At 73.2% G+C, this 187,744-nt stretch carries 151 protein-coding genes, 1 tRNA gene and 1 pseudogene (1 of these 153 running past the window's edge); 76 read left to right on the top strand and 77 right to left on the bottom strand.

All coding sequences use genetic code 11. From position 1 onward, the window contains the following. Together ABEA15_RS06795 and ABEA15_RS06790 are read left to right on the top strand one after the other, a co-directional pair. The coding region (locus ABEA15_RS06795) for a serine hydrolase (protein ID WP_345555892.1) at positions 1-856 on the top strand (856 nt) is incomplete at its 5' end. Between the two features lie 100 nt (positions 857-956). Next, entirely contained in the window at positions 957-1,967 is a 1,011-nt protein-coding gene (locus ABEA15_RS06790) for a threonine aldolase family protein (protein WP_345555891.1), read from the top strand. A gap of 108 nt (positions 1,968-2,075) precedes the next feature. Here ABEA15_RS06790 and ABEA15_RS06785 read toward each other — a convergent pair whose 3' ends face one another. The 3 genes from ABEA15_RS06785 to fabG are packed head-to-tail and all read right to left on the bottom strand — an operon-like array spanning position 2,076 to position 5,293. Then, positions 2,076-3,221, bottom strand: a complete 1,146-nt coding sequence (locus ABEA15_RS06785; protein WP_345555890.1) for an acyl-CoA dehydrogenase family protein — start codon at positions 3,219-3,221, stop codon at positions 2,076-2,078. Between the two features lie 58 nt (positions 3,222-3,279). After that, a complete protein-coding gene (locus tag ABEA15_RS06780) occupies positions 3,280-4,485 on the bottom strand; it encodes an acyl-CoA dehydrogenase family protein (RefSeq protein WP_344143356.1) in 1,206 nt (401 codons plus the stop codon). A gap of 49 nt (positions 4,486-4,534) precedes the next feature. Continuing rightward, positions 4,535-5,293: a 3-oxoacyl-ACP reductase FabG gene (fabG, locus tag ABEA15_RS06775; protein WP_345555889.1), complete on the bottom strand. Its 759-nt coding sequence runs from the start codon at positions 5,291-5,293 to the stop codon at positions 4,535-4,537. A 273-nt stretch (positions 5,294-5,566) separates the two neighbouring features. On the opposite strand from fabG, the gene ABEA15_RS06770 reads away from it, so the two are divergent. The 5 genes from ABEA15_RS06770 to ABEA15_RS06750 all read left to right on the top strand — a co-directional run bounded on the left by ABEA15_RS06770 (position 5,567) and on the right by ABEA15_RS06750 (position 11,050). Beyond that, entirely contained in the window at positions 5,567-6,328 is a 762-nt protein-coding gene (locus ABEA15_RS06770; protein WP_344143354.1) for an amidohydrolase family protein, read from the top strand. A 390-nt stretch (positions 6,329-6,718) separates the two neighbouring features. Further along, positions 6,719-7,477 carry a glycerophosphodiester phosphodiesterase gene (locus ABEA15_RS06765; RefSeq protein WP_344143352.1) on the top strand — a complete coding sequence of 253 codons (759 nt, stop codon included), beginning with the start codon at positions 6,719-6,721 and terminating at the stop codon, positions 7,475-7,477. A 442-nt stretch (positions 7,478-7,919) separates the two neighbouring features. Next, positions 7,920-8,435 (top strand): ATP-binding protein, encoded by a 516-nt coding sequence (locus ABEA15_RS06760; RefSeq protein ID WP_345555888.1) that lies wholly within the window; start codon positions 7,920-7,922, stop codon positions 8,433-8,435. Between the two features lie 255 nt (positions 8,436-8,690). After that, positions 8,691-9,512: a helix-turn-helix domain-containing protein gene (locus tag ABEA15_RS06755; protein WP_344143350.1), complete on the top strand. Its 822-nt coding sequence runs from the start codon at positions 8,691-8,693 to the stop codon at positions 9,510-9,512. Between the two features lie 578 nt (positions 9,513-10,090). After that, positions 10,091-11,050, top strand: a complete 960-nt coding sequence (locus ABEA15_RS06750; RefSeq protein WP_345555887.1) for an alpha/beta hydrolase family protein — start codon at positions 10,091-10,093, stop codon at positions 11,048-11,050. Between the two features lie 166 nt (positions 11,051-11,216). Here ABEA15_RS06750 and ABEA15_RS06745 read toward each other — a convergent pair whose 3' ends face one another. The 6 genes from ABEA15_RS06745 to ABEA15_RS06720 form a co-directional block, all read right to left on the bottom strand. Then, positions 11,217-11,450 carry a DUF397 domain-containing protein gene (locus ABEA15_RS06745; RefSeq protein ID WP_344143347.1) on the bottom strand — a complete coding sequence of 78 codons (234 nt, stop codon included), beginning with the start codon at positions 11,448-11,450 and terminating at the stop codon, positions 11,217-11,219. A gap of 232 nt (positions 11,451-11,682) precedes the next feature. Beyond that, positions 11,683-12,732: a metal ABC transporter substrate-binding protein gene (locus ABEA15_RS06740; RefSeq protein ID WP_345555886.1), complete on the bottom strand. Its 1,050-nt coding sequence runs from the start codon at positions 12,730-12,732 to the stop codon at positions 11,683-11,685. Positions 12,733-12,826: 94 nt separating this feature from the next. Next, on the bottom strand, positions 12,827-13,495 hold the full coding sequence (locus ABEA15_RS06735) for a potassium channel family protein (protein WP_344143345.1): 669 nt from the start codon (positions 13,493-13,495) through the stop codon (positions 12,827-12,829). Between the two features lie 48 nt (positions 13,496-13,543). Then, positions 13,544-14,890, bottom strand: a complete 1,347-nt coding sequence (locus ABEA15_RS06730; protein WP_345555903.1) for a TrkH family potassium uptake protein — start codon at positions 14,888-14,890, stop codon at positions 13,544-13,546. 275 nt (positions 14,891-15,165) lie between these two features. Beyond that, positions 15,166-16,419, bottom strand: coding sequence for a Na+/H+ antiporter NhaA (gene nhaA, locus ABEA15_RS06725; protein ID WP_345555885.1), 1,254 nt, complete (start codon positions 16,417-16,419; stop codon positions 15,166-15,168). Positions 16,420-16,686: 267 nt separating this feature from the next. After that, on the bottom strand, positions 16,687-17,604 hold the full coding sequence (locus tag ABEA15_RS06720) for a cation diffusion facilitator family transporter (protein ID WP_344143550.1): 918 nt from the start codon (positions 17,602-17,604) through the stop codon (positions 16,687-16,689). A gap of 137 nt (positions 17,605-17,741) precedes the next feature. Here ABEA15_RS06720 and cmtR point away from each other — a divergent pair, with 137 nt between their 5' ends. The 3 genes from cmtR to ABEA15_RS06705 all read left to right on the top strand — a co-directional run bounded on the left by cmtR (position 17,742) and on the right by ABEA15_RS06705 (position 22,294). Further along, on the top strand, positions 17,742-18,089 hold the full coding sequence (cmtR, locus tag ABEA15_RS06715) for a Cd(II)/Pb(II)-sensing metalloregulatory transcriptional regulator CmtR (protein WP_311546587.1): 348 nt from the start codon (positions 17,742-17,744) through the stop codon (positions 18,087-18,089). A 519-nt stretch (positions 18,090-18,608) separates the two neighbouring features. Beyond that, entirely contained in the window at positions 18,609-21,899 is a 3,291-nt protein-coding gene (locus ABEA15_RS06710; protein ID WP_345555884.1) for an efflux RND transporter permease subunit, read from the top strand. A 248-nt stretch (positions 21,900-22,147) separates the two neighbouring features. After that, complete coding sequence (locus ABEA15_RS06705) at positions 22,148-22,294, top strand: hypothetical protein (RefSeq protein ID WP_344143342.1); 147 nt, start codon at positions 22,148-22,150, stop codon at positions 22,292-22,294. Positions 22,295-22,473: 179 nt separating this feature from the next. Here the strand turns inward: ABEA15_RS06705 and ABEA15_RS06700 are convergent, their stop codons facing one another. Continuing rightward, the gene (locus tag ABEA15_RS06700; RefSeq protein WP_345555902.1) at positions 22,474-22,947 is read right to left on the bottom strand and encodes an ATP-binding protein; all 474 of its coding nucleotides are present in this window, start codon (positions 22,945-22,947) and stop codon (positions 22,474-22,476) included. Positions 22,948-23,756: 809 nt separating this feature from the next. Here ABEA15_RS06700 and ABEA15_RS06695 point away from each other — a divergent pair. From ABEA15_RS06695 to ABEA15_RS06665, 7 genes are all read left to right on the top strand, one after another. Continuing rightward, a complete protein-coding gene (locus tag ABEA15_RS06695; protein ID WP_345555883.1) occupies positions 23,757-25,826 on the top strand; it encodes a PhoX family protein in 2,070 nt (689 codons plus the stop codon). A 171-nt stretch (positions 25,827-25,997) separates the two neighbouring features. Then, entirely contained in the window at positions 25,998-27,077 is a 1,080-nt protein-coding gene (mgrA, locus tag ABEA15_RS06690) for an L-glyceraldehyde 3-phosphate reductase (protein ID WP_345555882.1), read from the top strand. 486 nt (positions 27,078-27,563) lie between these two features. Then, a complete protein-coding gene (locus tag ABEA15_RS06685; protein ID WP_344143339.1) occupies positions 27,564-28,547 on the top strand; it encodes an ABC transporter permease in 984 nt (327 codons plus the stop codon). A gap of 85 nt (positions 28,548-28,632) precedes the next feature. After that, positions 28,633-29,538 (top strand): ABC transporter permease, encoded by a 906-nt coding sequence (locus ABEA15_RS06680; protein WP_344143337.1) that lies wholly within the window; start codon positions 28,633-28,635, stop codon positions 29,536-29,538. 13 nt (positions 29,539-29,551) lie between these two features. Next, on the top strand, positions 29,552-31,696 hold the full coding sequence (locus ABEA15_RS06675) for a dipeptide ABC transporter ATP-binding protein (RefSeq protein WP_344143335.1): 2,145 nt from the start codon (positions 29,552-29,554) through the stop codon (positions 31,694-31,696). A gap of 77 nt (positions 31,697-31,773) precedes the next feature. Next, entirely contained in the window at positions 31,774-33,492 is a 1,719-nt protein-coding gene (locus tag ABEA15_RS06670) for an ABC transporter family substrate-binding protein (RefSeq protein ID WP_345555881.1), read from the top strand. Between the two features lie 445 nt (positions 33,493-33,937). Continuing rightward, a complete protein-coding gene (locus ABEA15_RS06665) occupies positions 33,938-34,576 on the top strand; it encodes a hypothetical protein (protein ID WP_345555880.1) in 639 nt (212 codons plus the stop codon). Positions 34,577-34,610: 34 nt separating this feature from the next. Here the strand turns inward: ABEA15_RS06665 and ABEA15_RS06660 are convergent, their stop codons facing one another. Both ABEA15_RS06660 and ABEA15_RS06655 read right to left on the bottom strand, forming a co-directional pair. Further along, the gene (locus tag ABEA15_RS06660) at positions 34,611-34,847 is read right to left on the bottom strand and encodes a GntR family transcriptional regulator (RefSeq protein ID WP_344143332.1); all 237 of its coding nucleotides are present in this window, start codon (positions 34,845-34,847) and stop codon (positions 34,611-34,613) included. A gap of 128 nt (positions 34,848-34,975) precedes the next feature. Then, complete coding sequence (locus ABEA15_RS06655) at positions 34,976-35,245, bottom strand: GntR family transcriptional regulator (protein WP_344143331.1); 270 nt, start codon at positions 35,243-35,245, stop codon at positions 34,976-34,978. 473 nt (positions 35,246-35,718) lie between these two features. On the opposite strand from ABEA15_RS06655, the gene ABEA15_RS06650 reads away from it, so the two are divergent. Continuing rightward, on the top strand, positions 35,719-35,922 hold the full coding sequence (locus tag ABEA15_RS06650; RefSeq protein WP_345555879.1) for a hypothetical protein: 204 nt from the start codon (positions 35,719-35,721) through the stop codon (positions 35,920-35,922). A gap of 42 nt (positions 35,923-35,964) precedes the next feature. Here ABEA15_RS06650 and ABEA15_RS06645 read toward each other — a convergent pair whose 3' ends face one another. The 22 genes from ABEA15_RS06645 to ABEA15_RS06540 all read right to left on the bottom strand — a co-directional run bounded on the left by ABEA15_RS06645 (position 35,965) and on the right by ABEA15_RS06540 (position 60,235). After that, positions 35,965-36,768 carry a MerR family transcriptional regulator gene (locus ABEA15_RS06645; RefSeq protein ID WP_345555901.1) on the bottom strand — a complete coding sequence of 268 codons (804 nt, stop codon included), beginning with the start codon at positions 36,766-36,768 and terminating at the stop codon, positions 35,965-35,967. 55 nt (positions 36,769-36,823) lie between these two features. Then, positions 36,824-37,264 carry a hypothetical protein gene (locus tag ABEA15_RS06640; protein ID WP_345555878.1) on the bottom strand — a complete coding sequence of 147 codons (441 nt, stop codon included), beginning with the start codon at positions 37,262-37,264 and terminating at the stop codon, positions 36,824-36,826. Between the two features lie 300 nt (positions 37,265-37,564). Beyond that, a complete protein-coding gene (locus tag ABEA15_RS06635) occupies positions 37,565-39,226 on the bottom strand; it encodes a hypothetical protein (RefSeq protein ID WP_345555877.1) in 1,662 nt (553 codons plus the stop codon). 366 nt (positions 39,227-39,592) lie between these two features. Beyond that, the gene (locus tag ABEA15_RS06630; protein WP_345555876.1) at positions 39,593-40,387 is read right to left on the bottom strand and encodes a hypothetical protein; all 795 of its coding nucleotides are present in this window, start codon (positions 40,385-40,387) and stop codon (positions 39,593-39,595) included. Positions 40,388-40,489: 102 nt separating this feature from the next. Then, entirely contained in the window at positions 40,490-41,155 is a 666-nt protein-coding gene (locus tag ABEA15_RS06625) for a C40 family peptidase (protein WP_344143326.1), read from the bottom strand. Between the two features lie 35 nt (positions 41,156-41,190). Next, positions 41,191-41,697: a hypothetical protein gene (locus tag ABEA15_RS06620; RefSeq protein WP_345555875.1), complete on the bottom strand. Its 507-nt coding sequence runs from the start codon at positions 41,695-41,697 to the stop codon at positions 41,191-41,193. 62 nt (positions 41,698-41,759) lie between these two features. After that, complete coding sequence (locus tag ABEA15_RS06615; RefSeq protein WP_345555874.1) at positions 41,760-42,815, bottom strand: OmpA family protein; 1,056 nt, start codon at positions 42,813-42,815, stop codon at positions 41,760-41,762. After that, positions 42,812-43,510 carry a pilus assembly protein TadG-related protein gene (locus ABEA15_RS06610; RefSeq protein ID WP_345555873.1) on the bottom strand — a complete coding sequence of 233 codons (699 nt, stop codon included), beginning with the start codon at positions 43,508-43,510 and terminating at the stop codon, positions 42,812-42,814. The genes ABEA15_RS06615 and ABEA15_RS06610 overlap by 4 nt, the downstream gene beginning before the upstream one ends. Before the next feature lie 21 nt (positions 43,511-43,531). Further along, entirely contained in the window at positions 43,532-43,750 is a 219-nt protein-coding gene (locus tag ABEA15_RS06605; protein ID WP_345555871.1) for a hypothetical protein, read from the bottom strand. 107 nt (positions 43,751-43,857) lie between these two features. Then, positions 43,858-44,757, bottom strand: a complete 900-nt coding sequence (locus ABEA15_RS06600) for a type II secretion system F family protein (RefSeq protein WP_344143321.1) — start codon at positions 44,755-44,757, stop codon at positions 43,858-43,860. Between the two features lie 78 nt (positions 44,758-44,835). Further along, positions 44,836-45,768 carry a type II secretion system F family protein gene (locus ABEA15_RS06595; RefSeq protein WP_386699255.1) on the bottom strand — a complete coding sequence of 311 codons (933 nt, stop codon included), beginning with the start codon at positions 45,766-45,768 and terminating at the stop codon, positions 44,836-44,838. Further along, positions 45,765-47,120 (bottom strand): TadA family conjugal transfer-associated ATPase, encoded by a 1,356-nt coding sequence (locus ABEA15_RS06590; RefSeq protein WP_344143320.1) that lies wholly within the window; start codon positions 47,118-47,120, stop codon positions 45,765-45,767. The genes ABEA15_RS06595 and ABEA15_RS06590 overlap by 4 nt, the downstream gene beginning before the upstream one ends. 54 nt (positions 47,121-47,174) lie before the next feature. Further along, positions 47,175-47,603 (bottom strand): TadE/TadG family type IV pilus assembly protein, encoded by a 429-nt coding sequence (locus tag ABEA15_RS06585; protein WP_344143319.1) that lies wholly within the window; start codon positions 47,601-47,603, stop codon positions 47,175-47,177. Beyond that, complete coding sequence (locus ABEA15_RS06580) at positions 47,596-49,296, bottom strand: CpaE/TadZ family protein (protein ID WP_344143318.1); 1,701 nt, start codon at positions 49,294-49,296, stop codon at positions 47,596-47,598. Before ABEA15_RS06580 ends, ABEA15_RS06585 begins: the two co-directional genes overlap by 8 nt. Next, positions 49,296-50,090 (bottom strand): Flp pilus assembly protein CpaB, encoded by a 795-nt coding sequence (gene cpaB, locus ABEA15_RS06575; RefSeq protein WP_344143317.1) that lies wholly within the window; start codon positions 50,088-50,090, stop codon positions 49,296-49,298. Before cpaB ends, ABEA15_RS06580 begins: the two co-directional genes overlap by 1 nt. Positions 50,091-50,169: 79 nt before the next feature. Then, the gene (locus ABEA15_RS06570) at positions 50,170-51,666 is read right to left on the bottom strand and encodes a hypothetical protein (RefSeq protein WP_345555870.1); all 1,497 of its coding nucleotides are present in this window, start codon (positions 51,664-51,666) and stop codon (positions 50,170-50,172) included. A gap of 889 nt (positions 51,667-52,555) precedes the next feature. Continuing rightward, positions 52,556-52,631: transfer RNA gene (locus tag ABEA15_RS06565), tRNA-His, on the bottom strand. Between the two features lie 73 nt (positions 52,632-52,704). After that, positions 52,705-53,346: an oligoribonuclease gene (orn, locus tag ABEA15_RS06560; RefSeq protein ID WP_344143314.1), complete on the bottom strand. Its 642-nt coding sequence runs from the start codon at positions 53,344-53,346 to the stop codon at positions 52,705-52,707. Between the two features lie 228 nt (positions 53,347-53,574). Beyond that, positions 53,575-55,548 carry a DUF2510 domain-containing protein gene (locus ABEA15_RS06555; RefSeq protein WP_345555869.1) on the bottom strand — a complete coding sequence of 658 codons (1,974 nt, stop codon included), beginning with the start codon at positions 55,546-55,548 and terminating at the stop codon, positions 53,575-53,577. Between the two features lie 55 nt (positions 55,549-55,603). Continuing rightward, complete coding sequence (locus ABEA15_RS06550; protein WP_344143311.1) at positions 55,604-56,278, bottom strand: hypothetical protein; 675 nt, start codon at positions 56,276-56,278, stop codon at positions 55,604-55,606. Between the two features lie 193 nt (positions 56,279-56,471). After that, a complete protein-coding gene (locus tag ABEA15_RS06545; protein ID WP_345555868.1) occupies positions 56,472-58,256 on the bottom strand; it encodes a substrate-binding and VWA domain-containing protein in 1,785 nt (594 codons plus the stop codon). 266 nt (positions 58,257-58,522) lie between these two features. After that, a complete protein-coding gene (locus ABEA15_RS06540) occupies positions 58,523-60,235 on the bottom strand; it encodes a substrate-binding domain-containing protein (protein WP_345555867.1) in 1,713 nt (570 codons plus the stop codon). A 466-nt stretch (positions 60,236-60,701) separates the two neighbouring features. On the opposite strand from ABEA15_RS06540, the gene ABEA15_RS06535 reads away from it, so the two are divergent. The 7 genes from ABEA15_RS06535 to ABEA15_RS06505 all read left to right on the top strand — a co-directional run bounded on the left by ABEA15_RS06535 (position 60,702) and on the right by ABEA15_RS06505 (position 69,384). Continuing rightward, the gene (locus tag ABEA15_RS06535; protein WP_345555866.1) at positions 60,702-61,229 is read left to right on the top strand and encodes a subtilase-type protease inhibitor; all 528 of its coding nucleotides are present in this window, start codon (positions 60,702-60,704) and stop codon (positions 61,227-61,229) included. Positions 61,230-61,296: 67 nt separating this feature from the next. Next, a complete protein-coding gene (locus ABEA15_RS06530; protein ID WP_345555865.1) occupies positions 61,297-62,121 on the top strand; it encodes a TrmH family RNA methyltransferase in 825 nt (274 codons plus the stop codon). An 80-nt stretch (positions 62,122-62,201) separates the two neighbouring features. After that, positions 62,202-63,107, top strand: a complete 906-nt coding sequence (locus ABEA15_RS06525; RefSeq protein WP_344143305.1) for a 2-hydroxyacid dehydrogenase — start codon at positions 62,202-62,204, stop codon at positions 63,105-63,107. Between the two features lie 49 nt (positions 63,108-63,156). Beyond that, complete coding sequence (locus tag ABEA15_RS06520; protein ID WP_344143304.1) at positions 63,157-64,860, top strand: bifunctional 3'-5' exonuclease/DNA polymerase; 1,704 nt, start codon at positions 63,157-63,159, stop codon at positions 64,858-64,860. Between the two features lie 220 nt (positions 64,861-65,080). Further along, on the top strand, positions 65,081-66,268 hold the full coding sequence (locus tag ABEA15_RS06515; RefSeq protein WP_345555864.1) for a C40 family peptidase: 1,188 nt from the start codon (positions 65,081-65,083) through the stop codon (positions 66,266-66,268). 697 nt (positions 66,269-66,965) lie between these two features. Continuing rightward, positions 66,966-68,120: a hypothetical protein gene (locus ABEA15_RS06510; protein WP_345555862.1), complete on the top strand. Its 1,155-nt coding sequence runs from the start codon at positions 66,966-66,968 to the stop codon at positions 68,118-68,120. Between the two features lie 70 nt (positions 68,121-68,190). Next, a complete protein-coding gene (locus ABEA15_RS06505; RefSeq protein ID WP_345555861.1) occupies positions 68,191-69,384 on the top strand; it encodes a fumarylacetoacetate hydrolase family protein in 1,194 nt (397 codons plus the stop codon). A gap of 124 nt (positions 69,385-69,508) precedes the next feature. On the opposite strand, the gene ABEA15_RS06500 is transcribed toward ABEA15_RS06505, so the two are convergent. Further along, a complete protein-coding gene (locus ABEA15_RS06500; RefSeq protein ID WP_345555860.1) occupies positions 69,509-70,918 on the bottom strand; it encodes an ICP22 family protein in 1,410 nt (469 codons plus the stop codon). Between the two features lie 428 nt (positions 70,919-71,346). Between ABEA15_RS06500 and ABEA15_RS06495 the strand changes: the two genes are divergently transcribed. Together ABEA15_RS06495 and ABEA15_RS06490 are read left to right on the top strand one after the other, a co-directional pair. Beyond that, positions 71,347-72,327 carry a mechanosensitive ion channel family protein gene (locus ABEA15_RS06495; RefSeq protein ID WP_345555859.1) on the top strand — a complete coding sequence of 327 codons (981 nt, stop codon included), beginning with the start codon at positions 71,347-71,349 and terminating at the stop codon, positions 72,325-72,327. A 338-nt stretch (positions 72,328-72,665) separates the two neighbouring features. Further along, the gene (locus tag ABEA15_RS06490) at positions 72,666-73,625 is read left to right on the top strand and encodes a glycerophosphodiester phosphodiesterase (RefSeq protein WP_345555858.1); all 960 of its coding nucleotides are present in this window, start codon (positions 72,666-72,668) and stop codon (positions 73,623-73,625) included. Between the two features lie 105 nt (positions 73,626-73,730). Here ABEA15_RS06490 and ABEA15_RS06485 read toward each other — a convergent pair whose 3' ends face one another. Then, on the bottom strand, positions 73,731-75,326 hold the full coding sequence (locus ABEA15_RS06485; protein WP_345555856.1) for a beta-N-acetylhexosaminidase: 1,596 nt from the start codon (positions 75,324-75,326) through the stop codon (positions 73,731-73,733). A 130-nt stretch (positions 75,327-75,456) separates the two neighbouring features. Further along, positions 75,457-77,313, bottom strand: a complete 1,857-nt coding sequence (locus tag ABEA15_RS06480; RefSeq protein WP_345555855.1) for an asparagine synthase-related protein — start codon at positions 77,311-77,313, stop codon at positions 75,457-75,459. Positions 77,314-78,363: 1,050 nt separating this feature from the next. Here ABEA15_RS06480 and ABEA15_RS06475 point away from each other — a divergent pair. From ABEA15_RS06475 to ABEA15_RS06465, 3 genes are all read left to right on the top strand, one after another. Next, the gene (locus ABEA15_RS06475) at positions 78,364-79,317 is read left to right on the top strand and encodes a DMT family transporter (RefSeq protein ID WP_344143293.1); all 954 of its coding nucleotides are present in this window, start codon (positions 78,364-78,366) and stop codon (positions 79,315-79,317) included. Positions 79,318-79,382: 65 nt separating this feature from the next. After that, positions 79,383-80,624 (top strand): glycosyltransferase, encoded by a 1,242-nt coding sequence (locus ABEA15_RS06470; protein ID WP_486387880.1) that lies wholly within the window; start codon positions 79,383-79,385, stop codon positions 80,622-80,624. 232 nt (positions 80,625-80,856) lie between these two features. Further along, the gene (locus tag ABEA15_RS06465) at positions 80,857-81,183 is read left to right on the top strand and encodes a hypothetical protein (RefSeq protein WP_344143292.1); all 327 of its coding nucleotides are present in this window, start codon (positions 80,857-80,859) and stop codon (positions 81,181-81,183) included. A 96-nt stretch (positions 81,184-81,279) separates the two neighbouring features. On the opposite strand, the gene ABEA15_RS06460 is transcribed toward ABEA15_RS06465, so the two are convergent. Next, complete coding sequence (locus tag ABEA15_RS06460; RefSeq protein ID WP_344143290.1) at positions 81,280-82,224, bottom strand: LysR family transcriptional regulator; 945 nt, start codon at positions 82,222-82,224, stop codon at positions 81,280-81,282. A 141-nt stretch (positions 82,225-82,365) separates the two neighbouring features. Here ABEA15_RS06460 and ABEA15_RS06455 point away from each other — a divergent pair, with 141 nt between their 5' ends. Beyond that, positions 82,366-83,661 carry a pyridoxal phosphate-dependent aminotransferase gene (locus tag ABEA15_RS06455; RefSeq protein ID WP_344143289.1) on the top strand — a complete coding sequence of 432 codons (1,296 nt, stop codon included), beginning with the start codon at positions 82,366-82,368 and terminating at the stop codon, positions 83,659-83,661. A gap of 155 nt (positions 83,662-83,816) precedes the next feature. Here ABEA15_RS06455 and ABEA15_RS06450 read toward each other — a convergent pair whose 3' ends face one another. Then, positions 83,817-85,010, bottom strand: coding sequence for a glycosyltransferase family 4 protein (locus ABEA15_RS06450; protein WP_345555853.1), 1,194 nt, complete (start codon positions 85,008-85,010; stop codon positions 83,817-83,819). Positions 85,011-85,258: 248 nt separating this feature from the next. Between ABEA15_RS06450 and ABEA15_RS06445 the strand changes: the two genes are divergently transcribed. Next, positions 85,259-85,510, top strand: coding sequence for a DUF6457 domain-containing protein (locus tag ABEA15_RS06445; protein WP_344143286.1), 252 nt, complete (start codon positions 85,259-85,261; stop codon positions 85,508-85,510). 242 nt (positions 85,511-85,752) lie between these two features. Further along, positions 85,753-87,174, top strand: coding sequence for an alanine/glycine:cation symporter family protein (locus ABEA15_RS06440; protein ID WP_345555852.1), 1,422 nt, complete (start codon positions 85,753-85,755; stop codon positions 87,172-87,174). 198 nt (positions 87,175-87,372) lie between these two features. On the opposite strand, the gene ABEA15_RS06435 is transcribed toward ABEA15_RS06440, so the two are convergent. The 5 genes from ABEA15_RS06435 to ABEA15_RS06415 all read right to left on the bottom strand — a co-directional run bounded on the left by ABEA15_RS06435 (position 87,373) and on the right by ABEA15_RS06415 (position 93,067). Then, positions 87,373-87,720 carry a DUF1330 domain-containing protein gene (locus tag ABEA15_RS06435; protein ID WP_344143284.1) on the bottom strand — a complete coding sequence of 116 codons (348 nt, stop codon included), beginning with the start codon at positions 87,718-87,720 and terminating at the stop codon, positions 87,373-87,375. Between the two features lie 181 nt (positions 87,721-87,901). Continuing rightward, positions 87,902-88,717 (bottom strand): bifunctional hydroxymethylpyrimidine kinase/phosphomethylpyrimidine kinase, encoded by an 816-nt coding sequence (gene thiD, locus ABEA15_RS06430; protein ID WP_345555851.1) that lies wholly within the window; start codon positions 88,715-88,717, stop codon positions 87,902-87,904. Between the two features lie 219 nt (positions 88,718-88,936). Beyond that, positions 88,937-89,899: a DUF368 domain-containing protein gene (locus tag ABEA15_RS06425; RefSeq protein ID WP_345555850.1), complete on the bottom strand. Its 963-nt coding sequence runs from the start codon at positions 89,897-89,899 to the stop codon at positions 88,937-88,939. Between the two features lie 238 nt (positions 89,900-90,137). Next, the gene (locus ABEA15_RS06420) at positions 90,138-91,211 is read right to left on the bottom strand and encodes a serine/threonine-protein kinase (RefSeq protein ID WP_345555849.1); all 1,074 of its coding nucleotides are present in this window, start codon (positions 91,209-91,211) and stop codon (positions 90,138-90,140) included. 110 nt (positions 91,212-91,321) lie between these two features. Next, positions 91,322-93,067, bottom strand: a complete 1,746-nt coding sequence (locus ABEA15_RS06415; RefSeq protein WP_345555848.1) for an AMP-binding protein — start codon at positions 93,065-93,067, stop codon at positions 91,322-91,324. A gap of 490 nt (positions 93,068-93,557) precedes the next feature. On the opposite strand from ABEA15_RS06415, the gene rocD reads away from it, so the two are divergent. After that, positions 93,558-94,832, top strand: a complete 1,275-nt coding sequence (gene rocD / locus ABEA15_RS06410; RefSeq protein WP_345555847.1) for an ornithine--oxo-acid transaminase — start codon at positions 93,558-93,560, stop codon at positions 94,830-94,832. 102 nt (positions 94,833-94,934) lie between these two features. Here the strand turns inward: rocD and ABEA15_RS06405 are convergent, their stop codons facing one another. Beyond that, positions 94,935-96,047 (bottom strand): SGNH/GDSL hydrolase family protein, encoded by a 1,113-nt coding sequence (locus ABEA15_RS06405; RefSeq protein WP_345555846.1) that lies wholly within the window; start codon positions 96,045-96,047, stop codon positions 94,935-94,937. Positions 96,048-96,158: 111 nt separating this feature from the next. After that, the gene (locus ABEA15_RS06400) at positions 96,159-97,355 is read right to left on the bottom strand and encodes an aminotransferase class I/II-fold pyridoxal phosphate-dependent enzyme (RefSeq protein WP_345555845.1); all 1,197 of its coding nucleotides are present in this window, start codon (positions 97,353-97,355) and stop codon (positions 96,159-96,161) included. 287 nt (positions 97,356-97,642) lie between these two features. Between ABEA15_RS06400 and ABEA15_RS06395 the strand changes: the two genes are divergently transcribed. The 4 genes from ABEA15_RS06395 (at position 97,643) to ABEA15_RS06380 (ending at position 103,156) form a co-directional block, all read left to right on the top strand. Next, positions 97,643-99,019 carry an adenosylmethionine--8-amino-7-oxononanoate transaminase gene (locus ABEA15_RS06395; RefSeq protein WP_345555844.1) on the top strand — a complete coding sequence of 459 codons (1,377 nt, stop codon included), beginning with the start codon at positions 97,643-97,645 and terminating at the stop codon, positions 99,017-99,019. Continuing rightward, positions 99,019-99,735: an ATP-dependent dethiobiotin synthetase BioD gene (gene bioD / locus ABEA15_RS06390; protein WP_345555900.1), complete on the top strand. Its 717-nt coding sequence runs from the start codon at positions 99,019-99,021 to the stop codon at positions 99,733-99,735. The genes ABEA15_RS06395 and bioD overlap by 1 nt, the downstream gene beginning before the upstream one ends. 85 nt (positions 99,736-99,820) lie before the next feature. Continuing rightward, positions 99,821-101,773 (top strand): acetoacetate--CoA ligase, encoded by a 1,953-nt coding sequence (locus ABEA15_RS06385; RefSeq protein WP_345555899.1) that lies wholly within the window; start codon positions 99,821-99,823, stop codon positions 101,771-101,773. 111 nt (positions 101,774-101,884) lie between these two features. After that, positions 101,885-103,156 carry a heparan-alpha-glucosaminide N-acetyltransferase domain-containing protein gene (locus ABEA15_RS06380; protein ID WP_345555843.1) on the top strand — a complete coding sequence of 424 codons (1,272 nt, stop codon included), beginning with the start codon at positions 101,885-101,887 and terminating at the stop codon, positions 103,154-103,156. A gap of 37 nt (positions 103,157-103,193) precedes the next feature. Here ABEA15_RS06380 and ABEA15_RS06375 read toward each other — a convergent pair whose 3' ends face one another. Then, a complete protein-coding gene (locus tag ABEA15_RS06375; protein WP_344140735.1) occupies positions 103,194-103,964 on the bottom strand; it encodes an enoyl-CoA hydratase-related protein in 771 nt (256 codons plus the stop codon). A gap of 202 nt (positions 103,965-104,166) precedes the next feature. On the opposite strand from ABEA15_RS06375, the gene ABEA15_RS06370 reads away from it, so the two are divergent. From ABEA15_RS06370 to yjfF, 5 genes are all read left to right on the top strand, one after another. Beyond that, positions 104,167-106,323: an SMI1/KNR4 family protein gene (locus ABEA15_RS06370; protein ID WP_345555842.1), complete on the top strand. Its 2,157-nt coding sequence runs from the start codon at positions 104,167-104,169 to the stop codon at positions 106,321-106,323. Between the two features lie 313 nt (positions 106,324-106,636). Continuing rightward, positions 106,637-107,611, top strand: a complete 975-nt coding sequence (locus ABEA15_RS06365) for an ABC transporter substrate-binding protein (protein ID WP_344140733.1) — start codon at positions 106,637-106,639, stop codon at positions 107,609-107,611. Between the two features lie 30 nt (positions 107,612-107,641). After that, complete coding sequence (locus ABEA15_RS06360; RefSeq protein WP_345555841.1) at positions 107,642-109,171, top strand: sugar ABC transporter ATP-binding protein; 1,530 nt, start codon at positions 107,642-107,644, stop codon at positions 109,169-109,171. Beyond that, entirely contained in the window at positions 109,168-110,283 is a 1,116-nt protein-coding gene (locus tag ABEA15_RS06355) for an ABC transporter permease (protein WP_344140731.1), read from the top strand. Before ABEA15_RS06360 ends, ABEA15_RS06355 begins: the two co-directional genes overlap by 4 nt. Continuing rightward, positions 110,280-111,296 (top strand): galactofuranose ABC transporter, permease protein YjfF, encoded by a 1,017-nt coding sequence (gene yjfF / locus ABEA15_RS06350; protein ID WP_345555840.1) that lies wholly within the window; start codon positions 110,280-110,282, stop codon positions 111,294-111,296. Before ABEA15_RS06355 ends, yjfF begins: the two co-directional genes overlap by 4 nt. Positions 111,297-111,388: 92 nt before the next feature. On the opposite strand, the gene ulaA is transcribed toward yjfF, so the two are convergent. From ulaA to ABEA15_RS06335, 3 genes are all read right to left on the bottom strand, one after another. Then, positions 111,389-112,972, bottom strand: a complete 1,584-nt coding sequence (ulaA, locus tag ABEA15_RS06345; protein WP_345555839.1) for a PTS ascorbate transporter subunit IIC — start codon at positions 112,970-112,972, stop codon at positions 111,389-111,391. A 137-nt stretch (positions 112,973-113,109) separates the two neighbouring features. Then, a complete protein-coding gene (locus tag ABEA15_RS06340; protein WP_344140725.1) occupies positions 113,110-113,385 on the bottom strand; it encodes a PTS sugar transporter subunit IIB in 276 nt (91 codons plus the stop codon). Then, the gene (locus ABEA15_RS06335) at positions 113,382-113,855 is read right to left on the bottom strand and encodes a PTS sugar transporter subunit IIA (RefSeq protein WP_344140723.1); all 474 of its coding nucleotides are present in this window, start codon (positions 113,853-113,855) and stop codon (positions 113,382-113,384) included. The genes ABEA15_RS06340 and ABEA15_RS06335 overlap by 4 nt, the downstream gene beginning before the upstream one ends. Before the next feature lie 185 nt (positions 113,856-114,040). On the opposite strand from ABEA15_RS06335, the gene ABEA15_RS06330 reads away from it, so the two are divergent. Next, positions 114,041-114,733: an HAD family hydrolase gene (locus tag ABEA15_RS06330; RefSeq protein ID WP_344140721.1), complete on the top strand. Its 693-nt coding sequence runs from the start codon at positions 114,041-114,043 to the stop codon at positions 114,731-114,733. A gap of 81 nt (positions 114,734-114,814) precedes the next feature. Here ABEA15_RS06330 and ABEA15_RS06325 read toward each other — a convergent pair whose 3' ends face one another. The 3 genes from ABEA15_RS06325 to ABEA15_RS06315 form a co-directional block, all read right to left on the bottom strand. Further along, positions 114,815-115,987, bottom strand: a complete 1,173-nt coding sequence (locus tag ABEA15_RS06325) for an acyltransferase family protein (protein ID WP_345555838.1) — start codon at positions 115,985-115,987, stop codon at positions 114,815-114,817. A 245-nt stretch (positions 115,988-116,232) separates the two neighbouring features. Further along, positions 116,233-116,865, bottom strand: coding sequence for a TetR/AcrR family transcriptional regulator (locus ABEA15_RS06320; protein ID WP_344140716.1), 633 nt, complete (start codon positions 116,863-116,865; stop codon positions 116,233-116,235). Positions 116,866-117,102: 237 nt separating this feature from the next. Then, complete coding sequence (locus ABEA15_RS06315; protein ID WP_344140714.1) at positions 117,103-117,789, bottom strand: hypothetical protein; 687 nt, start codon at positions 117,787-117,789, stop codon at positions 117,103-117,105. A 254-nt stretch (positions 117,790-118,043) separates the two neighbouring features. On the opposite strand from ABEA15_RS06315, the gene deoC reads away from it, so the two are divergent. From deoC to ABEA15_RS06285, 6 genes are all read left to right on the top strand, one after another. Beyond that, on the top strand, positions 118,044-118,994 hold the full coding sequence (deoC, locus tag ABEA15_RS06310) for a deoxyribose-phosphate aldolase (protein WP_345555837.1): 951 nt from the start codon (positions 118,044-118,046) through the stop codon (positions 118,992-118,994). Between the two features lie 11 nt (positions 118,995-119,005). Then, on the top strand, positions 119,006-120,463 hold the full coding sequence (locus tag ABEA15_RS06305; protein ID WP_344140710.1) for an aldehyde dehydrogenase family protein: 1,458 nt from the start codon (positions 119,006-119,008) through the stop codon (positions 120,461-120,463). 253 nt (positions 120,464-120,716) lie between these two features. Then, on the top strand, positions 120,717-121,655 hold the full coding sequence (locus ABEA15_RS06300; protein ID WP_345555898.1) for an aldehyde dehydrogenase family protein: 939 nt from the start codon (positions 120,717-120,719) through the stop codon (positions 121,653-121,655). Positions 121,656-123,395: 1,740 nt separating this feature from the next. After that, positions 123,396-123,950 carry a GNAT family N-acetyltransferase gene (locus ABEA15_RS06295; RefSeq protein WP_345555836.1) on the top strand — a complete coding sequence of 185 codons (555 nt, stop codon included), beginning with the start codon at positions 123,396-123,398 and terminating at the stop codon, positions 123,948-123,950. A 145-nt stretch (positions 123,951-124,095) separates the two neighbouring features. Continuing rightward, positions 124,096-124,911: a purine-nucleoside phosphorylase gene (locus tag ABEA15_RS06290; protein ID WP_345555835.1), complete on the top strand. Its 816-nt coding sequence runs from the start codon at positions 124,096-124,098 to the stop codon at positions 124,909-124,911. 151 nt (positions 124,912-125,062) lie between these two features. Beyond that, the gene (locus ABEA15_RS06285) at positions 125,063-126,730 is read left to right on the top strand and encodes a phospho-sugar mutase (protein WP_345555834.1); all 1,668 of its coding nucleotides are present in this window, start codon (positions 125,063-125,065) and stop codon (positions 126,728-126,730) included. A 192-nt stretch (positions 126,731-126,922) separates the two neighbouring features. Here ABEA15_RS06285 and ABEA15_RS06280 read toward each other — a convergent pair whose 3' ends face one another. The 11 genes from ABEA15_RS06280 to ABEA15_RS06230 all read right to left on the bottom strand — a co-directional run bounded on the left by ABEA15_RS06280 (position 126,923) and on the right by ABEA15_RS06230 (position 138,783). Then, on the bottom strand, positions 126,923-128,194 hold the full coding sequence (locus tag ABEA15_RS06280; protein ID WP_345555833.1) for a thymidine phosphorylase: 1,272 nt from the start codon (positions 128,192-128,194) through the stop codon (positions 126,923-126,925). A gap of 246 nt (positions 128,195-128,440) precedes the next feature. Then, positions 128,441-128,866 (bottom strand): cytidine deaminase, encoded by a 426-nt coding sequence (locus tag ABEA15_RS06275; protein WP_345555832.1) that lies wholly within the window; start codon positions 128,864-128,866, stop codon positions 128,441-128,443. Beyond that, positions 128,863-130,338 (bottom strand): ABC transporter permease, encoded by a 1,476-nt coding sequence (locus ABEA15_RS06270; protein ID WP_344140695.1) that lies wholly within the window; start codon positions 130,336-130,338, stop codon positions 128,863-128,865. The genes ABEA15_RS06275 and ABEA15_RS06270 overlap by 4 nt, the downstream gene beginning before the upstream one ends. After that, positions 130,335-131,771: an ABC transporter permease gene (locus ABEA15_RS06265; RefSeq protein WP_345555831.1), complete on the bottom strand. Its 1,437-nt coding sequence runs from the start codon at positions 131,769-131,771 to the stop codon at positions 130,335-130,337. The genes ABEA15_RS06270 and ABEA15_RS06265 overlap by 4 nt, the downstream gene beginning before the upstream one ends. Then, positions 131,768-133,339: an ABC transporter ATP-binding protein gene (locus ABEA15_RS06260; RefSeq protein ID WP_345555830.1), complete on the bottom strand. Its 1,572-nt coding sequence runs from the start codon at positions 133,337-133,339 to the stop codon at positions 131,768-131,770. Before ABEA15_RS06260 ends, ABEA15_RS06265 begins: the two co-directional genes overlap by 4 nt. A gap of 190 nt (positions 133,340-133,529) precedes the next feature. Next, positions 133,530-134,594, bottom strand: a complete 1,065-nt coding sequence (locus tag ABEA15_RS06255; RefSeq protein ID WP_344140779.1) for a BMP family lipoprotein — start codon at positions 134,592-134,594, stop codon at positions 133,530-133,532. 291 nt (positions 134,595-134,885) lie between these two features. Further along, entirely contained in the window at positions 134,886-135,632 is a 747-nt protein-coding gene (locus tag ABEA15_RS06250) for an alpha/beta fold hydrolase (protein ID WP_345555829.1), read from the bottom strand. A gap of 88 nt (positions 135,633-135,720) precedes the next feature. After that, positions 135,721-136,113, bottom strand: coding sequence for a biotin/lipoyl-containing protein (locus ABEA15_RS06245; RefSeq protein ID WP_345555828.1), 393 nt, complete (start codon positions 136,111-136,113; stop codon positions 135,721-135,723). Between the two features lie 14 nt (positions 136,114-136,127). Then, positions 136,128-137,096: an alpha-ketoacid dehydrogenase subunit beta gene (locus tag ABEA15_RS06240; protein ID WP_386699328.1), complete on the bottom strand. Its 969-nt coding sequence runs from the start codon at positions 137,094-137,096 to the stop codon at positions 136,128-136,130. Between the two features lie 59 nt (positions 137,097-137,155). Beyond that, a complete protein-coding gene (locus tag ABEA15_RS06235; protein WP_345555827.1) occupies positions 137,156-138,190 on the bottom strand; it encodes a thiamine pyrophosphate-dependent enzyme in 1,035 nt (344 codons plus the stop codon). A gap of 233 nt (positions 138,191-138,423) precedes the next feature. After that, positions 138,424-138,783 (bottom strand): hypothetical protein, encoded by a 360-nt coding sequence (locus ABEA15_RS06230; RefSeq protein WP_344140680.1) that lies wholly within the window; start codon positions 138,781-138,783, stop codon positions 138,424-138,426. 200 nt (positions 138,784-138,983) lie between these two features. Here ABEA15_RS06230 and ABEA15_RS06225 point away from each other — a divergent pair, with 200 nt between their 5' ends. Next, complete coding sequence (locus ABEA15_RS06225; protein ID WP_345555825.1) at positions 138,984-139,565, top strand: Lrp/AsnC family transcriptional regulator; 582 nt, start codon at positions 138,984-138,986, stop codon at positions 139,563-139,565. 342 nt (positions 139,566-139,907) lie between these two features. Here ABEA15_RS06225 and ABEA15_RS06220 read toward each other — a convergent pair whose 3' ends face one another. Next, positions 139,908-140,480 carry a hypothetical protein gene (locus ABEA15_RS06220; RefSeq protein WP_345555824.1) on the bottom strand — a complete coding sequence of 191 codons (573 nt, stop codon included), beginning with the start codon at positions 140,478-140,480 and terminating at the stop codon, positions 139,908-139,910. 98 nt (positions 140,481-140,578) lie between these two features. Further along, positions 140,579-142,552 carry an acyl-CoA dehydrogenase family protein gene (locus tag ABEA15_RS06215; RefSeq protein WP_345555823.1) on the bottom strand — a complete coding sequence of 658 codons (1,974 nt, stop codon included), beginning with the start codon at positions 142,550-142,552 and terminating at the stop codon, positions 140,579-140,581. Between the two features lie 289 nt (positions 142,553-142,841). Between ABEA15_RS06215 and ABEA15_RS06210 the strand changes: the two genes are divergently transcribed. The 6 genes from ABEA15_RS06210 to dapB all read left to right on the top strand — a co-directional run bounded on the left by ABEA15_RS06210 (position 142,842) and on the right by dapB (position 148,775). Continuing rightward, positions 142,842-143,336: a hypothetical protein gene (locus ABEA15_RS06210; protein WP_344140672.1), complete on the top strand. Its 495-nt coding sequence runs from the start codon at positions 142,842-142,844 to the stop codon at positions 143,334-143,336. A 157-nt stretch (positions 143,337-143,493) separates the two neighbouring features. Beyond that, the gene (gene egtA / locus ABEA15_RS06205; protein ID WP_345555822.1) at positions 143,494-144,699 is read left to right on the top strand and encodes an ergothioneine biosynthesis glutamate--cysteine ligase EgtA; all 1,206 of its coding nucleotides are present in this window, start codon (positions 143,494-143,496) and stop codon (positions 144,697-144,699) included. A gap of 92 nt (positions 144,700-144,791) precedes the next feature. Next, positions 144,792-146,153 (top strand): ergothioneine biosynthesis protein EgtB, encoded by a 1,362-nt coding sequence (egtB, locus tag ABEA15_RS06200; protein WP_345555821.1) that lies wholly within the window; start codon positions 144,792-144,794, stop codon positions 146,151-146,153. A gap of 40 nt (positions 146,154-146,193) precedes the next feature. Beyond that, on the top strand, positions 146,194-146,937 hold the full coding sequence (gene egtC, locus ABEA15_RS06195; RefSeq protein ID WP_344140665.1) for an ergothioneine biosynthesis protein EgtC: 744 nt from the start codon (positions 146,194-146,196) through the stop codon (positions 146,935-146,937). 13 nt (positions 146,938-146,950) lie between these two features. Then, the gene (gene egtD, locus ABEA15_RS06190) at positions 146,951-147,913 is read left to right on the top strand and encodes an L-histidine N(alpha)-methyltransferase (RefSeq protein WP_344140662.1); all 963 of its coding nucleotides are present in this window, start codon (positions 146,951-146,953) and stop codon (positions 147,911-147,913) included. A gap of 118 nt (positions 147,914-148,031) precedes the next feature. After that, positions 148,032-148,775: a 4-hydroxy-tetrahydrodipicolinate reductase gene (gene dapB / locus ABEA15_RS06185; protein WP_386699232.1), complete on the top strand. Its 744-nt coding sequence runs from the start codon at positions 148,032-148,034 to the stop codon at positions 148,773-148,775. A gap of 42 nt (positions 148,776-148,817) precedes the next feature. Here the strand turns inward: dapB and ABEA15_RS06180 are convergent, their stop codons facing one another. The 3 genes from ABEA15_RS06180 to ABEA15_RS06170 all read right to left on the bottom strand — a co-directional run bounded on the left by ABEA15_RS06180 (position 148,818) and on the right by ABEA15_RS06170 (position 151,528). Continuing rightward, positions 148,818-149,570: an MIP/aquaporin family protein gene (locus ABEA15_RS06180; RefSeq protein WP_344140660.1), complete on the bottom strand. Its 753-nt coding sequence runs from the start codon at positions 149,568-149,570 to the stop codon at positions 148,818-148,820. Positions 149,571-149,983: 413 nt separating this feature from the next. Further along, complete coding sequence (locus ABEA15_RS06175) at positions 149,984-150,865, bottom strand: 1,4-dihydroxy-2-naphthoate polyprenyltransferase (RefSeq protein ID WP_344140658.1); 882 nt, start codon at positions 150,863-150,865, stop codon at positions 149,984-149,986. Positions 150,866-150,985: 120 nt separating this feature from the next. Then, complete coding sequence (locus ABEA15_RS06170; RefSeq protein WP_345555897.1) at positions 150,986-151,528, bottom strand: GNAT family N-acetyltransferase; 543 nt, start codon at positions 151,526-151,528, stop codon at positions 150,986-150,988. 210 nt (positions 151,529-151,738) lie between these two features. Here ABEA15_RS06170 and ABEA15_RS06165 point away from each other — a divergent pair, with 210 nt between their 5' ends. Further along, positions 151,739-152,125 (top strand): phage holin family protein, encoded by a 387-nt coding sequence (locus ABEA15_RS06165; RefSeq protein WP_344140656.1) that lies wholly within the window; start codon positions 151,739-151,741, stop codon positions 152,123-152,125. A 64-nt stretch (positions 152,126-152,189) separates the two neighbouring features. Here the strand turns inward: ABEA15_RS06165 and ABEA15_RS06160 are convergent, their stop codons facing one another. After that, entirely contained in the window at positions 152,190-153,623 is a 1,434-nt protein-coding gene (locus ABEA15_RS06160; protein ID WP_345555820.1) for a short-chain fatty acid transporter, read from the bottom strand. Between the two features lie 473 nt (positions 153,624-154,096). On the opposite strand from ABEA15_RS06160, the gene dapA reads away from it, so the two are divergent. The 9 genes from dapA (at position 154,097) to ABEA15_RS06115 (ending at position 165,110) form a co-directional block, all read left to right on the top strand. After that, complete coding sequence (dapA, locus tag ABEA15_RS06155) at positions 154,097-155,074, top strand: 4-hydroxy-tetrahydrodipicolinate synthase (protein WP_344140650.1); 978 nt, start codon at positions 154,097-154,099, stop codon at positions 155,072-155,074. Continuing rightward, a complete protein-coding gene (locus ABEA15_RS06150) occupies positions 155,071-156,756 on the top strand; it encodes a ribonuclease J (RefSeq protein ID WP_344140648.1) in 1,686 nt (561 codons plus the stop codon). The genes dapA and ABEA15_RS06150 overlap by 4 nt, the downstream gene beginning before the upstream one ends. 114 nt (positions 156,757-156,870) lie before the next feature. Next, positions 156,871-159,417, top strand: a complete 2,547-nt coding sequence (locus ABEA15_RS06145) for a DNA translocase FtsK (RefSeq protein WP_345555819.1) — start codon at positions 156,871-156,873, stop codon at positions 159,415-159,417. 226 nt (positions 159,418-159,643) lie between these two features. Next, complete coding sequence (locus ABEA15_RS06140) at positions 159,644-161,011, top strand: helix-turn-helix domain-containing protein (RefSeq protein ID WP_345555818.1); 1,368 nt, start codon at positions 159,644-159,646, stop codon at positions 161,009-161,011. Positions 161,012-161,383: 372 nt separating this feature from the next. Next, on the top strand, positions 161,384-162,835 hold the full coding sequence (gene rimO, locus ABEA15_RS06135; protein ID WP_345555817.1) for a 30S ribosomal protein S12 methylthiotransferase RimO: 1,452 nt from the start codon (positions 161,384-161,386) through the stop codon (positions 162,833-162,835). Beyond that, positions 162,832-163,416, top strand: coding sequence for a CDP-diacylglycerol--glycerol-3-phosphate 3-phosphatidyltransferase (gene pgsA / locus ABEA15_RS06130; protein WP_345555816.1), 585 nt, complete (start codon positions 162,832-162,834; stop codon positions 163,414-163,416). The genes rimO and pgsA overlap by 4 nt, the downstream gene beginning before the upstream one ends. Continuing rightward, entirely contained in the window at positions 163,413-163,937 is a 525-nt protein-coding gene (locus ABEA15_RS06125) for a CinA family protein (protein WP_345555815.1), read from the top strand. Before pgsA ends, ABEA15_RS06125 begins: the two co-directional genes overlap by 4 nt. Positions 163,938-164,095: 158 nt before the next feature. Continuing rightward, a complete protein-coding gene (locus ABEA15_RS06120; protein ID WP_344140635.1) occupies positions 164,096-164,455 on the top strand; it encodes a helix-turn-helix domain-containing protein in 360 nt (119 codons plus the stop codon). A 187-nt stretch (positions 164,456-164,642) separates the two neighbouring features. Then, positions 164,643-165,110: a Dps family protein gene (locus tag ABEA15_RS06115; RefSeq protein ID WP_344140633.1), complete on the top strand. Its 468-nt coding sequence runs from the start codon at positions 164,643-164,645 to the stop codon at positions 165,108-165,110. A 703-nt stretch (positions 165,111-165,813) separates the two neighbouring features. Here the strand turns inward: ABEA15_RS06115 and ABEA15_RS06105 are convergent. The 4 genes from ABEA15_RS06105 to ABEA15_RS06090 all read right to left on the bottom strand — a co-directional run bounded on the left by ABEA15_RS06105 (position 165,814) and on the right by ABEA15_RS06090 (position 170,669). Beyond that, the gene (locus ABEA15_RS06105) at positions 165,814-167,265 is read right to left on the bottom strand and encodes a glycoside hydrolase family 3 protein (protein WP_345555814.1); all 1,452 of its coding nucleotides are present in this window, start codon (positions 167,263-167,265) and stop codon (positions 165,814-165,816) included. 112 nt (positions 167,266-167,377) lie between these two features. Next, the gene (locus ABEA15_RS06100) at positions 167,378-168,304 is read right to left on the bottom strand and encodes a carbohydrate ABC transporter permease (RefSeq protein ID WP_344140628.1); all 927 of its coding nucleotides are present in this window, start codon (positions 168,302-168,304) and stop codon (positions 167,378-167,380) included. After that, positions 168,301-169,299: a carbohydrate ABC transporter permease gene (locus ABEA15_RS06095; protein WP_344140626.1), complete on the bottom strand. Its 999-nt coding sequence runs from the start codon at positions 169,297-169,299 to the stop codon at positions 168,301-168,303. Before ABEA15_RS06095 ends, ABEA15_RS06100 begins: the two co-directional genes overlap by 4 nt. An 83-nt stretch (positions 169,300-169,382) precedes the next feature. Continuing rightward, positions 169,383-170,669 carry an extracellular solute-binding protein gene (locus ABEA15_RS06090; protein ID WP_345555813.1) on the bottom strand — a complete coding sequence of 429 codons (1,287 nt, stop codon included), beginning with the start codon at positions 170,667-170,669 and terminating at the stop codon, positions 169,383-169,385. Between the two features lie 267 nt (positions 170,670-170,936). Between ABEA15_RS06090 and ABEA15_RS06085 the strand changes: the two genes are divergently transcribed. Both ABEA15_RS06085 and ABEA15_RS06080 read left to right on the top strand, forming a co-directional pair. After that, positions 170,937-172,151 (top strand): ROK family transcriptional regulator, encoded by a 1,215-nt coding sequence (locus tag ABEA15_RS06085; RefSeq protein WP_344140622.1) that lies wholly within the window; start codon positions 170,937-170,939, stop codon positions 172,149-172,151. A gap of 145 nt (positions 172,152-172,296) precedes the next feature. Next, complete coding sequence (locus tag ABEA15_RS06080) at positions 172,297-172,641, top strand: hypothetical protein (protein ID WP_345555812.1); 345 nt, start codon at positions 172,297-172,299, stop codon at positions 172,639-172,641. A 39-nt stretch (positions 172,642-172,680) separates the two neighbouring features. Here the strand turns inward: ABEA15_RS06080 and ABEA15_RS06075 are convergent, their stop codons facing one another. After that, a complete protein-coding gene (locus ABEA15_RS06075) occupies positions 172,681-177,468 on the bottom strand; it encodes an ATP-dependent helicase (RefSeq protein ID WP_345555811.1) in 4,788 nt (1,595 codons plus the stop codon). 112 nt (positions 177,469-177,580) lie between these two features. On the opposite strand from ABEA15_RS06075, the gene ABEA15_RS06070 reads away from it, so the two are divergent. From ABEA15_RS06070 to ABEA15_RS06050, 4 genes and pseudogenes are all read left to right on the top strand, one after another. Next, positions 177,581-177,775, top strand: coding sequence for a DUF3046 domain-containing protein (locus ABEA15_RS06070; protein WP_344140616.1), 195 nt, complete (start codon positions 177,581-177,583; stop codon positions 177,773-177,775). A 378-nt stretch (positions 177,776-178,153) separates the two neighbouring features. Next, positions 178,154-179,629 (top strand): annotated as a pseudogene (gene recA / locus ABEA15_RS06065) (recombinase RecA); the annotation flags it as partial. Positions 179,630-179,761: 132 nt separating this feature from the next. After that, on the top strand, positions 179,762-180,481 hold the full coding sequence (locus tag ABEA15_RS06055; RefSeq protein ID WP_345555896.1) for a hypothetical protein: 720 nt from the start codon (positions 179,762-179,764) through the stop codon (positions 180,479-180,481). Beyond that, entirely contained in the window at positions 180,474-181,079 is a 606-nt protein-coding gene (locus ABEA15_RS06050) for a regulatory protein RecX (protein WP_345555809.1), read from the top strand. The genes ABEA15_RS06055 and ABEA15_RS06050 overlap by 8 nt, the downstream gene beginning before the upstream one ends. Before the next feature lie 362 nt (positions 181,080-181,441). Here the strand turns inward: ABEA15_RS06050 and ABEA15_RS06045 are convergent, their stop codons facing one another. Together ABEA15_RS06045 and ABEA15_RS06040 are read right to left on the bottom strand one after the other, a co-directional pair. Next, positions 181,442-181,963, bottom strand: a complete 522-nt coding sequence (locus tag ABEA15_RS06045) for a GNAT family N-acetyltransferase (protein ID WP_345555808.1) — start codon at positions 181,961-181,963, stop codon at positions 181,442-181,444. Positions 181,964-182,656: 693 nt separating this feature from the next. Continuing rightward, entirely contained in the window at positions 182,657-184,822 is a 2,166-nt protein-coding gene (locus ABEA15_RS06040) for a S9 family peptidase (RefSeq protein WP_345555807.1), read from the bottom strand. A gap of 317 nt (positions 184,823-185,139) precedes the next feature. On the opposite strand from ABEA15_RS06040, the gene ABEA15_RS06035 reads away from it, so the two are divergent. From ABEA15_RS06035 to ABEA15_RS06025, 3 genes are all read left to right on the top strand, one after another. Then, the gene (locus tag ABEA15_RS06035) at positions 185,140-186,129 is read left to right on the top strand and encodes a TAXI family TRAP transporter solute-binding subunit (RefSeq protein WP_345555806.1); all 990 of its coding nucleotides are present in this window, start codon (positions 185,140-185,142) and stop codon (positions 186,127-186,129) included. After that, on the top strand, positions 186,089-186,703 hold the full coding sequence (locus tag ABEA15_RS06030; protein WP_345555805.1) for a DUF1850 domain-containing protein: 615 nt from the start codon (positions 186,089-186,091) through the stop codon (positions 186,701-186,703). Before ABEA15_RS06035 ends, ABEA15_RS06030 begins: the two co-directional genes overlap by 41 nt. 71 nt (positions 186,704-186,774) lie before the next feature. After that, positions 186,775-187,744, top strand: the 5' end (the start) of a protein-coding gene (locus tag ABEA15_RS06025) for a TRAP transporter permease (RefSeq protein ID WP_345555804.1). Its footprint extends 1,313 nt past the window's final position; 970 of the gene's 2,283 nt are visible here — the first part of the coding sequence; the start codon lies at positions 186,775-186,777; its stop codon lies beyond the right edge, outside the window.

Raw genomic sequence — 187,744 nt, 5'->3', positions numbered from 1 at the left:
GGCCGCCGCCGCGGTCGCCGTCGCCACGGCGCCGGTGGAGCCTCCGCGGGTCGGCGGCGCCGCGGTGCGCCCCTCTCCCGCCGGGTCCGGCGCCCCGATCGAGACCGCCGCCGCGCTGACCCCGCGGGAGCGCGACCGCATCGCCGGCCTGCTGGACGACCACCTCTCCGGCCGCCCGGGCCGGCTGGCGCTGGCGGTGCAGGAGACGCGCACCGGCGCGGCCTTCGGCTACGCCGCCGACACCGGGTTCAGCACCGCCAGCGCCGTCAAGCTGGACCTGGTCGTGCACATGCTGCTGCGCGCCGAGGAGCGCGGCCGCTTCCTCACCGACCGCGAGAAGGCGCTCGCCGAGCGGATGATCCGCTACAGCGACAACGAGGCCGCTGACACCGCCTACCAGCACAACGGCTTCACCCCCGGGTTCGAGTACGCCACCCGGCGCCTGGGACTGCGCGACACCCGGTCCCACCAAGGCGGGGCCTGGGGGCTGGGCACGACGACGGCCGAGGACCGGCTCCGGCTGCTGCGCTCGGTCTTCACCCCGGCTAGCCCGCTGAGCGAGCGCAGCCGCGACCACGTCCTTTCGCTTATGGGCTCGGTGGCGCCGGAGCAGGCCTGGGGGATCAGTGCGGCGGCGGACCCCGCCGGCTCCGCCCGGCTCAAGAACGGCTGGGCGCCCGTGCGCGGCGACGGCGGGTCGTGGACCGTGCACAGCACCGGCGGCATCGTGCGCGGTGAACGCGAGTACCTGGTCGCGGTGCTCTCCGACGGCCAGCCCGACTACGGCACCGGCGTGCAGAGCGTGGAGGGCGCCGCCGCGCTGGTGGTCGTGGAGATGGCCGAGGCACTGGCGTGAGACGCCGGGCGCCCGCCGCGGTCGGAGCACTCGACGGCCGCGCGGCTAGAGTGGGGAGCCGGTTTCAGCAGTGGTTGTCGGGCGGAACGGAGCACCCGGAATGATCGATCTTCGCTCGGATACGGTCACGAAGCCCACGCCCGCGATGCGGCGGGCCATGGCCGAGGCCGACGTCGGCGACGACGTGTTCGGCGAGGACCCGACGGTCCGGGCGCTGGAAGAGGAGACCGCAGCCGTGCTGGGCAAGGAGGCCGCGTTGTACGTGCCCTCCGGGCACATGTCCAATCAGATCGCGGTCTATGTGCAGACCCGCTCGGGCGAGGAGGTCTGGTCCCACCGCCTCGCGCACGTGGTCGCCAACGAGCAGGGCGGCACCTCGGTGCTGGCGCGGGTGCTGCCCCGGCTGCACGACTCCGAGTCCGGCTACCCCGACGCCGCCCTGCTGGAGCGGTGGGCGCGGGGCGTCGACGACGTGCACCGCGCCCGGCCGCGGCTGATCTGCCTGGAGAACACCTTCTCCGGCCTGGTCGTCCCGCCCGCCGAGCAGGAGCGCATCGCCGCCTTCGCCCACGACCGCGGCATGCTGGTGCACCTGGACGGCGCGCGGCTGTGGAACGCCGCCGTGGAGCTGGGGGAGACCCCGGCGCGCCTGGCCCGGGGCGCCGACACGGTGTCGGTGTGCTTCTCCAAAGGGCTCGGCGCCCCGGTGGGCTCCGCTCTGGTCGGCGACGCCGCGGCGATCGCCGCGGGTCGGCGGGCGCGCAAGCTGCTGGGCGGCGGCATGCGCCAGGCGGGGATCGTCGCCGCGGGAGCGCTCTACGGATTGCGCAACCACGTGGACCGGCTCGCCGAGGACCACGAGCGCGCGCGGCGCCTGGCCGAGCGGATCTCCCTGACCCCGCCGCTGGGCGCACGGGCGCGCACCAACATGATCCTGGTCGACACCCCCGCCGGCCGCGCGCAGGAGCTCGCGGACCTGTTCGCGCGCGAAGGCGTCGGCTGCGTGCCGATGGGGGAGGACCGCATCCGCCTGGTCGTCCACCTGGACCTCTCCGACGCCGACGTCGACGCTGCGGCCGAGCGGATCGCCAAGGCCGCGGCCGCCGCGTGAGGCGCTCCCCGCGGCGCCTCTGTGGCCCGTGGGCCCTCGACAGGGCGCAGCGGGTGCCTCCGGCGCACCGCCGGACGGCACCCGCTGACGGGCGCCCTCGGGCCCGACTCAGCCGGTCGGCGCCGGCAGGTCGACCAGGCCCGACAGTGCGAGCCGGTGCCGGTCGGCCGTGCCCAGCGCGATCGCGTCGCTCTTGGCCCGCTTGAGGTACAGGTGCAGCGGGTGCTCCCAGGTGAAGCCGATGCCGCCGTGCAACTGCAGCGCCTCCTCCGCGGCCTTGACCGCCACACCGGAGACGAACGCCTGCGCGAGCGAGGCGCCGACCTCGGCCTCGGCCGCCTCCGCGGCCCCGGCGCCGGGCTCGCGCACGGCAGCAGCCGCGCTGGCCGCGCTGCGCACCACCGCGCGCGCCTGGGAGATCTCCACCCACAGGTCGGCGAGGCGGTGCTTGATCGCCTGGAACGAGCCGATCGGGCGGCCGAACTGGGTGCGGGTTTTGGTGTAGTCGACCGTGGCGTCCAGTGCCCACTGGGCGACGCCCAACTGCTCCGCCGACAGCAGAGCCGCACCGGTCACCAGCGCGCGGCGCAGCGCCCGCTCGGCGTCGGATCCCGCGGCCACGCGCCGGCCCTCAACACCCTCCAGAGCCACGTCCGCCAGCGGGCGGGTCAGGTCCAAGGTGACCACCGTCTCGACCCGCGCCCGGTCGGCCGGCACCACGTAGAGCCCCGGCCCCTGCTCGCCCACGGCCGGTACGACCAGCGTGTCGGCGGTCGTGGCGTCGACGACGCCGCGCACCGCGCCCTGCAGCACGCCGCCCTGCTCGCGCACCGTCTCGGGGAAGGCGGAGGCCGGAACGCTCGCGAAGGGGGCGGCGAGCGCGGCGGTGGCGTCGCCGCCGGCCAGCGCTCCCAGCTCCGACTCCGCCCGGTCCCCGGCCTCCAGCAGGACCGCGGTCGCCAGCACCGCGCTGCCCATGAAGGGCACCGGCGCCACGCCGCGCCCCAGCTCCTCGGCGACCACCGCGCTCTCGCGCAGGCTCGCTCCGGCGCCGCCCAGCTCCTCGGGCACGGGCAGGCCGGCGACGCCGATGCCGGCCAGGTCCTTCCACAGCGCCGTGTCGACGACCCCGTCGCCCTCGACCCGCGCGAGCACCGCCTCGGGCGGGCTCTTGTCCTCCAGCAGCGAGCGGACGCTCGCCCGCAGCTCCTCTTCGACCTCGCTGTAGAGCAGGTCGAGCCGGTTCTCGCTCATCGCGCCCCCCGGTTCGCGCGCGCGGGGCGCGCCGCCGTCGTCTCCGTGCCGTGCGGCCTCACTTGGGCAGGTCCTTCCATGCCACGTCCTTGTCCACGCGGGGCTCGGGCGGAAGGCCCAGGACCCGTTCGGCGATGATGTTGCGCAGGATCTCGGAGGTGCCGCCCTCGATGGAGTTGCCCTTGCTGCGCAGGTAGTGGAAGCCGGCCGAGCGCTTGGCGAACTCGACACCCTCGGGACGGCGGAACGTCCAGTCGTCGTAGGTCAGCCCCTCGCCGCCGAGCATCTCCAGCTCCAGGCCGGAGATCTCCTGGTTGAGCCGGGAGAAGGAGAACTTGGCCGCCGAACCCTCCGGGCCGGGCTGGCCGACGGCCAGCTGCTGGCGCAGCCGCTCCTTGGTGAGCCGCGCCGCCTCGGCCTCCACCCACAGCCGCAGCAGCGAGTCGTGCAGGCCGGGCGTGCGCACCTCGGGGCGCTCGCGCCAGATCCGCGCGACCGCGCCGATGAGCCCGCCCTCGCGCGGCTCCGGGTGGCCGCCGATGGAGACGCGCTCGTTCATCAGCGTGGTCTGGGCGACGCGCCAGCCCTCGCCCTCGCCGCCGAGCCGCTGGGAGTCGGGGATGCGCACGCTGTTCAGGTAGACCTCGTTGAACTCCGCCTCGCCGGTGATCTGGCGCAGCGCGCGCACGTCCACGCCCTCGGCGGCCATATCGCAGACGAAGTAGGTGATCCCCTGGTGCTTGGGCACGTCGGGGTCGGTGCGGGCGACGAGGATGGCGAAGTCGGCGCGGTGGGCCAGCGAGGTCCACACCTTCTGGCCGTCGACGGTCCAGGTGTCGCCGTCCCGCACCGCCCGGGTGCCCAGCGCCGCCAGGTCGGACCCGGCGCCGGGCTCGCTGAAGAGCTGGCACCAGATCTCCTCGCCGGTGTAGAGCGGCTTGAGATAGCGCGCGCGCTGCTCGGGGGTGCCGAACGCGAGGATGGTCGGAGCGGCCATCCCCAGGCCGATGACCAGCGCTTCGCGGCCCTCGGGGGCGAATCCCAGGCGCTCGAACTCCCGGTCGACGACGGGCTGCAGGGCGCGCGGAGCGCCCAGCCCGCCCTCGCCCTCGGGAAAGTGCACCCACGCGAGGCCGGCGTCGAAGCGCGCGGCCAGGAAGTCGCGCTGGCCGGTGGTCCGCGGGTCGTTGCGGGCGGCGAAGTCGGCGACCCGCCGACGCAGTGCGGAGGCGTCGAGCGACGCCCCCGCTGGGGCAGTGGTCATGGAATCTCCCTTTCAAGCAGGTGGCGGTGGAAGAGGGGAGGGGCGGGGGTCAGTCGCGTGGTCCGCCGGCGACGTAGACGACCTGGCCGGAGACGAAGCCGGCCTCCTCGCCGGCGAGGAAGGAGACGGTGGCGGCGATGTCCTCGGGGCGCCCGGCGCGGCGCACCGGGATCTGGGCGGCGGCCGCCGCCTTGAACTCCTCGAAGTCCATGCCCACGCGCTCGGCGGTCGCCTTGGTCATGTCGGTCTCGATGAAGCCGGGCGCCACGGCGTTGGCGGTGACTCCGAACTTGCCGAGCTCGATCGCCAGGGTCTTGGTGAGGCCCTGCAGGCCGGCCTTCGCGGTGGAGTAGTTGGCCTGGCCGCGGTTGCCCAGCGCCGACGTGCTCGACAGCGAGACGATGCGGCCCCACCCCTGGGAGGTCATGTGCTCCTGGGCGGCGCGCGACATCAGGAAGCTGCCGCGCAGGTGCACGTTCATCACGGTGTCCCAGTCGTCCTCGGACATCTTGAACAGCAGGTTGTCCCGGATCACGCCGGCGTTGTTCACCAGGATCTGCGGCGGCCCGAGCCGCTCGGCGACTTGGGAGACGGCGGCCGACACCTGGTCGGTGTCGCTGACGTCGGCGCCCACGGCGACCGCCTTCCCGCCGTCGGCCGCGATCAGGTCGACGGCGGCCTGCGCGTCGCTCTCCTTGAGGTCGACGACGGCGACGGCGCGTCCGTCGGCGGCCAGTCGGCGCGCCGTGGCGGCGCCGATACCGCGGGCGCCTCCGGTGACGATCGCGACACGTGGGGTCTCTGCCATTGCTACCTCCGGTTGGGTGGTCCGGGACACATCGAGCAGATACTATCGGCCTCATACCGACCGGGTGGTATGTGGGGTGGTGTGCAGGTCGGATGCCGGGTTGCGGCCGGTTGAACTGCGCAGGGGCCGACCGGCCCGGCCAGGGGCGGGCGCACCCGTCCACGCGGCGCGCATGAGGCACTAGCGTGGTCGCCGGGCCGAGCCGACCGCACAGTGCGCTCCGGCCCGAATCCCGCTGTGCGGAAGTCCGTGCTCCCGGCCGAATCGAGGGCAATGGCGTTGTTCGACGCCCACCTCCACATCATCGACCACCGCTTCGCGCTGCCCGGAAACGCCGGCTACCGGCCCGAGCCCTTCTCCGTCGCCGACTACCGGGACCGGACGCGCGAGCTCGGTTTCACCGGCGGCGCCGTCGTGGCCGGGTCCTTCTCCGGAACCGGCCAGGACCACCTGGTGGCGGCGCTGCGGGAACTGGGGCCGGCCTTCGTCGGGGTGGCGCAGCTGCCGCCCGACACCTCCGACTCCCACCTGCGCGACCTGCACGCCGCGGGAGTGCGCGCGCTGCGGCTGAACCTGTACCGCGGCGCCGTCGACGACCTCGACTCCCTGGTGCAGCTGGGCCGGCGCGCCGCCGAGCTGCTCAACTGGCCCACCGAGATCTACGTCGACTCCCGCGACCTGCGCGCGCTGGCGCCGCGCGTCGCGCCGCTGCCGCGCATCAGCGTCGACCACCTCGGACTCTCCGCAGAGGGCCTGCCCGCGCTGCTGGCCCTGGTGGGCTCGGGTGCGCGGGTCAAGGCGACCGGATTCGGGCGCGGCGATCTGGACGTGGCCGCCGCACTGCGCGCCGTCGCCGCGGTCAACCCCGGCGCTCTGATGGCGGGCACCGACCTGCCCTGCACCCGCGCCCCGCGCCCCTTCGACCCGGCCGACCTGGAGCTGATCACCGAGGCGCTGCCGCCCGCGGCCGCCGAGGCGGCGTTCGGCGCCAACGCACGCGACTTCTACGGGCTGCCCGCAAGCGGACGGCGGTGAGCCTTCCGCGGCGCCGGCACTCCCCCGGACGGGGGTGCTGGTACCACCTCCGGGGTGGGGGCACCCGGCCACTACTCGAGGTAGTCGGGATTCCGCCGTCGGCGGCTGTAGTGTGACGCTGTGAATCCGCCCGCGGCGCGTGACCGGCACACCTCCGCGCCCCCGGGCGACCGCCCGGCGCGCTCCACCGGGCGATCACTCCGCGGCCATCCGCTATTGGCCGGGAGAGGTGAGGCTGGAGAAAGGCCCCACCAGGACCGAGTGGAAAGAGGCGGTGGCCATGTCGCTCGCCGGCACCCCGGTGCGCACACGGCGTACGGTGTCCGGTCCGGCCGTGCGGGACTCCGCGCCGGCCCCGATCGCCGACCCCGGCGTGCGGGGGTGGCGGGTGTGATCGTCGTCGCCCACCGCGGGGCGTCGGCGTACGCGCCCGAGAACACCCTGGCGGCCCTGCGGGCGGCCCGCGAGCGCGGCGCCGACATGGCCGAGATCGACGTGCGCCAGACCGCAGACGGCGCCTTCGTGGTCCTGCACGACTCCTCGCTGCGCCGCACCACCGACGTGGCCGAGGTGTTCCCCCGGCGCCGCAGCTGGCACGTCGGTGACTTCACCCTCGCCGAGATCCGCCGCCTGGACGCCGGATCCTGGTTCGGCCCCGAGTTCGCCGGCGAGCGCGTACCCACCCTGCAGGAGTGCCTCGAGGTCCTGCGCGACGAGCGGCTCGGCGCGCTGGTCGAGCTGAAGGTGCAGCGCCGCGACCGCTCGATGGCCCACCGCCTGGCGCAGGAGCTGCGCACCGACCCGCACTGGGGCGAGGCCGGCGCCGAGGGGCGGCTCATCCTGCAGAGCTTCGACTGGGTTACGCTGCGCGCGATGGCCGGCGACGTCCCCGGCCTGCACACCGCGGCGCTGGGCAAGACCTACGGCCGCTACGGGCTGCGCCGGATCGCCCAGTACGCGCGCCTGATCAACCCGCACCACCTGCGCGTCTCGGCGCCCTACGTGCGCCACGCCCACGCTCAGGGGCTGTCGATGTTCGGCTGGACCGCCAACAACCACCAGGCGATCCGCCGGCTGATCCGCGACGGCGTCGACGGGATCATCACGGACTACCCCGACCGCGTCCACAGCACCCTGCTGGCCGCCTGAGTCCGCCGCCCGCCCGCACGCCTCACCGCCCCGCCCGGCGTCCCCCGGTCGCCCCGCCGCGGCGGGGCCCGCTCGCCGTCCCGGGCGCCTCCACCCCCACACCGCGCGCGGCTCCCACGGCGCCCGGGCTCCCACGGCGCCCGGGCTCCCACGGCACGCCGTGGACGGCGTTCGGCGGCCGTGTCCTCCCCGGCGCCGCGGTGTTCTCGCAGGTGTGCGGACCGGCGCCGAAACGCCGGAGAAAAGTGTGGGCCGAAGTCCCCGCTTTCTCTGATGTGCGGCCCATCGGTGTCCTAGGATGCGTGCAAGCGGAGAATGCACGTGCATATGGCTCATGCGCGTGCGCACGCAAGGAGGTTCCGCGAGCCGGCGCCCCGGCCCGGAACCCGATACACACGACTGCGAGGGGATCGCGGTGACCGGACAGCCAGCCCGCGAATCAATGGGAAGACTCGGAGACGGGGAGCGTCCGGGGGCGGTCTCGGCTCCCTCTCCCAGAGCGTGGTGGACCTCCGCCCTGCTGGGCGGGTCGCTGCATGCGCCGGCGGCCCAGCCCTCCCGCGCCTACGCGCTGTCCTGGAGCCTGGACGCGCAGCCGGGCGCGGCGGGCGTCGCGAGGGGCATCTGCGCCGGCGTCCTCAGGGAGTGGCACCTGCCCGAACACGCCGCCGACGTCGAACTCGTCGTCTCCGAGCTCGTCACCAACGCACTGCGGCACGGCCGCCGCGTCCACACCGCAACGGGCGCCGACGACCCCATCCGGTTGAGTATGCTGCGGCGCGGAGGCGAGCTGGTCTGCGCGGTGCGGGATCTCAGCGACCGGATGCCCGAGCGGCGCGACCCCGACTTCAAGTTCGAGAGCGGGCGCGGTTTGCACCTGGTCGCGTCCTTCTGCAGTGGATGGGGTGTTCTGCCCGTACTACCCGCTGGCAAGCACGTCTGGGCGCGGTTCGGCTGAGACGTCCTTGTCTGCGGCGCCCCCGGTGAGCGGTGGCGGCCGGTCCGTCGTGCGTACGCCTGCAATCATCGCGGATTCCCGTTGCGGCCCATCGAGTTGTCGCCGGGATCGGCGATATCGTGGTGCGTGCGTGGATGTTCCGCGCGACGCGGCGACCCTTGAACACCGGTCGGGTCGCGGGGAGCGATGAGTAGGGAGGCAGCGGCTGTGGACATAGCTCGTCTGAAGCGGGGGAGCGGTCCCACAGTCCGCCGAATGCTGCTCGGGTCCGAACTGCGCAAGTACCGCGAGGCGCGCGGGCTGACCCGCGGCGAGGCGGGCCACTACATCCGCGGTTCGGAGTCCAAGATCAGCCGGATGGAACTGGGGCGGGTCGGCTTCAAGGTCCGCGACGTCGAGGACCTGCTGAAGTTATACGGCGTCACCGACAAGGACCAGGTGCAGACCATGGTCCGCCTGGCGCGCGAGTCCAAGAAGCCCGGCTGGTGGCAGGAGTACGGCGACGCGCTGCCCAACTGGTTCCAGGTCTACGTGGGCCTGGAGGAGGCCGCCACCCGGATCCGCGTCTACGAGGCGCAGTTCGTGCCCGGCATGCTGCAGACCGAGGACTACGCCCGCGCGGTCATCTCGGCCGGGCGCTCGATCCCCGACCCGCTGCTGGAGGACCGCGTGGCGGTGCGGATGCGGCGCCAGCGCCACATCGAGGACGGCGGCTGCCGGCTGTGGGCGATCATCGACGAGGCCGCGGTGCGCCGCCCCGTCGGCGGGCCCGATGTCATGCGCGGCCAGCTGGAGCGGCTGATCGAACTGAGCGACCGCCGCAACATCACGGTGCAGATCGTGCCCTTCAGCGCCGGCGCGCACGCCGCCGAGGCGGGGTCGTTCACGATTCTGCGCTATCCCGACTTCGGCCTGTCCGACATCATCTACCTGGAGCAGCTCACCGGGTCGATGTGCCTTGACCGCCGGACGGAGATCGACGCCTACACCATGGCGATGGAGAAGCTGAGCGTGATCGCCCAGCCGCCCACCTACACGAGGGACATCCTCAAGGGCATGATCGACGACCTCGACTAGCTCACCGCCGGTCGGCGTCCGGCCGTAGTGGGCGGCGCACTCGGTGCGCCCCGCGAAGCGCGAAGCGCCGTTCTTCCGGCGCGTTGGCGCGCTGCAATGGGGACCGGTGCCGCTCAGGCACGGCCGAGGAGGGTGGCCGATGCGGGCCTCCGCCGGCCGGCGGGAACGCACCGGGGGAGGCGGTCCCGGGGCGCCGCGCAGGCGCACAGCGACCCGTCACGACATGCCCCAGCGCACCACCGGGCGGCGTCCGCCCCACCCGTATTCCGCACTTGGCCGTTCGTCTCCGGCCTTCGGTCGGCCGACGGCGTGACGGCCCCGTCATGCCGCCCGTTCCCGCCGCCCGCCGTGTCCCCTCCCGCTGTGTGCCCCCTCGCGACCATGCGAGGCGGTGGCGCCTCTTCCGCCGATCCCGTCGCGACGGCTCGGGCCGGTCGTGCGTTGACAAAGCGGAACATTGATCCGTATGTTAATTGGAACAATGATCCGGTTGTTGGTGCGGCCAGGTGGGCGCGACGGCCTGCCCCCCCCCGCGGGCCGCGCCGGGCAGCCGGGACCGTCGAAGGGAAACGCCCATCATGAGTGAACCCGCCGCCGCAGCCGCCGCCCCCGGCTCACCGGCCCCCGTCGTTTCGGTCCGGCCGGTGGTGCTGCCGGTGCCCGGCCGCGCCGTGGACTTGCAGGTGCGGGTCTCCGCGCCCATGACCGGGAGCGGGCTGCCGATCGTCCTCCTCTCGCACGGCCAGGGGAACTCCAACAACCTCTCCTCGCTGAACGGCTACGCGCCGCTGGCCGACTTCTGGGCGGCGCACGGCTTCGTCGTCGTCCAGCCCACCCATCTCAGCTCCCGGGCGCTGACCCTGGATCCCCGGACCCCCGGGGCGCCCTTCTTCTGGCGGTCGCGTGCCGAGGACATGACGCACATCCTCGACCGGCTCGACGCGGTCGAGGCCGCCGTCCCGCAGCTCCGCGGCCGGCTGGACCGCGAGAAGGTCGCCGTGGCCGGGCACTCGATGGGCGGGCACACCGCCGGGCTGCTGCTGGGCGCCCGGCTCACCGATCCCGAGGACGGGCGGGAGGCGGACCTGACCGAGCCGCGGATCAAGGCGGGCGTGCTGCTGGCCGCACCCGGCAGAGGCGGCGATGCCCTCACCGAGTGGGCGGTCGAGAACATCCCGTTCGCCTCGACCGCGGACTTCTCCCGGATGGCGGCCCCCGCGCTCGTGGTCGCCGGCGACAAGGACGCCTCCTCCTTCCTGACCAACCGGGGGCCGGACTGGCACGCCGATCCGTACGTGCTCGCGCCGGGCCCCAAGTCCCTGCTCACCCTGTTCGGCGCGGAGCACGGGCTGGGCGGGATCGCCGGCTACGACGTCGCCGAGACCACGGACGAGGACCCCGTAAGGCTGGCCGCGGTCCAGCGGCTCACCTGGGCCTACATGCGCACCGCGCTCGACTCCGGGGATCCGGCCTGGCAGCAGGCGTGCGACGCGCTGGCCGCCGACGCCGACCTGCTCGGACGGGTCGAGTCCAAATAGGCCGCACCGGCCGGCGGCCGGCGTGCGCGCGTCCGGGCGGCGGGGGTTCCCGACGCGCGGAGCCCCGCTCCTCGCGGCGGTCAGGCCGCAGGTGCGGGGCTCCGTGGGGTCTGCGCCGGTCGCCGAGTCGGTGTCGGGGCGCGCATGCGGCCGGCTGCGGGGGGTGTCAGCCGACGAGGTTGTCGAAGTCGCCGTCCTTGGCGCCGCCGATGAGGGCGTCGATCTCGGCCTGGGTGTAGAGCAGCGCGGGGCCGTCGGGGAAGCGGGAATTGCGCACGGCGATGGAACCGTCGGTCAGTCGTGCCATCTCGACGCAGGCTCCCTGGGAGTTGCTGCGTCGGCTCTTCTGCCAGGTGACGTTCTGGAGCTCGGTGGCCGCGATGCCGTTGTAGGCGCTCATGGAGACTCCTGATTCTCTGCGGAGCTGATAGGTGCACAGGCCGATGCACTGTCCGATGCACGTGCATTAGCACCGTACTTTGTGCAGGATAGCGCACGTGCATCGTCCTGTCCGCCCCTCGGGACACCTTTCTGGTGGTCAAGGGCGTGCCGACGCCGACGGCCCGGAGTCCCCGCGTCGGGGGCTCCGGGCCGTCGGCGTCGCTGTGGGCGGAGGCGCGGTGCGGTTCGCGTCAAGAGCAGCCGAGCGCCTCCGTGAGGGTCGTCAGGTTGGCGCGCATGATGGAGGGGTAGTCGTCGCCCGGCGACTTCTCGGCGACGCCTTCGACGGGGTCGAGCACCGCCGTCTTCGCGCCGGTCTCCGACGCGATCGTCTCGGCGGCGCTGGAGTCGCTCAGGGGCTCGGTGAACACGGTGCCGATGTCGTGCTCGCGCACGGTCTCGGCGACCTCGGCCAGGCGCGCGGGGGTGGGCTCGGCGTGGGAGTCCACACCGGTGGGGCTGATCTGGTGCAGGTCGTAGCGGTGGGCCAGATAGCCGAAGGCGCTGTGGCTGACGACGATGTCGCGGCTGTCGCACTCGGCCAGGCCCTCGGAGTACTCGGTGTCGATGTCGCCGAGCGTGCCGGTGACCGACTCCGCGTTGGCGGCGTAGTCCGAGGCGTGGTCGGGGTCGATCTCGCTGAGGCGGTCGGCCAGGCCCTCGGCGGCCGCGGTGAAGCGCTCCGTGTCGAGCCACATGTGCGGGTCGAACTCGCCGTGGTCGTGGCCGCCCTCGCCGCCGGACTCCTCGTGGCCCCCGTCGTGGCCCTCCTCGTGGCCGCTCTCGTCGGCGGAACCGCCGGACTCCTCGTGTCCGTGGTCGTGGCCGCCCTCGCCCTCGCTGTGGTCGTGTCCGGACGAGCCGGCGTTCTCCTCCAGCGTCCGCAGCTCGACCAGGTCGGCGACGTCGAGCGCGTTGTCGCCGCCCTGGGAGGAGACGGCGTCGTCGACGGCCGGCTGCAGGCCGCCGATGTAGAAGGCGACATCAGCGTTGCCGACGCTGCCGATCTGGCGCGGGGCGAGCTCCAGCTCGTGCGGGTCGGTGCCCGGCCCGGCCAGGTTCTCCACGTCGACGTGATCGCCGCCGACCTGGGAGGCCAGCCACTGCAGCGGGTAGACGCCCGTGACCACGCTCAGCCGGTCGCCCGAACCGCCTTCCTGCCCGCCGCCGCCGCAGCCGGAGGCCGTGAGTATCCCGACCGCGCACACCGCGGCCGCCTTGACATAGCTCCGTCGTCCCATGGCTTCATCATGAGGACAATGAAAATGGTTGTCAATTCGGGTAGGTTCGGCGGGCTTTGTCCAGGATCGGCGGTGCTACGGAGGAGTCCGCAGGCTAGGCGATCTCAGCGAACTTCTCCACGTCGTTGGTCTTGCCGGCCACCACGATCACGTCGCCCTTCTGCGGGACCGTCTCGGCGGTGGCGTAGGTGAACTGCTCGCCGTGGCGCTTGATGCACACCACGGTGATGCCGTGCTTGGTGCGCACCCTGGTCTCGCCGAGCTTGCGGCCGATCATCTCCCGTGGCGCGCGGGTCTTGCCGAGGGCGAAGTCCTCCTCGATCTCCACGTAGTCCAGCATCCGCCCCGAGACCAGGTGGGCCACGCGCTCGCCCATGTCGTGCTCGGGCAGCACCACGTGGTGGGCGCCGATCTGCTGGAGGATGCGCCCGTGGCGGCGGCTGGTGGCCTTCGCCCAGATGTGCGGCACGCCCATGTCGACCAGCAGCGAGGAGGCGAGGATGCTCTCCTCCAGGTGGGTTCCTATTGCCACGACGGCGCGCGTGAACTCGTGCGCGCCGACCTGGCGCAGCGCCTCGTCGTCGGTGGCGTCGGCGACGACGGTATGGGTGAGCGACTCCGAGAACGCCTGCACCAGCCGGGGGTTGGAGTCCATGCCCAGGACCTCCCAGCCGTGGTCGACCAGCTCCAGAGCCAGAGAGCTGCCGAACCGCCCCAGACCGATCACCAGGACGCGCTTGTCGTGTGGCCTGCTGCGCTGCACTGTCTTCTCCGTCTCCTCGTCTGCGCCCCTCGCGGTGAAGGACCGGGGTCAACCGATGATCGGCCGCGACTCCGGGAGGTCGTAGCGCCGCGTGTGCTCGCGCAGGGCCAGCGCCGAGGCGAACGTGATGGGACCGATGCGGCCGGCCAGCATGAGCACCACGAGTAGCAGTTGGGCCGCCTCGGGCAGGTCGCCGGTGATGCCGGTCGACAGCCCTACGACCCCGGATGCCGAGACTACCTCGAAAAGAACCTGGTCGAGCTGGAAGGGCGTCGCCACGAGCAGCGCGACGGTGGAGGCCACGACCACCGTCATCGACAGGAACAGCAGGCTCAGCGCTTCGCGGATCACTCCGGGCGACAGGCGGCGGCCGAAGACGTGCACGTTGGGGTGGCCGCGGATCTCCGACCACACGATCAGGAAGATCACCGCCAGGGTGGCGACCTTGATCCCGCCCGCGGTGCCGGCGCTGCCGTTGCCCACGAACATCAGCATCACGCTCACCAGCAGCGTGGACTGGTCCATCGCGCCCACGTCGAGCGTGTTGAAGCCGCCGCTGCGCGGCATGATGCCGTGGAAGGCGCCGTCGACGAGCTTGTCGGAGGTGCTCAGCGGCCCGAGGGTCGTGGGGTTGGACCACTCCAGGGCGGTGATCGCGACGATGCCGGCGGCGAACAGCAGCAGTGTGGTGCTCACGGTGAGCTTGGTGTGCAGGCTCCAGGCGCGCGGACTGGCGAAGTGGCGGCGCAGCTCCAGCAGCACCGGAAAGCCCAGGCCGCCCATGATCGTCGCCAGCGCCACCGGCAGCAGCACGAGCGCGTCGCCGGAGAAGCGGGTCAGGCTGTCGTCGTAGAGGGAGAGCCCGGCGTTGTTGAAGGCCGAGACCGCGTGGAAGAGCCCGCTGTAGAGCGCGTCGCCGAGCGGTATCCCGTGGCCGAGCCACATCCGGGGCACGAGGATCGTCGCGAGCAGCGCCTCGCACACCAGGCTGGCGCGCACCACCCGCATGACGATGCCGCGAACGTCGCCCACCTGCAGGCTGCGGGTCTCGGCCTGCACGCCCAGTTGCAGGCGCAGGCCGAACCGGTGGATCACCACCACGCCCAGCACCGAGGCCAGGGTCATGATGCCGATGCCGCCGGCCTGGATCAGGACGGCGACGACCACCTGGCCGAATACCGTCAGCTCCGAGCCGATCCCGATGACCGACAGTCCGCAGACGGCCAGCGCCGTCGTGGAGGTGAAGATCGCCTCGACCGGGGTGAGCCCGGAGCCTTTGGCGTGGGCGACCGGGAGCATCAGCAGGGAGGCGCCGGCCAGGTCGACCACGACGAACAGGACGACGAACAACCGCGCCGGGCTCGCCCACAGGACGTTGCGCAGATCGTGCGGCATCCGGGGGCGGGGCAGGCGGCGCAGCCTGCGGGACAGCCGACTGCGAAGGTGCGAGCCGCGTCCGGGCGTGTTCACATGCATCGTCGTCCTGTTGTACCGCCTCGGTGGCCTCGGCGGGCCGACGGGGGAGTCCGCCGCGTGCGGCACCGGACGGGCCCCGGTCCCGCGGGGCGCGGTGTGCCGCCTCCCGTGTGCGTGTTCATCCAACCGCTCCGAGTCCGCGTCGGCCTAGGCGGGTCCGGCGCGGCGTGTCGCGCCGGACCCGCTCGGAGGCGTCATCGGGCTCCGCCGCCCGGAGAACCGGTGCGGCGCTTGGCCGGCGAGCCGTTCCTGCGGTACTGGGCGTTGCGCACGCCCAGCACGGCGGCCGCCAGCACGGTGGCGATCAGCGACGCGATCAGCACGCCGGCCTTGGCGTCCTCCAGCATGTGCCGATGGTCGGAGAAGGACAGTTCGGTGATCAGCAGCGACACCGTGAAGCCGATCCCGGCCAGCAGCGACATGCCGCAGATGTCGACCCAGCGAAGCGACGGGTTCAGCTCGGCACTGGTGATCTTGGTGGTGATCCAGGCGCCGCCGAAGATGCCGATGAGCTTGCCGGCCACCAGCCCGACGATGATGCCCACGGCCGCGGTGTCGGTGAAGATCGCGTCCAGCCCGGTGAAGGCCACCCCCGCCGACATCAGCGCGAAGATCGGCAGCACGAGGCTGGAGGACCACGGCCGGATGGCGTGCTCGGCGCGGTGGCTGGGGTCGCCGGTCTCCCCGGGCAGTTCGACGGTGCGCATGAGCAGGCCCATGGCGACCCCGGCGATGGTGGCGTGCACGCCGCTGGCGTGCATCAGCGCCCAGATGGCGGCGGCGAGCGGCAGGTAGACGACCCAGTTGGGCAGCGGCGAGCGGTCGAGCGCGGCGGCGGCCCCGCGGCCGCGCTGCAGGTAGCCGAAGAGGGCGAGCAGGGCGAGGGCCCCCAGCAGCGGCGCGAAGGACAGGTGGTCGGTGTAGAACACGGCGATGACGACGATGGCGCCCAGGTCGTCGACGATGGCCAGGGTCAGCAGGAACGTCCGCAGCGCGGGCGGCAGGAACCGGCCGATCACCGCCAGGATGGCCACGGCGAAGGCGATGTCGGTGGCCATGGGGATTCCCCAGCCGCGCAGCGCGTCGCCCTGGCCGATGTTGATCACCGCGTAGATCGCCGCGGGCACGACCATTCCGCACAGTGCGGCGACGATCGGCAGCATCGCCCGGCGGGGGTTGCGCAGCTCGCCGTGGACGAACTCCTGTTTGAGCTCGTTGCCGACGACGAAGAAGAACACGGCCAGCAGTCCGTCGGCGGCCCATTCCTCGACCGAGAGGTACAGGTGCAGGCTCTCAGGCCCGAAGCTGATGGTGCGGATGACCTCGTAGGAGTGTCCCCAGGGGGAGTTGGCCCAGACCAGTGCGACCACGGCGCCGGCGATGAGGAGGAATCCGCTGACGACGTCCTCGCGCAGGGCGTCGGCGATCCCTCTCAGGCGGTTGGTCATGTGTCGTGTCTCCCCCACAGGCTGGCTCGACCCTCTCGTCACGCTGTTCACGCCGTCTACTTCGCCGACCGCGGGCCTCGGCACACTCCCGATGCGCAAGGTCGCCGATGTATAGCCATGAGGCGCACGATCAAGATCGCCCGAGCCCAAGCGCTGACTTTGCCAGACATTTTGGCGTTTTGTCCAGGTCAGAGGCGTTAGCTCCGGTTTTCCCGGTCAGTACCGCACCCGCCGTCCGTGTCCGACCGTCGGCACGCGTGATGTGTGTCACGCGTGGCGGGCGCCCTCGTGGTCCACGTGGCCGTCGGGCTCCAACTGCAGTGTGGAGTGCTCGACGTCGAAGTGCCCGGAGAGACACGCGTGCAGGTCGTCGAGGAGGCGGCCGGCATCGGCGAGGCGGTGCTTCTCGACCACCACGTGCGCCGACATCACCGGGATGCCCGAGGTGATCGTCCAGGCGTGCAGGTCGTGCACGTCGATGACGCCCGCCTGGCCCATCAGGTGCTCGCGCACCTCCTCCAGGTCGACGTGGCGCGGGGTGGACTCCAGCAGCACGTGCACGGCCTCGCGCAGCAGGCTCCAGGCGCGGGGGACGATGAAGGCCGCGATACCCAGGGAGATCAGCGAGTCGGCCCGCTCCCAGCCGGTCAGCCAGATCACCGCGCCGCCGACCACGACGCCGACCGAGGCCAGTGCGTCGCCCATGACCTCCAGATAGGCGCCGCGCACGTTCAGGCTCGCGCTCTGGCCGCCGCGCAGCACCAGCAGCGCGGCGACGTTGGCCGCCAGGCCGACGCAGGCCACCGCGACCATCCACGGGCCGGCCACCGGCTGGGGGTCGAGCATCCGCCGCACCGCCTCGTAGGCCACGTAGGCGCACAGCGCGAACAGGGTGAGCGCGTTCACCGCGGCGGCCAGCACCTCCGCCCGCTGCAGGCCGAACGTGCGCTCGGCGTTGGGCGGCCGGTTGGCGATCCACACGGCGACCAGCGCAAGCGCGACGCCGAAGGAGTCGGTGACGGTGTGGCCCGCGTCGGCGAGCAGCGCCAGGCTCCCCGACGCGGCCGCGCCGGCGACCTGCACGCCGGCGACCGACAGCATCAGCGCCAGCGCGATCGCCAGGCGGCCGCGGTTGGCGGTGGCGGCCGTGGTGTCGCCGTGCCCGTGGCTGTGGCCGTGGCCCATGCCCATCCCGGCTCCCTGCTCCTCTCGTCCCTCGCATGCGCTGCGCCGGCGTCCGCGGCGCGGTCCCGGCGCAGGGAAGACTGTTCAGTCCTCACTGTTTATACAGTCTAGGCTGTCAATACAGCAAGTACTGTAAAATGGTTTTCATGTTGACCTCCGAGCAGCGTCTCGCCGCGATCCAGCGCCTGGGCCGGGCGCTGGCCGACCCCACCCGCTGCCGCCTCCTGCTCGCGCTCCTCGACGGCCCGGACTACCCGGCCCACCTCGCCGAGCACCTGGGACTTACCCGGCAGAACGTGTCCAACCACCTGGCCTGCCTGCGCGAGTGCGGCCTGGTGACCACCACCGCGCGCGGTCGCCAGGTCAGCTACGAGCTCGTCGACGACTCCCTCGCGCACGCGCTCGACGACCTGCTGCGCGTCGTGTGGGGGGTGGCGGCCGAGCACGTGCCGCCGGGCGAGCACACCCCGGTTCCCGCCGGCTGAGCGGCCCCGTGCGCGATGCGCCGCGCCGCCGGTGGCGGGACCGTGCCCCCGCGCCTCCCCGCCCCGCCGAGCGGCGAATGCGGCCGTCCTCCGGCACCCGCCCGCGGTGGCCGAATGCGGCCCGGCGCCGCCCCCCGCGCAGCCGGCCGCGGCGGCCGCCTCTGAGCGCGCGCCGCGTCGGCGCCGCTCACAGCAGGAGTCCGGCCGCGGGGGCGACCCTGATAGACCCCTGACACGTCCCTGACAGCCACCTGATCTCGGCTCACTCGGGGGGAATTCGCCCCAACTCGCGAAGTATCGTGTTTGCAGCGTGCCCGGCAGTACCCCGTGCGGCTCCCCCGTGCCGACGACCGCACGGCAGTTCGTTCGTCTACCGCTCGTCGCAGCGGTGCCGTTTGCAGCGCGAGAAGCCATTCTTCGAGGAGTAACGACTCTCATGTCCCAATCTGCCAAGTGCCCTCTTGGCGTCCCATCCGGCCTATTCCCACGAGCGGGCGCGCAGCGGGTTAGGGGGACGGCGTGAACCGGCTAGCACGGATCTCCCTCGGCAACCGGGCGCTCATCCTGCTCATCACCCTGGCTGCCCTGGTCTTCGGCACGCTGGCGACGTTCAACACCCAGCGCGCTCTGATGCCCTCCATCGAGGTTCCGATGGTGATGGTCAACGCCCAGTACCAGGGCGCCTCGCCCGAGGTCGTCGAGACCGACGTCGCCGAACCGCTGGAGCAGGCGGTGCAGGGCGTCCCCGGGGTCGTCAGCTACACCTCCACCTCCAGCACCGGATCGGTGCAGGTCACCGCCGAGTTCGACTACGGCGACGACAGCGACGCCGTCGTGCGCGACGTCCAGCAGGCCGTCGACCAGGCCGAGCCGATGCTGCCCGACGACGTCGACCCCTCGGTCACCGCGTTCGGCACCGACGACATCCCCGTCGTCATGCTGGCCGCCGGAGCCGGCGACGGCGACGAGCAGGCCCTGGCCGACCCGCTCAAGGAGCAGGTCGTGCCCGAGCTCGAGTCCATCGACGGCGTGCGCGCGGCCACGGTCACCGGCATCCGCGAGTCCTCGGTCGTCATCGAGCCCAAGGACGACAAGCTGGAGGACGAGGGCCTGACCGTCGGCGACCTCACCGGCGCGCTCCAGGCCAGCGGCGCACTCACCCCCGGCGGCGACATCACCCAGGACGGCGAGACGCTGACCGTCACCACCGGCGGCAAGCTGCAGTCGGTCGACCAGGTCAAGGACGTCTGGGTCACCCCGTCCGCCGGCGGGAGCGGCGGCGCGGGCGCCGGTGCCGGCGCCGGCACCGGCGCGGCCGCCGGCGCGGGTGCGGCCGCGGGTGCGGCCGGAGCCGCCGCTCCCGGCGCCGACCCGATGCGCCTGGGCCGGCTCGCCGACGTCGAACTGCGCATGGACGAGGCCTCCAGCATCACCCGCACCGACGGCAACCCCAGCCTCGGCGTGATGATCACCAAGACCCCCGACGGCAACACCGTCGAGATCTCCGACGAGGTCACCGCAGCGCTGGACGACATCGAGCCGATGCTCGGCGACGACGCCGAGGTCACCGTGGTCTTCGACCAGGCGCCCTACATCAACGACTCCATCGTGGCGATGGCCGAGGAGGGCGGGCTGGGCCTGCTCTTCGCGATCGTCGTGATCCTGGTGTTCCTGCTGTCGATCCGCTCCACCCTGGTCACGGCCGTGTCCATCCCGGTCTCGCTGCTGGTGGCGATGCTCGGCATGCAGGCGTTCGGCTACTCGCTCAACCTGCTGACCCTGGGCGCGCTCACGGTCGCGGTCGGGCGCGTGGTCGACGACTCCATCGTCGTGCTGGAGAACATCAAGCGGCACATGGCCTACGGCGAGGAGAAGTTCCACGCCGTCTACACGGGTGTGCGGGAGGTGGCCACGGCCATCACGTCGGCCACGCTGACGACGATGGCGGTGTTCCTGCCGATCGGCTTCGTCGGCGGGCAGACCGGCGAGCTGTTCCGGCCCTTCGCGGTCACGGTCAGCCTCGCCCTGGGCGCCTCGCTCCTGGTGTCGCTGACGATCATCCCGGTGCTGGCCTACTGGTTCATGCGCCCGCGCATCGTCCCGCCCGAGGAACTGGAGCGGATCAAGGCCGAGGAGCACCAGCGCGAGCTGCGCACCCCGCTGCAGCGCATGTACCTGCCGATCATCCGCTGGGCGACCCGCCACCGCATCACCACGCTGGCGGCCTCCGTTCTCATCCTCGTGGGCACCTTCGTCGCGGCCGGCAGCCTGCAGACCAGCTTCCTGGGCAACCAGGGGCAGAACACCTACTCCGTCACCCAGGAGCTGCCCAAGGGCACCTCGCTCAACGCGGCCGACGACGAGGCGAAGAAGGTCGAGGAGGCCCTCGACGGCCTCTCGTGGGTGGAGTCCTACCAGACCTCCATCGGAGGCGGCGGAGGCGGCATGGCCGCGATGATGGGCGGCAGCGCCGACACCGTCACCTACACCGTCACGGCCGACCCGGAGCTGGAGCAGGCGGGGCTGTCGGACAAGCTGCGCGACGCCATGGACGGGGTCGACACCGACACCGAGCTGCGGGTCGCGACGGCCGGTGCCGCCGGCGGCACCTCCTTGGAGGTCGAGGTTCGCGCTGACGACCGGGAGACCCTGGTCGAGGCCGCCGACATGGTCGAGGGTGCCGTCCGCGACATCCCCGGCGCCGCCGATGTCGAGAACAGCATCGCCGCCTCCCAGCCCGCGCTGGAGGTCGACGTCGACGGTGAGAAGGCCGCCGAGGAGGGGCTGACCGAGGGGGCGATCGGCCAGGCCGTCACCCAGGCGTTCAGCGGTTCCGAGGTCGGCACCGCCACCATCGACGGCACCCGGCACGACATGGTGGTGCGCGACATCGCCAAGCCGGCCAGTATCGGGGACCTGGAGGACCTCAAGCTGACCACCGGCACCGGCGACGAGATCCGCCTGGACAAGGTCGCCGACGTGGAGGAGGTCATGCAGGCGCCGGAGCTGACCCGCTCCGACGGCGTCCGCAGCGCCACCGTCAGCGCCTCGCCGACCGCCGACGACCTCGGCGCGGTCTCGACCGAGCTGACCCAGGCGCTGAACGACCTCGACCTGCCCGAGGGTGCCAGCGCCCAGATCGGGGGTGTCAGCTCCGACCAGAGCGAGGCGTTCACCCAGCTGGGAATCGCCATGCTGGCCGCGATCGCCATCGTGTACCTGATCATGGTGGCGACCTTCAAGAGCCTCATGCAGCCGCTGATCCTGCTGGTGTCGATCCCGTTCGCGGCCACCGGCTCGATCGGCCTGCTGCTGGCCACCGGCCAGCCGATGGGCCTGGCGGCGATGATCGGCATGCTGATGCTGATCGGCATCGTCGTCACCAACGCCATCGTGCTCATCGACCTGGTCAACCAGTACCGCAACGACGGCATGGACCTGCGCGAGGCGGTCGTGGAAGGGTCGCGGCACCGGCTGCGCCCCATCCTGATGACCGCGCTGGCCACCGTCGGCGCACTGACGCCGATGGCGCTGGGTATCACCGGCGGCGGGGCGTTCATCTCCCAGCCGCTGGCGATCGTGGTGATCGGCGGTCTGATCACGTCGACGCTGCTCACACTGGTGCTGGTCCCGGTGCTCTACACCATGGCCGAGGGCCGCAAGGAGCGCCGTGCCGAGCGGCGCCGCGCCAAGCGCGAGGCGGCGCTGGAGAAGGCCCGCGCCAAGGGCCGGGAGAATGCGGACGAGCAGGACGGCAAGGAGCCGGCGCCGGCGGCGACCGACGGCGACTCCGGGTCCTCCTCCGCCTAGGAAGTCGGGCCCGGTCCGAGTACGGAAGGCGGCCGCCGCGGGAGTTCTCCGCGGCGGCCGCCGTGTTCTCCGGCCGGCGCGGGCGCCCCCCGGCGGGAGACGGCTGTGCCGCGCGCGGGGCCTTCGCAGGCTCCGCGCCGGCCGCCGCCCGCCACCCTGCGGCGGAGGCGTTCCGCGCGACGTGCGGATCGGCGGGTCCCCGGGGCGCTGATTTGTGATCGAGCCCCCACGAAAGGCAAGCTGCAGATATGGAACGCAAGGACACGGAACTCGACGAGCTCGTCCGCGAGGAGCTCGGCGACGAGCCCTCCCAGGAAGCCAAGGACTACGCGCGCGAGCTCTACGAGAAGTACCGGCTGCCCAGCACCCCTCCCGACACCGAGGAGGACGCCTAGTTCATGGGCTTTCGCCCAGCCAGTTGCCCGACCTGCCGACTCATTCCACGACGACGGGGGTCTCCCCGAGCGGGAGGCCCTTCGTCATGTGCGGCGGGGGCGCGCGCCCCCAGCGGAGCCGCATCCGCGGTCGTCGCTCCGCGCCGGCGGACCTGACCGCGGGTGCGGACCGCCGGACCTCATTCGGCCGCGGCGGGCGCGGCGCCCTCGGCCTCCTCGTCCCACATCAGCTCGAACCAGACCCGCCGGCCCAGGCCGTCGGGGCGCGACTCGGCGCCCCACGTCGAGGCGAGCGCGTCGACCAGGTCGAGGCCGCGCCCGTGCTCGCTGACGTCGTAGGGATCGCGGTGCTGGGGCTGGGGCCGCTCCGGGCTGCCGAGGTCGCGGACCTCGACCCGCGCCCATCCCCGCCCGAGGTCGACGGTGACCTCGAACTTCCCGCCGGGCATGCCCGACGCGCTGTGCGTGATGGCGTTGGTGGCGAGTTCGCTGGTGAGCAGGGTCGCCGTGGTCAGTTGGGGTGAGGGCGCCAGCATCCGTTCGACGAAGCGGCGCGCGTGGTGGATCTGGCTGGCGAGTCCGGGGAAGCGGCGCCGTGCGAGCGGGCCGCGGAACTCGGATCTGGACGGCGGTGGCGGTTGGGGCTCTTCCATGGTGTGGGCCGGTTCGGTGGACGGAGGACTGGCGGTGCCCGCGGCGACCGGCGGGGTACGCGGGCCGGTGAGGCCTTGCGGTCCCGCCGAAGGGGTCTCGGGCATACGGGTCTCACTCCCCTGTGACGTTGTGGCGCGCCACGCCGCGAACGTGCCGCGGTGACGGTGAGCGACGCCGTGCCGGAGGCGTTCGTGCCCGGCGGGGGTCACGACGCGTGGGAGGCGCGGGCGCGAGGGGATCGCTCATCGGGTCGGTGTCGTGCGGTGTGCGGGGTCGGTGGGGCCTGACCTCACAGCCTCGGAGGTCACATCCACGGACAGAATACGCGGGTTGACTTCTCGTGAGACAGGTGGGGGTGGTATGTCTCTCGTTACGGACCGTGTTGTTCCCGTAACCTGTGTGTCTGGATCGGTGGGCGGCGCGGGCTTCCACGGCGATGGACCGACTCCCTGAGTGGGTAGGAGATGCGGGTATGGGCACGTTCGTCCGATGGCCGCGCGGGCCGCGCAGGCCGCGCCGCGAGGGGCGGCGGCGTGTCCGCACCCGGCCGGCGGGGCCGGCCGGCACGCGTCCGCGATCCGCCGCGGCTTTGCCGCAGGCCGGTACGGGGCTGCGGGTGGACGGCAGGTGTGCCGAGGAGTTGGCGGCCCATTCACGGCGGATTCACGCCGGCGAACGACGACTCCGCCATGGTCATGGAAGTTCGGGCACCCCTCACCTGCCCGGACCCGCTCCGGCCGGGCGCGGCGTCCGCGACCGTTCCGCGCCTCCGGTCGACGGTTATCCCCGCGAGCCATAGGAGGACCCAGTGCCGCAATCCGCGCCGCATCGCCGTTCGCTGCCGCTGCTCGGGCAGCTCGGTGGAGGCCGGTCCCGCCAGACGTGCCGCTTCCGCTGCGGGGACGCCTGCTTCCACGACGCGCCCAACACCAGCGACAACACGTACTTCGGCGAGGTCGCCGCGACAGCGCTCTCACGCCGGAACATGCTCCGCGCGGGTGCCGTGGGCGCCGGCGCGACCGCCGCCGCGGCCGGGCTGGGAGGCCTGGCCCCCGCCCTGGCCGACAACCACCGCGGCCGCGGCAACCCCCGGCTGAGGTTCGAGGGCCTCCAGCCGGGCACCAGCGACGCGGTGGAGATCCCCGACGGCTACGAGCAGCGCGTCGTGGTCCGCTGGGGCGACCCGGTACTGCCCGACGCGCCGGAGTTCGACTTCACCGCCCAGACGGCCGAGGCCCAGGCCAAGCAGTTCGGCTACAACTGCGACTTCGTCGGGTTCCAGCCGCTGGGCCGCGACCGCGGGCTGCTGTGGGTCAACCACGAGTACACCAACGAGGCCCTGATGTTCGAGGGCTACACCGACGGCAACGACGCCGACCCGGAGCAGATCCGCATCGCCATGGCCGCCCACGGCGGTTCGGTCGTGGAGATCCGGCGCGAGTTCGAGGGCCGCGGCCGCGGCCGCGGCAGGCGCACCGGGGGCTGGCGGCTCTCCCGCGGCCGGCGCCGCTTCAACCGCCGCATCACGGCCTCCACCCCGATGGAGCTGACCGGTCCGGCGGCGGGCGACGAGCTGCTGCGCACCGAGGCCGACTCCGAGGGCATCCGCGTGCTGGGAATGCTGAACAACTGCGCCGGCGGCACCACCCCCTGGGGCACGATCCTCACCTGCGAGGAGAACTACAACCAGTACTTCGTCGGCGGCGAGGACGTCCCCGAGGAGGCGAAGCCCGCGCTGGCCCGCTACGGCATCGCCACCGAGAGCGACACCCGCGCGGACAACCGCCGCTTCGACCGGGTCGACGAGCGCTTCGACCTCTCCCGCCACCCCAACGAGGCCAACCGCTTCGGCTACGTGGTCGAGATCGACCCCTACGACCCCGACTCCACGCCCAAGAAGCACACCATGCTCGGCCGCATCAAGCACGAGGGCGCCAACATCCGCATCACCCGCGACGGCCGGGTCGCGGTCTACATGGGCGACGACGAGCGGTTCGACTACATCTACAAGTTCGTCAGCGAGCGCCGCTACCGCAGGGGCTCGCGGCGCGGCAACAGCCGCGTGCTCGAGTCCGGCACGCTCTACGTCGCCAAGCTGCGCGGCGACAGCCCGGAGAAGGAGTTCGACGGGTCCGGCAAGCTGCCCTCCGACGGCGCGTTCGACGGCTGGGGCGAGTGGATCCCGCTCGCCAGCCACAAGGAGAGCTTCGTCGAGGGCTTCACCGTCGCCGAGGTGCTCGTGCACACCCGGCTGGCCGCCGACAAGGCCGGCGCGACCAAGATGGACCGCCCCGAGGACATCGAGGCCAGCCCGGTCACCGGCAAGATCTACTGCGCGCTGACCAACAACAGCGCGCGCGAGCCCGGACAGGCCGACGAGCCCAACCCGCGCGGCCCCAACCGCTACGGCCACATCCTGGAGATCACCGAGCGGCACAACGACGCGGCGGCCACGAGGTTCCGCTGGGACGTGCCGATCGTCTGCGGCGATCCCGAGGACCCGGCCACCTACTTCGCCGGGTTCGACAAGTCCGAGGTCACGGCGGTCTCCTCGCCGGACAACCTGACCTTCGACGGGCACGGCAACCTGTGGATCTCGACCGACGGCATGGCGTGGGGCAACGACGGGCTGTTCGCCGTCCCGGTGGAGGGCCGGCACAAGGGCCACCTCACGATGTTCGCCCGGGTCCCCAACGGCGCCGAGTGCTGCGGGCCGCTGATCACCGAGGACCAGAAGACCGTGTTCATCGCGCCGCAGCACCCCGGTGACGGCGGCAGCTACGAGGAGCCGCAGAGCACCTGGCCCGACCGCGAGGGGTTCCCGCGTCCGTCGGTGGTGTCGATCTGGCACGGCCGCGGCAAGGACATCGGCAGCTGAGAAGGCCGTCGCCGGTTCGGGTTTGGGGCTTTCCCCCGGGCCGCCGGCGGCCGCACGGTCCGCCCCCGCTCCCACACACGCATCCGGTGCGGGGGCGGACCGCGCGCTTGCGGTGCCGCGCCGACGGGAAGCGGGCGCGGACACCCCGGGTGCGGTGGGATGATCGGGCCCATGGTGCGAGAGAACGACATACCCCGACTCGACGTCCCCAGCGCCGGTGTCCACCGGGCCGACGACGACCGCTACGACGGGCGGATGCCCTACCGGCGCAGCGGGCGCAGCGGCCTGCGGCTGCCCGAGGTCTCGCTCGGCCTGTGGCAGAACTTCGGCGACTCGCGGCCGCTGGAGAGCCAGCGGGCCATCCTGCGGCGCGCCTTCGACCTGGGCGTCACCCACTTCGACCTGGCGAACAACTACGGTCCGCCCGCGGGCGCGGCCGAGCTGAACTTCGGCCGCATCCTGCGCGAGGACTTCCGCGCCTACCGCGACGAGATCGTCGTCTCGACCAAGGCGGGCTACGAGATGTGGCCCGGCCCCTACGGCAGCGGCGGCGGCTCCCGCAAGTACCTGCTGGCGAGCCTGGACCAGTCGCTGGCGCGCATAGGCCTGGACTACGTCGACGTCTTCTACAGCCACCGCTACGACCCCGACACCCCGCTTGAGGAGACGATGGGGGCGCTTGCCGCGGCGGTGAAGTCGGGCCGGGCGCTCTACGCCGGGATCTCCTCCTACTCCGCCGAGCGCACCGCCGAGGCGGCCGCGCTGCTGCGCGAGATGGGCGTGCCGCTGCTGATCCACCAGCCCTCCTACTCGATGGTCAACCGCTGGATCGAGGAGCAGGGGCTGCTGGACGCCCTCGACGGCGCGGGGGCCGGCTGCATCGTGTTCTCGCCGCTGGCGCAGGGACTGCTGACGGACCGCTACCTGCAGGGCGTGCCCGAGGGGTCGCGGGCCAGCCGCGCCGGGTCGTTCTCGCGGGAGTGGCTGGCCGAGGGCAACCTGGACCTGATCCGCTCGCTGAACGAGGTGGCCCGCCGGCGCGGGCAGACGCTCGCCCAGTTGGCGATCAGCTGGGTGCTGCGCGACCCGCGGGTCACCTCGGCCCTGATCGGCGCCAGCAGCGTCGAGCAGCTGGAGGACAGCCTTGCGGCGGTGCGCGCGCCGGCGCTGACCGCAGAGGAGCTCGCCGAGATCGACCGGCACGCGGTGGATCTGGGAGTCAACATCTGGAAGCGCTCCAGCGATCATTGAGCGCCGCGAAGCGGGGTCGCCGCCGCCCGCCGATCCGCGGGCGGCGGCCCCGCGTGCGGGCGCCCGGACCGGGCGCCCGCACACGCTGGGAGAACCGGTGCCGCGCGGCTCCCGATCGTGCCGCACGGGCCGGGCCGCAAATTCGTCGCCTCCGCCACCGGGCGCCGGAAGGAGGGGTTACTATCCTTCCGATGTGGGCACTGAGATGCAGGAAAGCAACTCCCGTTGCGTTTTCTTGATGCGCCGGTAACCCTTCAGTGTCTGCAAACGGCCCAAACTCGTGTGAATTCGGATCACTGACCGTGAATCGGATGTAAGTGGGATGCGGTCACCGTCGAGAGCCGACCCTCCGGCGGAACCGGACACCCTCCCTTGCGCCGACTGCGTCTGTGTGAGTACGTCGTTACCGGGCGTGCCCGCCGGGCCGCGCCGATTCACCGGGTTGTTCCGAGGCAGTCCGTCCGGGCGATGAGGTAGGGGCATCAGTTGGCGAAGTTCTTGATCAGGAGACTGCTGAGTTATCTCGTCCTGATCTTTCTGGCGTCGAGCATCGCCTATCTGATCGCTGCGACGACTCTCAGCCCGCGCAGCTATTTCGAGCAGCAGCAGCCCCCGCCCAGCGAGCAGGCGATCGAGAGGCAGCTGGACAAGCTGAACCTCAACGACGAGACGCCGCTGGCCGAGCGCTATGCCACCTGGGTCGCCGGCGTCGCGGTCGGCGACTTCGGCCAGACCATCACCGACGAGAGCGTCAACGAGGCCATCGCGCGCAAGGCGGGCGTCACGCTGCGGCTGATCACGGCCGGCACGCTCATCGGCGCGACCGTGGGCGTGGCCGTGGGTGCCTACTCCGCCATCCGCCAGTACGGCAGGTTCGACCGCACCGCCACCGTCGCCGCGTTCTTCCTGATGGCGGTGCCCGCCGTCGTCGTCGCCGTCACCCTGCAGGTCACAGCCGTGTGGATCAACGACGTCTCCGGCATGCGGTTACTGGAGTACGGCGGCGAATACAGCGCCAACCTCGACGGAGGGCTCTGGGCCACGGTGCTCGACCGGGTCCAGCACGCGATCCTGCCCACCCTGTCGCTGTCGCTGTCGCTCTTCGCCGTCTTCAGCCGGTACCAGCGCAACATGATGCTCGATGTGCTCGGATCGGACTTCGTGCGGACCGCGATGGCCAAGGGCCTCACCCGCCGCGCGGCGATGCTCAAGCACGCCCTGCGCACGGCGCTGATCCCCACGATCACCTACTTCACCTTCACCGTCGGCATCCTGATGGCCAACGCCACCTTCACGGAGAAGATCTTCGGCTGGCACGGCATGGGCGCGTGGGTGGTGGACTCCATCGTCACCAACGACGTGAACGCGGTCGCCGCCGTCACCTTCTTCATGGCCCTGTGCGTCATGGCCGCATCCTTCCTGTCCGACGTGCTCTACGCATGGCTCGACCCCCGGGTCCGGGTGAGCTGAGCATGGCCGCCACCCGCCGGACCGCCCGCCGCGCCCTGCGCGCCGCACCGGCCCACCCGCTGGGCACAGTGTTGGAGGAGACCCGATGAGCATGTCAGCCGAGCGCGAGGCCGTGGCCTCGGACGCCGCCGTAGTGGAGATCTCCGGCCGGTGGGCCTCGCTGGCCAGGGAGCTGCTGGCCACACGGCGGGTGGTGATCGGGCTGGCCATCATCGTCGCACTGATCGCGATGGCGTGGCTGGGGCCGCTCTTCAGCCCGTGGGAGTTCGACGAGCGCGACTTCACCGCGTTCCGCAGCCCGCCCAGCGCCGACCACTGGTTCGGCACCGGCAACACCGGCCGCGACATCTTCCACCTGACCATGGTCGGGTTGCAGAAGTCGATCCTCATCGGCCTGTGCGCCGCGCTGGCCACGACCGTCATCGCCGCGCTCGTCGGCGCGTTCGCCGGCTACTACCTCGGCTTCACCGACCGCGCGCTGATGTGGTTCACGGACCTGTTCCTGGTGCTGCCGCAGTTTCTGATCCTGGCCATCCTCTACCCGGTTCTGCGCGACCAGGGCTGGGTGGTCTTCGTGCTGCTGCTCGCCAGCCTGATGTGGATGGTCACCGCGAAGATGGTGCGCGGCATGACGATCTCGCTCAAGGAGCGCGAGTACGTGCTCGCCGCCCGGTTCATGGGCGTCAGCCACGGCCGGATCATCCTGCGCCACATCCTGCCCAACATGTCGTCGCTGCTCATCGTGGACGCGACGATCAACGTCAGTTCCGCCATCATCCTGGAGACCGCGCTGTCGTACTTCGGCTTCGGCGTCCAGCCGCCCGACGTCACCCTCGGCTCGCTGATCGCCGAGGGGGCGCGCCAGGCGCTGGCCTTCCCGTGGACGTTCTGGTTCTGCACCGGGCTGCTCATCGTGCTCGTCCTGGCCGTCAACCTCGTCGGCGACGGGCTGCGCGACGCGCTCGACCCGCACTCCAAGAGCAGGACCTAAGGGGGATACCGCCATGACCGCAACCAGTGGCACGGCCGCCCGGGAGCACGCCGAGGCGGCGCCCGGGCCGGACGGCGCCGAAGTCCCCGTGCTGCAGGTCCGCGACCTGCAGGTCGGCTTCCCCGGCGGGCGGGGCAACCCCGACGTCACCGCGGTCCGCGGTGTCAGCTACGAGGTCCGCCGCGGTGAGATCCTGGGCATCGTCGGCGAGTCCGGATCGGGCAAGTCGGTCTCGTCGATGGCCGCCATGGGACTGCTGCCCGACTATGCGCGGGTGAGCGGCTCGATCCGGCTGCACGGCGAGGAGCTGCTCGGGCTGGACGACCAGGCCATGTCGCGCAAGCGCGGCCGCGCCATCTCCATGGTCTTCCAGGACCCCCTCTCCGGCCTGACACCCGTCTACACCGTCGGCGACCAGGTCGCCGAGGCGGTGCGCGTGCACAACCCGCAGACCTCGCGCGCCGACGCCCAGAAGCGCGCCGTCGAACTGCTCACCCTCGTGGGCATCCCCGACGCCGAGCGCCGCCAGCGCGCCTTCCCGCACGAGTTCTCCGGCGGTATGCGCCAGCGGGTCATGATCGCGATCGCGATCGCCAACGACCCCGACGTGATCATCTGCGACGAGCCCACCACCGCGCTGGACGTCACCATCCAGGCCCAGATCCTGGAGGTGCTCAAGGCGGCCCAGCGCGAGACCGGCGCCGCCGTACTGATGATCACCCACGACCTGGGGGTGGTCGCCGGCCTGGTCGACCGCGTCCAGGTGATGTACGCGGGCCGGCTGGTCGAGACGGGCACCGTCGACGACGTCTACTACCGCACCCGCATGCCCTACACCATGGGCCTGCTGGGGTCGGTCCCGCGCCTGGACGAGGACGAGAAGGCCCCGCTCATCCCGATCAAGGGGAACCCGCCCAGTCTCACCGACATGCCGCCCGGCTGCCCCTTCGCGCCGCGCTGCCCGATCGCCACGAGCGAGTGCGACGCCGGCGAACCGCCGCTTGAGCGGGTCGGCGGCGAGGGCCACCGCGCCGCGTGCATCCGCGCCGGCGAGATCGAGGCCAACGAGTGGACGGCCCGCGACGTGTACCCGGTCAGCGAGATCGCGGAGAACCCGGTCGCGCAGGTGCCGCGCGAGGACCGCGAGACCGTGCTGCGCGTCGAGGACCTGGCCAAGCACCACCCGCTGATGCGCGGCGCGCTGTTCAAGCGGCGCGTGGGCACCGTCTTCGCGGTCGACGGCCTCAGCTTCGACATCCGCGAAGGCGAGACCCTGGGCCTGGTCGGCGAGTCCGGTTGCGGCAAGTCCAGCACGCTGATGGAGATCCTCAGCCTCGACGCGCCGCAGCAGGGCACGGTGGAGGTGCTCGGCAAGCGCTCGGGGCGGGTGTCCGGCCGCGAGCGCATGGCGGTGCGCCGCGACGTCCAGGTCGTCTTCCAGGACCCGATGAGCTCGCTGGACCCGCGCATGCGGGTGTTCGAGATCATCGCCGAACCGCTGCGCACCCACGGCTACTCCAAAGAGCGGATCCGCTCGCGGGTGATGGAGCTGATGGACCTGGTGCGGCTGGACCCCTCGGCCGTCACCCGCTCGCCCGCGGAGTTCTCCGGCGGCCAGCGGCAGCGCATCGGCATCGCCCGGGCACTGGCGCTGGAGCCGAAGCTGCTGGTGCTGGACGAGCCCGTCTCCGCTCTGGACGTCTCCATCCAGGCCGGCGTGGTCAACCTGCTGGAGGAGCTCAAGGTACGGCTGGGGCTCTCCTACCTGTTCGTGGCGCACGACCTCTCGGTGGTGCGCCACATCGCCGACCGCGTGGCCGTGATGTACCTCGGCAAGATCGTGGAGATCGGCGACGTCAAGTCGATCTACCGGCGGCCCACGCATCCCTACACCAAGGCGCTGCTGTCGGCCATCCCGCTGCCCGACCCGGAGAAGGAGCGGCGGCGCGAGCACGTCGTGCTCCAAGGCGATCTGCCCAACCCGGCCGACCCGCCGTCCGGGTGCCGGTTCCGCACGCGGTGCCAGAAGTTCGCCGTCCTCAGCGAGGAGGAGCGCACCGCCTGCCGCGAACGCGAGCCGGAACTGGAGCACCGGGTGGCGGGGGCGGCCGACCAGGCCGCCGCCTGCCACTACGCCGAGCCCGACGCGGTCCTCTGACCGTCCGCGGGACCGCACTGTACCGACCCACCGACCCACCGATCCCCCCGAACAGCAGCCCAGTGAGGAGAACCCCCGTGCGAATCAGACGCGCCGCCAAGGTCGGCGCCCCGCTCGTGGCTCTGGCCCTGATGGCCGGCGCCTGCGGCGGAGGCGGTGACGAGGGAAGCGAGAACAAGGAGACCCTCGCCGACATTCCCGCGATCGACATCAACAAGACGGACCGCTCGGAGCTGAAGGACGGCGGGACGTTCCACTGGGGCATCAACGAGTATCCGCCGCAGTACCAGGTCCACCACACGCAGGGCAACCTCGCCAACGCCGAACGCATCGCCTCCGCGGTGCTGCCCCAGGCGCACTACTTCGACAAGAGCGGCGAGCCCCACCCGGACAAGGACTACGTCCTCTCCAGCGAGATCAGCGAGGACGGCACCGAGCTCACCTTCGAGCTGAACCCGGACGCGGTCTGGTCCACCGGCGACTCCATCACCTGGGAGGACTACGCCGCCCAGGCGGAGACCGTCGGCGGGCACCGCGACAACACGGACAAGTTCGACATCGGTGACACGACCGGCTATGAGCGGATCACCGACGTCGAGAAGGGCGAGAGCAAGTTCGAGGTGGTCTTCACCTTCAAAAAGCCCTTCGCCGAGTGGCCCCGCCTCTTCGACGCCCTGTACCCCAAGCGGTACATGGAGGACCCGAAGAAGTTCAACGAGGCGTACAAGAAGGCCTTCCCGGTCACCGCCGGGCCGTTCGGCGACGTGGAGTTCGACGACACCGCCCAGACGGTCACGGTGAACCGCAATGAGGACTGGTGGGGAGACCCGGCGAAGCTGGACTCCATCGTCTACCACACCTACGGCAACGACGCGCTCGCCGGCGTGATGAACAACGGCGAGATCGACGGGTTCTACCTGGGGTACGACGCCGCCGCCTACGACCAGCTCAAGGATGCCGACGGCGTCCGGCTGACCAAGGCCATCGACAACGCCTACCGGCACATGACGTTCAACGGCGGCGAAGGGCGCCTCCTGTCGGACGTCAAGGTGCGCAATGCGCTGGTGCACGCGATCGACCGGTCGCAGATGGCCAAGGCGACCCTGAGCGGCGTCAACTGGACGACCGACCCGACGGTGAACCGGCTGCTGCGCTCCACCCAGACCGGCTTCCAGGACAACAGCGAGGGCTACGGGGAGTACGACCCCGAGAAGGCCGCCGAGATGCTGGACAAGGCCGGCTGGACCCAGGAGGCCGAGGGCAAGGTCCGCACCAAGGACGGCGAGAAGCTGCAGCTCGAGTGGGTCATCCCGTCCGATCTGCAGAACACCGCGGACGAGGCGGAGATCGCCAAGGCGCAGTTGAAGGAGGTGGGCGTCGGCGTCAACATCAAGACCGTGCCGATCAACTCCTTCTTCCCGGAGTACATCGTTCCGGGCAACTACGACGCCACGACCTTCGTGTACTCCAGCACCAACCCCTACGCCGGGTACTACGCGGAGAACTTCACGGGTCCGGTGGGTGAGACCGAGGACGGCGAGCCCAACTGGGGCAACAACCTGCACTTCTTCACCACCGACGAGATCAACGCGGCGTTCGAGGAGCTGTCGACGCTGACCGATCCCCAGGAGTACGCGGCCAAGGCCAACGAGATCGACCGGCTGCTCTGGGAGCAGAGCATGGCGGTGCCGCTCTTCCAGCGGCCCGGCCTCTACGCGGTCAGCCCCGACATCGCCAACTGGGGGGCCAACGGCCTGGCGTCGATCCACTACGAGGACATCGGCATCACCAAGTAGGCGAACAGACCGCCGAGCGGACCGCGAGGCGGCCGACCGGCAGGCCCGGGCGCTGCCCCCGACCATCCGATGGTCGGGGGCAGCGCCGTGTGCGGCCGCACGTCGGCGGAGGTGCGCGGAGCCGCGGTGCGGAGAGGCGGCGGACGCTGGATCCTGCGGGGGCCGGGGAGTCCGGGTTCCGGAGGTTCCGAAGGCAGGGGAGCCTGCCGATCTTCGCCGGGTTGGGTCTAGACTCGGGGGCCGCCGCACTGTGCGCCCGCTCGGCGCCGGCGGGTGACCCCTGCGCGGGGCGGCTCCCGGCCCGGCGGAGGTGACCGGCCGGGCGGCGGCCGGCGGGCCGAAGGGCGACCGGGTGATGGACCGGGCAGGCCCGGCCGCGCCCCGGGGCGGCGACCGGGCGTCGGACATCGAGCAGGAGAATCCAGCAGGGAACACGAGTCGGCGGATGCGGATCGGCGGAGAGGCGATGGTGGAGTTCATCCGGGCGTGGGTCATCGGCGCGGTGGCGTGGTTCATGCTGACCAACGTCGGGTCGCTCGTCTTCCAGCTGCTCGCCCCCGCCGAACACGTGGCCGGCTTCGGCTGGGCGCTGCTGTGGCTGGGCGCGATCGGCTTCGCCGCCTACTTCCTGTCCGTCGTCGCATCCGCCCTGGTCCACCGGGCCCCCGACCGCCACCGGTTCGGCCGCAACGCGCTCGCAGTCCTCGCCGCGCCGGTGGTCGGCACCGCCGTCGACACGGCGCGACTGCTCACCGGCACCGGGGTCAACTGGACGCTCTACCTCAGCTGGACGGCCGTCGCGCTGGCCGGTGCTGCCGCCGCCTTCCTGCTGATGCGGCGCCTGCAGGCCCCCGCGGTAGTCGAGTCGGCCACGGGCAACCGCGTCCGCGTCCCCCGCACCTACTGGGACCGCACCGACGCGGGCGCGGCCGAGCATGCAGCCGCCGGAGACGAGGCGTCCGAAGCCGAGGCGACCGGGTCCGACGAGCCCGGGTCGGGGGAGAGCGAGAGGCCCGGCGCCGAGAAGAACGCGGAACCCGAAGCCGCGGGCGAGTCCCAAGCAGAGGCCCCCGAGCCGAAGTAGCGCCCGCCGTTCACAGCCTCAATGGTCAGTACAGCTAGTCGGGTGCTTCCGTCGCCGTGACGAAGGACCCCATGCCGGGCGTGGTTACGACTCTGCCTTCGTCGCGCAGGGCCTTGATCGCCTTGCGCATCGTTATGCGGGCAACCTCGAACTCGCCTTCCAGCTGCACCTCGGAGAGCTTGTGGTGGGCTGGATACACGCCTTCGTCGATGCGTCGCCGGAGTACGTCGGCGATCTGCTGCCACTTCGGTCGCGTCGGATCGTATTGCACAGTCGAACTGTAGCCATCCAGACCAAATAGCTCATATATAGACATAGTCGCTCCTATATATGAACATCTATAGACAGGATGGGTTTCCTCGGCTACTTTCGACATCGAAAGACCCCGCGACCGCAGACTCAGCGGTCTCCGCTGACGTAGGCGCCCTTGCCGTTCACGATGCGCAGGTAGCCGAGATCGGCGAGATACGTCAACGACTTGCGAGCGGTTCCGCGGGCGATTCCGAACTCCTGGACAAGGCGTTCTATTCCAGGCACCACACGTTGAGGCTGGTACCGCCCGCTCTCGATCCTGGCCACCAGGATCGAGCAGAGCTGGAGGTAAACGGGATCCGGTGCCTCATGGTCGATCTCACTATCGGGACCGTAGCCCTGGGGAATCCGCGACATGGAATCACTTTAGATGGGCACGGATTGGCTCGTTATTCTGAGGTAAGCCATAGCTTGCTATGTCAAGGTTGAGGTATGGTCGGGCAGACAAGGCCCTCGCGACCGCGGCAACGGCCCGAGGGCGTGGCCACCAGCTATCTAGGAGCTGATGACATGACCGACCCTATCCAGCGTGTGCTGTGGCGCATAAGGGGCGCCCGGCCGACCGTCCCGATCCCTCGGTGCACTCCACCAGAACCGGCGGCCCGGCGGACTCCGCCACGCCTCGCTGCTCGGGCGCGGTCCTACGCTCCGGCGCCCGCGTCGCCCGTTGTGCCGTGCGCCCGCCACGCGCGGTCGGGGGCCGCCGCACGGATCCGCCCCTACGCAGCGTCCGCGCCGGCGCACATCCGGCCCGGCGAAATTTCCTGGCATGCGGAGTTCGGCGCGGAGTTCAGGCCGGTCCTCGAAGGCGCGCTCGCGGGGGCGGGGCGATGAGCGCGGACGGGGCCGATCCGGTGGTCCCCCGACAGCGTGACGGGTTCTCGCTGACCGAGCACGAACGGTCCGAGCTTCACGACCTGGTGGACGAACTCGTGTGCGCGACCGACGACAGGGTGTTCTGGCTGGGTGCGGTCCGCGAGACCGCGTTGGAGATCCAGCGGCGGCTGCGCGGCATGCTCGACCGCGCCGACTGAGCGGCCGGTGCGGGTGCAGGAGGTCCGGCCGCCCTGCTGCGGTCAGCGCGCGGGGGACCGGGCGGTCGCGGTGCCGGCGTCGGCGCCGGGGTCCCCAGCGGCCTCGGCGTCGGCCGGGCCGAAGATCTCGTCGAGCATCGGGCGCCCCTGCCTCGGCGCCCGGACCTCCAGGCTCACCGCGTCGTGTGCGAAGTGCAGCGCGAAGGAGAAGAAGGCGCAGCAGCGCTGTTCGGCGGCGGCGAGGTCGGCGACCTCGCCCGCGCGCTCCGCCGGGAGCACCGCGCGCAGTCCGCCCTCGATCTCTTCGCGCCGCGCGTCGGCCAGCACCGCCCGCCACCGGGCGATCCGCTCGCCCGTCGCGTCGGCGGACTCCAGCGAGCACGCCACGGCCGGCGCGCTTCCGCTCGGGTCGGAGCCGGGCCGCGGGGCGGACCGGGTGATGTAGTCGGTCACGTCGATCAGCTCGCAATCGGGGCCACAGGGGCCCGGGTCGTCGGGAAGCGCGTCGAGCCGGTCGAGGGCCCCGCACAAAGAGTCGGCGAAAAGCTCAAGCTCCGCCGCCTGTTTCCGGACCGCGGCCAGCCGTGCCGCGACGCTCGGCCGCAGGGACGCCTTGACCTGGGTGCATGCGCCGCCCCACCAGACATCGATGAGCCGGGCGATCTCCTCCAGCGGCAGGCCCAGCCGCTTGGCGGTGGTGATCAGGCGCAGGCGTTCCAGATCGGCGGTGTCGTAGACGCGATAGCCGGACCGGGTGCGCCGAGCGGGCAGGATGCCGCGCTCGTCGTAGTAGCGCAGCGTCGACGCCGCGACGCCGGTGCGCTCGGCCAGCTGTGATATCCGCATGGTCTGCACACTCGTGACGGTAGACCTTCGAGTCGGCTTCAAGGTCAAGTCCCTCTCAGGAATTTCGCGGTCGGCGGCTCCGTGCGGTGTGCGCGCGGAGCGAACGGGCCAGGGCACCGCCTGCCGCGGCTCCGGCGGCGATCATCGCGACGGCCGTGCCCAGGGTGATCCAGTCGACCGCCGAGGCGCCGTTCGAGGGGTGGGTGAGATGGGGGATCCGGGCCGCCCCTTCCAGCGGGACGCCGAAGGCGGGCAGCGCCCACACGGCGGCGGCGCGGCGGTTCCGGTCGGCTCGGCGTGCGCGCGGGTGGGCCAGGCCCGCGGCGAGGGCGACCAGGAGGTAGCCGGTCAGCGTGGTGAGCCCGACCCACGCCAGCCGCAGGGAGGGGACGTCGAGAGTCCCGAGCGGCAGCAGCCACAGGTGCAGCAGCGCGCTGGCGACGGCCCAGGCGAGCCACACGGCGGCGCCCGCCGTCCAGGAGCGGAGGAGGTCCATTGGTGTTCCTTGGGTGCTCGGTCGGCCTTGTACGGGGTGTGGTGGGGCTGAGGTGATGAGCGGGGCGCGCGGAAGCGCCGCGGTGCACTGTCCGGGTCGGGGATGGTGACGGCCGCGGCGCCGGTGCGGCCGGCTCAGCGGGCGATTCGACCGCCGGCGAGCCACACGGCGGCGGCAGCCGCCCAGGGGACGGAGCCTTCGGCACGATCGGGCGACGCTCGCCGGAGTCCATGCGGCGCCGGGCTCCGGGAGCTGAAGCGACGGGTGGAACGGGCGCGGGGTCGTCGTGCGGCATCAGCTTCACCCCGCGCATTCCTCGTAGGGGACGAGTTCGCGGCGCCCGTCCGGGCCGGGCGCGGCCAGGTAGCGCGCGCCGGTGGCCGTGCGGGTCACCGACTCCCATCCCGTGGCGCCGCCGAACGAGAGGCCGTTGAGCGTGGCGTCGGCGCTGAACTCGCGTCCGGCGGACCGGGTGGCGTAGCCGACGGCGCTGTAGCCGGCCTCGCGGTACAGCAGGCGGTCGAACTCGCCGACCTCCCCGCTGCCCGCCGCCTTCGGCGAGGCCGCGTCCTTGGGGCGGCCCGTGGTGGCCAGGAACGTCAGCGCCCTCAACGGCTCGCCGCCCGCGAGCCAGCGGCGGACCGTCGCGCGGTTCGCGTCGGTCACCTCCAGCCGGGCGGTGCCGACCACGCGCCCGCTCCCGTCGTCGGTGTTCGCCGTCTCGACGGCGACCTCGGTGAGCTCGCCGGTGCCGCGGTCGCGGGTGGTCGTCACCGAGGCGCGGGTGATCCGGTCGCGGGCGTCCCGCGGCCTGAGCACCGACGGGGGCATGAGCGGGCCCACGCCGCCCGACTCGGCGAAGCGGAACCCGACCGTCCGGGACACGGTGCCGCGCCGCTCGTCGACGGTGTCGGTGAGTGACGCGTCGCCTTCGGCTCCGGCGGAGACCAGGTGCAGCAGGCCGAGGTCGCTGGATACCCGGTCGCGGCCCGTCCCGGTTCCGTCCGCGGGGGCGGAGCCGCCCGGACGCGGGGTGCCGGCCGTCGCACCACCGGGGACGGCGGGGCGACCGGTCGCCGGACCGGCGGGGCGACCGGACTCGCCGCCGGCGGCCCGGCCGCGGTCGCGGTCGCGGTCGCGGTCGCGGACGCCCAGGCTCGCGCCCGCCTCGCCGGCCAGATGGAGTCCGGCGCTCAGCGACACCTCGCGGCGGTCCGGCGGCGGCAGGGCGCCCGTCGTCTCCGACCCGAAGAGGTCGCCTGCGGCCCCGACGATCCGGGACCCCAGCGCGTCGAAGGCGCCGCTTCCGCTGCCCAGGGTCTCCAGGTGTTCGGAGCGGGCGACCCGTTCGCGGAAGCGAGCTGCCTCGCGCTCGGTGGCGAACGTCCAGACGTGGGCGGCGGTCGCGCCGCCGTGCGCGCCGGCGCCCACGCCGACCCGGGCCTCGGCGAGGGAGCCCAGTTCGCCGCTCCAGTGCAGCGGGTTGGGCGCATCCGCGGTGGCGTGCAGGCCCCGGGTCAGCGAGACCTCAGCGGTGCCGTCGGAGTTGACGCGCTCGCCGATGCGTACGCTGCCGCTGGGACTGGCCACGACCGAGACACCCACCGACGCGCTGATCCGGTGCTCGTCGGTTGCGCAGCGCTTGGGCAGGAAGCCGTCCGCACTGCCGGGGCCGCTCGGGCACCCGCCGAGGTCCAGCGCGGTGCAGACGGCGCGGCGCACCTCGGTCAGGAGCCGCTGGCCGTAGTCGGTGGCGCCGACCAGGGCGACACCGAGGGTGCACGCCAGGAGGACGACGCCCGCGTACTCCAGGGCGGCCGCGCCGCGGTCGCCGGCGGCCCGAAGGCGGCGGGAGTGCGGATGGACGCGGAGCCGGAAGCGGGGTGCATCGAGGCGCTCCGCGAGGGCGGAGGGGCGGATAGTCGGGGGAGCGGGCGCAGGAGTGCGTACGCGAGCGGACAAAGGGAGCGGACGGCGGCGCGGTCGGGCAGCCATGGTCGGCCTCGCAACAAGGGCGTGGAAGCGGAGGGCGGCGCGAGGCGGGGCTGGGCGGCGTCGTCCGTGCTCGGGAGGCGGGCCACCGCTGCGGCGGCGTTCGGCGGCGGCACGGTACGCGCGGGGCGGCACCCGGGCGCGGAGGCGGGCGGGCGGGTCGGCGGCGGATATCGCGTGGGCGGCGGTAAGCGGTCGGCGGCCCGGTTGCGTGCGGCGGTTCGCTGAGCGCGGTGCCGGCGCCGTATCAGCAGGGGTCGTGGGACGCCGGGGGCCGGATCGGTGGGCTGGCGGGATCGGCGCGTGCGGCGATCGACGCACGCGCCATCGCCCGGATCAGTCTCCGGGCACGGTCACGGATGTGCCGTTGTTCCAGTTGCTCAGGGACAGCGCGAACCAGCGGGGCTGCAGGCCGGTGCGGTCGGGAGGCAGGCTCTGGTAATAGGCGACCGGGCGGTTTCCGGCGTCGACCCACAGCTCGACGTCGACCGCGGCCTCGCCCAGATTCATGGCGGTGAGCTCCGCGTAGTCCTGCCGGGCGTAGCCGGAGGCGTTCTCCTGCAGTTCGTCGATGTAGGCGGTGCCCTTCCAGTGGGCGACGGGTGCGCCGTCGACCTCGATCGCGTCGATGAGTCGCAGGTCGCTGCTGGTGGCGACCGTGGCGGTGATGTGCGAGCAGTTGGCGCCGCGTGCCGCGGCGACGTCCTCGGCGTACTCGGTGGGGACCACCGACTCGTCGACCGGCCAGAAGCCGCCGCCGCCTTCGGCGTGCAGTCCTTCGTCGGTCGCGACGGAACCGGCGGTCTGAGTCTGGGCGGGGGCGAGGTCCTGCTCGTCGAACTCGCGTCCGGGGACGAACTCCTGTTCCGGCGTGGATCGGGTGGCGCCGCCCTCGACGAGGTAGGTGCCCGATCCGTCGCCGTCGCAGCTCAGCCGTCCTCTGTTGACGGTCATCAGCCCGCTGCTGTCGAAGCTCAGCAGCCGCCAGGACGCGGACGCCCCGCCCTCCAGCGCCTCGGGCAGTACCTCCGCCAGTTCGGCGCGGTTCTCGGCGTCGCCGGGCGTGGGAACCGCCTCGGGGGAGGAAGGACCTCCGGAGGCGCCGACACACGCGGTCGTCAGCAGGACCACGGCACCGAGTGCGGCGGGAGCCGCGACCACTCGCCGGCAGAACGAACCACGGGTTGAACCACGGGTTGAACGCACCGTCACCACGTCACCGACCCTTCCGACTCACGCCTGCGGGACACGGGCTTGGCCCACCCAGAGGGACTCCCAATGCGGGTTGCCGAGAACCGGGACGACTTGGACAGGGTCGCCGGCGTGCACCATGTTGCCGCCGCCGATGTACATCCCGACGTGCGTGGGCGGTGGATACCCCGACATGGTGTGGAAGAAGATGAGGTCGCCCGGCTTGAGTCCGCTCTTGGGGACGTGCTGCAGAGCGCCGCTCTGATCCCATGTGGTCCGAGGGATCGAGACGCCCGCTTCGCGCCACGCCTCCTGCATCAGGGAGGAGCAGTCGTAGGACTGCCGCCCGGTCGCGCCCCAGTCGTAGGGCTTCCCCTGCTGGGCGAGCGCGAACTGGATCGCGACCTTGGCGCTGCCCTCGCCCTGGACCTCGCCGTTCCAGGTACTCGCCATGGGCGCCCAGGAGTACTCCTCGGGCTTCTCGGGGCGCTCGCGCTCGACCCAGGTCTCCTCGCCGCAGTCGGGACCTTCGACGCGGCAGACGTACTCACGGGTGGCGTCGTGGAGGGTGTCGCCGATCGAGGTGTTGGCGAGACCGATCACGACCACGGCGGCGACGGCGATCAGCGCCGCGCTCTCCAGGATCGACGCCCCGCGCTCACTCCCGCGCCCATGCAGCCGAGCGAGCAGCTTCCTCGGCACCGTCACCGCACCGACCTCCTCACGTCAGTGGAACCCGAACCTCACCCGACGGGAACGTCCTCAATAGGATCGAACCCCGGAATCTTCACGTCTACCGATTTCGTATTTTCCGGAATATAGTACATGGCCCAGTAATCCACCGATTCCCCCGGGCGCACGAACGGCGCGTATGGTGATCGGGGGGAGTAGCCGGAGCAACTGCAGTAGTCCTGCTCGTCCATGACCGGATTGTGGCGGACGTTCTGGTTCTCATCGAGGAGGGTCACTCCACTGAAAACGGGTTCCCGATAAATATAAGTGGGATTGCTGAACCAGTGATCGTGCATGTCCTCGTCGGTAGTGTTGGTTATCCTGACCGTAATGGTCGTGAATCCACTGGATTTGGATTGCTTGAGTTCGATGATTTCGGCCGACGCACTCGATATGTCATCGCTCTCGCCGTTGCTGGTGGCGCTCGCCAGGGGCGAGGAGACCCCCGGGGAAGGGGACGTTGAAGGAGTCGAAGGGTTCGCGGAAGCAGTCGGCGAGACCAGCAGGGAGGTAGCCATGAGTAGTGACAATGTCAGTGAAAGGGTCAGCGGTCGAACGACGGGTATGTGCATTACTGTTCCTATTTGGTGAACGTGATGGTGACACGCCGGTTCTTCTGCTTCCCCTCCTCGGTCTCGTTGGTGGCGATGGGTTGGTCCGACCCGTGCCCCTTTACATCGAACTCGATGCCGGACCTGCTGATCATGGAGGAAAGGGATTCTTCGACCGCCTGAGCCCGCTTTTGGGAAAGGGGGTCATTGATAGCATCGGTTCCGCTGTCGTCGGTGTGTCCGTCGATCCGCACCGTCTTCCCCGAGGCGCCGTCGATCTCGTTCGCCACTTGTTCGAGCGACTCTCGTGCCTCGTCGTCCAATACGGATTCGCCCACGGCGAACAGGACGTCCGTGGAGAGCGAGATGGCGACTTCGTCCCCTGTCTCCTGGCGAACGGTATCCTCTGACAAATCGTCTTCCAGTGAGCGGATATCCCAGATCCTTGGCGGGTCCAGCTTTCCAGAGGGCGGGTGCGCATTGTCTTTATCGCCGTCCGATACCGGTATGTCGAGGATCGGAGGAGCGATCGATGAGGTTAGTATCATCGATTCGACTTTCGCGGTGGGTGCGGGGAAGGCGATCCATCCGTTCAAGGATTCCCCACTGCTCAAACTGTTCTCGGTCCAGTTGCTGCAGTAGCATTCGCCGCTGGAGTGCAGGAGTGGGAGGTGTTTCTTTCGGCTTGCTCCATCGACGAGCGCGAAGGGCTGAGAATCTGCTGCGGCGTCCCCTTCGCGGGGAGGTTTGAGGGCGATGATGTTATCCGCAGAGCCCAGGTTGGTCATGGAGAAATCGAGGACCACGGTGTCGTTCTTCTGGCGTTTCAGGCTGTGAACGTCAAGGCGGAGATCTTCGCCTGCCTCTGTCGACGTCGTCGTGGTACTTGCGATGACAGGTTTCGCGGAGCCGTTTTGAGATGGCGATGACGTCGGCGAAGAAGAGTCGGGATGTTCTTGTCCGTCGGCGGCCCCGCCATCGCCGCCGCTGGTAACGCAGGATGTAAGGAGAAGTGCCAGTACTGCAAGTGCTCCCGGCAGAGCGTGCTTGAGTTTTATTCGCGATCGTGGCGCCTGTGCATTCATACTGGCCTGCCTCTCTGAGCCGGAGCGAATGCCAAGCCATCCCCTAGTGGCTGGTAGATGTACTGGCCTTCTTCGTCCGTCAGGCGTATGTCGAGCAATCGCTGTGCATGAGCGAAACTCTGGACCTGCTGTCCGTCGCAGGTCAGCCCGACGATTTCGCTTCCGCCGAATGCGTACTGGCAGTCGGGCATGACCACTTCGGCCGTCGCGGATGCGTTCCCGGCATGTGAGGATTCGCCTCCGGGGTCATCGTTCTCGCCGCAGGCGGCATCAGCCCAGTCCCGCGATCTGTCTTCCCGGAGTTCGCGCTGGCAGGCCGTGGTCTGGATCTCCACCCGCACGATGTTTCCGAGGTTTCCCTGACTGTCATCGCTAGCGCGTATGGCTTCGACCGTCGCCCCGTTCTCCTTTGCGTAGTGCTCTGCCGCTGCGCGCCCTTCGGCCGGATCGTAGAGCCTGCTATAGGGGATCTCGTCGTCTGCGAGCGACTGGGCCGCGTTGTTTCGGGCCACCCCTGCAGCGGCTAGTGCGGCGGCGTCGGCGGCTGTCTGGGCGTCGGTCCGAAGATTGTTGGCGTTTCCGAGGCGCACGAAAAGAAGAAGGATCGCGATCAACGATAGCGTCAAGCCGATCAGCATGAACAGGTTGGCCTGACCGCTATCAGCTCCTGCCGGCCCGGTCTTGTTGGTTGCCATGGGATATCTGATACAGGACGCCTATTCGGGGTTCAAGACTTCCTGAATTGACTCCTCGACCGTTGTGGGTATCTCGTTGAACACTTCAAGCTGCATTAGAGCAACGGCGACCCCGCCAACCAGGATGATCAACGCGGCATACTCCAGCATGCTCGCTCCTCTGTCTCCTCGGGGGACGGTGAGGCGACTGATGATCATTTCCCGTGTCTTCAGGTGCAGGGACACCAGCAGTTTGGCCATTCAGCCCTCCCGGAAGCGAACATGGGGATCTTGGTCCCCGGCGGTTGATATCAAGTTACGGGTGTCGCGTCCAGTTGTGTAGGGGCGGCCGATGGATTGTGGATAAGTCATCCGGTGAAGACACCTCCGAAGTCGACTCCCGATCCCAAGATCATCGCTCCTCCCACCAGCAGAAGGAGGCCGGGCAGCATCGTCGCCGCCGTGATCCCGGTGACCCGGGGATTGATGCGCTGGGCCTTGCGCCGCATGTACTGGGCGTCCTGGCGGCGCATGTCCTGGCCGATGTTGAGCAGGGTGTGCGACAGCGGGGCGCCCAGCTCCTCGGACTGCTGGATGGCGGTGACGAACTTCCCCAGCGACTCGTTGGAGTTGCGGTCGCGGAGGGCCTGGAAGGCGTCCTTGCGGCTGGTGCCCAGGTCCATCTGGCGCAGCACGATCCGGAACTCGTCGGACAGCGTGCCCGGCATCGCGTCGGCGACCCGGGCGAGCGCCTGGCGGAAGGCCAGACCCGAACCCACGCTGACCGCGAGGACGTCGAGGAAGTCGGGCAGCTGGCGCTGGATGTCGTCCTGGCGCTGCTGGGTCTTCAGCAGCAGCTCGGCGTCGGTCAGCAGGACGAACGCCAGCGCCAGCAGCGCCAGCATGGTCTGGTCGCGGGAGAACAGCAGCAGGGCGGCGCTGCTGTAGAGCAGGATCTCGCCCGTCTTCCGCTGCAGGTAGCGCTCGACGGTGAGGCCCTCCGGGCGGCCGGCGGCCTCGATCCGCAGGCGGATGCTCTCCTGGCGCTCCTCGCCGACGAGCTCGCGCACCGCACCCAGGAACGGGCGGCCGATCAGTTCGGTGAGGCGGTTCAGGACGAACGTCGACTTCCGCTTGGCGCGGGGCGGCGCCGCGGTGATGTCGCCGGCCACCTCGCTCTGCTTGGTGAACAGGTACAGGCCCCAGCAAAAGACCGCGACGACCGCGGCGGCTCCGAGGCCGAGCGCCAGGACGGACGCGAAGGGCATGAGGGCTCCGGGGGTTCGGGGGCTCGCGGGCCGGTTTCGGGGGGCGGGAGGGCGGGCGGCTGCGGGCCGCCCGGGCGGTCAGAGGTCGATACGGGTGGTGATGCGGCGGACCAGGACGAAGCCGGTGAGGAACAGCCCGCACGACAGCGCCAGCACCAGGGTGCCGACCGCGCTCTGGGTCATCGTGCGGATGGCGTCGGGCTGGAGCAGGTTGACGAGGAACAGCGCACCCACGCCCATCGCCAGCAGCGCCCACGCCGTCGACGTGGTCTCGGTCAGGATGGTCTGCACCTCCCGGCGGGACTCCTTGCGCTCCTCCAGGGTCTCCGAGATCGACCGCAGCGCCGAGACCAGGGCGCCGCCCGACCGCGACGACACCAGCAGGGTCGACAGCAGCACCCCGATCTCGCGGGAGGGCATGCGCCGGCGCAGCTCGTTCATCGCCTCCTCGAACGGCAGCCCCAGCTTCATCGACTCCGCCGCGCGCCGGAGCTCCGAGCCCGCCGGCTCGGCGAGCTCCTCGGCCGCCATGTCCACGGCCGTCGGCAGCGCAAGACCGGCCTGGGTGGCGTTGCCCAGTACGCGGGCCAGCTCGGGCAGCTGGGCGGTGAACGCCTCCTTGCGCCGCTCCTCCTGGCGCTTGAGGTAGGCGAAGAAGGCGAAGCCCACCCCGAACGCCGCGGCGAGCCCGAACACCGGCGCCAGCGCCTGCCAGACGAACACCACCGCCAGCACCGCGGCCGCCGCCATCAGCACCACGAACGTCGACACCTTCACCTTGACCCCGGCGCGCGCCAGCCGGTACTCGATGCGCTGGCCCGGTTCGGTGCGGCGCAGCAGCACGTCCAGCCGTGCGAGCGGGGTGTTGGCGCGCCGCTCGACCTCGTGCAGCGCGCTGCGCGAGGCGAGCCGGCGGCGCTGCACGCTGCCGTCGATGTAGAGGACCAGCCCCAGCACGAACAGGCAGATCGTGACCGCGGCCGAGGCCAGGATGACCGTCGTGTACGTCACAGGGGGACCTCCGGGGAGGGCGGGGCGGGATCGGGGAAGGCCGGTCGGCGGCCGTTCTCCCGCTGGACGCCGAACGCCGCCGGCACGGACTCGCCGGCCGCGCGGATGCGCGCGGCGACGTGGTAGGGCAGCCGGTAGCGGCGGAACTCGCCGTTGGTGTGCCCGCTGCCGTCGTCGGGGTAGGGCTGGAAGTGCAGCAGCGGCTCCAGCCGGAACTCCTCGTCGCGCTGCGAGGCCACGACCCCCACCTGAGCTACCCGCCGCGAGCCGTCCGGGTAGCGGCTCAGGTGCACGATCACGTCGACCGCCGCGTTGATCTGGTCGCGCAGCGCCTCGAACGGGATCTTGACCTCCGACATCGAGGCGAGCGTGAGCAGCCGGTAGACCGCGTCCTCGGCGGAGTTGGCGTGCACCGTCGCCAGCGAGCCGTCGTGGCCGGTGTTCATCGCCTGCATCATGTCCAGGGTCTCCTGCCCGCGGACCTCGCCGACGATGATCCGGTCCGGGCGCATGCGCAGCGAGTTGCGCACCAGGTCGCGGATGGTCACCTGGCCCGCCCCCTCGATGTTGGGCGGGCGGGCCTCCAACCGGATGACGTGCTCCTGCTGCAGCTGCAGCTCGGCGGAGTCCTCGATGGTGATCACGCGCTCGTCGGAGGGCACAAAGCTGGACAGTGCGTTGAGGAACGTCGTCTTGCCGGTGCCCGTGCCGCCCGAGATGATCACGTTGAACCGCGCCCGCACCAGCGACGCCAGCAGCACGGCGGTGGTGCCGTCGACGCTGCCGCGGGCCACCAGCTCCTCGACGGTGAAGGGCTTGGGGAAGCGCCGGATGGTGACGACCGGTCCGCTCAGCGACAGCGGCGGGATGATCACGTTGACGCGCTCGCCGGTGGGCAGCCGCGCGTCGACCATCGGGCTGGACTCGTCGATGCGCCGGTTCACCTGCGAGACGATCCGGTCGATCGTCTGCATCAGCTGCTCTTCGCTGGTGAAGGCGGTGTCGATGCGGTGTACGCGTCCGCGCTGCTCGACGTAGACGCTGTCGGGGCCGTTCACCATGATCTCGGTGATGCTTTCGTCGGCCAGCAGCGGCTCCAGCACCCCCAGCCCCAGCGCCTCGTCGACGACGCGGCGGACCAGCCCGCCGCGTTCGCGGTCGCTGAGCACCGGGCCTTCGCGGGAGATGATGTGCCCGACGACCTTCTCCAGGCGGGTGCGCCGCTGCTCCAGGGTGAGCATGGCCATGTCGTCCAGGTTGACCTCGCGCAGCAGGCGCTGGCGCCAGTGCGCGATCTGGTCGGTCTGGTGGTCGTTGACGTGGTCGTCGGTGAGGCGGTCTTTGAGTCCCATGGCACTACCTGCGGTCGGAGGGCGGTGAGGGGCACGCGCGGGGCGCCGGTGCGGTCATAGCGGCATCTCCACCCGCCGCGAGAGGTCGAAGTCGAATCCGGGGGTGGGGAACATCAGCGGGAAGTCGACGGTGACCTCGGTGTAATACCCGCCCTGGCCGTTGTCGCCCACCGAGACCTCCGCCTGGCTCAGCCACGACGGCAGCGCGGCGCGCGCGGTGGACTCGCCGCCGGCCAGGCCCTCGGTCCCGGCCGCGCGGGCGCCGGCGCGTGCGGCGTGCTCCATCCGCTCGGCGGCGATGAACGCGAAGAAGGTCTCCAGCGCGATCGTCGCGACCAGCACGAAGAGCGGGAAGTAGGCGGCGAACTCCAGGATCTGGGAGCCGCGGTCGCCCCGGCGCCGCCGGCGCGCGGACCCGCGGAGCGGCGGCTGCGCGCGCCCGCGCGCAAGCGCCGTCCGCGCCGCACCGGCCGGTTCAGGCATCGTCGTCCTCCTCCGGGGCGACCGGGTCGGCCTCCTGCCCCGGCCGGCCGGTGTCCTCGGGGATGACCAGGGCCCGGCTGCTGATGTCCCAGGGGCCGTCGACCCCCGGCAGGAACACCGGTGTGGCGATGCTGACCTGCACCGCCCGCCCGGCGTCGGTGCCCACCACCGACACGTCGAGGGTGCCCTCGTCGTTCCAGGGCGGGCTGATGCGCTTGGCGGCCTCCTCGGCGATGGCCTCGTCGTCGGAGGGGTCGATCGCCGCTTGGCGCGCACCCTCGTTGGCGGCGTGCGAGGCGAACATGCCCGTCAGCCCGACGAGCAGGATCTGCCAGGTCATCAGCAGCGCCAACCCGACGAAGGGCAGGGTCGAGGCGAACTCGACGAACAGCGCGCCGGAGTCGCCGCGCCGCCGCCGCGCCCGCGCGCGGCGCTCGCGCGCGTCGGCGGGCTCGCCGTAGGGATCGGGGGAGCCGGGAGCGGCCTGGTAGGCGGGCTCGCCCGCGCCGTCGCGGTCGTAGGGGGACTCGGGCCGGTGCAGCAACTCCAGCTCGGCGGCGACCTGCGCGAACGTCCGCAGGAGGCCTTCGTCGGTGACGCGTGCGGGGTCGCCGGTGTTGGAGGCCTCCTCGACCGCCCGGTAGGCCGCCGGGACCGCGGTGCGCAGGATGGGGGTCGCCAGCAGCTTGCGGGCGAAGTCAGGCTGGATCTCGTTCTTGCGGCTGTGGCGGATCAGCAGCGCGCTGACGTTGCGGGAGTCGCGGATCTGCAGCCGCCCCCACATCGCCACCACCCGCTGGGCCGCCCGCAGCGCCGGCAGGTCAGGGGTCACCAGCAGCACGGCGGTGTCGGCGAGCTCGACCGCCATCGCGCTGGCCTCGGTGGTGGCGGTGCCGCAGTCGACGAGGACGAGGTCATAGCGCGACCGCAGCGCACCCAGGATCTGGCGGGTGGCGCGGCCCGTGACGTCCTCGCCGCGCTCGCCGTCGTGCGGCGCCAGCAGGATGTGCACGCCTTCGGGGTGCACGTAGAGGGTGTCGGCGAGCATGGAGGCGCTGATGTCGTCGGCGGCCTCGACGAGGTCGGCGATGCTGCGCCGGTGCTTGAGGTCGAAGTAGCCCGGGATGTCGCCCGACTGCAGGTCCAGGTCGACCAGGCAGACCACGCGGCCCGACCGGGCGGCGGCGCGCGCCAGGTGGATGGCGCTGGTCGTGGTGCCCACGCCGCCCTTGGCGCCGTTGAAGGTGACGATGGAGCCCCTCCGGCCGTCCATCGGGACGTCCAGGGAGGCGGCCTCCAGGTGGCGGCGCAGCGTGCGCGACCAGTCGGCGGCCGCGGTGACGCGCTGGGCGATCTGCTCGACGGTGGCGTGCGCCGGCAGCACGCTGCGCGCCCCCGCCTCCATGGCGTTGGTGAAGGTGTCGGCGTCGACCTCGTCGACGACGAGGATGACGGCGAGCTGGGGCCGGTTCCGCGACAGGTCGCGGATCAGGTCGAACACCGGCAGCGGCCCGAGGCGCTCGTGCACGAGCACGACGTCGAGGGTGGGCACCTGCCCGACGCTGTCACCGATCTCCTGGGAGGTGCGGTGCACGCCGATCACCTCGGTGTCGAGCAGCTCGTCGAAGCGCGCCCGCAGCGCTTCCTCCAGCTCGGCCGAGGGGACCCCGAGCATCACCTGGTATCCGCTCATCACTCGCCCTCGGTCTGCTCGGGCTGCGGGGACGCCTCGGCGCCGTCGGACTCGGCGGGCTCGCCGGACTGCTCGCGGATCTGGTCGAGCTGGTCCTCGGCGCAGAACTCCAGGTTGCCGGGGTCGCCGGAGCCCTGCGGACTGACCGCGGCCAGGCGCAGGCTGCTGGCGAACGACTCGGCGTAGGTCAGGTTGAGCGCCTGGTCGGGGGTGAGCCGGAAGGTGACCGGCACGACGCTGCCCGTGTCGCCGGTGGTCTCGTCGATGGTGGAGCCCACGTCGCCGATGTCGAGGATCTCGATGTTGGTCAGCACCCGGTATGCGCACGCCTGCGGCTGGCCCTCGCCGGGGTTGAAGGCGGCGTAGACGTCCACGCGCGACTGGCGGCCCACCTTGCCCGCCACGCCGGTCTCGGCGTCGACCATGATGGCGATCTCGCGTTCGCCCTCCTCCAGGTCGGGCGCGGCGATCACCATGCTGCGCTGCAGCAGTTCCCCCTCGCGCAGCGCGCTGGAGGCCACCGGGAGCCGGCCGACCTGCTCGTTGATCTCGCCGAACTCGCCGATGAAGTGCTGGGAGTCGAAGAAGCGGGCGGGGACCTCGTACTCCTCCAGCATGTCGGGGGTGATCTCCTGGTACGGCTGCACGTCCTCGGTCAGGCGCAGCGCCGTGCGGTAGCTGCCCAGCTCGCTGTTGAGGTTGCCCACGTAGGCCACCACGGTGAGGAACACGGCGACACCGCCGACGGCGGCGACGATCATGAGCAGGATTCCGCGCCGTTGACGAGGGTTCATGGCGCTCCGTTTCTAGGCGGACGGGGGGCCGGAAGGCCGCTGCGGATATCGGCGCCGGGGCGGGGCGGCCCCTGGGCGCTCATCTGGGGGCACGGGGGACGGACACGTCCGGTTCCCGGTGCCGATCGCCGGTGTCGTGCCCGGCGGGAGCCGGGTGCCGCGGCTGGGGGCCCGAGGGCTGGTCGGGGCCGGGACCGCCGCTCGGCGGCGCCGGCGGGCGCGGATCGGTGCCCCCGACCGTGCCGGGCAGCGCCGAGGCGGGGCGCGCGGCGGCCTCAGGCTCCGCCTGCAGGCGGAACCCGGGCGGCGCCGCCCCGGGGGAAGCGGCGCCGGCCGACGCCGACGGTGCGTCGCCGCCCGGCGCGGGCCCGCCGGGCTCGTGCGGCAGCGGCGGGAGCGCCTGCGGCACCGGCAGGTCCTCGTCCTCGACCGGGTCGGGGGGCCGCGGGCGGCGCGGCCGCTGCGGTCCGGAGTCGGGGGCGCCGACGGGCGAGCCGCGGTCCTCGCCCGCGGTGGGAGCGGGCGCGGGGGGTGCCTGGCCGGGTGCGTGGTGGGGAGCCGGCGGCTCCGCCGCGGCGGGCGCCGCGGGGTACGGGCCCGCCGCTGGCGGCGCCTGGGTCCAGGCGGGCGGGTGTCCGGCGGGCCCGGGCGGGGGCGCCTGCGCAGCCGGGGCGAGGGGCGCCGGGGACGCGTTCGGTGCCGGGGCGGCGGGCCGCTGGGCGGGCAGCGTGTTGGCGGCGCCGCAGAACCGGCACACCGGGATGATCGTGGGCTCGCCGCACCAGGAGCAGGTGGCCGGGCGCACGGTGCGGGCGGGCTCGGTCAGGGCGCGGGGGTGGGCGCTGAACGCGACGAACTCGGCGTACTTGGGCGAGCCCCAGTAGACGGGGCCGAGGGGCTGCGGCGGCAGCCGTCGGGCGGCGACCGCCTGCAGCGAGGCCAGGAACTGCTGCTCGAACGCGGAGGTGTCGAAGTGGGCGCCGCTGGAGTACAGCACCTGGACCGGGTCCTGCGGGCGGAAGGGCAGCCGGGCGGCGGTCTCGCCCTTGGGCACGCGCGCCACCTGCGGCAGGGGCGAACACAGCGCCAGGTAGGTGACGCCGGGCGCGAAGGAGCCCAGGTGCTGGGGGACCGAGATGGGGATCGTCGCGAGGTTGGCGACGTTGCGCAGCCACCCCCCGGCCAAGGTGTGCCGGGGGAGCTCGTCGGCCAGCCCGGCGATCATGCCGGCCGGCAGGTACGGGCAGAGGTAGGCCAACTGGTCGGCGACGAGCGACAGCGCCAGCGGCGACAGGTCGACGTCGGCGCCCGCGACGGCGTCCTCGCGCAGCGCGCCCCGGGCGAAGGCGACCGCGCGGCGGGCGTGCTCGCGGCGCCAGCGCGGGTAGAGCGCCACGACCTTGACGCCCCGGGAGGCGTGGTGGCGGACGAAGTCGACGAAGGGTCCGGAGCGTTCGGCGAGGTCGTGACCGTCCAGGGTGAAGCGCTGCGCCTGGGCCGCGCCGAGATGCCCCGTGCTCGGGATGTCGGCGAGGAGGGCGACGACGCTGGCTGACCTGGTCTGGTCACGGGTCACAGTGACAGGCTCCCGGGGGTGGGCGGTTTGATATGGACATCAAGATCGATTTTTCGGGTTGTGGACAGCGAAGGGGCAACTCGGCACTGTCCCGGCATATGGTAACGGTGGAACTCTGATCAATGGGGTGAGAGTCCGCTCTCCTGTGTATTCGCGGGGCGCCCGGCGCTCACGTGGATGCGCGGAACCGTGATCGTCCGTGCGTCGGCCGTGGACCGCGTTCGCGCCGGCGGGTAATGACCGAGTCGGGCCCGGCGGAATCCATTCCCCCGGTGGAAAACACGGAGTGAACGGCACGGCACGCCATTCGATATTCCGTTCGCTGTTTCGCGCCGGCTGTTCATCGGGAGCGGCGCCGCGAGGGCGCACGCCGCCGGGTCCGCAGGGCGGAATCGGGCGTCGCGTGCTCCGAGCGCGCAGGTCGGCGGTCACGGCGGCTCCCTTCGCTACATGTCGGGGGCGGGCGGTGCGCCGTGCGGGCACCCGGTCGGAGGAGGCGGAGCGCAGACGAGCGCCCCCCGGATTCGTATCGTAGCCAAGCCCTTCCGGAGCGCGTCGAGGCCCGCGTCGCCCTGTGGACAACCGGCCCCGGCTGGCCGGAAGCGGCGGTTGCTCCGCCCCCGGCCCGCCCTGGACGACGGCCCGGCTCCGACCCGGCGGAAGAGGTTCGTCGCCGGAGCGGATGCGGGTGGGGCGACCGGCCGGGCGGGCGGCGGGGGCCGAAGGCGGCATCGGCGCCTGTGTCATGGGGCGGCTCTCGTCCGGCGCGGGTGAGGCCGCCTGGCGGGACGCGTCGCCGAGGGGGCGCCGAGGTGTGCGGGCGCGGTGTCCGCCGTGCCGCAACGAGAAAAGCCCCGCGCCACGGAACCGTGAGCGCGGGGCTTTCGCCTGGGGTGAGTGAGGGGACTTGAACCCCCGACTTCTTGGACCACAACCAAGTGCTCTGCCAACTGAGCTACACCCACCATGAGCGCCGACCGGAGTGTTCCCCGTCCTGCGTCCGGATTAGATTCTAGCCCACTCGCGGGTGTGCTCCGATCAGCTTTCCGCCTCGGCGGAGCGCTGCTGCTCCAGGCGCCCCGTCCCGCCTGCGGCGACGTCGGCCGCGACGGCCCGCGCCGTCGTGCTGTCGGGGCCGGGAGGCGCGACGAAGGCCGCGGCGCGGTAGTAGCGCAGCTCGCGGATGCTCTCGGTGATGTCGGCCAGCGCCCGGTGGCCGCCGTGCTTCTCGGGGCTGGCGTAGTAGATCCGCGGGTACCAGCGGCGCAGGAGCTCCTTGATGCTGGAGACGTCGACCATCCGGTAGTGCAGGAACTCGTCGATGCGCGGCATGTCGCGGGAGATGAAGAGCCGGTCGGTGGCGATGGAGTTGCCGCACAACGGCACCTTCTTCGGCTCGGGCACGTAGCGCTGGATGTGCTCCAGGACGCGGTCCTCGGCCTCCTTCAGCGTGACCCCGCTGTCGAGCGCCTCCAGCAGGCCGGAGGTGGTGTGCATCTGCGTGACGAACTCGCCCATCTGGTCCAGGGCCGCCTTCGGCGGCTTGATGACCACGTCGATCCCCTCGTCGAGCTGGTTCAGCTCGCTGTCGGTGATCAGGCAGGCCACCTCGATCAGCGCGTCGTTCTCGAGGTCGAGCCCCGTCATCTCGCAGTCGATCCACACCAAGCAGTCGTTCATACGGGCCAGCTTAAGCCGTTTCACCGTGCGTCCGACCCGCTGCGCCCCGCCCGCAGCCGCCGGGAACCCGGCGCGGGCGGTCGCGCAGCGCGTGCGGAGGTGCGCCGTCCGTGAGCGGAAGCGGGTGCGCGAAGGCGCCGCGCGGCGGCCGGACGGCGGCGCCCGGCCCGGGCGCGGGGCAGCGGACCCGCACCTGCGGAATCCGGTGGCGGGAGGGGCGCCGCGCGGTCACAGGTAGATGCCGAACTGACCGAGGAGGTCGATGCGGCCGGTGTACTGCAGGTAGCCGACGGCGCACACCGCCGCCACCACGAGCAGCACCACGAAGAAGAAGCAGCCCAGGCATCCGCCGCAGCCGCTCTTCTTCTTGCGCCGGCGGGGCTGCTGCGGCTGCTGCGGCGGAGGCGGCGGACCGGGGCGGCCCCACGGGCTCTGGCCCCCGGAGGGTCCGCCCCACTGCTGGGGTCCCTGCGGGCCGTTCGCCGGGTAGCCGCCCGGACCGGCCGCGTGCGGGGGCCGCGCGGCGGGCGGCGGGTAGCCGCCGGGCACCGGGCCTCCCGGGTAGCCCTGCGGAGCCGGCTGCTGCCCGCGCTTGCGGCCGCGCCGGGCCGGAGGCGGGGGTGCCGCGGGCGGCGGATAGCCGGGGGGCGGCCCCTGCTGCGGGTATCCGCCCGGAGCCGCTGCGGGACCGTATCCCTGCTGCTGACCCGAGGGGCCGGGGTAGGCGGGCGGCGGCGCGCTGTAGCCCTGCTGGGGTCCGGACGGCGCCGAAGGCGGGGGATAGGCGGGAGCCGGCGGGCCGCCCGGCGCCGCGGGCCGCCCGCCGGAGGGGGAGTGGGGCTGCTGGGGACCCGACGCCGGCTGCTGGGGGCCGGACGGAGGAGCCTCCGGCGCCTGCTGCCGCGGTGCGGCTCCCGCGCCCGAGGCCGGATCCGAGCCCGAGGCCGGGTCCGGGGCGGCGGTGGAGGCGCCGGCCTCGCCGGACGGCGCCTGCGGGCTCTGCTCGGCCGACCGGGCCTGCTGCCGGGCCTCCTCGGCGCGCCGCGCGTTCTCCTCCTCGGCGCGCTTGGCCTGCTCCTCCGCGCGTTGGCGGGCCTCGACGGCGGCCTGCTTGCGCTGCTCCTCCTGGCGCTGCTTGCGCTCCTCCGAAATCTCCGACCAGCCCTCACGGAGGTTGCCGAAGAGCTTGTTCAGGCTGAACCGCTTCTTCCCGCCCTCCTCGTCGGAGCCCGCAGCCGCGGCGCCCGCGGCCCCTGCCGCGCCGGTGCCCATGGTCAGCCCCGCGTCGCCGGGGTTGAAGACGGCGGTGCGGGGCGCGTCGCCGCCCTCGCCGCCGGGCCGGTCGCCGCGGAGGTCGTCGGTGGGCTCGTCGTTGTCCCGGAACGGGTCGATGCGCATGGTCGAGCCGGCTGCTGGGGCGGCCGGGGCGTCATCGGCGGGCCTGTCGGACGGAAAGGCGCCGCCCGCGCCCGCGACGGCGGTGGAGTCGGGGTCGAAGCGCGCGGTGGCGTCGGCGGGCGGTCGGCCGCCGGGACCGCCGGCGTCCGGCCCGGACCGGTCGGCTCGGCCGGATTGGCCGGATGCGGCCGGAGGGTCGATGCGCATGGTGGAGTCGCCCCCGCCGAGGTCGGCGGTGGGTTCCTCGTCGTCCTGGCCGGTGCCGGCTCCGGGCCACTGGCCGGGGGCGATGCGCATGGTGCTGGGTTCGTCGCCGATGCCGGGGCCGGTCGGCTGAGCGGGCGCGGCGGGGGAGTCCTGCGCGGACGGGGGATCGATGCGCATGGTGGAGCCGCCGGAGAGGTCGGCGGTGGCCTCGTCCTCCTCCCACGCCTGTGCCGCCTGCGCCTGCCCGGCGCCGGGCGCGGGGGGCGCGCCGTCGGCGAGGTCGGCGGTGGGTTCCTCGTCGTCCTGGCCGGTGCCGGCTCCGGACCACTGGCCGGGGTCGACGCGCACGGTGCTGGGCCCGTCGTCCGCGGGCGGCGCGGACGCGGGACCCAGGTCAGGCGCTGTCGCCTCGTCGTCCCCGCCCCGTCCGCCGAGATCGGCGGTCGGTTCGTCGTCCTCGTCCGCGGTCGCGGCCGCCCCCTGCAGCTCGGACAGCGAGCGCACGTGCTGCGTCCACTCGTCTCCGTTCCACCAGCGGAGGAGGTCCTGCCCGCCCTGCGGATCCGCGTACCAGCCCGGCTCGATCGATCCACCCATGGCGGACAGACTAAAGGGTGTGCGGACCGGCCCCGACCGGCTGTCCCCGGTGCGCTCAGCCGCGCGCCGCACCGGCGTAGTGCCGCTCACCGTTGGCGCTGTGCTCGATGGCGGGCAGCGCCTGCGGCTGGGGCGGCGGTGCGGTGAGGGAGCGCGCACGCCCCGGCGGCTCCGGCGGTTCCAGCAGCCGGTGCGGGGATACGGCGCCGGGGGAGGGCGACTGCGCCCCGGGCACCTGGGAGTGGCCGAAGTGGCCGCCGCGCGCCCATAAGCGCTCGTCGCAGCCCCGTGTGCGCGGGTGCGCAGGTGCGGCCGCGGGTGCGCCCGCCGGCCAGCGCCGGGCGACGCCCCAGGAGTCCAGCCAGCGCAGAATGGGGGCCAGGTCGCACATCGGGGAGTCGGTGAACGGGGCGTAGGACCATCCGATCACCGTGACCACGATGCAGACGCGCCCTTCGCATGCCCGGTCGGGCGCGCCCGCGGTGAGCTCGCCGGCGGCGGGGGCGGTCGCCGGAAGCAGCTGGACGGTCTCGCCCGTGCGGGGGTTCCACACCAGGTGCCCGAGGCGGCCGTCGCCGGCCAGGCGCTGGGCCACCGCCCGTGCGGTGAGGGCGGCCGGGTCCGACTCGGTCGTCAGCCAGACCGCGCGCGGAGCGCCTCCCTGCAGATGCGCCCCCGCCGGGCCTGCGCAGGGAACTCGTTTGGCACCCGGCATCCAAGCTTTGACCACAGCTGCCACCTCTCACCGCTCCATCGCGTTCCGACCCCCTTTGAGTACGTGAAGCGGAGGGCTAAGTCCATAGGGTGCGCGCGGTGGGCAAGGATGGTCTATCCGTGGCGCTTGACTCTGCAAGCGCGCGCCCGTCCCGCCCCCGCGGAACGGAGGGCGGGACGGGCGCGCACGTGCTCTGGGCCTGGCCGCGTCAGGCGCCGTCGCCGGTGTCGAGGCGGTGCGAGAACGCCTGCAGGAAGATGTCGCCGATCTCCGCCGGGTTCTCCGTGGTGTAGGAGGCGCCGCCGGTGATGTCGGCGATCTTCTGCAGGGGCTCCTCGTCGATGTCGGGGCCGAAGGCGATGGTGAACACCGGGATCGGCTTGACGGGCGAGGACTCCTCCTCCAGCTTCGAGGCCAGCTCGTCCAGGCTGATGCTGTCGGGGTCGTCGTTGTTCCCGTCGGTGAGCATCAGGATGGCGTTGACGCGGTCGGCCTTGTAGGTGCGCGACATCTCCCGGTAGGCCGCCAGGTAGGTGTCGTAGAGGCCCGTGTCGCCGTCGGGGACGGGCTGGATGGAGCCCCACGCGTCGGTCAGGGCCTCCATCTGGGTGGTGCCGTCCTCGACCTCGGCGGTCAGCTCGCGGATGGGCAGCACCTCCTCGTAGTCGAGGTCGTCGTTGATACCGACGGAGAAGCGCCACATCCCGAGCTCGGAGCTCTCGGGGAACAGTTGGAGTCCCTCGACGGCCGCCGCGGCGGTGATCTGCATCCGGTTCATCCCGGTGCCGGGCACCGGTTCCAGCATCGACCCCGAGACGTCGACGATCGTCAGCAGCCGGGAGTCGAGCTTGAGCCGGTTCCAGGCCTGCGCGAGCTGCTGCACATCCTTGGTGGAGGGGGTGGGCAGCTCCTGGGGCGCCGCCGCCTGGAAGCCCGCCTTCTCGGTGAGCACGTCGCCGTCCGCCTCGCCGTCGGCGGTGCGGAATCCGTCCCGAAGCAGCGTGTTCTCCGCGGAGTTGCGGGTCAGCGCCTCGCGGAACAGCTCGGCGGCCTGCGAGACCACCGGGTCGGAGCTGCGGTCGATGTAGGGGTAGTCGAGGGTGTACGTGCCGCCCTCGGGATAGTCGACCTGCGCCGCGGCGTCGCTGTGCTCCTGGTTGTACCGCCAGGCGGCCTGCTCGGAGAGCACGAGCAGGCTGGAGGCCTCGGAATTCTCGGCGAGCTGGTCGAACGCGGCCTGCTGGTCCTCGGCCACGCTGCGCTGGAGGGTCTGCAGTGCGGCGACGAGCTGGGGCCGCCCTTCCTCCTCCTGGCCGATCGCGCCGGCGACCAGGGAGAGCGTGGCCATGCCCGAGGAGCTGCGGATGGGGTCGACCAGCTGGACCTGCGGCCCCTCGGAACCCAGGTCGGAGGCCGAGGTCGGCACCAGCTCGTCCCACGAGGGCCGCTCGTCGGGGCCCTCGGCCTCGGCGGGGCGGGCGAGCACCAGCGGCGAGGTGGCCACGGAGGTGCCGGTGTCGGTGAAGCCGGCGTCGCCGCCGGAGTCGCCCTTGACCAGGTTGGGCCACAGCGAGGAGTCGGGGATCCACACGTCGGACTCGGTGCCGCCGGAGGCCGGTCCCGCGCCGGTGATGCCATAGGTGATGCTGGCCGACTCGGCCGCGCGGATCTCGGCGCTGACGCAGCGCCCCTCGACGCCGTCGTTGTCGGCGTTGAAGTCGGCCGCGACCTCCTTGAGGGCGGGGGCGATCTCGGGGGCGGCGGCGACGCTGAGCTCGACGTCCTGGCCGCCGCAGCCGCCGCTGGTGTTGAGCACGTACCAGCCGGTGACGCTGAGGCCGATGACGATCGCGAAGGCGGCCGCGAGCGCGGTGAAAGCGCGCCCGCGCCGGCGACGGCGCCGGCTGCGGCCGGAGGGCCGCCGCTCGGGGCGGTCCCAGCTGCCCGCTCCGTCTTCATGTGTTCCGCTATGGCGTCCCAAGGTGTTCCTCACGGGGGTCTGTTACCTGGAGGGGGTGCGGTCTGAACGGTACTGAACTCGACATCTCAGGGTGAAGGATCACTAAAAGGGCGGATGGTGGCATACCGACTGCCTGGCGATCATGATCGCGACCGTGATTCCGCCCGTGGCGACGGGAAGGACGATGGTCGCACCGGCCGGCACCGCACAAGGCGGGCGGATGATACCGCGCGTAACACCGTTACCCGATCGTAACCGGTTTCCGGGGTACCTCTCAGGCATCGCGCGTTCATCCGGGCTTATCGGCCGCAGTCGGGCACGCACAGCCGGCGTGAGATCGAGCTGAGGAAGATGTCGCCGATCTCGTCCGGATCGTCGGCGACCGAGAGCGTACCGCTGGTGGCGGCGGCGATGTCGGCCAGCTCCTCGCGGTCGGTCTGGTCGCCGAAGGCGATGATGAACAGGGTCACCGGGCGCTCGGGGTCGAACGAGTCCTGCAGCGCCGCCACCAGCTCATCGGCGGAGATGTCGCTGGAACCGCCGTCGCGCCCGGCGGTCAGCACGATGACGCTGTTGATGCGGTCCTCGCGGTAGGAGGCCGACACGGTCTCGTGCGCGGCCAGGATGTTGTCGTACAGCCGCGGCTCGCCGCCCCGCGACTCGATCCCCTCGGCGATGTCCTGCAGCTCCTCGCGGCGGGTCGTGCCGTTCCCGCGGTCGGCGGCGCCCAGCCGGGCGAGCCCTTCGACCTCCTCGCGGCCGGAGTCGCCGTAGTCGCTGGAGAGCAGCCACAGCCCCAGTTCGGTGTTGTCTGGGAACAGCGACAGGCCCAGTTGGGCGGCCCGGCGGGTCACCGCCAGCCGCGTGGTGTCCTGGCCGTCGAGGCCGGCGCGCATGTAGCGCGAGACGTCGGCCAGCACCAGCGAGCGCGAGGGCATCGACAGCCGGTTCCAGTCCTCCACCGACGACAGCAGGGCGTCACCGGTCAGCTCGCCGTGGGTCTCGGGCCGCTCGGCGCGGATGCCGCGGGCGGACTGCAGCGGGGCCGAGGCGGTGCCGTCGGGCTCGCGGAAGCCCATCGCGCGCAGCCGCTCGCGGTAGGGGTCGGTGCGCAGGATGGACCACAGGTCCTCGGCGGCGCTGCGCATGGCCGGGTCGTCGCTGGTCGAGACGAACGGGTAGTCCAGACTCAACGTCCCTTCCCGGGGATAGAGGGCCCGCAACGGGGTGGCGGGGCTGTCGCCGTTGTAGTCGATCACGGCACGCTCCGGCAGCACGGCCAGCGGAGCCGGACCGGCGGGCACCGGGTAGACGGCGGCGGGGTCGACCTCGCCGAAGGCGGTGTCGGGCTGGGCGTCGCGCACGAAGTCGGTCATGGCGGTATCGGCGTCGTCGCCGCTGCCCAGTCCGCGGCGCACGGCGTGCATCGCCGCCATGCCGGCCGCGCCGCGGTTGGGATCGACCATCACCAGCGGGCGCGCGCCGCCGGGCCGCTCTCCGGGCCGGAGCATCTCCCAGGAGGCCGCCCCGGGATCGGGCAGGCCCTCGGTGTCCTCGGGTGCGGCGATCACCACCGGCGTGGAGGCCAGCGAGCGCGGATCGGGGTCGATGGTGCGCGCGCCCGACGCGGAGACGCGGGCGAGCTCCACCCAGGCGGAGGACTCCGGCACCCACACGTCGGGTGCGATCTCCGAGCGGCCGGTGGGCCCGCCGGAGACCTCGGTCATGACGCGGTGCGGCGGGACCTCGGCGGCCTGGGCGAACACGCACACGCCGGAGTACTCCCGGCCGCCTTCGTTGAACCGGTCTGCGGCCTGCTGGAGCACCGGAGCGATGCTCAGCGCGGCGGCGATGCGCAGATACCGCGTCTCACCGCACCCGGCGTAGCGCACGGCCGCGGGCACCGCCACGGTCAGCGCGGCGATGAGCACGAGGGCCGCGGCGGTGAACCCGAGGGGGGACCGCAGTGCGATGCGGGTGCGCGATGGCTGGCGGTGTCGTCCGTTGGGCACGTGCTCTCCGGGGTGAAGCGGTGGGGGCGAGCGGGGGCGGCGGGTCCGGTGCGGGGATGCGGCGCCGGTGGGGCGGGTGCTGGGGCGGCGTGCGTTCTGTGCCGGAGCCGCAGGCCCCGCGGGCGGTTCGCGGGGCCCGGGGCGGAGGCGGTGTTCCGGCCCGTGACCTTACTCGTTGGTAATGGCGGGAGAGAAGTGCCACAGTGCGGACAGGACCGAACCAAAGCCCCCAGTGGCCACTCTTACCGGACATGGCTAGTATGCGTACTCGGCTCAGACCGGTATCTTGCCGTGAGCGTGCCCCCTCCGTCGGGGATTGCCCGACGCGGCCCGCTCCGGGACACCGGTTCCCCGGTGCGAGAGACGCTTTCCGGGGTATCGCGGAAGACATGGGCGCACAGAGGCGCAGCGGAATCTCCTCCCGCCGTCGCACTGTGTGGCGATCCGACTTCCTAGAGTGGCGACTATGGTGAAGCTGAACCCCCGCCGCGGGGTGCTCGGTTCCTTCGGGACGACGGTGCTCGGCGCTCTCTGCCTGGGCGGGGCCCTCTCCTACGGCGTCGCCGTCGGCGGCTCCCTCATGGCCCCCGAACCGGCGCCGGCGACCGAGTCCGCGGTCAACGCCGTGAGCGACCTCGGCTCCTCGCCCGCGCCGCCGGTGGGCAAGCTGCGCATCAGCGTCGTCGACGAGGGCCGTGCCTACGTGCAGAACCTCACATGCGAAGGCGACCCCCGAAGCGACCCGGCGGCCTGCGCCGAGATCGCGCAGGTGGCCGCCGAATGGGCCGCCGGATCGGCCAGGGGCAGCGCCGACAACCCCTTCGCCGAGGTCGCTCCGGGCGCCGTGTGCACCGACCGTTCCTACGGGCCCCAGAAGGCCGAAATCACCGGCATCTGGGAGGGCCACAAGATCGACACCGAGGTCGACCGGTCCGACTCCTGCCAGGAGGCCCGCTGGCAGCGGCTGCGCCCGGTGACCAAGCCGCTCGGCTGACCCGCGCCCCGACCGGGCGCACCCCTGCGTCAGCGGCCCGGGCTCCGGCGTCCGATAATCGGTGGCCATGGACGTCATCGAGGTGCCCGACCCCGGCGACCCGCGCCTGGCCGACTATTTCCGGTTGCGCGACGTCAACCTGCGCAAGAGCATCGAGGCCGAGCACGGGCTGTTCATGGCCGAGGGCGACAAGGTCATCCGGCGGGCGCTGGCGGCCGGTTTCGCGCCCCGCTCGCTGCTGCTGACCCGGCGCCGGCTGGAGGCGCTCGCCGACCTCGCCGCGGAGGTCGACGCCCCCGTCTACGTCGTCGGCGACGCCGCCGTCGAGCGGCTCACGGGCTTCGACGTGCACCGCGGCGCCCTGGCCTCCTTCCACCGCCGCCCGCTGCCCGAACCCGGCGACGTGCTGAGGGGCGCACGCCGCGTCGTGGTGCTGGAGGACGTCCTCGACCACACGAACGTCGGCGCGATCTTCCGTAGCGCCGCCGGCCTGGGCGTGGACGCGATCCTGCTGGCCCCCCGCTGCGCCGACCCGCTCTACCGCCGCTCCGTCAAGGTCTCCATGGGCGCGGTCTTCGCCCAGCCCTACAGCCGCCTCACTGACTGGCACGGCGGCCTGGACGAGCTGCGCGGGCGCGGCTTCCGCCTCCTCGCCCTGACACCCGGCCCCGGCGCCGTCCCGCTCGCCGACGCGCTGGCGCGGGAAGCGGACGCGCCCGTGGCGCTGATGCTCGGCAGCGAGGGCGACGGGCTCTCCTCCCGCTGGCTGGACCAGGCGGACGCCGGTGTGCGCATCCCCATGGCCGGGCGCGAGGTCGACTCGCTCAACGTGACGGCCGCCGCCGCCATCGCCTGCTACGAGCTGACGCGCCCCGCGGGGGGAGCCGCCTGAGCGCGGGGTGCTACAAGTGGGCGGAGCGGGCGCGGACCGCTGAACGCGAATGGGACGACGGGACGAGCAGTGGGGGAGACATGGCCGAACGCGTACTGGTGCCCTGGGAGCAGAACCTGGAGAACGCGCCCGAGGGCGTCGCCGGCGACGTCTTCGACGGATCCGGTGAGCCCGCAGCCGACCTGTCCCGGGTCGCCTTCTGGGTGGTCCCCTACGGCCGCACCCAGCGCCTGGACCTGATGGCGCGCATGCCCGGCCTGCGCGTCGTCCAGCTGCTCACCGCCGGATACGAACGGGCGCTGGAGCACCTGCCCGCGGGCGTCGAGCTGTGCAACGGCCGCGGCCTGCACGACGCCAGCACCGCCGAGCACGCACTGGCCCTGGTCCTGGCCGCGCAGCGGGAGCTGCCGCGCTGGGCCGGCGACCAGGCCGCCCAGCGCTGGGAGCCCCACTACACCCGCTCCCTGGCCGGGACGCGGGTGCTCATCGTCGGCTACGGCAGCATCGGCGCGGCCCTGGAGGCGCGGCTCGTGCCCAACGAGTGCGAGGTCGTGCGGGTCGCCCGCCGCGGACGCCCCGACCAGGGCGTGCACGGCATCGACGCGCTGCACCGGCTGCTTCCCGACGCCTCGATCGTGGTGCTGACCGCTCCGCACACCCCCGAGACCGAGGGCCTGATCGGCGCCCCCGAGCTGGCGCTGATGCCCGACGACTCCCTGGTCGTCAACGTGGGGCGCGGCGCCCTGCTGGACACGGCCGCACTGCTGGCCGAGAAGGGGCGCGTCCGCGCCGCCCTCGACGTCACCGACCCCGAGCCGCTGCCCGCGGGCCACCCGCTGTGGGAGGCCCCCGGCGTGTTCGTCACCCCGCACGTGGCAGGGGGATCCGACACCTTCTACCCGCGCGCGCGGCGCTTCGTCGACGAGCAGCTGCGGCGCTGGGCGGGCGGCGAACCCCTGGCCAACGTGGTGCGGACCGGCGGCTGAGCCGCCGCGCCGCTTGGGAACCGTCACCGGTGTAGAGCAGACTTGCAGTATGCGCATCGCGGCGGTGTCCGAGGCCGAAGGCGGCGGGCGCCTGCGCGAACTCGGCGAACAGGCGTCCGGCTCCGAGGGCGCCCTCTCCGAGGGCACCCTCTGGCGCGTCGGCGACCTCGCCGGCGCCATCGCCGACCACGAGGCGCGCGGCCGGCGCAGCGGTGAGCCTGTGCGCTGGGTCTTCGCCGACACCTCCCAGGTCTATCCGGCTCTGCTGGACCGGGGTGTGCGCATCTCCCGCTGCCACGACACCACTCTGGTCGAGGCGCTGCTGCTGAGCCACGCCGGCCGCTTCGGCGAGGCCCACGCGCTCGGGGCCGCCTGGGCGCGCCTGCACGGCCGCGAGGCCCCGCCCGATCCCGCGCCCCCGGGCGCCGAGGGCCGCGATGCGCAGCCGACCCTGTTCGAACCGGACCGCTCCACGCTGCCGCCCGACGCCGACCCGCTCGACGCCCTCGTCGAGGTCTACGCCGACCAGCGGCGCCGCATGGCCGAGCTGGTGCACCCGGGGCGGTTCGCGCTTCTGGCGGCCGTCGAGTCGGCCGGTGCGCTCGGCGCGGCCGAGATGGCCCACGACGGCGTCCCCTGGCGCGCCGATGTCCACGACGCGGTCCTCACCGAGCAGCTCGGTGCGCGCCCGGCCTCGGGCACGCGCCCTCCCGTGCTGGCCGACCTCGCCGCCCGCATCAGCGAGGCTTTCGGCCGCAGCGTCAACCCCGACTCCCCGGTCCAGCTGATGCGGGCCTTCGAGGCCGCCGGCCACCCCGTGTCCTCCACCCGCTCCTGGGTGCTCCAGCGCGTCGACCACCCGGCGGTGCCGCTCCTGCTGCGCTACAAGGAGCTGGCGCGGCTGCACTCGGCCCACGGGTGGTCCTGGCTGGACACCTGGGTCTCCGGCGGGCGGTTCCGCACCGACTACGTCGTGGGCGGTGTGGTCTCGGGGCGCTGGGCCACGCGCGGCGGCGGAGCCCTGCAGATCCCCAAGATCGTCCGGCGCGCCGTGGTGGCCGACCCCGGGTGGACCCTCGTGTGCGCCGACGCCGGACAACTGGAGCCCCGGATCCTCGCGGCGGTCTCCGGCGACTCCGCGCTCGCCGCGGCCGCCGGCAGCGACGACCTCTACGCGCGCCTGGCCCGCTCCTTCGGCGGCGACCGCCAGCGTGCCAAGATCGCGCTGCTGGCCGCGATGTACGGCCAGACCAGCGGCGACGCCGCAGCCCTGCTGCCCCGGCTGCGGCAGGCCTATCCCCGGGCCGTCGAGCACGTCGACGCCGCCGCCCGCGAGGGCGAACAGGGCCGTCTGGTGCGCTCATGGCTGGGCCGCACCTGCCCGCCGCCGATGTGGGGGGCCGAGGACGACGCCGACGAGGGCGGGTCCGCCGGCCCCGGCGACCGGGCGGCGCGCGAGCGGGGCCGCTTCACACGCAACTTCGTCGTCCAGGCCACCGCCGCCGAATGGGCGCTGGTGCTCATGGCGGCGGTCCGGCGCGGGCTCGCCGACCTCGACTCCGCCGCCGGGCGGCCGCAGCTGGTGTTCTTCCAGCACGACGAGCTCGTGCTGCACGTGCCCCGCACTCTGGCCGAGGCGGCGGTGCAGACGCTGCGCGCAGCCGCCGACGAGGCCGCGGCGCTCATGTTCGGCGACACCCCGGTGCGCTTCCCGCTGGACATCGCCGTCGTCGACCGCTACTCCGATGCCTGAGGCACGCGTTGCGCACGCGCTCACGGCGCGCGAAACGCGGCACAATTCGGTCCTGCTGCTCGCGCGGACCTGACCTGGTGCGGTGTCTGAAGGCACCCGCAGTTCACGTTTCGGACGCTTGAAATCGACACCCGGGGAACACCATGCTTGGAGACGCTTGAAGCCGGCCGAACGGCCGCACCGGCCCAGGGTCGGCCCACAGCAGGAGAGCGGGGTACACGTGCGTCAACGGTGGAGATCGTGTGCGGGGACGACCGCGGCCTTTGCCGTCGCGTTCACCGCTTTCGGTGCGGCTCCGGCCTGGGCGGCCCCCTCGCCCGACGTCCAAGAGCGCCCGGCCGTCGGCGAGCAGATGGCCGGCGCACCCTCCACCGGCGGACCGGCCTCGCCGGCCGGTACCGGATCCTCCCCGCCCGTGGGCGACACCGGTGAGCTCAACGACCACGCCGAGGTCGCCGGGTTCGACCGCGCCCGCTCCCGCGAGTACTTCGCCGTGCTTCCCGAGTCGATCCCCCGGGAGCGCGTGCGCGAGGTCGCCGGGCTCGACGGCGTCGAGTCCGTCGAGACCGTCGACGCCGCCCGGCTCGACGTCGACGGCGAGGGCACCGCCGTGCTCGGCGTCGACCCCTCCGGCTTCCGCAACTACGCCCCCGAGCCGTCCGCGAAGTCCGACGACATCTGGCAGGGCATCGCCGAGGGCCGCGTCGCCCTGTCCGCCGACGCGGGCAAGCAGCGCGGCCTGGATGTGGGCAGCAGGGTCGAGTTGGCCGGTGCGAAGGGGGAGGTCACGCGCGAGGTGTGGACCCACGCCACCTCCGGCGTCGCCGGAATCGACGCGCTGGTCTCCCGCGACCTGGCCCGTGAGCTGGGCTTTCCCCGAGGCAACGCGCTGATCGTCTCGGCGCCCGACGCCGACCTGTGGGACCTGCAGGACCGGCTGGAGAAGGCCCTCGGCGACGAGGCCTCGCTGCAGGTGCTCGCCGAGGACCCCGAGCCCCGGCCCGCCGGCGCGACCGGCGAGGCCCTGGACTCGCGGACCCTCGAAACCGCGATCGCGGCGGCCGAAACGCGCCTCGGCGTGCCCTACGTGTGGGGCGGCGAGTCGATGTCCGAGGGCGGCTACGACTGCTCCGGGCTCGTGCAATGGGCGTTCGGCGAGGCGGGGGTGTCGGTCCCGCGCGTGACCCACGACCAGTGGTTCGCCGGCGAGCAGCTCGAGTACGCCGACGCCCGCCGCGGCGACCTCATCTTCTGGCGCAACGACCCCACGGCGCCCGACTACATCTCCCACGTGGCCATCTACCTCGGCGGCGGGCGGATGCTGGAGGCGCCCAGGACGGGGCTGGACGTGCGCGTCACCGACGTCCGCATGGACAACATGGCCGGCGTCGTGCGCGTCCACGGCTGACAGCGGCTCCCGGGGAGCCCGCGGCCGCGCTGCGGCGGGTACCGGCACCGCCGGTGTGCGAAAGGCCACCGCCCGCCCGTCGGTGCCGCACCGGGACAGCGAAAGGGGCGGCGCCGCGCCGGCACCGCCCCTTTCCTCCTGCACGATGGAGACCAGCCGGGAGGGGTTGGCTGGACTCCGCAGGAGAGGCGCAGGGCAAGTCACTGAGGGAGGGGGAGCCAGCGAAACCAGCCCTGCTTGTGGTCGTATGCGACGGCGCCCCGTGACTGCGGGGCCCATCGACTTCTGGATCAAGGTAAGCAGTGCCCGGCCGTTTTGGCAAGGGCGGAGTTCAACGCCCTCCGAGCCCGTAAACAGGGCAGAAACAGTATTTCTCGGGTATTCCTCGCGAGGGTCCCTCCCATGGGACGCGGCAACAGGAACCACCGGAAAGCGTCCGTACCACGCCGCGGTAGAGGCGGCGGAGCGGAGCGCGACAATTGGCCCCCGCGGCGTTCCTCCCGGTCGGCCGCCTCCCACCGGCGGTGCTTCGCGCCACCTCCGACCGGCCCGCCCCACCGGTCTCCGGCCGACTTCAAGGCACGGACTCCGGCAAAGCTGGGTAGAAGTAGCCATACAGGCACAAGGGATGCCTATATCCGGCAGGGGCGCGGAGCGGGGGACGAGCCGCGGTCCGCGCCTCACGGGAGGAGGCGCCATGGAGGGACGCAGCGGAGGGCCTGACGACACGGCGGTGCGGCGGACCCGAATCGGCGGCCGCCGCGCCCGCCGCCGGACGGCCCGGCTCCGCGCGCAGGCCGCCGCCGGCGTCTCCGAGCAGGCGGCCGCACCCTACGCGGGCTACCGGGCCTACGACGCGACGGACGGGGGATTCGCAGCGTTGGCACTGGCCGAGGAGGAGACCCCCGCCCAGATCCTGCTGCGCGGACTGGTCGACGACGCCGGTCTGTGCCCGCCCGCCACGTGCCGCCGCCCGGACGAGGGGCAGCGCGCCCGCGGTCCCGGCGCCGATCGCCGCGCCGACGCCGCGACGCACGCCCCGCAGGACGGCTCCGCCGAGTCGCCGGACTTTCGGCCCCTGCCCGTGGTGCAGGCGGTCGAGCGGCACCGCTCGGACAGCATCGTCGCCCACCCGATGCTCTCGCACCGCCTGCTGTGCCCGGAGGCCCGATGGGGCGACCTGCTCACGCGCCTCGACGGCCACGGCCCTGTGGACGTCGGCCTCGTCCTCGACACCGACCGGGGCATCGCGGGCGAGGTGCCCGAGCGCGACCCCCGGGTCCGGATCACCCACTACGAGACCCGCGCCCGCCCCGAGGACCTGCGCCTGGTGGCCGCGCTGTTCCGCACCGGCGACATCGGCGCCGCAGGGCGGGTCGTCTACTTCGAGCCGTTCCGCGAACCCGGCTGGCTGGACGCGGTGGACGTCCTCAGCGGCGCGCGCCCGCTGGGTGTCAAGATCCGCTGCGGCGGCCCGCGCCCGGAGCTGGTCCCCGACGCCCGCGAGCTCGGCGTGCTCATCACCGCCTGCGTGGAGCGCGACGTCCCGTTCGTGGCGGCCGGCGGGCCGCCGCAGGCCGCCGGCCGCACCGACCCCGCCACGGGTGCCCCGCAGTACGGCTACCTGAACCTGCTGCTGGCCACCGCCTCCGTCGTCGACGGCGACCACGGCAGCGTGCCCGGCCTGCTGTCGGCCACCGACGCGCGGCACCTCGCGCGCCTGGCCCGCGGTCTGCATCCGGCGACCGCGCTGCGCACGCGGGAGGTGCTGATGGGCTACGCCGCGCGCAGCACCGGCGACCCCGTACGCGAGGCCGCGGCGCTCGGCCTGCTGGGCGGCTGGCAGGTGTAAGCGCACGGGCGCGCCCGGATCCGTACTCGGTCCGGGCTGCGCGCGGCAGCGGTGAGCGACGAGGAGGACCGTGCGGACGACGTGGGTGCCCGGAGCCGATAGCACGGGCTACGGTGCGGACAACCTCCCCTACGGCGTGTTCGCGCGCGCCGGGGAGCCGCCGCGGGTGGGCGTGCGGGTGGGCCGGTGGGTGCTCGACCTGGCGGGGGCGCTGGGCGACCCGGAGTTCGCGGCGCCCTCCCTGGGCCCCTTCATGGCGCGCGGCTCCACGGCCTGGCGCGCGACCCGCGCCAAGGTGGCCGGAATGCTCGCGGCCGACAAGGGGCGCGCGGCCGCCGAACCGCACCTGGTCCCGCTGTCGGAGGTGCGGCTGCTGCGCCCCTTCGAGACGGCCGACTACACCGTCTTCCAGGGGTCGGCGGAGCACGCCGCCGCCGTCCAGAACCTGCTCCGGCCCGGCACCGGCCTGCCCGACCGGTGGTACCGCCAGCCCGTCGGCCGGCACGGGCGCGCCGGCGCCCTGACCGCCTCCGGCTGCGGTGTGCGGCGCCCCGCGGGCCAGCGCGCGCGTGCGGGCGGCGGGGCGCCGCACGTCGGGCCGAGCACACGCATGGACGCCGAGGCGCACCTGGGCTTCGTCGTGGGCGTGCCGACCTCGCCGGGGCGCAGCGTGCCGGTCTCCGGTTTCGTCGAGCACGTCTTCGGCGCGGTGCTGGCGGCCGACTTCAACGCGCGCGACATCGAGGCGTGGGAGGGCCTGCCACTGGGCCCGCTGACCGGTGCGTCGTTCGCCGTCCCGGTATCGCCGTGGGTGGTGCCCACCGACGCGCTGGGGGCGGCGCGGTTCGCGGGCCGCGCGCAGGCGCCGCCGCCGTTGCCGAACCTGGCGCGGGTGGCCGACTGGGGTCTGCGCGTCCGGTTCGAGGTGCGCCTGAACGGCGACGTCGTCTCCCGGCCGCAGTACGCGGCCATGTACTGGACCCCCGACCAGCTCCTCGCCCACCTGACCGCGAACGGGGCGGCGCTGCGCACCGGGGACCTCTACACCTCGGGCGCGGTCTCCGGGGGAGAGGAGGGGCGGCGCGGGAGCCTGCTGGAGCTGGAGTCGGCGGGCGAGGCTCCGCTCCGGCTCTCCGGCGGCGCGGCCCGCGGCTATCTGGAGGACGGCGACACAGTCGGGATCCGCGCCTGGGCGCAGGGGATGGGCGGCGGTCTCATCCGGCTCGGCGAGGTCGGCGCTACGGTGCTGCCCGCCGAGGACTGACGCGGCGGCCGGCGCGTCGACCGCGGCCCGCGATGGGAGCGGCGGGGACTCGCGCGAGTCCCCGCCGCCATCGGCCGGCCGGCTCACCTGGCCGCCGCTTCCGCCGCGCAGGGCCGCGGGTGCACTACAAGCGGACCGTCACATCGGGCAGGGGCCACGGGATCGCATCCCACAGGCCCAGGGGGCCGGAGTCCGATGACTCCTCCGCCTGCCCGGTCCCGGTCCCGGTGCCGTCGCGGCCGGACTCCTCGTTCTGCTCGGCGTCCTCCTGGGCGCCGGCCTCCTCCGAGGCGGCGTCGGCCGCGGTTTCGGCGGCGAGTCCGGTCATCATCCGCTCGACCTGCGCCGGTTCGGCCGCGAAGCGGTCCGCGCAGGCGCGGGCCGCCTCGTCCCGGGAGTCGGAGCCGACCGACCGCCACAGCTCGAGCAGTGCGCCGTCGTCCGCGGCGACCTCGGCCGGCACCGCATCGGAGTCCCCGGTCAGCAGCTTCTCGGCCACACAGGTGCGCGCGTCCGCCAGCGGGACACCGGGCGCGAACATGCCGTCGGCGGCCTCCGCGGACCGGCCGGCGGCCTCACCGGTGGGCTGCTGTCCGGTCTCGGGGATCTCCTCGGCGGGCTGTCCGCCGGTCTCAGGAACCTCTTCGGCGGGCTGTCCGCCGGTGCCGGGTGAGGGGGTCACAGCGCCCTGCTCCGGCACCTCCTCCTGCGGCTTCCCGGCGCCCGGCGTCGCGTCCGCCCCCTGGTCCTCCGGCTCCTGGCCCTGCGTGCCCGCAGGCCGGACGTCGGCGGACGGCCCACCGGCCTCCTGCTTGGAGGGCCCTTCGTCCGCGGACTCGCCGGTGCCCTCCGCGGGCTGCTCCTCGGCGGCGCCCTCACCGGAGCCGGCGGACTCCGCGGAACCGGCCTCCTCGCCGCCGGAGTCCGCGGCCTCCTGACCGTCCTCCTCCGCGCCTGCAGACTCCTCGGCGCCCTGCGTCCCCTCGTCCGCGGTGCGCCGCTCCACGCCGTCGGCGAAGGCGGCCAGCTCGTCGGCCTCCCAGCGGTCCGGCTGGAGGTAGGCCTCCACGGCCACGCCCCGTTCGGGGACCCAGAAGAGGTCGCCGGTCTTCTCGGACATGTAGGCCGGGAAGCCGTTGGCCTTCGTCTTCTGCAGCGCCTTGTCCTCGATTCGGCCGTAGCGCGCCTTCCGCAGGTCGTCGAGGTCGGTGATGTCCTGCGAGCGGATCACGCTGACCCTGCCGTACACCGCGTCGGTGCCCTGCACCCACGAGACCGTCGAGACCCGCTCGCCGGAGTTCCCCGTTTTGGAGACGGCGTGGATGCCGAACCTCTCCAGTCCCGGCGGCAGGTACGCGATGTCGAACCCGTCCAGGGAGTAGGAGGACGCGTGCTGTCGGACGACCGGCCAGGCCAGCGGGTCGTCGCCGGGTCTGTACTCCGCCGACGCCGGGCCGCCGGCCGCTACCAGGCCTGCCACGGACAAGGTGGCGGCACCGGCGAGCGCGATCCATCGCTTCTGGTGCTTGCGCATGCTCGGACCTCTCCATTGATTGCCAAGCGCGTGTCAGGTGGCTGGTGCAAACCCTGCGGGCCACCGCCCAACAAAAATCGCACATTGCGTAATCATCTGCTCACACCGTGTCGTTCGCGTGTCGTGGCGCCGAATCGGCCCACATGGCTACCGCGGCGGATGTTCCAGGCGCGCCGAGGCCGCTCCGCGCGGCCGTCGATCACCCGAATCCGATTGCTCCCCGAGCGGTGTCCATTGCCGCCGCCGGTCCGGATCTTGCCCGTTCATTGCGTTCTTTTGGCTGGTAGATGGCCTTATGACACGATGGCCGAGGACTAGCGCGGCCCGAACGGCGGTTCCCCGCGGGCCCGGCCCGCCCGCCGCCGCCGGTCGCGAGCCGCCGCCGGAGCGGCGGCGCCCCCGGACCAAGCCGATACGAAGGAGAGAGCATGCCAGGAGCGAGCACGGCGGAGGCGGGTGTGCCACCGCTGCTCGGCGCCGAAGGGCACACCGTACTGATGGCGCAGGCGGGGCCCGTCGTCGACTGGTTCTCGGACAACTCCGGGGCCTTCATCTCCGGTGCGATCCGGATCGTGCTGATCCTGGTCATCGCCGTCATCCTGCGCGCCGTCGCCGGGCGCCTGATCGAGCACGGCGTCAAGCGGCTGGCCGCCTCCCACCAGCGCCTGGGCAGCGGCAAGCTCGGCAGCCGCGTGCTGGCCAAGGCCGACGGGGCCGGGAACGAGCGGCAGCAGCAGCGCGCCGAGGCCATCAGCTCCGTGCTGCGCAGCATCGCCTCGATCGTGATCATCGGGGTGGCGATCGTCATGGCCCTGGGCGAGCTCGGGGTCAACCTCGGTCCGATCCTGATGAGCGCGGGCGTGCTCGGGCTCGCCATCGGCTTCGGCGCCCAGAGCCTGGTCCAGGACTTCCTCTCCGGGGTCTTCATGCTGATCGAGGACCAGTACGGCGTCGGGGACGTCGTGGACGTCGGCGAAGCCGTGGGCACCGTCGAGGAGGTCGGCCTGCGGGTGACCAAGATCCGCGACCTCAACGGCGGCCTGTGGTATGTGCGCAACGGCGAGATCCTGCGCGTCTGCAACATGAGCCAGGACTGGGCGCGCGCGGTCGTCGAGATCCCGCTGGACTCCCGGGTGGACGTCGCGCAGGCCACCGAGGTCGTCGAGCGCAGCCTCGAAACATTCGCCGAGCTGCCTGAGCAGGCCGCCCGCCTGCTGGAGTCCCCCGCCGCCGCCGGCGTCGTCGGCATCGCCAACGGCGCGGTGGTCTTCCGCGTCATGGCCAAGACCAAGCCGGGCGAGCAGTGGGAGCTGGACCGCGAGCTGCGCGGCCACCTCAAGCGCGACTTCGACCGGGCCGGCATCCGCATGGCGCACCCGATGCCGTCGAGCCCGGCCGACACCGCATAGCGCGGTCCGGGGCCGGACGCCCGCCCGGCGGACAGGCAGCGCACAAGGTTCCGAAGACGCCGCGGAGCAGGTTCACCGCGGCGTCTTCGGCGTTTGGAGACTCCCCCCGATCGGTCCCGGCCGCGGACGCCGACGCGTCATAGAATCGCACTCTGTGCATCCGATCGATTCCGGAGTGTTGTCGGTCGATCCCGCGTCGCCGACTCCGCGCGCCCCCGCGCCCTGCGCGGCGGAGTTTCCGGGCGCGGCACGGCGGGATCGACTCGGCGACACTCGGCGGCAACCGTCCGGGGCCAGTCTTGGACGGTCAGTGATGCACCTCGAAACGAGGGAGTGACATGTTCCGACGGTTCGGGTTCACGGTGGCGACCCTGGTGCTGGCCCTTGCGGGCGGCACCGGCGCCGTCGCGGCCATGCCCGGGTCCCCCGCCGCCGCACCCGCCCCGGCCGTGCCGTCCGCGGCCGCGCAGCAGGACAGCGCCGGTCCCGCGAAGCAGCGGGTGCCGGCCGTGCTCGACGTCGCCCACCGCGGCGCCTCGGCCTACGCTCCGGAGAACACGCTGGCCGCCGTCGACGCCGCGAACCGGCTCGACGCCACGACGGTGGAGCTGGACGTTCAGCGCACCGCCGACGGCGAGCTCGTCATCATGCACGACACGACCCTGGAGCGCACCACCGACGCCGAGGACGTCTTCCCCGGGCGCGACTCCTACGCCGTCGCCGACCTCACCCTCGCCGAGATCCGGCGGCTCGACGCGGGGTCGTGGTTCGGCTCCGCGTTCGCCGGCGAGCCCGTGCCGACCCTGGACGAGGCGCTGCGGCGGCTGCGCCGGCACCGGCTGAACCTGCTGCTGGAACTCAAGTCGCCCGAGCTCTCCCCGGGAATCGAAGCCGAGATCGCCGCCGACCTGCGCAAGAGCCCGTACTGGTCGGCACCCCGGCCGTCGTGGCGCTGGCCCCGGCTGGTGATCCAGAGCTTCGACTGGGAGTCGATGCGCCGCTCGCAGGACCTGCTGCCGCGGGTGCCGCACGGCCTGCTGGGCAAGGTGCCCGCCGAGGAGATCGGCGACTACGCGGGCTGGGCCGACCAGATCAACCCCAACCACACCGCGATCGACGCCGACTACGTCCAGCTCGTCCACGAGGCCGGCATGGAGGTGCACACCTACACGGTCAACGAGCCCCGCGACATGCGCACGGCCATCGGCAAAGGCGTCGACGGCCTGATCTCCGACCGTCCCGACGTCGCCCGCCAAGTCATCGCCGAGGAGACCGCCGACGCGGCCCCCGCCGCCTGACCCGCCGCCTGCCCGCAGGCGCCGCGGCGCGCGTGCTCACCCGCGCGTCCGCTCGCCGGTCGAGCGGACGCGCGGACGCCTGTGCCGGGGGCGCTTCCGCGGGATTCAGCGCGGGCGGCCGGGCACTCCCGGGCGGCTCTGCCAGGGGAGGGGGCCCGACAGCGGCCGGTACTCCACGCCCAGTGCGTCCAGCCGCCGCAGGTGCTCCTCCAGGCGGGGCAGGAACCCGCCGTACTCGCGGCGGCCCGGCGACCACACCGCCTCGGCGAAGGCCGCGAGGCGGGGGAAGACCATGTAGTCGACCGCGCGGGGGGTGTCCATGTGCTCGGTCCAGACGTTGACCTGGGCGCCCAGCACCCGTCGGGCCTCCTGCTCCGACAGCTCGGCGGGCACCGGCTCGGCCGCGTAGACGTCCTCGGTGGTCAGCACGGTGCCGACGGGGACGGGCTCGCCGTCGTCGCCGGACTGGCGGTAGTCCAGGTAGGAGGTGTCGGTCGGGCACATCACCACGTCGTGTCCCGCGCGAGCGGCGGCGACACCGCCCTCGGTGCCGCGCCAGGACATCACCGTCGCGCCCGGCGCCAGGCCGCCCTCCAAAATCTCGTCCCAGCCCAGGAGCCGGCGCCCCCGTTCGGCGAGGTAGCCGTCGAAGTGCCGGACGAACCAGCTCTGCAGCTCCTCCTCGTCGGCGAGCCCCTCCTCGCGGATGCGCCGCTGCGCGGTCGGGCTGCGGCGCCACTGCTCCTTGGGGCACTCGTCGCCGCCCACGCAGATGTAGGTGCTGGGGAACAGGTCCAGGACCTCGTCGAAGACGTTGCGGTAGAACTCCAGCGTGGTGTCGGTGACGTTGAGGACGTTGTCGATGATCCCCCAGTGCCGCGCCACGCCCACCGGCTCGCCCTCGCCGAGCTCGGGGTAGGCGGCGATGGCGGCCTGCGAGTGGCCGGGGACGTCGATCTCGGGCACCACGGTGATGTGCCGCGCCGCGGCGTAGGCGACGATCTCGCGGATGTCGTCCTGGGTGTAGAAGCCGCCGTGGGGACGCCCGTCGAACGCCGCCGGGCTCCCGGCGCCGACCTGGCTCTCCGTGCGCCAGGCGCCGACCTCGGTAAGGCGCGGGTACCGCTTGATCTCCAGGCGCCAGCCCTGGTCCTCGGTCAGGTGCAGGTGGAGGACGTTGAGCTTGTGCAGCGCCAGCAGGTCGACGAAGCGCAGCACGTCGTGCTTGGGCATGAAGTGCCGCCCCACGTCGAGCATGCACCCGCGCCAGCCGAAGCGCGGCCGGTCGGTGATGCGCACGCTCGGCAGCGTCCACCGGCCGTCGGGCTCCAGCGGAGCGCGGCGGTAGGCGGCCGGCGGCAGCAGCTGGCGCAGGGTCTGGGCGCCGTAGAAGACGCCCGCCGGGTCGTGGCCGACGACCAGCGCGCCCTCGCCGTCGACGATCAGCCGGTAGCCCTCGCTGCCCAGACCGGCCCCCCGGTCCACGCTCAGCCGGATCTGCGCGCTCTGCCCGTCGCCGCGCGGCAGCGGCAGGCCGGTGGCCGCCCCCAGCTCCGTGCGCAGCCACAGCTCGGCGCCGCGGGCCGCATGGTCGGCGTCGATCCTCGTCGACGGGGTGAGCACGAGGCCGTCATAGGCGCCGGTCGAAATTTCGGCGGGCCGCGGCACCAGCGAATCAGCGGGCACGGAAGGCGCTCCCATCCGGTCTAGACCAATAGTCGCCCCATGGTGCCACGACCGGACTCCCGGCGGCACGCGCGGGCCCGCTCGCGCGCAGCCCGGGGCCGGGGCGGCCGGATCCGGCCGCCTCCCGGCCGCTCGGGGCGGGGTGTCACCGGATGGGGATGCGGATGCGCTCGGCGTGCTCGTCGGCGGGCGGGGCGGGCGAGAGCCACTCGTCGGAGAGGAGCACGGCCATGGAGTACAGGTGCCAGACCTGCTGGGGCCGTGAGACCGGGTCCTGGTGCAGCAGCTCCTCGATGCGGCCCTTGTCCACCAGCTCGAACAGCTCGGGGGTGTCCAGGATGCGCTCCCGCATGGGCGCGACGTAGTCGGCGCTGAGCTTGCGCCGCCAGTCGAAGCCGCCGGCCGTCGTGCGGGCCTTGAGCGCGTGGCGCCGCCGGCGCGCCCGCCGCCGCAGCGGGTTGAGCATCCGCCGCTGGTCGAAGCGCCAGGGGCGGTCTGCCACCGGCAGCCGCGCGAGGTCGGGGGCCAGATGCGTCAGCAACTGGAAGACGACCTCCTCTGACCAGCGCCAGTCCGGCGAGAGCCGCATCGCCTCCCAGCGGACCCGGTGGTCCAGGAACGGGTGGTACATGCAGTAGCCGATGAGCGTGGCCGTGCGCGAGCCGGGCAGCCAGCGGCCGCTGCGGAAGCGCAGGAACATCCGGTCCAGCCCCACGGTCAGCTCGTCGAACTCCTCGGTGTAGGCGGTGTAGAGCCGGTCGCCCTCGGCCTTGGCCTGCGGGGTCATCAGCGGCGTCTGGGCGCGGGTGATGGTGTTGAACTTCTTCAGCAGCCCTTCGCGGTCGAGGCTCTGCTGGTCGTTGAGCCAGCCGCCCCGCAGCGCCTCGCCGCCCGAACCGGACAGGCGGGCCTCCACCAGGAACTCGCCGGGCGCGATGACGTTCTCGAAGGCCGAGTTCATCCCCTCGGTCATCCGCACCAGCCGCGCGGTGCGCGGCAGGGGATGCTCGGCCAGCACCGCGTCGTCTCCGTCGAGCTCCGGCGCCTGCACCCGGTGGTCGGCCACGCCCAGCCGCTCGCAGATGCGCCGGGCCAGGACGACGTCGGGGTGGTCGTCGAAGCCGCGCGTCGTCGCCCGGAAGGGGATTTTGGCCGCGTGCAGGACGGCCGCCACCAGCCGGCTGTCGCGGCCTCCGGTGAGCGACAGGGATATCGCCTCGTCGTGCCGGCGGACCGGCTCGACCGACTCCAGGAGCGCGTCGGCCAGCGCCCGCACCCGCTCGCGGCGCGCACGTCGGCCGCGCGGGGCGGGCTCGGGGGTCGGCAGGTCGCGGGCGGCGGTGCGCGCGACCCCGTCGCGGATGCGCAGCGTCGCGCATTCGGTCAGGGTGGTGGTGCCGCGGAACGGCGTGTGGTCGGTCAGGTAGAAGCCGTGCCGCACCAGCGCCTGCATCGGCGGGATGTCGTACTCCGGCGTGGGCGGCAGGCGGGCGTCCGGCCCGTCCTCGGCGGCGCGGGCGACCAGGTGGACCAGTGCCGCGCGGTTGCCCACCACGTGCAGCCGGGACCGTTCGGTGTAGTACACCGGGTCGTTTCGGGTGATGGTGGTGACGGCGTCCACGCCCGCGGGTGTGGCGCGGAAGACGCCGAAGGCCCCGCCCGTCCGGTCGACGAGCGGTCCGGGGTCCGCGTCGCCGCCGAGGTCGAGCAGCGCCCTGAGGCTCGCGGGGTCGGCCAGATAGCCGCTGTAGCCGAGGACGCCCTCGCCGCTCTCGTCGCGGGTGGCGGCGAGCGGTTCGGGCAGCCACTCGTGTTCGGGCTCGTTGGTCCAGGCGAGCAGCGCGATGTTGTGCCGCGGAGCCTGCCAGGCGGTGTGCCGCAGGGTCTGCGGGGGGACGGGCAGCACGCGCTGCGCCAGTGCGCGTGCCGCCGCCACGACGTGCTCGGGGATGGGGGCCGCGCCGTCGGGCGCGGCGGATGCGAGTGCCAGGTAGAAGCGCATGCGAACTCTCCTCGTGACCGTCTTCCGGCAGTGGAGACCGGGTGCCGGAGCGCGGTCGCGCATCCGGCACTTCATGAAGAAGACGTTTCGCCTTCCCGGCGAGTGCACGGGGGCGGAGTCCTTCATCGAATTGTCGGTCCTCGTTCACCGCCGGCGAGGGCGACATGCCATACAGGCGGCAGAAGGAATAGCGGGGTATTGCCGCCGGGGACAATGGACATCCCGTTGTCCGACCATTCTCTCCGCAGGTCACGGGGAAATCCGATCCGCGGGTGCGGCGCTCGAACGGCGGCGTCACCTCGGGGAATCGTCCACTTCGGACGGGTGTGGTAGAAAAACAGCCCGGTACGCCGGGGCCGCGTTTTCCCCGCACGGCGGATTCGCCGCTTGCGGTCGGCGGGCACCGGGCGTACCGGCCGCAGGACCGTATGGCGGCGATGACCGGGAATGTACGAATGAAGATCACGAAAGGCGGCCGGGGGAGTTCCCAGGTGCAGGTTCCTGTTCGGCACGATCGCGGTCGGCGTCCTCACCCGCGGAGGACTCGGTGCGAGCGCTGAGGCCGCGGCGGCCGGCATCGGCACCGCCGTTCAGCCGGCGTGCCCGCCTAACACGCTTCCGCATCCGGTCACCGGCGAGTGAGTCCCCGTTCCACTCGGTCCGCGCTGGCCCGGGCGGGGGCACCGGGGGCGGCGCCGGTCCGGGGCCCGGCGCCGCAGGGCGCCGCCGCCCGCCCGGACCTTCCCCCACCGGGCTTGATAGGAGTCGATGCGGGTAGCGGGTTCATCGCGAGCGTCCGCAGTCACGGACTCTTGACCTGATGTTTCCCTCGATTCCCCGCCCCGCGGGGGCGCGGACAGACCGAAGGGGTATCCAGGGAGGTGCGCAGCCGCGGGCAGGGCCTACCCGGCGCGGTAGGGGTGGCACTACCCGGATTTGGGTGGTGACTTCCTCGATTCGCCGCAGGCTTTGTACTTGGCTGGTTGGTAGGCAGGAGGGCGCCGAGTCGGCGCCGCAACGACCGCCGATAGCGGGGGAGGCGCAGCGAGCGTGATCGTCTGGTCAGTGCTCATCGCCCTGGCGGGCGCTTTCTGCATGGCGCTCGGCTCGGCTCTGCAGGAGCGCGACGCGGTGCGGGCGCCCGGGCACAGCGTCGCGCGGGTCGGCTTCCTCGTGCACCTCGCCCGCCGCCCCCGCTGGGTGATCGGCACCGCGGGCGCGGGAGCGGGCGTCGCGCTGCACCTTGTGGCGCTCAGCGGCGCACCGCTGACGATCATCCAGCCCATCGGCGTCACCGGGCTGCTGTTCGCCATCGTGCTGTCGGCGCTGTTCAACCGCACCCGGGTCCGGGCCGGGCAGATCGCCGCCGGAACCGCCGTGATGGCGGGGCTGAGCGGACTCCTGCTGCTGTTCCCGCACAGTGCCGAGGTACCGCAGCTGTCCATCGGCACCGGACTCGGGCTGACCGGCGCCATCCTCGCGCTGGGCTGCGCCGTGTTCGCGGCGGCCCACTGGGTGCGGCCCGGCCCCCGGGTGCTGCTGCTGGCGACCGTCGGCGGTGCGGCCCTGGGCACCACCTCGGCCCTCGCCCGCGTGGTGGCGGCCAACGCCGCCGCCGACTGGACCGCGGTGTTCACCTGGCTGACGCCGATGTGCCTGGCCGCGGCCGTCCTGGGCGGGCTGTTCCAGCAGAACGCCTACCGCACCGGGCACTTCGCCGCCGCCTACGCCACGCTTCTGGTGGTCGACCCCGTCGTCGGAGCGGGGATCGGCGCGCTGCTGCTGGGAGAGGGCCTCCCGACGACCCCGCTCAACCAGGTGCTGGCCGTCGGCGCGGCGCTGCTGGCCCTCGGCGGCACCGTCGTGCTGGCCCTGGCGCGCAACCGCAATCCCGAGGCGCTCCGAGCGGTCGCCGACCGCGACGAGCCGACCGCCACCAAGCCCGGCAACGCATCGCCGGGTGCCCGAGCATCCACGACCACGACCTCAGGAGAGTCCCGATGACCCCCTTGAGCCAGCGATACCTGCCCCGTACCGGAGCCGGCGACGAGGCCGGCGGGCACGAGCGCCTGCGGGTTCTGATCGCGGCCGACACCTACCCCCCGGACGTCAACGGCGCGGCCTACTTCACCCGCCGCCTGGCCACCGGCCTGGCCGCCCGCGGGCACGACGTGCACGTCGTCTGCGCCTCGCCCACCGGCGAGCCCGGTATCAGCGCGGACTCCGGGGTGACCATGCACTACCTGCGGTCGGTGTCGGTGATGGTGCACGACACGATGCGCACCACCCTGCCGGCGGGAATCGGCGGACACCTCACCCGGCTGATCGAGCGGCTGCGGCCGCACGTGGTGCATGCGCAGAGCCACTTCACCGCCAGCCGCGCGGCCATCCACCGGGCGCGGCTGTCCGGCACCCCGGTCGTGCTGACCAACCACTTCATGCCGGACAACCTGTTCGCACACGCCCACATCCCCGAGCGGCTGCACAGCATGGTGGGCGCCTTCGCCTGGCGCGACATGGTGCGGGTGGCCTATGCCGCCGACCACGTGACCACGCCCACCGAGCGCGCGGCCGGGCTGCTGCGGGACAAGGGCTTCACCCGGACCGTCGAGGCCGTCTCCTGCGGCATCGACCTGGACCGCTTCCACCCGCGCCCGGCCGAGCGCACCGCCGCGCGCGAGCGGTTCGGGCTGCCCGAGCGCGACACCATCGCCTTCGTCGGCCGGCTCGACGAGGAGAAGCGCATCGACGAGCTGATCCGGGCGCTGCCGCGGGTGCTGGAGCGCCGCGACGCGCAGCTCGCCCTGGCCGGGACCGGCCAGCGCGAGCAGGATCTGCGGCGGCTCGCGGCCGATCGGGGCGTGGCGGACCGCGTGCACTTCCTGGGCTTCGTGCCCGACGCCGACCTGCCCAAGTTCTACGTCGCCGCCGACATGTTCGCGATCGGCAGCGTCGCCGAGCTGCAGAGCATCGCGACGCTGGAGGCCATGTCGACCGGCCTGCCGGTCGTGGCCGCCGACGCGCTGGCCCTGCCGCACCTGGTCACGCCCGGGAGCAACGGCTACCTGTACGCGCCGGGCGACGTCGAGGCCCTGGGCGAGCGGCTGCTGGAGGTGCTGGAGCCCGAGAGGGCGCGCGCCGAGATGGGGGCGGCCAGCCGCGAGATCGCCCGCCGGCACGACCACCGGAGGTCTCTGGACCGGTTCGTCGAGATCTACGGCGAGGTCCGCCCGCGCCACTTCGCGGGCCTGCGCCGGTCGCGTACGGCGCTGAGCGCTCCCCGTGCGCGCCGCCCGGTCATCGCCGCCTGACCGCGGGCGGCGGGCGGCCGCAGCAGTGCTTCCGCGGCCCCGGTGCCGAGGCCGGACGACCGGCGGCGGGTCGGCGGGGTCGGACAAAGCTCTGCTTCCCGGCGTTTTGGGCAATCCGCTCAATCCGCCTTCATGAGCACCAACTAGCCGCATTGGCATTGTCGGTGACTTTCCGCATTCTTTGCGTCACATACTGGTGATACCGGGTCGGGTGCCGGATAGACCTTGTGATGTGTGGTTCGTTGGGACTGGCCGGCTGCGAGGGGCGGCGGACATCCACGGTGTCGCCGTCCGTCTGCGGCGGGTCCAACGTGAGGCCGACGAGTGCGATGCGGCGCTCGTCGGCCTGGAGCGGGCCCATGCCGACCTGCAGCGCAAGGTCGAGGACGCCGAGGCCGAGCTGGAGGCGCTGCGCCGGCAGCGCATCGACGCCTTCGAGCGCTTCTGGGTGACCCGCGAGCAGCGCGACCGCGCGCGCCACCTCTCCCGGCGGCTGCGCCGGCGCCTGCACCGCCTGCACCGCCGGACCCGCGTATTCGACGGCCTTATCGGCGACTGACAGTGAGGATGTACTTGAGCGTCTCCCGGCGGGGTCTGACCCAGCGACTGACTGACCTCGGGTCCTCAAGCGGATCTGTCGTTTCGCTGGAACGGATCACGTGCGCTCGGCGCTGCGCAGCGCCTCGTCCAGCGTCTGCTGGACCTCGGCGGCCGCCAGGCGCAGGGCCCGCAGCGTGACGTCGATCGCGGGCCGGCGCATGCTGCTGGCGCGCACCACCGCGTAGACGTCGCGCGCCGGGGCCTGCGGCAGCACCCGGAAGACCAGTCCCGACGTGCCCCCGGCCAGTGCCAGGGCGGGCACCGCCGCGATGCCGATCCCCCGCGCCACCAGGTTCAGGATGGTGCCTTGGCCCTGGAACTCCCAGGCGGTGTCGGGCGCCCCGCCCACGGTGGCGAAGAGCCGGTCGGTGCCCGTCCGCGAGGGCTCGCCGCGGGGCGCCGCGATCCAGGGCTCCTCCAGCAGGCGGTGCAGCTCGACGGGGCGGCGGGTGTCGGCGAGCGGATGGTCGGACGGCACCGCCAGCACCAGCGGGTCGTGCAGCAGGTGCAGGTGCCGCAGCTTGCCCGTCCCCGTATCGGGCGGCCGCTCCGACCAGTCGTCGATCACGGCGATGTCCATCTCCGCCGAGGACACCTGGCGCACCCCGGCCGCGCCCACACTCTGCCGCAGCACCAGCTGCAGCCCCTCGTGGCGACGCAGGCTCTGCGCCAGCAGCGGTGCCAGGGCGACCGCCGCGGTGGGGAAGGCGGTGACGGTGACAGGCCCCAGCGCGACACCGCTCTGCTGGGCCAGCACCGACTCGGCCGCCTCGACCATGGCCAGGATCTGCTCGGCGTGCACGGCCAGCAGCCGGCCGCCGTCGGTCAGTTCGGCGCTGCGCGCGGTGCGGTCCAGCAGCTGGGTGCCCGCCTCGCGCTCCAGCGCAGACAGCTGCTGGGAGACCGCCGACGCCGTGTAGCCCAGCGCCTCGGCCGTGCCCGCGATCGTGCCCCGCTCCGCGAACTCCTTGAGTACCTGCAACCTCCGCAAGTCGAGCATAAGGTCAGCTTACTCTTAGCATCGAAAAGATTCGCTTGTGCTGATGGGGGGAAGTGGGCAGGGTTAAAGCAGGGAGTGATGCGAGCAAACGCGTCACCAACTGCACTTTCGTCACCGGACGTATGCGGAGTTGATCTCTTCATGTCTGTCACCGTGTCCGCCACCCTCGCCGTGAACGAGGCACTGGCCGAGAGACGGCGCCAAGGGCTGCCCGTCGTGCCGCTCGGCTTCGGCGAAGCGGGCCTGCCCGTCCACCCCGCCATGCGCGAGGCCCTGGCCGCGGGAGGTGGCAAGAACGCCTACGGACCGGTCGCCGGCGCCGCCGAGCTGCGCGACGCCGCCGCCGGCTACTGGCAGCGCCGCGGCCTGGCCACCGACCCCGACCTGGTGGTGGCCGGCCCCGGCAGCAAGCCGCTGCTCTACAGCCTGCTGCTGACCATCGGCGGAGACACCGCCGCGGCCGCACCGAGCTGGGTCAGCTACGCCGCCCAGGCCCAGCTGGCCGGCTACCGGTGCCTGCAGATCCCCACCGCACCCGCGCAGGGCGGGGTCCCCCAGCCCGACCTGCTGGCAGCGGCGGTACGGCAGGCCCGCGCCCGCGGCCGCGACGTCCGCTCCGTCATCGTCACCGCCCCCGACAACCCCACCGGAACCCTCGCCTCTGCCGCGACGGTCCGCCGCCTCGCCGAGACCGCCCGCGAGCTGGATCTGGTCGTCATCTCCGACGAGATCTACCGCGACCTGGTCTACGACGACGCGGCCGAGGTGCACAGCCCCGCCGAGTACGCACCCGAGCGCACCGTGGTCTCGACCGGTCTCAGCAAGAACCTGGCGCTGGGCGGCTGGCGGCTGGGCGTCGTCAGGCTGCCGGACAGCGCGCAGGGCCGCCGGCTGCGCGCCGGACTGCTCGGGGTCGCGAGCGAGATCTGGTCCAGCCCGGCCGCACCCATCCAGGAGGCCGCCGCCTACGCCTTCACCGAACCCCCCGAGCTCACCGACCGGATCCGCCGCAGCGCGCGGCTGCACGGCGCCGTCGCCCGCGAGACCGCCGACCGCTTCGCCGAGGCGGGCGCCATGGCCGCCGCCCCGCAGGCGGCCTTCTACTCCTACCCCGACCTGGAGGCCTGGCGCGGCCACCTGGCGCGCAAGCACGGCGTCACCACCGGCTCCGAGCTGACCGCGCTGCTGCTGGAGGACTACGGCGTGGGCGTGCTGCCCGGCTCGGAGTTCGGCGACAGCCCGCAGGCGCTGCGGATGCGCGTGGCCACCAGCCTGCTCTACGGCGAGACCGAGGACCAGCGCACCACCGCGCTCGAAGCCGACGACCCCGTCGCGCTTCCGTGGATCGCCGACCACCTCGACCGGCTCAGCGAGGTCCTGCAGGAGGTGGGGCCGGGCGAGGCCGCCGACGAGGTCCCCCGCGCCCCGCTCCGCTGAGCACGCCCGCGCGCGCCGACCGAGCGGCGGCGCGGCGGCCCCGGGCGCGCGGACCGGCCCAGGGCCGCCGCGACCGGGCGGTGAGCGGGGAGCGGACGCCGGTCGTTGCGGAAGGGCCGGGTCCGCACCCCGCCGCGGGACACTGTAACCCCGGTTCAGCCGCGCAGCGGAACGCGGGGCGGCGCAGCGGCCCCCGGCGTGATCACCGAGCGGTAGTGGTCGAGCAGTTGGTCCCCCACGACGTCCCACGTCCGGGCCTCCACGGAGGGGCGCGCGGCCGCGGCCATGCGCCGCCGCAACGCGCCGTTGTGGACCAGCCGCCCCACCGCCAGCCGCAGCCGGCGCACCGAGGCCGGGTCGTAGAGCAGGCCGTTGCGCTCGGGCTCGACGAGGTCCAGGGGGCCGCCCGAGGCGGGCGCCACCACCGGTACGCCCGAGGCCAGCGCCTCCTGCACCGCCTGGCAGAAGGTCTCGTCGGCCCCGGTGTGCACGAACACGTCCAGGCTCGCGTACAGGCGGGAGAGGTCCTCGCCCGTGCGCTGGCCGGTGAACACCGCCGAAGGGATGCGGCGGCGCAGCCGGGCCCGGTCGGGGCCGTCGCCGACCACCACCAGCCGGGCGCCGCGCAGCCGCGCCACCTGCGCCAGCAGGTCCACGCGCTTGTCCTTGGACAGTCGGCCGACATAGCCGACCAGGACCTCCCCGCCGGGGGCGAGCCTCCTGCGCAGCGCGTCGTCGCGGTGGCGCGGGTGGAAGCGCGCGGTGTCGACGCCGCGCCGCCACAGGCTCAACCGGGGGAAGCCGTGCTCGGCCAGCGCCTGGCGCGCGGCCGAGGACGGCACCAGCGTGCGGTCGACCGCGGCGTGGATCTGGCGCAGCATCGGCCAGATGGCCTCCGCTCCCGGTACGCCGTGCCGGGCCGCGAATCCGGGCAGGTCGGTCTGGTAGACCGCCACCGTGGGCAGCGCCATGGGGCGGGCGGCCTCGACCGCGGCGCCGCCCAGCAGCACGGGCGAGGCCAGGTGCACGACATCGGGCCCGAAGGCGCGCAGTGCGGCCGACAGCAGCCGGCGCAACGGCAGCCCGAGCGCGAACGAGCGGTACCCGGGAAGCGGCACGCTGGGCATGCGCACCACCGGAAAGTCCGCATACGTGGACGGGCCCGGCCCGGGGGCCAGGATCAGGGCCCGGTGGCCGCGGGCGCGCAGGTGGTCCGCCACGCGGCACACGGAGTTCGTGACGCCGTTGACCTGCGGTAGGAACGACTCGCTCACGATCGCCACGTTCAGCGGGCGGGCGGGATCGGAGGAGGGTGAGGAGGGATCGGGGGATGTGGACAGCGGGCGCATACGGCTCTCCCGTCATCGCGGGACTGCTCCTGCGGAGCACGCTAGACACGCCGTGTGAACCCGCACGGACAGCAGGCGAACGCCCCGTCGACGCGCCGCCGCCGGGAATGCGACACAGCCCGGCGCCGCCGCACCCGAGGCCGGCCGAACCGCCGCGGGCGCGGCCGGGCCTGCGGACCTGCGCTCACCCTCGCGCACCCGTATGATCGGCCACTGTCGCCCCGAACCCCTTCGGCAGAGGAGCCGCCATGACGCTGGTCGAATGGGCGCAACAGGTCTGCGCCGAGCTCGAGCTCCCCGACGAGATCGGCAAGTCCGACGTCGATCGGATCCTCGACCTCGCCAAGGACGCCGCGCACTCGGTGGCCCGCCCGGCTGCGCCGCTGACCACTTACCTGCTGGGCATCGCGGTGGGCCGCGGCGCCGACCCCGCCGACGCGGCCGCCGCCGTCGCCGCGCTCGCCCGCGAGCACGCCGCAGGGGCCGCCGACGAAAGCTGAGAAGCGTCAGGCCACCTCTTTTGCATCAGGGCGCTCACGCCGCACTCCGACCTCGGGGCACAGGCGCAACACGTGTGTGGATGAACCGTGATTCGGGTGTTACGAGACGGTGTGACTCTGTCCTTGCGCAGGACCGCGTCCGCACGACAGCGCCGCGCACCGCTGCCGATCGCTCGCGCCGCACACGGCGCCGAACGCCGGTAGGCAGTGTCCCCGGATCCGATCGATAGGGAGAATCCCCAATGTCCGTACTCCAGGACTACCTGGACCTGATCTCCGGGGTGGTGTGGGGGCCGTTCGTCCTCATCCCCCTCCTGCTGTTCACCGGTGTCTTCCTGACGGTGCGGCTGCGGCTGCTGCAGTTCCGCGTGCTCTTCCACGCCCTGTGGCTGGCGCTGTTCCGCCGCAAGGAGCGCCACGAGGTCGAGGGTGACATCTCCCACTACCAGGCGCTGAGCACGGCGCTGGCGGCCACTGTGGGCGTGGGCAACATCGCCGGCGCCGCGCTCGCCATCGGCGCCGGCGGTCCGGGAGCGCTGTTCTGGATGTGGGTGGTCGGCCTTGTCGGCATGGCCACCAAGTACAGCGAGGCCCTGCTGGGTGTGAAGTACCGCCGCCAGGACGCCCACGGCGAGCAGAGCGGCGGTCCGATGTTCTACCTGCGCCGCGGCCTGCCCGGCGGGCTGGGCCTGGTGCTGGGCGGGGCGTTCGCCGTGTTCGGCGCCGTCGCCTCCTTCGGCATCGGCAACGGCACCCAGGCCAACACCGTCGCCCAGCAGCTGAACAGCGTGTGGAACGTGCCCGACTGGGTCACGGGCCTCGTGCTGGTGATCCTCGCCGGCGCCGTCATCATCGGCGGCATCAAGAGCATCGGCCGCTTCGCCGCCGCGGTGGTGCCGGTCATGATCGTGCTCTACGTCGGCATCACGCTGCTGGTGCTGATCGTGCACATCGGCGAGCTTCCGTCCGCGCTCGCCCTGGTCTTCACCGAGGCCTTCACCGGCGCCTCGGCGACCGGCGGCCTGCTCGGCTCGGCGCTGCTGTTCGCCATCCAGCAGGGCGTGGCGCGCGGCATCTTCTCCAACGAGTCCGGCCTGGGCACCGGCGGTATCGCGGCCGCGTCCGCCAAGACCGACCAGCCCGTGCGCCAGGGCATGGTCTCGATGACCCAGACCTTCATCGACACCATCATCGTGGTGACCATGACCTGCATGGTCATCATCGTCACCGGCGCATGGAAGGCCCAGGACGCCGAGGACGGCTCGCTGCTGACCTCCCAGGCGATGTCGGACGGCCTGTCAACGCTGTCGCCGGCCCTGGCGCCGGTGGGCAGCTACAGCGTCGCCATCGCCGTGATGGTCTTCGCCTTCACTACCATCGTGGGCTGGTCCTACTACGGCGAGCGCTGCATCGACTTCCTCGTCGGGCGCAAGGGCGTGCTGCCGTTCCGGCTCGTGTTCGTCGCGGTGGTCTTCGTCGGCGCGACGGTCCCGCTGGACATCATCTGGGGCTTCAGCGACATCGCCAACGGCCTCATGGCCATCCCCAACCTCGTCGGGCTGCTGCTGCTGTCGGGCGTGGTGGTCGCCGAGACCAAGCGCTACTTCGACAACCCGAACTGGAAGGACCCCGAGGCGCCGATGCCCAAGGTCTACGACGCCTGACCGGGTGCGGCGGGGCGGGGCCGGTGCTCCGCCCCCCTGCACCGCGGCCGAAGGGGGCGCCCGCCGCGAGCGGCGGGCGCCCCCTTCGCGTGGCTGAACCTTCTTTCGCCGCCGGATGCGTTCCGGCGGCCCGGCGGCGCCCGGAGGCCCGCGCGCGGGAGTCGGCGGATGCGGCTCCCCGCCCGGCCCGAGGTCGGGCTATTCCGCTGGCAGAGCCTCCCGCATCGCCTTCGCGGTCGAGGCCGGGTCGTAGCCTTCGGCGACGCCTTCGACCAGGATGATGTCGCCCTCGATGTGCCGTGAGCGCAGCGGTGCGATCTCCCGGTAGGCGGGGGAGTCCCACCAGGCCCGCGCCTCGGCGATCCCGGGGAAGCCGATCACCACCACACTTCCGGGCCAGGCGCCCTCCTTCACCTCGTGCTGAGCGGCGTGCACGAGGAAGCGCCCGCCGTGGGGCTCGAACGTGGCGGTGATGCGCTCGATGTACTCGGCGATCTCCGGGTGCGGGGCGGCCTCGTGCAGGCGGGCGATGGCGTAGGCGGGCATGGGGTTCCTCCGGTCGGTCGGGCACCGTACACCGGCGATCGTGGCAGGGGGGAGGTGCGGCGTCGATTACCCGGGAGGTAAGGCTCCGAAGCGCCGCCCGGACCACGTCCTCCCCGCCGGCGCGACGGGCACGCTGTGCGCCCGCCGCCGACCGCCCGCGGGACGGGGCGCGACGCCGGAGTCAGGCCTCCGAGCCCCACCAGCGGTGGAAGTGGTGCACCGGTCCCTTGCCGCGGCCGGCGTCCAGCTCGTCGGCGTGGCGCAGCGCCTCGGTGAGGTAGTCCTTGGCGTCGCGCACCGCCTCGGAGTAGCTGCGCCGCTGCGGGCGCAGCGCCGCGATCGCCGAGGACAGCGTGCAGCCCGTCCCGTGCGTGTTGCGGGTGGGAATGCGCTCGGCCGAGAACGTCTCGGTCAGGCCGTCGGGCGTGACCAGGAGGTCGGTGCTGCTCTGCCCGCTGAGGTGGCCGCCCTTGAGCAGCACCCGCTTGGCGCCCAGCTCCAGCAGCCGCTCGGCCTGCTCCCGCATGGAGGACAGGTCGCGGCGCTCGTTCTCGCCGAGCAGCTCGGCCGCCTCCGGCAGGTTGGGGGTGACCAGGTCGGCGCGCGGCAGCAGGTCGGCGCGCACCGCCGCGATCGCCTCGGGGGCGAGCAGCCGGTCGCCGCTCTTGGCCACCATTACCGGGTCCACCACCACGTTCGGCGGAGCGTAGGTGTCCAGGGCCTTCACCACCGCCCCGATCACCCCGGCGCTGCCCAGCATGCCGATCTTGACGGCGTCCACCTGCGCGTCGGTCAGCAGCGTGTCGAGCTGGCGGGTGACGAACTCCGCAGGAACCTCCTGCACCGCGGTCACGCCCACGGTCGACTGGGCGGTGAGCGCGGTGACGACGCTCATGCCGTAGCCGCCGAGGGCCGAGAACGTCTTCAGATCCGCCTGGATGCCGGCCCCGCCGCTGGGGTCGCTGCCGGCGATGGACAGGATGTTGCAGGTCCTCACATGCGTTCCTTCGCTGCTCCGGGCCGGTCGCGGGCCGAGTCGACGCACCGCAGCGGGTCCGCGCGCAGCGCGGGCCGGCGGACGGCGGCCGAGGGCACGCCGGACGGCACGCCCTCACCCGAGTAGTACCCGCCGGCGCGCGCCCGCACATTCCGCGTTCACGGCGAAAAGGCTCCGAACGGATCACGGCGCCCGCGGTCCGGCGCAGGCCGCGGGCCCTCAGCGCCGCTCGGCGGGTCCGCCAGCGTGCACCGCCGGGCCCTGCTCGCCGGGAGGGCCGTCGGGGCCCCGGCGGGCGTGTACGGCGCGCTCGGCGAGCATCACGGCCGCGACGACGGCGAACCCGGCCGCCATGAGCGCGGCCGTCACCCAGACGTCGCCCTCGGGCGCCAGCAGCGTGCGGTCCTGGTCCTGCCAGGGCCACAGCGCGCGCAGCGAGCCGGCCATCAGACCGGTCAGCACCACCAGCGTCAGGTGGTGGTAGCGGTCCAGGAGCAGCTGCAGCAGCTTGACGAAGAACGCCAGCCCGATGATCGCGCCGATCAGGAACGTGCCGAGGTAGCCGAGGTCGCGGTCGTGGACGGCGCCCATGGTCGAGGTGTAGAGGCCGATGGTCAGCAGGATGAACGATCCCGAGACCCCGGGGAGCACCAGCGCGCAGATCGCCACCGCGGCGGCCGCCATGACGACCAGCGGGTTGGGGTCCACGTGGGCCGCCGGGAGCCCGGTCAGCACGAACGCGCCGGCGGCCGCCGCCAGCGCCAGCAGGTAGTGCCCGGCCTTCCAGCTGCGGCCCGAACCCCGGTAGGGCACCCACAGCGAGGCCAGCACCAGGCCGAAGAAGAACGCGTAGGAGCGCTGCTGCTCCCGCTCGACCAGCGGGGCCAGGAACGTCGCCGCCACCGCTGCGGCGCAGACCATGCCGATCAGCACCGCGATCACGGCGCCCCAGTCGGCCTTGGCGAACTCGCCGCGGGCGCGCTGCAGCCCGCGCCCTTTGACCAGGTCCACGGCGGCCGTGCGCACGCCGCTGACGGCGTGTCCGGCCGAGGTGATGAGGGTTTCGTAGATCCCGACGATCAGGGCGATGGTGCCGCCGCTGACCCCGGGTACCACTTCGGCCGTGCCGATCAGTGCGCCGCGGACACCGTTGACTATGTGCGTACCGACTGTCTTGGCCATGACTCCGGTTTCGTCTGGTCGGATAGCGGTTGGTTCGAGGGGGCGCCCGACCGCGAACGGCGCGGCCGGGGCCGGTGTTGGAGAGTGCTTCGAGTCTAGGGTCCGCCGGCGGCGCCGGCGGCGCTCGGCGGCCGCGGGACCGTCCGGGGACCCGGCCCGGGGAGCGGGTGACCGGGGCGGGGTGGGTGCCGAAGGCGGCGGAGCGCGTTTCGCGCGTCACCGGTCGCAGCGGGCGGAGCTACTTCCCGATCAGCATGCTGGCCAGGAACTCCACCAGCAGGGGGGCGAGGATCAGGGTGACGACGCCGATGACCACGGACACCACCAGCCGCGTCCAGCCGAGCCGCCCCGGACCGGCGGCCGAACTCAGGCCCGGCTGGGCCATCGCCGCCGGCATCGCGGCGCCGGACGGCCGCCGGGCGGGGCCCGGATTCGTGCCGACCTCGGCGAGCGCGCCCGAGACGTCGAGCTGGGTGGGGGTGAGGTCCTCGGTGCCCGAGCCGTTGACCACGCGCTCCAGCGCCGAGTCCAGGTCGCCGTCGCCCAGCCGGTGGTCGGGGTCGGGCTGCAGCATGCCGTTGAGCACGGGTCTCAGGGCCCCCGCGCGCTGCGGAGGGTCGGGCGGGTCCTCCAGCGGCGCGGTCAGCCGGGAGGCGTTGGTCGCGCGCTCGAAGGCCGAGCGCCCTTCCACCGCGAAGTAGAGGGTCGCGCCCAGCGACCACACGTCGGCGGCCGGCGACTTGACGCCGTGGCGCAGGCGCTCGGGCGCGACGTAGCCGGGCGATCCGGGCAGCCGGCCGGTCAGCGTGAGCTTGTCCTCGGAGTCGGAGACGGCGATGCCGAAGTCGGACAGCATCGCGCGCCCGTCGGGCAGCAGCATGACGTTGGCGGGCTTGACGTCGCGGTGGACCACACCGTGCCGGTGCGCCGTGTCGAGCGCCGCGAAGAGCTGGCGGCCGATCTCGGCCGTGCGGCGCGGCGGGAGCGGGCCCTCCTCGGCCACCACCCGGTCCAACCCGCGCCCGGAGACCAGTTCCATCACGATCCAGGGGCGCTCGTCCTCCTGAATGACGTCGTGGATGGTGACGATGCCCGGATGGGTGCTCAGCCCGGCGCAGATCCGGGCCTCGCGCATGGTCCTGGCCAGCAGCTCCTCCCGCTTCTCCGGGGCCAGTTCGGGGGAGGCCCGCATCTCCTTGATCGCCACCTCGCGGTGCAGGAGCCCGTCCGCGGCGCGCCAGACGGTGCCCATGCCGCCGTGGCCGATCGGCTCGATCAGCCGATAGCGGTCGGCGAGAATGCGGGGGGCCATGTCCACAGACCATAGCGGTAGGCGGCGCCGCTGTGGACGGCCCGGCCGTCACCGGTTGGACACGGTTCGCGAAGCGCGATGCGGGGCGTGTGCGCGCCGCCGCACCGCGGTCAGCGGCCCCCGTCCGGCCGCGGCGCCCCGAGCGGGGAGGGGGAGTCGGTACCCACCAGGCCGGCCGCCCAGCGGTAGTCCTGCTTGCCGACGGCCGTGCGGCGCACGCGGTCGACGAGGTGCACGCTGCGGGGGACCTTGAACCCGGCGAGGTGCCGGCGGCAGTGCCGGCGCAGTCCGTGCGCGTCGAGGGCGCCCTGCGCAACCGGGGCCACGATCGCGGCGACCCGGCGGCCCAGAACGTCGTCCGGCGCTCCCACCACGATCGCGTCGGCCACCCCGGGGTGCGCCTTGACCACGGACTCCACCTCCTCGGCGAACACCTTCTCGCCGCCGGTGTTGATGACGGCCGAGCCCCGGCCCAGGAGGGTGACGCCGCCGTCCGCGGCGACGGTGCCGAAGTCGCCGGAGAGCACCCAGCGGCGGCCGTCGGGGTCGACGGGGAAGGTGCGCGCCGTCGCCTCGGGGTCGCCGTAGTAGCCCAGGGGAATGCGCCCGGTGCGGGCGATGCGCCCGATGCGGTCCGACCCCGGGGGAAGCGGCCGCAGCCGCTCGTCGAGCACCGCCACACTCGCGCCCACCGTGAAGGGCGCCTCGTCGACGCCGCCGGCCGCACCGCAGACCCCGGTCTCGGAGCCGCCATAGCTGTCGTTGATCACGATCGCCGGGCGCCACGCGCGCCACATCCGCCGGACGGCGGGAGTGAGCGGAGTGCCGCCGGAGGTGAGAACGGCCAGTTCCGGGCAGCGCTCGGGCTCCCCGGCCAGGCGGCGGGCCAGCGGGCGGGCCATCGCGTCGCCGACGACCTGCACGGTGTGCACCCGCTCGGCTTCGGCCAGCCGCACGACCCGGTCGGCGTCGAAGCCCGCATCTGAGGAGAGCACGACGGTGCCGCCGGCGAATAGTGCGGAGAGCGCGTTCCACTGCCCGGCGGCGTGCATCAGCGGCCCCAGCACCAGCAGCCGCGCGGGAGAGCGGTCCCGGGCGCGCTGGGCGACCTCCTCGGGGCCCGAGGCGCGCGGATGGCCGCGCCCGCGCCGCTCCAGGGCGGCGCGGAACAGGTCGGCCTGGCTCCACAGCACGCCCTTGGGCCGGCCGGTGGTGCCTCCCGTGTAGAGGAGGTAGCGGGCGTCGTCGACGGCGTCGCGGTCGGCGACGGCCACGGACGCGGACGGGGCGGCGGCGAGCGCGTCGGCGTAGTCGGCGGCGCCGGGCGCCCCGACACCCCGCTCCTCCCGGAAGCAGGGCGGGCCGCCGTCGTCGACGAGGACGGTGTGGCGCAGCGCGGGCAGTCGCGAGCCGCCCTCCAGCAGCCGGGCGGCGTGCGCCCGTTCGGCGATCAGGGCCGTTGCGCCGGAGTCGGCCATCACCTGCTCGAGCTCGGTGCGGATGTAGCGCTGGTTGAGGTTGACCGGGACCGCGCCCGCGCGGAGCACGCCGAAGAACGCCTCCAGCCACTCGATGCTGTTGCCGCCCAGGATCGCCACGTGCGACCCCGGCGCGGTGCCCGATGCGGCGAGATGCGCCGCCAGCCGGTCGGCGTGCTCGTCGAGCCGGGCGTAGGTGCGGCTCCGCGAGCCGTCGGTGAGCGCCGTGCGCTCCGGCACGGCCGCGGCGACCGCGCGCAGCAGCCCGGCGAGCGTGAGGCGCCGGTCGCCGTCGCGGCGGGCGTCGGCCCGGCCGCGCCCGCCCTGAGCGGTCGCGGTGCGGCGGGCCCGTGCGATGCGCTTGGCCGTCTCCTTCATGGGTCCCCCAGCGGCGGTCTACCCGAGAAATGCCGGAGCGACCGATGATGCCTCTATGGGGCGAATCACAGCAGGCCGGGGGTGCGCTAAGGCGATTCTTACGGGTCCGTCAGCAGCGGGCGGCGCACCCGGGTGCGTCCCGCGCGCCGGGCACGAAGGGCCGTTTCTCCGGCGCGCTGCGCTGGGCGCGGGGCGCTGCGGATGGGGGCCGGTGCCGCTCTCGCACGGCCGCGGAAGAAGCCAGGGGCCCCTGCCGACTGACGAGAACGCGGCGGGACCGGCGCTGCGGCGCCGCCCAGGACGACAGCGACCCGTCGAACACGCCCGGGACGCGCTCCGCGAGGGTGCCGCCCCCTCCCGCCGCGCTGCGGCGCCGGACGCGCACCAGCGGCCACCGGCGGCTCAGGCGTACCGGATCGGGCGCTTCGCCCCGACAGCGAACGGGTATCCACTGAGCGGCAATCGATCAAGGGTGATCGGAGGAACCTGGATGAGCGAGACCCGCGCTCTGGGACCGCAGGAGACCGGTGGCGACCCCGCCGGAACCGCCTACTCGACCGCCGAACACATCAGGCTGGCCGAGACCCATTCCGCACACAACTACGCCCCCCTGCCCGTCGTCGTCGCGGAAGGCGACGGCGCATGGGTGACCGACGTCGAGGGGCGCCGCTACCTCGACTGCCTGGCCGGCTACTCGGCCGTGAACTTCGGGCACCGCAACCCCGAGCTCGTCGCCGCCGCCCGACAGCAGCTGGAACGCGTCACGCTGACCAGCCGCGCCTTCTACCACGACCGGTTCGCGCCCTTCGTCACCGCGCTGGCCGGCCTCGCCGGCAAGGGCCGGGTGCTGCCGATGAACTCCGGCGCCGAAGCGGTGGAGACCGCCGTCAAGGTCTCCCGCCGCTGGGCCTACGACGTCAAGGGGGTCCCCCCGGACCAGGCCACCATCGTCGTCGCCGGCGGCAACTTCCACGGCCGCACCACCACCATCGTCTCCTTCTCCGACGACCCCGACGCCTACGGCGGCTACGGGCCCTACACCCCCGGGTTCCGCACCGTCCCCTACGGCGACGCCGACGCGGCCGCCGAGGCGGTCGACTCCACCACCGCGGCGATCCTGGTCGAGCCCGTGCAGGGCGAGGCCGGCGTGATCGTGCCGCCGCCCGACTACCTGCCCCGGCTGCGCGAGCTGTGCGACCGCAACCGCGTGCTGCTGATCGCCGACGAGGTCCAGTCGGGCCTGGGGCGCACCGGCACCGTGCGGGCCTGCGAGCACACGGGAGTCGTTCCCGACGCCTACCTCTTCGGCAAGGCGCTGGGCGGCGGCATCCTGCCGGTCTCGGCGATGGTCGCCGACGAGGACGTGCTGGGGGTCGTCAAACCCGGCCAGCACGGCAGCACCTTCGGCGGCAACCCCATGGCCTGCGCCCTGGGCAGCACCGTGGTGCGTATGCTGCGCGACGGCCCCTACCTGGACAACGCGCGGCGGCTGGGCGAGCTGCTGCGCACCCGGCTGAAGGAGTTCGAGGGCCGGGGAGCCGTCTCCACCCGGTGCATCGGCCTGTGGGCGGGCATCGACGTGGCACCCGAGCTGGCCACCGGCCGGCGGATGTGCGAGCTGCTGGCCGAACGGGGGGTGCTGGTCAAGGACACCCACGGCTCCACGATCCGGCTGTCGCCCCCGCTGGTGGTCTCCGAGGACGACCTCGACTGGGGCCTGGACCAGATCTCGGCGGTGCTGACCGAGCTGGGGGCCGACGCCTGAGCCGACCGCCGCCCGCTGCGGCGCGCACGCTCACCCGTTAGGGGCTTCCCGCCGACCGTGCGGTCGGCGGGAAGCCCCGCGCCGCGCTCAGACGGGGCGGGCTCAGTCCAACTCGCCCGCCAGGACCTCCGGCTCGGCGCTGTCCAGGGTCGCCTGCGCCGCGTAGAGCGCGCGGTCCGGTCCCTCCTCCAGCTGGCTCAGGATCCGCTTGGTGAAGGCGCGGTGCCCGCGTGCGTTGGGGTGGAAGGTGCCGTGGTCGACCTGGACGCCCTGGGCGAACCCGCCCAGCAGGACGCCGTTGAGCCAGGGCTCGTCGGCGCCCACCTCGTGGCCCTTGAGCGCGCTGAACATGCGCACGTACTCCACGCTGCCGGTCTGGCGCTCCTCCACGATCTCCGAGTCCAGCCCGGCGACCTTCTCGCGCACCCGGGTGCTGAACTCCTTGAGCTTGCCGTTGAGCCACTCCTGGTCGTCGGGGGCCAGGGTGTAGTACATGCCCGAGGGGTCGGTGGGGAAGAGCCGCGGATAGCCCACGACCAGGATGCGCGCGTCGGGGGCCCGCTCGCGGATCTCGCCGACGATGTCCTCCAGGGTGTCGTCGAACACGCGCATCCGCTTCTCGATCTCCTCCTCCTGGTCGCGGCAGGCGGTGGACTCCATCAGCGGGACACGCACCATGCACCCCCGCAGCACGCTGGTGAACCCGAGGTCGTTGCCGCCGATGCCGATGGTGACCAGCGAGGTGTGCGCGGTCACCCGCCCGATCTGGGAGTCGCGTTCGCCCACCGACTCCAGCATCGACGCGCCCCGCTGGCGGCTGCAGGCGAAGAACCCGAGCTCCCCCGCGAAGTCGAAGGAGTCGGCCACGCGCCGGGGGTAGGCGTTGGCCGAGCGCCGGCAGCCGCCCTCGCCGGCCGTGCCCGGCGCGTAGTCGCCCGCGCCCTCGCCCGAGGAGTAGGAGTCGCCCAGCGCGATGTAGTTGCCCCACGAGGCGGCCTCCCGCGGCGTGAGGCGCTGCCGCCAGCCCGAGGCCCCGTCGTGGTCGCGCCGCGGGTCCTCCAGCCGGGTGCAGCCCTCGCCGGTGGCGTCGCACCAGGCGGCCCGCAGGCCTTCGCGGGTGACCGGGACCACCAGCACGGCGACGCACACCAGCACGAGGGCCGCGGCCGTCGCGCCGACGATCCGTGCGCGACGGCTGATCTCGGGGATGCGCACCGCTCCTTCTGCCTCCCGTTCCCGGCGCTTGCGCCCGCCGCCGGAGCCCTGTGCGCCCGGCGCCGCGGACCGGCGTCCACTGCACGAAGGCTACCCGCGCCGCCGGCGCCCTCAGCGGAAGCCGGCGACCGGTCCCGTCGAGGGCGCACCGCGGGGGCGGGACGCCACCACCGCCTCCAGCGCGCGGTCCACCTGCGCGCCGGTGAGGTCGGCGCGCGCCGTCAGCCGCAGCCGGGCCCGGCCGTCGGGCACCGACGGAGGCCGGAAGCAGCCCACCGCCACGCCCGCCGCGCGGCACCGCTCGGCCCACGCGACCGCCTCCTCGCGGGACCCGGCGAGCACCGATACCACGGCCGCGTCCGGCACCGTCGCGGCCAACCCGGCCGCGCGCAGCTCGGCCGACAGCCGCCGCGCCGTTCCGCGCAGCCGGCGCGGGCGCGCGGGGTCGGCCCGCAGCAGCCGCAGCGCCGCCGGCGCGGACCAGGCGGCGGGCGCGGAGGGACCGGTGTCGAAGACGAAGGTGCGCGCGGTCTCGACGAGGTGCCGGACCAGGGTGCGCGGCCCCAGCACCGCGCCGCCCTGGGCGCCCAGTGCCTTGGACAGCGTCACCGCCGCCGCGACTCCCGGCGCCCCGCGCAGTCCGGCGGCGCTCAGCGCCCCCGTTCCGCCCTCGCCGACCACCCCGAGGCCGTGCGCGTCGTCGAGAAGCAGCGCGGCGCCGTCCGCGGCGCAGGCGCGCGCCAGGCCGGCGACGTCGGTCAGGTCACCGTCCACGGAGAACACCGTGTCGCTGAGCAGCGTCCGGTGCTCCCGCGCGCAGCCGGCCAGCGCCGCCCGCGCGGCGCCGGTGTCGCCGTGGTCGAACAGCAGGATCTGCGCGCCCGCCGCCTTGGCCAGGCGCGCGGCGTCGATGAGGGAGGCGTGGTTGCCGCGGTCGCACACCAGCGCCGCCGATCCGCCGGCCACCGCCGTGACCAGGCCCAGGTTCGCGGTGTAGCCCGAGGAGAACACCAGGGCCGCCTCGGCCCCGTAGAAGTCCGCCAGCTCCTCCTCCAGTTCGCGGTGCAGCAGCGTGTCGCCGGTGACCAGGCGCGAGCCGGTGGCGCCCGCGCCCCAGCGCCGCGCCGCGGCGGCCGCGGCGCCGGTCACGGCGGGGTGGCGCGCGAAGCCGAGGTAGTCGTTGCCGGCCAGGTCCACCGCGCCGGGGACCGTGTCGGGGCTGCGCGGGCGCAGCCGCCGGGTCAGCCCCGCCGCGGCGCGCTCGGCCGCGGCCGCGGCCAGCCGGTCGAAGGGATCGTGCTCGCCCATGCCGTCCTCGTCGTCGGTCTCCAGGTCGCCCGCCCCGGGGGGTCGCTCCGCGGCGCCGGGCCCCGCCGCGACGCCGTTGGCGCGGTGGCCGGGTCGCGCGAAGCGGCCCCGCCGGGGCGCGCCCCTCCCTGCACGGGCCCGGCCGGCTGCCGGGCCCGTGCCGGGCCCCGCCCAATGTCACACGCGCGTCCGGCCGCGGCACCTGCGGAAACCCACAAGGAACCGCCGCCGGAATCTGGGCGGACCGCCATTCCCGCGGCCGGTCCCGATCGGCAGCATGGCCCGGTATGACCGACGCCGTCCCAGCGCCCGCCGCGCCCCCGCCCCCGTCCGCGACCGCCGCGGCCTTCGCCGGACTCGACTGGATCGGGCGGGTCGACCGCGAGCACCTGTGGCACCCCTACTCCGCGATCGGCCCCGGCGACGCGCCCCGCGTCGTCCTGGGCGGGTCGGGGGCGCGGCTGCGCCTGGCCGACCCGGACAGCGGCGCCGAGCACGACGTGGTGGACGGCATGTCGTCGTGGTGGTCGGCGATCCACGGCTACGCCCACCCCGTCCTCGACGAGGCGCTGCGCGCCCAGGCCGGCTCCTTCAGCCACGTCATGTTCGGCGGGCTCACCCACGAACCCGCGGCGCGGCTCGCCGCCGCCCTGGTCGAGACGACCCCCGAGCCGCTCCGGCACGTCTTCCTGGCCGACTCCGGATCCGTGTCGGTGGAGGTGGCGCTGAAGATGTGCCTGCAGTACTGGCGCTCGGCGGGCCGGCCCGCCAAGCGGCGCGTACTCACCTGGCGCGGCGGCTACCACGGCGACACCTTCCACGCCATGTCGGTGTGCGACCCCGACGGCGGCATGCACGCGCTGTGGGGCGACGTGCTGCCCCGCCAGGTCTTCGCCGAGCAGCCGCCGCCCGGGTTCGCCGCCGAGCCCGACCCCGCCTACACCGCCCGCCTCGAAGCGCTGGTCGCCGAACACGCCGAGGAACTGGCCGCCGTCATCGTCGAGCCGGTCGTCCAAGGGGCCGGCGGCATGCGCTTCCACAGCCCCGGCTACCTCGCCGAGCTGCGCCGCATCACCGAGCGCCACGGCGTGCTGCTGGTCTTCGACGAGATCGCCACCGGGTTCGGCCGCACCGGCGAGCTGTTCGCCGCCGATCACGCCGGTGTCGCTCCCGACGTGATGTGCCTGGGCAAGGCGCTGACCGGCGGATACCTCACCCTGGCGGCCACCCTGTGCACAACGGAGGTGGCCCAGGGCATCGGCCGCGGCGAGGTGCCGGTCCTGGCGCACGGACCCACCTTCATGGCCAACCCGCTGGCCTGCGCGGTCGCCGCGGCCTCGATCGGGCTGCTCCGCGGCGGCGACTGGCGCGCCCGCGTCGCGCGCATCGCCCGCGAGCTGGAGGCCGGACTCGCGCCCGCGCGAAGCCTGCCCGGCGTCGCCGACGTGCGCGTGCTCGGCGCCATCGGCGTCGTCCAGCTCGACCGCCCCGTCGACGTCCGCGCCGCCACGGCCGCGGCGCTCGGCGCCGGGGTGTGGCTGCGGCCCTTCCGCGACATGATCTACACCATGCCGCCCTACGTCTGCGGCCCCGAGGACACCGCACGCATCGCCGAGGGCGTGCTCGCCGCCGCCCGGGCCTGCACCGCGGTGCGGCGGCGGTGATCCTCGTCGTCGCCGGCACCGGAACGGGGGTGGGCAAGACCGCCGTCACGGCGGCCGTCGCCGCGCTGCACCCGGGCCGGGCCGCGGCACTCAAGCCCGCCCAGACCGGCGCGGTACCCGGCGAGGCGGGCGACGCCGACGAGGTGGCGCGCCTGGCCCCCGGTACCGCGGTGTGCGAGCTGGCCCGCTACCCCGACCCGCTGGCCCCCGCCACCGCCGCCCGCCGCGCCCGCCGCGTCGGCGGGCGCGCCGCCGAGGCGGCACACGCCGCACGGGCGCTCGCCCGCGAGAACCCCCTGGTGCTCGTCGAGGGCGCGGGCGGGCCGCTGGTGCGGCTGCACGAGAACGGCGACACCCTCGCCGACCTCGCCGCCGAGCTGGACGCACCGGTGCTGCTGGTGACCCGCGCGGGGCTGGGCACCCTCAACGACACCGCCGCGGCCGCCGAGGCGCTCGCCGCCCGCGGCCTGGCGTGCGTCGGCACGGTAATCGGCAGCTGGCCCGCCCGGCCCGGCCTCGCCGCCCGCTGCAACCTGGCCGACCTGCCGGAGACCTCCGGCCTGCCGCTGCTGGGCGCACTGCCCGAAGGGGCCGCGCGGCTGTGCCCCCGCGCGTTCGCCGACACCGCGGCCGCCTCGCTCACACCCCGCCTGGGCGGACGGTGTGGGGCGCCCCCACCACCCCGCCCGCGTGTCACCTGCGGCGTCTGTTGTTAGATGATGGGCGTCACACCCGCCGGCCGGACCCGCGCACCGGCGTACCGCACGAAGGAGGAAGCCGGACATGCCGACAGCGCCGCCCATGCTGTGGAAGCCGGACGAGAACCGGATCGAGCGCGCGAACCTCACCCCCTTCACCCGGTGGGTGCGCGAGCACCGCGGCGTCGAGGCGGCCGACTACGACGCGCTGTGGCGGTGGTCGGTCACCGACCTCGACGGCTTCTGGTCGGCCGTCTGGGAGTACTACGGCGTCAGCGCCGAGAGCCCCTACGAGCAGGTCCTCGCCGACACCTCCATGCCCGGCGCCGACTGGTTCCCCGGCGCGCGGCTGAACTACGCGCGCCACATCTTCGCCCGCCGCGACGACGACGCCGTGGCCATCCGGCACGCCTCCGAGCTGCGCATGCTGGGGGAGTGGACCTGGGGCGAGCTGCGCGCCCGCACCGCCGCCATCGCCCAGGGACTGCGCCACCTGGGCGTTCGGCCCGGCGACCGCGTCGTGGGCTATCTGCCCAACATCGCCGAGACCGTCGCCGCCTTCTACGCCTGTGCCTCCATCGGCGCCGTGTGGTCCTCCTGCTCGCCCGACTTCGGGGTGCGCAGCGTCGTCGACCGCTTCGCACAGATCGAGCCGAAGGTGCTGCTGGCCGTCGACGGCTACCGCTACGGCGGCAAGGACTTCGACCGCACGGGCGTGCTCGCCGAACTGCGCGAGCGGCTGCCCACCGTCGAGCACACCGTGGTGCTGAACTACCTGCGCGACGTCCCCGTCGAGGGGGCGCTGTCCTGGGAGGAGCTGGAGTCGGCCGGCGCCGGCGCCGGGCTCGCCTTCGCGGAGGTCCCCTTCGACCACCCGCTGTGGGTGCTGTACTCCTCAGGCACCACCGGCCTGCCCAAGGCCATCGTGCACGGCCACGGCGGCATCCTGCTGGAGCAGCTGAAGAACCTCAACCTGCACCTGGACGCCCAGGCCGGCGACCGCGTGTTCTGGTACACCACCACCGGCTGGATGATGTGGAACTTCCTGGTCAGCGTCCTGCTGACCGACGCCTCCATCGTCCTCTACGACGGCAGCCCCGGACACCCCGACCTGGGTGCGCTGTGGGACCTGGCCGACCGCGCGGAGGTCACGGTGTTCGGCACCAGCGCGGGCTTCCTGACCTCCTGCATGAAGGAGGGCGTCCGCCCCGCCGAAGGGCGCGACCTGTCCCGGCTGCACGCCGTCGGCTCGACCGGCTCCCCGCTGAGCCCCGAAGGGTTCGACTGGTGCTACCGCGAGCTCGGCCGCGACCTGTGGCTGTTCTCCACCAGCGGCGGCACCGACATCTGCAGCTGCCTGGTCGGGGGCGTCCCCGTTCTGCCGGTCTACGAGGGCGAGATCCAGGCCCGGTCGCTGGGCATGGCCGTCGCCGCCTGGGACCCCGACGGCAACGAGCTGATCGGCGAGGTCGGCGAGCTGGTCGTGACACAGCCGGCGCCGTCCATGCCGGTCCGATTCTGGAACGACCCCGGTGGCGAGCGGCTGCGCGAGAGCTACTTCTCGGTGTACCCGGGCGTCTGGCGCCACGGCGACTGGATCGAGATCACCGAGCGCGGAACGGCGATCATCTACGGCCGCTCCGACTCCACCATCAACCGCGGCGGGATCCGCATGGGCACCAGCGAGATCTACCGCGCGGTGCTGGCGCTGGAGGAGGTCACCGACGCGCTCGTGGTCGACGTGCCCCAGAAGGACGGCGGTTCGCGCATCGAGCTGTTCGTGGTCGTGCGCGAGGGCGCCGCCCTCGACGACGACCTCACCGCGCGCCTGGCGCGGCGCATCCGCGAGGACTGCTCGCCCCGCCACGTCCCCGACGCGGTGCGCGCCGTCGGCGAGGTGCCGCGCACCCTTTCCGGCAAGCTGCTGGAGGTCCCGGTCAAGCGCATCCTGATGGGCGAGAGCGCCGAAAAGGTCGCCAGCCGCGACTCGCTCGCCAACCCGCAGGCCCTGGACCACTTCACCCGGCTGGCCGGCGACGGCCGCGGCGGCGCCTGAGCAGCGGGGGCGCGCGACCCGGGCCCGGCTCCGGGCCGCGCGCGGCCCGGGAACGACCGGTCGGGCGGACGTGCGGGGACGAACCCACCGAAGACGGCCTAGTCTGGGCGCGTGTCGCAGCAGATTCCCCAACGCGGGGCCGAAGGCGCCCGCGACGCCCGGGGCGGGCGGATCGTCGGCATCGACGTCGCCCGCGCGCTCGCGGTGTTCGGCATGTTCACCGTCCACCTCGGCGTCGGCTCCATCGGCGTCTTCGGCGGCGACGCCTTCGGCGAGTCCGCCGCCGAGGCGCTCCACCAGCTCACCCGGGGCCGCTCCTCCGCGCTGTTCGCCTTCCTCGCCGGGGTCTCGCTGGCGCTGATGACCGGGCGCACCCGCCCCGTCGACGGCACGGCCCTGCAGCGGGCGCGCGCCCGCATCCTGGTGCGCGCCCTGGTGCTCGCCCTGCTCGGGGTGCTGCTCGACCTCACCGGCGCGCCGATCGCGGTCATCCTCACCTACTACGGCGGGTTCTTCCTGCTCGCACTGCCGCTGCTGCGCCTGCGCGCCCCGGCGCTGGGGTGCATCGCGGGGGCGGTCGCGGTGCTGGGGCCGGTGCTGTCCTACCTGGTCCGCGACCGGATGGCCGAGCCTCCGCTGCGCGTCAGCTCGATCGGGGGCATCACCGACTTCCTGCTGACCGGCTACTACCCGGCCGCCACCTTCATGGCCTTCGTCGTCGCGGGTATGGCCGCGGGCCGGCTGGACCTCGCGGCGCCGCGCGTCCGCGCCGCCCTGGCCGCGGGCGGGGCCGGGCTTGCGCTGCTCGGCTACGGCGGCTCCTGGCTGCTGCTGTATCCGCTGGGCGGCATCGACCGCCTGGTGCAGGCCAGGCTGGGCGGCGCCGTCGACCTGTCGGCCACCGACCCCCTGCTGCGTGCGCCGATGCGCAGCGACGTCGCCGCCGAGCTCGGCGACCTCCACGGCCAGGTGCCCACCGACTCGCTGTGGTACCTCGTGGTCGCCACGCCGCACAGCGGCACCGGCTTCGAGATCGCAGGCGCCGTGGGCACCGCCCTGCTGGTGCTGGTCGCCTGCATGGTCGCCGCGGACGTCGCGGCCGCGCCTCTGTACCCGCTGGCCGCGGCCGGGTCCATGGCGCTGACCATCTACACGGGCCACATCCTGGTGATCGCGGCGCTGGGGTACTCCTTCCAGGACGACGCGCCGTTCCGGCTGGAGGCCTTCGTGATCGGGGCCCTCCTCGCGGCCACCCTGTGGCGCATGCTGCTGGGGCGCGGTCCGCTGGAGCGCGCCCTGGGCTCGGCGGGTGACGCGGTCGCCGAGCTGGTCACCGCCGCCGCGCCGCCGGTGGAGGGCGGTACGGGCCGGCCGCCGCCCTGAGCCCGGGTCCCGGCAGGGCGCACCCGGTTCTGCGTCCTCACTCGGGCCAGCGCGGCGGGCGCTTCTCCAAGAACGCGGCGATGCCCTCGCGGGCTTCGGGCGTCTGGCTGCTCGCGGCCATGACCTCCACGGCCTGGGTGTAGGCGTCGCGCTCGGGCCGGTCGAACTGGGCGTAGAGGGTCTGCTTGCCCAGTGCGGTGCTGCGCGGCGCGCCGCGGGTGGCGCGCTCCAGCAGCCCGCGGGCCGCGGTGTCGAGCTCGGAGTCGGGTACCGCCTGGTTGACCAGGCCCCATTCGGCGGCGGTGGCGGCGTCGATCGCATCACCGGTCAGCGCCATCTCCATCGCGCGCTTGCGGCCGATGCTGCGCGAGATCGCCACCATCGGCGTGTGGCAGAACCAGCCGCCCTTGCCGCCCGGAGCGGCGAATCCGGCGTTCTGGCCGGCCACGGCGAGGTCGCAGTCGGCGACCAGCTGGCATCCGGCGGCGGTGGCCAGGCCGTGCACCCGCGCCAGGACCACCTGCGGCACCGACTGCACCGTCTGCATCAGCCGCAGGCAGGTGTTGAGCAGGTCCCGAGCGCCGTCGAGGTCGGCCTCGGCCACGTCGGCGAAGTCGTGGCCCGCGCTGAAGACGGGGCCGCTGCCCGCCAGGATCACACCGGTCGCGTCGGAGGCGCCGACCTCCTCGAACGCCTCGGTCAGCCGGCGCATGTGGTCGAGGGACAGCGCGTTGCGGCGGTCGGGCCGGTTCATGGTGATGGTGGCCACGGCGCCGTCGCGCTCGACGAGGACTGGATCATCGCTCATACCCCGACGCTACGCTCCGACGGCGCCGCAGCCCAGGCGGGGCGCGGCCGGATCCGCGCCCGGCGCCGGAATCGGGGGGTTCGGCCGCACCGCGCCGGGACGGAGAAACGGCGTACCCCGGCGGTAGCGTCTTCGCCGCCCGGCGGACTGCGCGTTGGCAGCGGCCGGGACCCGACTCCCGGACACCTTCAGGAAGGACGGCATGGACGACGACGCCGAGGTTCTCGCGTTCACCACCGAGCGGAGGCGGCTCGGATCCCGGATGTGGGAGGGGCACCGCCGGATCGCGGTGCTGCTCGATACGGGGGCAAGCGCGCCGCTGTCCCGGCTCCACTGGCGCGACCGGGACGGGGCCGAGACCGACATCGGCTTCGACCCCGGCGCGACCGGCTTCTCCGGCCTGCGCACCGAAGGCGACGGCACCGCCTTCGCGCTGCGCGGCCGCCGGTCCGAGCAGCCCCCCGCCCGGACCCCCCACCGCTTCCGGCAGGCCGGCGGCGAGGAAGGCGAGCTGCGCCTGCTCGTCGAGGACGGCGGCGCCCCGGCGGCGCGGGTGGGCTGGACCGACGCGGACGGGGGCGGCGGCGCCGTGGTCCTGCGCAGCGCGGCCGAGGTGGGCGGCGACCTCACCGGCCGGATCCGCGGCGTCGCCGTCAGCGGCGAGCACTCGGCCGCCGGGGAGGTCGGCGAGAACCTGCTGGACGACACGGCCGCAAAATGGCTGGCCTTCAAGAGCTGCGGCGCCTGGGTGCTGTTCACCATGGCCGAGCCGGTCGCCGTGCACCACTACGTGCTGGGATCGGCCGACGACTGCCCCGGACGCGACCCGCGCGCCTGGGCGCTCAAGGGGTCGTTGGACGCCCGCACGTGGACCGTCCTGGACACCCGCTCCGATGAGTTCTTCCCCGACCGGCAACAGGAGCGCGGATTCGACGTCACCGGCTCCGCGGTCGGCGCCGCCTTCCGGTACCTGCTGCTGGAGATCCGGGGCAACCGCGGCGATCCCGCCACCCAGCTCAACCGGGTGCGCCTGCATGCCGCGTCCCCCGAATACGAGTCCTTCTCCGGCTACCGCCAGGAGCCGGGCGCGGCTCCGCGGACCTACGAGGGCACCGCCGTCGGAGTCGGGACCGGCCCGGCGGGCGAGCAGCCGCTGATCACCGCCCAGCGCTGGCGGGCCTATCTGGCCGAGTACAGCGCCGACATGCTGCGGGTCGAGGAGGAGGACGAGCTGAGCGGCGTCACCGATGAGCAGCGGGCCGCCGGATGGCTCGGGTACGAAGGCGCACCAGAGGAGCGGATCGCCGACCTGGAGGAGCGGCTGGGCACCCGCCTTCCGCCCAGCTACCGGTCCTTCCTCGCCGCATCGGACGGGTGGAGGGACGTCAGCGCGTTCATGTACGAACTGCTGTCCACCGACGCCGTCGACTGGGCGGACGACGACGACTTCGGCCTCTTCTCCGGCGCCGACGACGAGCCGGAACCCTCCGGGCTCCAGGGGCCCGTGCTGCGCGTCTCCGGCGAGGGCGACGCCCAGTACTGGCTGCTGGACGCGGGCGACGTCGGGCCGGACGGCGAATGGGCGGCCTACATCTGGGCCAGCTGGTACCCGGGGCTGGGGGAGCGCCACCGCTCCTTCGCCGATCTCGTCGCCGCCGAACGCGCGGCGTTCGAGAAGCTGAAGGGCAGCGACGGCCTCCCGGTGCGTCCCGACGGCGCCGACGAACTGCTGGCCGAGGGCCGGCGGGCGGCGCTGCGCGGCGACGTCGACGACGCGCTGAAGGCCTTCGAGAGTGCCGAGACCAAGGGCTCGGGCGCCGCCGCCTATCTGAAGGCCGTCCTTTCTGCGTTCCTGGGGGAGTTCCGCTTCGCGCACCACACACTGCGCAACACGCTGTGCCATGCGCACGTGGTCGAGGCGGTCGGCGCGGAGCAACTGGGCACCGAGGCCGTCCCGCTCTTCCTGGCCGCGGCCGGGCGGGCGGGCTCCGCGTCCGCGGCTCCCCTCTCCGCGGCGGTGCGCAGCCTGGGCGGCGACCTGCCGCCCGGCCTGCTGCCCGACGAGTCCGAAGCGGCGGGACTCGACACGGACGCCTGGATCAGCGCTCGGCGCACGCCGGAGTCCCCGGCCTTCGAACGGGCGCTGGAATCGGCCCGCGCGCTGGCGGCCGACGGCGCCCACGACGAGGCCTGGTCCGCCATCCGGCGGGCGCTGCCCGAGTGGTACCCGGTCACTGAGAACCGGATCGCCCCGGTCGTCCTGCTGACGGACCCCGCCCTGCGCGGGCTCGTCACCCCGCGCAGGGCTCGTGAGGCGGTGTGCACCCCGCGCGGCGGCTACTCGGCTCCCGGCCGGTGAAACCGCGCCGGCCGGGCGGGCGGATCGTGCAGTCGGCGCTCCGCCCCCGCCCCCGCCCCTGCGCCGCGGACCGCCCGCGGCGCAGGGGATCGCGCCCCGCGTCCGGTACCGGCCAGCAATGTCTCAGAGCGGTAAACCGGTCTTGACTTCCCACCTGTTAGCGCTAACAGTTGTGATCCACGTCATAGACCGGTAGTACCGACCTATCGCACCCCCACTCCTGAGGCCCCGGTGTATCCGGGCACTCGCATCCCCCCATTTGTTAGCGCTAACAATCAGCTCCGGCTGGCGACGGCGCAGAAGGAGTCCCCCGATGAACAAGGCACTCTCGACGGCCGCGGCCGCCATCGCACTCGCCGCGGCAGCGACCGCGTGCGGAGGCGGCGGAGGCGGCGGCCAGGGCGGCGACGACACCATCGTCCTGGGCTTCTCGCAGGTGGGAGCCGAAAGCGGCTGGCGTACCGCCAACACCGAGTCCATCAAGAAGGCAGCCGAGGAGGCGGGCATCGAGCTGAAGTTCTCCGACGCCCAGCAGCAGCAGGAGAACCAGATCCAGGCGATCCGCAGCTTCATCCAGCAGGGCGTCGACGTGATCGCCTTCTCGCCCGTGGTCGAGTCGGGCTGGGACACCGTCCTCGCGGAGGCGAAGACCGCGGGCATCCCCGTCGTGCTGACCGACCGCGCGGTCGACACCGACCAGAAGGAGGTCTACGAGACTTTCCTCGGCTCCGACTTCGTAGAGGAGGGCCGCAAGGCCGGCCGGTGGCTGGTCGAGGAGTACGCGGACTCCGACGAGGACGTCGACATCGTCGAACTGCAGGGCACCACCGGCTCGGCACCCGCCATCGACCGCAAGGAGGGCTTCGCCGAGATCATCGGCGAGGACGACAGGTTCGAGATCGTCGCCTCCCAGGACGGCGACTTCACCCGCTCGGGAGGCCAGGAGGTCATGCAGGCCTTCCTCAGCTCCCACGACGACATCGACGTCCTCTACGCCCACAACGACGACATGGCGCTGGGTGCCATCGAGTCCATCGAGGCGGCCGGGCTCGAACCCGGCGAGGACATCAAGATCATCTCCGTGGACGGCATCAAGGACGCCTTCCAGGCGATGGCCGACGGCAGGATCAACGTCGTCGTGGAGTGCAACCCGCTGATCGGACCCCAGCTGATGAACCTCGTCGAGAAGGTGCACGCCGGCGAGGAGGTCGAGCCGCGCGTCGAGGTGGAGGAAGGCGTCTTCACCCAGGACCAGGCCGAGGAAGAGCTGCCGAACCGCAAGTACTGATCCGTCCGCCGCCGACGCGAAGGAGGGGCCGTGGACACCACGGCCGAGCCCGCCGTGCAGATGAGCGGGATCGTGAAGGACTTCCCCGGCGTCCGGGCCCTGGACGGCGCCGGCCTGCGGCTCCTCCCCGGCGAGGTGCACGCGCTGCTGGGGGAGAACGGGGCCGGGAAGTCCACCCTGATCAAGGTGCTGACCGGCGTTCACCGCCCCGATGCGGGCAGCGTCCGCATCGGGGGCGGGCCCGCGGGCATCGCCGGCCCGCTGGACGCCGAACGCCACGGGATCGCCACCGTCTACCAGGAGGTGAACCTGTGCCCGAACCTGTCGGTCGCGGAGAACATCCTGCTGGGCCGCGAGCCGCGCGGGCGGTTCGGGATCTCGGCGCGGCGCATGAACCGGCGGGCCGCCGACCTGGCCGCCGGAATGGAGCTGGATCTCGACGTCACCCGGGCCCTGGGTGAGTACCCCATCGCGGTCCAGCAGCTCGTCTCCATCCTCAGGGCGGTCGACCTCCAAGCCCGGGTGCTCGTGCTCGACGAGCCGACCTCCAGCCTGGACCGCGACGAGGTCCGCATCCTGTTCGACCTGGTCGAGCGGCTGCGCTCGCGCGGTGTGGCGGTCCTGTTCGTCACCCACTTCCTCGATCAGGTCTACGAGCTGTGCCGGCGCATGACGGTGCTGCGCAACGGACGGCTGGTGGGGGAGTTCGCCACCGCCGAGCTGGGCCGGCGCGAGCTGATCGGCCACATGCTCGGCGAACAGGCCGGTGAGCTGGACCGGTTGGAGGAGCGCGCCCGCAGCGGCGGTCCGCCCCCCGGGACCACGCCGCTGCTGCGGGCGCGCGGCCTGGGCCGCTCGGGCGGCATCGCCCCCTACGACCTGGACGTGGCGCCCGGCGAGATCGTCGGTCTGGCCGGGCTGCTGGGCTCCGGGCGGACCGAGGCCGTGCGGCTGCTGTTCGGCGCCGACCGCCCCGACACCGGGAACGTGGAGGTGGACGGCCGTCCGGTGCCGCTGCGCACGCCCCGGTCGGCCATCGCCGAAGGCCTGGCCTACTGCTCGGAGGACCGCAAGGCCGAAGGGCTGGTGGCCGAGCTGTCCGTCGCCGACAACCTGCTGCTGGCCATGCAGGCCGCCCGCGGCTGGATGCTGCCGCTGCCCGCGAGGACGCGGGCCGAACTGGTCGAGCGCTACATCTCGGCACTGCGCATCCGGCCCGCGGCTCCCGACACCCCGGTGGGCGCCCTCAGCGGCGGCAATCAGCAGAAGGTGCTGCTGGGCCGGTGGCTGATCATGCGGCCCCGGCTGCTCATTCTCGACGAGCCCACCCGCGGGATCGACGTCGGGGCGAAGGCCGAGGTGCAGCGCCTGGTGGCGGCCCAGGCGCAGGAGGGCACCGCGGTGCTGTTCGTCTCCTCCGAGCTGGAGGAGGTGCTGCGGCTGAGCCACCGGGTGGTGGTGCTGCGGGACCGGCGGGTGGTCAACGCGCTGGACAACGGCGACGGCGGGCTGGCCGTGGACCGCGTGCTCGCCGAGATCGCGGAAGGGGGTGCGCAGTGAGGTCGGCGCAGACCCGGCGGCTGGTGTGGCCGCTGCTGGTGCTCGCGGGGCTGCTGGTCGCCAACCTGGCCGCCACCCCCGGGTTCTTCGAGATCAGCGTCAAGGGCGGGCGGCTGTACGGCAGCCTCGTCGACATCCTGCACTTCGGGACGCCGCTGCTGCTGATCTCCCTGGGCATGACGCTGGTGATAGCGCTGCGCGGCATCGACCTGTCGGTGGGCGCCGTGGTGGCCGTGTCCGGTGCCCTCGCCTGCGAGACGATCGCCGCCGCCGGCGGCGGTCAGGGATCGGCGGCGACGGCGGCCGCGGCGGTCGCCGTCGCCTTGGGTGCGTCGGCGCTGCTGGGGCTGTGGAACGGGTTCCTCGTCTCGGTGCTGCGGATCCAGCCGATCGTGGCCACGCTCATCCTCATGGTCGCCGGCCGCGGGCTCGCCCAGCTGATCACCGGCGGCCAGATCACCACGGTGCGCAGCGAGCCCTACCGCGAGATCGCGGCGGGCAGCCTGGCCGCCGTGCCGTTCACCGTGATCGTGGCGGCGACCACGGTCCTGCTGATGTGGCTGCTGGTGCGCCGCACCGCCCTCGGCCTGCTCATCGAGGCGGTCGGCGGCAACGCAGAGGCCGGGCGCTTGGCCGGGATCCGCGCGACCGGACTTTCCGTGGCGGCCTACACCTTCTGCGGGCTGTGCGCCGGACTCGCCGGGGTCATCATCAGCGCCAACACCGGCAGCGCCGACGGCAACAACGCCGGGCTGTGGATCGAGCTGGACGCCATCCTCGCCGTCGTCATCGGGGGGACCCTGCTCACCGGAGGGCGCTTCTCGATCGCGGGGACGGTGCTGGGCGCGCTCATCGTGCAGACGCTGTCCACCACCGTCTACACCATGGGCGTGCCGCCGGAGAGCGCGCTGGTGTTCAAGGCGATCGTGGTGTTCCTGGTGTGCCTGCTGCAGTCGCCGCGGTTCCGCGCGCAGGTCGCGGCGCCGTTCCGGCGCGGGGGACCGCCGATCCGGGCGCGGACCGGTCCCGGCCCGGCGCCGACCGAGGAGGACGACGTGACGACCGCGGCGACGAACGCCGGAAGCCCGGGCGCACCGGAGGTGCAGCGATGACAACGCCTTCCACCCTCCCCGAGCTGTCCCGGGCGGTCCACCGCACCCGCGAGCTGCTGGAGGGCCGGCGCCGGTTCATCCCCGTGGCCATGGCCGCCACCGTGCTCGTGCTGCTGTTCGCCGCCGGGTCCGTGCGCTACACCGGGTTCCTGGAACCGCAGGTCGCGCTCAACCTCCTGGTGAACAACTCCTTCCTGGTGGTGCTGGCGGTGGGGGTGACGTTCGTGATTCTGGCGGGCGGCATCGACCTGTCGACCGGGTCGGTGCTGGCGCTGTCGGCGATGCTCTGCGCCTGGCTGCTGCGCGAGGGGTGGCCCCCGCTGCTGGTGATACCGGTCGCGCTGCTGGCCGGGGCCGCCATCGGCCTCGCCCAGGGCTGCATCATCCACTTCTACGGGGTGCAGCCCTTCATCGCCACGCTCGGCGGCATGTTCTTCGCGCGCGGCCTGTGCTACCTCATCAGCACCGAGTCGATCCCGATCACCGACCCGCTCTTCTCCACGCTCGCCCAGACGCGGGTGCCGCTCCCGGGCGGGACCTCCCTCAGCGTCGGCGCGGTCGTCGCGCTGGCGGCCGCGGGGGCGGCGGCCTACGTGCTGCACCGCTCCCGGTTCGGCCGCAGCGTCTACGCGGTGGGCGGGAGCGAGTCCTCGGCGATGCTCATGGGCCTGGCGGTGGGCCGGGTGAAGGTCGGGGTCTACACGATCAGCGGGTTCTGCGCGGCGCTGGGCGGGGTGCTGTACACCCTCTACATCGCCTCCGGCAACAGCCTGCACGGCCTGGGCATGGAGCTGGACGCGATCGCCGCGGTGGTGATCGGGGGGACTCTGCTCACCGGCGGGTTCGGCTATGTGCTGGGCAGCGTGATCGGCGTGCTGACCCTGGGCACTATCCAGACGATCCTGGTCTTCGAGGGCACGCTCAGCTCCTGGTGGACCCGCATCGTCGCCGGAGCGCTGCTGTTCGCGTTCATCCTCCTCCAGCGCGCGCTGGCTCCACGCGCAGCGAAATGACGCGGTAGGCGGGGCCTGACGCCGCCGGCCCGACCGGCCGGGCCGTTCGGCGGCGTCTCAGCGGTGCCCCGCCTTCGGCCCCGCAGCGGCGGTCAGCCCCGCTGGTCCGGCGGTGCCGAACCCTCGCCCGAGGACCCGGGCCCGCTTCCGGACCCGCCGTCCTCGCGGGACGCGTCGGCCGCCTCGGCGGCCCTGGCCTTCTCTGCCTCCTCGGCCTGTGCGCGCTCGGCCAGCGCCGCCTCGTGCCGGGCACCGGGGTCCCAGCCCCGGTCGACGGCGCGCTTCTGCACCCAGACCGCGCCCGCGAGCAGGACCGCCGCGACCAGCAGCGCCACTACCACGCCGCCCGCGTCGCCGGCGCGGAAGGCGTAGCCGATCACGATGCCGAACCAGCCGAAGTCGGCGTCGCCGAAGGTGGTGTTGGCGTCGCCGAAGTCGCCCAGTACGCCCAGCAGGAACGCCGGCAGCAGCGTGATCAGCACACCGTTGACGAACGCGCCCGCCACAGCGCCGCGCCGTCCACCGGTCGCGTTGCCGTAGACGCCCGCGGCGCCGCCGGTGAAGAAGTGCGGCACGAGGCCGGGCAGGATCAGCGCCAGGCCGAAGGCCGGGTTGATCACCGACGCCATCACCGCCAGCGTCACCAGGCCGCCGACGAAGCTGGAGAGGAACCCGACCAGCACGGCGTTCTGCGCGAACGGGAAGACGATGGGCGCGTCCAGCGCCGGCACCGCGCCCGGCACCACGCGGTCGGCGATGCCCTGGAAGGCCGGCACCAGCTCGCCCAGGATGGTGCGCACGCCGTAGAGGATCACCGCGACGCCGATGCCGAACTGCAGGCCCTGCATGACCGCCTGCATGAGGAAGTGCCCGATGGTGGGGTCGATGCCCTCTGCGGGCGGGAACATCTCCAGCGCGGCGGCGGTGCCCTGGCGCGCCCAGTACACCAGCGCCACCACGAAGTAGATGAGCACCATCGACAGCGCGGTGGCCACCATCGAGTCCCGCAGGAACCGCAGCCCTTCGGGCAGCTTCAGGTCCTCGGTGCTGCGGCTGGTGCGCCCGACCAGCTGGCCGGTGGCGCCCGAGGCCACATAGCCCAGCGTGCCGAAGTGCCCGATGGCGATCTTGCCGTCGCCGCCGACCCGGCGCGTCCAGGGCTGGGCGAGAGCGGGCAGCGACACCATCACCGCCGCCAGCAGGACCGCGCCCAACAGCACGGCCAGCCAGGTGGGCAGGTCCGTGGTCGCCAGCACCATGGTCAGCAGCGTGGCCATGAACAGGATGTGGTGGCCGGTCAGGAACACGTAGCGCAGCGGGGTGAAGCGCGCCAGCACCAGGCTCAGCGCGAACCCCGCGATCATGATCCAGGCGACCTGGGCGCCGAACCGGTCCTGGGCGATGGCCACGATCGCCTCGTTGGTCGGGACCACCCCCTGGGCGCCGGCGGCCCCCTGGATCATCTGGCCCAGCGGGTCCAGCGCGGCGACGACGATCCCGGCCCCCGCGCCGATCAGCAGGAAGCCCAGGACCGCTTTGAGCCCTCCGCCCACGATCTGGCCGACCGACCTGCGCAGGGCGATCAGGCCGACCGCGGTGATCAGGCCGACCATGTAGGCCGGGACGCTGAGGACCTCGTTGACGACGAACTGCGCGACGGCGACGATCCACTCCATTGGGGCGCTCCTGGGATCGGGGAATCATTCGGCGAGTGCGGCGGCCGGGGCTCGCGGAGCCCCGCCGCGTGGCCGCGGGGGTGGGCGGCGGCGTGCCGTGGCGGGCGGGGCGAGGCCGCGGGCGCGGCCCGGTGCGGCTAGAGCCCGAGCGCGGTGCCGAGCTTGTTGCGGACCTCGTCGCCGTCGACGAAGTTGTCCACGACGACCACGGGCACGCCCATGTCCCCCAGCTCGGCCGCGAGCTCACCGGAGGTCAGCACCACGTCGGCGGTACTGGCGGCGCCGCGGGCCGTGCCGATGTCGGCCACCTCGACGTCGGCGTCCAGCCCCAGGTCCTTCGCGGCCTTCTCCGCGTTGCTCTTGAGCAGGATGCTCGTGCCGATTCCCATGCCGCAGACAGCCAGGATCTTCATGTCTCTTCGCTCGATTCGTACTCGCTGATGGTGCCGTGGATCAGCTCGGCGTCGGTCGCGCCGCTCAGCCGCTCCAGCCGGTCGGGGTCGGCCAGCAGCCGCGCCAGCCGCGACAGCGCCGAGGAGTGGCCGTCGTGGTCGACCGCGGCGAGCCCGATCACCAGACGGACCGGGTCGTTCGTGCTGTGCCCGAACTCCACCGGCGTCTTCAGTCCGACCCAGGAGAGCCCGGTGCGCAGCACGGCGGGGGAGGGCCGGGAGTGGGCCAGGGCGAGTCCGGGGGCGATCACGATGTAGGGCCCGTACTGGTCCACTGCCGTCTGCATCTCGTCGATGTAGGCGGCGGTGGTTGCGCCTGTGGTGACCAGGAGCTCGCCGGCCGCCCGGATCGCGGCCCGCCAGTCCTCGGCCTCGGTGCCGGTGGCGATCGCCTCGACCGGCAGCAGGTGCGAGAGGGACGGTTCCTGCATGGTGCCTCCCGTGGTGGACCCGGCTGCCCGTGTGCGCTGTCGGGATATGCCCCGGCAAAGGGCCGCGCATTCACGCGCGGGGATGATCAGCCGAAACCGGGGTACGCGGATTCCCCGCTGCGGGTCGGCGCGGGTGCCGGTAGCCTCCCCTGTGGCGAAGACGTCCACGCGGGGAGGGAGGCCGCATGCCGCGTCCGATGAACCTGATCTTCGACGCCGACGACACGCTCTGGGAGTGCAACGTCCTCTTCGAGCGGGCGATCGAGGAGTTCATCGACTACGTCGGCCGCCCGGAACTGCCGCGCGCCGAGGTGCGCGCGGCGCTGACCGAGATCGAGCGCGAGAACAGCGCCGCCTACGGCTACGGCGCCCGCGTCTTCGAGCGCAGCCTGGGCGACTGCCTGGCCCGGCTGCGGCCCCGCGCCGGTGTGGGCGACGCCGACCGCGCCTACCTGCACCGGCTGTGCAGGCGCGTCGTCGAAGGCGAGACCGTCCTGCTGGAAGGCGTGCTGGAGACCCTGCACGCGCTGCGGGAGCGGCACACCCTTTACCTGCTGACCAAGGGCCACCCCGAGGAGCAGCAGCGCAAGATCGACGTCTCGGGTGTGGCCGCGCTGTTCGCCGGCCTGGGGATCGTGCCGGAGAAGGACCCCGACGCCTACCGCGAGTTCGGGCGCACCCACAGCCTCGACCCCGAGCACACCTGGATGATCGGCAACTCGGTGCGCTCGGACGTGCTGCCCGCGCTGGAGGCGGGCATGGGCGCGGTCCTGGTGCCCCACCCGGCCACCTGGGTCCTGGAGCACGCCGAACCGCCCGAGGAGCACGAGCGCTTCCGCGAGGTCGCCCCCATCGAGCGGCTGGTGGAGTTCTTCTGAGGGGGCGGGCGCGCCGGTCGCCGCGTCGACCGGCGCGCCCGCCCCGTTCCCGTCCGCCGCGGCGTATCCGGACGAGAGCGGCTAGAACACGCGATCGGCGCGCGGGAGCGAGCGCAGCAGGTAGGCCGCGCCCCAGCACAGCGGTAGTCCGAGCGCGGCCACGACGGCGAACTCGGCGACCGATGGCGCTTCCCACCAGGACAGGGCGTAGTTCAGACCGATCAGCACGACAGGGTGCAGGAAGTAGACCGCATAGGCCTGGTCGGAGAGGAACGCCCCGACGGCCGAGCGCCGGTTGAACAGCCGCTGGAACAGGGCCAGCAGCGCCAGCACGGCGCCCACGGCGAGGATGTTCTCCGCGGCGGCCACCGCCAGCGACTGCCAGCTGCCGGGCAGGAGTGCCTCCTCGTACACCGTGCTCGCCAGGAGCAGGTAGACCGGCGCCATGAGCAGGGCGGCGCCCGCTCCGCCCCGGCCCGCCCAGCGCGGGACGGCGTTGAGCCAGCCCTTGCGGAAGGCCAGCACCCCCGCGGCGAACAGCAGGACGTACTGCGGCATGAAGCCGGGGGTGGGCAGCCCGACGACCGGCCAGGCGGCGTCGCCGGGCACCACGATGCGCCACAGGTAGGTGGCCGCCACCAGGACGGCCACGAAGCCGGCGACGGCCGCCGGACCGGGCATGGGAGCCGGCCCGGCCGGGCGGATCGCCTCCGCGGTCGGGGCCGCGGTCCGGCGCTTCGGCCGGATCCGCCTGACCAGCGCGTATACCAGGGCGAAGACCAGCAGTGTCTCGACGAACCACATGGGGCCGGGCTCCCACGTCGCCAGGTAGAAGCGCCAGTAGGGCGCCGGGTCGGTCTCGTTCAGGTAGATCCCGAGGTAGACCACGGGGCGCAGGAGCACCAGGTAGATCAGCAGCGGCAGGCCCAGCCGCACCAGCCTGCCGTGCAGGAAGCCGCGGGCGCCCTTGCGGTCGTGGGAGCCGGGCGTGAAGAACCCGGAGATCAGGAAGAAGAACCCCATGAAGAAGGTCTGGTTGAGCGCGAGGAAGGCGTCGAGCAGCACGCTGCTGGAGTCGTCGCCGGGGTCGATGTAGTACCAGGCCGGGATGTTGCTGTAGGCCAGGGCGGCGTGGTGCAGCACCACCAGCACCGTCAGCGCGGCGCGCAGGTGGTCGAGGTAGTGCAGCCGCGGTCGGGTAGGGGAGGCGGCGCCGCCGTGCGGCGGGGCGACGAGGGGCCGGTCCGATGCCATGGGTGTTTGATCCGGAGGCGGTCCGTGCTGCGGCGGAGGTTCGTTCGCTGGTTGAAATTCTGTTCGGTCGGACTGTTTTTTGTCCACTCGGCCAGTTTTCTGGTTAAACGGACAGGAACGAAATGGGGGTTGTCCCCGAGCGCCCCCTGAGTCGACCCCGAGTCGGGTCAGGGGCGGCGTGCCGCGGCGGCGCAGCGCCGGCGCGCCCGCGGACGGGTGCAGCCCGGTGCGGACCGGCGCGGGCCTCAGGCGGGGGAGTCGGGGCGCACAGAGCGGTCGATGAGATCGGCGAGTTCGGCGGCGTGGGCGTGCAGGTCGTGGTCCGGATGGGCCACCCAGTACGCGAACATGCCGTCGATCGAGGCCTGGAGGGACACCGCCACGACGCGCACGTCGAAGTCGCGGAGCACGCCCCGGTCCTGCCCCGCGCGCAGGCGCTCCTCGATCGCCCGGTAGACCGGCTCGCTCACCTTCATGCGGTAGCCCGGGGAGCCCGCGGGGGCCGGCATGCCGTCGAAGATGCCGGACAGGGCCATCAGCTGCTCGCGGTTTCCGCGCATGTAGTCGGCCACGGCCAGGATGTGGGTCCGCACGGCGGCGCGCTCGTCGGGCGCCTCGGCCACGCGCGGCAGCACGAAGTCCGCGATCGTCGAGTAGACCTGCTCGACGACCTGCTCCATCAGCTCGTCCTTGCCGGAGAAGTGGTAGGAGATGACGCCCTTGCTGATACCGGCGTGCTGTGCGATGCGGGCCAGCGAGGCGTTGGCGTAGCCCTCCTCGGCGACGGTGTCGATGGCCGCGGAGACGATCTGCGCGCGCCGGGCCTCCTCGATGAAGGTGCGCTTGCGCCGGCCGCTCGGGCGAGTACCTGACCCCATGGACAGCGAAAGTATCAGCGGGCCGCACGGGCGCCCGCGCTACCCCGCGCCACGCGTCGCGCGGATGTGCGGTCGCAGGGTCGCGGGGGTCGGGCGGGTTCGGGGCGAGGGCGGTCGCACGGTCGCGGGGGTCGGGCGGGTTCGGGGCGAGGGCGGTCGGGGCCGGTGGGGGTGTCGGCGGCCTGGCGCGCCGGTGTGCGCCCCACGCAGTGCGGAGGCGGGCCGCCGCCGCGCGCGTCAGTGCCTGCGGCGGGTGATGTGGGCGGCGGTGCGGTCGCGGTGCTCCAGGGAGTCGCTGGTCGTGCGCGACTGGGCGCGCATCAGGCGGCGGGCGTCGTCGGCGGCCGCGCGCGCCGTCTCGGGCGAGGCCGCGCGCCGGGGCGCGCCGGGGCCTTCGGCGGGCGCCCCCAGGTCGTCGGGCAGCCCGATCCGGCCGACGATGCGCATCTGGGCGCCCTCCTGGGAGACCGACGGGCGGATGTCACCCGTCTCCGACTTCCAGTTGCGCAGCCGGTGCTGCAGCCACTCGACGCCCTCGTAGCCCTCGCCCTGCGGCCACTGCGCGCCGTCGTAGCGGTGGCCCAGGGCGTGCAGGAGGTCGCCCAGCGTCCAGCCGGCCGCGAAGAACCGGGCCGCCTCCTCGCGCAGCTCGGCGAAGTCGACGCCGCGCAGCGAGGGGTCGCTGCGCCGCAGCGTCTCGCACGCCCGATGCACGTCGCTGCGGGTGTGCACGGAGGCCGCGAGCGGATCGGGGGCCCGCCTCTCCAGCAGCGCCGGGTCGACGGTCACCACCACGTCGCCGCCGCCGCGGTTCTGCCAGATGCTCACCTGGTCGCGGGCCCAGCCCTGCGACTCCACGAGATCGGCTGCGAGCCGCCGCAGATCCAGGTCGCCGGTGTCGGAGCTGATGCGGAACTCGGCCACTCCCGCCGCCTCCCTCCGTGCCGCCGCACCGCGCGGCCGCTCGCCTGACGATGAACCCTGCGGGGACTCCTCCACCGCAGGACGGGTGCCGCACTCCATCATGCCCCACCGCCGAAGGCGGCGTCCCCGGCGCCGCCGTCCACAAGCGGGCTTGCCCGTCGCCCCCGCGCGATGGTGACGTGGCACTATGGGGGCGTTGCCCGCCGGTGCCACAAGCAGCCGACCGGGCGTCCCCGACCCGCGACCCGCGTGAGGTGCCCGTGCCCGAGACCGTCCTTCCACCCGACCAGGCGGCGTCGAACACGTCGCTGCGGGCGCTGCTGCACGGGCTGCCCGGAGTCGACGAGGTCGGCGCCCGAGCGCGCGCCGCCGACCTCTCCACGCGCTCCATCAAGACCGCCGCCAAGGCTCGGGCGATCGACCTCGCCATCGGCATGATCGACCTGACCACGCTGGAGGGCGCCGACACCGCCGGCAAGGTCCGCGCGCTCTCGGCCAAGGCGATGCGCCCCGACCCCGCCGACCCCACCGTGCCGCCGGCGGCCGCGGTGTGCGTCTACTCCGACCTCGTCGCCACGGCCGCCGAGGCGCTGGCCGGCTCCGGGGTCAAGGTCGCGTCGGTGGCCACCGCCTTCCCGTCGGGGCGCGCGCCGCTGGAGGCCAAGCTCGCCGACACCCGCCGCGCCGTCGCCGACGGCGCCGCCGAGATCGACATGGTGATCGACCGCGGCGCGTTCCTCGCCGGCGACTACCGCACCGTCCACGACGAGATCACCGCGATCAAGGAGGCCTGCGGGGGCGCCCACCTGAAGGTGATCCTCGAGACCGGCGAGCTCGCCACCTACGACAACGTCCGCCGCGCGTCCTGGCTGGCCATCCACGCCGGCGCCGACTTCATCAAGACCTCCACCGGCAAGGTCGCGCCCTCCGCCACGCTGCCCGTCACCCTGATCATGCTGGAGGCGGTACGCGACCACTTCGCCGCCACCGGGCGCCGCGTCGGCGTCAAGCCCGCCGGCGGCATCCGCACGACCAAGGACGCGCTGAAGTACCTGGTCCTGGTGAACGAGGTCGCCGGCGACGGCTGGCTCGACGCCGACCACTTCCGGCTCGGCGCCTCCAGTCTGCTCAACGACCTGCTGATGCAGCGCACCCGGCTGTCCACGGGCACCTATTCCGGCCCCGACTACTACACCCTGGACTGAGAGGCCGAGCAGTGGAAGACAAGGCCGACCGGATCTTCGAGTACGCGCCGGCGCCCGAATCCCGGGCCGCGGTGCGGCTGCGCTCGGGCTACGAGCTGTTCGTCGACGGCGCGTTCGCGCCGGCCGAGTCCGGGCAGAGCATGGCCACGCTCAACCCCGCCGACGAGGAGCACCTGGCGGACGTCGCCGTCGCCGGCGAGGCCGACGTCGACCGCGCCGTCGCCGCCGCCCGCCGCGCCTTCGAGGGCGCCTGGGGCGCCATGCCCGCCGCCGAGCGCGGCAAGTACCTGTTCCGCATCGCGCGGATCCTCCAGGAGCGGTCCCGCGAGCTGGCCGTCCTGGAGACCCTCGACAACGGCAAGCCGATCAAGGAGACCCGCGACGTCGACCTCCCGCTGGTCGCCGCGCACTTCTTCTACCACGCCGGGTGGGCCGACAAGCTCGGCTACGCGGGCATGGGGCCCGCGCCGCGCCCGGTCGGCGTGGCCGCCCAGGTCATCCCGTGGAACTTCCCGCTGCTGATGCTCGCCTGGAAGATCGCGCCCGCGCTGGCCACGGGCAACACCGTCGTGCTCAAGCCCGCCGAGACCACGCCGCTGACCGCGCTCGCCTTCGCCGAGATCTGCCAGGAGGCCGAGCTTCCGCCCGGGGTCGTCAACATCGTCACGGGCGCCGGCGGGACCGGCAGGGCCCTGGTGAACCACCCCGGCGCCGACAAGGTGGCCTTCACCGGCTCCACCGCGGTCGGCCGCGAGATCGCGGGCGCCGTCGCCGGCACCGGCAAGCGCCTCACCCTGGAGCTCGGCGGCAAGGGCGCCAACATCGTCTACGACGACGCGGCCCTGGACCAGGCGGTCGAGGGCATCGTCTCCGGCATCTTCTTCAACCAGGGGCACGTGTGCTGCGCCGGCTCGCGGCTGCTGGTGCAGGAGTCGGCGGCCGAGGAGCTGCTGTCGCGCCTGCGCGCCCGCATCGAGCGGCTGCGGCTGGGCGACCCCCTGGACAAGAACACCGACATCGGCGCGATCAACTCCGCCGAGCAGCTCGAACGCATCCGCGAGCTCGCCCGCGCCGGCGCCGAGGAAGGCGCCGAGAGCTGGTCGCCCCGGTGCCCGCTGCCCGAGAAGGGCTACTGGTTCGCGCCCACCGTGTTCACCGGCGTCACCCAGGCCCACCGCATCGCCCGCGAGGAGATCTTCGGGCCGGTGCTGTCGGTTCTGACCTTCCGAACCCCCGAGGAGGCCGTGGCCAAGGCCAACAACACCCCCTACGGACTCTCGGCGGGGGTGTGGACCGAGAAGGGCTCGCGCATGCTGTGGACCGCCGAGCGGCTGCGCGCGGGCGTCATCTGGTCCAACACGTTCAACAAGTTCGACCCGGCCAGCCCTTTCGGCGGATACAAGGAATCCGGCTACGGCCGCGAGGGCGGCCGCCACGGACTGGAGGCATACCTTGTCCACGCCGCCTGAGCACCCCGAGCCCCCGCGCGCCGCGCCCGGTGCGGACGGCCGCGCAGTGGACGCCGCTGAGGGGCCGCGCGTCAGCGCGCCCTCCGCGGCGGCGCCGCGGTCCGGGCGACCCGAGGTGCACCCCGAGCGCGCCGAACTCGCCGAGCCTGCTGAGCCTGCCGACCTCGCGGAACGGGGCGAGCCTGTGGAGCGGGGCGAGTCCGTGGAGGCGTTCGGTTCCGGTGACTCCGAGCGCACGGGTGAGCCCGAGCACATGGGTGGGCCGGACGGCCCGGCTCGGGCCGGTGCCGGCACCGGTGCGGGTGGCGCTGTTCCGCCCGACGCCCCGGCCGCGGGGCGGGTTGCGGTGCGCAAGACCTACAAGCTCTACGTGGGCGGGGCCTTCCCCCGTTCCGAGTCAGGCAGGTGCTATCCCGTGACCGCATCAGGCGGCGCCCACCTCGCCAACGCCGCCCTCGCGTCCCGCAAGGACGCCCGCGACGCCGTGGTCGCCGCGCGCTCCGCGTTCCCCGGCTGGTCCGGGCGCACCGCCTACAACCGCGGCCAGATCCTCTACCGGGTCGCCGAGATGATGGAGGGCCGCCGCGCCCAGTTCGCCGCGGAGATCGACGAGGCCGACGGCATCGGGCCCGCCCGGGCCGACGAACTCGTCTCGGCCGCCGTCGACCGGTGGGTGTACTACGCCGGCTGGTCCGACAAGGTCTCCCAGGTCCTCGGCGCCGCCAATCCCGTCTCCGGGCCCTACTTCAACCTCTCCCAGCCCGAACCCGCCGGAGTGGTGGCGGTCCTCGCACCGCCCGCGGGGCCGCTGCTGGGCCTGGTGTCGGTGGTGGCGCCGGTAATCGCCACCGGCAACACCGCCGTGGTCGTCGCCAGCGAGCGCGCTCCGCTGCCCGCTGTCACCCTCGCCGAGGCGCTGGCCACCTCCGACCTGCCCGGCGGAGTCGTCAACATCCTCACCGGAAGGACCGGCGATCTGGCGCCGCACCTGGCCTCCCACGCCGACGTGAACGGCCTCGACCTCACCGGAGCCGCCCCCGAGTCCGCCGCCGACCTCGAACGCAGCGCCGCCCAGACGCTCAAGCGCGTCATCCGCCCCGGCGGCCGCGAGGACTGGCTCGCCGACCCGGGGATATCGCGGATGACTCCGTTCCTTGAGACCAAGACCGTCTGGCACCCGGTCGGGATGTAGACACGCCCGCCCGGATCGGTCCGGCCGCCTGTCGGCTGCGCGTGCGGTGGGTGCCAGTGCCCGAGAACACCGGGCCGGGCGCCCACCGGTTCGGGTGTTCGCCGGTTGCGCGTCCGACGTGGGCGGCGAGGGCGGTGGGTGGTTGGGCCCGTGTTCGTCGGTTCGGGTGTTCGCCGGTCGGCATGCGACGAGGCAGCAACGGCCACTGGCGGCTGAGCATGCGTTCATCGGTAGGGGTGCTTGCCGGTTGCGCGTCCGACGTGGGCGGCGAGGGCGGTGGGTGGTTGGGCGCGCGTTCGTCGGTTCGGGTGCTCGCCGGTGGGGCATGCGACGTGGGCGGCGAGGGCGGCGGGTGGTTGGGCCCGCGTTCGTCGGTTCGGGTGTTCGCCGGTGGGGCATGCGACGAGGCAGCGAGGACAGCGGGCGGCTGAGCCCCGCGCCCATCGGTAGGGGTGCTTGCCGGTTGCGCGTCCGACGTGGGCGGCGAGGGCGGCGGGTGGTTGGGCCCGCGTTCATCGGTTCAGGTACTCGCCGGTGGCGCGCCCGACGTGGGCGGCGAGGGCGGCGGGTGGTTGGGCCCGCGTCCATCGGCGCGGGTAGCCCTCCGGTTGCGCACCCGACGTCGGCAGCGAAGGCAGTGAGTGGCCAGGCCCGCGTTCGTCGGTTCGGGTGGTGTGAGGCGGGGGCGGGGGCGTATCGCCGCTGGGGCACGAGTCCGGCGCGATCCGCAGGACGGCATCACTGTACTCGCGTTCTTCCGCTATACGAAAGAATGTGGCGCGAATCGTCTGGTTTGTCGGAATCAAATGCTCTGGGTTGGCTTTGCGCGGTGACGAGACCGCGCGAACCGGCGTTTTGGGGCTGCTGAGGGGTGTATTTGGCGGGTCTCGTCGCCCCGCGGTCCGGTGCGAAGGGTTTCTGTGGGGTGCAATTCGGACATAGACGCATGAATCCCCCCACCGGAGAAGGGAGTGCGGCAGGCTGAGGGGCTGTTGTGAGGTGGAAGGCTGGTTTGTCGCCACTCGTGGGGATCTTGGGTCCCAAATGCCCGTTTTGTCCCCCTCCGTGCGCGCCCGGGCGGGAGTGAAGGGCGGCCTCACTCCAGATGCCACCGCCACGACCGGCGCGCAACCGGCCTCGCTGCCTCGTCTCCTGCCTGACCGGCGACCATCTGGACCGATGATCGCGGGCCGGGCCATCCGGGGCCTTCGCTGCCCCCGTCGGGTGCGTGACCAGTGGGGACCCGTACCCGTCCCGTTGTTCGCGGGCCTGGCCTACCGCCGTCCTTGCTGCCTCGTCGCGGGCTTGACCGGCGACTATCCGGACCGGTGATCGCGGGCCGGGCCATCCGGGGCCTTCGCTGCCCCCGTCGGGTGCGTAACCGGCGGGGACCCGCCCCGGTGTTCGCGGGCTCTGCCCTCCGCGGCCTTCGCTGCCCTCGTCGCATGCGCAACCGGCGGGCACCCTTACCGGTGATCACGGGCCCGGCCACACGCGCCCCCGCCGCCGTCCCTACCTCCACCGCCACCATCGCCACCACCGCCCCCGCCGGGCGGGCAACCGGCCGGGCACGCCACAACCGATTGCCGCGCGCCCGCCCCCGCGTTCCCTCTCCGCCGAGGGGGCCTCTGGCATAGTGGAAGGCGCCGTCGCCGCCCGCCGCAGTCCGCGCCGGTCGTATCCGGAGAACGCCGCACTCGGCCGCGCGCCGTGCGCCGGGCCGCGCAGGAGGTGATCGAGGTGGTCGAGAGGACCGCGGATGGCGCGGGCCGTGCGGGGGCGCGGACCTCCGTCGCGCTGGTGCGGCTGGACCGCTCCGGCCCCGAGGTGGAGCGCCTGCGCGCGGCCGTGCTGCGCATCCGGGTGGCGCCCGGCCAGCGCGCCCTGGTCACCGAGGCGGTCGAGACCCTGCCGCGGGCCGACGCCGACCCCGACCGCACCCCGTTCGCCGTGCTGGCCGGTGGCGAGCCGGCCGGTTTCGGCATCATCGACCGCGGCGGCGCCCGCGCCGAGCTCACCGGCATCGCCGCCGACACGGCGCGCGCCGTCATGCTGCGCGCCTTCTACCTCGCACCGGAACGCCAGGGCCAGGGGATCGGCCGCCGCGCCTGCGCCGCCGTTGAGGCGCTCGTGCGCAGCGTGCATCCCGACGCGGCCGAGGTGTTCGTCGTCGTCAGCGAGTTGAACCGGGCGGCCGTGCGCGCCTACCGCGCAGGGGGGTTCGCGCCGACCGGAGACCGGCTGCTCGACGGCGTGTCGGCCCCGCGCGCCGTGCTGCGCATGGCCCTCGCGTGAATCCGCCCCCGGCGCCGGTGCGGTGTAGGCGAGCCGAACGGTTCGCCGCCCCATGGCGGTTCGCCGTTGCCAGCGCGGGGCGCAGCGCGCCAAGATCACTGCGCGGGCCCGACCGCGAGAGCCACCACCCTGGAGGTAAGTCCCCGTGACGACCGATCCGTACGCAGCAGCAGAGAAGGCAGCCGAACAGCTGCGGTCCCTTACCGGCGTCGACTTCTACGACGTCGCCCTGGTCATGGGATCGGGGTGGGCGCCCGCCGCCGACGCGTTCGGTTCCGGCGGCGCCGAGGTGCCCACCAGTGAGCTGACCGGCTTCGTGCCGCCGGTGGTCGAGGGCCACAGCGGCAGCGTCCGCAGCCTCCGCAGCGGCGACCGCGACCTGCTGGTGTTCCTCGGCCGTACCCACCTCTACGAGGGCCACGGAGCCCAGGCGGTCGCCCACGGTGTGCGCACGGCGGTCGCCGCCGGCGCGTCGACCGTCGTCCTCACCAACGCGGCCGGGTCGCTCAACCCCGCGTTCGGGGTCGGGTCGCCGGTCCTCATCGCCGACCACATCAACCTCACCGGGCGCTCGCCGCTGCAGGGCGCGACCTTCGTCGACCTCACCGAGACCTACTCGGCGAAGCTGCGCGGACTCGCCAAGGAGATCGACCCCGCGCTCGCCGAGGGCGTCTACGCCGCCATGCCCGGCCCGCACTTCGAGACACCCGCCGAGATCCGCATGCTGCGGGCGATGGGCGCCGACCTGGTCGGCATGTCCACCGCGCTGGAGGCGATCGCCGCCCGCGAGGCCGGGGCCGACGTGCTCGCCCTGTCGCTGGTCACCAACGTCGCGGCCGGGCTGTCCGGCCAGCCGCTGGACCACGAGGAGGTGCTGGCCACCGGGCGCGACGCCGCGACCGACGTCGGCGCTCTGCTCGCCTCGCTGGTGGAGCGGCTGGAGCCCGCACAGGGGCAGTAGGGCCGGCGGGCTAGAGTCGGGAGGCGCCGCCCGTGCGGGGCCCGCACGGGTCCCGGACGCCATGCCGTGCCGCGGCCCGCGGCTCCGGCGGAGAGGCGGCGCCGCTTCTGTCCCGACCACCAAACGCACGACACGGAGGGAGGCGCCGGCCATGGGCGACTCCGACGGTTCCCACCGCTCGGCGGCACGGGCCTGGCTGGAGCAGGACCCCGACCCCGCGACCCGCGCGGAGCTGGCCGGGCTGCTCGACGCCGGCGACGAGGACGGCCTGGCCGACAGGTTCGGCTCCCGCCTGGAGTTCGGCACGGCCGGGCTGCGCGGCAGGCTCGGCGCCGGCCCCAACAGGATGAACCGGGTGACGGTCATGCGCGCCGCCGCGGGCGTGGCGCAGTGGGCGGGCCCGGGAGCCACCGTGGTCGTCGGCTACGACGCCCGCCACCGCTCGGCGGACTTCGCCCGCGACTCCGCCGCCGTGCTGGCCGGCGCCGGCTGCACCGCCCTGCTGCTGCCCCGCGCGCTCCCCACGCCGGTGCTGGCCTTCAACGTCCGCGACCTGGGCGCCGACGCCGGGATCATGGTCACCGCCAGCCACAACCCGCCCGAGGACAACGGCTACAAGGTCTACACCGGCGGCGCGGGCGCCGATGCCGGGAGCCAGATCGTCCCGCCGGCCGACGCCGAGATCTCGGCGGCCATCGATGCGGCGGGTCCGGTCGACCGGCTGCCGCTGTCGGAGGACTGGCGGGTCCTCGGTGAGGAGGCGGTGGAGCGCTACGTGTCCGCGCTGTGCACGCTGCCGCTGGGCGACGACCGGGACGTGACCTCCACCTACACCCCCATGCACGGTGTGGGCGGCCAGACGCTGGCGACCGCGTTCTCCTGGGCGGGCTTCCCTGCGCCCCGGCCCGTGCCCGAGCAGCAGCAGCCCGACCCCGACTTCCCGACGGTGCGGTTCCCCAACCCCGAAGAGCCCGGAGCCATGGACCTCGCGCTGATCGGTGGAAGCGGGGCGGGCTCCGACATCGTCCTGGCCAACGACCCCGACGCCGACCGGCTGGCGGTGGCCGTGCCCGGTCACGGCCTGCTGACCGGGGACCAGGTCGGCGGGCTGCTGGCCGAGTACGTGCTGAGCCGCACCTCGGGCGAGGACCGGATGGTGGCGACCACCGTCGTCTCGGCCGGACTGCTGCCCAAGATCGCCGCGGCGCACGGGGTGCGCTGCGCCGAGACCCTGACCGGCTTCAAGTGGCTGGTGCGGGCCGCCGGGCCGGGGGAGCGGTGCGTCTTCGCCTACGAGGAGGCGCTGGGCTACTGCCTGGCCGGAGACCGCGGCCGCCCGGTGGCCGACAAGGACGGAATCGGCGCGGCGCTGGTCATGGCCGCTCTCGCGGCCGGCGCCAAGCGCGAGGGGCGCACCCTGCTCGACCTCCTCGACGACCAGGCGCGCCGGTACGGCCTGCACTCGACGGACCAGGTGTCGGTGCGGGTCACCGACCTCGCGCTGATCCCCGAGACCATGCGCGCCCTGCGCACCCGGCCGCCGCGCGCGTTCGGGCCGCTGGAGGTGGAGGACGTGGAGGACTTCGCCCCGGGCCTGCACGGCCTGCCCGCCACCGACGCCCTGAGCTACCGCCTCGGCGGCCCCGCGCGCGGCCGCCTCACGCTGCGCCCGTCGGGCACCGAGCCCAAGCTGAAGGCCTACCTGGAGGTCGTCCTCCCGGTCGACGGCGACGCCGCGGCGGCCCGCGCCGAGGCGGCATCCCACCTCGCGGAGCTCTCCCACGCGGTCCGGGCCCTTTTCCCCGAGGAGCCGAAGTAGGAGCTCCCTCCGATCCGGCGGCCGGACGTCGGAAGGGGAGATGCCGTCGTGGCGGCCCCCGCCGCGGTTCGGGGGACCACTCCTCCCGGCCCGGCCGATCCGCCTGACGGCCGTCGGCGGATTCCCGGACGCGCCGTCGCGGCGGTGTCGGGGGCGGCAAGCGCGGCCCGCCGTTCGAGCGGCCTTGCCGCCTCACCCGATCCGGTCGAGGACCAGTGGCAGGCCCCGGGCCGGGCCGTCGACCGCGAAGGAGTCGGAGAGCGCCTCGGCCGCGCTGTCGAAGCGGGCGGGGTCGTCGGTGTGCAGGGTGAACAGCGGGCGGCCGGCCCGGATCTCCTCGCCCGGTTTGGCGTGCAGCTCCACCCCGGCGCCCGCCGATACCGGGTCCTCCTTGCGGGCCCGGCCCGCGCCCAGCCGCCGGGCCGCCACGCCCACCGCGTAGGCGTCCAAGCGGGTCAGGGTGCCGGTCGCGGGAGCGAGGATGTCGCGCCGCTCGGCGGCCTCCGGCAGCGGCGCGTCGGGATCGCCGCCCTGGGCGGCGATCATCCGCCGCCAGGCGTCCATGGCCGAACCGTCGCGCAGCGCCTCGGCGGGATCGCGCGCGCCGTCCAGACCGGCGGCCCGCAGCATCTCCCGCGCCAGCTCCACCGTCAGCTCGACGACGTCGGACGGCCCGCCGCCGGAGAGCACCTCGACGGCCTCGGCCACCTCCAGCGCGTTGCCCACGCGGCGGCCCAGCGGGGTGTCCATCCCGGTGAGCAGTGCGGTGGTGCGCACACCGTGGTCGGTGCCGATCGCCACCATCGTCTCGGCCAGCTCCCGCGCCGACGCGGCGTCCTTCATGAACGCGCCCGAGCCGACCTTGACGTCGAGCACCAGCGAGGCCGTGCCTTCGGCGAGCTTCTTGGACATGATCGAGGCGGCGATGAGCGGGACCGACTCCACGGTGCCGGTGACGTCGCGCAGCGCGTAGAGCTTGCGGTCGGCCGGCGCCAGCCCGGGTCCGGCGGCGCACACGGCGCACCCGACCTCGGCGAGCTGGACGCGCATCGCCTCGGGCGAGAGGTCGGCCCGCCAGCCCGGAACGGACTCCAGCTTGTCCAGGGTGCCGCCGGTGTGGCCGAGCCCGCGGCCCGACAGCTGCGGCACCGCCGCGCCGCACGCGGCCACGGTCGGCGTCAGCGGCAGGGTGATCTTGTCGCCGACGCCCCCGGTGGAGTGCTTGTCGGTGGTGGGCCGGTCCAGGCCGCCGAAGTCCAGCCGCTCGCCGGAGTCCAGCATCGCCTGCGTCCACGCGCTGGTTTCGGCGCGGGTCATGCCGCGCCACACGACGGCCATGTTCAGCGCGGCCATCTGCTCCTCGGCCACCGCCCCGCGGGTGTAGGCGTCGACGACCCACCTGATCTGCTCGCCGGTGAGCTCGCCGCCGTCGCGCTTGGCGGTGATGACGTCGATGGCCTCCATCAGGGCCTCCCGTGGCCTGTAGTAGCTGGTCCGGTGCGTGGCTCCGCCACGCTTTTCCACAGCCCAAAGCCGCCTGTGGCGGCGCCGGGCCCGCCCGGGCGATGATGGAATCGGGGGGTCCCCCACAGTAACGGGGCCGCCCCGCCACCGCCCCGCAATCGGCGCTGCGGTCCCGGAGTCCCGGTATCAGCGCCTCGATATCTGCGCCCCGGAGTCAGCGCTCCGCCTCCGGTTGTCCGGCGCGCATCAGCGCCCCAGATCCTGGGGCCCGAACGCCTGGGGCAGCAGGTCGCCGAGCGGCAGGACGCCCTCCGGGGTGTCGACCAGGAGCGAGGCCCCGCCGTGCTCGTAGAGCAGTTGGCGGCACCGGCCGCAGGGCATCAGCGGGTCCCCGGCGCGGTCCACGCACGCGAACGCGCGCAGCCTGCCGCCGCCCGTGGCGTACAGCGCCGAGACCAGGCCGCACTCGGCGCACAGCCCCAGCCCGTAGGAGGCGTTCTCGACGTTGCAGCCCGCCACCGTGCGGCCGTCGTCGACCAGCGCGGCCGCGCCCACGGGGAACCCCGAGTAGGGCGCGTACGCGCGGTCGCGGGCCCGGGCGGCCTCGGTCCGCAGCCCGGACCAGTCGATGCCGGTGCCCTCGTGCGGCGGAGAAGCGTCCACCGGGCTCACGCCCTTCCCTTGCGCCATTGGCGCCCCACGCTCGCCGGCGGGCGCAGCCGCTGCGAGGCCAGCGCCAGCACCAGCAGGGTCGCGATGTGCGGGCTGTAGGTCACCAGCTGCCCCGGCAGCGAGTCGGTCGCGAAGTACACCACCAGCACGACCACCCCCGCGGGAGCCGCGACCAGGGCCGGCACCGGAAGGCGCCCGCCCGCGTCCGGCCACGAGCGCACCGCCCGCACCGCCGCGACCGCACCCGCGGCCGCGCCCAGTGCGGCGACGGCCCACCACCACGCGGGCCCGCCGGTGGCAGCCGCCGTACCGCCGGCCGCGGCGAGCGCGGTGCCGACGGCGAACACGCCGCACAGCGCCGCCATGCCGGCGAAGGACGGCGTCGAGCGCATGCGCCGCAGCGCCGCGGCCAGTACCACCGCGGCCGCCACAAGCAGCGCCCCCGCGATCAGCAGCAGCAGCGCGTGCACCGCGCCTCCGCCGCCGCGCACCTGCAGCGCGTCGGTGAACCCGAACAGTCCGGCGCCCATCGCCAGCCCGCCGGGCCGCCAGTTGCCGAAGATCATCGCGGCCAGACCGATGTAGCCGCGCCCGCCGGTCTGGCCCTCCTGGTAGACCGAGGAGGCCACCATCGCCAGGAAGACCCCGCCCATCCCGGCGAACCCGCCGGAGAGCACCACCGCGGTGAACTTGTAGGCGTAGACCGGCACCCCCAGCGACTCCGCCGCGTCGGGGTTCTCCCCGCACGAGCGCAGCCGCAGCCCGAACGGCGTGTGCCACAGCACCGCGAACGTCAGCGGCACCAGCAGGATCGCCAGCAGCGTCACCACCGACATGCCGGTCGTCAGCCCGGTGACCAGCGAGGCGGTGTCGGAGACCAGGAAGATCCCCGAGTCGCGCGCCGGCGCCAGCAGGTCGGCCACAAACGGCAGCCCCACCTGCGGGAACTCCGGAAGCTGCGGCGACTGGGCGGCGCCGCCGCCCGGCGCGCCGACGAAGAACAGCAGCGACAGGTAGCGCATCGCGCCCACCGCCAGGATGTTGATCGCCACGCCGGAGACGATGTGGTCGACGCCGAAGGTCACCGTCGCCACCGCGTGGATGAGGCCGCCCGCCATGCCGCCCAGCACGCCGGCGACGAGCCCGACCCAGGGGTTGTCGAAGCTCCAGGCGAAGTAGGCGCCGAACCAGGTGCCCAGCACCATCATGCCTTCGAGGCCGATGTTGATGATCCCGGCGCGTTCGGCCCACACGCCGCCGAGCCCGGCCAGCCCGATCGGCACGGCGAACGCCAGCGTCGCCTGGATGGTGCCCGCGCTGGTCAGCATCGGTTGGCCGGTGATGGCCCGCACCCCCGCCAGCGCGACGAACGCCGCGACGGCGATGCTGACGAACCGCCACCGGGCACGTGCACCCGACCGCGCGGGAGCCGGAGCGGCCGGTGCCTCGGAGACCGACAGGTCCTGGCTCATGACGCCGCCGCCCCCTCACGGTCGCCGCGGGCCAGTTCGCGGCCCACCTGCTGCTGCTGGTAGCGCAGACCCCAGCGGTGTACGACCTCGTACACCACGACCACGGTCAGCACGATGGTGGCCTGGGTGACCACGGCGATCTCCTTGGGAATGCCTTCGAAGTCCAGGATCTGGCTGGACTGGTCCAGAAACGCCCAGAATAGGGCGGCGAAACCGATGCCGACCGGGTGGTTGCGCCCCAGCAGCGCGATCGCGATGCCGGTGAACCCGAGGCCGGTGGGAAAGTCCAGCGCGTAGTAGTGGGACTGCCCGAGCAGCTGCGGCATGCCCACCAGGCCCGCGACCATCCCGGAGATGACCATCGACAGCAGCACCATCCGCTTGATGTCGATGCCGCTGGCCCGCGCCGCCGTGGGCGACTGGCCCGTGGCGCGCAGGTCGAAGCCGAACCTGGTGCGGTTGAGCATCGCCCAGTAGCCCACGCCCACCGCGATCGCCAGCACCACCAGGCCGAAGATCTCGCGGTCGGCGCCCATGAACCCGGCGGGGATGCCCGGCACCCACCCCGACTCGGCGATCTCGGGGGTGCCGATGTTGTTCGTGCTGATCTGCACCGCGAGCCGGTCGGTGTTGAGCAGGTAGGCGGTGATACCGGTGGCCACCGAGTTCAGCATGATCGTGGAGATCACCTCGGAGACCCCGCGCGCCACCTTCAGATAGCCCGCGATGCCCGCCCAGACGCCGCCGACGGCGACGGCGACGGAGATCACGACCACCTGGTGGACGACCGGCGGCAGCACCCACGCCCCGCCCACGGCCGCGGCCATCAGCGCCGCCAGCCGGTACTGGCCGTCCACGCCGATGTTGAACAGCTTCATCTTGAAGCCGATCGCCACCGCCACCGCCGAAAGGTAGAAGGTGGTGCCGGAATTGACCATGATGACCAGGCTGTCGGGCTGGAGCCCGAACTCCAGCATCCGGCCGAAGGCGTGGAAGGGCGCGACGCCGCTGAGCCACAGCACCAGCGAGGTCACCGCCAGGGCGAGCACACCGGCCGCCACGACCGCGCCGAAGGAGAGCGCCAGGGTGGTGGCCAGCCGGCGGTAGAGCCAGAACGCCGCCGCCGCGCCGACCGCCGCGCCCAGGACGTAGGCCACCGGCTCGATCAGCCACCAGTCGACGATCCCGCCCACCAGCAGCGCGGCGACCACCGACAGCACCAGCGCGATGGGGGTCACCAGCAGCCGGTGGACGCGCGTGTCGGCGTCGTCGGTGGTGGGGGCGGTGGAGACCAGCACCACGCCGAACGCCGCCGCGGTGCCCAGCGCCGCCGCCGCGGGCGCGAGCAGCCCCATGTCGGCGCCCGCGGTGACGGCGGCGCCGACCACGGCGGCCGCCACGGCCGCCGCCGGTGTGGGGATGGGGATTCTCATTGGCCGCCCTCGCCTTCGCCGCCGGCGGCGGCGCCGTTCTGCAGGCCGGCGCCGGTCATGGCGGCGCCGAGCTCCTCGGGAGTCACCGTCATGGGGTCGGCCTGGGCGACCAGCCGGCCGCGCAGGATGACGTGCAGCGTGTCCGACATCCCGATCAGCTCGTCCAGGTCGGCCGAGACCAGCAGCACGGCGAGCCCTTCGCCGCGCGCCCGGCGCAGGTGCTCCCAGATCGCCGCCTGGGCGCCCACGTCCACGCCGCGGGTGGGGTGTGCGGCCACCAGCACCTTGGGGCGGCCGCTCATCTCCCGGCCCACGATGAGCTTCTGCTGGTTTCCGCCGCTGAGGGCCTCGGCGATCACGTCGATGCCGGGCGTGCGCACGTCGTAGTCGGACACGATCCGCTCGGTGTCGGCGCGCGCGCCGGCCTTGTCGATCCAGATGCCGCTGGCGTTGGGCGGCTCGCCCTGGTGGCCCAGGATGCGGTTCTCCCACAGCGGCGACTCCAGCAGCACGCCGTGGCGGTGGCGGTCCTCGGGGATGTAGCCGACCCCGGCCTCGCGGATCCGCAGCGTCCCCCAGCCGGTGATGTCGCCGCCGTCCAGCCGCACGGTGCCCTCGTCGACCCGGCGCATGCCCATGACGGCCTCGATCAGCTCCGACTGGCCGTTGCCCTCGACCCCGGCGATGCCCACGATCTCGCCCCGGTGGATGGTCAGCGAGACGTCGTCGACGACGTGCCGGCCGCCGGGCTCGGACACCCGCAGCCCGCCGACCTCCAGCATCGGCTGCTCGGTCACCGTGGACTCGCGCAGCTCGGGCACCGGCAGCTCGCCGCCGACCATCAGCGTGGCCAGCTCGCGCGCGCTGGTGCCCTCCGGGTCGACCGTGGCCACCGTGGTGCCGCGGCGGATGACGGTGATGGTGTCGGCGACCGAGAGCACCTCGTCGAGCTTGTGGGAGATGAAGATGACCGTGAGGCCCTCGCGCTTGAGCTCGCGCAGGTTGTCGAACAGCTCGTCGACCTCCTGGGGCACCAGCACCGCGGTGGGCTCGTCGAGGATGACGATGTCGGCGCCGCGGTAGAGCACCTTGAGGATCTCCACCCGCTGGCGCCGGCCCACCCCCAGCTCCTCCATCAGCCGGTCGGGCTCGATGCCCAGCCCGTACTGCTCCGACAGCGAGGCGATGCGCGCCCGCGCGGTTCGGCCGATGCCGTTGCGGCGCTCGGCGCCCAGCACGACGTTCTCCAGCACGGTGAGGTTGTCGGCGAGCATGAAGTGCTGGTGCACCATGCCGATCCCGTGCTTGATGGCGTCGGAGGGGGAGGTGAGTCGGACGGTCCGGCCCTTGACGGAGATGGTCCCCTCGTCCGGCCGGTGCATGCCGTAGAGGGTCTTCATCAGGGTGGACTTGCCGGCGCCGTTCTCGCCCACGATGGCGTGGACGGTGCCGGCCTCGACGGCGATGTCGATGTCGTGGTTGGCCACGACGCCCGGGAACCTCTTGGTTATCCCACGCAGCTCGACGGCGGGAGGCCCCTCCCCGCCGCCGGACGGCTCGCTGCTCATCCGACTCCTCTTGCGATGACTTGGGCCGCCAGAAGCGGGCGCCGGAACGGCGCCGGCCGCCGGCGGCGGAGCTGGGGGAGTACTGACTGACCGCGGCACCGGGGCCGGGGCGCGTTCCCCGGCCCCGGTGCCGGGGCGATCATGTCGCGGCCGGGCCCGCTGGCGCGGGTCCGGCCGCGTGGCCCGACGGCTAGGGCTTGGTCGGAACCTCGATCTCGCCGTCGATGATCTGCTGCTTCAGCTCGTCCAGGCGGTCCTCGATGTCGGAGATCGCCTCCTCGTTGGACTTCGAGTAGCCCACACCGCCGCTGGCCAGGTCGAAGCGCTGGATGCCCGTCTGCACCTCGCCGTCCTGCACCGACTTCACGAAGTCGAAGACCGCGGTGTCCACGCGCTTCATCGCCGAGGTGAGCACGTACTGCTTCTGGTCCTCGGGCGCGCTCTTGTACTGGTCGCTGTCGACGCCGATGAACAGCTTCTCCGCGTCGGCCACGGCCTCCAGGACACCGTTGCCCGAGGCGCCCGCGGCGTGGTAGATCACATCGGCGCCCTTGTCGAGCTGGCCCTGCGCGGTGCTGCGCCCCGTCGCAGGGTCGGAGAAGCCGCTCATGTCCGGCGGCTGGGTGAGGTAGGCCGTCTCGATCTCGATGTCGGGGTTGATCTTCTTCGCCCCGGCCACGTAGCCGGCCTCGAACTTGTGGATCAGCGGGGTCTCGACGCCGCCGACGAAGCCGATGTGGTCCTCCTCGGACTTCAGCGCGGCCGCCGCGCCGGCCAGGTACGACGCCTCCTCCTCGGTGAAGACGAGGCTGGTGACGTTCTCCTGGTCGGTGATCTCGGAGTCCACGATGGCGAAGTGGACGTCGGAGTAGGCCTCCTCGCTGGCCACGTTGATCATCGGCTGGGTGTAGGCGAAGCCCACCCCGATGACCACGTCGAAGCCCTGGTCGGCCATGTTCTTGAGGCGCTCTTCCTTGTCCACGTCCGACTCGCCCTCGCTGGGCTCGAAGTCCTGGACGTTCTCGGAGCTGATACCCAGCTCCTCCTCGACGCGCTGGAGCCCGCGGTAGGCGGAGTCGTTGAACGACTTGTCGCCCCGGCCGCCGACGTCGTAGGCGAGGCCGACGCGGATCTCGTCGCCGCCTCCTCCTCCGCCGTCGCCCTCGGAGCCCCCGCTGTTCGGGTTGTCACAGGCCGTCAAGGCCAGGGTCAGCACGCCGGCCGCGGTGGCGGCGGCGAGCTTGGCGGCTCGCATGTTCACTCTTCACTCCCCTTCAGCCCTGAAGCGGCCCACGCTTGTGGGTGGGCTCGCCGGGTACTGCTGCCGGACGATATACGTTCCGTGAAAAGCGACCAATCACCAGAGAACGGTTGTTATGAAGGCGAGAGCGGAGCGAAACGGACGTTACCGATTCGCAGTTCCGCCGTTGGTCTCCACCCGTCTCGCCAGGCCCGGCGGCCGGTGCGCAACGGCAATTCTCGCCCACGTCCGAAGGCGCCGTTCGGTAGCGGAGGGTGACGGCGCGTCGGTGTGCGCGGCGCCGCGTCAGCTCTGGGACAGCGCGTCCGCCTCCGCGGTGAGGAACTCGGTCGCGGCCCGCTTCAGCGACCGGGCGGCGACGGCAGTGCGGTGGTCGCGCCCCGGGGCCCGCAGCACCGCGCCGCCCACCCCGCGGGCGAGGTCCTCCACGCCGTCGGCCAGCTCGTCGCGCTCGCCGGCCATCAGCAGCATCGGCGTCCCCTCCGGCGCGGGCTCGGCGCGGAAGGGGTGGGCCGCCTGCCCCCGCGCGCACGCCGCCAGCGCCGCGGGGTCGCCTCCGGGGAGCGCGGCGGCGGAGCGGAAGACCCGCCCGAACGGCGAGTCGTCGGCCTCCAGATTTTCCAGGTCGGTGCCGGCGAACGCGTCGCGGGGACCGAACCCGGCCAGCACCGCGCGGCGCACACGGTGCGGGTGGGCCAGTGCCAGCTCCCAGGCCAGACGCGCGCCCAGCGAGTAGCCCACCACGTCGGCGCGCTCGATCGCCAGCGCGTCGAGCACCGCGGCGAGGTCGCCGACGAAGGCCGCGGGCGTGTACTCCCGGGAGTCGTGCGGCTTGCCGCTGGCGCCGTGTCCCCGCAGGTCGCAGCCGAAGACCGGCAGGTCCGCGAGCGCCCGGGTCCAGCCGGTGCGCTCCCAGTTCAGTTCGTAGTCCGAGCCGAACCCGTGGACGAGCAGCACCGGCACCCCCGCGGCCGCGGGGTCGGGCGCGGTGTGGCTCAGCGGCACCGGGGCCGGGAGCGTGTAGCGGGTCATCGGCGGTCCCCTCGCATCCGGGGCGGCGCCCCGGCGCGTCGCGCACGCCCGGCGCCGGGGGCTCTTCTCTCGGCCGGCAGCAGCGGGCTCACCGGTCGCGCTCGCCCCGGTCGTCGGCCTCGTCCTTCTCGTCCTGCCCATCCCGGTCCTCTTCGGGCAGGCGGAGCCGGACGCGGCGGCGCGGCGCCTCCCCACCGGGGACGGTGCCCACGATCCCCGCCGCTTCCTGCGCCGCGACCTCGAAGGTGACCAGGGGCGCGCCCACCGCGACCGCGTCCCCCTCCTCGGCGTGCAACCGGGCGACCACGCCGGTGTGCGGCGACGGGATCTCGGCCGCGGACTTGTCGGTCTCGACCTCCACCAGCGGCCCGTTGCGCTCGACCCGCTCGCCCGGGCGCACCAGCCACTCCAGCACCGTCGCCTCGACCAGGCCCTCGCCCAGGTCGGGCAGGTGGAACGTCGTCTCGTTCGGCTGCGTCATCTGCGGTGGGCCTCCTAGGCGCCGAGCGTCCGCTGCACAGCGGACAGGATGCGGTCGACGGTGGGCAGGTACTGCGGCTCCAGCGGGCCCGCGGGGTAGGGCACGTCGAACCCCGCCACCCGCTGGACCGGAGCGGCGAGCCGCGAGAACGCCCCCTCCGTTATCAGCGCGCTGACCTCGCCGCCGAGCCCGGCGGTCAGCGGCGCCTCGTGCACGACGACGGCGCGCCGGGTGCGCCGCACCGACTCGGCCAGGCCGGCGGAGTCGAGCGGCTTGAGCCAGCGCAGGTCCAGCACCTCCAGCTGCACGCCGTCCTCGGCCGCGAACTCGGCCGCCTGGAGGCAGCGGTGGACCATCGCGCCCCAGGCCACCAGGGTGGCGTGGCGGCCGCGGCGCACCACGCGGCTCGCTCCCACGGGCAGGTCGCCGGCCGGCGCGGCGCCGTCGGGGGAGTCGACGCGGTCCCAGTAGCGCGCCTTGGGCTCCATGAAGACCACGGGGTCGTCGGAGCGCACCGACTGCAGCAGCAGGCGGTAGGCGTCGGCGGCGTCGGAGGGGGCGGCGACCTTCAGTCCCGGCACGTGGGCGAAGACGGCCTCCAGACTCTCGCCGTGGTGCTCGGGCGCCTGGATGCCGCCGAAGCTGGGCACCCGCACCGTGACGGGCATCGGGGCCGCGCCGCGCGAGCGGTAGTTCATCCGGGCGATCTGGTTGACGATCTGGTCCAGGGCCGGATACGCGAACCCGTCGAACTGCAGCTCGGGAACCGGGCGCCAGCCGTTCATCGCCAGGCCCACCGCCATCCCGGCGATGGCCGCCTCCGACAGCGGAGTGTCGAAGACGCGGTGCTCGCCGTGGCGCCGCTGCAGGCCGTCGGTGACCCGGAAGACGCCGCCCAGCCGGCCCACGTCCTCGCCGAAGACCAGGGTTGCCGGGTCCTCGGCCAGGGCCTCGTCCAGCGCGCGGTTCAGCGCCTCGCGCATGGTGGCCGGCGGTGCGGGCGCCTCTGCGGCGCCGCCGGCCGTGCCGGTCGCAGTCGGGCTCATCCGACCTCCTCCTGCCAGACCCGCCGCTGGCGGGCGAGTTCCTCGGTGGGTTCGCGGAAGACATGGGTGAACAGGTCCGAACCGGGCGGCTCGGGCGCGGCGCTGACACCGTCGCGGATTCGCTCGGCCTCGGCGCGGCACTCGGCCTCGGCGCGCTCGAAGAACGCGGCGTCGGCGTGCCCGGCCGCCTCCAGCGCGGCGCGCGCCCGCGGCAGCGGGTCCCGCTCGGCCCAGGCGCGCTCCTCGGCGGGGTCGCGGTAGCGCGAGGTGTCGTCGGAGGTGGAGTGCGGCGCGGCGCGGTAGGTCAGCGCCTCGACCAGGCTCGGCCCGTCCCCCGAGCGGGCGCGCGCCAGCGCCTCGCCGACGGCGGTGTAGACAGCCGCGGCGTCATCGCCGTCGACGGCGGTGCCGGGCATCCCGTATCCGGCGGCGCGCGCGGCCACCGACCCGCCCGCCACCTGGCCCTCGTTGGGCACCGACAGCGCCCAGCCGTTGTTCTGGCAGACGAACACCACCGGCGCGCTGAGCACACCGGCCAGGTTCATCGCCTCGTGCACGTCGCCCTCGGAGCTGGCGCCGTCGCCGAAATAGGACACGGCGCAGCCGGTGCGCCCGGCGAGCTTCTCGCCAAGGGCCCAGCCCACCGCGTGCGGCACCGGCCCGCCGACCACGGCGTTGACCGGTGCGAACCGCGACGCGATGGGGTCGTAGAGCCCGCCGTGCCACAGGGCCCGGTGGCTGGCCATGTAGCCGACCATGTCCACGCCCAGCGTCAGCGCGACGGCCATCTCGCGGTAGGTGGGGAACGCGAAGTCGCGCTCGCGGTCCATGGCGGCGGCGCTGCCGACCTGGGCGGCCTCCTGGCCGCGCAGGGAGACGTAGGCGGGGAACACGCCCTGGCGCTGCAGCGCCACGGCCTCGGCGTCCAGCAGCCGCGCGGTGAGCATCATGCGGTACAGGCGGCGCGACAGCTCGGCGGACAGCGGGGGGTCCGGTTCCTCCTGTGGTTCCGGCTGCTCACCGGTCGGCATTGCGGAGCCTCCCTCTGCTGCGTGCGGTAGGCGGTCGGGCCGCCCGGCGGTGACGATCTCGATTGTGCGCCGGATATCGACACCTGCGCTAGAGATGGGCGAAAAATGCATACAGCAGAGGACGAGATTGGCAATCTGATCCGCAATCGTCTAATTCACGTGGTCATGGGAGGTCGCTGCCGATACACGGTGCGCGGGTGCCGGCGGGCCTCCGCGGTGCGGGCCGGGGGCCCTCAGAGGTCCGGGAGCGGGTCGGGCGGCAGCGACGCCGCGCCCTGGAGCTCGGCGTCGCAGGCGTTGATCACCGAGACGTACTCGTCGTCGACCTCGAAGGTGTGGCCGCCGAAGTGGAAGGTGGGGATCAGGTGGGTCTCGACCGGGCCGATGCGCACGTTGCGCGGGAAGACGCCCCAGATGCTCTTGGGGCGGGTGCGGCTCAGCAGCCGGTTCACGAGCACGGTGACGGCCGCGTCGGTCACGGCGAACACGAAGAAGCTGGACTCGTTCCACGAGGCGGGGAAGATGTAGCGGATCTCGACTCGGGCCGGCAGGAAGCCCCGCGCACGTTCGCGGACGTCGGGGGAGATGGGCATGGCGCCTCCTTGCGGTCACCGCACGCGTACGCCGCGCGTCCTGGCAACATGTTAGATCGGCCGCCTCCGCCCACGGGGTGCCGATTCCGCGGCGCGGGTGGCCAAAGGCCGCACGCGCTCTCGATAATTGACCGGAATGACCAAATGCCGATGGTCGCCCGCCCGGCCGTCGCTCAAGGCGAACCCCCAGGAGTCAGGGAATGGCCGACGGCCAGCAGCAGCAGGAGCACGGGCGCGCGCGGCAGACCGCGGAATCCGAACGCCGAAAGCCCCTCCGGCCCGCACCGGCGGGCGAGGAGGCCGATCGGAGCCGGCGGCGCGACGCGCGGCTGCCCGACGCCACCGACGAGATCATCATCGGGGCGCTCGCCGACGACGCGCGGACCGGCATCACCGAGATCGCGGCCATGGCCAACGTGTCCCGCGCGACCGCCTACAACCGCATCAAGCGGCTCACCGACGACGGCGTCATCCGGGGCTACTCCGTGGTGGCCGACCACGCCCGGATGGGGCTGGGCGTCACCGCCCTGGTGCTCATCTCGGGCAGCCAGCCCGACTGGCGGGCCAACCGCGAGGTGCTCTCCTCCTACCCCGAGATCGAGTACTGCTGGTACGTCGTTGGCTCGGCCGACATCGTGCTGCTGGTGCGGGTGGCCGACACCAACCAGCTGCGCGACCTGATCCTCACCCGGCTGCAGGCCCTGCCGGGCGTCACCGCCACCCAGACCCTCACGGTCATCGACGAGGTGGTGCACCGCCCGGTGGTCAAGCCCGCCGAGTGAGGGCTGCCCGACGGCTCTCGTAGGCCCCAAGCGTGCGCTTTGCCCAGCGGGCCGCCGGGCGCCGCATACGGCCGGCGGCCGGAACCCCCGGCTGCCGGAATCCGTCTGCCCCGGATGGCGGGAAGTCCCTTCCCGGTGCCCGGTAACGCGCGGGAGCGCTACGGCGGTGCCGACGCCGGTGGTGAGGTGGCCACACACGCCCCGCGGTGCGTGACCACGGGGGCACACGTCCCCGGAACCGGTCGTCCCCAGGCGGCCGCGGCCCCGTCGCTGTGCGGACAGGACCGCGGCGTGTGCGGCGTTCTGCGCCGGAGGGAGGGGCCGGCGGCCGGGGGCATCCGGCTACATCGGGGGGCCCACGGGCGCCGGTGCCGGGACCAGCAGATAGGCCACCACCGAGCCGACGGCGAACAGCAGCCCGATGAGCACGGCCGCGCCCGCGGCCCAGCGCACCCACGGGCGGCTGCCCTCGTTGGCCAGCCCCGCGCCGACGAGGCCGAGCGCCACGCCGATCAGCGCCACCACGGCGTCTCCGAGGATGGTTCCGGAGACGGCCGAGACCTGGTCCTGGGCGGTCACGCTGGACAGCATCTGCACCAGCCGGGGCCCCACCAGCGCGCCCCCGACGGCGAGCAGCGCCGCGAGGGAGAACGTCTCGGCTCCCAGAAGGCCGCCCCCGGGAGCCGGCCGCGCGGTCGCTGCATAGTCGTCGGGCCCGGCGAGCTCCTCGTCCTCGGCCTCGTCGGTGTCGTCGGCGATGAAGGGGTCGAACCGGTCGCCCTCCTCGGGCGGAGCCGCCGCGGCGGCTCCGCCGTGCTCCCGCGCGTCCTCGCCGGCCTCGGGAGCCGGCTCGGCCTCGCGGTCAGTGGGTTCCGGCCCGCTGGGCCGGTCGTCGCTGCTCGATGGCGTGTTCATTGCCGCCAACCTACTGGCGCTGTGCCGCCTTCCGAACGCGGCGCACCGGCGTCCCGGCTGCGCGGCCGGCTCCGCGGGAGCGGCGCGGGCGCCGCGGTTCAGCGGCCCGGGGCCGCGCCCCGCCCCTGCCGGCGGCGCTCCTCGGCACCCAGCGCGATGGGCGCCGCCAGCCACTCGTCGGGCATGCCGAACGCGTCGACCAGCGCCTCGGCGTGCGGGCGCAGCCGCGCGCACAACCGGTTCACCTCCTGGGTCACCGACTTGGCGCGGGTCGCGGTCAACCGCTCGTGCTCCAGGAACCAGGCGCGGTCCTCCTCCACCGCCGACAGCACGAACAGATCGCACACCCGGTCGAGGAGGTCCCGCGCCTCGGCGTCGCCGCAGCGGTCGATCGCGGCGACGAACGCCTCCAGCACGACGCGCTCCATGTGCGCCCGCGCGGCCGCCAGCACGTGGTCCTGGGCCTCGTTGAACACCTCGAAGGCGTCGGCGCCTGAGGAGCCCGCCCGGCGCAGCCGCCGCGCGAGCCCGTCGAGGACGTGCTTCTCCCGGTCCTCGAACAGGCCGAGCTGCCAGCCGCGGTCGTAGAGGTCGGAGGTGTCGCCGCGGCCCGGCGCTGCGCTGACCAGCCGTTCGATCAGCGAGCGCGCGGCGGTGCGCTCGATCACCGCGCCGAGGAACTGCCCGGCGGCGAAGCGCGCCATGCCCAGTGGGTCCAGGTCCCCGAACTCCTGGCGGTAGTCGGTCAGCAGGCCCTTGGCCACCAGCTGCAGCAGGACGGTGTTGTCGCCCTCGAAGGTGGTGAAGACGTCGGTGTCGGCCTTGAGCTGGGGAAGCCGGTTCTCCTGCAGGTAGCCGGCGCCGCCGCAGGCCTCCCGGCAGGTCTGGATCGTGCGGGTGGCGTGCCAGGTGGCCAGCGCCTTGATCCCGGCGGCGCGCGCCTCCAGCTCACGCTGGCCGCGCTCGTCGCGGGTGCGCTCGCCTTCGCCGCTGTGGCGCTCGTGCAGCGCCGTGACCAGCTCCTCCTGGGCGAAGTGCAGCGCATAGGTCCGGGCCAGGGCCGGCAGCAGCCGGCGCTGGTGGGCGCGGTAGTCCAGCAGCACGACCTCCTCGCCGGTGCCGGGCCGGTCGAACTGGCGGCGGACTCCGGCGTACTTGACGGCGATGGCCAGCGCCGCCTTGGTGGCGCCGCCCGCGCCGCCGGCGACGCTGATGCGGCCGCGCACCAGGGTGCCGAGCATGGTGAAGAACCGGCGGTTGTCGCTGTCGATGGGGCTGGAGTAGGTGCCGTCGGGCGCGACGTCGCCGTAGCGGTTGAGCAGCGCCTCGCGGGGCACCCGCACCGAGTCGAACCACAGTCGGCCGTTGTCCACCCCGTTGAGGCCGGCCTTGGGTCCGCAGTCGGCGATGCGCACGCCCGGCATCGGGCTGCCGTCGGCGTCGCGGATCGGCACCAGCAGCGCGTGCACGCCGTGCTCGTCGCCCGGGGTGGCCAGCTGGGCGAAGACGACCGCCATGCGCCCGTCGCGGGCGGCGTTGCCGATGTAGTCCTTGCGGGCGGCGTCGTCGGGGGTGGTGACGACGAACTCCTCGGTCGCCGGGTCGTACGCCGCCCGGGTGCGCAGCCGCTGCACGTCGGAGCCGTGGCCGGTCTCGGTCATCGCGAAGCACCCGGGCAGCTCCAGCGAGATCACCCGCGGCAGGTAGGCGGCGTGGTGGCGGTCGGTGCCCAGCGCCTGGATCGCGCCGCCGAACAGGCCCCACTGCACGCCCACCTTGACCATCAGCGACAGATCGCACACCAGCGACTCGAAGGCGACCACCGAGGCGCCCACGTCGTCCTCGCCGCCGTACTCGGTGGCGAACCCGTAGGCGGACATGTCGGTGGCGGCGATCTCCTTGAGCTGCTCGAACACGCGCTCGCGGTGCTCCTCCGCACCCAGGCCCGCGACGGGGCGGAACCGCTCCCCGCGCAGGTGCTCGCGCGCGAGCTCGCGGACGCGGCGCCAGCGGCCGTCCAGCAGCGTGCGCAGCTCCGGCGGGTAGGCGGGGCGGACGTCGGCTTCGGTCATGGGTTCCCCCTTCTGCGGCCGGGCCGGACCGTGCCGGACCCGCTCGGGCCTCATGCACCGTCGTACCACTCCGCGCCGCCGCGCGCCGGGGTGCGGCGGGCGGCGGCGGCCGGAAGACGGCGGCCACGGCGGCGTATGCAGCGAAATCCGGTGGAATGTCCGGCGAGTGTCGTACAACCCGCTTCCCGGGGGAAGGCTGAAACCGACGTGCAGTGTCCCGGGCCGCTCGGGAGCGGGGCCGACGGCGCGGCGCACCGGTCACGGGCGGCGGTGGACGGGAGGACGGCGGATGAGACCCGACCAGCGGCCGGAGGTGGCGGCGGCCGGCCCCTCGCACATCGAGGCGATCGTCGAGCTCGCGCACCGGCGGCGCACCGACTACCGCGACCACGCCCCCGGCTTCTGGGACCCCGCACCCGACGCGCGCGAACGCCACCGCGCCCGTGTGAGCAGGATCGTCGCCGACCACAGCAGCGGGCTCGCCCTGGTGGCCGGGCGCGGGCCCGCGGTCAGCGGGTGCCTGCTGGCGGTGCTGGGCCCGGCCCCCGACGTCTACGCTCCCGGCGGGCACCTCGCCTACATCGACGACTTCTGGGTCGCCGACCCCGCCGACTGGTGGGGCTCGGGCTCGGCGCTGCTGGAGCAGGCCCGCCCCCGGCTGAGCGCGCTGGGCGCGGTGCGCATGGTCGTCGAGGCCGGCGGCCACGACTCGCCCAAGCAGGCGTTCCTGTGGCGCTCGGGACTGGCGCTGGCCTCCGAGAGCTACCAGGCCCCCCTGGGCTGACCTGCGGCCCGCACCCGCCCGCCCCGGCTCACCGGCCGTTCGCGCCGGCGTCGACTGCGGTTTGCGCGGACTTCGGCCGCGCCGCGGGCCGGCGATGTTGCAAACGGGTGCACCCGGGGCAGAGATAGTGCTACGTCCGCTACACGGAGGATGAGTCGTGGCTTACCTCACCGAGAACGACGTGCAGGACTACATCAACGGCATCTGCTTCAAGACCGGACCTCCCGGCCGCGTGGGCGCCGAGACGGAATGGCTGGTGCGCGACCCGCTGCGCCCCCGCGAGCCCGTCCCACTCGGCCGCCTCTCGGCCCTCGTCGCCGAGATCGGACCGCTTCCCGGAAACTGCACCGTCACCTTCGAACCCGGAGGGCAGCTCGAGCTCAGCTCGCCGCCCCTTTCCGGCCCCGGGGCCGCCCACGCCGCCCTGGCGCGAGACCTCGACCTCATCCGCGACCGCCTGCACGCCGCCGGCCTGGTCCTCGACGGGAACGGCCTCGACCCGCGGCGCCCACCGGTCCGCCAGCTCACGCTCCCGCGCTACGCCGCGATGGCGGACTACTTCCACTCCGCCGGTTGCTCCACCGGACCGCTGATGATGTGCAGCACCGCCTCGCTCCAGGTATGCCTGGACATCGGCGCCGACACCGCCGACGCCGCCAACCGCTGGCGCCTGGCCAACCGGCTGGGCCCGCTCTTCGTCGCCGCCTTCGCCAACTCGCCCATCCACCGGGGGCGCAGCACCGGTTGGCGCTCCACGCGCTGGGCCATCTGGGACGCCATCGATCCCACCCGCACCCGGCCGGTCGCCTGCGGCGACCCCGTCACCGCCTGGACCGGCTACGCGCTGCGCGCCCGGCTGATGACCATTCGCGACGACGCGCTGCCCTGGGTGGTCGACCCCGGCATCGCCTTCGGCGAGTGGATCGCCGAAGGCAGGCCGCGCCCGCCCACCCGCGACGACCTCGTCTACCACCTCAGCACCCTGTTTCCGCCGGTGCGGCCGCGGGGATGGCTGGAGCTGCGGATGATCGACGCGCTGCCCGAGCGCTGGTGGCCGGTACCCATCGCGGTCGCGGCGGCCCTGCTGGACGACCCGGCCGCGGCGCAGACCGCCGCCGAAGCCGTCGACCGGCTCTGCCGCGGCGCCGACCCGGACCGCCCGCTGTGGGCCCGCGCCGCACGCGCCGCACTGACCGACCCCGCCCTGGCCGAATGCGCGCGCACCTGCTTCGGCGCCGCCGCCGGGGCGCTGGGCCGCATGGACTCCGCCGAGCTGGCCGGCGTCGTCGACGACTACCGCGAGCACTTCGTCGAGCGCGGGCGCTGCCCCGCCGACCTGCAACGCCTGGACGTGGCGGCCTAGCCCGCCGCCCCATCCGCCCCAGCGCCGCATCCCGCACCGCGCCCCGCGCACCCGGGCGCGTCCGCACGCGCGAGCGAGGAGAGAGACACGCCATGACCGAACACGCCACGGGCGAGCGCGCCGCCGCCGAGAACCTGCGCGCGCGCATCGCCGCCGAACTCGACACCGGCCGGGCGCGCAGCGTCGGCCTGACCCTGGAGGCCCTCGACGAGACCGAGCTCGTCGCCCAGCACTCGCCCCTGATGTCCCCGCTGGTGTGGGACCTCGCCCACGTCGGCAACTACGAGGAGCAGTGGCTGCTGCGCACCGCCGCGGGCGGCGAGGCGCTGCGCCCCGACATCGACGTCCTCTACGACGCCTTCGAGAACCCGCGCGCCGAACGCGTCGGCCTGCCGCTGCTCTCGCCGCGCGAGGCCGAGGACTACAACGCCCGCGTCCGCGACCGGGTGCTGGACTCCCTGGACAGGGCCGCCTTCGACGCCGGGACCCCGCTGCTCGACGGCGGGTTCGTCTACCACATGGTCATCCAGCACGAGCACCAGCACGACGAGACGATGCTCGCCACCCACCAGCTGCGCCGCGGCGACCCGGTACTGGCCGACCCGCCCGCACCGCCGCCGGGCGCGTTCGCCGGCCCCGACGAGGTGCTGGTCGAGGCGGGCCCCTTCACCATGGGCACCACCGCCGACCCGTGGGCCTACGACAACGAGCGCCCCGCCCACACCGTCGAGGTGCCCGCGTTCTGGATCGACACCCGGGCCGTCACCAACGCCCGGTACCTGGAGTTCGTCGCCGACGGCGGTTACGACGACCCCCGCTGGTGGAGCCCGCGCGGCTGGGACTGGCGCACCGCATCGGGCAAGCGCGGTCCCGCCTTCTGGACCGACGACGGCGCCGGCGGCGTGCTGCGGCGGCGCCTGGGCCGGGTCGAGCCGCTGCCCATGGACGAACCCGTCCAGCACGTGTCCTTCCACGAGGCCGAGGCCTACGCCCGCTGGGCCGGAAAGCGGCTGCCCACCGAGGCCGAGTGGGAGAAGGCGGCCCGCTACGACCCCGCGACCGGGCAGAGCCTGCGCTTCCCCTGGGGCTCCGCCGAGCCCGGCGAAGCGCACGCCAACCTGGGCCAGCGCCTGCTGCGGCCCGCGGCCGCCGGGACCTACCCGGCCGGCGCAGCCCCCAGCGGCGCGCTGCAGATGCTCGGCGACGTCTGGGAGTGGACCTCCTCGGACTTCCACGGCTACCCGGGGTTCGCGGCGTTCCCCTACCGGGAGTACTCCGAGGTGTTCTTCGGCGGCGACTACAAGGTGCTGCGCGGCGGCTCCTGGGCCACCCACTCCACAGCGGTGCGGGCCACCTTCCGCAACTGGGACCACCCCATACGCCGGCAGATCTTCAGCGGGTTCCGCTGCGCACGCGACGCCGAAGGCGCCGGCGGGGCCGGGGGCCGGCGGTGAGCCGGGCCGCGGCGGGCGCGGTGCGGGAGGCGGTGCGCTGATGTGCCGCCACGTGGCCTACCTCGGTGCGCCCCGCACCCTGCACGACCTGCTCTACGCCGCCCCCTACTCGCTGCACACCCAGTCCTACGCGCCGCGCGAGCAGCGCCACGGCACCGTCAACGCCGACGGCTTCGGCGCGGGCTGGTACGACGGGCGGCGGTCCGAACCGCTGCGCTACCGCCGCGCCATGCCGATCTGGGCCGACTCCTCCTTCGCCGACGCCGCCCGTGCGATCACCGCGACCTGCGCGGTCGCGGCGGTGCGCGACGCCACCCCCGGCTTCGGCACCGACGAGTCCTGCGCCCAGCCGTTCCGCGCGGACGCCTGGCTGTTCTCGCACAACGGCGCGGCCAAGGACGACGAGACACTGGCCGCGCGCCTGGGGACGCCCGCGCCGCCGGGCGCCCTCGACGCCCGCACGCCGGTCGACTCCGCGCCGCTGTTCGCCGCCGCGCTGCGGCTGTGGCGCTCGGGCGCCGGCCTGGGCGAGGCCCTGGCCCGGGTCGCCGCCGAAGCCCGCGCCTGCTCGCCCGGCCGATACAACCTGCTCGCCTCCGACGGCTCCCGCCTGGCCGCCACCGCCGACGGCGACACGCTCTACGCCCGCAGCGGGCCGCACGGCGTGTGGCTGGCGTCCGAACCGCTCGACGACGACCCCGCCTGGCAGGCGGTACCCGACGGCTGCCTGGTCACCGCCGACCGGGACGGCCTGCACATCGGCCCGCTCTCCGCGGCCACCTGAGGACGGAGTGCCCATGCTGCGCATCGACCGCCACCTGACCGACGACGACCTGGCCAAGGCGCTGCGCAGCGACGTGGTGGAGGGACTGGCGTCCCGCCCCAAGTCGCTGCCGCCCAAGTGGTTCTACGACGAGCGCGGGAGCGAGCTGTTCGAAGAGATCACCCGCCTGGAGGAGTACTACCCGACGCGCGCCGAGCGGCGGATTTTGCGCGAGCGCGCCCCGGAGATCGCGGCCGCCGCCGGGGCCGACACACTCGTGGAGCTGGGCGCGGGGTCGGGGGAGAAGACCCGGCTGCTGCTGGACGCCCTCGGCGGCGCGGGGACGCTGCGCCGGTTCGTGCCCGTCGACGTCAGCGGCGGCTTCCTGAGCGAGGCGGCCGCGGCCATCGGCGACGCCTACCCCGGGCTGGAGGTGCACGCGGTCGTCGCCGACTTCGAGCGCCACCTGCACCTGCTGCCCGGCGGGGGGCGGCGGCTGGTGGCCGTGCTCGGCTCGACGCTGGGCAACCAGCCGCCCGCCGAACGGGTCTCCTTCCTGAGCGACCTGCACAGCGGCTGCACCGAGGGCGACAGCCTCCTGCTGGGCGTGGACCTGGTCAAGGACCCCCGGCGCCTGGTCGCCGCCTACGACGACGCGCGTGGGGTCACCGCCGAGTTCAACCGCAACGTGCTGGCTGTGCTCGACCGCGAGCTCGGCGCGGAGTTCGACCCCCGGGCCTTCGACCACGTCGCCGTCTGGGACGCCGAGGCCGAGTGGGTCGAGATGCGGCTGCGTTCCCGCGCCGCTCAGCGGGTGCCGGTCGCGGCGCTCGACCTCACCGCGGAGTTCGCCGCCGGCGAGGAGATGCGCACCGAGATCTCCGCGAAGTTCCGCCGCGAGGGGGTCGCCGGCGAGCTCGCGGCCGCCGGGTTCTCGCTCGACGCCTGGTGGACCGATCCCGAGGGGGACTTCGCGGTGCTGCTGGCGCGGCCCTGAGCCCGCCGCGCACGCGGCTCGGGCTTCGCCGCGGGCCCTGCGCCGGCCGCCGCCGCACCCGTTCGGCCGGGGCGCGGCGCCGGCCGGCCGCCGCGCGGGCTCCGGTACGGTAATGGCCGTGATCAAGGTAGGAGTGTTCGGCGCCTACGGGCGCATGGGGTCCGAAGTCGTCAAGGCGGTCGAAGGCGCCGCCGACACCGAGCTGGTCGCCGCGGTCGACGACCCGGCCGAGCGCGGCGCCGTACGCGGCGCCGACGTCGTCGTCGACTTCACCCACCCCGACGAGGTCGTGGGCAACATCCGCTGGCTCGCCGAGAACGGCATCCACGCCGTGGTGGGCACCAGCGGCTTCGACGACGCCCGGATCGCCGAGGTGCGCGAGACCCTGGCCGCCAATCCCGGTCCCAACGCGCTGATCGCGCCCAACTTCGGGATCGCCGCGGTGCTGATGATGAACTTCGCCGCCAAGGCGGCGCCCTACTTCGAGTCCACCGAGATCGTCGAGCTGCACCACCCGAACAAGGCCGACGCGCCCAGTGGCACCGCCTACCGCACCGCCGAGCTGGTCGCCGGCGCCCGCGCACGGGCCGGCGCCGAGCCGATGCCCGATGCGACCACCTCCGAGATCCCCGGCGCCCGCGGGGCCGACGTCGAGGGGGTGCGGGTGCACGCGCTCCGCATGACCGGGATGATCGCCCACCAGGAGGTGGTCTTCGGCACCCACGGCGAGACGCTGCGCATCCGCCACGACTCGATGAACCGCGAGTCGTTCATGCCGGGCGTACTGCTGGGCGTGCGCCGCGTCGCCGGGCTGCCCGACCGGGTGACCGTGGGCCTGGAACCCCTGCTGGGGCTGGACTGAGCGCGGCCGCGCCGGCGCGCCCGGCCGCAGGCCCGCGCTCCGCTAGACCGTGAACCCCAGGAGTACGAAGGTCTGGGCGGCCAGCACACCGCCGATGATCGGGGCCACAATGGGCACCCACGCGTAGGACCAGTCCGAGCCGCCCTTGCCGGGGATGGGCAGCAGCGCGTGGGCGATGCGCGGGCCCAGGTCGCGCGCGGGGTTGATCGCATACCCCGTCGGGCCGCCCAGGGACAGGCCGATGGCCAGCACCAGGAAGCCCACCAGCAGCGGGGCGAAGCCGGTGCCGAACAGGTCGGCGAGCGTGCCGTCCTGGATGTTGCCGAGCGGGTTCATGTTGGCGTTGATCCCCAGGATTCCGAAGATCAGCATGAACGTGCCGATGACCTCGGTGAGGAAGTTGGCCCCGATGCTGCGCACCGCGGGGATGGTGCTGAACACGCCGAGCTTGGTCTCGGCGTCGGGGGTTTCGCGCCAGTGCCGCAGGTAGGCCAGGTAGACGATCACCGAACCGAAGCAGCCCCCCGCGATCTGCGCCGCGATGTAGCCGGGCACCTGGCTCCAGGGCATCTGGCCGATGGAGGCTAGGCCCATCGTGACGGCCGGGTTGATGTGGGCGCCGCTGTACTGGCCGACGGTGTAGACGGCCATTGCCACGGCGAGGCCCCAGCCGAAGGTGATGACGATCCAGCCGCCGCCTGCGGCTTTGGAATGGGCGAGCGTGACACCGGCGACGACGCCGCAGCCAAGCAGCGTGAGGATCGCCGTTCCGACGAACTCGGCCAGATAAATCATGAGGACCTCCGCCGTTACGCCGCCGCGGCCGGTTGGGACGCGGAACCGGCTGCGAGGGCGGCGTGCTGGCCGTCCCGCGGCCGCAGCGGACCCGCACCGGGTGGGGCCGGTGCGGAACGCTGAGAAGAGTGTGATTCAGGTCACATTCGATGTCAACGACTGCTCCGGGCCCCGCTGCCCAACATGCGGAAATCCGACGCGATAGGCATTTCCTCCCACACCCCGCCGCAAACAGCGGGCGGCCCGCCTATTGCACGCGCAAGCCGCGATGCGACATCCGGTGCCATACGCCCGGCGGAGCACCGCCGCGGTAGAGCGCGCCGAAGAGTCGGTGCGCAGCTCAGCACCAGCGCCGGCCCGCGGCAGAGCGCGGCGCGCCGCTCGCCCCCGCCGTCCGCGCGGACCGGACGGGATCAGCCCAGAGCGCCCAGCGCCAGCCCGGCGGTGAACAGCGCGCCGAACACCATCTGCAGCCGCCCGGTCTCGCCCAGCCCGGCGACCAGGTCGCGGCCCGTCTGCCCGCCCAGCACCCGGCGCACCGGCGGCACGGCGGCCGGCGCGGCCAGCAGCACCAGCGCCACCCACCAGCTCGCCGCCGCGGTCGCCAGGGCGCAGACGAAGGCGCCCCCCACGCACCCTGCGTACAGCCGGCGCGTGCCGGCCTCGCCCAACCGCACCGCAAGCGTGTTCTTGCCGGTCAGGGAATCGGTGCCGAGGTCGCGCAGATTGTTGATCACCAGGACCGAGCAGGAGAGCAGCCCCACCGGGACGGCCGCCACCCATCCCTGCCAGGGGACCCCCTCCACCTGGACGAACACCGTGCCCACTACGGCCACCAGGCCGAAGAACACGAACACCGACACCTCGCCCAGCGCGCGGTAGCCGTAGGGGCGCCGCCCGCCGGTGTAGAACCACGCCGCCACGATGGAGACCGCGCCCACCAGCACCAGCCACCACGCCGTGGTCGCCGCCAGCACCAGGCCCAGCGCCGCCGCCGACGCGAAGCAGGCCCAGGCGGCCGAGAGCACCCGCCGCGGCGCCGCCAGCCGGGCGGCCGTCAGCCGGGTCGGTCCCACCCGCTCCTCGGTGTCGGTGCCGCGCACGCCGTCGCTGTAGTCGTTGGCGTAGTTCACGCCCACCTGCAGCGCCAGCGCCACCCCCGCCGCCAGCAGCGCCTTCCACCACACGGCGCCGCCGGCGCCCACCGCGACCCCGGTGCCCACCGCCACCGGGACGATCGAGTTCGGCAACGTGCGGGGACGCGCCCCCGCCACCCACTGGCTGACCGTGGCCACGCGTCGACCCTTCCTCACTTGTGCCGGCCGCCCCGAGCGGTGCGCCCGGGGCCGGGATTCCACGTTAGCGCCGCCGCGCCGCCCGCCCGCGCGGGGAGGGGACGAGGCGCCGGCGCGCGCTCAGCCGCTGACGGCGGCGTGCAGGCGCACCATCGGCAGCGGCGCGCCCGGGTCGAGCTCGCGCGTGGCGCCGTCGGGCCGCCACCCGGCCGCCTCGGCGAAGGACCGCAGCGGGTTGGCGGACTCCAGCACCCACAGCAGGGCGGTGTGGAAGCCGTCGTCGACCAGGTGGTCCACGGCGGCGTTCAGCAGCCGGCTGCCGTGGCCCTCGCGCACGTGGTCGGGGTGCACGTGCAGCGCGTAGACCTCGGCGTCGGTGCCGGGCCAGCAGTCCGGGTCCTCCGCGGGACCCAGCGCGGCGAACCCCACCACCGCGCGGTGGTCGGTGGCCACCAGCAGGCGGTGCCGGGAGGTCGGCGGCGCGGTCAGCGCGCCGTGCCACTGCTCGCGGAACCGGGCCGCGGCCTCCTCGCTGCCGATCTCCGCCAGCACCCGCTCGGGCAGCAGCGGGCCGTACATCGACCGCCAGGCGGCGACCTGCACCTCGACCACGGTGCCGATGTCGGCCTCCCGGGCCGGCCTGACAAAGCGCTCCGTCGACACCGCTAGGTCCTCGATCCCGTCCTCGAATCCACGGGCGGGCCCGCCCGTCCCGGCGAGCTCCGCGCCAGGCATGCTTTCAGTGCGCGCCGCGCCCGGCAAAACCGCGGCGCCGCTTCGGCCCCCGACCGCCTCTCGGGGCACCCCTGGGAAACCCCGCAATACCCGGTCGCCGCGTTCCCCCGGCGCCGGGAGCATGGCAGCATCGTGCGGGTGAGCATCATCATCAGAGTCCTCATCAACGCCGTCGCCCTCGGCGCCGCGGTGTTCCTGATCGACGGCCTCAACGTCGGCACGACGTCGACGAGCGAGGCGGTCATCGCCTACATCGCCCTCGGCGCCCTCTTCGGCGTGGTCAACGCGGTGATCAAGCCGATCGTCAAGACGGTCGGCTGCGCCTTCTACATCCTCACCCTCGGACTGATCTCGCTGGTCGTCAACGCCCTGCTGCTGCTCCTCACCGGGTGGCTGGCCGGGATGCTCGGCCTGGCGTTCACCATCGACGGGTTCTGGCCGGCCTTCTGGGGCGCCATCGTCATCTCCGTCGTCAGCTGGGTGCTGAGCCTCCTGCTTCCCGGCAAAGACTCCGACGAGGACTGAAGCGGCCCGCGGGCGGCGGCACCGGACCACGGTCCCGTGCCGCCGCCCGCGCGTGTCCGCGCCCTCACCGCAGGAAGGTGATGCACAGCGAGGCCGCGACGATGCCGAAGACCATCACCACCGCGCTGTAGCCCAGCACCCTGCCGGCCCGCAGGCGGGTCAGGGCCAGCAGCGGCAGCGCCCAGAACGGCTGGATCCCGTTGGTGAGCTGGTCGCCCATCGCCACCGCCATCACGCCCACACCCGGCTCCAAACCCAGCGATGCGGCGGCGTCGGTGACGATCGGCCCCTGCACGGCCCACTGCCCGCCGCCGGAGGGCACCGCCAGGTTGACCAGGCAGGCGCTCATCATCGCCCAGAAGGGGTAGGTGAGCGGCGTCGAGAAGGACACGAACCACTCGGCGATCGTCTCCAGCAGCCCCGAGTGCTCCATGATGCCCATGATCCCGGCGTAGAAGGGGAACTGGATGATCACCGAGGACGCGTTGCGGGCGCCCTCGGACGCCGCTGAGGCGTAGCCGGCGAGCGTGCCGTGCAGGGCCAGGCCCAGCATCAAGAACGTGAAGTTGAGCAGGTTGAGGTCCATGCCCACGATCCCGCCGCGCACCAGTTCGGGGACCAGGTAGACCGCCCCCGCGGCCACGACGACCAGCACCGGGACGCGGCTGTGCATCAGCCGCTCGGCGGGCGAGAGGGACCGGTCGCCGGAGTCCGCGGGCCCGCCGGTCCCGTTCTTGCGGCCCAACTGCTTCTTGCGGTCGCGGCGGCGCCGGGCGCCCGTCTGCGGCCGGTCCGCGGACGCGCTGTCGGCGGTCTCCGCGGCGGCGGCCGCCGGCTGCTCGGCGATCTCCTCGGCGTCCTCGGTGCGCGGGTGCATGCTCAGGATGAGCAGCGGGGCGCCGATGAGCATCACCGCGAGGAAGACGAGGTTGAACGGCTGGAACAGCGTCTCGCTCAGCGGCAGCACGCCGATCTCGGACTCCAGGAAGTGTCCCTCGGTGTTGACCAGCAGGGGGGCCGACCCGGAAAGGCCGCTGTGCCAGACCATCAGGCCTACGTAGCCGCCGGCGGCCAGTAGGGGGAAGTGCACCTTGATGCCGCGTGCCTTGCAGGAGCGCGCCACCTCCACGGCCAGCAGCGCACCGGCGATCAGGCCCAGGCCCCAGTGCAGCATGCCCAGCACCGCGGCGCCCGCCGCGGTGAGCACGTAGGCCGAGCGCGGGCCGCGGGGCAGCCCGGCGAGTGCCGCGATGCCGCGTTTGGCGGGGGGAGAGGACGCCAGCGCGTACCCGGTCACCAGCACCAGGGACATCTGCATGGCGAACTCCAGCAGTCCCCAGAAGCCGGAGTACCAGTCGTCGACGAGGGTGAGCGGCCCGTGGTCGGTCAGTCCCAGGGCCAGGAGGTAGACGAGTACCGTCAGCGCGATCGCGAAGACGAACGCGTCGGGGATCCACCGCGTGCTGAACGCGGCGAGGGCATTGCCGATGCGGCGCAAGACGACCCTCCATCGGGGGGCGGGCGGGGTGGGGGAGCGGGCCCGGCTCCCGGCCGGGGAGGCCGCGCTCTGGGGAGGCGAGGCAGGGGAACGGGGAGAGAAAACGGGAGACACGGGAGACAGGGGCGGCGACGGGCCCGCCGCGACCGGGCTGCCCGATGTGCGCTCGAAGTGTGTAACGCAGTTCACTGCCGAGTCAAGATCGTCGGCGCCCGCCGACCGGCGGAAGCCATGTCGGCCTCCCACACCCGACGCGGTCAGGGCGCCCGGTGCCTTCCGCAGCGCCCGCATGCGGGCGGTCCGCGTCCGCGCCGCCCCCGACGCGCCCGGCGCCGCGGCGCACGGCACTCACCGTACGCTCGCCGCCGGAACCGGCTCCCAACAGGTCGGATCATGGGTGAATGCGGCGAAAAAACCACTTCGGTGGGGGTCGCATGGGCGCAGGTGGGGCCGCGGCGCGGTACGTTTTCCCTATGTCAGGCAGCACTTCGCCGAGCGCGCCTTTCGGCCAGATGTTGACCGCAATGGTCACACCGATGCAGGAGAACGGCGACGTCGACTACGACGGCGCCGCCCGCCTCGCCACCTACCTGGTCGACGAGCAGCGCAATGACGGCCTCATCATCAGCGGTACCACTGGAGAGTCGCCGACCACCAGTGACGAGGAGAAGGACCGGTTGCTGCGCGCCGTGCTGGAGGCCGTCGGCGACCGGGCCGTCGTCGTGGCCGGGGTCGGGACCAACGACACCCGCCACAGCAGCAGGCTCGCCCAGAGCGCCGAGCGCGCCGGTGCGCACGGCCTTCTGCTGGTCACCCCCTACTACAACAAGCCCCCGCAGGAAGGGCTGATCCGGCACTTCACGTCGATCGCCGACGCCACCGAGCTGCCGGTCATGCTCTACGACATCCCGCAGCGCACCGGCACACCGATCGCCTCCGAGACCCTTGTGCGGCTCGCCGAGCACCCGCGCATCGTCGCCAACAAGGACGCCAAGGACGACCTCGGCGCCAGCTCCTGGGTGATGGAGCGCACCGACATGGCCTTCTACTGCGGCTCGGACATCCTCAACCTGCCGCTGCTGTCGGTGGGCGCCTCCGGCTTCGTCAGCGTCGTGGGCCACATCGTCGGCTCCGACCTGCACGACATGGTCGACGCCTACCAGGGAGGCGACGTCGCCCGCGCCCTGGCCATCCACCGCCGCCTCACGCCCGTCTACACCGGAATATTCCGGACCCAGGGCGTCATCACCACCAAGGCGGTGCTGAACATGTTCGGCCTCCCCGGCGGGCCGGTCCGCACTCCGCTGGCCGACGCCTCGCCCGAGCTTCAGGCCCTGCTGCGCGAAGACCTCGCCGCGGCCGGTGTCAAGGGACCGATCGGTCTGGCCCCCCACCAGGCGGTGCCGGCCAGCGTCGTAGGGGTCGAACGGCTGACGGAAGGATCCGCATGAGTCATCCCCACCCCGAGCTCGGCCCGCCGCCCCCGCTGAGCCCCGACGCGCTGCGCGTCGTGGCACTCGGCGGCCTGGGCGAGATCGGCCGCAACATGGCGGTCTTCGAGTACCGGGGCAAGCTGCTGATCGTCGACTGCGGCGTGCTGTTCCCCGAGGAGGAGCAGCCCGGAGTCGACCTCATCCTGCCCGACTTCGACTACATCCGGGACCGGCTCGACGACGTTGAGGCCCTCGTGCTCACGCACGGCCACGAGGACCACATCGGGGCTGTGCCGTTCCTGCTGCGCGAGCGCCCCGACATCCCGCTGGTGGGGTCGCGGCTGACGCTGGCGCTGCTCTCGGCCAAGCTCGGCGAGCACCGCATCAAGCCCGAGACCGTCCAGGTAGCCGAGGACGACCGTCGCTCCTTCGGCCCCTTCGACCTGGAGTTCCTCGCGGTCAACCACTCCATCCCGGACGCGCTCGCGGTGGCCGTGCGCACCGAGGCCGGCACCCTGCTGCACACCGGCGACTTCAAGATGGACCAGCTGCCCCTCGACGGGCGGCTGACCGACCTCGCCGGGTTCGCCCGGCTGGGCAGCGAGGGCGTCGACCTGCTGATGGCCGACTCCACCAACGCCGAGGTACCCGGGTTCGTCACCAGCGAGCGCGACATCTCGCCGGTGATCGACAGCGTCTTCGACCAGGCCGACCAGCGCATCATCGTCGCCTGCTTCGCCTCCCACGTGCACCGCGTCCAGCAGGTGCTCGACTCGGCCAAGGCCCACGGCCGCAAGGTCGCCTTCGTCGGCCGCTCGATGGTGCGCAACATGAACATCGCGCGCGACCTGGGCTACCTGACCGTGCCCGCCGACCTGCTGGTCGACGTCAAGCAGCTCGACGACCTGCGCCCCGACGAGGCCGTGCTGGTCTCCACCGGGTCCCAGGGCGAGCCGATGTCGGCGCTGACCCGCATGGCCAACCGCGACCACCAGATCCGCATCGAGCAGGGCGACACGGTCCTGCTGGCGTCCTCGCTCATCCCGGGCAACGAGAACTCGGTCAACCGCGTCATCAACGGCCTGACGCGCTGGGGCGCCAAGGTGGTGCACAAGGGCAACGCGCTGGTGCACGTCTCCGGCCACGCCCCCGCCGGCGAGCTGCTGTACGTGCACAACATGGTGCGGCCGCGCAACTTCATGCCGGTGCACGGAGAATGGCGGCACATGCGCGCCCACGCCCGCGTGGCCGCCCTCGCCGGGCTCGACGAGGACCGCATCTGCCTTGCCGAGGACGGCGTGGTCGTCGACCTGCACAAGGGGCGGGCGCGCATCACCGGCAAGGTCCAGGCCGGCTACGTCTACGTCGACGGCGCGTCGGTGGGCGACGTCACCGAGTCCGCGCTCAAGGACCGGCGCATCCTCGGCGAGGAGGGGTTCATCTCGGTCATCGTGGCCGTCGACTCCACCTCCGGCAAGATCGTCGGCGAGCCCGAGATCCACACCCGCGGGGCGGGCATCGGCGTCGAGGCCTACGACGAGGTCATCCCCAAGGTGCAGGACTCGCTGGAGAAGGCCGCCTCCGACGGCATAACCGACCCCCACCAGCTGCGCCAGCTCGTGCGGCGGGGGATCGGCCGCTGGGTCAACGAGACCTACCGCCGCCGGCCGATGATCGTCCCGGTGATCGTGGAGATCTGACCCGCAGGCAACCCACGGGCGCCGCCCGGTCCGCTGGTCAGAGGCGCCCGCCCGGGCGACACGCCGGGCGGGCGGTGCCGACGAGCGGGCCGGGCGCGCTGTAGGCTGCCGACCATGGCCACCCGTGCGCCCAAGACCCCCCAAGGATCCGGCGGCGGAGCGTCCCGGGGCGGCGCGACCGGCGGCTCCGGACAGAAGCGGAAGCAGGCGGCGGCGCGCAAGACCCCGGGGGCCTCCGCGCAGCGCACCCGCGCATCCGCGGCCAAGCGCAGGCCCGCCGCCGCCGAAGGCCCCGTCGCGCTGCTGTTCGTGTGGACGGGCCGCGCCCTGCTGCTCGTGTGGCGGCTGATGGCGCACACCGTCGGCGGACTCGCACGCGCCGCCGGGCGCAGCGCCCGCGACCTCGACCCCGACCTCCGCCGCGACGGGCTCGGCCTGGTGCTGCTGGCGCTCGGCCTGCTCATCGCCGCCGCCGTGTGGTGGGACACCCGGGGTCCGCTGCCGGAGGCCACCCGTACCGTCGTCGTCGGCGCCTTCGGCACCTTCTCGCCGGTGCTGCCGCTGCTGTTCCTGCCCTTCGCCTGGCGGCTGATGCGCACCCCCGGCACCGGCGAGACCGACGTGGGCCGGCTGTTCATCGGCTCCACCGCACTCCTGGTGGGCCTGCTGGGGCTCATCCACATCGGCCACGGCATCCCCTGGCCCGCCGACGGGCCCGAGGCGGTGCGCCGCGCCGGCGGCATCATCGGCTTCGCCGCCTCCGGTCCCCTCAGCCTGCTCATCACCCCTTGGGTGACCGGGGTTCTGCTCGGGCTGCTGCTGCTCTTCGGCCTGCTGGTGGTCACCGCCACCCCCGTCCACCGCATCCCCGAGCGCATGCGGGCCCTCTTCGGCGGACTCATGGAGCGCGAGGGGGGTCCCGACGCCGGAATGGGCATCCTCGACACCCCCTCCGAGGCGGAGGGCGCGCCCGAACGGCCCAAGCGCAAGCGCAGGCCGCGCGCGGACGAGGCGGTCGCCAAGACGGCGGAGGACGGCGGCGCGGGCGTGGCCGGCGCCAACGAGCGCCCCTACGACACGCCGGTCGTGTCCGCGACGGACAAGAAGGCGCAGGCCGCGGTGCCCGACCACACGCCGCCGCCCGAAGCCGCCGAGCAGCTGTCCATCCCGCCGCGCGTCGTCGACGGCGACTACGAGCTGCCGCCGCCGCCCACGCTCAAGCCCGGCACGCCGCCCAAGCCGCGCACCAAGGCCAACGACACGGTGGTCGAGGCGCTCAACGGCGTGATGGAGCAGTTCAACATCGACGCCGAGATCACCGGCTTCACCCGCGGGCCCACCGTGACCCGCTACGAGATCGAGCTCGGCCCGGCCGTGAAGGTCGAGAAGGTCACCGCGCTGACCAAGAACATCTCCCTGGCCGTCAAGAGCGCCGACGTGCGCATCCAGTCGCCGATCCCCGGCAAGTCGGCCATCGGCGTGGAGATCCCCAACTCCGACAAGGACATCGTCAGCCTCGGCGACATCCTGCGCTCGACCCCGGCCACATCCGACGAGCACCCGATGCTGGTGGGCCTGGGCAAGGACATCGAGGGCGCCACCGTGGTGGCCAACCTCGCGAAGATGCCGCACGTGCTGGTCGCCGGAGCCACCGGCGCCGGCAAGTCCACCTGCATCAACGGGCTGATCACCTCGATCATGATGCGGGCCACCCCCGACGAGGTCCGGCTGATCCTGGTCGACCCCAAGCGGGTCGAGCTGACCATGTACGAGGGCATCCCGCACCTGATCACCCCGATCATCACCAGCCCGAAGAAGGCGGCCGACGCGCTGCAGTGGGTCGTGGGCGAGATGGACCGCCGCTACGACGACCTCGCGGCCTCGGGCTACCGCCACATCGACGACTTCAACGCCGCGGTCTCCGCCGGCGAGCTCACCGCGCCGCCCGGCAGCGAGCGCGAGTACGAGCCCTACCCCTACCTGGTGGTGATCGTCGACGAGCTGGCCGACCTGATGATGGTCGCCCCCCGCGACGTCGAGGACGCGATCGTGCGCATCACCCAGCTCGCCCGCGCGGCGGGCATCCACTTGGTGCTCGCCACCCAGCGCCCCAGCGTCGACGTCGTCACCGGGCTGATCAAGGCCAACGTGCCGTCCCGGCTGGCCTTCGCCACCTCCAGCCTCTCCGACAGCCGCGTCATCCTGGACCAGCCGGGCGCCGAGAAGCTCGTCGGCAAGGGCGACGCGCTGTTTCTGCCCATGGGTGCGGGCAAGCCCATCCGGCTGCAGAACGCCTGGGTCACCGAGAAGGAGATCCGGGCGGTCGTCGAGCACTGCAAGAAGCAGGCCGAGCCCAGCTACCGCGACGACGTGGGCGCCGCCGAGGCCAAGAAGAAGGAGATCGACGAGGAGGTCGGCGACGACCTCGACCTGCTGCTGCAGGCCATCGAGCTGGTGGTCACCACCCAGTTCGGCTCCACCTCGATGCTCCAGCGCAAGCTGCGGGTCGGCTTCGCCAAGGCCGGGCGCCTGATGGACCTGATGGAGAGCCGCGACGTGGTCGGCCCGAGCGAGGGCTCCAAGGCGCGGGACGTCCTGGTCACGCCGGACGACCTGCCGGGCGTGCTGGCCGTCGTCCGCGGCGACGGCGGAACCGGCTGACCCGACTCCCCGCGCCGCCGCCCGTCCCGGGTGCATTGACCTAGTTTTAACCGCTTCATGGGGTGTGTCAGGGTGCCTTTCCGGCAGAAGGTACGCAGAGTGGTGAAAGACCTACTCTGCGGTGTTGCGCAGTCGCGTGCGACCGCGCACCGGAGCGGGGCCGAGGGTCGCGCGCCGCCGTCGTGCGGGCACCGCGACCGTACCCCCACCCTGGGAAGGGGCGGAGATGAGCACGATCGGCCGGACCATCGCCGCGGCTCGCGAGAGCGCCGGCTACACCCTCGCCGAACTGAGCACCCGCACCTGCATCCGGAGGCCGGTGCTCACCGGAATCGAAGACGACGACTTCCGCGCCTGCGGCGGCGACTTCTACGCCCGCGGCCACATCCGGGCCCTGTGCCGCGAACTGGGGATCGACCCGGCGGAGCTGATCGAGCTCTACGACCGCGAGCACGCCAAGGAGCGGACCGTCCCGGCGTTCACCGACAGGCCGGTGACCGGCCGCGGCGACGACTCCGCGGACGACCGCGGCGCCGACGCGCCCGAGCGGACACGGGAGGGCGCCGGCAGCGGCGCTCAGCGGGCCGGCACCGCCCGCTCGGAGGACTCGGAGCCGCTGCCGACCGTGCCGGCCCCGCGGACCGCCCACAGCGCCTCCGGCGCTCCTCAGGGGGGCGCCTCAGCGGCGCCTCGGGGCGGCGGCAGTGGCGGGTCCGGCGAACGCACCGGTGAGGGATCGCGCCGGTTGGGCCGCAGGCGCCGCGGCGGTAGGAGTGCCGCCGGCGCGGCGGGCGCAGGAGCAGGAGCCGTGCCCCGGGGCCGCCACAGCGGGTCCGGCGGCGCGGAGCAGGGGCGCGGCAATGGCGCCGATGCCGAAGGGGCGGAAACCGCTGCCGCGGCCGAGGGCGCCGTCCCCGAGCCGCGCCGCAAGCGCAAGCCGTCACTGCTGTCGGCGACCCTCGCCGCGGCGCGCCGCTCCTGGCCGCTGGTGGTGGTCGTCGCGATCGCCGGAGCGGCGGTGGGCGCCGCCCTGGGCTCCTGGCCGGACGGCGGTTCCGGGCAGACGGCCGGCGGCCTCGTCCAGCGCGAGGAGCGCCCGGCCGACGCCGTCCCGGCACCCGAGCCCTCACCGCAGCAGCAGTCCCGGCAGCCCCAGCGGCCCCCGGAGGCCCAGCGGCTGCAGGACGCCCAAAAGCCCCGGAATTCCCGGCAGGCGCGGGAAGGCCTGCAGTCCCGGGGCGGCCAGAGTCCCCGGGGCACCCGCGAGGCCGGGGACGGCGGTGACCGCTCGGCCGGCTACGGCACCGGCATGAGCAGTGTGACCACCAGCGAGCGCAAGGCCGAGGAGGTCCGCCTCACCGTCAGCGCCCTCGATCGGGTGTGGCTGCGCGTCACCGACGCCCAGGGCGACAACCTCTACACCGGGGTCCTGGACAAGGACGACGTGCGCGGCTGGACCGACCCCGACGAACTGCGGCTGCACGTGGGCAAGGCCTCGGCGGTGCGCATCACCGTCAACGACGAGCACATCGGCAGGCCCGATTCCTCCGCCCGGATCGGCCGTTTCACCTTCTCGGCCACCGATCTGCACTAGCGCGTTTTCGACGGGTCCGCTCGTTGCGCGCCGTGCACTCCGGTGCGCCGCGCCCGCGGCGCGAAGGCCGTTGTTCGGGCGCGGGCGCTGCGATGGGGACCGGACCGGTGCCGCGCTCGAACGGCCGGGGAGGGAGGCGAAGGCGGGTCCCCCGTCGGCTTGGAAGATCGCGGCGGGAGCTTGTGCCGGTAGTGCCGGGGCGCCGCGCAGCGGGACAGCGACCCACCGGACACGCCCGTGCGCGCGGCGGCGCGGCGGACGGACGGTGCGGGGAGGGGTCCTCCCGGCGGGCGAACACCGGCCGGGAGGACCTACCCTGGTAGAGGCGGGGAGTCCCGCCGCCCACGATCCGCTCCCCTAATGTTGGAAGCCATGTCATCGCGCCGCAAAGTCTCGCTCGTCACCCTCGGCTGCGCCCGGAACGAGGTCGACTCCGAAGAGCTCGCCGGACGACTCGAATCCCAGGGCTGGGACCTCGTCGGATCCGACGGCGGTGAGAAGGCCGACGTCGTCGTCGTGAACACCTGCGGGTTCATCGACGCGGCCAAGCAGGACTCCATCGACGCCCTGCTCTCCTCGGCCGAGGACGGCGCCAAGGTGGTCGCCGCCGGGTGCATGGCCGAGCGCTACGGCTCCGAGCTCGCCGCGGAGCTGCCCGAGGCGCAGGTCATCGGCTTCGACGACTACGCCGACATCTCCGAGCGCCTCGACGACGTCCTCGCCGGCCGCAGCCTCACGCCCCACGAGCCCCGCGACCGCCGCACCCTGCTGCCGATCTCCCCGGTCGAGCGGCCCGAGGGCCGCCAGGCGCACGTGCCCGGCCACGCCCCCTTCGACCCGGCCGAGCCGCTGCCCGAGGGGGTGGCGCCGGCCTCGGGCCCGCGCATTCCCCGCCGCCGGCTGACCGGGGGACCGGTCGCCAACCTCAAGATCGCCTCGGGCTGCGACCGCCGCTGCACCTTCTGCGCGATCCCCGCCTTCCGCGGCGCCTACATCTCCCGCCGGCCCGACGACGTCGTGCGCGAGGCCGAATGGCTGGCCGGGCAGGGCGTCCGCGAGCTGTTCCTGGTCAGCGAGAACTCCACCTCCTACGGCAAGGACCTGGGCGACCTGCGCGCACTGGAGACCCTGCTGCCCCGGCTCGCCGCAGTCGAGGGCATCGAGCGGGTGCGCGTCAGCTACCTCCAGCCGGCCGAGATGCGGCCCGGGCTGGTCGAGATGCTGACCTCGACCCCCGGCGTGGTCCCCTACTTCGACCTGTCCTTCCAGCACGCGAGCGGGCCGCTGCTGCGCCGGATGCGCCGCTTCGGCTCGCGCGAGCGGTTCCTGGAGCTGCTGGCCACCGTACGCGAACGCGCGCCCGAGGCCGGGGTGCGCTCCAACTTCATCGTCGGGTTCCCCGGCGAGACCGAGGACGACCTCGCCGAGCTCACCGCCTTCCTGCAGGAGGCGCGGATGGACGCCGTCGGCGTCTTCGGCTACTCCGACGAGGACGGCACCGAGGCCGCCGGACTCGACGGCAAGCTCCCCGACGAGGACGTCGCCGAGCGGGTCGACCGGCTCAACCGGCTAGCGGAGGAACTCATGGCGCAACGGTCCGAGGAGCGTGTGGGCTCCACCGTCGAGGTCCTCGTCGAAGCCGAGCTGGACGACGGCGTCTACGAGGGCCGCGCCGCCCACCAGGCCCCCGAGGTCGACGGCAGCACCGTCGTGCACGCGGCCGGCCTGTCGCCGGGCGACGTCGTCACCGCCACCGTCACCGAGGCCATGGGCGCCGACCTGGTCGCCGAGGCCTCCGCCACGCAGGGGTCGGCACCGCGATGAGCACCCACGAATCCGCACCCGGCCACGTGCCGCTGTGGAACATCGCCAACATCCTCACCGCCAGCCGGCTGGTGATGGTCCCGGTGTTCGTCGCCTTCATGTTCCTGGACCACCCCGCCTGGCGGTTCGCCGCCTTCGCGGTGTTCGTCGTGGCCGCCGTGACCGACCGCGTCGACGGCGAGCTCGCCCGGCGGCGCAACCTGGTCACCGACTTCGGCAAGGTCGCCGACCCCATCGCCGACAAGGCGCTGACCGGCGCCGCGCTGATCGTGCTGTCCATGCTCGGCGAACTGTGGTGGTGGGTCACCGCGGCCATCCTGGTGCGCGAGCTCGGCATAACCCTGCTGCGCTTCGCCGTCATCCGCTACGGGGTGATCCCGGCCAGCCGCGGCGGCAAGCTCAAGACCGTGCTGCAGGTCGTCGCGATCTCGATCTACCTGTTCCCGCTGCCCGAGCCGCTGACCTTCCTCGCGCACGTGGCCATGGGCGCCGCCCTGGCGGTGACCCTGTGGACCGGCGGCGACTACGTCGTCCAGGCGGTGCGGCTGCGCGGCCGCTCCTCCGGCGCGGCCGGCGGATGAGCGCCGGCGGCCCCGCGCCGCGCCCCGCGCTGCCGGGTGCCGAGCCCGCCGCGGCGGCGCTGCGCGCGCTTGAGGCGGCCGGCGCGACCCTGGCCACCGCCGAGTCGCTGACCGGCGGGCTGATCGGGGCGGCGCTGACCGGCGTCGCCGGCGCCTCGGCGGTCTACCGGGGAGGGGTTGTGGCCTATGCGACCGACCTCAAGGCCGGCATGCTCGGGGTCCCCCGCGACCTGCTGCGCGACCGGGGCGCCGTCGACCCCGGCGTCGCGCGCGCCATGGCCGAGGGGGCACGCGACCGGCTCTCGGCCGACTTCGGCCTCGCCGTCACCGGTGTGGCCGGGCCCGACCCCCAGGACGGCCATGCCCCCGGAACCGTCTACGCCGCCGTCTGCGGCCCGGGCGGCCACTGCCGTGTGAGCGAGTTCTCCCTCACCGGCGACCGCGCCGCCGTGCGCACCGGGACCACTGAACAGGCACTTCTTCTGCTGGGCGCCGAAGTGGCGGCCATCACGGGCAGATAACGGCCTCCATGCAGTTCCAAGGCGCCGTTCCAGGGAACAAACCGTCACCAAGATCGTGTTATCCCTGCAGCGAACAGGAAGCCGTGAGGTGCGACGATCGGGCCAGAGGCAGGTACGGTGTTCTCCATGAAGGTCGCTACCGGTGGGAGGGAGCGCGAATGATGGTCCTGCTTCGTCACCTGACTGGTGACGTGCTACGGCGGCTAAGGCAGCGACAGAGCCGCACCCTCCGCGAGGTGTCGGCCGATGCTCGAGTGTCATTGGGGTATCTCTCCGAAGTCGAGCGCGGGCAGAAGGAGGCCTCCTCCGAACTGCTCTCCTCGATCTGCGGGGCCCTGGGCGTGCCGCTCTCCCAGGTGCTGCGCGAGGTCGCCGACCAGCTCGCTCTCGCCGAGCTGCAGGAGGCCGCGCTCCTCAGCGGATCGGTCCCGGCCGACTCCGTCCCCTCCCACGACCACCTCGGCATCGACTCGGTGCCCGACCGTGTTCCCGATGTCGTCGACATGGTGGGCGTCTGAGCCCGCCTGACCCCGAACCCGCAGCCGTGGCCCCACGGCGAGCAGACGGCGAAGGCGCCGACCGCGAACCCGCGGTCGGCGCCTTCCGTGTATCCGTCGCCGGTGGCCCCACCCGGGTTTCCGCTCCCTGCGCCCAGGGCAGCAGCGTCCGTGGAGGCAACGAACGCCACTTCGGGGGATGATCGCCATGACCAAGATTCACGGACCGTTGGACGACGGCGCCCGCAAGACCACCGGCGAGGCGCTGCAAACCGCGGTCGTGGACCTCATCGACCTCTCGCTGACGGCCAAGCAGTGCCACTGGAACGTGACCGGCCGCTCCTTCCGCTCGGTCCACCTCCAGCTCGACGAGCTCGTCGACGTGGCGCGCAAGCACACCGACGTGCTGGCCGAGCGCGCCGTCGCGATCGGCGTCAATCCCGACGGCCGGTCCTCCAAGGTCGCCGGCGACTCCAAGGTTCCCCAGGCCGATCCGGGCTATCTGCAGGACGACAAGGTGATCGCGCTGATCACCGACGTCCTCAACGGCCTCGTGGCGCGGTTCCGCGAGCGCGTCGACGCCACCGCCGAGGCCGACCCGGTCAGCCAGGACCAGCTCATCGCCGCGTCCGAGGAGCTCGAACAGCAGCACTGGATGTTCGAGGCCATGCGCTGACGCTGCGGCGAGGAAGCGGCGAAGTCGGATCGTAGCCATGTCGTTCTGTGAGCCAAGGAGTTGACTGCCTGTTTTGTCTTCCTAAGACCGCTTGGCCTCCGACTTGGGTCCTCCGACAGGGTGCGCACCGTCGGCGGCAGCCTGCCGGTCGAGACGTCCTCCAGCGTCACGCTCTCCAGGATCGAGCGCTCGCTGGCCCGCAGCGCGATCCACACCTGCTGGAGGCTGCGCGCCGCACCGTCGTAGTCGACGTGCTCGGGGCGCTCGCCGCGGACGTTGGCCAGAGGGCCGTCGACCGCGCGGATCACGTCGGCCAGCGAGATGTCGGCGGGGGACCGGGCCAGCCAGTAGCCGCCGACCGGGCCCCGCTGGCTGCGCACGAGCCCTGCACGGCGCAGCTGGGTCAGGATGTTCTCCAAGAACTTTCCGGGGATGGCCTGGGCACGCGCCAGCTGTTCGGCCGTCACCGGGCCGCCACTGGCGGCGGCGAGCTCGGCCGCGGCACGCAATGCGTAGTCGACCCGGGCAGAAAGGCGCATGCTGCGATTATGCCGCGGGAGCGGGGTTCGGCGCGCCAGCGGGGCCGCGGAGTGGCGGGGAAGCGGCGGTGAGCTGCATCAGTGGTTCTCCTAGGCGCGAGTCTGCGGCGAAGCGCGCTCGGCGGCGCCCGGCCGGCGGGCGGCGCCGAGCGCCCCCGCCCTTCTCACCCTACCGACGCGCCCGCGGGCGCCCCCAGAAGTTCGGCCGCGCTCTGGCCGTTGACCCGCGCCGCGCCGTAGGTGCTGATGTGCGCCCGGCACCGCGGGCGCCACGCCGGCAGGCCCATCTCGACCACCACCAGCTCCGGGCGCAGCCGGCACAGCTCGTCGACGAACTGCCGTGTGTCGGGATAGCGGTGCGCGTCGCGCACGACCACCACCAGGTCACGGGAGCGGGCCGCCTCCAGCACCTCGGCCGCGTCCGCCGCGGCGGCGTCCAGCCGCCGGGTCCCGGGAAACCACGGTGACAGCCCCCACGGGACCTCGCCCACCGCGATGCCCGGCGGCGCGTCGATCTCGACCACCACCGGGTCGCGCAGCGAGCCCAGCTCGCCCTCGACCCGCACCGCCCGCCGCGCCGAGTCCAGCCCGATGTGCTCGGCCACCTCGGCCGTCGGCCGGTCGGCCGTCCAGGCCCGCAACTGCGACGTGCGCCAGGCCGCCTCCTCCAGGCGCTCCGCGCTCAGGCGCCCCTCGGCGACCGCCTCGGTGATGGCTCTGCGGACGGCGGCCACTCCGTCGGCGTAGACGAACCGGCCCAGGCACAGCAGGTCGCATCCGGCGATCAGCGCCTGCACCGCCGCTTCGGGGATGCCGATGCGGGCGCTGACCCCCTCCATCTCGATCGCGTCGGTGACGATCGCGCCGTCGAACCCGAGCTCGGTGCGCAGCAGCCCGCTCACGACGCTGGGCGCCAGCGTCGCCGGGCCGCTCAGCCCCAGCTCGGGCAGGCGGATGTGGGCGGTGAGGATACTGCGCACGCCCGCCTCGATGGCCGCCTGGAAGGGCTTCAGCTCCCGCTCGAACAGCAGCTCGCGGTCGGCGCCCACGACCGGCAGCTCCAGGTGGGAGTCCTGCCGGGTGGCGCCGTGGCCGGGGAAGTGCTTGGCGCAGGCCGCCACGCCGCCCTCCTGCAGTCCGGACACCGCGGCCGCGGTGTGGCGGGAGACCAGCGCGGCGTCGGCGCCGAAGGAGCGCGTGCCGATGCCCGGGTTCTCCGCCTCCGTGTTGACGTCGGCCGAGGGCGCCAGGTCCATGGTGAAGCCCAGCCGGCGCAGCTGCGCCCCCAGCGAGCGGTGCACCGCCCGCGTCAGGTCGGCGTCGTCGACCGCGCCGAGCGCGGCGTTGCCGGGGTAGCCGCTGCCCCGCCTCTGACCGATCCGGGTCACGTCGCCGCCCTCCTCGTCCAGCGAGATCAGCGGCGCTTCGGCGGCCTCGCCCAGCTGCGCGTTCAACCGCGCCACCTGCTCGGTGTCGGCGATGTTGTTGTGGAACAGGCAGACGCCGGCCATGCCGCCCGCGAGCCCGTCGAGTACCCACGTCGGGGCGTCGTAGGACTCGAACGGCACCAGCAGGGTGGCGTTGGCGAGGCGGTCCAGGCGCGGATCAGCGGGCATGGGGACTCCGTTCACGAGGAAAGGGCGGTGGTGCGGGCGCGCGGCGGCGGCCGGTGCCGCGCCGGGGCGGGTGCGGCACCGGCCCGGGACGGGGCGGGCGGGTGGAGGGCCCTCAGCCCTTGACCGCGCCCATGGTCAGGCCCGACACCATGCGGCGCTGGACGAACAGGAAGAACGCCATCACGGGCAGGGTCAGCAGCGTGGAGGCGGCCATGATCGAGCCCCACTCCGTGCCGAACCGGCCGAAGTAGTAGGACAGCGACAGCGGTAGCGTGTACTCCTCCGTGCTGCGGCCCAGGAAGGTCAGCGCGACGATGAACTCGTTCCAGGCCGTGATGAAGGCGAAGATGCTGGCGGCCACCAGGCCGGGGGCGACCAGCGGCATGAGGATCCGCCAGAACACCGTCCAGGGTCCGGCGCCGTCGATGGCGGCGGCCTCCTCCAGCTCCTTGGGCACCGCCGCCACGAAGCCGCGCAGCATCATGATCGTGATGGGCAGCGACACCGCCGTGTAGACCACGAGGATGCCCGACAGGTTGCCCAGCATCTGCAGGCCGGTGGCGTCCTGGAAGCGCCGGAAATTGATGAAGATCGAGATGATCAGCGCCTCGGCGGGCACCATCTGGATGACCATCAGCAGGATGATGAAGGCCCCGCGCATCCGGAAGCGGAACCGGGCCACCGCGACCGCCGCCAGCAGCGACAGCACGGCGCCCGCCGCGACCGAGCCCAGCGTCACCATCAGGCTGTTGGCGAGGAACTCCCAGAAGCGCACGCCGGGGATGAGCTGGCCGTTGATCACCCGGTCGAAGTGCTCCAGCGTCAGCGTTTCCGGGAACAGCCGGGTGTTCTTGGAGAAGATCTCGCCGACCGGCTTGAACGCGGTGGCCACCATCCAGTAGACGGGGAATACCGAGAACAGGAACACGGCGGCGCCGGCGGCGTACAGGCCGGCCCTGCGCACCAGCACCCCGGCGGGGGCGCGGCGCCGGCGGCGCGGGGCGGCGGGCGCTGGGCGCGCCCCGGTTGTCGCGGTCATCGGGTCTCCCCCTGGCGGATCATGATGCGCAGGTAGTAGGCAGTGACGGCCAGGATCATCACGGTCATCACCACCGCGATCGCCGAGCCCATGCCGTAGTTGGCCGGGCTGGCCGAGAACCCCTGCTGGTAGATGTAGTACGAGAGCAGGTAGACCGACTTGTTCTGGAAGCTGTTGGCCAGGATGTAGAGCTGGGTGAACACCCGCAGGTCCCAGATGATCTGCAGCACCAGCAGCAGCGCGAACAGCGGGCGCAGCATCGGGAAGGTGACGTTCCAGAACGAGCGCCAGCCGCCGGCGCCGTCGACCCGGGCGGCCTCGTAGAGCTCGTGCGGGATGCTCTTCAGGCCGGCCAGCACCGAGACGGCGATGAACGGGAACGACTGCCAGACGATCACCGTGATCAGCACGCTGAACAGCGACACCGGCTCCAGGAACCAGTTGTAGTTCAGCCAGCCGCCGCCCACGAGCCAGTCCGGCAGCCGGTCCAGCGCCACGTTGACCAGGCCCCGCTCGGGCAGGAACAGCCAGCGGAAGACCAGCGAGGCGCTGATCGCGGGGGTGGCCCAGGCCAGCATCATCCCCACGGAGACCGCCACCGAGAACCAGCGCGGCAGCCGGTGCAGCAGGATGCCCACCAGGGTGCCCAGCACCATGGTCACGCCCACCATCAGCACGCACACGACCACGGTGTTGCGCAGGATGGTCCAGAACTCGGGGTCGCTGAGCAGCCGGCGGTAGTGCGCGAAGTCGTTCCACTCCGGCGCGGGCGCGTTGGGCAGCAGATGGCGGATCGTATAGGAGTGCAGGGAGTTCCACACCATCTGCACCACCGGCCACACCAGCACCAGCGCCAGGATGACGAGTGCGGGGGCGATCAGCAGGTAGGGCGTGGGGACCAAGCGGCGGCGGCGCCCCGGACCGGGGCCGCCGGGCCCGGCGGGCGGCGGCTCCGGCGGGGTCTGCTCCCGCACCGCTTCGGCGGTCTGTGCCATGGGGACTTCGCAATCAGGTCGGGTCCGGGGCGGCGGGAGGAGAGGGCACCGCCGCCCCGGCGATCACCGCGAGGGCTGGGGACTCAGGCGACCGGCTTGTTCAGCGTCTCGGTCAGCTCCTTGTTCGCCTGTTCCAGGACGGTGTCGGGGTCCTTGCCCTTGACGATGTCCAGCACGGCGCCGGGCAGGATCTTGCCGTCCTGGTCGGCGGAGTTCCAGTTCGGCGTCGTCGGGAAGAACTGGGTGTTCCTCATCTGCTCGGCGGCGGCCGCGGTGACGGGGTCGGACTGGTAGGCCTCGTCGTCGAGCATCGCGGGGTAGGCCGGGAAGTAGCCCGCCGCGTCGGCGTAGCCCTGTCCGCCCTTCTTGTCGCCCATGACCGTGAGCAGGTCCCAGGCCGCGTCGGGGTGCTCGGTGGTGGAGAACAGCGTCAGCGCCGAGCCGCCGGCGAAGGCGGGCGCGGTGCCGTCGGCTCCGGGGATGGGCGCGGCCTCGATGCTCTCCAGCACCGACGGGTCCTCGGCCTGCTCCTCCATGGAGGTCAGCGCCCAGCCGCCGTCGATGTACATGCCGACCTCGCCGTTGGCCATGTCGGCCAGCGGCACCAGTTCGTTCTCGCCGACGTAGGACTGCGGGGAGATCTTCTCCTCGGAGGTCAGCCCGGCGTAGAACTCGATGGCCTCCTGGGTCTCAGCGGAGGTCAGCCGCCCCTGCCACTTGCCGTCCTGCTGGACGGCGATCTCGCCGCCGTTGCTCCAGATGAAGCTGGCGATGCCGTTGGTGAAGTCGGTCGGGGCCGCGAAGCCCGACACGTCCTTCTCCTTCTCGATCGCCTTGGCGACCTCGACCAGCTCGTCCCAGGTCTGGGGCGGCTCCATGCCGATGTCCTTCAGCCAGTCGGCGCGGTAGTAGAGCGTGCGCACCCCGGAGAACCAGGGGATGCCGTACTGGGAGCCGTCGTAGGTGCCGTACTCGACGGCCGCCTGGTCCATGTCGGCCACCGCGCCCCAGGACTCCGTGCGGGAGGTGATGTCCATGATCGCGCCCTGGGAGGCCCAGTTGGCCACCTGGTCGTTGCCGACCTCCAGCACGTCGGGGGCGTCGCCGCCGGCCAGCGCGTTGTTGATGGACTGCTGGGCGTCGGGCCAGGGGATGAACTCCACCTCGACCTTGGTGCCGGGGTGGTCCTTCTGGTAGCGCTGCTCCACGGTGTCGAAGTACTTCTCGATGGGCTTCTGGGCCGTGCCCATGACCCACACGGTCAGGCTGTCGGGAGCCTCGGATGCGCCGTCCTCGGAGCCGCCTCCGCCGCAGGCGGTCGCGGCCAGGAGCACCGCTGTCGAAAAGGCTGCGGTCTTCAGGGATCTCATGCTGGTCTCTCCCTTCACGCGTTGCCGCGCGCGACGTTGCGTCGAGAGGACGCCCCCGGCCACCTCTGGCTCGGCTGCAAGCGCGATGCGGGCTTCGTCGTCGGTTCGAGTGTGCTGGGATAGCGGGTGTGCGTTCGGAAGAACCGCCCTGCCCACCGCCGGGCCCGGCAGGGGTGAGGCGAACGGCGCCGGGTGGGCGCCTCCGCTGATTGGCCGCTAAACTAACAAGAAACTTTCCTAATGGATAGAGAACGGAGTGTCACGGTTATGTCTCGACGTCCGGGGACTCCGCGCCTGCTGCGCCAGCTCAACGACCGGGCGGCCCTGGAGCTCCTGCTGGCGTCGGGGCCGCTGACCCGCACCCAACTCGGCCAGGAGACCGGCCTGTCCAAGGTGACCGCCTCCCAGCTGCTCGCCCGCCTCGAAGAGCGCCGGCTCGTGCACGTCGTCGGCAGCCAGGCCGGCGGCCGCGGACCCAACGCCGCCCTCTACGCCGTCGTGCCCTCCAGCGCCTACGCCTTGGCGCTGGACATCCGCGCGGGCGAGGTGACCGGAGCCCTCGCCGACATCACCGGCCAGATCACCGGCGAGTTCACACTCGACCCCGGCGACACCCCGGACCCCGTCGCCCAGGTCAACCGCGCCGTCAAACGGCTTCTGCAGACCTGCGAGGTCCCCCCGGACCGGCTCAGCGCCTGCACCATCGGCACCCCCGGCGTCGTCGACCCCCGCACGGGAGCCGTACGCTTCTCCTTCGACCTGCACACCTGGCTCGAAGACGCCTTCCAGGCGCTGCGCACCGACCTCGGGCCCGTCGTCCGAATCGAGAACGACGTCAACCTCGCCGCCCTCGCCGAACACGCCGAAGGCGCGGGCGAGGACGTCTCCGACTTCGTCCTCATCTGGCTGGGCGGAGGCGGCGGCGTCGGCATGGCGATCATGCTCGACGACCGCGTCCACTGGGGCACCACCGGCGGCGCCGGCGAGATCGGCTACCTGCCCGTCCCCGGTGCCCCGCTGCCCGGCGACGTCGGCCTGCCCGGCGGCTACCAGTCCATGCGCCGCACCGCGGAGCGGCCCACCATCGCCCACGGCTTCCAGGCCCTCGTCGGCGCCCAGGAGATCCTCGCACTCGGGGAGTCCCACGGATTCGCCGGCAGGACCGTCGGCGACGTCCTCACCGCCGCCGCCGAAGCCGGCCCGCCCGGCGAAGGCCTCCTCGACGAGCTCGCCGAACGCATCGCCCGCGGCGTCGCGGCCGTGTGCGTCGTCCTCGACCCCGGACTCGTCGTGCTCGGCGGCGAGGTCGCCCAGAGCGGCGGAGACGTCCTCGCCCGCCGTGTCGCCGACGCCGCCGCCCGCATCGGACCCAACGCACCCCAGGTCAGCGTCGGCCGCGTCGAGGCGCCCGTCCTGCGCGGCGCACTCCTGTCCGCCCTCCAGCACGCCCGCGAGGACGTCTTCGACTCCACCGTGGAATGACACGCGGGGAGGCCGCCACCGCACCGCCGCCGGTCCGGGGCGGCCCGACCGCCCCGGACCCCGACCGCTCCCTCCGAGCGCACCGGATGCAACGGATCGGTGACCGCACCGTGGCCGGACAGCGTGAAGTGCACGCTTTGGGGCCATGGACAACGTCGAACGAGGCCGAGCGCTCCACGGCGTGCGGGTCGCGGTGCCGGCCGGAGACGACGGCCACGCCCTGCTCTGGTTCGCCTACTGCCCTAACTGCCAGGCGACGGTCAATGCCGACCGGGACTTCATCGCCGACTGCTGGAGCTGCGGGCGGCCGCTCCCCAAGCGGTTCAACTCGCGGATGGAGCTGCGCGTGGAATGGGTCCTCTACGAGGACATCCTGCTGGGACGGCACCACGCCGACGAGTGCTACTGCAACTACTGCGGTACGGCCGATCCGATGAGCAATCCCATATGCAGCAAGTGCAAGCGTTCGAAGCACTCCACGGGATCGTGACCACCGCCTGCCGCGGCGGTTCCTGAATCCACCCCCTGTTCACCGCCGCAGCCGCAGCGCCTTCGGGGTGGCGTGGAAGCCCGCCCCCAGCAGAGCGGTCTCCAACGGCGTCCCGAACACCTCGCCGCCGTCGCAGCGCTGCACCGACACCGACGCGACCCGGCCGCCGTGCACCAGCTCGGCCAGCGCACGCGCCGCACGCTCCAACTCCGCGGCACCCGAGCCGAACGTCAGCGCCGAGCGGCCCCCGCGCTCCAGGTACAGCGTCGGCGCGCCGCCGTCCAGAACCACCAGCGCACCCGCCTTCCGCCCCGGGCGCCCCGCCGACTCCGCCACCGGCGGCCACGGCAGAGCCGCGCCGTAGACGTTGGCCGGATCGGCCGCCGCCAGGACGAGCGGGTCGCCGCCGTCCCGCGCACCCGCCGGAGCCTCCTGGCCGCCGAGCGAACGCAGCCGGTCCACGGCGCCGGGAAGCGCGAACTGTGCCGCCCCCAACCCGTCGACGAAGTACCCCCGCCGCGCGCGCCCCGCGTCCTCGAACCCCCGCAGCACCGGATACACCGCGCTGAAGCCGCCCGCGCCGCGCCCGCCCGAACGGCGGTCGCCCCGCCGCACCTGCTCGGCCACCACCGAGCCGCGCGTGACGACCCCGTAGCGGTCCAGCAGCGCCGAGGTGCCCGCCGCCAGCCGCCGCGTGGCATCGGCCTCGCGCTCCGGCAGCAGCCACCACCGCCCCGCCGCCGTGGGCGGGCCCGTCCGGCTCGGCATCACCGGCCGCCGCGACCGGCTCCGATGCGCCGTGGACCCGGACCCGAGCAGCGCGCGCAGCGCCGACAGCGAGTCGTTGCCGACCAGCCCCGACCACACCAGGTCCCACAGCGCCGCCACCACCGCCGCATCCGAGACCGCCGCCGCGCCCTCGGCGCGCACCACCCGGTCGGCCACGTCCCGGAAGAACAGCGCGCCGCCCGCACGCAGCGCCGCCAGCACACCCGCCCGCGCCCGCGACGCCCCGGACTCCTCCGGCGCCGGCTCCGGCAGCAGCAGCTCCGCCTCGTCGGCCGGGACCAGGCACACCCACCCGTCGTTGCCCGCCAGCGGCCCCGCGCCCGCCCACAGCACCTCGCCGGCATGGGTCAGCTCGTCCAGCAGCGCCGGCGCATACCCCTCGACCCGCGCCGGCAGCACCAGGGACTCCAGCGCCGACGCCGGCACCGGCGCCCCCCGCAACGACTCCACCGCCGCGAACACGCCGTCGGCGCCCCCCGACCGCCGGCCCGGCCCCACGCGCTGCCACGCCGGGACGAACCGGCCCAGCGCCCGCTGCGGCACCGGCTCCACCTCGCGCCGCAGCCGCGCGACCGAGCGCCGCCGCAACGCACGCAGCACATCCGTCTCGCACCACTCCGTCCCCCGGCCGCCCGGCCGGAACTCGCCCTCGACCACACGCCCGGCGACCGCGAGCCGGTGCAGTACCTCCAACGCCGCCTCGCGTTCGACACCGAACCGATCGGCCACCCCCTGAGCCGTGAACGGCCCGTGCGTGCGCGCGAACCGCGACACCAGGTCGCCCAGCGGATCGGCCACCGGAGCCGCGAACGCCTCGGCCGCACCCGCGAACGCCCCGTCCGAGGTGCCGGAGGCCTCCGACAGCCACTCCGGCAGCCGCACACCCGCGCCGTCGCGCAGCCGCGCGGCGTCCTCCACCGCCGCCCACCGCGGCTCACCGCCCACACGAACCGGAACAGCGCGCCCCGCACGCTCCAGCTCCGCCAGCGACTCCGCGCCGGCGCCGCGCTCCTCCGCCTCCTCGGCGCTCAGCGGCCCCAGCTCCCGCAGGAGGTCCGCTGCACCCTCGCGCCCCCACGCCGGATCCACCCGCCGCTCCGGCGCAAGGCGCTGCAACCACGCCTCGTACTCGGCCACCGCCTGCCCGTCGAGCAGCTCCCGCAGATCCGCCTGGCCCAGCAGGTCCGCCAGCAGCCCCGAGTCCAGCGTCAGCGCCTGCGCACGCAACTCCGCCGCGGGGGCGTCGCCCTCGTACAGGAACGCCGCCGTGTATCCCATCAGCAGCGACTGCGCGAACGGCGACGCCCTCTGCGTCTCGACCTCGACCACCCGGACCCGCCGCGCACGCACATCGGCCATCAGCGACGCGAGCGAATCCACGTCGAACACGTCGCGCAGACACTCCCGCGCCGCCTCCAACACGATCGGAAACGACCCGAACCTGCCCGCCACCGACAGCAGCTGCGCCGAACGCTGCCGCTGCTGCCACAACGGCATGCGCCGCCCCGGACGCCGCCGCGGCAGCAGCAGCGCGCGCGCCGCGCACTCCCGGAACCGGGCCGCGAACAGCGCAGAGGAGCCCAGCTCCGCCGAAACCGCGTCCTCGACCTCCTCCGGGTCCACCATCAGCGACTCCACCAGGCCGCCGCCCGACCGCCCGGCGGCACCGGCCTCCTCCACGTCCGGCAGCCGCACCACGATCCCGTCGTCGCCGTGCACCACCTGCGCGTCCATCCCGTAGCGCTCGCGCAGCCGCGCGCCCACCACCAGCGCCCACGGCGCATGCACCCGGGCGCCCAGCGGCGAATGCACGACCGCGCGCCAGTCGCCCAACTCGTCGCGGAACCGCTCCACCACGACCGTGCGGTCGTCGGGCACCCACCCCGTCGACTCCGCCTGCTCGGTCAGATAGTCCACCAGGTTGGCCGCCGCCCACCCGTCCAACCCGGCGCCCCGGGCGCGCTCGACGGCCGCGGACTCCTCCAGCCCCCGCACCTCGCGCGCCATCGCGCCGATCGCGCGCCCCAGCTCCGCCGGGCGCCCCAGCGCATCGGCCTTCCAGAACGGCAGCCGCCCCGGGCGCCCCGGTGCCGGCGACACCATCACCCGGTCCGCGGTGATCGACTCGATCCGCCACGCGCTCGCACCCAGCACGAACACGTCGCCCACCCGCGACTCGTAGACCATCTCCTCGTCCAGCTCGCCCACCCGCGAGGGCCCCGCGCCCCCCGCGGAGGCCAGGTGCACCGCGTAGGTGCCCCGATCCGGAATCGTCCCGCCGCTGGTCACGGCCAACCGCTGCGCGCCCGGCCGCCCCGACACGGTCCCGCCCGAGCCCGCGCCCCCGGCGTCGCGGTCCCACACCACCCGCGGCCGCAGCTCCGCGAACTCGTCGGAGGGGTAGCGCCCCGACAGCATGTCCAAGACCCCCGACAGCGCCGAGTCCGGCAGCGACGCGAACGGGGCCGCACGCCGCACCAGCGCACCCAGCTCCGCCACCTCCCACTCGTCCATCGCCGCCATGGCCACGACCTGCTGCGCCAGCACGTCCAGCGGATTGCGCGGCATCCGCAGCTCCTCGATCCGGCCCGCGCGCATCCGCTCGACCACCACCGACGCCGCCAGGAGGTCGCCGCGGAACTTCGGGAACACCACCCCGCGCGAGACCCCGCCCACCGTGTGGCCGGCGCGCCCCACCCGCTGCAGGCCCCCGGCCACCGACGGCGGCGACTCCACCTGCACCACCAGGTCCACCGCGCCCATGTCGATGCCCAGTTCGAGGCTGGACGTGGCCACCACGCACGGCAGCCGCCCCTCCTTGAGGTCCGCCTCGATCACCGCGCGCTCGTCCTTGGACACCGAACCGTGGTGCGCCCGCGCCACCACGCCCGCCTCGGCGCCGTAGGTCTGGCCCGCCTCGGCCATCACCTCGGCCGGCGACAGGCGCGCCCGCCCGTTCGGCCGGCCGCCCGGTGCGAGGGAAGGCGCACCGGGCGGACCCGCCGCCCCCGAAGCGCCGGCCGAACCCCCGCCGGCGCCGCCGCCCGGCGCCCGGCGCTCGTCGGCCAGCTCGTTCAACCGCGCGCACAGCCGCTCGGCCACCCGCCGCGAGTTGCAGAACACGATCGAGGAGCGGTGCTCCTCGACCAGGTCCAGCACCCGCTCCTCGACATGCGGCCAGATCGAGGTCCGCGCCTTCGACGCCCGGTCGTCGGCGCGCGCCGACGGCACCGCCGCCTCCAACTCGGTCATGTCCTCGACGGGCACCACGATCCGCACGTCCAGCGACGGAGCCTCCGCCGCCGCCACCACCGAGGCGGGGCGCGGCCCGCCGAGGAACGCCGCGACCTCCTCCGGCGGCCGCACCGTCGCCGACAGCCCGATCCGCTGCGCCGGCGCGCCGAGCATCGCGTCCAGCCGCTCCAGGCTCAGCGCCAGGTGCGCGCCCCGCTTCGTGCCCGCCAGGGCGTGCACCTCGTCGACGATCACCGTCTCGACCCCCGCCAGGCCGGCGCGCGCCTGCGAGGTCAGCACCAGAAACAGCGACTCGGGCGTGGTGATCAGGATGTCGGGCGGCGCCGAGGCGAGTTTGCGCCGCTGGTCGGCGGGGGTGTCGCCGGTGCGCATCGCGACCGACACGTCGGGCGCCCCGAGGCCGGCCGACACGGATTCGCGCCGGATGCCCGACAGCGGCGCCCGCAGGTTGCGCTCGATGTCGGCGGCGAGCGCCTTCAGCGGCGAGACGTAGAGCACCCGGCAGCGCCGCACCCGCTCCTCGGGCACCGGACGCGACGCCAGGCCGTCCAGCGCCCACAGGAACGCCGACAGCGTCTTCCCCGACCCCGTAGGGGCCACGACCAGCGTGTTCTCACCCCGCGCGACCGACTCCCACGCGCCCGTCTGCGCGGGGGTGGGACCGGCGGGAAACGCACGCTCGAACCAGGTGCGCGTGGGTCCCGAGAAGCGGCCCAGCGGACCGCCCCGCCCGCGGGCGCCGGAGCCGCCGGACCGGGAGCCGGGATCGTCTGCCGAGGACATGTGCCCAGTCTGCAACGCCCTTGAGACGAAACCGCGGAGACCGGCCCGGGCCCGTTCCCAAGGGGCGTCGGCGGAGGTGACAGCACCGGGGCGGCGGCCGATACTGGAGGGGATGAGACTTTCACACTTCTGGGAGCGCATGAACGGGCAGTTCGGCGAGGCCTACGCCGCGAGCCTCGCCCGCGACCACGTCATCGACTCGCTCGGCTCGCGCACGGTCGACCAGGCGCTCGCCGACGGCATCAGCGCCAAGGAGGTGTGGCGGGCCGTCTGCGAAGCATTCGACCTGCCCGCCGCCGCACGCTGACGGCGCGCTCGCGAGCAACCGGCGCAAGCAGGTCGCAGACCCGGGCCGGAGCGTAAAGGGCCGGCCGGTCCGCCCGGGACCGCCGCGCAGGCGACGCGCCCGGACGCCTGGGGAGGGCAGGCGATCGAACAGAGGTTCGGGTAGGGTTGCGGTGTATCCGGGGCCGACCATCCTGAACCGGGAGGTGCGGTATCGGCCTCCGGCGGACCACGACGCCCCTTGGGCGGGCGTCCGCGAGTGGACACGCACTCGGCGGCAGGCACGCGGCCGCCGAGCACTTGTCCACAGGCGCGCCGACGCGGTCGAGGTTTGTCCCCGCCGCCGCGTAGCGTCACACCCAAGATGAACAAGAAGACGACGACCCAACAGGGGTTTCCCGTGGCTGCTGCTGATCGAGAGAAGGCTCTCGAGACCGCGCTCGCTCAGATCGAGCGCCAGTTCGGCAAGGGCTCCGTCATGCGCCTAGGCGATGACGACCGCCCGCCGGTCGAATCCATTCCATCCGGCTCCATTTCCCTCGATGTCGCATTGGGTATCGGAGGAATTCCCCGCGGGCGTGTTGTAGAGATATTCGGACCAGAGTCGTCGGGGAAGACCAGTGTGGCGCTGCATGCCGTGGCGAGCGCACAAAAGGCCGGAGGGATTGCCGCATTCATCGATGCGGAGCATGCGCTCGACCCTGAATACGCCAAGAAAATCGGTGTCAACACCGACGATCTGCTGCTTTCCCAGCCCGACACCGGTGAACAGGCGCTGGAGATCGCCGACATGCTGATCCGCTCCGGCGCGGTCTCCATCCTGGTCGTCGACTCCGTAGCCGCCCTCGTGCCCCGCGCCGAGATCGAAGGCGAGATGGGCGACAGCCACGTCGGCCTCCAGGCCCGACTGATGTCCCAGGCCCTCCGCAAAATCGCGGGCGCATTGCACCAGACTGGAACGACCGCGATATTTATCAACCAATTGCGGGAGAAAGTCGGTGTCATGTTCGGATGCGCATCCTGGGATACTTGGGTGACGTTGGCTGACGGGACTCGGGAACGCATTGGAAAAATTGTAAACCAAAAAATGGACGTAGAAGTCCTTTCCTACGACCCTGAAATCGGAGAAATCGTTCCACGGCGTGTCACCAACTGGTTCGACAACGGCCGAACGGAAGAGTTTCTGCACTTCAGGGTAGAGCGCGCCGGAGGTGGAAGGGGCTATGGGAGTGCCTACATGGACCTCACCCCGAACCACCTCGTGCGGACGCCGGGCGGTTGGCGGGAGGCCGGCGACATCATGCCTGGGGACCGGGTCATGCTCGCGCAGCACTACTATCTGAACGAGGTTCAAAAGCAGGTGGTGCTGGGTTCACTGCTGGGGGACGGGTGTCTGTCCGCGCCTGTGGGTGAGGACGCAGAGAGCGGACGATTTCGGATGGGGCACGGTGCCAAGCAAGCGGACTACCTGAATTGGAAAGTCGCTATGCTGGAAAACATCCCTCACTCGGTGACATCGAATGCGAAAGGTGCCGTCTTCGCTGACTTTACTCCACTAGCCGAATTGGGCGAACTTCGCCGGACGGTTTATGCGGGAGACGGTAAGAAACACATAACCTGGGACTACCTGAAGAGTCTGACGCCACTGGCACTGGCGATCTGGTATATGGATGACGGTTCATTTGCGTTGCGAATCGATGGGCGCCAGGCTCGCACCGAGGGAGGTAGCGGACGCGTCGAAATCTGCGTCGAGGCCATGAGTCCTGGATCGAGGCAGCGGATCGCCGACTATCTTCGTGATACCTTGGAGTTCGACGTAAAATTGCGTCCGCGAGGCGCACGGAAAATCAACACGCTTACATTCAGTGCAGAGTCCTCCAAGAAATTCCAAGAATTTATTGCACCCTATATTCACCCATCGCTGGATTACAAGCTTCTGCCTGGGCTTCGCGGCTACTTCAATGCCGAGCCCGAATTGTCCGAGCCCGTTTTGCGGCCTAGTCCAGCAGTGGTGCGGGAAGTTACTCCGAAGGCTCCGACCGCGGGGCGCACCGGACGATACGACATCGAGGTGGAGGGCAGCCACAATTACTTCGCCGACGGGGTCATGGTGCACAACAGCCCCGAAACGACCACCGGCGGCCGGGCGTTGAAGTTCTACGCGTCGGTGCGGCTCGACATCCGGCGGATCGAGACGTTGAAGGACGGGACCGACGCGGTCGGGAACCGCACGCGGGTCAAGGTCGTGAAGAACAAGGTGGCGCCGCCGTTCAAGCAGGCGGAGTTCGACATCCTCTACGGCGTGGGCATCTCGCGTGAGGGCGGGCTGATCGACCTCGGTGTGGAGCAGGGCGTCGTGCGCAAGTCGGGAGCCTGGTACACCTACGAGGGCACCCAGCTCGGGCAGGGCAAGGAGAACTCCCGCAACTTCCTGCGCGAGAACGTCGACATGGCCAACGAGATCGAGAAGAAGATCAAGGAGAAGCTGGGCGTGCCCGGCGCGGGCAACGACTCCGCGGACTCCGCGGCCGCCGCCGACGCCAAGGGGCCCGACTCCGCCAAGGGGCCCGACTCCGCCAAGGCGCCCGATGCCGCCAAGGCCGCAGGGGCGAGGGAGACCGGCGCCAAGGAGGCCGCGGTCAAGGAGACCGACGCCGCCGCTCCGGCCGCCGCACCGCCCAAGCGGGCGAGCAGGACCAAGGCCACCCCGCCGCCAGCGGATGCCTGACGCGCACGAGCCCTTCGACAGCGACACCGACACCGACACCGATACCGCCGCCGATGCGCCCGAGACCGGCGCCCGGGCGGGCGGGTCCGCGGACGGCGAGGATCCCGAGGCCGGCGCGCGCGGCATCTGCCTGCGCCTGCTGACCTCGGCTCCGCGCACCCGGGCCCAGCTCGCCCAGGCGCTGCGGCGGCGGGGCGTCGACGACGACGTGGCCGAGTCGGTGCTGGGGCGGTTCAGCGAGGTCGGGTTGATCGACGACGCCGCCTTCGCCGACGCGTGGGTCGACTCCCGCCACGCCGGGCGCGGTCTGGGGCGCAAGGCGCTGGCGGCTGAGCTGCGGCGGCGCGGGGTGGCCGAGGACACGGTGCGCGACGCAGTCGAGGAGCTGAGTCCCGAGCAGGAGGAGGAGACCGCCAGGCGGCTGGCGCGGCGCAAGCTGGCGGGCTCGCGCACGTCCGACCCCGCCGCGCGAGCGCGCCGGGCACTGGCCATGCTGGCGCGCAAGGGCTACTCCGCGGGACTGGCCTACCGGGTGGTGCGCGAGGAGCTGGAGGCCGAGGGCGCCGAACTGGAACTGCCGGATCCCGATCCGGAGTAGCGGCGCCGGGCCAGAGCCGCGACGGTGCGCCGCCAGACGATCGGTTGCCCGGTGGGGTTGTCTCTGTGACCGCCTCCGTCCGGCACCGCTCGAACCGGGGCGCGCGGCGTCACCGCAGCGCTGCCGAGGCGCTCGCCAGGTCTCGGCGGTCCGATCCGGCGGGCATGCCGGGACGACCCGGCGAAGGGCGGCGGCGCACGGCGGTGCCTCGGGCTACGCGGTGGGCACGTCGGTAGAGGCGCCGTTGGAGAAGGCGCCCGGCAGGGCGTATAGCTGCTCTCCGCTGCGGTACCCAGCGCACGGCGCCGCACCGGACTGACCAGTGAGCGGCCCGGTCGGTCGCGGCCGCGGTCGGGCCGGTGCTACGCGTCCGGGTTGATCGCCTGGTAGAGGATGTGCTCCCGCCAGCTTCCGGCGATGTGCAGGTACTGCGGCGCCCTGCCGTAGGCGGTGAACCCGTTGCGCAGCAGGACGCGCTGTGACGCGGTGTTGTGCGGCAGGGTCGCGGCTTCGACGCGGTGCAGGCCGAGGTCGGCGAAGGCGGTCTGCACCGTTTCGGCGACGGCCTTGGTGGCCAGTCCGCGGCCGTTGCAGGCTTCGGCGACCCAGTAGCCGATGGGAGCGGACTGGAAGGCTCCGCGGACGATGTCGTTGACGGTGACCTGGTCGGCGATGCGGCCGGTGTCGTCGAGGACGGCCAGCGGGAGCAGGCGCCCCGCGGCGTGCTGGGTGAGGGCGTATTCGAGTCGGGCCCGCTGGGCGTCGGCGGTGAAGTAGGAGTCGTCGCGGACCGGTTCCCAGGGGGCGAGGAACTCGCGGTTGCGCTGCAGAAGCTCGGCCAGTTCCGGCGCGTCCTTCGCGGTCAGGAGCCGTGTGGTGGGCATAGCGCCTTCCTCTCCTCGGGGGTGCGGCCGGTACGCGGGCCGGGGCGGGCGGGCGCGGTCGGCGGGGCACGGCCGCCGCTTCGGGAGGACAGGGCGAGGGCAGGGCGTGTTCGCCGCGTGTCGCTGTCCGCGCGGCACGGGTAGGCCCCGCGGATCCGCCGAGGGCTGTGGCGGGGCCGCGGGGCCGTACCGCGCAATCCCAGCCGCCATGCGACGAGGGGCGCCGCGGCGGCACCGGAGAGGTTACGGACGGGCCGGGGCGGCCACAAGGGCCGGATGCGCCGGGCGTCGGCGGGCGGTGGAGCCGGGGTTGACAGCGCTTCCCGCGCATTCGGGGGGCAGGGCTCGCCCGGCCCGTGGTATAAGCACACGTGCGGGCCGTGCACCAGGGCGTTCGTTCCCGGGTTTCGGGGCCGCAGGACCCTAGTCCGGTCGCGCTTTCCTCCCCAGCGCGTTCCGGACATCGCAGTGGCCGGATCCGGTCATTCCCTACACGGGTGCCCCGCGGTCGGCCCGCCGCCGAACGGCACGGCCCGGCCTGGGGGACGCGGTACGCGGCAGGCGCCGGGCATCCGGCGGGGCCGCTCCCGCCCTCCGCGCCGTCGGCCGCGGTCCGCGTCCGGCGCCGCGGCGAGCCTCCGCGGTGCCGGAACGCGGTCGCCGGTCACGGCCGGCGTCCTCGGGATCGAACGGCTACGGCCGCCCGGCCTGCTCGTCGGCGGTGCGGCTCTCCGCGCCGCCGTCGCCGTCCAGCGGCGGCAGCGGTTCGGCGACCAGGTCGGCGTCGGCCTCCTCCCCGGAACCGCCGGCCCCGTCAGCGCTCGGGCCCTCCGCCCCGTCCGCCCGGCCGTCCTCGGCCGCGCGCCCGGTGACCAGTTCGATCGCCGGCACGTCGGGCGGGGTGAAGCCGAACACCTCGCCGTAGAAGGCCAGTTCGGCCTCCAGCGCGCGCTGCTGGTTGGCGGCCGAGCGCAGCCCGTGGCCCTCGCCGCCGAACTCCAGCAGGGCGTGCCGGATCGACCGCTCGGCCAGCCCGGACGCCAGGGCGCGGGCCTGGGTGGGCGGAACGACGGGGTCGTCGGTGCCCTGCAGGATCAGCACGGGAGCGGCCAGGTCGGCGACGCGGTTGATGGGGGAGCGCTCGCGGTAGGTGGCCGCGTAGCCGGGCAGCGGTCCCACGAGCCCGTCCAGGTAGCGCGACTCGAAGTCGTGGGTCTCGGCGGCCAGTCGCAGAAGATCGGTCACGCCCCACGAGGAGGTCCCGCAGGCGAAGGTGTCGCCGCAGAGCGCGAGCAGGGTGGTGAGCCCGCCGGCGCTGCCGCCGCGTACGGCCAGGCGTTCGGGGTCGGCGACGCCTTCCTCGACCAGGGCGCGGGCGGCGGCCGTGGCGTCCTCGACGTCGATGACGCCCCACTGCCCGTGGAGCCGTTCGCGGTAGGTTCGCCCGAACCCGATGGAGCCGCCGTAGTTGACGTCGACGACGCCGATCCCGCGGCTGGTGAAGTAGGCCTTGGCGAGGTCGAGGGAACCGAGTGCCTTGGCCACGGGACCGCCGTGCACCCACACCACGTAGGGCGCCCGGCCCTCGCCGACGGCGTCGGCGTTGGCGGGCGGGTAGACGGTGGCGTGCACGGTGCCGCCGTAGCGGCCGCTGAACTCGGTGGTGCGCGGCGTGGGCAGGTACCGGGAATCGGGAAGGTCCTCGCGGGAGCGCCGCAGGATCTCGGTGCGCCCGGTGCCGGGGTCCAGCCGGACGAGGCTCTGCGGGGTGTGCGTACCCGCGGCCAGGCCCACGACGGTCGTTCCGTCGCCGGCCAGGGTCTGCCAACTCTCCAGCCCGGTCTCCAGTGGGAAGAGCTCGGCGGTGCCGGGGTCGTAGACGCCCGGGGTGAGGTCGGCGTGGCCGTGCAGGGCGACCAGTCGGCCGTCGTCGAGGCGCCGGTAGGGCTGCAGGCCGAGGGAGAAGCCGTGGGTGAACTCCTCTTCGGCCGGATAGAGCGCGATGGCCGGGCCGGTCAGCCCGATCTCGTAGAGGTTCCACCAGCCCGGCCAGTCGGAGAGGAACACCAGGGTGGTGGAGTCGCGCCAGAGCGGGGAGAGTACGGACTCGGCGACACCGCCCTTGAGGGTGTAGGCGCCTGCGACGGGGCCGTCGCCGTCGAGGGAGCCCACGCGCAGCTCGGTGCCGTCCCAGGGCATGCGGGGATGGTTCCAGGCGATCCAGGCCAGGTGCCGCCCGTCGGGTGCGGGGGAGGGGCTGGCATAGAAGTCGGCGCCGGAGACCAGTTCGGTCACGGCGCCGGGGTCGTCGGCGGCGCGGCCGGACAGCGGTATCGACACGATCGAGCGGACGGGGCGGTTCTCCTGCGCGTCCTGTTCCGCCGTGCCGCGAGCGGGGTGGCGCTCCTGGACGCAGACCAGGCTCGTGCCGTCGGCGCCCAGCGCGGGGTCGGCGTAGCGCAGCCCGCCCGGGGTCTCGGGCTCGGGGCTGATCGGCACGGGCGCGGTGGCGCCCTCGGTCAGCAGGTAGAGCCGCTGGTCGGCGCGGTTGGCGAAGACGATGCCGTAGCGGGTGGCGGCCGTGTCGTCACCCCGCGGCACGGGGAGGAACGAACGCCCGCCGTACTCATGGACGCGCGTGCCCGCGTCCCATTCGGGCCCGAGGAGCTCGGTGAGGGCGCCTTCGGAGTCGCGGTGCATGACGGTGGTGCGCCCGCCCTCGTCGGGGCGGGACTCCTCCCACCAGATCTCGTCGCCCGCGACGCTGGGATGGCCCAGTCGGCGTTCTCCTCGGGCGACGTCACTCGCAGCGATCGGCGATGGCCAGGCGCCGTAGGGGGCCGTCACGCGGTCGGTCATGGGGACACTTCGCACTCAGGGGTATCTAAGGAATGACATGTCGACCTTAGTGGTATGCGGGCGTCTGTGCAGTCGGACGGATGGAGTCGCAAGGGGGGCCGTGAACGGCGCGGGGCGCGGTGCCGCGTGACCGCGGAGGTCGGGACGCGGGCGCGGCCATTCGTTCCCTACTTGTAATCCGCCGTGCGCGACGGCGTGTCACCGCGCTGTCTATAGTCCAGCCAATGTTCAAGGCGGGTAATCACGCTAGGCACTTCAGAGGCTCGCGCCGGTGCTACAGCACCGCCGCAGCGCACTCTTCGAGGAGGACTCGCGCAATGAGGACGGGACTTCGGACCGGTCGGCTGGCGGCTGCAACCGCGGCCGCGGCCGCAGGGGTCATCGCGCTCGCGGGCTGCGGTGTCGGCGACACGGGCGCAGGCGGCGAACTCACCATGGCCACCGGCAGCACGGGCGGGACCTACTATCCCCTCGGCGCCGAGATGGCCAAGATCTGGTCCGACAACATCGAGGGCGTCAACGTCAGCACCCAGTCCAGCGGTGCGTCGGTGGAGAACATGCGCCTGCTCGACCAGGGCGAGAACGAGCTGGTCATGGCGATCAACGGGGTCGCCGCCAACGCGGTCGACGGCGAGGCGGACTTCGCCGAGGAGCCGCTGTCCAACCCCGGCGAGGTGCGCATGCTGGGCAACGTCTACCCCGAGGTGCTGCAGATCGTCGCCTCGGCCGACTCCGGCATCGAGACGATCGCGGACCTCAAGGGCAAGCGGGTGGACATCGGCCCGCCCGGCAGCGGTACGGCCGTGGCCGCGGAGCAGATCCTCGAGGCGTACGGGATGAGCCTCGACGACATCGAGGTCTTCAACAGCACGTTCGAGGAGGCCTCGACCAAGCTCAGCGACGGCCAGACCGACGCGGCGTTCGCGATCCTGGCGCTGCCGGCCGGCAGCATCGAGCAGGTCGCAACCTCCAGCGACGTGCAGCTTGTCGACATCACCGGCGACGGCCTCGAAACGCTCACCTCGGACAACCCCAGCTACAGCCCGCTGACGATCGAGGCGGGCACCTACAGCGGCCAGGACGAGCCGGCCGAGACCGTCACCAACTGGGCGACGCTCTACACCACGGCCGACCTGGACGAGGAGACGGCCTACAACCTGGTGAAGGAGATGTACGAGCGTGCCGACGAGATCGGGCACGACGTCGGCAGCCAGGTCAAGCTGGAGACCGCGGTCGACGGACAGGGCGCCGTCGACTTCCACCCCGGTGCCAAGCGCTACTACGAGGAAGAGGGCGTCCTCGGCTAGCGGCACCGAGCCGCCCGAGGTGCAGCAGGCGGCGGCGCGCGGGCAGGGGCTCGCGCGCCGCCGCGCCCTGCGCGCGGGCGGCGCCGTACTGGCGGCGGGCCTGCTCGGCGGGCTCGCGGCACCGGAGCCGGAGGCGGGCGGCCGCCTGCTGTTCACGGTGACCGACGTCGACGGCGGCCGCGTGGCGGCGTCGCGGCCGGTGGCCGCGGGCGATCGGGTGACGCTGCGCTATACCCATTCGGTGAGCAAGCGCCCGGTGGATGAGGTGTTCTCCGCCGGGGCCGGGGGCCGGCTGCTCATGCAGGAGATGCGGTTCGACACCTTCGGGGCGAACCTCCCCGTGGGGCCCGAGCACATCGGCTCGACGACCACCACGTTCCTGCGCGAGGACGACGGCTACCGGGTGCTGCACCACGGGCGGCCGCTGGGGACGGTGCAGCTGATGGTCAACAGCACGCACTCCGGCCAGGTGCTGCTGTTCCCGGACGGCGGGCGGGTGCGCCTGCTCGACGTCGCCGCGTACGGCACACGGGTGGAACTGGGCGTGCAGGGCGGGCCGCGGGCCTGGCCCTGATCGAGGCGGGGGGACCGGCAGGACGGCCGCCCGACGGACGACGACGTGGATGCAAGGGGATGGGGCGAGCGATGACGAGCGACTCCCGGTCGGCAGCACCGGCGGGTGAGGGCGCCGACTTCAGCGACATCGAGGCGCAGAAGGAGGTCGCCGAGCTAGAGCAGCACAACGTCGCCGCCGAGACGGCGGGCACCCGGCGCGACATGCGCCCTCTGTGGCGGTGGGTCGTCTTCGGTGTGGGGCTGGCGCTGAGCCTGTTCCACCTCTACACCGGCTACTTCGGTACGTTCCCGGGGCTGCAGCAGCGCTCGTTCCACCTGGCGCTGGGGCTGGGCATGGTGTTCCTGCTCTACCCGCACTCGCCGCAGGAGACCCGGCGCCAGCGGTGGTACGGCTGGGGGCTGACCGCCGGCGGAATCGCGGCCATCGTCTACATCATCGTCGAGGGCATCGCCGACTGGTACGTGCTGGCGCCGGCCGCGGCGGTGCTGGCCCTCGTGCAGGCGTCGCGCTACGTTCCGCTGCGCCCGATGGGGGTTCCGGCGGCCGACGTGGTCCTGGCGCTGCTGGGCATGGGGTCGGGGCTGTACCTGTTCGTGTTCTACGAGGACATCGTGCGCACGCAGGGCATCATCGAGCCGGACCAGGTGGCCGTCGGCACGGTGGGCATCCTGCTGGTGCTGGTGGCGGCGCAGCGGACGCTGGGCGCGGCACTGGTGGTGCTGTCGGGGCTGATGGTGGCCTACGCGTTCTACGGCCCGTTCCTGCCGGGCTTCCTGCACCACTCGGGCTACTCGATCGACCGGATCGTCGTCGAGCTGTTCGTGGGCACCGAGGGCGTGTTCGGGACCCCGCTGGGCATCTCCTCGACGTTCATCTTCCTGTTCCTGGTCTTCGCGGCGATGCTCACCCGCACGGGCATGGAGCGGTTCTTCACCGACCTGGCGCTGGGGCTGACCGGCGGTGCAACGGGCGGTACGGCCAAGGTCGGCATCGTCACCAGCGCGTTCTCCGGCACGATCACCGGAAGCTCGGTGGCCA

Source organism: Streptomonospora halophila (assembly GCF_039542725.1).
GTDB lineage: Bacteria > Actinomycetota > Actinomycetes > Streptosporangiales > Streptosporangiaceae > Streptomonospora > Streptomonospora halophila.
The sequence above is the reverse complement of the archived record's forward strand: the minus strand, read 5'-3'. Positions and strand labels throughout refer to the sequence as shown.

Bases quoted from the DNA above. Each gene is read 5' to 3' on its own strand.
- ABEA15_RS06235 (WP_345555827.1), bottom strand. From the start codon at position 138,190: ATGCCGACCGGTGAGCAGCCGGAACCACAGGAGGAACCGGACCCCCCG.
- egtB (WP_345555821.1), top strand. From the start codon at position 144,792: ATGACCGAACACGCCACGGGCGAGCGCGCCGCCGCCGAGAACCTGCGC.
- cmtR (WP_311546587.1), top strand. From the start codon at position 17,742: ATGGTTTTCATGTTGACCTCCGAGCAGCGTCTCGCCGCGATCCAGCGC.
- ABEA15_RS06075 (WP_345555811.1), bottom strand. From the start codon at position 177,468: ATGTCCTCGGCAGACGATCCCGGCTCCCGGTCCGGCGGCTCCGGCGCC.
- ABEA15_RS06600 (WP_344143321.1), bottom strand. From the start codon at position 44,757: ATGCCCTTCGCGTCCGTCCTGGCGCTCGGCCTCGGAGCCGCCGCGGTC.
- ABEA15_RS06245 (WP_345555828.1), bottom strand. From the start codon at position 136,113: ATGACGCAGCCGAACGAGACGACGTTCCACCTGCCCGACCTGGGCGAG.
- ABEA15_RS06455 (WP_344143289.1), top strand. From the start codon at position 82,366: ATGTCTGTCACCGTGTCCGCCACCCTCGCCGTGAACGAGGCACTGGCC.
- ABEA15_RS06525 (WP_344143305.1), top strand. From the start codon at position 62,202: ATGGCCGAACGCGTACTGGTGCCCTGGGAGCAGAACCTGGAGAACGCG.
- ABEA15_RS06140 (WP_345555818.1), top strand. From the start codon at position 159,644: ATGAGCACGATCGGCCGGACCATCGCCGCGGCTCGCGAGAGCGCCGGC.
- ABEA15_RS06105 (WP_345555814.1), bottom strand. From the start codon at position 167,265: ATGCCCGCTGATCCGCGCCTGGACCGCCTCGCCAACGCCACCCTGCTG.
- ABEA15_RS06770 (WP_344143354.1), top strand. From the start codon at position 5,567: ATGGCGTTGTTCGACGCCCACCTCCACATCATCGACCACCGCTTCGCG.
- ABEA15_RS06610 (WP_345555873.1), bottom strand. From the start codon at position 43,510: ATGGCAACCAACAAGACCGGGCCGGCAGGAGCTGATAGCGGTCAGGCC.
- ABEA15_RS06255 (WP_344140779.1), bottom strand. From the start codon at position 134,594: ATGCGAGCCGCCAAGCTCGCCGCCGCCACCGCGGCCGGCGTGCTGACC.
- ABEA15_RS06510 (WP_345555862.1), top strand. From the start codon at position 66,966: ATGGAGGGACGCAGCGGAGGGCCTGACGACACGGCGGTGCGGCGGACC.
- ABEA15_RS06440 (WP_345555852.1), top strand. From the start codon at position 85,753: ATGTCCGTACTCCAGGACTACCTGGACCTGATCTCCGGGGTGGTGTGG.
- ABEA15_RS06580 (WP_344143318.1), bottom strand. From the start codon at position 49,296: ATGAGCGGATACCAGGTGATGCTCGGGGTCCCCTCGGCCGAGCTGGAG.
- ABEA15_RS06370 (WP_345555842.1), top strand. From the start codon at position 104,167: ATGGACGACGACGCCGAGGTTCTCGCGTTCACCACCGAGCGGAGGCGG.
- ABEA15_RS06250 (WP_345555829.1), bottom strand. From the start codon at position 135,632: ATGACCCGCTACACGCTCCCGGCCCCGGTGCCGCTGAGCCACACCGCG.
- ABEA15_RS06150 (WP_344140648.1), top strand. From the start codon at position 155,071: ATGAGTCATCCCCACCCCGAGCTCGGCCCGCCGCCCCCGCTGAGCCCC.
- ABEA15_RS06335 (WP_344140723.1), bottom strand. From the start codon at position 113,855: ATGCAGGAACCGTCCCTCTCGCACCTGCTGCCGGTCGAGGCGATCGCC.
- ABEA15_RS06495 (WP_345555859.1), top strand. From the start codon at position 71,347: ATGCCAGGAGCGAGCACGGCGGAGGCGGGTGTGCCACCGCTGCTCGGC.
- ABEA15_RS06090 (WP_345555813.1), bottom strand. From the start codon at position 170,669: ATGAGATCCCTGAAGACCGCAGCCTTTTCGACAGCGGTGCTCCTGGCC.
- ABEA15_RS06120 (WP_344140635.1), top strand. From the start codon at position 164,096: ATGATGGTCCTGCTTCGTCACCTGACTGGTGACGTGCTACGGCGGCTA.
- ABEA15_RS06270 (WP_344140695.1), bottom strand. From the start codon at position 130,338: ATGAGCCAGGACCTGTCGGTCTCCGAGGCACCGGCCGCTCCGGCTCCC.
- fabG (WP_345555889.1), bottom strand. From the start codon at position 5,293: ATGGCAGAGACCCCACGTGTCGCGATCGTCACCGGAGGCGCCCGCGGT.
- ABEA15_RS06385 (WP_345555899.1), top strand. From the start codon at position 99,821: ATGCTGTGGAAGCCGGACGAGAACCGGATCGAGCGCGCGAACCTCACC.
- ABEA15_RS06665 (WP_345555880.1), top strand. From the start codon at position 33,938: ATGCGGATCGGCGGAGAGGCGATGGTGGAGTTCATCCGGGCGTGGGTC.
- ABEA15_RS06520 (WP_344143304.1), top strand. From the start codon at position 63,157: ATGCGCATCGCGGCGGTGTCCGAGGCCGAAGGCGGCGGGCGCCTGCGC.
- ABEA15_RS06425 (WP_345555850.1), bottom strand. From the start codon at position 89,899: ATGGCCAAGACAGTCGGTACGCACATAGTCAACGGTGTCCGCGGCGCA.
- ABEA15_RS06535 (WP_345555866.1), top strand. From the start codon at position 60,702: ATGGTGAAGCTGAACCCCCGCCGCGGGGTGCTCGGTTCCTTCGGGACG.
- ABEA15_RS06605 (WP_345555871.1), bottom strand. From the start codon at position 43,750: ATGGCCAAACTGCTGGTGTCCCTGCACCTGAAGACACGGGAAATGATC.
- ABEA15_RS06340 (WP_344140725.1), bottom strand. From the start codon at position 113,385: ATGAAGATCCTGGCTGTCTGCGGCATGGGAATCGGCACGAGCATCCTG.
- ABEA15_RS06530 (WP_345555865.1), top strand. From the start codon at position 61,297: ATGGACGTCATCGAGGTGCCCGACCCCGGCGACCCGCGCCTGGCCGAC.
- nhaA (WP_345555885.1), bottom strand. From the start codon at position 16,419: ATGACCAACCGCCTGAGAGGGATCGCCGACGCCCTGCGCGAGGACGTC.
- ABEA15_RS06760 (WP_345555888.1), top strand. From the start codon at position 7,920: ATGGGAAGACTCGGAGACGGGGAGCGTCCGGGGGCGGTCTCGGCTCCC.
- ABEA15_RS06085 (WP_344140622.1), top strand. From the start codon at position 170,937: ATGTCTCGACGTCCGGGGACTCCGCGCCTGCTGCGCCAGCTCAACGAC.
- ABEA15_RS06780 (WP_344143356.1), bottom strand. From the start codon at position 4,485: ATGACCACTGCCCCAGCGGGGGCGTCGCTCGACGCCTCCGCACTGCGT.
- ABEA15_RS06740 (WP_345555886.1), bottom strand. From the start codon at position 12,732: ATGGGACGACGGAGCTATGTCAAGGCGGCCGCGGTGTGCGCGGTCGGG.
- ABEA15_RS06215 (WP_345555823.1), bottom strand. From the start codon at position 142,552: ATGACCGAAGCCGACGTCCGCCCCGCCTACCCGCCGGAGCTGCGCACG.
- ABEA15_RS06080 (WP_345555812.1), top strand. From the start codon at position 172,297: ATGGACAACGTCGAACGAGGCCGAGCGCTCCACGGCGTGCGGGTCGCG.
- ABEA15_RS06460 (WP_344143290.1), bottom strand. From the start codon at position 82,224: ATGCTCGACTTGCGGAGGTTGCAGGTACTCAAGGAGTTCGCGGAGCGG.
- ABEA15_RS06790 (WP_345555891.1), top strand. From the start codon at position 957: ATGATCGATCTTCGCTCGGATACGGTCACGAAGCCCACGCCCGCGATG.
- ABEA15_RS06435 (WP_344143284.1), bottom strand. From the start codon at position 87,720: ATGCCCGCCTACGCCATCGCCCGCCTGCACGAGGCCGCCCCGCACCCG.
- ABEA15_RS06040 (WP_345555807.1), bottom strand. From the start codon at position 184,822: ATGACCGACCGCGTGACGGCCCCCTACGGCGCCTGGCCATCGCCGATC.
- ABEA15_RS06450 (WP_345555853.1), bottom strand. From the start codon at position 85,010: ATGCGCCCGCTGTCCACATCCCCCGATCCCTCCTCACCCTCCTCCGAT.
- ABEA15_RS06500 (WP_345555860.1), bottom strand. From the start codon at position 70,918: ATGCGCAAGCACCAGAAGCGATGGATCGCGCTCGCCGGTGCCGCCACC.
- ABEA15_RS06095 (WP_344140626.1), bottom strand. From the start codon at position 169,299: ATGGCACAGACCGCCGAAGCGGTGCGGGAGCAGACCCCGCCGGAGCCG.
- rimO (WP_345555817.1), top strand. From the start codon at position 161,384: ATGTCATCGCGCCGCAAAGTCTCGCTCGTCACCCTCGGCTGCGCCCGG.
- rocD (WP_345555847.1), top strand. From the start codon at position 93,558: ATGAGCGAGACCCGCGCTCTGGGACCGCAGGAGACCGGTGGCGACCCC.
- ABEA15_RS06485 (WP_345555856.1), bottom strand. From the start codon at position 75,326: ATGGGAGCGCCTTCCGTGCCCGCTGATTCGCTGGTGCCGCGGCCCGCC.
- ABEA15_RS06145 (WP_345555819.1), top strand. From the start codon at position 156,871: ATGGCCACCCGTGCGCCCAAGACCCCCCAAGGATCCGGCGGCGGAGCG.
- cpaB (WP_344143317.1), bottom strand. From the start codon at position 50,090: ATGAACCCTCGTCAACGGCGCGGAATCCTGCTCATGATCGTCGCCGCC.
- yjfF (WP_345555840.1), top strand. From the start codon at position 110,280: ATGACAACGCCTTCCACCCTCCCCGAGCTGTCCCGGGCGGTCCACCGC.
- ABEA15_RS06220 (WP_345555824.1), bottom strand. From the start codon at position 140,480: ATGAACACGCCATCGAGCAGCGACGACCGGCCCAGCGGGCCGGAACCC.
- ABEA15_RS06180 (WP_344140660.1), bottom strand. From the start codon at position 149,570: ATGATTTATCTGGCCGAGTTCGTCGGAACGGCGATCCTCACGCTGCTT.
- mgrA (WP_345555882.1), top strand. From the start codon at position 25,998: ATGGTGCGAGAGAACGACATACCCCGACTCGACGTCCCCAGCGCCGGT.
- ABEA15_RS06265 (WP_345555831.1), bottom strand. From the start codon at position 131,771: ATGAGAATCCCCATCCCCACACCGGCGGCGGCCGTGGCGGCCGCCGTG.
- ABEA15_RS06400 (WP_345555845.1), bottom strand. From the start codon at position 97,355: ATGGGCGAGCACGATCCCTTCGACCGGCTGGCCGCGGCCGCGGCCGAG.
- ABEA15_RS06590 (WP_344143320.1), bottom strand. From the start codon at position 47,120: ATGGGACTCAAAGACCGCCTCACCGACGACCACGTCAACGACCACCAG.
- ABEA15_RS06750 (WP_345555887.1), top strand. From the start codon at position 10,091: ATGAGTGAACCCGCCGCCGCAGCCGCCGCCCCCGGCTCACCGGCCCCC.
- ABEA15_RS06320 (WP_344140716.1), bottom strand. From the start codon at position 116,865: ATGGGGTCAGGTACTCGCCCGAGCGGCCGGCGCAAGCGCACCTTCATC.
- ABEA15_RS06100 (WP_344140628.1), bottom strand. From the start codon at position 168,304: ATGACCGCGACAACCGGGGCGCGCCCAGCGCCCGCCGCCCCGCGCCGC.
- ABEA15_RS06755 (WP_344143350.1), top strand. From the start codon at position 8,691: ATGCTGCTCGGGTCCGAACTGCGCAAGTACCGCGAGGCGCGCGGGCTG.
- ABEA15_RS06640 (WP_345555878.1), bottom strand. From the start codon at position 37,264: ATGGACCTCCTCCGCTCCTGGACGGCGGGCGCCGCCGTGTGGCTCGCC.
- ABEA15_RS06325 (WP_345555838.1), bottom strand. From the start codon at position 115,987: ATGGCATCGGACCGGCCCCTCGTCGCCCCGCCGCACGGCGGCGCCGCC.
- ABEA15_RS06445 (WP_344143286.1), top strand. From the start codon at position 85,259: ATGACGCTGGTCGAATGGGCGCAACAGGTCTGCGCCGAGCTCGAGCTC.
- ABEA15_RS06785 (WP_345555890.1), bottom strand. From the start codon at position 3,221: ATGAGCGAGAACCGGCTCGACCTGCTCTACAGCGAGGTCGAAGAGGAG.
- ABEA15_RS06675 (WP_344143335.1), top strand. From the start codon at position 29,552: ATGACCGCAACCAGTGGCACGGCCGCCCGGGAGCACGCCGAGGCGGCG.
- ABEA15_RS06490 (WP_345555858.1), top strand. From the start codon at position 72,666: ATGTTCCGACGGTTCGGGTTCACGGTGGCGACCCTGGTGCTGGCCCTT.
- ABEA15_RS06585 (WP_344143319.1), bottom strand. From the start codon at position 47,603: ATGCCTGAACCGGCCGGTGCGGCGCGGACGGCGCTTGCGCGCGGGCGC.
- ABEA15_RS06260 (WP_345555830.1), bottom strand. From the start codon at position 133,339: ATGAGCAGCGAGCCGTCCGGCGGCGGGGAGGGGCCTCCCGCCGTCGAG.
- ABEA15_RS06210 (WP_344140672.1), top strand. From the start codon at position 142,842: ATGAGACCCGACCAGCGGCCGGAGGTGGCGGCGGCCGGCCCCTCGCAC.
- ABEA15_RS06285 (WP_345555834.1), top strand. From the start codon at position 125,063: ATGGGCGACTCCGACGGTTCCCACCGCTCGGCGGCACGGGCCTGGCTG.
- ABEA15_RS06480 (WP_345555855.1), bottom strand. From the start codon at position 77,313: ATGCGCTTCTACCTGGCACTCGCATCCGCCGCGCCCGACGGCGCGGCC.
- ABEA15_RS06225 (WP_345555825.1), top strand. From the start codon at position 138,984: ATGGCCGACGGCCAGCAGCAGCAGGAGCACGGGCGCGCGCGGCAGACC.
- ABEA15_RS06655 (WP_344143331.1), bottom strand. From the start codon at position 35,245: ATGTCGCGGATTCCCCAGGGCTACGGTCCCGATAGTGAGATCGACCAT.
- ABEA15_RS06375 (WP_344140735.1), bottom strand. From the start codon at position 103,964: ATGAGCGATGATCCAGTCCTCGTCGAGCGCGACGGCGCCGTGGCCACC.
- ABEA15_RS06615 (WP_345555874.1), bottom strand. From the start codon at position 42,815: ATGAATGCACAGGCGCCACGATCGCGAATAAAACTCAAGCACGCTCTG.
- orn (WP_344143314.1), bottom strand. From the start codon at position 53,346: ATGAACGACTGCTTGGTGTGGATCGACTGCGAGATGACGGGGCTCGAC.
- ABEA15_RS06620 (WP_345555875.1), bottom strand. From the start codon at position 41,697: ATGGCTACCTCCCTGCTGGTCTCGCCGACTGCTTCCGCGAACCCTTCG.
- ABEA15_RS06645 (WP_345555901.1), bottom strand. From the start codon at position 36,768: ATGCGGATATCACAGCTGGCCGAGCGCACCGGCGTCGCGGCGTCGACG.
- ABEA15_RS06125 (WP_345555815.1), top strand. From the start codon at position 163,413: ATGAGCGCCGGCGGCCCCGCGCCGCGCCCCGCGCTGCCGGGTGCCGAG.
- pgsA (WP_345555816.1), top strand. From the start codon at position 162,832: ATGAGCACCCACGAATCCGCACCCGGCCACGTGCCGCTGTGGAACATC.
- ABEA15_RS06720 (WP_344143550.1), bottom strand. From the start codon at position 17,604: ATGGGCCACGGCCACAGCCACGGGCACGGCGACACCACGGCCGCCACC.
- ABEA15_RS06555 (WP_345555869.1), bottom strand. From the start codon at position 55,548: ATGGGTGGATCGATCGAGCCGGGCTGGTACGCGGATCCGCAGGGCGGG.
- ABEA15_RS06070 (WP_344140616.1), top strand. From the start codon at position 177,581: ATGAGACTTTCACACTTCTGGGAGCGCATGAACGGGCAGTTCGGCGAG.
- ABEA15_RS06420 (WP_345555849.1), bottom strand. From the start codon at position 91,211: ATGGCCCCCCGCATTCTCGCCGACCGCTATCGGCTGATCGAGCCGATC.
- ABEA15_RS06230 (WP_344140680.1), bottom strand. From the start codon at position 138,783: ATGCCCATCTCCCCCGACGTCCGCGAACGTGCGCGGGGCTTCCTGCCG.
- ABEA15_RS06700 (WP_345555902.1), bottom strand. From the start codon at position 22,947: ATGGAAGAGCCCCAACCGCCACCGCCGTCCAGATCCGAGTTCCGCGGC.
- ABEA15_RS06115 (WP_344140633.1), top strand. From the start codon at position 164,643: ATGACCAAGATTCACGGACCGTTGGACGACGGCGCCCGCAAGACCACC.
- ABEA15_RS06280 (WP_345555833.1), bottom strand. From the start codon at position 128,194: ATGGAGGCCATCGACGTCATCACCGCCAAGCGCGACGGCGGCGAGCTC.
- ABEA15_RS06395 (WP_345555844.1), top strand. From the start codon at position 97,643: ATGACCGACGCCGTCCCAGCGCCCGCCGCGCCCCCGCCCCCGTCCGCG.
- ABEA15_RS06035 (WP_345555806.1), top strand. From the start codon at position 185,140: ATGAGGACGGGACTTCGGACCGGTCGGCTGGCGGCTGCAACCGCGGCC.
- ABEA15_RS06330 (WP_344140721.1), top strand. From the start codon at position 114,041: ATGCCGCGTCCGATGAACCTGATCTTCGACGCCGACGACACGCTCTGG.
- ABEA15_RS06650 (WP_345555879.1), top strand. From the start codon at position 35,719: ATGAGCGCGGACGGGGCCGATCCGGTGGTCCCCCGACAGCGTGACGGG.
- ABEA15_RS06730 (WP_345555903.1), bottom strand. From the start codon at position 14,890: ATGCCGCACGATCTGCGCAACGTCCTGTGGGCGAGCCCGGCGCGGTTG.
- ABEA15_RS06050 (WP_345555809.1), top strand. From the start codon at position 180,474: ATGCCTGACGCGCACGAGCCCTTCGACAGCGACACCGACACCGACACC.
- ulaA (WP_345555839.1), bottom strand. From the start codon at position 112,972: ATGGAGTGGATCGTCGCCGTCGCGCAGTTCGTCGTCAACGAGGTCCTC.
- egtD (WP_344140662.1), top strand. From the start codon at position 146,951: ATGCTGCGCATCGACCGCCACCTGACCGACGACGACCTGGCCAAGGCG.
- ABEA15_RS06680 (WP_344143337.1), top strand. From the start codon at position 28,633: ATGAGCATGTCAGCCGAGCGCGAGGCCGTGGCCTCGGACGCCGCCGTA.
- egtC (WP_344140665.1), top strand. From the start codon at position 146,194: ATGTGCCGCCACGTGGCCTACCTCGGTGCGCCCCGCACCCTGCACGAC.
- ABEA15_RS06300 (WP_345555898.1), top strand. From the start codon at position 120,717: ATGGGTGGGCCGGACGGCCCGGCTCGGGCCGGTGCCGGCACCGGTGCG.
- ABEA15_RS06240 (WP_386699328.1), bottom strand. From the start codon at position 137,096: ATGCGCGAGGCGCTGAACCGCGCGCTGGACGAGGCCCTGGCCGAGGAC.
- ABEA15_RS06365 (WP_344140733.1), top strand. From the start codon at position 106,637: ATGAACAAGGCACTCTCGACGGCCGCGGCCGCCATCGCACTCGCCGCG.
- ABEA15_RS06045 (WP_345555808.1), bottom strand. From the start codon at position 181,963: ATGCCCACCACACGGCTCCTGACCGCGAAGGACGCGCCGGAACTGGCC.
- ABEA15_RS06745 (WP_344143347.1), bottom strand. From the start codon at position 11,450: ATGAGCGCCTACAACGGCATCGCGGCCACCGAGCTCCAGAACGTCACC.
- ABEA15_RS06705 (WP_344143342.1), top strand. From the start codon at position 22,148: ATGGAACGCAAGGACACGGAACTCGACGAGCTCGTCCGCGAGGAGCTC.
- dapA (WP_344140650.1), top strand. From the start codon at position 154,097: ATGTCAGGCAGCACTTCGCCGAGCGCGCCTTTCGGCCAGATGTTGACC.
- ABEA15_RS06415 (WP_345555848.1), bottom strand. From the start codon at position 93,067: ATGAAGGAGACGGCCAAGCGCATCGCACGGGCCCGCCGCACCGCGACC.